Raw genomic sequence first — 230,686 nt, forward strand, 5'->3', positions numbered from 1 at the left:
AGCTGCATCACATCAAGAAGTGCTGCAACGCGTGGCAGCACGTTCTTGGCTGAAGTGGTGGCTGGTGCAATGATCGTGTCGTAGTTTCCTGCGAGTTCAACGATGGCTGCAGCCAGTGGCTCGGCCAGACGGTTTTCCAGCGCATCGCTTTCAGCCAACAGAACCTTGCGAACGCCAGAAAGCTTGGCAGCAGCATCGGCGGCTGCTTTCGCGCCCTTGCCAGCAACCAGAATATCGACATCGCCACCAATCTGGGCAGCAGCAGTCAGAGCCTTTGCAGTCTGATCGGAAAGGCTTGCATTGTCATGTTCGGCAATAAGAAGAATAGCCATGTGTTTGTCCCTTCCGATCTCTTACAATACGCCGTCGGCTTTAAGCTTCTCAACCAGCTCGGAAACCGAACCAACCTTCACGCCAGCCTTGCGGCCACCCGGTTCTTCAGTTTTCAGAACCTTGAGACGCGGCGCAATGTCAGCACCGAAATCAGCAGGCGACTTCTCATCAAGCGGCTTCTTCTTGGCCTTCATGATGTTTGGCAGCGATGCATAGCGCGGCTGGTTCAAACGAAGATCAACAGTCACGATGGCTGGAAGCTTCACATCAATGGTCTGAAGACCACCATCGACTTCGCGCGTTACCTTGGCCGAACCGTCAGCAAGCTCCACCTTCGAGGCAAATGTTGCCTGGCTCCAGTTGAGCAGTGCCGAAAGCATCTGGCCGGTCTGGTTGCTGTCGTCGTCAATCGCCTGCTTGCCGAGGAACACGAGGTCTGGCTGTTCAGCATCGACCACGCCCTTCAGAACCTTGGCAACACCAAGCGGCTCGACGGTTTCGTCAGTCTTCACCAGGATTGCACGGTCAGCACCCATGGCAAGTGCGGTGCGCAATGTTTCCTGCGCCTGTGCCGGACCGACCGAAACCACGACGATTTCCGTGACCTTGACTGCTTCCTTCAAACGGATCGCTTCTTCAACCGCGATCTCGTCAAAAGGGTTCATCGACATCTTGACGTTTGCAAGCTCAACGCCCGAACCATCTCCCTTAACACGGATCTTTACGTTGTAATCTACAACCCGTTTTACTGCGACAAGCACTTTCATTGCTTACTCCTTTGAGTTTTTGCTGGCCGGTTCTAACCGAAGCCAGATGCAATCACGTCCAACTGAGAGTTCCCAATCAATGCATACATCTCACTTTGGCCCGGCTGCGGAATGGGGTAATCACATTAACGATCGATGATTTCTGCGGTCTTGCCTGCGAGCGCGAAAGGCCCTTCGCGCCAGGAATAACCAAGTTGCATGGCGGTATCGACCGCAGCCGCATCCGGGGCAATCGCGGTCACATGAGTCTCGCAGTACGTTATGAGATTGCGCAAAACACTACGCGCATAATTCCCAACGGGACCTTGTTCATTAAGCAGTTCCTTCAGTTCAGTAGGTAATTGCACCGCGCGTTTGGTACGATATAGCAAGGTGTCAGTGTCAAACACTTCAAACTGCCCATCGGCCGTCTTGCGGTAGAAGCCGCCGCCCGTCTTACGCCCAAGCAATCCTTTTGCCAGTAACTCGCCAATAAGCGGATTGCCCAGGAGATTATACGCCTGCAATCCATCATCCGCCGGGAGCGCGCGCATCAGCCCGCCCCAAATGGTCGGAACGAGATCTATACCGATCAGATCCAGAAGACCGAAAACCCCTGTCTTGGGAACACCAAGTACTGACTGCACAGCATCAGCAGTTTCGATGTCCAACCCAAATCGGCACGCTTCTGAGACCGAGACCGCGATCCAGAAACACCCGATACGATTAGCGACGAATCCCGGCGTGTCGTTGCAATCGATGAGTGTCTTACCAAGCAATATTCTGGCCGCATTATTCAATCGTTCGCGCAGTTTTGGATCAGCCTGATCGTCGGCAACAACCTCTAGAAGCGGCATTAGTCGCGGCGGGTTGAAAAAATGCGTTATGGCAAAACGGCGCACAAGGCCGCTTTCCATACCAGCAATCAGCTCATACCGCGGAATGGTTGATGTATTCGAAGACAGTATTGCCGACGGCTTCAGGTAAGGAGCCAATTTCTGGAACAGCGCGCGTTTAATATCGAGTTTTTCCACGACCGCCTCGATGACCCAGTCCACGTCCTGCAACCGTTCAAGATGATCGTCAATATTGCCCGGGCGCACTCGTGCCGCAGCGTCGGGCGCTGTGAAACCACCCAGACGAAGCTGGCGTGAAATTCCAACTTCCGCCGGTTCGACACGGTTCTCACCGCTGGATATATCCAGAAGTTCAACGCAGATTCCAGCATCAGCAAACTGGGCGGCAATACCTCCACCCATTGCGCCGGCTCCGATAATCCCGACTTTCTTTATTCCGGTTGCCTCGGCACTCGCGTCTTTCGCTATCAGATTGTGCATGGTGTCATCTCAGTCCAATCGAACATCGATGAGCACCGGCCCATCCTTGACCAAGGCTTCAGCGAGAGCCAGATTGAGTTCCCCATTGCTGCGCACTTGAACCGCTTCGACACCAAACCCCTGCGCAATCGAAACCCAGTCAATTTCCGGCCGAACCAAACTCATCATGTCGAGCGCCGTCGGGCCGGGTTCGGCACCAACCTTGGCATATTCTCCGAGTAGAATGGCATAGGAGCGATTGTCGAGCAGCAATGTAGTGATCGGCAAGTTTTCGCGAGCCTGCGTCCAAAGTGCCTGGACGGTATAGGCCGCGGAACCGTCGGCCTGTAGAGCGACCACCCGTCGTCCCTTGTCGCCAACCGCTTCCGCTCCAATGGCAGCACCAGTTGCCAGTGGAATACCTCCTCCGATTGCGCCTCCTGTCACAGTCAGCCAGTCACAGGGTGCGGCCAATGGCATGACCGCAGCAAAACCGCCTCCCGACGTAAGCGCCTCATTGACGATGAGACTGTTCTCCGGAATCTGGCGAGCCACAATTTGTGCCAGAGAATCCGGCGTTATCGGGCCATCCGCCGGCATCTCGATCTCGCCATTGTGAATGGCAATGTCGCTTTCAAGAGCACCGAGGGCTGAGGCCAAAGCAGTCAACGCGCCCTTCGCGTCCTGGTGAGCGGTCGTCAAAGTCACCACCTCAGCATCGGCTCGATGGAGCAGGCTCGGCAGACCCGGATAGCGGAAGAAGCCGACTGGCGGCGGACAATTGACCAGCACGACCAGATCATAAGGATCAAGACACTGTAGCGCTTCCGTTACCACATAAGGCACGACCGGCAACACCAGCCGCCCTTTACCCTTTGGCATATTGGAAATGGTTGAACTTCCCATAAGCTCAGCACCGCTTTGCTCAGCAATGCCCTTGAGCAAAGGATGCAACTCTTTGACCACAGCCGGATTACCGAGGATGATGACAGCCTTGCGTCCAGATTTCAATGCTTCGGCAACTTGCGCTACGACCGCAGGATCAACTGGAAGTGGCCCTTGCACACTCTCAATCTCCGCCGTTTCGCCACCTTCGCTCCATGACACGTCTGCGGGTAAGACCAGCGAAGCAATTTGACCATAACCAAAAGCTGCCTCTTTCAGACCCGTCATGGCATCGGCCCCGATTGATGCCGGCTTTGTACCGAAGCGGTGCCACTCAGAACTGCCACCTACCAGCGCTTCCACATCCGCAGTCAACGGACTGTCATGGGCAACATGATCCGTTGCATGATCGCCAACAATATTGAGCATACCGCTGCCAGCACGACGGGCATTGTGAATATTGGCAATGCCGTTGGCATAACCGGGACCGCAATGCAGCAATGTTACCGCAGGTCGCTGCGCAACCCGGAAATAGCCATCAGCCATACCGGTCACCACATTCTCCTGCAAACCCAACACGCAACGAATGCCAGGGATCCGATCAAGCGCGGCAACAAAATGCATTTCACTCGTGCCTGGATTGGCAAAGCAGGTGTCTACCTTCGCGGCAACAAGACTATGGACGAGCGCTTCCGCGCCAGTGATATGCGTTTTGTTCATAATGTTTTCCTCTCGGTCTTGAGTGAATATGGGCGCCAGCCGAGACAGCGGCCAGTATTCTAGCGATGCTCAATGATGAGGGCGTCTACAGCGACGACACTGTCGGTTCCCAGCATTAATGGATTGACGTCGAGTTCGAGTAAATTGTTCTGGTGATCACCCGCATAAGCGGCAATCGCCATTATGGCATCGATCACTGGTTCCAGATTTACCTTTGGCTGGCCGCGGAAACCGTCGAGGAGCGCAAAACTTTTCAACCCACGCAATGCAGATCCAACGTCTGCACGACTGACTGGCAACAGCAGTGGCGTGGCGTCTTTCAACAGCTCCACCAGAATACCGCCTGCACCGATAACAAGAACCAATCCGAAAAGCGGGTCTCTTTTGACGCCGACGATCAGTTCAGCGAGCGGGGCGGCCTGCATCGGCTCCATCAGAAATGTAGTAAGCTCGATTGAAGCATCGTGTCTTTTAACCGATGCAACCATACGCTCCGCTGCGGCAATTGCGTCGGTTCGGCCACGAATGTTGAGTACAACGCCGCCAACTTCTGTCTTATGGGCAAGCTGGTCGTGGAGCACCTTAAGCACCATTGGGCCCGCGCAGGTTTCCGGCAAGTCGCGAATTTTCTCGAGGGTTATTATCTCACCTTTCGGTACATTCAACCCATATGAGCTTAATCTACGCTTTGATTCCGCTTCGTTCACTGTCGTGCCGTTTAAGGGCAAAGCGCTGAGCGCGAACGGCACTTTAGGTGTCGAAGCATTATCGCCTTGCCAATTGTCGCGCCCAACCATTTTGCAGTAGTTCGCCCATTTTGCAACGACCTGCGCGGCATCGTGCAGACCATTCAAAGGCACGATCCCTTGCGCGATTAACGCTTCGGCATCTTCAGGTGGCATGCTTTCCGTATTGACCGATGCGTGGAATACAGGCTTGCCAGCAGTCTTGCCGGCAGCAGCCAGGGCCCTGTCCATAGCCTGATGCGCCGATTTATCCTTGTAGGGCGATCCGACCGGCGGATAATCGATCACGAGCATGGCGGCATCGTATCCACCGTTGAGCATCGTGGTGAACATGGGTGTCAGCAGTTCTTCACTGCCCCAATAGCCTGCGGTGAAATCCAGCGGGTTGGACACATGGCCGAAGTCAGGCAGTGTTGGCTTGATGACCTCTTTTTGCTGCTGGCTCGGCTGGGGCAGCTGCAAGCCGGCAAAGGAACAATAATCGGCGGCCAAACCATTATCGCCGCCCGAACTTGAGAACACCGTGATGCGCTCGCCCTCAAGCGGCGCGGCAATCGAAGCAAGCTTCATCATTTCAAGGAATTGTGGGACCGTAGCGGTCTCGATCACACCGAGCCGCGCGAACAATGCTTCATAGTATTCATTCTGCCCGGCCAACGCACTCGTATGGCTGGCAGCCATCACCGCGCCCAGTTCTGAGCGCCCGGACCTGCAGACAATGACCGGGATGCGCTTGGCTCTCGCACGCAAGGCCGCTTGCGAAAACGCAGCAACATCGCGTATGCCCTCCATAAAAAGGCCCAGACATGTGACATTCGGGTCATCGATGAGATAATCAATATAGTCCTCAAAGCCAAGAACCGCTTGGTTGCCTGCGCTGATGAGATAGGAATAAGGGACCGAACGCCCATTGGAGACCAGGTGTCCGGTTACGTTGCCGCTTTGGGAAATCACCGCGGCACCACGACTGCTTTTTAGCTTCGGATACAGCGCTGGCCAGATAGTGCCATGATTGACGTAGTTGACGAGACCGTAACAGTTCGGACCGACTACAGCCATTTCGCCAGCAGCTTCGACAAAAGCTAAGTTACGCTCAAAACCAGCCGCTCCAATTTCGGAGAAGCCAGAAGCATAACAAACAACGCCACCGGCTTTCATAGCCGATAGTTCGTGCAACGCAGTGATGGTGGCATCGGCATTGACAGCCAGGAATACCGCATCGGGCGAAACCGGAAGATCAGCGATTGACGGAAGGCATTTGTATCCGGCAATTTCGTTGCGTCGGGGATTCACCACATAGACTTCACCGGCATAATCCTGCTGGCGCAGAGTTTTCAATGTTGCCTCGACCTGGCCACCTCCAATGAAGGCCATCGTGCGAGGCGCCAGAAGACGGGCAAAATTCTCTCGCAGCGTAGGGCTGATGCGGCCCTCCTCCACGCTCGTAGACACGTGTAGCATATTTTTCTGCCTCTTAAACCTAAGGCACTGCCAGCCCAGTGGGCTCAATCCTCTGTGGCAGCGCTCATTCCAGAATGACTGGTAAGAGGTGCAGACGTTGGGAAATTCTCTACATCAAAATCTGGCAGCAGTGGATGATCTTCTGGATTTTCGCCAAACAGATCACACAGCCATTTGCGGATGATGATACAGCAATCCTCGGCCGAATAGGCTTCTTCCATGACCCAGCCGTGCCATAGCCCGTCCGCCAATTGCGTGAGAGCGATGGCCGCCAGGCGAACATCAATTTCCATATTCTTCTCTCCCGCGACCTTAGCAAGCCGACGTCCGAGAAACGCACGGTACTTGCCCCATAGTTCGCGGTGTAGTGCCATGATCTCTGGAACGATCCAGGCAGCACTGTTGTAGTGAATATGAACCTGTTGATATCCGCGTCCATGGAAAAATGGCCCACAGGCAACGAAGTATAGCGTATCGAAATTCCCGGTCTTCACCGATGATACAAGGTGCCGGTAATAATCGTCCCCGTTTTGAAGGTAATAGCGATGTGCTGCAGTGAGCAAATCTTCCTTGCTCTCAAAATAGTGGTTGATCAATCCACGCGAAAAACCAGATTCCTCACTGATCGTATTGATCGTCGAATTCAAATAACCGTGTTTGACTATTGAATTCAGCGTCGCAAGGATCAGATCCTGCCGTCTGATTTCGTTGGTTTGCCTCTTTTTGACAGCTTTCCGCATTCTTTACCTTCTCGAAGGCCGATGACTAACGGCGACACTATTATTGATACGGTCTCAACAGATCCTTTGCGATAATATCCTGATGGACCTCAGAGGTACCTTCCCAGATACGTTCGATACGCGCATCTCGCCAGAACCGCTGAATGGGGAATTCTTCCATGACGCCCATGCCACCAAAGATTTGCACGGCATCATCTGCGACCCGGAACACCATTTCCGAGCACCAGTAATTCACCATAGACGCTTCAGTGCGGTTCATCGTCTGATTCTCAATTTTCCACGCAGCTTCTTTCACCATAAGATCACCGAGCTTTATATCAACCGCCATATTGGCAACCTTGAAACCCACCCCCTGGAATTCACCAATTGTTTTGCCAAATGCCTTGCGGGTTCCGGCCCATTCCTTGGTCATTTCGAAGATGCGTTCAGAACGACCGACACAATGGGCGGCCAAAGCAACCCGGCCATCATAGAGCCACTCATTGGCAGTATCGAAGCCCTTGCCCTCTTCACCGAGAATATCATCGCTATGAACGCGAACATCTTCGAGATAGACCATGGTTGGATTATAGCCACGGGTGACGATCGACTTCATCGGCTCGACACGCAGTCCCGGCAAGGTTTTGTCGAGGAGAAACGCCGTAAAACGCTTGCGTGGCCCGCGCGGCGTTTCATCGACGCCGGATACGGCAATGAGAACGATGAAATCTGCGATATCGGCGTGAGAGATAAACTGTTTAACACCGTTGATGACCCAGTGATCCCCATCGCGCACGGCCTTGGTCGTGATGCCGCGAGCGTCCGAGCCAGCGCCGGGTTCCGTGAGCGCGAAGGCATCCTTACGTTCGCCACGGATGGCTGGCTTGAGATATTTTTCAATCTGGTCGCCCTTGCATTTGAAGAGGATGCCCGTAACACCACGGTTCATGCACATGGTGAGCGCGGCACTCGATTTACCAAGCACACGCTCAGCCTGCATCTTGGTCTGCTTGTCTAAACCCGGGCCGCCCCATTCCTCCGGCAGGTTCATACCGGCAAAGCCCGCCTGGATCGATTTTTGCTGAATTTCCTGTTTGATTTCCTCAGGAACGTAGCGTAGTTCCTCGACGAGATTCTCGTGTGGATAAAGTTCCCGCTTGCAGAACTCTTCCAATGAATCGACCAGCGCCTGTTGTTCGAAACTTAATGCAAAATCCATGTGTTCCCCCTTTACGCGCCGATGAAATTCGGTGCACGGCGTTCATTGGCAGCAGCCAGGCCTTCTTTATGATCTTGCGTCTGTCCGCAGATCTTGCCCGCCGCTACTTCTTCGAGCTGTTGATCGGAAAGGCTGCGCGTATGAGCGCTGTTCAGCAATTTCTTGGTCTGCGCGATGGCGACAGTGGGCCCGCTTGCCAGTTGCTGGGCGAAGGCCAGCGTGTCTTTCCACAGATTGTCCGAACTGCTGACATGGCTCACGAGGCGATTTTGAAGAGCGACCTGCGCAGTCCATAATTCGCCCGTGTAGGCAAAACGCTTAGCCGCCTCAAGACCGATCACGCGCGGCATCAACCAGGTTCCGCCACAGTCGGGGTTGTAGCCGACATTGGTGTAGGAACAGATGAACTTGGCTTTTTCGGATGCGTAGCGGAAGTCGCATGCCAAAGCCATATCAAGACCGGCACCAACGGCTGCACCGTCGATCATTGCGATAACGGGTTTGGGCATTTCATGGACCTGTTGGACCAGTCGCAGCGACTCCTCCACCCAGTTCATGTCCGGCCAATCCGTTCTGCCCGCCGCCCATTCCTTCACGTCTGCGCCGGCTGAAAAAGCGCCACCGCGTCCAGCCAGAATGAGGGTACGGAGAGTTTGATCAGCCGCCGCTTCCTTTAGTGCCTTGCGCAGCTCGATGGTGATCCCCATACCGAGTGCATTTCGTGCCTCCGGCCGGTTGAGCGCAATAACGCCCACCGCGTCATGACGTTCAATTTCCAGAAATTTGTACATAGCTCTCCCTTTCTGCCCAACCACAAGGATTGGGCAGTCTCAATTGTCATTCAGTTATTGGTTCAGCGTCCGCGCCAGCGCGGTGGTCGTTTTTCGAGGAAGGCTTTTTGGCCTTCGATCATATCCTCCGAGGACAGCATGGCAGCAAAGGTGGACAATTCCGGATTACTGCTAGCTCGCAATTGCATGGCGTCGCGGTCTGACATGCCATCCACGGCACGCAACGCTTCTTTCAACGCCTGTTGTGCCAGCGGTGCAGACGCCGCAATTTTCTGGGCTATTTCTAATGCCATCGGCATAAGATTTTCTCGTGACGAGGTGCGGTAAACCAAACCCCAACGCTGCGCTTCTTGTGCGCTCATGCGTTCGCCGGTCCAAATCATTGCGGTTGCCACATAATACGGAATACGGCGCGGCAGGCGTTGCAGTCCCCCGCCATCAGGCAACAGTCCTCGCTCAAGCTCGGGCAACTGGATAAATGCATCATCCGCCATCAGAAGAATATCGCAAGCCAACGATATTTCGAGACCTCCGCCAATGGCCGGGGCGTTGATAGCAGCGATCAACGGTTTTCTGAGCGACCACAGCGTTGTGATGCCGCCAAAGCCGCCCTGCTTTGCGCCTTCCGTGCTCGCATCACTGTTCTGGTCCGTTCCTTCCTTGAAGTCGTAGCCTGCTGAAAATGCGCGCTCTGAACCACTCGACAAAATGCCGACGCGCAGATCGGGATCATCTTGCAAAAAGAGCGCGGCCTTCTCCAGATTGCGGCTTAGACTGCGGCAGATCGCGTTGACCTTTGGCTTGACCATACGGATCTCAAGTACGGATCCGTATCTCTCAAGGTGGACAAAACCATCCATTTCAATGTTGAGTTCTGCAATCATATCAACCACCGTTCCTCGCTGCCCGTTGGCTATAAATGTGGAGCAGAAGCGGCGGGAGCGATGTGACAATCAGCATAAGTGTTGAAACTGCCGCCAACGTAGGATCGAGATCATCGCGCAGCGTGGAGAACGTAACGCGCGGCAATGTCGACATTGGTCCTGATGCCACCATCAGCGAAATAATCAATTCGTCGAAAGAGATCAGGAATGACAGCAGCATCGAGGTTGCGACTGAAAGCTTGAGCTGAGGCAAAGTCACAGTGAGAAAGGCTTTAAGCCGATTAGCACCAAGACTGCGTGCCACCATTTCCTGCGATGAGTCATAGCTGCTGAAACCCGCCAGCATGGTCAGGATTACAAACGGCATCGCAACCACGGAATGGCCGAGGATCATGCCCCAAATGGTGTTCAGCAGCATGCCTATTTTTGCATAGACAAAGAAAATCCCAACGGCGATTAGAATTGAAGGCACTGCAAGCGGCGCAACCAGCACTGTCTTCAGTAAGCCCTGAACGGCGATGCGTCCCTGATTAAGGGCATAGGATGCCGCAACGCCGGTAACAGTGGCAACGATCATGGTTCCAAATGCGACCCGCAGCGATACCCAGAGCGAGTTGATCCACTTTTCCTGACTGAAAAATGAAGCATACCAACGTGTAGACCAACCTGCTGGTGGGAAAACCAGTGATGTCGTTGAACTAAACGAGACCGGAATGACGATAAGGGTCGGAACGATCAGGAAAAACAGCACTAGTCCGACGAGAATGTAGAGCCAAAGACGTGCACGGTGAGAAACGTGAGCTTCCATCATACCACCTATCGATCCGACGACAGCCGGCGTACCAGCACCAAACTGATCCACAAGCAAAGAGCCGTCATTGCCAGAAGCAACACCGCAAGAGCGGCCGCAGGACCCCATGTCGGATAAAGCGAAATCATCTCCTCAATTCGCTGCGCAATCATCTTCACCTTGCCTCCGCCCAGCAGTGCGGGCGTGATGTAAAAGCCTAAGCACATGACGAATACCATTATGGCGCCAGCGACCAATCCGGGCATGGAAAGAGGAAGGAATATACGCAGGAACGCGTGCGACGGTGACGACCCTACATTGGCGGCAGCGCGCATGAGATTGGCGTCGATGGCCTTCATCGATGCATAAAGCGGCAACACCAGAAACGGGATCATGATATGGACCATACCGATGACCACACCGGTGGTGTTGTTTACCAATGCCAGCGGCTGATTGATCAATCCGAGGCCTTGCAATGACTTGTTGACCACGCCGTTGCGCTGCAAAATGATCAACCATGAAAATGTGCGTACCAGACCCGAAGTCCAGAATGGCACCAACACTGCCAACATCAGTAGTCCTGCCCATTTGGGAGACAAGATCGACATCAGATAGGCAACCGGATAGCCGAGCAACAGACAGATGACGGTGACGATGAGTGCAATCTTGAAAGTATTGAGAAACATCTCGATGTAGACAGGTTCCGAAAAGAACAGTCGGAAATTGCCAAGACCATATTCTCCATTGACGTCAACAAAAGACATCGACAGCAACCACAACAGCGGGGCCACCATCAAGATGCCAACAATACCGAGCGCTGGAATGGTGAGGCGCACCATCGACCAACTTTCGTATTTTTGTTCGCGGTGCAACGCGCGGCGATTTGCATCGAGTTCGGCTTTCGTCACCGGCTCGGGGTCTGCAACGGGAAAGGAGACAACAACTTTTGTCATCGTCAAGCCTCCGCCCGCACAAGCCGCGCGTCCGCCCGCTCCAAACGCAGCGCCACGCATTCCCCAACCTTTGGTACTGCCCGCAGATTTTCCGAGCGGTTGGCAATCCGCGTGAATACCTTATGGCCACCATCCAGCATGACCTCGAAAAGCAAGCATTCACCTTGGTAGATGGCCGTGACGACCTGACCCGAAAACAGGTTTGCTCCCGATGCCCGCGCGGCCGCTTCATCTGTCACGAAACGCAAGCGCTCGGGGCGCATGCTCAGCAACATGTCGTCGTGCAGTTCGCCAACATCATCAGGCAAGTTCACGCTCTGATCGCCATAACTGACACCTGCCTTTGTATGGCGGAGTGGCAGAAAACTGGTTTCACCAATGAATTCAGCCACGAAGCGGCTTTGCGGGCGTTCATAAAGATCGGTCGGCGACGCGATCTGAGCCAGTTTGCCCTTCGAAAACACGGCAATCCGGTCCGACATTGTAAGCGCTTCACGCTGATCATGCGTGACGGAAATGGTCGTCATGTCCAAACGGTCATGCAGTTTGCGGATTTCGATTTGCATCGTTTCCCGCAGTTGCTTATCAAGCGCCGACAAGGGTTCATCCATAAGCAGAATGCGCGGTTCGAACACAATAGCGCGCGCAAGCGCTATACGCTGGCGCTGACCGCCAGACAATTCAGTGATCTTACGCTCGCCATAGCCACCAAGTTGCACCAGATCGAGTACTTTCTTGACCCGTTCCTCGATTTCAGCACGTCCAATTTTTCGCAAACGCAGCGGATAGGCGATATTCTCGAATACCGACATATGCGGGAATAAGGCATAGTTTTGAAAAACCATGCCAATATTGCGCTTATGGGGTGGAAGATGCACGATTTCCTGTGTGCCAATCTTGATCGAACCATCCGTCGGCCTGGAAAAGCCCGCAATCATCATCAGAAGGCTTGTTTTTCCTGACCCGGAAGGCCCGAGCAATGTGAGAAATTCACCGGCTTTAATCGCCAGCGATACGTCGTCAACCGCCCGGACCGTGCCGTAATGTTTGGACAGTGCTTGGATCGTAACCGGCAAAGCCGTCGTCGAGGAGTGTTTCATCTCTGCTTTCCATCAGCGCACAACAGGACACCGCAGCATTGTCCGCTACAGATTGTAATCTTGGGCTTCATGAAGAAAATTCCCGGGTTGGCGGCCGAAGCCTCCAACCCTCCTGAACTGACTATTGCATCATTGTCTTGTCCCACATGGTCTGAGCCTTTTCGTGATTTTCGGCCCAGTACGGCATGTTGGTGATGAGCTGCTTCTTGAGATTCTCAGTGCTCGTGACAATGCTCGCCGCTTTATCGGCTGGTACAAGCCCTTGTTTGAAGGCATCCTGGTTCATCGGCCCATAGGCGATATAATTTGGCAGGTTTGCCTGATATTTTGGATCGAGCAGATGGTTGATCAGGCGCATTGCACCTTCCGGATTTGGGGAGTTTTTGGGAATGACAAGACATTCCACATCCATCACCGCGTCATCAAGCTTATAGGTATATGGGGCGCCTTCCTTGATGGCAGCATCTATACGTGCGGCCCAGATCGATAACATATCGACCTCTTCGGACGTTGCGAGTTGGGTCGCCTGTGCGCCGGTGGCCCACTGAACACTGATATTCGGTTTCAGCGCAGACCATTTGGCCATCGCCCTCTCCATATCAATGGGATAGATCTTGTCCTTGGCCACGCCATCGGCCATCAGGGCAATTTCCATATTTGTTGCTGGCGAATTGCCTGAGATAGCGCGACTGCCGGGGAACTTATCCGTGTCAAAGAAGTCGGTCCAGTTTTGCGGTCCTTTGTCACCATAAACGTTTTTATTATAGGCAAGGACTGAAGTGTAAGCCGTGAACCCTACCCAATATTTTGAGCGCAGGTGTTCCGGAATTCCGGCGGCATTGGGAAGTTTTGAATAGTCGAGTGGAACCAGAAGCTCTTCTTTACCGGCCAGATCACACAGACCGCCATAGAGTTCGGCCACATCAATATCGACCGCATTTGCGCGTACCTTCGTGCGTATATCGCGAATGCCGCCAGCCAGAACATAATCGACAACAGTCATCCCATGATCTTTGGGCAAGTGATCAAGAATGGCTTTTCGTACGCCTTCCTGATAGGCGCCGCCATAGGACGCATAACTGACCTTTTCTTCAGCCACAGCCGAACTGGCCGCCATGGCAAGCACTGCACCCAGTATGAATGTCTTTTTCATTGTTCCTCCTCCCTATGCGGCTCAATAGCCGTGTCTTTTTGCATGCAACAACCGGCAAAGGTACTTCCTCCAAAGCACCTTATTCGGCATTCCGCTGACAAAAGTCAGTTGGAAAATGCGTGTAGCCCCCTTGTCATGGCGAGGCGGCAATCGGTGACAATGCGCTCGATAAGCTCCTGACAGCTGGGAATATCCTTGATCAACCCAAGCGTCTGACTTGCCCAGACCAAGCCACTGTCCAGTTCCCCGGTTGTCAGCGCGTTTCGACCTCGGTCTCCGGAAACCAGCGGTCGAACGTCTGTAAACTCCGCACCGCCCGGCCGACCTTCGATTGCGACCACCTCATCTGAAACCGCATTCTTCAAAACACGCCCGGTGTTTCTGAAAGTTCGAAAGATCAAATTGGTATCGCGTTCACCGGCATTGACCAGCGCCTGTTTGATATTCTCATGAATGGGGGCCTCTTTGGTGGCACAAAAGCGCGTACCCATGTTCACGCCCTCGGCGCCGAGCATGAAAGCTGCCGCCATACCTTCTCCGGTGCCGATGCCCCCCGAAGCGATCAATGGAATTTTTACCTGCGCCGCTGCAGCAGCAAAAAGGACCAGACCACCAACATCATCCTCACCCGGGTGCCCCGCCGCTTCAAATCCATCGATGGAAATGGCGTCGACACCAGCCCGTTCCGCTGACAGCGCATGACGTACAGCCGTGCACTTGTGAACGACAACCGCACCAGCAGCCTTAATTTTCTCGATGAACTCTTTCGGACTGCGTCCCGCGGTTTCGATTACCTTGACACCCGACTGCAGCGCCGCATCAAGATATTCTTCATAAGGTGGGGGCGCCGTCGTGGGGAGAATCGTGAGATTGACCCCAAATGGTTTATCTGTCATTTGCCGGCAGCGAGCGATCTCTTCGCCTAGCGCTTTGGGACTAGGTTGCGTCAGTGCTGTCAAGATTCCAAGGCCACCCGCATTCGATACAGCTGATGCAAGTTCGGCGCGACCTACCCATTGCATTCCACCTTGAATGATCGGGTAGTTAGTCTTCAATAGCTCGGTTACTCGGGTCTTCACGCCCCACTCCCTGCTGCAATCAAACCTGATGATTAGATACTGAAATTCGCGGCAGATGAAGTCAAACAAAAAATTTGCTGAACGTCCAACTTTTTATTAACATGCAGAAATAACACAATGATTTTCGTCTAAGCCCCATTAAGAGGGTCAATTGGAGGGGGGACATCATGAAACCGCGAAAGATCACGACATATCAATGGCGTAGTGTAAGTCACAACTCGATACCATCGAATTTCCCACTCCTGGAGCAGCGCGCAAGAACCCCGAATCTTATCGCGCTGACTTCAGATCTGACAGTTCGGGCAGGGTCTTCAGAGCGGCAACCTGTCGCGGCCAAGGCGTGTCGGCATGCTTGATGTACCGAACGCAATAGCGCTTCCCAACTGTGAGGAAAGTCCTTGTGAGTATTTTCAGATCGCAGGCGACTTGGAGGGGGCCGCATGATCCCACTGCGCTTCCTCGGCGCCGCTCTTGTTTGCGTAAGCAGCCTGGCGTTCACCCTGAACGATACGACTACCAAGTTTCTCATCGCCGACTACGATGTGTCATCGATTATTCTGATCCGCAGCCTGATGGCCCTGCCAATTCTTTATCTGTTTCATGTGCGGACATCCGGGCGAAGAAAGATATGGTCGGCCAGAATTGGGCTTCATGCGTTGCGGGGAGCTTTTGGCTTAATCGCCGCCTATTTATACATCGCTTCGCTCAAAACGCTGACAGTCGCCGAAGCTACAGTCATTCTCTTTATGACGCCCGTCATTATTACCGCGATGACCCGTTTTTTGCTCAAAGAAAATGTCAGCATTCGCTCATGGCTGTCGGTCTGTTTCTGTTTTCTCGGCGTCATTGTGGCAATCAATCCACGGGCATCCAGCTTCAATTACGCCATCGCATTGGTCGGAACATCGAGCGTGTTTTACGCTATCAATGCCATCAGTTCGCGTTTGATCCCATCCGAAGATAATCTGTGGACCATTTCATTTTTTGGTGCATTCTTTTCAGCGTTGTTTATCGCCCCATTCGCGATTGAGCATTGGCGCGTAGTACAAGTCCCGCACCTTGCCCAGTTTGGTGCTGCGGCGGCATTCTCCAGCCTAGGCATAGGCTTAAGCGCCATAGCCTACCGCATGACGTCACCTGCCCTTCTCGCCCCCTTCGGTTATTCGGGCCTGATCTGGTCGATCACAGCCACTTGGCTGTTTTGGGGAGTTCATCCGAGTCTCAACGCCATTCTCGGCACGCTCATTATTCTGGGCAGCGTCACGCTGACCATCAAACCAGGCCGCATCGATCCGCAACCGCATCTGCAGAATTGTATCAAAGGACCAACAAATGACGAACCCGATCCTTGTCGACCTGAATAACAAAACCGGTATCTGTACCATTACATTCAACCGTCCTGAAAAATATAACGCTATCGACGAAACCATGGCAGCAGCCTTTCATCAGGCCATGCAAGCAATAGTGTTGGATAAGAGCATTCGTTGTGTCGTGCTCAAAGGAGCAGGTAGAGCCTTTATGGCTGGTGGAGACCTCGCCGCTTTTGCAGCTGACGCTGATCGGGCCGATTTAGTCTTACAGCGTATTTTGCGACACATGCACCCGGCGTTGTTAATCCTGCAAAAATTGCCAGTGCCTGTCATTGCTGCAGTCCACGGCCCCGCAGCTGGGGCAGGATTGAGCATGGTCCTGGCGGCGGACTATGCCATCTGCAGTCAATCAGCGGAGTTCACTCTCGCTTATGATCGACTGGCGACCGTGCCCGATTGCGGCGGTACCTGGCATCTTCGGCGGAAGCTGGGGCCGCGCGCTGCTTTGGCCCTGATGCTCAAGGGTGGCAAACTCAATGCCAGTCAGGCCAGTGAAATTGGGATCGTCAACGACGTGATTGAGGATAGCTGTTACGAAGAACAGCTTTCTGTCCTGATACAAAAATTTGCCTCTGGCCCAACACGAGCCTTTGGGCTCTTCAAGCAACTGCTCGCCGCCGATCTTTCGTTGGCAGCGCAACTTGAGGCAGAAAAGGCAGCCTTTATGGAAGCCACTTATACGCAGGATTTCAGGAACGCCATCCGCAACTTCCCCAATAAGCAACCGGTGCAGTTTCTCGGATACTAAAACGACAGCTTTTCTGACGTTGACCCGTAGATCTACGCCAAACCTGCCCCGGCGAAACAAGCACTTACCAACCTACAATTGCCGTCCCCTTTTCAGACAGCAAATAGACCCGCAACAATCGACAGAGAGGAAATATCGTGCTCCAATCCGACCAGAACAACAATTTTGACGTAAAGACTGACTTTTATATCGACGGCGCTTGGGTCAAACCTTTTGGTTGCAATACCATTGCTGTCGTCAATCCTGCCAACGAACAACCTTATGCGACCATTTCATCGGGCGCAGCTCAGGATGTTAATCGAGCAGTTGCTGCCGCACGTGCGGCATTCTCTTCCTGGAGCGAAACGTCAGTTGTGGAGCGCATCCGCTTCCTACGCAAAATCGCAGAGATATACGAAGCACGTCTAGACGATATGGCCAAAACAATTTCGCTGGAAATGGGCGCTCCGATCACCATGGCCCGCGATCAACAGGCCGCTGCAGGTTTGTATCATATCAACGCTTTCATCGAAGCGCTGGAAAACTTCGATTTTGAAGAAAAACGAAAAGATAATTCCGGCGAGGTCATCGTGCACGAACCAATCGGCGTTTGCGGTCTAATTACCCCGTGGAATTGGCCGATGAACCAGATCGCTTTAAAAGTTATTCCAGCGATCGCAGTTGGATGTACGGTAGTTTTGAAGCCCTCTGAAATAGCTCCCATGTCAGCGATGCTCTTTGCCGATATTCTCCATGAAGCAAAGCTTCCAAAAGGCGTTTTCAACCTTGTCAACGGCGAAGGTTTGATCGTGGGTGAAGCTATGTCGCGCCACGCAGACATTGACATGATGTCTTTCACTGGCTCAACCCGCGCGGGCGCAGCAGTCGCACGCGGCGCCGCAGATACGGTCAAGCGTGTGTCACTAGAGCTTGGAGGAAAATCACCCAATTTGATTTTCGCCGACAGTGAAATAGAAAACGCGGTGGAACGAGCCATTGCCGAATGCTTCAACAATACCGGTCAGTCCTGCAATGCCCCCACCCGATTGTTAGTCGAGCATTCCGTTTACGATCAAGTTGTGCAACTCGCTGCTCGTATCGCCGATCAGATGCCGGTCGGTGATCCGGCCGTTGAAGGAAATCATATCGGGCCGCTATCATCGAAAGCGCATTTTGACAAAGTTCAAGGTCTGATCCAAGCAGGCATTGATGAGGGCCCACGTCTGGTTGCAGGTGGCCTCGGTCATCCGAAAGGATTTAACGCTGGCAACTTCGTCCGCCCGACCGTATTTGTGGATGTACGGAACGATATGACAATTGCGCGCGAGGAGATATTTGGTCCAGTGTTGGTCATCATTCCGTTTGCCGACGAAGAGGACGCCATCACTATCTCGAATGACACCCCTTACGGTTTATCCGCTTATGTTCAAACCGGATCGGCTGAACGCGCCAAACGTGTCGCGCGAAAGCTTCGCGCCGGCATGGTGCATATCAACGGCTCTTCGCTCGGTTCCGGCAGTCCGTTTGGCGGTTACAAACAATCCGGCAACGGCCGTGAAGGCGGGAAATGGGGTCTGGAAGATTTTACGGAGGTTAAGGTAATATCCGGCTGAGCGGATACTACAAGGCGACGGCGCGGCGAGTTCAATGTACCTCTGTTGGGAATTATTCCTAACTCGATTGCCTATTCAAGAAACTCTCTGATTGACGATTGTTTCTTTCTCGCCGTGCTTTGCAGTCAGCACCACTCCTTGTCCCATTGACTCATGCCACAAATAGAACATATCATGAACATCTCGCACAGTAGCAACTTCGGAGAGTGTCATGAATGCGGTCGCTGAAAATTACGATGATGAAATCGAGTTGGTGCTCGCATATCACAAGGGAAACACCCGAGCTGCCATTGAGGCGCTTTTGAAAGACCGTGACTTTCTTATTAAGGAAATCGAGTACGCCAGCCTTGCTATGTCACTCGGATTTTCACGCGGTTGGAAACCCACGGTATTTTCAAAATGACCCGTTCACGTGGCGCGCTCAGTATAACCAGCATCAATGCCACCTACCCTCATCAGGTCGCTTTGCACTTAACTGAGTGGCATCGGGCAAATCTTATCCTTGTGCTAAATGATCGAGAACGACTGGGCGGATATCGTCTTTGGACCCGAAAGCATCATGAATCTCACGAGTTTAACGTTGCACATTTCCCGACCAAAGAAGGCCAGGAAGAATTTATCAGTTTGTATGGAGGCGTCCCCTACGATCCATCCGATAAGAAGTCGAAGCCGTGGGAGACGTACTTTGAAAGATGCGCAAGCCCAACACTCTAGCCGCAGTTCCGCGTGATGCTCGTGTTAAGGATCTTCCCTCTTGGTACGAGCTGTATGGTTTCTGTTGCAGATGCGGACATCATGGGCAAATCGAGATGCGGCAGATTTCGCGTAAGTTTGGCACTCAGACAGTCATCGTCAGTCTAGAGCCAAGGCTTCGCTGTACAAAATGCAAATCACTCAATGAAAGCCAGTTTGGCGTGGCTAAAATGCCGAGGTAAAAATGTCCGGATATAAAGCCGATAGCGGCATTGCAGGTTCAGCTGCAAGGTTTGAGCACTGGTGTGAAGATGATCGCTGCAAGGCATGGGGAAGCTACGGCTACAAGACAAAGTACGGTCAGCTCTGGTTCTGTTATGAACACCGACAGCTTGGCGAAGATGCGTTAGCTGGACGTCGGTAAATTCTCCTCTATCCTATCCCAAGCAGGAGGAGCGTATGTGCAATCTTTATAACATTACGACCACCCATGAGGCGATGCGCCTTCTGTTTCCGAAGTTCGGAGATGTGACGAACCGCGTTGATCCGCAATTAGACGTCTATCCAGACTATCCAGCCCCGGTCTTGCGAAATTTAGCAGATGGTGAGCACGAGCTGGCACATCTTCGTTGGGGAATGCCAACGCCGCCTATGTACGTTAAGGGCGAAGCTGACAGCGGCGTAACGAACATTCGCAACCTCACCTCCTCTCATTGGCGGCGCTGGCAAGGCGTTGAAAGCCGCTGCGTCGTACCAGCCACCTCATTTTCAGAATACGGGCAAGAACCTGATCCAAAGACAAAACGTAAGCCGCTGCACTGGTTCGCTCTCAGCGAGAATAAGCCGCTCTTTGCATTTGCTGGCATTTGGACGACTTGGAAAGGGGTGCGAAAGAAGAAGGAAGGCCCGGTTGAGGTCGATATCTTTGCTTTCCTCACCACAGAGCCAAACGCCGTGGTAAAGCCCGTCCATCCCAAAGCAATGCCTGTAATCCTCCGCACGACCGAAGAAATCGATACATGGTTGCGAGCACCATGGGATGAAGCCAAAGAAATGCAGAAGCCATTGCCAGACGCTGACTTGATCGACCTGACACCGAGCAATGACAATAAGGAAGAGCAAGCTAGCCTGTTTTAAATGGGCGATTATCAAGGTGCCGAAGCACTTTCCGAGCTTGCCAACGACACTAACAATTGCGAGACGGAAACGGAACTACAAGCGTTGGCCGTCTCTCTAGCAGAAGCCAAAGAAACAGAGCCATCAAATCAGCACTTCGTTGCGACGGTACCCCATCCATCATATCGCAATGAGAAGTATTGTTCTTTTTTCAGCGCTTTGGCGTCAAATTATCAATCGTCGTCGGGTATGTATCTGCCTTACCGCCAACGTTACTTCCCATGAGGCATTGCTCTCCGCCGCAGACCATCGAAATCTTCGCTCCCACGCAAACGCAATACTCAGAGGTCTCCTAATGTTGATCAGAGCCTGAAGGCCGGTTGTGCGAAGAAGCGCACCTGCTCACAGACTAAGACAACGTCCCCTATGTTTTTGCTTTCCCGGTTGACGGCAGCCGGCTCGCAAAATAAAGATATATGATATACTTTGCTATGGGAGGCATGAATGTTCGATTATATCGTGGTGGGCGGGGGCTCGGCGGGAAGCGCGTTAGCGGGGCGGCTCGTGCTGGGTGATGCCGGGAAGGTTTTGGTGATCGAAGCCGGGCCGCGCGACAGTAATCCGCTTATTCACATCCCTGCCGGTTTCGTTAAGCTGCTCGACAGCGATCTTCTCTATCACTACAAAACCGAGCAGCAGGAAGCGTTGAACGGCCGCGCGCCGGTCATGCCGCAGGGAGCGGTGCTCGGCGGCGGCGGCTCCGTCAATGCTGCCATCTACATTCGGGGCCAGCGCCGCGATTACGACGACTGGACAACTCTTGGCGCTGATGGCTGGTCCTATGGCGAGGTGTTGCCCTATTTCCGCCGGGCGGAAGATAATGACCGTCTCTCCGACAGCTATCACGGCACCGGCGGCCCGCTCGGCGTTTCGGATCTGCGCCAGATATCCGACCTCACCCGTGCTTTCGTGCGCAGCGCCCAGGAAGCCGGCATCCCCTTCACCCCGGATTTCAACGGCATGCGCCAGCGCGGGGTTGGTTTCAACCAAACAACGACTCGCAACGGGCGCCGCTGCAGCGCAGCCGTCGGCTATCTACGACCCGCTATGAAAACCGGCAATCTCGAAATCCGCACCGGTTGCTTGGTCACCCGTATTCTTTTCGAAGGTGATCGCGCGACCGGCGTCGAATATGTACGCAATGGCAAGGTCGAAACGGCGCTCGCCGACAAGGAAGTCATCCTGTCCGGTGGTGCCATTCAGACGCCGAAACTCCTTATGCTGTCGGGCATTGGTCCGGAGGCGGAGCTGCGCCGGCATGGCATTACATTGCGCCACCGCTTGGAGGGCGTCGGCCAGAACCTGCAGGACCATCTTGAGTTTCCCGCCATCCGCTTCTGTACCGGCAAGCATGGCTACTACGGAGAAGACAGCTTCTTGCGTTCCATCCGCAATGGCCTGCAATATTTCCTCTTCAAGTCCGGCCCGGTCATGTCAAACGTCACCGAAGCCTGCGCCTTCGTCAATGTCGATGACATGGAGGCGGAGCCTAACGTGCAGATGCATTTCGTGCCGATCGTCTTCATGGACAGCGATCAAGAGAGGGTCAAACGCGCCGGCGCGACGATAAACCCTTGTGTGCTACGCCCCGAAAGCCGCGGCGAAATCCGCCTCAAATCAACCAATCCTTCCGAGCATCCGATTGTCGATCCACGCTATCTCTCGGCGCCGGAAGATATGCGCCTATCCGTAAAAGCGCTAAAACTCGCTCGCGATATCCTGGATCAACCTTCCCTTTCAAGCTATGTCGAAAGAACCGAAGCTTATCCCGGAGAGGCGATTGCCGACGATCAGGCGCTCGGGGCCTATATCCGTTCGAAGGGCAAGACAGTATATCATCCCGTCGGCACCTGCCGCATGGGCAGAGACAACATGGCGGTGGTTGATCCCGAACTGAGGGTGCATGGGTTTCGCAACCTGCGTGTTGTGGACAACTCCATCATGCCGACACTCATTTCGGGCAATACCAACGCGACTGCGATAATGATTGGCGAGAAGGCGTCGGATATGGTGCGCGGACTGACACCTCTTGCGCCATCCAACGCGTGATGCACATTGTCGTGATGACAGTTGTATGTGACAACCGATGAAACGCTATGGATCGTCTGATGAGCCAATTACCGAAGATCAATAAGGGAAATCTATCCGAACAAGTATACGCGAGCATTCGCGCATCCCTGATGGATGGCCGCTATGAGCCTGGTGAACGGTTGACCATTGCAAACCTCGCGGAGCAGCTGGGCGTGTCGATCACGCCGGTCCGCGAGGCGATCTTCCGGCTTGTTACAGAACGCGCGTTGGAGATGCGGGCCGCGACCTCAATCCAAGTCCGCAGCCTGACGCCGTCAGAGCTACGCGAGATTCAATTGATCCGACATCATCTCGAGGGCGAAGCGGCGGCACAGGCTGCGGTAAAGATATCCGATAACGGGCTCGCGGCGCTCGAAGCGATGCAGGCCGATTTCACGCGGGCAGCAGCCAGCGATCCGCTGGAAGCCTCGCGCGTGAACCGCGAATTCCACTTCAAACTCGCCGAAACCGCGCAGATGCCTATGCTTTACGCGACAATCGAAGGCATGTGGGCGCAGATGGGTCCGCTCATCCATCTCTATCATCTCAATACGCCCAAACGCGTGCTGTCGAGCGGCGATCATGGCCATTACGACCTGCTTCGCGCGCTCGCCGCCCGGGATCCGGAAGCCTCACGGCGGGCCATCCAGGCCGATATCGGCGTCGGCGTCGTCATGGTTGAATGGCTGGAAGCGAAAGAGGCGGCCGAAGCCGCCTCCTAAGATTTCAAAGCTCGATCCAGGTCGTCTTTAGTTCGGTATATTTATCAAGTGCGTGGAGGGATTTGTCGCGTCCATTGCCCGATTGCTTAAAGCCGCCGAACGGCACTGTGGCATCGCCGTGATCGTAGCAATTCACCCAGACGGTGCCAGCGCGGAGCTTACGCGCAATCTTGTGGGCGCGTGACAGGTCGCGGGTCCAGACGGCCGCAGCCAAACCATAGGCAGTATCGTTGGCGACACGCACGGCCTCTTCATCATCCTCCACAGTAATTGTCGAAAGAACAGGACCAAAGATTTCCTCGCGTGCAATGGTCATATCGTTGCGGACATCGGCGAAGATGGTGGGGTTGACGTAAAATCCATTTGGCGTGTCGTTCGGCCTGTCTCCACCCAATACCAGCCGCGCGCCTTCCGCCTTGCCCTTCGCGATATAGCTTTCGACGCGGTCGCGATGGCTACTCTCAACCAGTGCGCCGAGTTTGGTCGCCGGATCCAGCGGATCGCCCGGCCGGATTGAGCGGGCGGTATCGACGACGATGTCGAGGAATTGGTCCTGAATTCGCTTCGACAGGATCAACCGAGAGGGGGCGACGCAGACTTCGCCCTGATTGAAGCAGATCGCCGTCGCCGCACGCTCCGCCGCAACCCGCAATTCCGGCACGTCGTCGAGAATGATGTTCGGCGACTTGCCGCCACATTCGAGGAAGACACGCTTCATGTTTGACTGGCCGGCATATTGCAGGAACATCTTTCCGACCTCACCCGACCCGGTAAAAGCCAGGCAATCGACATCCATATGCATACCTAGCGCCTTGCCTGCGGTTGGTCCAAAACCGGGTACGACGTTGAAGACACCATCGGGAATGCCGGCTTCTGTTGCCAATTCGGCAAGGCGAATCGCCGTCAAAGGCGACTGTTCGGCGGGTTTCAACACGACCGAATTGCCCATGGCTAGCGCAGGCGCGAATTTCCACGTCGCCATCAACATCGGGAAATTCCACGGCACCACCGCGCCGACGACGCCAATCGCTTCACGGGTGATCATCGCCAATTGGCCAGGACCCGTCGGCGCGATCTCGTCATAAAGCTTGTCCGGACATTCCGCATACCATTGCAAGGTATCAAGGACGACGTTGACGTCGATATTGCGGCTTTCAGAAACTGGCTTTCCCATATCGAGGGTTTCTAGAACGGCGAGCTCATCCATGTGCTTTTCGAACAGCAAAGCGAAGCGCTGTAGCACTTTTTTACGCTCCTTCGGCGAGCGGTCGCGCCAGACGCCAGCCTCGAAAGCCCGACGTCCCGCCTGCACGGCGCGATCTATATCCTCGCGGTCGCAGGCGGCAACGCGGGCAATCACCTTTCCGTCTCGCGGAGAGATGTCGTCGAACGTCTCCCCCGAGGCCGCATCGCTGAAACGGCCGTCGATAAAGGCCTGCCCCCGAATGGTGATGCGGTCGCGAATGGCGGTCACATCCGCCTTTGTCAGTGCAAGATTCACGTTCTCCTCCAATTTTTACCCGTGACATATATCATATATCATGTTACATCGCGATCTCGCAAGGAAATGTTGCCTGCCGTTTGGCAAATCAGAGGAGGAGCGCGTGAAGCAGCCGATGAGAAACGATTTTCACCCCACGGAAGCCGAGATTGCTCGCCTGAGAGATCGTGCGCAGTACATTCGGTTGGAGACAATCCGGCTAATCGAGATCGCCAAGGTGGGGCACTACACCTCGGTTTTTTCAGCCGCCGAGATATTCGCCGCTCTCTATTATGACGTGATGCGGTTGTCGCCCGATCCGAAATGGCCAGATCGCGACCGGTTTCTGATGGGTAAGGGCCACGCAGCGGTCGGCCTGTTCCCCATTCTCGCGGAGCTTGGCTACATCCCAAGCGAGGTGCTTGACGGCTATACTCGCCTCGGCAACCCACTCGGCGACCATCCCGACATGCGTAAGGTACCCGGCGTCGATTTCTCTTCCGGCTCCATCGGCCACGCCTTGTCAAACGGCCTGGGCATGGCGCTCAACGGCCGCCGTCAGGGTCGCGACTTTACCACGTTCGTCATGCTCGGCGACGGCGAGATGCAGGAAGGCCAGGTCTGGGAGGCCGCGATCGGTGCCGCCCATCACAAGCTCTCCCGTCTCGTCGCAATCATCGACCGTAATGGCTATCAGCTCGATGGCGCAGTGGATGACGTCATGGGCATCGAACCGCTGGATGAGAAATGGCGCGCCTTTGGCTGGGAAGTGCATGTCGCCGACGGCCATGACATCGCTGGGCTGACCTCGCTGCTGCGCCGCGTCAAGTCCGATGCTTCTCGCGACAAGCCCTGCTGCATCATCGCCCGCACCCTCAAGGGCAAAGGGGTTTCCTACATGGAAACCGAGCCGGGCTGGCATCTCGGCTACCTCGATCCGTCCGACGCCGACGCCGCCCGTCAAGAAATTCTTTCCAAGGTGATCTGAGATGAACATTGCCAATCTGCGGCCAAATTCACCCAATTCCTGGCATTATCGCGAACTGAACATGAAGAATCCCGGCCTGGACCACCTGTCCAACGGGCTGATCTCGCTCGTAGAAGAGGGCCATGACGTTGTCGCCGGCTCAGCTGACCTGCAATATTCCAACGGCCTCAACCGCTTTGCCGCGCGTTTCCCAGATCGCTATTTCAGCTTCGGTATTTCTGAACAGAACATGGTGTCGGCTGCGGCAGGCATCGCTACCACAGGTACCATGCCCTATGTCGCGACCTTCGCCTCTTTCCTCGGTCTGTTGACCTGCGAACAGATCCGCATGGATGTCGCTTATTGCGCTCTGCCCGTGCGTCTGATCGGCCATCACACTGGTATTTCAATGGGGTTCTACGGCACCTCCCATCATGCGACCGAAGACATCGGCACGATGCGCTCGATCGCCGATCTGACTGTTGTTTCGACCGCTGACGGCCCGCAGCTCGAAGCGGCAATCCGTGCCTCGATCGATCATGACCGACCGATCTATTTCCGCACAGGGCGTGGGCGCGAGCCCGATCTGTACGACGCCAAAACCGAATTCGTGTTCGGCAAGGCGATTGAGCATGCGCAGGGCGAAGAACTGACGATCATCGCCTGCGGCCTGCCAGTCCATCCCTCGGTGCAGGTCGCACAAAAACTGAGGGCCGAAGGCCGCAGCGTCGGCGTCATTGACATGGCGACGATCAAACCGCTCGACCACGACGCCATCCTCGCCGCTGCCGCACGCTCGAAGGTCATCCTGACCATCGAGGAGCACAACATTCTCGGCGGTCTGGGCGCAGCCGTTGCCGAAGTCCTTGCAGAAGCAGGAAGCCCAGCGCGGCTCGTGCGCCACGGCATCCGCGACGAATACGCGCTGATTGCCCCGCCGTCTCATCTTTACGCCCATTACCGGCTCGACCAAGCCGGCATCGAATCGGTTGTCCGCGACATCATCTGCTGATTGCCGTGGTCGCGCGCCGGGAGGGCGCGCGATCCTTTACATCGAACTTCAAAAGAGGGAGAGAGACCATGAGGTTCCTGAAATCCGCATCCCGCATGCTATGCATGGCGGCCCTTGGGCTGGCCGCGACGACGGCCATTGCCGCCGACAAGCATGAAATCTACACTTTACTGCCGAACTCGGCGCTGTCGGGTGTCATCGATCCCGCCATGGCGGATCGCTCTGCGATCGAGAAGGCCCTGCCAAGCACCACGCGAGACCCCTCCAAGAAACTCGTCATCGGCTGGACAGAAATCACGCTTGGCAACCCGTGGTTCGTCAGCGTCGTCGATTCAGCAAAAGCCAAGGCGAACGAATTTGGCTACGTACTCGATGTTCAGGTCGCCGATGGCGATCCGGCCAAGACCTCGGCCCAGATCGATGCCTTCATCGCCAAGAAGGTCGATGTCATCGTCATGGATCCGACCGATCTCGCCGCTGCGGCAGCCGATGCCCAGCGTGCCGTCGATGCTGGCATCCCGGTGATTGCGCTCGGCACCGTGCCGGATGATAGCCCGATTGTTACTACAGTGCTCTTCAACCCGTATGGTAATGGTTTCGAGGCTGGCCGTTTCGTCGCGCAGCATTATGGAGCGGATACCCCGATCACCGCGGCGGCGATCCTCGGCACCGTCGGCAATTCCACATCGGAAAGCCGCGTCAACGGCATGATCACCGGCATCATCTATGAGCGGTCACAACAGCTTGGCCTGAAACTTACCAAGGAAGACGCGATGCTCGCGGGCTTCAAGAAGTTTCAGGAACTCAAGACCGGCGGCTCCTTCGATTATCCGGAGGTGAAGTTCAACGTCACTGCAATGGGTGTCGGTCTCTGGACCGAGGAAGGCGGTCTTAATGCGGCCGAAGACATACTGACAGCGCATTCGTCCAAGCTCGACTTGATCCTCGCAGAAAATGATTTCATGGGCATGGGTGCGTTGCGGGCGCTGGAAAACCAGGGCCTCAAGGGCAAGATCGCCGTCGCTAATGCGGCGGACGGTTTCCGCACAGCACTCGATCTAGTGAAATCGGGCGACATGCTGGTCACCGGCCTATGCTCAGGTTCGCATACCGGTGAAGGCGTCGTGACGCTTATAAACCAGATCTTCGACAAAGGTTTCGACGCTAACAACCTACCGCTTGGCTCGTACTATCCCTCGCAGATAGTGACGCAGAAGAATGCCGACGAATTCATTGATCCCGACACCGCCAATCCCTTCTTCCGCTACACCGTTCCGCCCTTCAAGACGATCACCGAACTGAAAGGCTGAGCCCATGTGACCCGGCGGGCCCTTCTTCAGGCCCGCCTCTATCGCAAAGGAGGATGAGATGGACCGATTGAACATGCGGGAAATTTCCAAGGAATTCGGCGGCATCGCCGCTTTGAACAGCGCGCAATTTTCCGCTCGTGCCGGGGAAATCCATGCACTGATGGGCGAGAACGGCGCGGGAAAATCGACCCTGATGAAGATCCTCGCAGGCGCTTATACTCATGACGACGGCGAAATTTGCATCGACGGCGCTCCTGTAAGCATTGCCAGTCCTCAGGACGCGATCCGCAAGGGCATTTCCATTATTTATCAGGAATTTTCGCTCGCGCTCCATCTGAGCGTGGCTGAAAACATTTTCATCGAAAGGCTGGGACATGGCCTGTTCGTCGATCGCAACGCCATGCGTCGCCGCGCAGGTGAACTCCTTGCTGGCATGGGCTTTGACGACATCAATTCCGATGAGATCGTTGGCAATCTCACCGTCGCCCACCAGCAGGTGGTCGAGATCTGCAAAGCGCTTTCGCGAGAATGCTCGATCCTCGTACTCGACGAACCCACCGCCGTTCTCACCAACCATGAAACGGAAAAACTCTTCAAGCTGGTGCGGCGTCTGCGCGAAAGCGGCGTCTGTGTCATCTATATCTCTCATCGTCTCGACGAGATTTTCAGCCTTTGCGACCGCGTTACGGTGCTGAAAGATGGCGCGAGCGTTGGCACCTGGGAGATCACCGCCCTCGACCACAAAAGCCTCGTCAATCTAATGATTGGCCGCGAACTCAAGGATTTTTTTCCCGCAAGGCAGGCGACGCTGGGCGCCGTCACCCTCGACGTCGAGGCGCTGGAAACAGGTCCGCTGGTTTCCAACATCAGCTTCCAGGTCCGGCGCGGCGAAGTATTGGGCATTGGCGGCCTCGTCGGCGCAGGTCGCAGCGAAGTCTTGCGGGCAATTTTCGGGGCAGACCCGCTCGCTTCCGGCACGATCCGCCTAAACGGCAAGCCGCTTCGCATCCGTAAACCCGGTGAAGCCGTGCAAGCAGGAATTGGGCTGCTTCCGGAAGACCGCAAACATCAGGGTTGCCTTCTCGACTTGCCGATCCTCACCAATGCGATGATGACACCGGTCAACCCCCATCTCGGGCCTTTCGGCTTGCTGCGTGACAGACACGAACGCACGGCGACGGAAAGCTTACGCAAACAGCTTAACCTCAAGGCTGCTAGCATCGACGCTGAGGCAGGCACCCTGTCCGGCGGCAATCAACAGAAGGTTGCGCTGATGAAATGGCTCGTTTCCGGCTGCGAGGTGCTGCTACTCGACGAGCCGACCCGTGGCGTCGATGTCGGAGCGAAGGTCGAGATTTACCGTGTCATCAACGAACTGGCGGCCAACGGCGCCGCCATCATCATGGTCTCCTCGGAAATGCTTGAGTTGATCGGCATGTGCGACCGCGTGCTGGTCATGCGCGCCGGAAGGATTGCTGGCGAATTATCCGGCGCCAACATCACCGAGGAAGCCATCATCGAACTTGCTATGGGGCGCGAGAATGTCCACTAACCCAAAGGCCGCGAGCCTCGTTTCCATTCTGATAAATTACAACATCTACATCATGCTGGTGGCGCTTATCGTCGTTTCCAGTGTGCTTTCGGAACACTTCCTGACTTTGCAAAATATCTTCAACTTGTTGCGGCAACTTGCTCCACTTTCCCTTGTCGCGATCGGAATGCTGCTGGTGATCCTGACCGGTGGCATCGATCTCTCGGTCGGTTCGGTCGCTGCAATCGGCGGCATGGGGGTCGCCATGTTCATGCCGGCGTTGCCCTTCGATGGCGGCATTGCACTTGTTCTCTGTGTGATCGGCGCTACCCTGTTCGGCGGTTTGCTCGGCGCGATCAACGGTGTACTCGTGGCCGGTTTTGGCATGGCCTCATTTGTGGCGACACTTGCGATGATGACCATGGCCCGCGGCCTCGCCTATATGCTGTCAAACGGCCAGCCGGTCCGATTCCCACGGGAGCTGCCGACCGCACAAATTCTAACTGAATTCGGCAGCAAGGGCATGCCGGGCATCGGCCTACCCTGGCCGGTTCTGGCCGTGCTGTTGGTCATCGCGCTCTTCATCTTCCTCTTGCGGCGCACCAATTGGGGGCGTCTCACGATCGCGACGGGCAGCAATGAGAACGCAGTGCGTCTCGCCGGCCTTCCTGTCTGGCGTTACAAGTTCCTTGCCTTCACGCTGTGTGGTGCACTTTCCGCACTTGCCGGCATCTTCGTGACGGCGCGCACGGCGGTGGGAACGCCGGTCACCGGTATCGGCCTGGAACTTGACGCCATCGCCGCCTGCGTCATCGGTGGGGCGCTTCTTTCGGGCGGCAAGGGAACGATCGTTAATACAATGATTGGGGTCCTTATCCTCGGACTGATCGGCAATATCATGAACCTGATGAGCGTTCCCGCCTATCCACAACAGATCATCAAGGGCGTAATCATTATCCTGGCGGTGCTGATGCAGGGTATTAGTGCAAATGCGAGACGACGCGTCTGACGTTTTGCGAAACAGGACGTGGCCGCATCGCGTTGCGATGCGGCCTTTTTTGTCATTTGAGGAAATCGACAAGCAGACGCACCTGCTGTTCGATCATATGGATGCCCCGATGAACATGGCAACCCTGCGCCGTGGCCGCAACCAACAACGGCGTCATGTCCGGCTGCATCACCACTTCCGCAACGATTGCCCCCTCTTCGAGCCGCTCGAGCAAGACAGGCAAAGCATCGCCGTCATGCATCCCAAGAGCTGTTCCATTGATGACAAGCGCGTAACCGGCGGGGTCCGCTGCCCCGGCCGCAATGCTTGCATGTGGAAATGCTGCGACGAGCTGTTGCGCCAAATAAGCTGCCTTTTCCATGGAGCGATTGGCAATAGTCAGATCGGTCACGCCGGCCCGCAACAATGCATGTGCCACCCCGCTTGCCGCGCCGCCTGCGCCGACCAGAAGCGTACGAAGGCCTGAAGGCTCATGTCCTTGCGACCGCAGGCCGGCGACGAAACCCTCGCCATCGAACATTCCGCCAGTCAGGCTGCCATCGGCCTCACGGCGAATGATGTTGCAGGCCCCGACAAGGCTTGCTGCTCCAACTGTTCGGTCGCAGAGCACCGCGACCGCAGTTTTGTGAGGAATGGTGATGACCATGCCGGCGAGATTGTCGATCGCTTTCATGCTCGCGACCGTTTGCGTCAGCATGTCCGGACGTACATCGAGCGGAACCATGACCATGTCGATCCCTTGACGGGCACATTCGACATTAAAGAGGGCGGGCGTTCGCACATGGCGCGCGGGATGGGCCAGCAGGGGAACAAAGCGGGTTTTTCCGGAAATCATACGGTTCTTCCTCAAAAACGATCACAAGGCACTTGCGTCTCAGTAATTATCATATATCATATATCTAAACTTTTTGAGAGCAAAAATGTCCGATCCCCTTACTATTTTCGATGCGCAGCTCAAAGTCTTCGGTGCGCCGTCACGTTATATTCAGGGCCGTGGAATACTTGGCCGCATCGGTGGTTTTGCCGCGCAGATCGGCGAAAGCGTCGTACTTGTGGCGGACATCCATATACTCCCCCTTGTCGAGCCGATCCTCCGTCGAACCTTCGATAACCTCGGCATGGACCTTACAGTTCTGCCCTTCCAGGGTCAGCTTGGGCTGGAAACTGCCGATCGCCTCTCCGATGCCCTTGGGCAATCGACTCCCGAGATCGTCATTGCCGCCGGAGGCGGCCGCTCCATCGACGCAGGCAAAGCACTGGCCGACAAGCGCGGGCTCAAATTGATCACCGTCCCGACGGTTGCCTCAAACGATGCGCCGACCAGCAAGAATTACGTGCTCTATGACGAGAACGACATTTTGCTCGAAGTCAGGCATCTTTCGCGGAACCCTGATTTCGTCGTTGTCGACACCGAGATTCTTGCTGGAGCGCCGCAAGCCATGTTTGCTGCCGGACTGGGTGATGCACTGTCGAAAAAAGCAGAAGCTCTCGCCTGCGCCGAAGGGCGCGGCGTCAACATGTTTGGCGCGCGTCCGACACACCTGTCCGGCGCAATCGCATCGTTATGTTACGACACGCTCGTTGAACAAGCGATTACGGCGTTTGACGCCGCCGGTACCGGCAAGCCGAACATGGCGTTCGATGCGGCGGCCGAGGCCATGGTCCTGATGGCGGGCCTGGGTTTCGAAAGCGGTGGCCTTTCGGTGCCGCATGCTCTGACCCGTGGACTGACGCATGTTCCGGGTGTTGCAGGCAAGCCGCATGGATTTCAGGTCGCCTATGGGCTCGTCGTTCACCATTGGCTTCTCGGCGAAGCGCTGCCGACTGCCCTCACCGCAATCTATCGGCATACAGGCCTGCCTCTGTGCCTTGCCGCATTGGCGGGACGCCCCATCGAGGATGGACATTTAAGAGCCGTCGCGAATGCTTCGATTGCAGTGCCGCATATGCTGAATTTTCCGCGGCCACTAACGGTCGAAGACCTCGTCGAGGCAATGCGCGCAATCGAGATAAAAGCCGCGTAACGCACCGAAGCAGAAAATACAGGAGGAAAAAATGCCTATTGAAGACCCCGCGAAGGCGCTTGCCGTGGTGACAGGCGGCGGCACCGGAATCGGCCGGGCGGTCGCGGAATTGCTGGCCGATACGGGCTACCAGGTTATCGCGCTCGGTCTCGACCAGGATGCGGATCTACGCGCCGACATCATCTTTCATCAGGTCGATCTAACCGATACCGCTGCCAGCATCGCCACTCTGCCGGAGGGACGCCCAGTTGCCTGCCTCGTCAATTGCGCCGGCATGTTGCGCCATCAGCAGGAATGGGAAACGGATGCGTTCGAGCAGGTGATGCGCGTCAACGTTACCGCCAGCTTCGCATTCGCGACCGGTTTGTTGGAACGGCTCGAGGCCGCGGTCGGCGCTGTCGTAAACGTTGCCTCGATGTGGGCAATCTTCGGCTCACCCGGTGCGCCAGCCTATACTGCGAGTAAGGGCGCTGTCGCCGCGATGACCCGATCGCAAGCCGTTGCCTGGGCCCCACGCGGGGTTCGAGTCAATTCAGTTGCACCAGGCTGGGTAGAAACGCGCATTTCCGAAAAGGCGCGAACCGACGCGGAGCGGGCCGAACGCATCGGCTCGCGCATCCCCATGGGGCGCTGGGCGCAACCCGCAGAAATCGCAACCGTCGTGCGTTTCCTGCTGTCATCCGACGCTGGATATATCACCGGCGCGATGATTCCCATCGACGGCGGTTATTCCATTTGCTGAGGAGCATGCCATGAAAGCTTGGGTTCACGACACGACCGGCAATCCCGATATCCTGCAACTGCGCGATATGCCGAAGCCACGCCCCGGGCGCGGCGAGGTGCTGATCCGCAATCAGGCAATTGGCCTCAATCCGGTTGATTGGAAGTTCATTCAATGGGGACATGATGCCTGGTCCTGGCCACATATTCCCGGCGTCGACGGGGCCGGTGAGGTGGAGGAGACCGGTGAGGGCGTCAGCCATATCGGTGTCGGAGCGCGCGTCGCCTATCATAACGACTTGCTGCGCCCAGGCTCCTTCGCCGAGTATACGGTCATTCCAGCGCGTGCGGCCATTCCGTTGCCCGATAGTCTGCCCTTTGCCGCAGCAGCTGCAATTCCATGCCCCGGGCTTACTGCGCAGCAAGCAATTGACAAAGTTCCTCTCCAGCCCGGCGCTCATGTGCTCGTCACAGGCGCGTCTGGCGCAGTTGGCGGCGCGCTATTGCAATTGGCTCGTGGCAGGGGGTGGATCGTCCACGCCATCGCCTCCGCATCGCAGGCCGACCGTCTGCTTTCGCTCGGCGCAGCCACAGTTACCGATTACCGCAACGACGGCTGGAAGCAAGAATGGAAGCGGCGTACAAAGCACCAGATGCTGCATGCCGTCTTCGACATGGTCAGCGGCGCCCATGCCGCCAGCCTTGCACCACTGCTGACAGCCAACGGGCATCTCGTCTGCATCCAGGACCGCCAGGAAACTGCGCCCCTGCCCGCCTTTACCACCACAATCTCCCTGCATGAAGTCGGTCTCAACGCCATGCACGCTCATGCCTGCGACAATCAATGGGGGCAACTCGTGGCCGCTGGATCCGTAATTGCTCGACAGATTGGCGAGGGACGGTTTGACCCTCAACTTATCGAAGCCGTGAAATTTGATGACCTGCCCGCAGCACTGTCGCGTCTCAAGGAAGGCCCAAACCCTGGAAACCGTGTTGCGGTCCTATGAGAAGAAATCATTGATTTCCAGTCATGCTAACGATCGTCGCCGGTAACACGCAAGCCGCTGCTTTCATGATCGTTGAAAAAGCCGCTGATCTTATCCTGAACAAACAGTGAGGTTCTCTGTTCGAAAACCGTCAGTTCCTGGCCAGTTGTGATCTTTGTAGCTCCAGAACCCTTCTGAAGCAAAAAGCCCGTCTGTAAAGTGCGAATCTCCCCAAATATGCTGCCAAAGAAAATTACGTATCCTCAACTTCCAGCGTCGGTCATCGAGTGAGCCTAGTTTAACTTCAAAGCGGATTGTTGCTAGGTTTCTGGTCAAGAATGACGATCACGATTTCGATGCTCAGATTAGGCTTCCTGCCAATTTTGGCCACCATAAAATAAGTCAAGCACAGTAACTTCTTGGGCAGTGACGCGGAAGGCGACTTTCTTTTGTTCGTGGCCAAATCCGCGATTCTATATCGGTTCATGACTTCCAGAAAGGTTGTCTAAGCGCCGGCAGCAATTGCTGCTAATGCCTGATTAGCGAAGCCCCCTGCCATCCGCTATTGCCGTCTCTATTCTGGACGTAACGCAAAAGATCGGGCTGAACATGGCGCAATACTTCGATTTCCTTTGCGGGTACCGTAAGACTGATACCGGCATTGCGACCGCGCGTGGCAAACAGAAATCCGTATTGCACAAAGCAGCCTCCCAATGTGAGCAGCATGATCCTTCGACGTAATTGCCTTCTGTTCTGCATTAGCAGTCAGAACTATTTTGTCTGGCGTTCGGGCACAGGCAGCCAGTATAAGTATGGCTATTTCCGCCTACGCGTTACCTGAACAATGTTGTCGAGGCTGACCACGGCATGGCAAAGCAGCTGATCAGACCGATCAGAGGGTTCAAGACGTTGAAGAGGGCATATCCGACGATTGAGGGCTTCGAGGTCATACGGGCGTTGCGCAAGGGCCAGAATTCTAGTTTCAACCTGACACGAGATATCCGTGGGAAAGCGCGTATCGTTGAACGCGCCTTTGATATCGGGCCGAGCGCGTTGACAGAAGCCGTGGAAGTGCTCGCCCAGGACCTACACGGTCAGACCGCTTAACAGCAGAGAATGAGGAGTTTCATTGCCAACCGGATTTTTTCAACAGAGTCCCTTGCAGAGACCTCGGTCACAAACACAGTGAAGTGGCCGGATGAACAGAACACCGTCGGTGCTCGCGTTCAGCGTGGAGCGACCCACAGGGCGTGATTGGAGGCGGATCGCACAGGGGGGCGCCAATTCTCGACACGATCGATGTCGATGAAAGGTCGCACCTGCGTGCGGGTCGTGCAAGTTGACGCGGTAGATCGAATTACTATGTAAATACCACGACAACCAATGGAGGCCATTATGTCTCGTTCCGTTCATTCAACTAAGTTAGTCCTTAGTTTCCAGACGAATCCGGATTCCGTCCAGGCCGCATTTCTGCGCCGCGCCATGTCGACGCTCGAGCGGATCGCCGCGACAACCCCATCGAAGGCACTGACCGCAGCCCTTGGCGCGCCCACGGGCGCCGGAACCCTCGCGCAGATCCTGAGTCATCCCGAATTTATCGGGGAGGCGGTGGCCGATCTCGACCCGATGGCACCGGCACTCGCACGCAACGTCGAGCATCGCTCATGGCTGCTCCAGCGTGCGGGAGGTGTCCTTTCCGCTGAGGACGCCGGCAAGGTTGCCGGCATCACCCGCCAGGCGATCGACAAGCGACGTCGCAGCAAAGTGATCCTCGCCGTACGGGACGGAAGCGACTGGAAGTACCCGGTCTGCCAATTCCGGGACGGTGAGGTTTTGCCGGGAATTGCTGAGGTGGTTCGCGGTCTCGAAGACCAGGGCTCGTGGGCAACGCTCGACTTCCTCTTGGCCCCGGATAGTGTGCTCGGCGGCCGGTCGCCAGTGGACGCCTTGCGGCAGGGAGATCGCGGCGCGGTCGAGCGGCTTGTCCGCGCCAATGCCGGCGAGGGCTTTGCCTGATGGCACCGTCGGCAAGAGGACCGTCCGGAGCAGCGCTACCGCCCCCTGATTGGCTGAAGACTGTAGAACTGCCGATCACGACCATTCAGGCCGGGCAGATTCTGCACCGCATTCATCGGACACAGCTTGACCCGATCCTCTACGGTCCAGGCTCCGGTAACGATCCGGTCTATCCTTTTGACAGCACCAGTGGCCGTTTCGGTGTGCTCTATATAGGGCATGCTTTCGCTGGCGCGTTTGCCGAGACCATTTTGAGCAATCCGCAGAGGCTGATGGTTGCCGAACGGGAGATCGCCAGTAGATCGGTGACGGAGCTCGCGAGCCGGACGGATCTCCGTATGGTTACGATGCACGGCGCCGGTCCTCACGTACTAGGCACCGACAACGCGATTTCGACTGGTCCTTACGAGCCGTGCGGTGTATGGGCTGACGCATTGTGGGAGCATCCGGACAAGCCGGATGGAATTGCGTATCTCTCTCGACATGACCCCGGTGAGGTCTGTTTTGCGGTGTTCGACCGCAACATCGCATTCGAGGTGCATACGACACGTTCCTTGACGATCATGCAGCACGACATCGCGGCTGTGCTCGACCGCTACGCCAAATCTCTATCCACAGACCAATAGGCGTCCGGCTGGACGCCCCACATCCGGTGGCCAGACGGCTCCGCCACCGCCCCATTACCACCGGAGAGGCCAATGCACGAAGCTTACCTATGAGGCAAGCTCTCCCATGCAGTTTTCTCCGACCGACCAGATGGCATCGCGTTCCGCGATCGTCGCCGCAAGCTCGGCTTCGAACTGCCGGCGCTCGCCGCGATCCCGCGTGTTCCTGGCCCCGGCCCGCTATTCCTCGATGTGCTGTTCGAGCGCCATTGCATTCTCGTACGAACTTAGATCCTCAATCATAATGAAGGTAATGATATCAGGCTCTTAAAGGTGAAATCCCGTGTTCGCTTTGCACTCCGGTCCGCTTACATTTTAAGTTCATACCCTCAGATTTTTTGTCTCGGACCAGCTTAGTAAAGATAAAATTAATATACTGATTTGGAGTCAAGATTCTTGGTTGCGCTCGTGGCAATGGAACAGCGATTTCTACTCTCTTCCGGTGAAGTCATCGGCGCTGTGCGCCACATTGATCCAGAACAGCGCGACCTTTTACGCATAGAATTGTTGAGTGACGAAGCGATCAAGACAAGCGCCATCGAGGGCGAGACTTTGGACCGGCTCAGTGTGCAGTCCTCACTGCGGCGACAGCTTGGCCTAGCAACTGATCGGCGCTCGGTGCAACCGCGCGAACACGGGATCGCTGAGATGACGATCGATGTCTATGGCAGTTACGCGCCGCCACTTGACGACCCAACCCTGCTTCGCCGGCATCAGATGCTGATGCAAGGCAACCGACATCTTGAAACTATTGGCGCCTACCGGACGCACAATGACGCCATGCAGATTGTCTCCGAACATCCGGACCGTCGCACTATTCATTTCGAAGCGCCGCCTTCAACACAGCTACCGGGCGAAATGAACAGTTTGATTGCATGGTTCAATGAGACGGCACCCAACGGCACGTCTCCCCTTCCCGCGCTGACCCGGGCAGCGCTTAGCCATGTCTGGTTTGAAAGTATTCACCCCTTTGACGACGGGAATGGGCGCCTTGGCCGCGCACTGGCCGAAAAAGCGCTCGCGCAGTCACTGGGTCAGCCGAGTCTGATCCTGCTCAGTTTTGCCATCGAACAGAACCGCAAAGCCTATTACACACAACTGGAACAGCATCAGCGTACGCTTGATGTGGCAGGATGGCTGGTCTGGTTTGGGCAAACAGTGCTGGCAGCCCAGCAGCTCACCCTGCAACGGGTGAGCTTCTATATCGCCAAAGCGCATTTTTATGACCGGCTCCGTCGTGTCCTCAACCCACGCCAGGAAAAGGTTGTCGCACGGTTGTTTGAAGCCGGGTCCGAAGGCTTTGTTGGAGGCTAAAGTGCATACAATTATCTCGCCATTACAAAGACCTCGCGCGCCACGGCTACCCGTGATCTGCAGGATTTGGTGGACAAAGGCGCTCTAACGCGCAGCGGCCATTTGCTATTTGCGCGCTATGCGCTGAACTGGAAGCCATTTAGTGATTGAAGTATAATATTGGGGGTGTTCGCGGGAGAGCGCGAAAAACTTCTCTAGTGGCTGGAGTTGTTGCATTCTGACACCCAGCGAATTGCTCTGGGTTGTAAGTTTCTGAGGTGATCAAGTTCTATCACACGACGCGCCGGAACTCCTTGGAAGGAGACGTCGCCTTAATCTGGGGCCGAACTCACTTCTCTCCACAGGCCGTCTCTCATTCACTGGGCGACATGGTAATGTCATGCCATGTTGCGATAGCGTGGGCGCAGAGCTTTCGATGATCAGGGGCGGAGAGATGTTTATGGTGAAGAAGAAAGAGTCTGGCGATCTGGCCGTGAACTGAGACGAACGCTGGCATTGCCGGGCCGTTTTGCACCGTATCATACACCGCTCCCGTCGTCGCCCCGGAATATGTGCGTTTTCCTCGATTGTTGATGCTTTTGTGAGATCGATGCTCGATGCCCAGCATCGGTTCTGTCTTCCCTTGAGCGTAGGATCGAAGCTTATCGGTGACCATGACCCGTCGGAAGATGCGCTGGCCTTTTCCCCATAATCAAATGAGGCTCCAGGCTCCACCTGTCGCAGACTGCGCAAGCCTTTCGGGCCGAGCGCCAGGTCCGGCGCCTGAGCGCAATGCGACTTAGGGAATGCAGCACATCGCCGGCAATGGTGAACGGATATCGCACCACCATCGTTTACAGATTGCCAATCAAGAACAACCCGACGCTATTGCGTCGGGTTGAGCAGCTTAAGATTATAGTGCTTTGGAGGTCGCAGGCGATGAAACAGGCTGCACTTTTGAAGTGATTGCCATCACAATAATCGCTGACATCAACATGACGGCACCAACGATGAACATAGGCATTTCATAATTTCCAGTCATGTCCTTGACCCATCCGGTGATATAGGGCGCAGAAAAACCTGCGACATTGCCGATAGAATTTATGAGAGCAATGCCCGCCGCGGCGCCCGCACCTGATAGAAAGCGGGTTGGAAGAGACCAGAAAGTTGGAAGCGCGGCGAAAATCGAGATTGCTGTAACGGTTACAACGGCAATAGTTGCTTCAGGCGATGACATTAGCAGTGCAACAGGAATGCTCAATGCACCCACGAGCGCTGGAATACCGATATGCCAAGTTCGAACACCGCGACGCGTTGCATCCATGCTCCAGAGATAAAGGCCAATTGACGCGCCAAGATAAGGTATCGCGATGATCAGGCCTTTCTGCATCACGTCGAATTTCGTGGCAAACTTGGCTTCAAATCCAGCAATAATCGTTGGCAGGAAGAAGCCGAGAGAATACAGACCGTAAACAAGTCCGAAATAGACGGCCGATAGCAGCCAAACTCTGCCATTGCGAAGCGCATCAAAAACTGCGCTTGCACTGTGGCTATGCGATTTGGCTTTTTCTTCACGCGAAACAGCATTCAAAAGCCATTTCTTTTCGTCACTGGTCAGCCACTTCGCGTCATTTGGGCCGTCCGGCAGATAAAACCAGGTCACGACACCAACAATGATAGCAGGAATAGAAACACCCATAAACATAACGCGCCAGCCCTCTAGACCGAACAGGCCATGCGCATCAATGAGCCAGGACGCAAAAGGCGCACCGACGACAGTGGAGAAAGGCTGCGCAACATAAAACAGTGCGAGGATTTTTGCACGATGTGTTGCTGGCACCCAAGTGCTCAGGTAGAGAATTGCACCTGGGAAAAAGCCTGCTTCCGCTACACCAAGCAAAAAGCGCAACCAATACAGCCCTTCAACAGAGCTGACCCAGGTAAACAAAAGCGAAACAATTCCCCAAGTAACCATGATGCGAGCGAGCCAACGACGCGCACCAACACGCTGTAATGCAAGATTGCTTGGAATTTCAAGGATGATGTAACCGACGAAGAAAATACCGGCTGCAAAACCAAACTGAGCCGCAGTAAGCCCCAGGTCATCGGTCATGCCATTTGGGCCAGCAAAGGAAATTGCTGTACGATCAAGGAAGTTAATCAGCGACATCAGCGCTAAAAACGGCACAAGCCGCCAGCAAATTTTTCGAATGGCGCTTTTTTCTATATCTGCCGTAACAGCAGGTCTGGATATTTTATCCTGCACTCTAGTTCCTCCCAAAAGTGATTAGATGTCATTTCACATTTCGATCCGGAACACGCGCATCCACGCTATTTTTGACAAAGCGCAGCCGCTTCAGACAAAGGCGTTCTATCGCCTGTCCGAATCCTGATTTCCAGATTTTCGCCGTATCAGTCGGATCTGCTAGGCACATAGATCAGACCCGACCATTTATTATTGTTCAGCGGTGTGAGCCGCTTGAATTACTGATCAATTCACAGTTTCTGTTGCATTAGAAGCCTGCTCGAAAAGCTTCGGTGTCTCTGACAGAAAATCGTTACCGAACCCAGCATCGAGCAACGTCTGAAGGGCAGTTGTCACACCGTTTGCAGTGCTGCGTTGTGCTGAAACATCCTCTGCCATTTGCATGTAGTAACTGAGATCCTTGTGCGCATTTGAAACAAAGAACTTCATTTTCGAATTATCGCCATTGAGTACAAATGGGCTGACGCGATCAAAGGCTGCTCCGTAACCGCCACCTTTTGCCAAAACTTCCGTAAAGATTTCAGGCGAAATACCGCCTAGCTTCGCACAAGCTGCGGCTTCCCCCAGCAATGTCACCATACCGAGCGACACATAGTTGTGAAGGAGCTTCAGCTTGTGTCCTGATCCAACATTGCCTGCATGGAAAATGTTCTCGGCAAAAGTTTCCAGCAATGGACGGACCAAGGCAAACAGTTCGTCATCGGCTCCAACCAGAAGATTCAGCCTCCCCTGTGCTGCTTCCAGTGGTGTCCTTGTCATAGGTGAGTCGATGAATCGACCCCCTGCTGCTTCGGCCAGTTTGGCAATGCGCGTAGTTGATGACGGAATGGCTGTGGAACAATCGATGATGATCGTACCTGGCTTAATTGCCTTCAGAATTCCGGTATCACCGAGAAGAACGTCTTCTACTTGGGGAGTACCACTCACACACAGAATGAGGATGTCACTCTGCTCCGCCAAGTCCTGCTTACTTGCAAATTTCTGTGCGCCGCCTGAGAGCAGATCATCAACTGGCTGGTTTCCCGGATGATCAAGGAAGCCCAATGGCCACCCTTTTGTGACCACGTTCAGAGCAATACCATGCCCCATAAGGCCAACGCCGATAATACCGACTTTTTTGTTGGTCATTTCTGTTCTCCTTAGGCCAATGCGCGGCAGATTGCGTCTGCCATTTCGGTACATTTTGCAGTTCCACCGAGATCGGTTGGGACAGTCTGTCCGGCAGCAAGGACACGGCCGACAGCACTTTCGATACGGTTCGCCGCTTCTACAAGTCGAGAGTCGCTCTTCTTGTCGCCAAGCCAGCGCAGCATCATCACTGCCGAGAGAACTGTTGCGACAGGACTTGCAATATTTTGACCAGCAATATCGGGCGCAGATCCGTGTGCCCCCTGAAAAAGGGCATATGTGTCGCCGATCTCGCCCGAAGGTGAAATACCCATTCCACCGACTGTCGCAGCCCCCAGATCAGAAATGATGTCACCGAACATATTTTCAGCAACAATCACGTCGTAAAAATCTGGCTTTTTGACCATATGGACCGTAATCGCATCGGCATAAGCGTAGTCGATTTCAACATCCTGATAGGCAGCGTGGACGTCGTCGCAAACCTTCCGGAAAAATGCATAGCTTCTGAGAATATTGGCTTTATCACAGATGGTAACGCGCGATTTTCCATCACGCGGAGCACCATTGCGTTTCTGCGCTAGCTCGAAAGCAAACTTCGCCACGCGCTCTGTCCCCTTTCGGGTAATTACCAGACTGTCAGATGCAAACTCATCACGCAAAACGACCCCTGCGCCACGGCTGGCATAAAGTCCTTCGGTGTTTTCACGAATGATCACATAGTCAATTCCACCACCATCAAAGGCACGAAGTGGTGACAAGACGCCGGGTAGAAGCTTGACCGGCCTAACATTTGCATAGAGGTCGAGCTTAAATCGTAGTCGTAGATGCAGATCATTTCCGACCTCGGTGCCATCTGGATAGACGACACCCGGCAATCCGGCTGCACCATGCAAGATAGCATCTGCCGAACGGCAACCCTGATAGGTATCATCCGGCAGAACTTCGCCGGTTTTCAGATAATGGTTTGAACCACCATCGAACATCTGAAAATCAAGTGTGTTTTCACCAATGGCGGCCTTGAGTACTTTGATAGTCGCGTCTGTAATTTCCGGGCCGATACCGTCGCCGGCGATTGTCGCAATTTTATAGTTCGTCATGATTTAAATCCTGTTTCGACAATCTTACCAATTGGTCGCGATATACTTTGCTTCCATGAATTCCAACATTCCGTGATGTGCACCTTCGCGCCCGAGACCGCTCTGCTTCACGCCACCAAAAGGAGCTGCCGGATCGGAGACGAGACCGCGATTGAGAGCAAGCATTCCAGCCTCGATCTTTTCCGAGACCCGCAGACCACGCGCAAGATCACGCGTATAGACATAGGCAACCAGACCGTACTCGGTATTGTTGGCGCGCCGGATTGCTTCTTCTTCAGTGTCGAAAATATAGATTGGCGCAACAGGTCCAAAGATTTCTTCGGAAGCCAAGTCCGCAGTATCAGGGACATCTGCAAGAACGGTCGGCAGGTAAAAGTGCCCAGCTTGCTCCAGAACCTTCCCACCACACGTAATGCGAGCACCTTTGGCAACAGCATCATCCACCAGTTCAGCAACCTTCTGAACGGCTGCAGCATTGACCAATGGACCGCAATCCGTCGTCTCCTCGACACCGGCACCAACCTTTAATGCGGCCATGCGTTCGGTTAACCGGGCAGTAAAAGTCTCAGCAATCCCACGCTGGACATAGATACGATTTGCTGCGGTGCACGCTTCACCGCCATTGCGCATTTTAGCGATCATTGCGCCATCGATTGCCGCATCAAGATCAGCATCTTCAAAGACGACAAACGGAGCATTTCCGCCCAATTCCATTGAGGAATGGATGACCTGGTCAGCGGCTTTACGCAATAGAACACGTCCGACTTCGGTTGATCCCGTAAACGACAGTTTCCTAACGCGTGGGTCATCAAGCATCGCATTAACAACCTTGCTTGTTGTCGAAGATGTTATGACGTTTACAACACCAGCTGGAACTCCTGCTTCAGCAAGGATGGCCGCGACTGCATAGGCAGTCAGTGGTGTTTCGGTCGCGGGTTTGAGGACGCATGTGCAACCCGCAGCGAGGGCTGGAGCAATTTTGCGCGTCGCCATAGCAGCAGGAAAGTTCCAAGGCGTGATGAGCAATGAAACGCCAATGGGCTGATAATTCACGAGAATGCGGTTATCGCCCGAAGGAGCAGTACCGAGATCCCCATGGCCACGTACGGCTTCCTCTGCAAACCACCGGAAAAATTCGGCAGCATATGCGACTTCGCCACGCGCATCTTTTAGTGCCTTACCGTTTTCAAGCGAAATAAGCCGTGCAAGCTTTTCACTGTCGCGCATCATCAATTGAAAACAATTGCGCAAAATTTCCGAACGCTGTCGCGCTGGCGTTGCGGCCCATCCGCCCGCAGCAGCAGCTGCGGCATCTACCGCACTTAAAGCGTCTTCAGGGGAAGCATCCGCAACGGAACCGAGAACAGAGTTGTCGGACGGATTAAAAACATTGATCCGATTATCGCGGCTGCCAGCTTTCCATTCGCCACCAATAAACAGATCAGTAGGCCACTTTTGTTGGATGTTCATATAAAAATTCCCAAGGATAGAGTTGCTCTAGCTCGCCATAGCGTCAACGAGAATGGATCTAATCGCATTCGAATTAAGAGGACGGGGGTTGTTCTCAATCAAGCGAGCAGCGTTCATCGACAGTTCAGCAATCTGGTCGAGTTTGGAATCTGTGACGCCGATTTCGTTGATAGTCGCAGGCATGCCTACGCGTGCAAAAAGTGCGAATAGCGCATCGATGCAAAGTCCTGCTGCATGTTCATCAGTTTGACTTTCCGTTGCCGCACCGATGGCTCGCGCTATTTTCGCATAATCCGCCGCAGCCACTGTTGTATTGAAACGCATTGTATAGGGAAGGAGAATGCCAACGCCAAGACCATGTGCAGTATGCGTTTCAGCTCCAATCGGATATTGGATTGCATGGGCTGCGGCCGTTCCGGCGCTGCCAAATGCCAGTCCCGCAAAAGTCGAGCCCAGCATCACCGCAGAACGTGCTTCAATGTCATCGCCGTTATCAACGGCAGTTTGCAGATGCGCAAAAATGAGCTTGATCGCTTCAAGGGCGTAAAAATCGGATAGTGAATTTTTCCCAACAAAAACGCGACTGGATGCCAAGTCACTGGTTGGTTCACGCCGAACTGCTGCGAAGGCTTCGATAGCATGCGCCAAAGCGTCCGCACCCGAAATAGCGGTCAAGCCTTTCGGGCATGTCAGAGTCAGTTCAGGATCACAAATTGACGTATGTGGAATAAGATATGGGCTGGAAATGCCAACTTTCATCACTCGGTGCGGATCTGCAAGCACGGCAACAGGTGTGCCTTCTGATCCTGTACCCGCGGTCGTTGGAACTGCAATCACAGGACAAACAGGACCTGGCACTTTGAATTCACCATAATAATCCGATAGTGACCCCGGATGCGTGAGGATCAGGCTGACTAACTTTGCGAGATCAAGGCAGCTTCCGCCACCCAAGCCAATCACCATGTCTGGATTGAAATCCCGATAGCGTTGCGCACAATTTGTGATGCCATCCAAAGGCAGTTCTGGTTCAGTCTCCGCAAAGACCTTAACTTCGATACCGTGGGCTTCCAGATCCGCAACTACTTCCTGCAGAAGTGGAAGTGTACCAATCCGGGCATCCGTACACAGGAGCGCGCGCTGACCAATATCCGCGGCCAACCGTCCCAGTGCACGGCGCTGACCTGCACCAAAAACTAAACGCTGCGGCGCGCGTGTGACGCCATACTCAAACTGCATGAAATTTGTCTCCTTAGTTGGCTGGCATCAGATCAGTCTGAGCAAGGTGCTGGATGCGCTCCCACACTTCTGGTGCGATCGTCAGCCCTTGCTTCTCAGCGCGAATCCGGGATTTTGCGGAGCGGTCGCCAGGGACACGAACCGGGTTTTGCGGGTCAGATGGGGGAGTATCGCGCACTTCATTCAGATAGTCTGAAATGACACTTGTCATGCCCGACGCGGGCTCCATGACGATAAACAGATCGCCTTTATTGCAAGGGTGGGTAGAATCGAGGGTCCCACGGACCGCAGTTCCAAGCGCGGAACCCGTCAGAGCCGCTACCAGCACCTCAAACGCCAATCCCAGACCATATCCTTTGGCACCACCAAAAGGGGCTATGGAACCCGTCTTTGCCTTTTCAGCATCGGTAGTAGGCGACCCTTCCGCATCCAACGCCCAGCCAGCTGGGATCGGTGCAGCACGATTGGCGTGATCATGGATCTTGCCCATTGACACCAGACTGGTAGCCATATCGAAAACAAATGGTTCAGGCTCGGCGGGCACCCCGATTGTCAATGGATTGGTACCAATCATGGCACGCCGTCCTCCCCATGGATGCACCAACGCTTCGCTGATTGTCATTCCGAGCAAGATCTTACCCTGACGGGCTAATTTTTCGGCGTACCATGCAAGCATTCCCAAGTGATCACAGTTGCTGATAGCAACCACACACGAACCTGCTGACTTGAGACGCTGGCTCGCTGCGTCGAGTGCAGACATAGCTACAACAGGACCTAGACCGTGCTGGCCGTCCACTTCAAGAAACGCTTCACCGCGCCAGTTATGAATACCTTTAGCGAGAGGATCGGTCACACCATTCAACACGCGCTCAACAACGCGCGGTAGCCGCAGAAGGCCGTGGGACGGCACTCCTCTCATTTCGGCATCCAGAAGCAAAGACGTCTGAATTTCTGAATGATTGCGCGGTATCCCAGCTTTTTGAAGAGCCGCAAGTGCAGTTTGCTCAACCTTGGCAACAGTTTGCATGTGTTGTCCTAGAACTCTGTTATCCGATAACGGAGAGAATTTCGTAGATAGAGGGAGATTTTGGAGATTGCCTGCTCAATTCGAGTAGCAACCACTCGACAGACAAAAGCCACCGACCCAGAACTGAGAAGCATTCGCCTTGCAGCTAACTACCTTAGTCACTGGTCCCATCAGTTGTAAAAATAGGTATTTTTACATTGCTTAACGACGCCTAGGAAATATCAGACGCAAAGGCACCTGAGCGCATTTTCCCACGGATAACCTGACATGAGTCCTCCTTTCTTTTATCACTCACACCCCTCCTCGGGTGCTCAACACTTGCTGAGGCGATAAATCATATCGGATACGATAGAGGTATTGAAGCGCAGGTCAAGCCAGTTTTTATCGCGATCTTGCAAATTTCCCAATCACCACGTTTCCATAAATTTACCTTGCCGAACTATAGATATCATCCTAAGTCATTGTTATACCGTTATTTTATATAAAGGCGGGGAATACTCATTCTACGTGCAAAAAACGGAAAATGAAGTTTCCACATTTTGCAAAATCCCTCTATCGTTTGCTTTTCCCGGTTTTGATTAATCCAAGAAACACTGTTTACACCAATAATCCGATACGATACGGTAACTCAAAATCTGACCTCACGATCGCGCCGAGGTATGAAAGCCATGTCAGGGAGGACACATAATGGCGAAGGAAGAGGCACTCAGCACGATTGACCCTGCCACTATGTCAGGGGATCGAGACGCTATAAGACATCCGATCGGCGACACCGTTTACAATGCGTTGTTTGCCGACCTGATTGCTTTGCGTATACCACCGGGAGAGCGACTTTCTGTCGATGCTTTAGCGCGGCAGTTTGGGGTTTCACAAACCCCGATCCGGGCCGCGTTGATTAGACTTGAGTCAGATGGCTTGGTTGCACAAAAATTCAATTCTGGTTTTAGTGCTGCCGCGCTACCGGAGGGTAAGCATTTTCGCGATGTCTATCAGACACGCGATCTCCTTGAACCCGAAATGGCCGCTTTAGCCGCGATAAGAGCAACACCGGACGACATTACTTTAGTTGAAAAACTCTGCGACGAAATGGCGGAGCTTGCTGATACGAATAATCATGAAAACTTCGGGCGGTTTGCCGAGCGTGACAATGCGTTTCACGCGTGTATCCTTAAAATCGCGGGGAACCAGGTTGTCGCCGAAGCAATGGCGCGTCTTTATATTCACGCCAATCTATTTCGGATTCGGTATCACACAAAAATTACCACCGATGCTGTAACCGAACATAAAGCCATCCTTGAGGCGCTTCGCATGAAAGATGCTTTTGCGGCACGCAACGCGATGAGAGCTCATATCTACAATTCGCGTCTGAGGGTGGAACCATTCTTTACTGAAGAATAGCGCATTCATGTCCGACGTTATCTGGCGTCGGAATTTTATCTGGAGGAAAATATGGCACTGGATCAACTGATGTGGATCGATTCCACCAAGGTCTTTATCAACGGAGAGTGGGTGAGCCCGGCCGGAGGAGAGACCATTGCGGTTGAAAACCCATCGACGGGCGAAATCATTGGGAAAATTGCCCGCGGCACTCCTGCGGAAGTGGATGCGGCCGTTTCTGCTGCAAATGCGGCATTAAACGGTGAATGGGGTAGAATGACTGCGACGCAGCGCGGACGCATTCTCATGAAAATGTCAGAATTAGTTCTCAAGCGAGCCGAAGAACTCGCCATGATTGAGACACTGGATGTTGGCAAGCCGCTCAATCAATCTCGAAACGACTCCATTGCACTCGCACGCTATCTCGAATTCTATGCAGGCGCGGCGGACAAGCTGATGGGAACGACCATCCCTTACCAGGATGGGTTCACCGTCTATACCTTGCGGGAGCCACATGGGGTTTGTGGGATCATCATTCCGTGGAACTACCCAATGCAGATTTTGGGGCGTGGCGTCGGAGCAGCCCTTGCCGCTGGCAACACTTGCGTTCTTAAACCGGCAGAAGACGCCTCTTTGTCATCATTGGCATTTGCCGCAATCGCGCACGAAGCTGGTTTGCCAGCGGGCGTTCTCAATGTTGTAACGGGCTATGGCGCAGATGTAGGGGCAACTCTTTCGAGCCATTCGGGAATCCAGCACATCTCCTTTACTGGCTCCGTCGGAACCGGCGTTGCCATTCAGACTGCGGCGTCGAAGAACGTCGTCCCAGTGACATTGGAACTTGGCGGAAAATCGCCACACATCGTTTTTGATGATGTCGACCTCGAAAAGGCCATGCCAGTCCTCGTGGGCGCATGCATGCAAAATGCCGGTCAGACCTGTTCAGCAGCGTCTCGTGTTCTGGTACAGCGTGGCATTTACGAAGATGTGAAGCGACGCATGATCGAGATTTACGAAGGTCTCGTGGTGGGGCCGGCCGTTGAATCGCACAATCTAGGGCCTGTCGTTTCCAAAAAGCAGAAACAAATCGTATCTGATTTTATCGAACGCGGAAAAGCCGAGCTCAACGTCGCAGCGCAGGGCAAACTACATGCCGACGCACCGGCCGAAGGAAACTACATTCTGCCAACTTTGTTTTCGGAAGTAGAGCCGGATCATGCCCTCGCACAGCAGGAAATTTTTGGTCCGGTGCAGGTCCTCATTCCCTTCGATAGTGAGGAGGACGCTTTAAGGATCGCCAATGGCACCGAATACGGTCTTGTCGCGGGCGTTTGGACTCGTGATGGCGGCCGCCAGTTGCGCATGGCGCGCAAGCTTCATTCTGGTCAGGTCTTCATTAACAATTATGGAGCCGGAGGCGGTATTGAGCTGCCTTTTGGCGGTGTCGGTAAATCCGGGCATGGGCGCGAAAAAGGCTTTGAAGCCCTTTATGGCTTTACGCACGTCAAAACCGTTACCATTTCGCACGGTTAACCTTCTGGCTGAAGCCGAAACCCTCGTGAACAATGCACTGTAACATGTGTGAACGATAGAGCTCCGGACAACCAAGGGCAGGATATTCTCCTGCCCTTGTTGCATCTGATTGAACCGCCTAAGCTTTAGTACAAACTACATGTAGTTGCGGTTTCGGAGTGCTAGTCAAGAATCCAAGCTATAAGTGAAGTCCGTCAGACGAGCTTTCAAAACAGGTTGAACCAACTACACATTAAGCGTCGCCATTCAGCAAGGGATCACCTAAAGTATGATCTACTTGAGATGGCGTCTCCGAAAATACTGAGGCTACTTTGTAGTCATTGGCAGTTCCGACAGATCCCCCTTACCTCGATCGCGGTTTTTCGAGTCCTAAAGTCGGCTTTGAGAGAATGACTTAAAAGCTCTCTTTCAACTTGATCGTCGTGAAACACCTCCACGTGACCGCACGCATCGCAGATCTGGAATGTTAAAAATTCCTGCGATCGGGCCCGGACAGGCATCACTGCGTATCACGAATGCGCTAAGGCTCTCGACACGATGGACGCGCCCCATATCCATCAAGCGGACCAGCGCACGATAAACCTGCAAAGGTGCGTTCAAGCCCACTTGCCGGAGATTGTGGAGAATACGATATGCACTCAAGGGCTGCTCCGTCTCCTCAAGGACAGAGAGTACGAAACGTTGGTTTCGAGTGAGCTTCCTCTCCTTACAATCAACTGCTTTTACCGAAAAGACGATCCTTCAATCTGACAGAAATCACATCGGCTCAGACGAGATGCTGATTTTCATGGATGGGTTATGTTATCTTATAACGATGCAATTGACTAATGTAATAACATTACATATCACTGCGATGTCAATTGCCTGAAGAACAAGAGATTCTTATCCATGCCCAATGCCTGCCTGAAATTTGACGATCTGACGCTGGGATATAATCGCCATCCTGCTGTACATCATCTGAGTGGTGTCGTTCGCAAGGGTAGCCTTTTGGCGGTTGTTGGCGGCAATGGTTCGGGCAAGTCAACCCTGATGAAGGGTATTGTTGGGATGCTGCGGCCCATGGATGGCGCCTGCTCGTTAGCGGCTGGCACTCGACTTGCCTATCTGCCGCAGCAGTCGGAACTGGACCGCTCGTTCCCCGCACGTGTAGTTGATCTTGTGTCGCTTGGGCTGTGGCCTCGTCGTGGTCTTTTGGGTCGTCACCGCGCTGAAGACCGTCAGGCCGTCACCAATGCACTCAAGGCCGTCGGGTTGGAGGGCTTTGAAAAGCGCTCGATTGACACACTGTCCGGCGGGCAGATGCAGCGGGCGCTGTTTGCACGTGTGTTGGTACAGGATGCCGATCTCATCCTTCTCGATGAGCCGTTCAATGCCGTTGATGCGCGCACTATAATTGATCTGATAACCCTGATCAAAAGTTGGCATAATGAAAACCGTACGGTGATGGTCGTTGTGCACGATCTTGATCTGGTGCGCGAGCATTTTCCGGAAGCGCTGCTGTTGGCACGGCAGCCGATCGCGTGGGGCGAGGTGCAAAAAACCTTGTCTGCAGAAAATCTTTTACGGGCCAGGCACTACCATGAAGCCTGGAACGAGAATGCTCCGTGGTGTGAACCCGCAGAGGTTGGTCACGATCACCATCACGGCCATAAGCATGCACAAATTGAGAAGCCAGCTATTACTAGTCAGCGCGTAGCGGCTGCGGCCAAGGCATGACCATGCTCTATGACGCTCTGTTCCTTCCCTTCATCGAATTCGCCTTCATGCAAAGGGCGCTTGGTGGCGCTCTGCTGCTGTCGCTGAGCGCTTGTCCGGTGGGCGTATTTTTAATGTTAAGGCGTATGAGCTTAACTGGCGACGCAATGGCTCACGCAATTCTTCCTGGTGCTGCTGCCGGCTTTCTCCTGTACGGGTTGCAGATCGTGCCAATGACGATCGGCGGTTTGATCGCAGGCATTTTTGTGGCGCTCGGGGCTGGTGCGGTTGCACGTCTGACGGTGCAGAAAGAGGACGCCTCTATGGCCGCCTTCTATTTGATCTCGCTGTCATTGGGAGTGCTGATGGTATCATTACGTGGATCGAGCATCGATCTCATGCATGTCTTGTTTGGAACTGTGCTTGCTTTGAACAATGATGCACTCAATCTCATTGCACTGGTTGCTATTACCACTCTGGTTTCTCTTGGGCTGTTCTGGCGCGCGCTAGTGGCCGAGTGTATGGATCCATTATTTTTGCGTTCAGTTTCCCGGCTCGGTTCGTTAGTGCATTTCATTTTTCTCGGCCTTGTCGTCATCAACCTCGTAGCCGGTTTCCAAGCACTCGGAACATTGCTGTCGGTCGGATTGATGGTTCTACCTGCGGCATCCGCCCGGTTCTGGACACAGCATGTTGCTGCGATGTGTTTGCTCTCGGTCGTTATAGGAGTGCTCTCGTCAGTTTCGGGATTGTTGTTGTCTTATCACGCATCCCTGCCCTCGGGTCCGGCCATTATCCTTTCTGCTGGAGCAATCTACTTCATATCCGTCATTGCAAGCCCGCGTGGCCTGCTTTTGTCGCGATTACCGCGCTCTGCTCACAGAGCCGCTTGATCTCAAACTGCAATTGGAAAAATCATGAATAAACGGACGCTCCTTCTCACTGGTCTCATCGCCGCATCGCTCGGCATATTCGGCGCTCCGGTCTTTGCCCAAGATAAAAAGTTGTCAGTCGTTGCTAGCTTCTCCATCATTGGAGATCTGGCACAACAGGTCGGCGGTGAACATATTGAGCTCAAAACACTTGTCGGGCCTGATGGTGATGCGCATGTCTATGAACCACGCCCAGCCGATGCCATGGCTTTGGCGCGCGCCGACGTCATCCTTGTCAATGGTCTTCTGCTCGAGGGCTTTATGGAGCGCCTGATTGAGGCCAGCCAGGCAGAGGTGCCAGTCACCACCGTCACCGATGGTGCCAACATTTTAAACGACCCCAAGGGTGGGCACTATCACTTTGTCGATGGCAAAGCGATTTTCCATGCCACACCCAATGATCCGCATGCATGGCAATCGGTCGCCAATGTCAAAATCTACGTCCAGAATATTGAAAAGGCATTTTGTGCAGCCGATGCTGAAGATTGTGCGACGTACAAATCCAATGCCGCCGCCTATATCGAAAAGCTCGCAGCGCTCGATACAGACATAAAGGCGCAGATCAGCGCGATCCCGCAGGATCACCGCGTCGCTGTCGTCGCGCACAATGCCTTCCGTTATTTCGAGCGGGATTACGGCATTGCTTTCCTTTCTCCGCAAGGCGTTTCCACCGAATCTGAGGCATCTGCCGCCGATGTGGCTTCGCTGATCCGGGAGATCCGGGAAAAGCGTGCTTCCGCCGTCTTTGCCGAGAACATAGCTGACAGCCGTCTTGTCGAGCAGATCGCATCGGAATCCGGGCTGACGCTCGGAGGCACACTGTATTCGGACGCGCTGTCGCCATCTGATGGCCCAGCGCCAACCTATATCGATATGATGCGCTACAACGTCAAAACCCTCATGTCGGCTATCAACAAAAGCTGAGCTCAAACAGTCATGCCACTAATATGTGTCCGACGAATGTTATGTAATATCATTAAGGAGAGTTGATTATGAAACACTGGATAATGGGCGCGTCCGCCCTGGCGATTGCCGTTAGCCTCGGCGGCCCAGCTGCCTTTGCCCATGATGATGAAGATGTAACGCTGTACCGTGTATTCGTTGGCGATCACGCTGATGGGAAGGTGACAGCCTTTGATCTCAGTAAACCAGAGAACCGCTGGGATTTCAAAACGACTGGTCAAAATAAACTCTATAGCATGAATGATGGCGCCAATATCGTTGCTGTTGAGTCAGATAATGACACGGTTCACTTTATTAACAGCGGTATTTCTCTGCACTCGCATGGTGATCATTCGGATATTGATATCAGCGAGCCAAAAGCTATCGATACACCTCTTAAGGGACCGCGGCCTTTTCATGTGATCGATCATGATGGGAAAATTGTCGTCAATTTCGATAAAGGTGGTTACGCAGAAATTCTGAATGGTTATGAGCTTTCTCAGGGCGAACTGAAAGGCAGTCAGCTGAAGCAGGGTAAGCCTCATCATGGCTTTGCTGCACCGGTTGGAAAATACTGGGTCACCACCGTAGCATCCGAAGAGCCTGTCGAAGGCGACAAGGCTCCAGCGCGTGTTGGCCTTCAGGCTGTACAAGCTGACGGCACCCCGGCTGGTGAGGTTGCGACATGCACGGGTATTCACGGAGAGGCTTTCTCCGGCATTTATCTCGCAGCTGGCTGTAAAGAAGGTATTTTGACAGTGACTGCCGGTCCGGATGGCCCACAGACAAAAATGCTGGCTTACCCAGCGGATTTGCCGGGCGGCCAAACAACTGGCACGCTGCTTGGTGCCAGAAGTATGCAGGTATTCCTCGGAAACTACGGGCCTAAAGGTCTGGTTGTCGTGGATCCGGCTGATGAGCCGAATTTCCGCTACATCGAACTCCCATTCCGCCGCATTGATTTCGCACTTGACCCGGCAAATGCCAGGTTTGGATATGTGCTGACAGAAGATGGCACTCTTCATCAAATTGATATTCTGGAAGGAAAACTGAGCAAAAGTGCTAAGGTAACAGAACCTTACTCAATGGATGGACACTGGAATGATCCACGCCCGCGCATTGCTATGGCTGGTGATGAAGTGGTTATGAGTGACCCAAATGCCGGAGTCGTCCGCCGCATTGCAAAAACTGACCTGAAGGAGCTTGGCACCATTAAGGTCGATGGCAAACCCTACAATATCGCGGTTGCTGGCGGCAGCGGTAAGGTTCATGAGCATGGCGATGCTCATAGCCATGGAGATCCTCAGATTTACAAAGGTATCTTTGAGGATAGCCAGATCAAGGATCGCCCGCTTTCAGATTACGAAGGCGACTGGCAGTCAGTCTATCCTTATCTTCAGGACGGTAGTCTTGACCCTGTTTGGAAACATAAAGCAAAAGGCAACGAAAAAACTGCGGAGCAGATTCGGGCAGAATATGACGCTGGCTATAAAACGAATGTAGAGCGCATCACTATTGAAGGCGACAAGGTGACCTTCTACGAGGATGGCAAGCCAGCTGCAGGTCGCTATGTTTACGATGGTTATGAAGTCCTGACGTACAAGAAGGGAAATCGTGGCGTTCGCTTCATCTTTAAGAAGACAGAAGGCGATGCAAAAGCGCCGCAGTTTATCCAGTTCAGTGATCATGGCATTTATCCAGCGAAGGCACACCACTATCATCTCTTCTGGGGCAATGACCGCAGTGCCCTGCTCGATGAAGTTGTCAACTGGCCGACATATTATCCATCTGCTTTGAATTCAAAGCAGATCGTTGAAGAGCTGATTGCTCACTAGTCTTCAGCGAGTGCTTTGCGGCGTTCTGTCTTTGAATGGAGCGCCGCGAATTTCAACAGAACTTACACGACGTGTCTAAATCTACCTTAGACGGCACATCCGCGTCGCCATATCAATAAACTGCTACATAGTTCCTGACATTTGAACGATTTCATGGGAAAACATGCAGCAGATAATATAGTATTATGCTGCATCTTGATAAACCAAAAAAAGCGACAGCCTTCTTCGCTCGAAAGACAAGTCGATGAAGTTTGCTTTTATCGATACGGAGAAGGACCATATCTCGCTTTTGTGCACCTTAGCAGGTGTCAGCATCAGTGGCTATTATGCATGGGATCGCGTCTTCTGGCGCATATTCGCAATCAGTTTGCAATGTCACGTGAAGCCTATGGTAGCCCTCGAATGCACGTCGAACTGAATGAAGAAGACATTCGGGCAAGTCGTCACCGCGCGGCGAGACTGATGCGTGAAAACGGTCTTAAGGCCCGGCAGAAACTCGCTTCAAATGCACAGCCGACAGCAATCGCCGATCACGCACGCTGCGCCTGTTGATGCGAGCATGTCCCTCGAAATTCCAGCCAGCGTTTGCAAAAGCTTAGGCCTGGATAGCGCACGGCATTGGATACGTTTTGATGAACTTAACCGTTTCACATGGCCGGACTATGACTTACGCCCAGAACCTGATGGTACCTTCCACTACAGAGTGTTGCCGCGTGGGCTTTTTGAAGATTTGAGAAATGGGATTATCGAGGCGCAAAAAAACTCGACGTGCTCAACTCATACCGCGAGAATCTGACGCCTAATGGACAGATCACTAGAAAGTGCATTCATGATCGGTAGTTTGTCCCTTAGTCTGCTGGGGCCTCGGATAAAGACTGCTTGAAATCCGCAACGCGTACTGACGCAGTGATCGCAGGCTTCAATACTTGCGATGAAGGATTTGTTTTCCGCTGCTGTCTGCTATGAATGTAGGCGCAGAATCTGAACAACAATTGATGCCTGATAATGACCGACCCCATCCACATTCTCAAAACCGTTTATGGATACGATACCTTCCGTGGGCGGCAAGCGGAGATTGTATCGCATGCAATAGCCGGCAATAATGCATTCGTCCTGATGCCGACGGGCGGCGGTAAATCGCTGTGCTATCAGATTCCCGCCCTTGCGCGGCCAGGCATGGGGATAGTGGTTTCGCCGCTTCTGGCGCTAATGGCCGATCAGGTCTCAGCGCTCCGGCAAGCGGGTGTGAAGGCTGCGGCACTCAATTCCGACCTTGCTGGCGATGACAGGCTGGCCTTATGGCGTGATATCCATGATGGGGCGCTTGATCTGCTCTATGTGGCGCCTGAAACCCTGCTCAGACCGGGTACATTGCAACGCCTGAGCGAGGTGCCTCTTTCGCTGATCGCAATCGACGAAGCACATTGTCTTTCGCAATGGGGACATGATTTCCGGCCGTCCTATCGGCAGCTTGATGTGTTGATGGCGCAGTTTCCCGACACGCCACGCATGGCATTGACCGCGACCGCCGACGAGCCAACACGTGCGGAAATCCTGTCGCATCTGCAGATTGAAAAGCGCGATGCCTTCATCACCGGTTTCGACCGTCCCAATATTCGCTACGCGATCATGGAGAAGGACAATCCCCGCGCGCAGTTGAAGCGATTTCTACAGGATCACCGGGGCGAAAGCGGTATCGTTTACTGTCTTTCGAAACGGAAGACAGAAGAAACAGCCGAATGGTTGCGCAGCTTGGGCTACGATGTCCTCTGCTATCACGGCGGCATGGAGAAGTCTGCGCGCGAGGCGAACCAATCACGGTTCCAGCATGACGAAGCGGTCATCATGGTGGCGACGATTGCCTTTGGGATGGGCATCGACAAGCCGGATGTACGTTTCGTCGCCCATTTCGATCTACCAGGAAGCATCGAAGCCTATTATCAGGAGACAGGGCGTGCGGGGCGCGACGGACTTCCAGCCGAGGCAATGATGCTCTACGGTTATGACGATATCGTCCTGCGCAGCCGGTTCATTGAGGAATCCGACGCGCCCGATCAGCGCAAGCGGATGGAACGGCAGAAACTCGACACACTTCTTGGGCTCGCGGAAAGCGCGAGCTGTCGCAGACAGGTGCTGCTGTCTTATTTCGGTGATCGATGCGAACCATGCGGCAATTGCGATACCTGCGCTGAACCGCCATCCCTCTTCGATGGGACAATAGCCGCGCAGAAAATATTGTCCTGCATTCACAGAACCGGGGAACGGTTCGGGCAAGCCTATATTGTCGATGTCCTTCTTGGCGTGGAGGATGAGCGTATCAGCCGCTTTGGCCACGACCAGATTTCCACTTTCGGAATCGGCCGCGAGCATGACAATCACACCTGGCGCGCGATCGTACGGCAGTTGGTCGCGCAGCGGCTGATTGATGTCGACTTTGCCGGACACGGCGGTTTGTCGATCTCGGAGACAGGCAGGCAGTTTTTGCGCGCAAAGCAGTCGCTCATGTTGCGTGTTCCGCCGAAATTGAAGCCATCGCGTGGTACTGTTTCGCGTAGGAAATCTGTAACATCCGCCCTTTCCGAGCGTGATGAGGCGCTGTTTGACGCGTTGCGCGAGAAGCGGCTCGAGATCGCGCGTTCACAAAATGTGCCGCCTTACGTCATTTTTCACGATCGAACACTGATCGAACTGGCCACAGCCCGACCAGTTTCACGCACCCAGATGGCTGATGTGCCCGGTGTCGGCGATACGAAGCTCGAACGGTATGGCTCGGCCTTTTTGGCCGTCGTCAAAGCACACGAATAGTAAAATTGGTGCTGTCACGTTGTTTGCCATGCGGGCGCGTGGAAGCGGCAAGGTGGGTTTCAGGCGAGTTGCAGCGCGGCCATCCTCCATTGGGTAGTTGCGGCTTGACGGAAGGATCGGATCTGGGCAGCGGGGCGATTTGATTTGGCGGGAACGAAATGGTTTCGGACGGCTGAGAAGATCGAGACAAATTGTTGCAGCGATCTGATCGACCTAAATCCTTGCCGGGTTCGTTCACGCTTTCGAAAGGGCAGATGCGAATTTTCGGCCCTGTTGTTCAGGCCTTTATGAGAGCGATGCTCAACGGCGGGCATGACCTGACGCCTGGCGGCGCCATAGGATCGCAACTTGTCGGTGATGATGCGCTTGGGCGCCAAGCCTTGTTTCTTCAGCAAACGGACCAGCAATCGTTTGGCTGCCTTGGCGTTGCGGCTAACCTGAACGATTTCATCCAGGACATATCCGTCTTTATCCACGGCGCGCCACAGCCAGCACTTTCTCCCGCCGATGCGAACGACGGCCTCGTCGAGATGCCACACGTCGCTGGAAGAAGGCGGTTTGCGGTGTAACCGCGCTGTGATCATGGAACCGTGCGACCTACACCATCGGCGGATTGTTTCATACGAAACTGCCACACCGCGCTCCAGCATCATTTCCTCTACTTCGCGCAGGCTCACATTGAACCGGAAATATAGCCAGATTGCGCGGGCGACGATTTCAATATGGAAGCGATGATTCTTGTAGGTCGGCGACGAGCTGTTCATCCTACCCGACTATCGCAAATCGATTGACGAAAAATCAATGTGACAACACCGTTTGCCGAACTCGCAGCATAATTGCGCCCACAGATAAGGCCGTCTTTAATCAGCTAAAAAATTTGCGACGTAGCCGGTGCCGACGGTAGCCATGAGTCTCATTCCTTTGCTGGTCGGGCCGCGCCCATCGCGACCTCGATGACGGTCGTGAGACCGGGGGCGATCGACTGGCACCCCCGGGGTCCCCGTTGCGCTCGCGCAATGGGGTGGCTCGTTGGGCTGGAACGCAGTGGAAGGCGGCCGGGAGCGGCTTTCTTGATCCGCGAGGAATGACGGCAAAACCGGGGTCCCCGCGCGACCTGTCGCGTGGGGTGGTTTCGGCAGGGGAAGAAAGTCGCGAAGGCCGTTGCCGGGACAAGATCGAAGGGGCAGCGAAGCGCCCCTGGACTTCGGTCAAACCAGTCACATCGAGGACGAAGATGGACGTGGCTTTGTCGGAAACGGGAATGAAGACCGGCTTGCCCTCGTCGACGTCATGTCGCAGTGATGAGTAACCAGCCAGATCGATCAGCCGGCCTCCTCATCAAGAGGCCAGCCCTTTCGCGGGTGCGAAACACTGCGGATGGCGTGGCAACCAGACAGATACCCAGCTAACGATCGAATGCAGACGCTGTAACTGAGGGATCAAATGGTGAGGGCCGCCCGATGCCGTTTGCTAGCGTTGATATCGGCTTTGACGCGAAACGACGTTACCGGGATGGCGCAGCGGACTGCGGCCGGCAGTTGCGGATCTGGTTCCGCCCTGATCGGAACGGCCGAACTCAACCCGGAGGGCGCTGCGAGCGGGGATTGGCGTTCTTCGCGCGCCTGCCCCTCGTCGTGTCCGTTCTGTCATGACAGAGCATCAGCCACTCGGCCCAGGGAAAGGGACAATTATCTGACCCGGCTCACCTCGGTCGCTGATTTCCGGCGCGCGATGAATTCGCGCAGGAGAGGAAGGAAGAAAGCCTTGCTGAAGCGCCCGATCGGAGGTTCGGGTTCAAGATAAAACGACTGTCCGACGATATCCGTATTGTATTCATCGAGGATGATCCAGAGACGCAAATCGACGGCGAGTCCGGCCCGCCGCTTTTCGATTGTCGGTATATCAGCGACAAAGCGGCCTTTTTCGGGCTGCTTGGTCGTAATGGGGAAGAACAGCACCATGTCGCCACTGGGCCGGGCAAGCCTTACGCCGACAGCGACCGGTCGCTCCTTTCGACCTTCGGTCTCGCCCTCGGCGGCCTGTCGCGCCCACAGATAGGGATACCGGATGACCGTGGCTGTCTGGATGTCGTCATAACTGCTCACCGGCCGGCCTCATCGTTTTCCGCATAGCGATCGACCGAGGCCTCGAATTCTGCGAACAGTTCATCCGTCATCGTCTGGAGCGTGCCGACTGACCGGCCGTCGGACTGGCGCATGAGCCGCTCATAGTCTTCGATGTTGAGAAGCACCAGACGCGGCTTGTTGCGTTGGGTGATCGTGACCGGATGGCGGAGCGCCTCGGCGATGATATCGCCCGACTTCCGGGACAGATCGCTGGTTGAATAAGAACCACGGATTCGGGGCATGGTGGTTTCCTTTACGTCGGTTCAGATTCGAATATAGCGTTTTCCCGCGCCTAAATCCAGCATTTACAGAAATGCTGTAAATGCTGTGATTGACGCAGCGGCCCCGCCTTTCGGCGGCGCCCTCTCTTGGGGGGCGATCAGTCGCGGTTCGCGGGACCAGATCAGCTGCATGCCGTCTTCGCCTTCCACTTCGACCAGGGTGACGTAGATCGGAGCGGGGAAGCTCGGGTCTTCCAGCTTGACCGAGAGGTAGCCGCGGCCTTCGTTGGAGACCTTCTGCCAGGCGGCGCCGAGCTCGACCGAGCCGGAGTAGATGCGGAAGTGCGGGCCCTTGTCGGAGGGGTTTTCGACGCGCTCGAAGCGGGCCTTGACGTTGAGGTTGAGGTTGAGGTTGAGGTTGAGGGTCTTGATCGAACCGTTGAAACCGTTGCCCGTGGAGGTGAAGGTGCCGATGGTAGCCATGTGTCTCATTCCTTTGGTCGGGCCGCGCCCATCGCGACCTCGATGACGGTCGTGAGACCGGGGGCGATCGACTGGTACCCCCGGGGTCCCCGTTGCGCTCGCGCAATGGGGTGGCTCGTTGGGCTGGAACGCAGTGGAAGGCGGCCGGGAGCGGCTTTCTTGATCCGCGAGGAATGACGGCAAAACCGGGGTCCCCGCGCGACCTGTCGCGTGGGGTGGTTTCGGCAGGGGAAGAAAGTCGCGAAGGCCGTTGCCGGGACAAGATCGAAGGGGCAGCGAAGCGGGCTCTGTCGCAAATTTTTTAGCTGATTAACGACGGCCTTATCTGTGGGCGCAATTATGCTGCGAGTTCGGCAAAAACTTCGAATGGCGAGCGGTTGTTGTTGGCGAATTGCTTCTTGCGGATCATATGAGCCACTTCGATGAAAGCAATCGTTGCTGATGCGCTGTCAAACGCCTTGAAGCCCAATGTGTGTTTGGTGATCCGCTTGATGAAACGATGATCCTGTTCAACAATGTTGTTCAGATATTTGACTTGCAGAATTTCGATCATCTTGCCCGTGACCGTGATTTTCAGGATTGTGTTTACAGCTTGTGCTCCGGCCAGATTGGCTCCACTTTTATCAATGACTATTTTGTGCGGAGCGCCGTTGTTTGCAATGGCCTTTTTAAAGAAACGTCTCGCAGCGCCGAGATTTCGGCGTTCGGAAAGCATGAAATCAAGAGTTTGTCCGTCACGATCAACGGCCCGGTATAGATAGGTCCATTGGCCTTTGACTTTTATATAGATCTCGTCAACGCGCCAGGATCCAAGCGTTCGACGTTTACGCTTCTGTGCTTGATCTGCGATCTGTGGCGAGTAACGAACAACCCAGCGGTTCAAGGTTACATGGTCAACGTCTACACCACGTTCAGCCATAATCTCCTGCAGATCACGATAGGAAACTGAATAACGGACATAGAAGAAAACAGCGTAAAGAATGACACTTTTGGGAAAGTGAGCACCATTGAAATTCACCGTCATCCGCTTCCACCTCATTGAGTTACATGCACCGATCGTGACATAACTCAGCAGAACTGAAATTTTTGCGACAAAGCCGCTTTTCCTTGTGCTGGTAAGGCCATCAAATTTTTGCTGGCCGCAATTGGGTCGGGTCCGGTTGGAGGCGAAATGACACTCTTGCAGATTAATGCTGTGTCTACAAAAGTATAGCCGCCTGTACCAATTTAACTTTAGTCTTTTTTTGACAAAAAAGAGCCTTTGTAAAGCAAGGCTTTCCAGCGCTAAAATCCACAAGGGCTCAATTGGGACGGTCAAAAATCTCTTTCGGTGTCATTTCGCCTCCAACCGGACCCGACCCCAATATATGTCATAGCGTACACACAGCCGATAATTGGAATAACCGAGAACACAGCAAACAATGTTGGGATAGGCACTCGTTCTGCGAGATTCCCGCCGATCAGCGCAAAAACCGGCATGAGCAAATAGGCGACAAGCCGAAACGCCCCGGTGACGCGGCCAAGCATGTTGTCTGGACTGAGATTTTGCCGCTGCACAGCAGCGATAATACCCCAGATGGAACCTCCAGCGCCGCAGAGGAATATCGAAATGCCAATCAGGATGAGATTGTCTGTCGACGCTGGCGTGATTAAGGCCAGGAACGTGCCTACGAAATCAGAAAGCAGCAAAGTTCGTTCATCAAACAACTTGGCAAGAAAGCCGGTCAGAGAAGCGCCCAGCAGGCCTCCAGCAGCAAACACCATCATGAAGGTGCCAAATACAGCACCGGCGTCATTTGGGACCAGATTGTGTGCCAGATGAACAGGCATGACGGCCATCCAGACGCCCCAACCACCGGCCAGCATAGACGCCATAATGGCCATCGTCCGCAATTCCCGATGATGCATAAGAAAGACCAGCCCTTTCTTAATATCCGCAAGAGCTGTTCGGGCTGATTTTTCCTTATGAAAGCTGGAATCAATGTCGATTGGTGTGTAATCGCCTTTGATTGAATAAATAAGCAGCGTGGCGGTGAGACAGGAAAAGGCAGAAACGTAATAGCCGCAGATGAACCCCACGCTTGTCAAGGTCGCAGCCAGAAAAGGCCCCCCGAATTCACCAGCACTGTTTCGAACCAAAGATAGGCGCGAATTAGCAAACGAGCGGCGATCTTTCGGTACAAGCTTTGTAATAATGCCGGATTGAGCGGTATAGCTAAAGGCTTCAGCCGCTGCAAAAACAGCGGTAGCAACAAATATGGCAAATATTGCGTTGGTTCCGGGCAGCATCGTTGCAATCAGGATGAACAGCAATGCAATGGTGCGGGAAGTGCTGGAAATCACAACGATCTTCCGGCGATCATAGACATCAGAGCACGCCCCTGCAATCATGCCGAACACCGGCCATGACGTGGCGAGGATCGCTGTCGCAATTCCTACCTCAAAGGCAGTACCTCCCAGGTCAATAACAGAGATCGGCAAAATCACTTTGAAGATACCATCCGTCAGATTTGACAAGCCGGTTGCCAGCAGCAGCTGGGGAAATTGGGTCTTAGAGAGGTTGGTGTTGCTCATGCAATCACGCAAAAGCCAATGGCTTTTCCGGCAACAGGAAATGTCGCACACCGTCGAGCCGTCCAGGCTGTTGCTCTCGCCGTTCAAAGCTGTCGCAGAGCACCTTTTTATCCGGTTCAGGATGCAGAAAAAACATTATATTGGTGTACCATAGCCAACCGTTTTTGGTCAGCTCGTAAGCCTCTCCCTTATCCTCCACCAATTTTGTGTCTATTAGTTTTTCCAGTGACGCTAATGTTTCGCAATGGACCAGATCCCAACTGATTTTAGACTTATCCAGAAATCCAAAATAGGCGAGATGCATGATAAGCGGTTTGGTGGCTGCTTCAACCGGTGAGAATGAACGATACCGACAAGGTACATCCCCTTCTTTCAACAGAGTGTCGATATAAACATTGCGGTTGCCATGGTTCTCGTAACCGACATCGTGTGTCGATGTCATGGCGCTGACCCCAAAACCAAGCGTATCCGAATCCGCGTAGCCATAGACTGATTTATGGTACTGGAACTGATATTCTCGCGTAACAATGACATTGCTGTTCGCTATCATGTCGTTACGAATATATCCGTGTCCGTTATGTGGCGTATACTCTTTTGACCGCATGATCTCGTCAATAAAGGATCTCATTGCGGTTTTGGTCATAGCTGACAACGGTTCCAGCCCAGCATCCCCATAGGCGTTATGCAGCTTCAGTTGCGTGGATAGATTGTTGACCGGGTAAATATCGATGTTACTGGCACCCGTAGCGCAGGCCGAAAGGACATCTGCGGCAAGCTCATCGAAAGACTGACCATTCATCCCGTAGAGCAGATCAAAACTGACGTGACTGAAATATCGCTGCATGGCGAGAAGCTGGGTCACGCATTGGTCAATGGAGGCTGTTAGGTTAAAATGGTTGCGGTAGCGTTGATTGAAAGTCTGTAACCCGAAGCGAGCATGTGTCACGCCAATGCGCTTCAAAGCCTCAAGCTTTTCATCCGTGACGCTCTTCACTTCCATTTCAAAGGAAAACTCCTTCAGCTGTGAAAGATCGAAGTGATCGGCAATGGCTTTTCCGATCCGCTGGATTTGTTCAGCATTGAGGATAGATGGGGTGCCGCCGCCAAAGAAGATTGCATTGACAGGCACTTCCGAATAAGCCGGGTTCAGGCCTTTAATGGAAACTTCCTTAACGAGTGCCTGTGTATATTTTTCAACGATTGCCCGGTCCTGGAACTTTCCTCTGACAAATGGACAGAAGGAGCAGATTGTGTCGCAGAAGGGCACATGAAAATATAAGGACCGCGTTCTGATCTGTCCCGGCTTGATGTTGCGCGCGATAGTGTTAGACGACGTGAAATCCGAAAGGTTTTCATCGTAGCAGAGCGGATAAAACCAATTGTAGATCGGCACTTGTTGATCGAAAGGAAAATAGCTGTTGTTTGTTATCTTCATGACTGGTTCCCTTTCTGAATACTAGCTACATGCGGTGACAAACTGAGCAGCGACCATTTCTGGCCGCTGCCTATTCTGATAAAGTTCAGTAATTTACCAATCTACACGCATGGTTAATCCTCCCAGTTAGGTCTACTTACGCATATTCGGGCGCTCGTAAGGTGGCATACCCGTCTATGTTGGAGATTGGCTGCTCGGGACGACCGCGCAGAACGCTTGTTATCGAGGCGCGTTTTGGCTCAAGCGCTACTTCAAGCGTTTGTATAATCCTGAGTGGAGAACAGTGCGTACCGCATGTAAATGCGTCAATGAAAACGCTCTCATGCTCTGGATATGTATGCACGGACGAATGACTCTCCGACAAAAGTCCGAGTATTGTGAAGCCAGATGGCTCAAAATCCTTGATTAAAAGCGCACAGAGAGTAGCGTTTGATTCAAGTATAGCTTTTTGATAAATATGAATAAAATTTTGTGATGAAACCAGAAATTCTTTACTGACGCCGTAAAAATCTGCGATTATGTGCTGCCCTGTGAAATGATGATCAATCATGACACCTCTCTCACACCTCTATGAATTATACATTCAAGATAGCAAGCGCAGAAGTGTGTAGATATCCTAATTTAGTGCCCCCAAGTAGGCCCAGTCGGCCGGAAGCTGCGGTTTAGGCCAACTCAAAGAGCAAAAAGGGTCGGTTCCGGCAGAGGGCGAAATGACACTCGAGCGGGGGAAGGCCGCTATGTGCCGCCCAATGCACCAATTGACATTCAATAGCGTCGAGACCCAATTTGCCGTATGACTAAAAAAAGCTTGTGCCATCGTCGCTCGGACGACAGACCGGTGGGCCAGGTCGGCAAGACGGCGCTGCATCCCAATCCCATCAATCAGATCGTCAAAGACCGGGCTGCTGCAGCGGGGCTTAATCCAGCCCAATACAGCGCCCACGGTTTTACGCGCCGGTTATCTTACGGAAGCAGCTAAGCGCGGTGTTTCCCCTGCCCGAAGCCATGCAGCAATCCGTCCAACGCTCGGTAAACCAGGCGGCACGCTACTATAACGACGCTGAACGCTTAAACGGTAAAGCGGCACGGCTGGTGTCATAACGCCGGACGGCGTTATAGGGTGACACGCTAATGCTGCGAAGCCGTTTTTCTTTCCCCACGTTGCGTACTAAAGAGAACCTTCTCCAATAGGCAATCTAATCGCCCTTCCGTAAACCCGTCATCCGCTTCCACCTCATTGAGTTACATGCACCGATCGTGACATAACTCAGCAGAACTGAAATTTTTGCGACAAAGCCATCAGATGTGCCGCGAGGTTTGCTGGTCACCTTGCGTTTTCATAAGCGCCCTTAATGTGCACCCACGAAGCTGGAGATGGCGGCTAAAGATCGGGGAGCCCTCGACATACGTTGGGATAAATATCCGCGATTTGAGCGAGGCAAGCCCGCATCGAATATGGTCAAGCGGTATCCAACCCGCGTATCAGAGCTTGATCACCGACGTCCAGGAGTTCCGCCTCCACCAATACGCGTTTACTGTGTTTGACCGATCGTTCAGGAGGGTGGTTAACTGTGCCTAAATCATTGACAGCGGACATCAGAGCGTTCTCGGAACCGCACCTTCCAGCCTTTGACCTGATCGTCGCATTGGGCGTTTGGTACGCGATGTTCCGTGGGTGAACCACTTAATTCTGTGAGCTCCTTTATGGGATTTATGAAACGTCTATAGCTTGTTATTGTCGCCATTGAGTTGTTTGTCGGACAATCGAAGCTTCATCGAGATAGATCACGACGAAGGCCCGGAAATGGCGTTATCGAATATTGGATACGATGACGCAATCCGTCCGGCATCCGTTGTGTTTATCGCAGACGGTTAACTGTTGTCACGGAGGCTTGTCGTAATCATCAATCTCGAAGGCAAGAATATCGCAATCGTCGGTGGGGCCGGACTCGTCGGTTCCCACACGCTGGAAGCAATTCTGAAAGAAGATGTCGCGAAGTACGAATCATCGATAATTTTAAACGTGGCAAGATGAAAAACATCGTGCACGCATTAGAGGACAGTCGCGTCCATCTGCTAGATACGCCAACCGACATACTGCGCACCGACATTCTGACGGATACGTTAAAGAACGTCGATGCTATTGTTCATCTGGCATCAATGTGGCTGACGTTTTCTCAACTATTTCCACGCTCGGCAGTTGAGGAGAACGTGATTGGTGGTTTCAATGTAATTGAGGCGGCCTGCCGCCTTGGCATCAAGAAAGTTGTCTTCGCTTCATCGGCTTCGGTTTACGGAGATGCGGTGCAAAAACCGATGAAAGAGGAGCATCCGCTTAACAACACGACTGTATATGGCGCTACCAAGATTTGCTTGGAGCACCTTGCAATGGCTATGCACCATTTATACGAGACGCAAATCGTCGGTTTGCGATACTTCAATATCTATGGACCGCGACAAGATTCTCGGGGCGCGTACAATTCTGTGATCGTAAAATTTTTAGATAGCGCAGAAAATGACAGACCGCTGACAGTGTTCGGCGATGGTCAGCAATCTTACGACTTTATTTCGGTGAAAGATACCGCCCGTGCGAACGTTTGTGCGCTCAAGTCTGAGACGCCCTTCGGAATCTTCAACGTATGCACCGGACGTGCAACTTCTATACTGGATTTGGCTAAATGCATAATGAGCGCGACGCAGTCGAAGTCGTCGATCCATCGTCTTCCGGGGGCACCTAGCTTCGTAACCGACCGCGTCGGTTGCCCCGAAGCTGCCCGGCATAGCATCGACTTTTCTGCCACTGTTCCACTCGAAGCGGGAACCGCAGAGTTCGCAAAGTGGCGCCGGGATCACAATGGTATCCCAGAAAATGTGTCCGTGCTCCATGGTGAAAAAGCTGGACGGATTCAAAGAGCGTAACGCATCGCGCTCGACTTCGAAGTCGCATCCCTCCTCGCAATGGCTGGTAATTGGGATGAAAAATCTGGGGTTTGATTGCAGCGTTGCGTGAGATGCGCGGACGCCTCGCCCAACCGACGGGAGACATTAATGTCTGGTGAGAAGAGGCAATTTGCTGGCGCGTTCTTGCTCAACGATCAAGGGGAGGTCCTTCTGCAACTTCGCGACCAGGATCCGAGCATCGATAATCCTGGAAAGGTCAGTGTTTTCGGCGGTAGCGTTGAGGTCGGCGAAACGTATCGCGAAGGACTTCTTCGTGAGTTGAAGGAGGAACTCGATCTCACGATCGACGTACACCAGCTTCGGTTCTTGGGAACCATCAGCAAGACCGAGAATGACGTGACTACGGACTGTGAATTCTATTTCGCCGAAGTCGGACGTTTCAGCTCTTACACGGTGCAGGAAGGGCTCGGCTTGGTGCTTCCATTGTCCAATTCTCATCTGGATCCGAGACTCACTCCGACGTGCCTCGCGATGGTGAGAGAATTACAATTTAAACAAGATTATGCGCTCGCCACAGGTAAAAGCGACACCCAGCGCCTTAATGCGCTCGACTCCGTCTATGGCGACGACAGCCGTACATTTGTTCGCAACGTGATACACGACCTCAGCCCGCAGACCATAGTGGAATTCGGCTGTGGCCATGGCCATATGGCGCTCTACTTTGCGAGCCTTTTCCCCCAAGCCCATATTTTCGCGGTAGATGCATCAATCGAGCAGTTGAATGCAGCGCGTGAGAATCAGGCGAGGTCGAATGTAGAGAATGTTAGTTTCCTGCATACAAGCGAAACTGAAAGACTGCCACTAGAAGTTGATATAATCTTCAGCCGGTTTGTTATCATTCACCAGCAGGACGAGAATGCTTATCTTGATACGTTGAAGTCGTTCTGTTCCGACAAAACGATCGTCGTTCTGATCGAACCTGTACTGAGCGGCATGATCGCGGTGCCGCATGTCGATGCAGTTTACCTTGCCAACCAGCTGACGATTGAACTCGGGCAATCCAAGGGCATCGACTACGGTCTTGGCCAACGGGCTATCGAGGCGATCACAGCGCGATTCAAAATAGACGAAATGAAGGTCTTTCAGCCGGTTCTGAGATCACCTACCCATAAGTCGATTATCGCGAGATCTTTTGATCACATATCGGAAGAACTCGTGCGACGGTCCTTATGTACAGCGGAAACGGCGGCGCAAGTATCTCAGCAACTGCACAATTTCGTTGAAAACCCTGACATGGCCTGCGCGGGAATGCAAATAGTCCATTTAGCAGGAAGGCTGAAGGGACGCTGACGCACCGACCAACGTTCGCCGAATGTATGCCGACCGGCGGGACAAGCTGGGGTAGTATAAAAAACCGGTCACAAGGCGTTGTCCATAAAAGGTGCCGCCGATGAGGCAAAAAATATCTAATGATTTCCTATGAAAACTTTTTACACGTATCCTCAACCAACCACAAAACGCAAGGGTCGTGCATGTCTGTTAGGCCGATACTCGAGGTGGCTTTGGCTATGACGCCGGTTTATGCTCCGACCGCTAATGTTGGAGTGGCAGTTATCATGTTGTGCAAAGGCGAAGCTGGAGCCCGCGGTGCGTTTGACGCTGCAGACGTCCTCAAACAAGCATGCAACGTGTGACAAGGGGGTACCTATGTCCAGCGCGTTCCACGAGATCCAGTAAGTAGGACATAACATCGCCACCTGCTAACAGATCGCGCTTGTCGTCCAGTTCGCAAGGACGGATTTTATCTTCCGGCGCAACTTCAATGTTCAGTTGCGCCGTTTTCCTTGACTTGCGACGGTGGCGATTTTCGATCGTTTTTTTCCTCAGGCTTCAGGCCCAGTAGTATCATCGCCGTGTCAAACAACGGATACGATACATGCTCGGCTTCAAGTCCGAAGCCGCCGCCAGCATCACTCTGGCTGGTATGTATCGTGCTCGTTCACATGATGCGTAAGCTGCAAGGCAATTTCAGGTCAACCGCACCGCTTCCACGCAAAAAACAATTCACAGCGTTTGCGGCATAGTTGCGCCCAGCGGTCAGCCTTATTTTGTCCCGCCGAAATTTTGCGACAGATCCATTCTGAAAAGATGAATATCTTGTCGGCTGTACTTGTCATCACATCATTTGCTTTGAAAGCGCGGGGGGGGGTAGGTAATGTGAGACCGCGAAGTTCTTTAAGCTGCAATCTTAGCGTTTCCCGTCCAACGCAATATTCGCGAGGTGCCAAAATTAATCCGCTAATTATTCTTTACGGCGATGGGGATCATCGTTGGGCAAAATATCGCGAATATAGTCTCGGGTTTTCCATTCCGGCGCAGGAGGTGTCGGATGTTCCTTGCGTGGCACGTGAGGAGACTTTCCATTATCGACCATCTGCGGGAGATAGCGTGGACAGTTGGGATAAATTTCACATTCGACCCGTACGACTACTTTAGCTCCAAAATGCCGGTCGAGCACCGCTGGGTCAGTGGTCGCGATGGCTTTGCCATTGATCCTTATACGGCGGCTTTTACCGTCGAAGACGACAAAGAGCATACCAATATTTGGGTTCTTCACAATGTTGCCCAGTGTTCTATACATCGAGTTTCCATCATATTCAGGATATTCAAGCGCATTTGGCCCGACAACTTGAACAAAGCCAGGATCGCCTGACTTGATGTTGCAGTCCACATATCCCTCGTAAGCGGATGCGATAAAGAAGAATCTAGCCTGACTTATGATATCTATCTCGTCATCCCAAAACTGATAGTGTTTTCGACGACGCTCAATAGCTTCGGCGGTTCTGCGGCCATCAAATTTGTCTTGCCACTCTCTCATACCTTTATGAAAGAAGGCTCTGTTTTCGAATTCCAACCTATACCCCTTCCTTGCGAACATTTGCACAATAACTGAAGTATTCGATATCCCGAACTATATTCAGTATATAGAATATTAATCGAGGACTTTGCAAGGTTCTTCCGACGCTCAACAACCCGGATTTGCATCTGAATATGGAAAAACTTGACACACCGATATCCGCCGCACCATTTACCGAGTAATTCAATATACTGAAACGGCCCCTCTATGGAGAATAGCATGACGAAGAAAAGCGGCGCCCCTGCACTCGTGCGTGGTCTACGAGTTCTCGAGTTGATAGCTGGTTCCATGGAGCGACAAAATTTGACGACGATCGCTACAAACCTAGGTATCGCGATGAGTTCTGCACATTCGATCTGCACCACGCTGATGAACGAAGGCTATCTTTCGCGACGTAGCGATGCGACCTTCGACTTGACACTGCGTATCCTTGACTTGGCCAGTTCCAAGATTAACCGCTATGAAATAGTTGAACATTTTCATTCGGCCTGCGACGAGATCCAAATTATCCGAGAGAACGGCGCAACGCTTTCGGTACTTGAGGGACCTGACGTGTACTTTATCGCGACGCGTAACAGCCCACAGCCATTGGGTGTAACGTTCAAAGCTGGCACTAGGCTACCGGCCTGTTGCATGGCAAGCGGGCGCGCCTTGCTGGCGTCTTTAAGCGATGATGAGGTTAAAGCGCTCTATCCAGACGATGAGTTGCCACAGCTGACGAAGGATAATCCCAAGTACCGGGGCGAACTTCTGGCGATTTTACGACAGACACGCGAACAAGGCTATTCTGAAGAGATCAAAGGGACACGTCCGCATATGTGCTCGTATGGAGCCGTCGTGTCAGGGGGAGCGAACAAGGCAATCGCCGGCGTCGCAATTACGATGTATGAGGGTGATCTCACGCCCAAAGTGGAGCTTCAGGCTATTGAGGCTATTCAACTCCTAGCCAGGAAGCTTTCGCGATTCGGCGACCTTATTCACTAGGCTATTTGCGTCCAAAAAGCTCATTTTCGACCACGTTTGTACAAATCCAACTCAAACGGGCTTGACCGTGAATGGACAACCCGCTAACGCTTATTTATTCCATATGCTGAATTACCTTCAGCTGGTCGAAGTATATGATGGAGGAGGATACTATGACCTCATTTAGGGCGGCAGCGGTTCAAGCCACACCTGTGGTGGGTGATACGAAGGCAACAGTGGACAAAGTCGTCGATCTTATAGGAAGACTAGCCAACCAGGACGTCAACGTAGCCGTTTTCCCTGAAGCCTTTGTAGGCGGATACCCGAAAGGTGCAAATTTCGGCGTCACAATCGGTTCCAGAACTGCTGAAGGACGAAGCGAGTTCGCCTTCTATCACTCTCAGGCAATTAATGTTCCTGGCCCTGAAACGGCACTCATTGCGGAAGCGGTTCAAGCAGCAGAGATATTTCTTACTATTGGCGTCATCGAACGGGATGGCGGGACTTTATATTGTACTGCACTTTACTTCACGCCTGATGGGCTTGCCGGGAAACATCGCAAGCTGATGCCCACAGCTTCTGAAAAACTTATTTGGGGCTTCGGTGATGGCTCTACGCTTAAAACCGTGGAGACCCCATGGGGGGCGATGGGGGCCGTAATTTGCTGGGAAAACTATATGCCGTTGATGAGAATGGCGATGTTTGGTCAGAACATTAAAATTTACTGCGCTCCTACGGCAGACGATCGAGATACCTGGGTAGCGACGATGCGCCATATCGCATTGGAAGGCCGTTGCTTCGTGATCTCATCGTGCCAATACCTGACGACAGAGGATTCCCCAAGCGCGATTGTTAACCACCTCCCACACAGCGGTTCGAACGTTCTCATGCGCGGAGGGGCACTTATCGTCAGCCCGTTAGGCCACATCGTTGCAGGTCCTGATTATTCAGGAGAAACAATCCTAATCGCGGATCTAGATACTGACGACATTACCCGAGCGCAGCTGGATTTCGATGTAGTTGGTCATTATGCGCGCCCAGACATATTCCGTTTGGACGTAAACGATGCGCCGCAACAGGTCGTCACGTTCAATAAATAGTGGTTCGAGTCCGGGCATCCGTTCTGCGTATCTATTGGCAACCCGGACCTTCAAAATCCCGTTCCGCAACTCTCGCAGTCGCGAACTGCGAGTCTATTCACTGATCATTGTAAGGGAGTGTTGTATGGTCTTTCACGTCAAGTACGATAGAACGATAGCACCACGCAAACCCGACTGCCACAATCCTGCGGCGCCGCGTTATGCATTGCGCTGGGAACAACCTGTATCCGCGATTATCTCCGACTATTTTGCCATGCAACAAAATGGACTGCCGTTAGGGCGCGAGACGGATTTTTTCAATTTTGCACGCGAAAGCTTTGCGGACGAAGATGGCCCGGATACGTACGAAATAATGCGGGCGACCGATGAACTCGGTGATACGAATGCGGTCATCGTCGGATATTGGGTGGATGCTGTGCGCCACGCTAGGTTCTGTCTTCGATCCGAACTTACCGCCTGGTTTAAAAGCGACGCTCGTCTGGCTGAAACAAGCGGCGTGTGGCGTGAAACGATTTCGGTACCTTATGACCGGCACGAAACGATCTACTCAGAGAATTGGTATCGCATTGGAATTGGCCGCACGGAGGGAAGTACAATTGTCCCGATAACCACAAATGGCTATTTTGGAGCAGCTCGAGATCGTATACCGTTGTCAGCAATTGATCCATTGAACACACCTTGTAGCGCCCCTCTCCAACAGCCGAAAGAAACTGAGTCAAAGGGGAAGCGAATCCAGATCCGCGCTCCGCTTAATATGGTGACTCTTCGGTCAGGCCAGTACTGGGCCCATGCGCACAAGGAACAGCTTGAAGACTACACCCAGAATATGCGACCGCGACTAATGACAGGCATGAGCTACCTGCTGGATAATAAGCAAAAAACGGGAACGCTCGCGCTTCGCATTCTCACTAATTTAAACGAGGATGGAAGCGAGAAACGTGAGACCTCTGTCCTCGCACACTTCATATCAATGGAGCATCTCGAAAGTTGGGCCGCATCGCATAAGACGCATCTTGATATTTACAAGCATGCCATTGCGATGAACCGTAAATTCAAGCAAGATCGCGAATTCGTGTCATGGCACGAGTTGTTCGTAAATCAATCTGCAAGCTTCGAGTACGTAAACTGTAATCCCACTACAGGTTTGCTCCCCTTTGCGAGCCTGGAAGGTTTCGACGGAACGATTGCGACCCCACTCACCAAAGCTGTAGGATAACGGAAATGCTTTCTGAATCTAGTAAATATTTGACAGTTCTTCCTAGATTGGCCGGGGGTTGCTTGAACACGGCGTTACAGATGTATCAGCGGTTGTTTGCGCTATAAGCTTGACAGACCAATAAAAAATTTTACTATTCACCATCCTGAAACCTCTTCTATATATGGAATATCCTTGATGCCGGTAATCCGTCCTGATTTGAAAGAGCTGAAGGCGACCGCTGAAAGTCTGTCTCTTGACTTATCTTCCGCCGATCTCGATTTCTTTATGGAGGAGATGCAATCGACACTCGACCTTTATGACCTTGTCGAGGCAGAGCCTGATTACCTGCCGGATGTTAAGTATCCTCGCACCTCAGGCATACGGCCAGCCCTCGCAGACAACCCCTTGAATGCTTGGTACGTAAAAACTGATATCAAGGGTGCGGCTCAAGGCAAGCTGTCTGGTAAATCTGTTGTTATCAAAGACAATATTGCTGTTGCAGGTGTCCCGATGATGAATGGAGCGTCAACGTTAGAGGGGTATGTGCCGGATATAGACGCAACAGTCGTAACACGTTTGTTGGATGCAGGGGCTACCATAGTAGGAAAAGCGCACTGTGAGTATCTTTGTCTTTCAGGAGGTTCTCATACTGGCGCACTGGGTCCGGTCAGAAATCCTCATCGTTCAGACTATTCGGCTGCTGGATCATCATCGGGATGCGCGGTTCTTATCGCGACTGGCGAAGCCGATATGGCAGTCGGCGGGGATCAAGGCGGTTCTATTCGTACGCCCGCTTCTTACTGCGGTATCGTAGGCATGAAACCAACATGGGGCCTCGTCCCATACACGGGTGCTATGCCCATAGAGCTTACCATCGACCATCTGGGGCCGATGACGCGCACTGTTGCTGATAATGCGTTGATGCTTGAGGTACTCGCGGGATACGATGGATTTGATCCGCGACAATCAGCTTCTATCCAACCCCAACAATACACCGATGCACTCGGAAAATCTGTGGCCGGCTTAAAAATTGCCATCTTAAAGGAAGGCTTTGCACACGCCGAATCCGAAAACGATGTTGACGAAACCGTGCGTGCCGCCGCAGCGAAGTTCAGGCAACTTGGTGCGAATGTCGAGGAAATTTCTATACCCATGCATCGATTGGGTTCGGCCCTTTGGGTTGTCGTCGCTTTCGAAGGCGCAACGGAACAGCTGATGAAAGGCAACGGTCACGGGTTCAACTGGAAAGGCCTCTATGCCACCAGCATGATCGACGCCCATGCTAAGTGGCGTGAGCGAGCAAATGAGCTTCCGGACTCCGTCAAGAAGACAATGCTGGTCGGAGAAAGTATGATACGAGCAGGCAGCGGTCGATACTATGCGAAGGCGCAAAACCTAACCCGCAAACTCCGAGCTGAATATGACGCTGCACTGGCTCGACACGACCTTTTGTTAATGCCAACTACCCCCATGAAGGCGACACGTTTGCCGGACAACACCGCTTCACGTACGCTCGCCTTGCGTCGTGCCACAGAAAATATGGCCAATACTTTTCCATTTGATCTAACGAGTCATCCGGCGATCAGTATACCTTGCGGATCAATCGACGGTCTACCTATCGGAATGATGCTCGTCGGAAAGCACTATGACGAAATGACGATTTACCGCGCTGCTCACGCATTTGAACAACTCGAGAGCTAACGGAAATCTTAGCGAACATACCAAAATAAAAAAGGGGAACATGCAATGACTTCAAGACGCGAGTTTCTAAAAAAGGCAGCTTTGTCTTCGGCTGTCCTAGCCGTTGGCCCGGCACTTCTGAATTCAAAAGCATTTGCTGCCGACGACATCCTGGTAGGAGGCATCCACGATCTTTCAGGGGGGCTCGACCTTTACGGAAAACCGATGGCTGATGCGCTTATTCTTGCAGCCGAGGAAATCAATGAGTCTGGCGGACTCCTAGGCAGACAGATACGTCTAATCACCCAAGACCCACAGTCCAACATGCAGCAGTATACTCAAATTGCACAGAAGATGGCCCTTGCGGATAGAGTTGCTGTTGTACACGGTGGTATGACGTCCGCCTCGCGCGAGGTCATCAGACCGGTAATGCGACGAGCTAAAACGCTTTATTTTTATAACACACAATATGAAGGCGGCGTTTGCGACCGTAACACGTTCTGCACCGGTGCAACGCCTGCCCAAAATTTAGCGTCAGCTGTGCCTGAATCGATCAGCCGGTTCGGTAAATCCATTTATATCGTCGCAGCCGACTACAATTACGGACAAATCATCTCCGACTGGGTCAAAAAACTAGCCGCGGAAAACGGCGGTCAGGTGGTCGCAGTTGAGTTCTTTCCCCTCGATGTTTCCGATTTCGGCCCAACGATCCAGAAAATTCAATCGGTCGGCCCCGATATGGTGTTCTCAGCGCTCGTCGGAGGTCCACACGTTTCGTTCTACCGCCAGTGGGCCGCAGCTGGCCTCAATTCGAAAATGCCGATAGTTTCAAGTACTTTCAGTCATGGGCAGGAACAAAAAGTTCTCTCCCCTGCAGAAGGCGACGGAATTGTGACGTTTGCAAGCTATTTTGAAACGATCGATTCCCCCGTCAACAAAGCGTTTCTTGAACGCTGGCATAAAAAGTTCGGCGACAACTATCCGGTCGTTACCGAATTTGCATCGAACACCTATCAAGGTATGCATTTGTGGGCCAAGGCGGTAACTGCCGCAAACAGCATTGATCGCCAGAAGGTCATCGAGGCCTTGGAAGCTGGTATATCAATTGACGGTCCAAGTGGCTTGGTAACTATTGATCCGCAGACGCACCATGTCAAAGTTGATGCACGTATGGCGGAAACAAAGAACCAAACCTTTGAAATCCTGAAGCAATGGGATCAACAAGCCTCCGTCGATACGCAAGCGGTCTGCAATCTCGAGCGTGATCCGGATTCAAACGAACAGTTCGTCATTACACCATAAAAGCACTCGAAGTGCCGTATTTTGCCACTGTACGCGGGACCGCGTGTAGTGACGCCATCAGCGAAGAACCTTGCCAGTTTGGTGCATAACAGAACGAGCAAGGTTGCCTTCATGGGAGGAAACCGTGACTTTCGTATTAATTGCTGGGCTGGAGATTCTGTCCAGTGTGGCCAGTCTTATCCTCATTGCAATTGGCCTTGCTATCGTGTTTGGGATGATGCGAGTGATCAATCTCGCTCATGGTGAATTTCTAATGCTTGGCGCGTATACGGCTATAACGGCCGTCAGTCTCGGTGTGAATTTCTACATCGCAGTCTTAGTTGTAGCACCAATTGTTGTAGGTATTCTCGGCCTAATTGTTGAACGCCTCGTCATCCGTCATCTTTATGGACGCATCATCGATACAATGCTTGCGACTTGGGGGCTATCCTTATTGTTTGTGGGCTTGATAACGACTGTCTTCGGTAATACCACCACCGGCATTTCGTCTCCAATTTCAGCTGTGACGATCGGCTCCGCCAATGTCAGCGGGTACAAGTTCTTTATCATTGGGGTAGCCGTCCTCGTTGTGGGGGCGCTTGTGCTTCTTTTAAAGAAAACTGAGTTCGGTTTGATTGCGCGAGCTACGATGCAAAACCCGGACATGGCGTCGGCAGTCGGCATCGATCCTAAGCGCACCTATGCCCTAACATTCGGGCTCGGCGCGGCTCTGGCAGGCTTGGCTGGCGGAATAATGGCGCCCATAACGGGCGTGATGCCCAGCATCGGGGCAAGTTTTGTTGCGAAAGCATTCATTACTGTCATTGGCGGCGGAGCATCCGTAGTAGCTGGGACGCTCAGCGCATCCACCTTATTTGGCACGGTCAATCAGGTTACTAGTTTCCTGACAACACCCGTTCTCGGCGAAGTCGCCATGCTGCTTGCCGCCGTTGTACTTGTCCGCCTTATGCCACAGGGTATAACCGGTCGAATTTTCCGGAGTAGCATATGATGAGCATCGAATGGAAAAAATACGGGCCTGCGTTTGCAGCTATCGTCTTGGCGATGTCCGCTATCATTTGCGTACCAAAACTTTTCAACGAATATGAAGTCATGCAAATGACCGTCTACGTCATTCTGGCAATTCTTGCCCTCTCCCTTGCCTTTATTTGGGGCTTTGGTGGGATTCTATCCTTTGGTCACGCGATGTTTTTCGGACTGGGCTCATACGCTTATGCAATCGCTGCAATTAATTTCGGTGAGACAACATCGGCATTTATCGTTGCGATAATAGTTCCTTGTCTTTTTGCAGCACTACTAGGCTACTTTATGTTCTACGGCCGTATCAGTGATGTTTACCTTGGTGCCATCACGTTGACGGTTTCGTTGATTTTTTTCAAGGTCGCAAATTCGACTTCCGGTTCGGCCTACAAGATCGGTGTGGCTCCCCTTGGAGGTTTTAACGGAATTCCGTCGGTACCTAGATTGACCGTACCAGGTTTTCCTACCTGGGAGCTTAACACTATCGAACTCTTCGCTGTCTGCGTTGGTTTTCTAGCCCTTACGTACATCGGACTACGGTATTTGATCGCAAGTGACTTCGGCCGGATTGTCATATCGGTTAAAGAAAACGAGAAACGTTCCGAATTGCTTGGATACGACGTCCGCCTCTACAAACTGGTTACGTTCATAATCGGGGCCGCAATCGCAGGCGCTGCGGGTAGTCTATATGCGAACTGGGGCAGTTATACCGACCCTACAGTCTTTGCTTTATCGCAATCGGTACAAATCATCATCTGGGTGGTCGTCGGAGGTGTCGGCACACTGATTGGCCCCATCCTCGGCTGCTTCTTCATTCAGTGGTTGACCACATGGCTGACGACGGTTGACAGTGTCAATAAGGACGTCATCCTTGGCGGCATATTAACACTCATGGTCCTTTTGTTACGGCAAGGTTTCGTGCCCTCAGTTCGACAGTTCTTTTGTCAGATCAGGTCTAAAACGCCTCCCCCTCGTCATGAAGAGAAAACCGCATGAGCGCTATGTCAAACCTTGTAGAAACCAAAAACCTTGGCATTCATTTCGGCGGGCTCAAAGCGATCCAAAATGTGGACTTTTCTCTCGCTGACGGTGAGCTGCGATGCCTCATTGGTCCAAACGGCGCGGGGAAAACAACTTTTTTCCGCCTGCTCACTGGTGTCCATAGACCCTCAACTGGTAGTGTCACTATCAATGGGACACCAACCAGAGGCCTTCAAACGCATCAAATTGCTAGACTTGGCGTCGGGATAAAGACTCAAATACCAAGTCTTTTCGACAATCTAAGCGTTCGAGAAAACCTCTGGCTTGCTGCACGCAAAACCAATCCTCATGTCGTCGCTGACGCTATCGCCGACGAAGTGCTCCATACCATCAGACTCAATCACGTTGCTTCGGCTGACGTTGTAAAACTCTCCCACGGCCAACGGCAGTGGGTCGAACTTGGAGTCGTCATTGCCACCCGCCCAAAACTAATTTTGCTTGACGAACCCGCGGCTGGCATGACTGGGAAAGAGCGTGAGCGAACTGCGGAGTTAATTTTGGACATTAACCGGGAATGCTCGATCATCGTGGTTGAGCATGACATGGAATTCATCAAAATGATCGCAAAGAAAGTGACCGTCTTCAACCGAGGTGAGGTTCTCATGGAAGATACGATCGAACGTGTTTTAGCGGACCAACGTGTCAAAGACGTGTATCTTGGGAAGCAGACCGGAGGCGTGACGCTATGATCCTTTCCGTTTCCAATCTTGCATCCGGCTATGGCAACATTCCGATTCTCCATGGCATAAGCTTCGGTGTCGCACAGGGCGAAGCGATCGGAATATGGGGGCACAACGGGATGGGAAAAACGACATTGCTTACGACATTGTTGGGCTTTCGCGCAGCGACACAAGGTCAGATTAACTTTGCAGGACGTGATATTACGCACTACTCGCCGCATCAGCGCGCGCGAACGGGCTTAGGCCTCGTACCGCAAGGGCGCCAGATATTCCCAGCGCTGACCGTTGCTGAAAACCTGCGTGCAGGAAGTGCTGTTTCAGGAGGACACAAAAAAGGGGTGACGGAGGATGTTCTAGAACTATTTCCACGTTTAAAACCCCTTTTGTCTCGAGCCGGTGGTCTACTTTCTGGTGGCGAGCAGCAGCTTCTCGCGCTTGCCCGGTGCTTGTGTGGTGAGCCCAAAGTGATTATGCTTGACGAGCCCACCGAAGGTATCCAACCGTCGATCAACGAAGAAATCGTCGAGACTTTAATCGCATTGCGTAAGAGCAGAGGCTTGACTTTGATCGTTGTTGAGCAACGCCGGGATTTTATTGCTGCGTTGGCAGACCGTGTCCTAATCTTGCAGAAGGGTTTGATATCAGAGGAAATGTCTCCACAAAGTCTTTTGGAAGTTGAAGAGATAAACTGAACCCATCCCGAGTGCATTTATAAGCAGGTACAAACCGATGCAGTGGCATTAAATATTCACATAGCTATTGAAAAGAATGTTGAAAGAGCGCTAGACACAACTACGTCACGTTGTTCCTAGCCTAGCTATATGGAAACACCATTTGGCTATTCACTCTCAGATTTCAAATCTCCATGTGTTTATGTCCATTATGGACATACGGCAACCAAGGTGTGGGGGATGACTGTCGCTCCGGCTACCTCGAGCCGTATTTTCTGATTTTATCGAACTCAGAAATATCGGCAATGGTCCCTCGACAAAATAGAAGTGCGGGCCGCGCGAAGACGCCTTTGAATTAACAACGCTGTTGACTGGTCTTCCCCCAATTAATTGCTGGCGTGGGGCCGCACCGTCTAACCGACTCGCACTGCAAAGCTCCCGACTAAACGCCCGAGCCAGTCCCCCCGCGCGGGGCAGAATCGATTGTCTAGTTTTCACATATTTTCGGTAAATTTGCCGCCCGGCATCGGAAGAAAAGCGCGTAAGCTAGCCAAAAAACGCAGGGCAGTGCGCTCAATGATAATGGGTGACCATGCTACCGCAGGGACGCCCGACCTTCACTGTCACATCCTCTGACTTTCATCATGCGCCAGATCCGGTTAGTTCAATGTGAACGTTCATGAACTTAAAGGTGGTGTTGGAATGGGTCATGACCGCCACTACGACCTTTCAAAGCGCCTATGGTAGATAGCCATTGCGCGAGTGTCCACTGACTGCTCAAAAGCGGCAAAAAACTGGCGAAACACGAGAATGCTCTGCCAGCGCATGGGGACGTCCGATATCAGTACAACCGGCAACAGTGCGAATTAAGAAAGCGTTTGATGCCACCCCCTGCATTGTTAAGGCCACTAAATCCCACGAATTTCGCTCGGAAATTGTGGCCTTATTCATAGAGTGTCAAGAACGATCTAATTGATTTTCAATGGCGAGTCGCTTTCGTTATTGATTTCTGTGAACCTACGCAGACTTTCGACAAGACTTGTGTACACATCATTGTCTCCATCCTTATGCAACTCACGGAGTTTACGACGGCGTACGACACGCGGATCTGCAAGCCGCCGGTGATGCTCACGCATGGCAGCGTGGACGGCAAGACGAAACAGATTAGGGCTAAGCGGCTGCATGGCAAACCGATAGATTTTGCCACTGTTAATCAACTTGATGATTGTGTCACTATGGGGCGTTTTAGTCATGACGACGACAGTAATCGCAGGGTCGAACTGCGCGATTTCGCTAAGCAAATCCGTTACATCCACGCCATCAACTTCCGCATTCGTGACAATAACGCCGATCTCCTCCTGAGAAAGGACGCTTATTGCATCTTTCAGAGACGCCACGGCGTGAACACGATAATCGTAGGTAAACATCTCAACAACATCTTGGCGGTCAGCCTCACAACCTTCAATCGCAAGAAGTTGGGACGCCACGCTAAACGGCGGTTCGCCGTCGTTTTGCCATACTGAACCAATACTCTCTTCGAGCTTACGGGACTCCTGTGCGTATTCGACAGCTTCAGCGATGACGCTTCTCAACTCCGACTGGTTCCACGGCTTGTTTATGAAGCGATACACTTCGCCTTCGTTTACGGCTCCGACAATCGCCACTAGATCGCTATATCCTGTCAGGAGGAGACGTACGGTGTTGGGCCAACGCTCTCGCACTTGCGAAAGAAGTTGAATGCCTGTCATGTCGGGCATTCGTTGATCGCTGATAATCACGTCGACAGTCTTCGTTTCCAAGATTGCCAGCGCGTCGTTGGCGCCAAGTGCCGTATAGACCTCGTAGTCGTTGCGGAACATGATCTTAAGCAACTTTACAATGCGCTCTTCGTCATCAACAAACAATATAACTGGTTTACTAGTCATCTCGAACCTCGTTTAACCTTTGAGCGCAGACTGTCTCAACGTATTCTCTATAAGTCAGGCAGGAACTGCCTGGTGAGTGAATGAAATTTCAGGAATGGTGGTTGGTTGTTGCTTTTCATCTTGCCGCGGCAACGTTATGGTAACTACAGTTCCTTTTCCCGCCTTCGAATTCAACGCGATGGTGCCTCCATGGTTCTCGATAATACGATAGCATATGGAGAGTCCCATCCCGGTTCCCTGTCCAACTGGCTTCGTCGTAAAGAAGGGATCGAACAATTTAGGTAAAATGTGTTCCGGAATGCCTGGACCGTTGTCGCAAACTTCGATCTGCACCGTATCCGAACTTGTAATTCGAGTGCGCAGAGTAAGCACACCACGACGCTCGCACGTTGCCATTGCATCCGCCGCATTTACGATTAGGTTCAAAAGAACCTGTCTAATCTGTGTGGGAGATGCCATGACGGGAGGCACGTTATCGAAGTCTTTTTGGACGTCAGCGACATATTTCAACTGCGGTCGGGCCAAGAGAAGCGCGCTCTCAATACCTTCTTCAACGATAAAGGGTTCGATCGTTCCCTTGTCGAGGCGACTGAAATTTTTCATCGTCCTGACGAGGGTCGCAATTTCATTCAGCCCGTGCAAGCCGTCATCGAGCAGCATCATCAACTCTTCACGACGCTCTTCTTCTTCTTCTGTTGCCTTTTGCGATTTCTTCGATTCTTCAGTCAACATGCGTTCTTTAAGAAGTTCGAAAACGGCCTTCACATATGCTAGAGGCGTATTTATTTCATGTGTAATGCCCGCAACCATTTGCCCTAGGGCGGAAAGCTTGGCCGACTGAACAAGCTGTTCCTCGACGTTCTCATTAACTTGCTGAAGCAACCTGTTGTCGTTATCGAGTTTTACAAAGCGACGAACAACTACATAGGCAAAAATAGAGAATATGATCAGCGTTATCGCGCTTAACACCACGATAAGACCCCAAACAGTCTGGCGGGTCGCTTTCTCAGTAGCAGCTATACTATGCAACATGCCCGCGATTTGATCGGCGTTTGCGGCCGTCGGCACTTGGGTAATCTGAAGCATAAGTTCAGTTCCGCGCAGCCTTTCGCGCACAGCGACTTCCAATTGAGAAATGAAGCGATTCATGGTCTGTGCAAGAGCCGGAGACGCAGTTTTCGCTGCATTACGAGCGCTGCTGAGTTGTTCATCGACAGCCTGACGCAGAAGCGCCGTAGGTGCTATCGTAAAGCTCATCATACTCGTCGTACTCTCTGCAATGTAGTCAGATGCCCTTTTATTTTCCTTCAGTAAGGTCGAAGAATCCGGATCTGTATAGAAATCTGTAACAGCATCAGGAATGACCGTGACACTGTTCCTAAGCATAGCGTAGCTTGCTTTGACTTGTTCAAAAAGCCAAGCCTTGTGATCCACCGAATCTCTATAGGTTTGGATTGCATCGAGCATCGGAGCGAGCCTTGGATCCACGGATGCCTGGGCTTTCAGCCCATCCAGGCTGGCTCTAAGTCTTTGCCCACTAGAAGTAACAGTATCGTAGTTCGGCGCGAAGCCAAGCTGAAGCGCCATGATACCGGCGTTCCAGTCAGCGTCAAATCCGCGCGCACTTTCAAACTGTTGGCGAAAATTCGATAAGGATGTATCTGGCCTTTGATTGTGCCAAACCAGTGCGCCAAGGCAACTTGCGGCTGCGACAATTAAACAAAGACAGGCGACCCAGCCAAATTTTGAAGAGAGAAAACCATCTTTAGATTTCCGTCTCGAGGTTATTTCCATGGTGTTAAATACCTCGTCAATAATTGATATTCTGCTTATCGTCCACTGACGGAAACCCCATTATATTCACCGCTTAATGACTTCAAAAACTCGTAAAGTTTAGTCACGTCATCATCGCTCAAATCACGGCCAAGTTGCCTCGAACCCATGATCTTAATGGCTTCCGGGAGTGTTTCTGCAGATCCGTTATGAAAATATGGACCCGTCTCTGCGACGTTCCGCAAAGGGGGTACGCGAAATACTGGCCGCGTATCATCGATGCCGGTATTTTTGGCTGCGCCTGGCGTATGAGGATCAGGCAAATCGTCAGGCTTACTAAAAATACCAAAGACCTGAAACATGTTGCCACCGACATTTACACCTTGGTGACATGAACTGCAGCCATAATTCTTGAAAAGTATGTATCCCGCCTTCGCCTGCTCATTAATGGCATTGTCATCTCCGCGTAAGAACTTATCGAACGGGGCATTGGGTGTAACAAGCGATCTTTCGTATTCTGCAAGTGCATCGGTAATCGTAGCTTGAGTGATTCCGTCAGCGTACACGGCGGAGAACGCGCTCGATAAGCTTTCGTCGTTGGTTAAGATCGCGATGACACCATCCCAATAAGCCCCCATTGTGCTTTTTTTACGCACGACCATATCAACCTGCTCTTCAAGCGTTTTGCTTTGGCCGGCCCAACCATGCATCGGGTTTAGCCCAACGTTGTAGAGCGTAGGTACATTCGTCTCGCCAGGTGCACCGGGTAAGCCTCTCGATATTGCTTTGCCGTCCGTCAACTTATGTTCTGCAATATGACAACTTGCGCAGGAGACACCGTTTTCATAAGACAGGCGTGTATCTGAAAAAAGACGTTTACCCAGGGCGACCTTTCCACTGTCAAATGTCATATCCGTAGGAATTGGACTTATTGGTTCAATTGATAAATCGGGTTCGGCTGTTGCAAGATTCGGATAAGTCCAGATCAGGCATGAAAGTGTCAAAATACGAGTGAAACGGGCAACCAGAACTGAGCAATATGCCGTGCAATTCTGCACCTGCAATGAATGGGGTTCCGCATCTATCGCTTCTGAGACAAAAGCGGGGGAGTGCGAACTGGGTGAAATCATCAAAACGTTCTCCCGGTATCTCGAAGATCGAGACGTGTTCCATAAATACGCGTGAATTGCCTAGCTGCGCGTTTCTACGACTATAATAATCACAAAAATTGCGGAACTCACCATGCATGGGGCGCATAGTGGCATGCGTTAATTGACGATTTTAAAACCCCGTGATGCGTCTAATCTGCAAAATAAGTGCCTGCATCGCCAAAGATGCGAATTGCAGAAATCATTAACTATTTAAGTTCCGTCTATGCGGTGGCCATAGAAAGATAATACTTTATGTTCTCTACTGTATCTGAACGAAAAATGTTGAGTGTACGGGGAGCCCTCCTCATTGGATGGCTTATACTAATTGCCTCTCTCCTGTGGGACCCATTCTCGGCAGTCCTAACGGACCCCGACAACCTTCAAAGTCCATTCAGAATAAAAGATGAGACGGTTGTTTTCCAGGATAGGCATCTAGATAATACACCATACTCCATGGGTGCCCGAATTTTTTGGACCATGCTTGTACCCATCGTGCCGCTTTTCCTAATGGTATTCGGGCACGAAGCCTGGAGGCGAGTTTGTCCATTGTCGCTAGCCTCGCAACTTCCTGGATACGCAGGCATTCGACGATTCCGCAGCGAATTAGGCCGCCGTACCGGGCTGATCCGAAAAACCCAGCCGCTGATAGACCGCAACGGATGGCTGGCACGAAACAGCTGGTATGTTCAATTCGGCTTTCTCTTTACAGGCATCTGCGCTCGTCTGTTGATCATCAACTCCGACAGATATGCCTTGGCAGCGGCATTGCTCTTCGTGATCGGTGCCGCAATGTTGACTGGCTTCCTTTGGGGTGGCAAAACGTGGTGCAATTTCTTCTGTCCAGCGAACGTAGTTCAAAAAATCTATACAGAGCCAGGCGGTATTCTAGAAAGCAGACCTCACCTGAGCAAGCCTTCTATTCCACAATCCATGTGTCGCAAGTCTACTCAGAACAACGAAATAAGTGCTTGCGTCGCCTGTACGGCCAATTGTGGAGATATTGATCTTCAAAGATCGTATTGGAACGGGGTAATGGATACGCCGAGAAGAAATGTATACTATATGTTCTTCGGCTTAATTATTGGATTTTACGGTTATTACTATCTGTATTCAGGTAGCTGGGATTATTATTTTTCAGGAATTTGGACTCATGAGGCGGATCTCTTGGAGACACTATTGTCTCCGGGTTTATACATATTCGGAGAGAAGATCTTTATTCCCAAGGTTCTTGCTGTGCCACTTGTCCTGAGCGCAGCGTGTGCTGCCTCGTTGACGATAGGACGTACTTTCGAATTCCTTTATCGCCGCGCCAGACGTAGAAGCGCTTTGCCGAGTGAAGTCTTGGTGCACCACTGTCTAACAGTATCAGCTTGGCTTTCCATCAATGCGTTTTATATCTTCGGTGGGCGTCCAAATATCCTTCTGCTACCTCATACCAGCATCACATTCGTGGACATTGTCATTTGGAGTCTAACGACTACCTGGCTGTGGCTCACGCTGCACAAGTCTCCAAGTCGGTATCAAAAAGAGGGCTTGGTGGTGAGCCTATTGAGAGAGCTGAAGAAGCACGCCACCGATTTAGGCGAAATTTTCGATATGAAGAAGCTCAGCCGCATTAATCGGACTGAAGTCAATCTTCTCGCAAAAATTTTACCCAGTTTTACGAGACAACAAAAGATCGCGGCCTATCAAAAGGTTTTGAACGAAGAAGTCACGAAAGGCACTACGTCAAACAACACCGTGGTTCAGCTGTTGGAGGACCTGCGCAATGAAATGGGCATCTCCGAAGAAGAGCACAATGATTTGCTTGAACAAATGGGTTTCTTGCAAAGCCGGGAGACCGGCTCCGCAAGTCTTTCCGCAGAAGAAAAGGCAATGGGTATTGCGCAGTACAAGAGCTTTTTGGAGACCATCATTTCCGCAAAGCTCGCCGCGGGAGCCAATGTGGCTGAGGTTCTGCAAGACGAGAGTATACTATCTTCGATCGAAATTCTTCGTCGTAGCTTACAGATCAGCGATACCGACCACGCTGCCGCACTAGCTGAAATCTCCGGCTACGACCCAAACGATTATACCGTCGAACAGGGCCTCGATGAACTTGTGCGGTTTACAGCGTTGCAATACTGCCTTGAAGGCGGTGAAATTACAGACCGCATAGGCAACAGTTTGTTGAGCATATTCCTGCGTACTCTTGACGAGCTGAAGGACGAGTCGTGCTTGTCCGTTCTAAACCAGCTAATCTCAATCCAAGCGCGATCTGATGCTGCAGAAAAAGCCGCCGACCTGGCTTCTCTAACGAGTACCAATATCTCGAAATACCTGAATATGAGTCCGACCACGGACGTAGAAGTGACTTGGAAGGACGTACTCTCGCCGGAAATTCTAGGCTTACTTGATGGGCGTTATGAATTTGACAGCAGCGGATCGAAAACGCTTCCGACGCAGAGATACAATCGCCGGCGCGCTATACTGGAAAGTTTGAACCTTGACTCTGTCGTTGCGACAATCCTCGGTCTGGAAGATGACATAGGAAAAGCAATTGGATTGACCCTGTTCCAATATATTGACGTCGATATATCGAAATCTGCTGCACGCGATATCCTATCGAGTAGCAGTTCATCACTCCACCCCATGTTGCGCTTGACTGCTGAGAATGTTGCAATTGGCCAGGTGATCGACGCTGACATATTGTACTCAGCGTCAGTTACTATCGCCGCGAAAGACGGTGCCGCTCCCGCTTTCAAGTCTGAGACTGTAAAAAACTATTTCACTATAGGTAGCGCACCAGGCAATGATATTGTTCTGACCAATACCGGCGTGGCCCAGTATCATGTCGCCTTGCGTGCGGAGGAACTGGGCTTTGTTCTCGTTAGATTAGACGAAAAGCCTCTTTTTCTTGGTTCAAAAAGGATTCAAGATGAGGCGATACCTATTCAGAAGAAGAGTGTCGTTTGTTTTGGCTCGACTTCCAAAATGTCATCTAGGATCCAAGTTGACTGGGAGTGTAATCCGAAAGCAGTCGAAGTTATAAATAATAATCCTGTTGTCCGTTTGGGTCTGATTGCTTTGAAAGAAGAATTTTCACACTATCCGATCGCTGTGTTAGCAGACTTGGCTTTGCGAACATTTGCTATGCGCCGTATAAAGAACGAGCGACTAGTCAAAGATGGTTCGACCTTAGACACTCTGCTCATTTACGACGGCACCATTCGAGTATCGGACTCGACTGACACTGCGTCCCAACAAAGTGGGAGGATTTTCGGTGGTGGTGATTGCTTCGCATTTTCGGAGTGCGCTCCGCTGTCCGTGGAAGTGGACAGTCGATCTGCAATTGTTCTGGCAGTAGCAGCGGATCAACTTAGCGAAACAAAACCTCAAAAAGAAGAAATATCGATTTCAAAAGAGCACTGTATTGAATAAGCGATAGCTGTAGTAATATATCAATATTTGAAGAATCCAGGAAATAATATGAACACAATTACTTCCATAGATAATGATCCACTTTTTCTGATCGCGCAGATTATATTTTCGATGTTTGTACATATCGCCGACGCGGATAAATCCATTACCCCCCAAGAAGTAAGGCGGTTTCAAAATCTGCTGAAAGATACAAACTGGATCGAGAATGAAGATTTGCGAGCAGGCGCAAACGAACTTCGGGAAAATTATCGTAATTATTGGGAAAGTTACGAAGACGGAAAGATGCTGACCAGCCCGGATATTATCGCACAGCTCGTTTATAAAGTTGTCCCGCAATTGGGAGAAGACCGCAGCAAAAACCTAAGATCAGATTTAAGCAAATTGCTCGAACACTTCGAGAGTACTATCTATGGTGTAAGGTTCATGCGCAATGAACCTGCGGCCAAGTCACTCGCCCGACAAGATATTGCCAGCATCCTAGACGCCGTGCGGACGGCACCCGCAATGGATCTTATAGAAATGGCGGGTTCGGGGACAGTACAGACGCCACTTGAAATACCGACCCCCGTTTCGTTGGCGGCTGAGCCGCGGGGGGACATCAGGTCTTGGACGCCAGGCAAGACGAAAGTTCGATGCGTCGATGTTATTGCTGAAACACACGACACGAAGACATACAATTTCGTTGCCGAACAACAGGTCTTGTTTGACTACAAGCCTGGCCAGTTCGTTACAATCGAGGTGCCCTTACCTGGTCAGACGTTGAGACGCAGCTACACTATTTCATCATCACCATCGCGACCAAACGTACTCTCGATTACGGTGAAGAAAGTACCGATGGGGTGGATGTCGAACTGGCTCTATGAAAATATGACTGAAGGGTTCGAGTGCATTGTTAACGGCCCGACGGGTAAATTCACTTGCGCCAATCATCCTTCTGAAAAGATACTATTTCTCGCAGCTGGTAGTGGTATAACACCTTGTATGTCGATGTTGAGATGGCTAGCCGACACATCGAAAAAAACCGACGTCGTTTTCATTAATAACGTACGCACCCCTAACGACATCATCTTCCATCAGGAACTCTTATACCTTAGCACGCGGTTTGGGTCACGAATGAGGTTGGCAATCGTGCCCTCCAGCTTGCATCCGGGGCAGCCTTGGCATGGTCCGATAGGTACGTTCAACGAAGAACTCATGCGAAGTTATGCGCCCGACTTCATTGAGCGTGAGATATTCGTCTGTGGCCCGCCAGGATATATGCAGGCTGCCAAGAACCTTTTCGCATCGCTCAAGTTCCCAATGGAGCACTTTCACCATGAGAGCTTTGGTGGAGCAGGCCCTGCTCTGCCCGCGGCCGTCAATCCTGTGAGCGCTGCTGGTTCCGCGAAGCCTTCAGTCTGTGATGCGTTACCGAGTATTCCGAAGGTTCAAACCCCAGCGTCAGGTCTTGGGTTGAAAGCATCGACGTCAAGTTCGGCCGGCGGCAGTGCGGTCGCCACCCCGCCTGCCTCTGCGCAAAAGCAAGGAGTCCTATCGAGGGGTGGACAATCACGCGTCAAAATCAAGGGCGGCGAGAGTTTCATAGTCGAGCATGACCAATCTATTCTTGAGGCAGCTGAGTCTTGCGGTGTCCAACTCGAGCACTCGTGTCGTTCAGGCGTCTGTGGCGCTTGCAAAATGAGGAAAATATCAGGGAAGGTTGAGATGGCAGAAGGTCATGTTCTGTCGCCGGAAGATGTGTCTGAAGGACTTATATTGACTTGCATTGGTAGAGCAACAGGCGAAGTTGTAATTGCGCCTGAATAATCAACAATTAACGATTTTTTCGTTTGGTTACAATTGTTTATTCAAGCGAATGGGAAATATACTCGCCTCGTTAAGGAAAATATTAATAATAAAAATCCAGTCAAAGAAGAGGAGAGCTAGTGTATGAGCTTTGATTGCAGCACTGAGGAGAACAATTCATCTGTTAAGAACAATGATTTGCTGCGAAACGATAATAATCGCAGTGGCGCATCGGAACTTTCCGGTATTGATCTGAATCTTTTGGTAGCACTCGAGGCGCTTCTTGTATGTCGAAACGTGACGCATGCCGCTCATCGTCTGGGCCAAACCCAACCAGCTGTCAGTCGCGCTTTGGCACGGCTAAGAGACGTTTTAGGTGACGATATTCTCGTTCGCAGCTCGACGGGTATGAAATTAACAGCGCGCGGGGAATATCTCCAGCAAACCGTTCCCGCAGCAATGAGGCACATTCGCGATGTCATCACTTCTCGTACGGGTGAGGCCGAGATGCGGGTGAGCGTCAGCAGTGAACTTATGCCGATCGTGCTGCCTTACTTGTTCAATTCCACCGCAAAAGATAATGAGACGGTAACCCTTGGCAGTCATAAATCGGAAAACGAAGCTTATGCACAGCTACGGATGCGTACCGCTGATTTGACCTTGGGAATATTCCATGACGACATGGTCGAGGGAATAGAGTCTGAGTTCTTCTTCAAAGAAAGCTTCGTTACATTAGTCTCTTCGGAGATCACGCAGCGTCCAGCAACGAATGAAGAATTTTTGGGGGCTCGGCATGTTGTTGTCGTGGAGAACGGCAATCACATGTTTCCCCAGGTTCATGAATCACTACAACGGAATGGTGTGCGCAAATCTAACATCCTGGAAATGCCGGACATCCTAGCTGCTGCGCTTCTCGTTTCTGAACGAGAGCTGAAACTGACCGTGCCGCGTTCAATCGCGGGATGGTTGAGCCGGACACAGAATTTTGTAGCATTTGTTCCCCCTGTAGAAATAACGCCACATAAAATCTCCATTGCCTGGGCAACCGGTTCGAATGCGAGTCTTCGGCTCCGAATGATCTCGAATATCCAGCAAATAGTGCTTCAAGCGTTGAGGGCGGATCAGCTGCTAGTTAAAATGTTATAGAGATGGTTGAAAATTACGAATTGCGTATTTAAAAATTTGATCATGCGCTTTAACTTGCTAAGTTAATCCCTGGAACTGGCCTCACAACAGTGTAGTCAGTAATCCAATATCACATGGATCGTTTTGCGTAGCGGCCGGAGCCAATAATATATGGTCGTGAAATTTATATCCGGTGCGGATGAAGGTTTAGAAGGTTGGAATTTGAGTGGAGTCGACCTAAATCTGCTCGTCGTTTTGGAATCACTGTTACGCTGTCGGAATATTACACATGCAGGCAATGAGCTAAATATTAGTCAGCCAGCCGCCAGTAGAGCGTTAACTCGCCTCCGTGAGTTGTTCGCGGACGAGTTGCTCGTCCGCTCCAACCGTTCGTTTGAGCTAACGCCCCTCGCAGAGAATCTGTCTTCTAAGGTCGAGTTGGCAATTGGAAGCGTTGAAAGGGTTTTTAGCAGACGCGTTCTTGAGCCTGAGCGCTTCACCGTTGCATTGCCCGACCATATTGCGTTCTTTCTAGCTCCCAAACTTACGAATTATTTTCGACAAATTTCGCCGAGTACGCTCTTTTTGCCAACAATGAAGCTCACCAATGTTCTAAATCAGATGGAAGAAGGTGGAGTAGACTTAGCGGTTGGCACCGCAGATGACACGCCGCCCGGCTTTTTCTGCCGCGCATTGCCGCCAATTCCTTCATTGTGCCTCGCCAAAAAAGGGCATGTCGCGACGAAAGGTGATATCCCCTACCAAGAATTGGGGCGCTTTCTGTCGCTGCGAATTGGTTCGACATACAACAGCGGCTTCGGCGAGGTTTACGATGGTCTCGAAGCTCTACGTCCTAAAGGACGCGAAACTTTCACCGTCCAAGACATACACACTGCAGCACGTCTGATTCTCGACACCGACGCTATTCTCGTCCTCCCTGTGCCGTCCGCGATGTTTCTCGCCTCGCGTTTTGGGCTCGAAACGTTCGTACCCAAGAGGGGACCGGATTTACCATCTTATCAGACGTCTCTCATCTGGCACAGTAGATGGCATAGAAGCAGTGTTCACGCGGGTGTACGCAGCACAATGGCGTCACAAATTCTACAATATAAACAGTAGTAATCCAAGAATTCTCCCGTTATATTTGACAACCGCACTGTTGCTCTATCGACAAGACCTCGATGCAAGTATTCAAGTTTCATATGAAACCTCAATCAGCGGGCTGTAACCAAAACAACGGTAGAAAAATCATAAACTTCTATTATTCTCACAAAGAATTTTTTGGAGTTTTTCAATGGCATGTTTCGATATGTTATCAAGTAACGAGCCCGTATTAGAAGTCTTCTCATCGTCAATGAACGTTCTATCTGGTGAATGGACGTATGTTATTCTGTCGAACCTTTTGGTTGGCCCGATGAAAATGGATCAACTTCATACCGACATACCTAACGCGGATCGATCAGTTCTATATCGCCAGCTCGAAGAGGTGGAACGGGCTGGTCTTGTAGAGCGGCTAGCTGAATGTGACGGGCACTACGGACCAGAGTACGGGATAACACCGCTTGGACGGACGCTCGAGCCTATACTTTTAGCACTTCAAAGCTGGTGCGAGCGATATGAGGCGTGCCGTCAACACGGCGAGCGTGTTTACCCGGTCAAAATTTACGAGTGACGAACTCAAAGGTGCTTATAGTGGAGTAACTGCGTGCCAAATCGTCCGCTACCGGCATATCCTACGTGACACCTATGATGAACTATCGAGTGTCGCCCCGCTTTGAAAATTCGAAGCGAGACTGCCAAAACCAAACGATCACGGTAACTATGATATCGGCGACGATCTAAAAACATGCCCATCCTGTAGTAGGCAGACGCACTCCATTGAGGAGATCATCAGCGATCAAAGTCATATCAACGGAAAGGCAGAGGGACTTGGGAATGGGGCTCGATACGCCTGCCGGAACTGTGCTCTCGTCGCGAACTGTGGCTGCGGCGTTTCCTGAGAATTCTCTACCGGCAGCAAATGCCGTCTTCACACCTGCCGCCGCTGTCGTTCAAAAATACGTTGATTTCGTTCCAATCTACTATCAGAATCCGCATTTCAAACACGCTGATAATATCACTTATCTTTGGCCTCGAAATGGCGGAACAGATGTTGCAAAAACAGACATGCAAACCGGGCCCAGATAGAACCACCGGCCTTTCGGAGATGAATGCGGATGGTCATGTGCCACGGACGGTTGGCGCGCATTAACCACGCCCGTTGGCCTGGTTGATTGTCTCGCCCATACACCGCTTTTCTCAGGCAAGGAGGACGGCGAACGGGCGACACAAGCGCTGGAATTCGTACCGCATCTCTAGGGAGTCGAAGGCAGGCTTGACACAAAGCATTAAGGAGGGCGGCCCAAGAGTTGCTCCTGCGCGAGCCGCTCGATTTCGTTTATCCAGATATAGAAACGAAGCAAGTTCTATTGAACTGGCTTCGTTATAATTGCCGACCGGCCCGCGTGCACTAACTCCTAAAATTTCTATGAAACAGAGAGTGGCATCTTCCAGTTAGTCATCCGGAGAAAAAGAAATAGTTCTCTGAAATTCTCCCATATTCATTTATTTGTGGCGACTTTGTTTGTTCCAAGCTGTCAATCAATCTTTAGAACCGGAAACCTAAGCCAATATTGACCACACTCTGACTAAGATCCGTTTCGATACCTGCCAGTTCTACAGGATCGAAATTGTTGTAGCGATATTCGGTACGAATAAACATATGTTGCGAGACCGCCCAGTCGACACCCGCGCCGACTGTCCATCCGCTTGCTTTCCTATCCTGATTAAAGTCGCGTTCATAGATGTCGGTCTGCGTCCAACCGGCGGCAACGAATACCAGAGCGTTGCCTTGCTCTTTACCGACACGTACGCGAATGGACTTAGACCATTCGGTCCCAACTTCGGAAGCTGTCGCGGTCATTCCGTTGAACTCGCGTGCCATATCGGCTTCGATGCCCGCAACGACACCATTATTTAACTGCCAATTGTACCCGGCAAAAACACCAATGCGACCACCTGGAAAGTTATCTGTGTAATTGTAACAGCAAAACTCGAACTCTCCTTTTGCGATGCCATACCCTGCGAGAACTCCAATGTATGGCCCCTTCCAATATAGCGGCGCGTCCGAAAAAACTGAAGGTGGCAGAACAGGCTCGAGGGGTTGTGGAATATCCGCCGCACTGGAAATCGATGTGCTCGCCAAAAGGAACAGTGGAACAAAATAAATATACTTCAAAATAATTCTCCTACCGAAAAGATTTAATTAATTAGCAAAATATTAGCGTGCTACCCCTGCACTACGATCTCGATGTTCATATGTAGGTTCGAATGTTTCTCTATCGGGCGACGCTTCAGGACTTGCATAGGCTCTTTCGGCGTTCGAGCGCACATCTTTGCGTTCAATTGTTCCTTCCTCGTTTTCGTTTGAGTGTGTCTGTTGCACCTCTTCCGGTATTCTTTTGCGCCCGTGCATCATGTCCATTACCTGCTTGGCTTGTGCGGGCAGTTTTTCGTCGGAGATAGCATTAAATGCCTTGAGATGCCCATTTAAGGGGCCATTTTCTCGACCATCCTTATCTAGATTTCCCTTCTTCTCCTGTCGCCCAACCAGGAGGTCAGCTTTCGTGACGCTACCATCCTTGAGCAAGCTTCTGAGCTCTTTCAATCTTTCAGTGTCGGTAGTAGATACACCTCGCCAGGTTTGCTGGTCTTTATCGAAATACCAAATTGCAGCTTTGCTATCGTCAACTGAATTGGTTTTTTCAGCTCTGACTTTCACTGCACTGCTACCTAGAGGCACCTCCTTCCCGTTTTCGAGCGTTTTGGTACGAACGTCGACGTTTGGCCTACCGTTCATTTGCGCAAAAGTATTAGGATCTATCTCGTGTTTCTCCATAGTTTTTTTGAAGTGCTTGGGGTCGTCAGCTTCAACATACTGCGCATGCTGCATCTGACCATCCCGTCCCTTAACCATCACCTCAATTCCATCAAACTGCTTCCGTCCATGAAGAAAATCTTGCAGCACGGCACCCTGAGGAGCACTATTAATTGCTTTAGCATCAAACATCTCATTTGAAATCTTAAGTGCCACCTCCGGCCCAGGATGTTTGTTAGTATATTCATTGATAAACGCTTGCGGTGAGATATGCTTCATATCCATTTCTGTTTTGGACATGAAGGAATTTCCTTGATATGACTTGTAATAGACCTCTTCAATCTGGGTATTTGGCTTCTCAAAGTGCTTAAGGACTTTCTTGTGGGAGTCGATATCATCGTTTGCTTTAAAGCTATAGGCTTGCGTTGAACCATCTTTGCGCTGCGCCCAGACTTCAGCACCCCATTCCCCGGATGCTATTTTATGCTCATTTTTATAGCTGTATTCGCGCCGGAGATTCCTTCCTTTGTCCTCATAAAACATTTGATGATCGCTAAGCTTGTACTTCGGGTACCACTTCCCATCCTTACCTCTGAAACCCTTTTCCTCGGGATTTAGCTTTTTTTCGAGCTTCATTTCTTTTTCCTGAGGCAAACCTATTTCGCGCCGCAAATCTGCATCCGACTTGAATTTCTTCTTTTGATGGCGGTCCTTTTCGTCCTTCGAGGCGTTCCACTTAGGTTCGGGAACTATATTACCGTTCCTATCCTTGACTACCGCATACCGTTGCGTATCGAATGCTGGCACATAACGTCCTCCTGGCCGGTCATCCACCTTTACGATGATTGCGTGTTTCTTTATTTCGTCTAACGTTACTTTTAAATTCGCCGCCTTCTCATAGTCATTCAACCTCAGATACTGTTTGGGATTGTTTTGCGGGTAGCCAAACAGCATTCGCTTCGTATCTTTGAGTTTGAGATCCCCAGAAACTTGAGCGCGTCTTTCTAGTCTCATCACCTTCTGAAGGGCGCGTGCCATCGCTTCGTCTTCTGACAAATCTCCGGCATCCAACATTTCTTTATTTTCTTCTTCAGACATTTGACTATCCTTCGCCTTTCAATTTTGCATTCACCAGCGCCTCGTACGCCAAACGGGCTCGCAACACTTGAATACGATAACTTTCCTCTTTACTTATATTCTTGGTATACGAGTTATCATTTCTGGAGGTAATATCTTCTTTTCTCCTTGACGATAAAGAATACTTATCGTCTCGGTCAATTATATCCAATTTTGCCATAGATTTTCTCTTTAGCTTTGATTCAATTTCACGATATATATCATCGTCATATTGTTTTTATTAACAACTATTATTTTCCAAGGATGAGTTTCATTTGTAATATATTAAAATTTCTAAGCGTTTTTGTCTTCATCCGTAGACGGAAGGTAAACCTCGAGTACGCCTCGCTTACCGTCTCGCCTACCAACCTGAATGACCAAGTCAATCGTACGCTTTGCGTAGGCAATCACCTCACCATGAGACATTTTTATTCCCGAACGCATGACCATCAAGGCAAGGCGATCGAATGCCAAAGCGGGGCTGTCAGCATGAATAGTTGTAACCGCACCAGGATGGCCGGTATTGATGGCCTCTAAAAAATCGTAGGCTTCAACACCGCGTATCTCACCAAGAATGATACGATCCGGGCGCATACGTAGACAGCTCTCCAGAAGCTTTGATGGCGAACGCGCGGACTTCTCCTTGCGCTCTGTAACCAGCCCGACCTGATTTCGGTGTGGCGGGAAGAGCTCTTGTGCATCTTCGATTGTTATGAGCCGCTCATGTGGCAGCATCATTTCAATAAGTGATCTTGCCACAGTAGTTTTGCCAGAGGAGGTTCCTCCCGAGATCAGAATATTAAAATGCTGCTCAATGGCATTACGAAAAAGCCCCTGAAGATCACCTAACCGAGCCATCTCGGCTATTGCTTCTTGCCGCTGGCGTCTTTCGTCATCGACACGAATTTGTTTCCCATCAACGAACCCGATCTCGGTGCTAGCTAGCGCTTTGGTCATATATTTACGGATCGAAAGCGAGACTCCATGCTCCACAGCTGGCTCAACGACGATTTGTACGCGTTGGGGGTTCCCCCACACCATGACTCGCCCCGAAACAATGGGGCTGAGCGCACCAAGGGTATTTCGCGTTTCCCCGGCCAATTGTGCACCGAGACGTTTGATGGCTTGGGGAGGCAAAGTGACGTCTATCTCGGTCATCCGATCACCACCTGAAACCTCGATGAAGATGGAGCCGTTTGGATTGATGACAAGTTCGTTTACTGCGTCATTGACAAGATATTCTCGAAGTGGGCTCAAATACTGCTCAACATAAGAAATCTCACGTAGGGACTGGGCATCACTCATCGGAACACCAAATCGCGATTGACGAAGATTCGAACCTCTTCCCCTTGAGGCACTCGAATGATTGGAGGAAGGTTCATGTATTGTTCAAGGGCTCCCTTTGCTTGGTCTCCCAGCGATTTGCTAATCGTACTGCCGATATCGTCCCCACCTCCACGACTGTTACCAGAACCGACATTTATTATCGTTGAATTCTCACTTGGCTCTTTCCGCCGCTCCACCTGTGTTGAAATAGCAGCTGGAATAGCAGATATGCTGCTGATCAGGACCGCCGCGCTGAATTTTCTAGCATAGCGGTTATCAACATTTCCAAGTGTTCCCGATCGTCCAAGCTTGTCAGTCCCTATGGATCCGAGATCAATCGACTTTCCGTCAGGCGTGATCGCCCGGTTCCAAGCAATTTGGACGCGCCTTTGCTCCAGATTTACCTCATTGTTAAATTGGCCCACCACGATCGTCCCTTGCGGCATCAATATTCGAGACCCATCGAAAGAAAATACCGGTTCAGTAATCTGTGCACGCAAGCTTCCAGGCAACTGCGTGTCGATAGCTGTTTCCAGGACGGCAGAGATTATCGTTCCTTGAACAACTGTACGGGACGTATCTGGAAGGTGTCGCGAAGCAGCTGTCGTATAAGACGTTGTAGCTGCAGTCTGGAGAAACTGCGAGTCTCTGCTCATCTCGTCGCGGTTACTCTCTCCCCCACCACTGCTGGCAAATGCAGCACCAGGCGCTCCGCCCTGATCAACGACCACGGCATTTGATTCTCGCTTGGTCTTTTCAAGTGCTTCTCGTTCTCTCTGCTCTAAAGCCGCTGCTTTTGCAGCTTCTTCCGCTCGTTTTCGGGCTTCAGCAGACTTGGAAGCCTCCTCCCGTAATTGCCTGTTTTCTTCTTGGAGTTGGGCTCGTTGCTCGTCGAACTTGCGGGTGAGTTCATCATTATACTTGCTCATCATTCGCTGGATGTCAGAATTCGACAGGGATGGTTGTCTATTTCGCTGAATGGCCTCCATCTCGGCTTGCAGTGCCTTGAAGCGTTCGTTCAACTCAGCGTTGGGATCGACTTGTTTAACTTCTGGCATTGCTTTGGCGGGAACGGAAAAGTCGAGGCTGACTTGGTCATCACGACGTTGACCCACCTTCAGATCCACATTTGAAGTTCGTTGCGTTTCAATCCCTTTTCCAAACATTGAGTTGAAGAGCTTCTGTGGTCCAATAAAAATTGCAATCAAAACAACGCTTGTTCCGAGCAGGACCGCAGCAGTAACGATACGGGAGTTTTTAGCTCCACCGGACCTGCCAGAATGTTGCCGGGCGCGACGTGAGTTCACGAGTTCTTCGCGAATCTCAGAATCCGGGTCCGAATTAGCTTCGGCATCCACGTTCTGGAGCCGCTCTTTATTCAGGTCCGAGATGATCTGCTTCTTTTCCATGAAATTATCTCCCCGCCAAGACGAGATTGCCGGAACTGGTCACTGCGCGGTCGCGTCCGATACAGACGAATTGATCACCAATACGCAGAACCCAGAATTCGCTTTTCCCATCGACAACAATGGCGTCACCTCGGGTACGTGAGTTAATAAGTTCTTCGGTTTTCTTCGGACCAACCTTGAAAACTGCCGGACGTGGTGCGCCTTTCTGAAGAACGAATGTTGTCTGAAGACCATTGTCATGCACTTCCACGGGTTTGAAAGGAGCGTCTCCGGACACCAGATAGCGCCTATTGGTTATCTTTAGCTCGTGCTCTACAGACTTAGGCTTTGCATCGCCTGGATAAGTGAAGACGGAGCGAAAAACGCCGGAAACACTATTTTTCTCTTCTGGCCTTGAATGGAGCTCGAAGGAATAAACGTGACGATCAGTGTAAATCGTCATGTTTGTGTCGGCGTTCTGCCCGATAGGCTTCACGCTCACCACACTCCCTGATTTCAATTTCACGATCTCCCACGACGCGCTATCACCAATAATGATTGACTGAACTTCCTCCATTGAAGAAAACTGCAAAGCGGTGACCGATTTCAATGGCACATCCAACCGGTAAACAGCATCTTCGTTATAAGCATAATATTTGATACGCCCGTCCGGTTTCATATGGATTGCCGGCTTGGCAAGCGCCGGGCTGGCAGTCAGAAAAAGTAAAAAAAAGACAGAAAGAAATTTAAAATTCATTTTATCCAATCCAATCCAATAGAATATTCAGAGGTTCCCCGTTTCAGCGTCCATTCTGTAAGACACCACTGAGAAACCGAGTGGGTTCTTCCAAACTGCCTCCAGCTTTTCATTTTCTTTAGGGGCGAAGGTGAAACCGACCGTTGCCACAAAATGGCGTTCTACGGTGTCACGTCCTTTCTCTTCTCTGATTTTCGTGATGCGTACTCTAGCGAGATCCGGGGCATGTCGATTTGCGGAAGGGCTTATGGAGATGGATTTCACCACCACGCGAACTCGAACATCATCCCCATAGACTGTCGGGGGATACTGGGGCGATGCGGAAGTCCAAAGCTGTGCCAAAGTTTCCGCAGCGTTCCCTTTTGAACGTGCCATGACGTCAAGAATTCGAACCCGGTTGTCAGCAGGATCAAAGACTTCCCGATCAACAACGTATGACACTAGTTCAGCTTGCTGCACCGCGTCCTGCTGTTCCAGCGATGCAGGGCGAACTTGCACAATCTTTTCCGCTTCGCCGGTCGTTTTATCGACCATGATTACGTAAGGCTTCGTCTCACTGAACGGCAGCATGACCAGAACGCAACATATAGAAAGCAAGGCGAGAAGCATTGATCCGATTGAAATTTTGGCCCAATTGTTGCGTTGTGCGCGAAGCGAAAAAAACAATTCGTCTTCGAAAGCATGTTGAACATCGTGATCGCCGGAGGAAAGGTTCGATGTCTCCATGATTCTTTTGAATTTTAAATTAAACATGTCCGGTAGCCTAATTTTCGATACGAAGTTCATTTTTCATCGTCTCCGTTTTTGGTCTCGCTTTTTTCATGACGACGACTTTCTTCGGAACGCTGCTTTGTCGAAGACGGCGGTTGGTAGCTGTCCGTTCTTTGAGCTGAACTTTGATTTCGGTTACTTGAAACGGGGCTTGCACCCGTTGACGTTGCTCGGTCACGGGGCGATCCTGATTCTCGCTTACGCTCTCCTGCACTGGATCGGGAAGACTGACCTTGTCCGTCAGGGCCGTCTGCAGCAGATGTGGAGTGATTTCCCTTGCTTGCGCTGGTATTTGGACTCTTACTTGAACGTCGTTCTGAACGAGCCTGATTGCTAGATGACTGACCCTTATCCGAATTCGATGAAGAGGCTGACGACTGCGATGAACTCGAGGAGGAGTCGGACGTGGATGACGACGATGTTCCCCGCTTTCTATCAGGGCTATTCTCCCACGCATCGGTGCTCTGCGACCCGGTTGACCGCTTTTCGCCCCCGCTAGACGTACCGTTTGAGCCAGCTTCACCTCCGCCGCGCTCTGCACGCGTCCTCCGCGGCGACTGGTTACCGTCTCCAAGCCGGCCCGCAAGCCGACGGTCCCGTCGATCTTGACGTGCGACGGCACTCTGGCGCATGCCATTCAACATGGCCCATGCCGTACGCGACTTTGATGCGCCGCCCTTGCGAGCAGTGCGCCCCACATCAACGGCGTCACGGACGCGTTGAGCCGCACCGTACAGTTTCTTCGTTCCGGACTTTGCCAACCCATAGCTGCCGGCAGCCATACTCATGCCCAGGCCTCCCGCCATCATGGCTCCCGCTTTTAAGGTGCTGGCACCGGCGGCCGCGACACTGGTCGAAGCTAATGTTCCTGCCATCATGGGCAACTTGAACAACAAGTACAGCGCAGACAGCATGATCAGAATGAACCCAAAATACTTTATCTGATGCGTGTTCTCCGCATCAACATTGATAAGGACCTGGCTGGCAAGGTAGAGGATGATCGACATCAAAGCAGATGTAAGAAGTGGCAAAACAAGGAAGCTGACAGCTAACTGCATCCAGCTTTGGAAATACGAACGTGTCTGCTCTAACATGAGCATGACGATAGCGAGCGGAGCCAAACTGACCGCGACAGCAAATCCGACCTTCGCGACGATAACTGTGATCGCGCAGGCCGCTATGAATCCACCGCCGATTATCAGGATCAATATACCGAGAAAAATGTTCCGAATGGATTTCCCAATATTGAATAGAGAAAGATCGCGTAGGAACTCGTAGGCGATGTTGACGATTGCATTGCCGAATTCGTCCATTCCGGTATAGGTATCTTTTATGACGGATGGATCAATTAGATATCCGCCGTCCACTGTGATTGGCATCGTTTCGCGTATTGCCGATATTAGTATCGCCGAATAACCGTCAGGAATACCTACAAAGACATCATAAACCCCTTTGAAGTTAGCCCATATCGTCAAGAACGCGACAATCATCAGGTAACGTAGAACCCAAAATAAATAAGTCGATAAACTTATAGTTTGAAACTGCAGTATATGGTTCAAGCCGATATATAAAAGACCAACTATTCCCACGGATCGAAGCAAATCCAAGAGAGGTGATGTGGCAGCTGTAAAGACAGTTTGAATATAAACTATCATAGAATCGTTGATAGTAGTGGCCAGTTCCGAAATGAGACCCATGACAACTACCTATTAAAGTTCTTGAGGCCTTCGAGGATCCCCTCTTGGCCCGCCTCGCCCCCCAACGTCATCAAATATGCGCCCGCTACGGATGCAATTGCTGCGTCAGTTCTCAAGCTCTCGTTGATCTGCTGTGCCACCTCGATCATAACGCGAGTGTTAAGATCAACGCTCGTTTTCAGATCATTGCTGTCTTGCAAGGCTAGAATGTAATTCTCAAGACGCGCCATGCTAGAGTTGGCTCGCTTGTAACTTTCCTCGGCTGTTGCGGATGCTATGGCGCCTTGAGCTGTGGTCTGAGCGGCAAACGCGAGACTCCGTGACTTGTCGTCTTTCAATGCAAATGCTTTGTCGAGATCGAAATCTGGGCGAAAATTATCAAGTGCTTGCTTAACGCCGTCGGGCGCGACGAGGTTTCCGTCGAGTGCGCCTTGCGCCATCTCTCGTAGCCCTGGACCGCCACCGCGTGCTCGTAGTTCGTCCTCGCTATCATGTAGTGGCACATCCTTCCTTCCCAACTGAGCATTTTGGATCTTTTCCAATGCTGTCGTTTGATTGACAACTTTTTGATACAAATCGGAGAGACTCCCACCAACGGTTCGGGTCAGGTCGACCAGCTTCAGCAATTGCTCGATACTGACTTCGTCATGCGTGCTCTGCGCATCAGAAGGACCACTCGGAACGGTGCCTATTGTGGGCTCAGGGATTTGCTGCGACAGGCCCTGACTGAATGCGAAAGACATTGGCAGCGACAGCGTGGTTGCCATAAACAATATCTTCAAGGTTTTATTCATGTGATTACTCCAATTGTTGGGTTATCCAAGCCAGTGGGCACTTCCCAGAGGCACGCGCAGTTGTTCTTGCGCTCTTTGGGGACTGACTGACACGCACTGATCACGGTCATCGCAATGAGAAAAATCAAAACACCAGGCTTCATTCCAATAACTCCATTTGAAAATTCGGTCGGTCTCGCCACCCCGCGGGAGCTCTATCTCCGCGTCCGCCTCCAAGTATTTCCAAGCATTTACCGATACCCGACAAATCGAAGTCTAAGACCACGCTGTCTCGCCCTGACTTAAATAGCACCAGGTGATTGTCGATGTTACTTGTCTGGAGAAAAGCCACTTCAGTGGGCGTCAGATTGAGTGGTTCCAGTTCTTTATCTGTATTGTAGGAACTCGGGTAGACCATTCGTGTCACGGCGCTTTCGAGGATTGCATCCCCAGCCCGGCTGTTCTTGATATGTGAAACGCGTTGCGTGAGGAGCACGACGGCCACGTTTTTCTTTCGCATCGTCAACATCCAGTCTTTGAGACGTGCCTCAAAATAGGGATCGTCGAGCAGCTTCCATGCTTCATCCATGATTAGAAGCGTAGGCGTTTCATCCTCAACGAGCCGTTCGATCCGCCGAAACACGTAACTTAGCCAAGCTGTACGCAAAATGTCGTTGTCGAAGATTTCGGTGAGATCGAATGCCGTTATGTCGCTGCCAAAGCTAAGAGGGTCGACATCCTTTCCACCAAACAACCACCCAAACTGACCCATATCGTCCCAGCGACCGAGGCGGTTATAGAGATCACCCTCATCGTCAGTCGCTCTGAGCTGGCTACGGAACTGCTCAAAGTTTTGCAATCGATGATCTGCGCCAGTGTTTGCATTCACGGCATCAGTTAACGCCTGTATCTGGATTGCATTGAGCCGTCCCCCATCATGTTCTGCTAGTGCTGTCAGCCAGTCGGCGAGCCATGCTGCACCGCGCGAATCTGCCTCCGCCCGCATTGGATTGAAGCCTGTATCAACACCCATTCGCACAGAGGAGTAATTTCCTCCCATCGCCCGGACAGCCATTTCAAAACCATTGTCTTTATCGAAGATAATGACGCGAGCATTCAGTCGATGTGACTGACTAATCAAAAAGGCTGTCGAAAGAGTTTTGCCCGAACCCGTCTGCCCAAGTATCAGCGAATGACCTACTGTGCGCTGATCGCGCTTACCAGCCAGATGAAAGCTGAAACGAAACGTCTCGCCACGCGCTGTCGGCACAATCGTAATTGCATCGCCCCATGGACAGCGCTCTGAAAGATTGCCCTTGGGATGGCCATGCAATGCGCAAAGCTGCGCAAAGTTTTCCGAGGAAATCATCGCTGGCCGCGTTCTATACGCGAAATTTCCTGGATGTTGCGCGAAGTAAACAGCGCGTGCGGAAAAGCCTTCGCGGACGATAGTTGCGCCGGCATCCTGCATGGCGCGGGTGATATAGGTCATGGACTGATCAAGCTCTTCCAGACTCTCACAAAACAGCGAAATGCTGCAATGGTGTTCGCCAAATACCACTCGCCCAGACGCTACATCATCTTCGGCATCTTCCAGCTGCGCCATTAGGGATACTGCAGCATCTTCCGCAGCGAGCATTTGTTTGCGGACTCGCGATATTTTTGCTTGAGCGCTGATGGGATCAATTGGAGTAAAGCTTTGACTAACAACAGTGTCGAAAGGCAGATTCAGACGATCAAAGATGCCCGGATAGGTTTCGTTGGGGTAATCTTTTACCGATATTATCGTGCAGTATCGCTTCGATGCCGCATTGAAGGACTCTATCTGGAACACTTTACCCTTGAATGTAACTTCGCAAGATGCGAGCCGATCTGCGACAGGCAGAAATTTCGGACCAGGCACCAAACGGCCCACGGACCCGTCGACTATAGTGCGTAGGAGGCCCAACCATCGCCCGCTACTTACCGACATTCTGGTTGGCTTTGCCTCGCTAATTCCAACCATGAAGGTGTTGATCATCTGATCCAGTCTTGCGGCGCGGATTGCGACCTCTTCGCGACTATAGGTGTCTTTCCCGTTGAACAGCGACATGACTTTTGTGATCTTTCGTGGCGGACGGATGACCATCGAAATCATTGTCACGCGGTCACGCAGACCATCGCTTTGTAGAAATTCACGCCATCGCCTGTCGACTTCCACATTGAAGGGATGGCCTTGAACTTCGCTCATCTCAGGTTGCGTTTCCATTGATATGCGATGCACGTAGTATCCGACGTCACCGCCCTGTTGGGCGATGAATCGGGAAAATGCTTGACTAAGATCATTTGTGTGCCGATGGTCCACTGTATCAGCATTGATGCCGTCCACGATAAATGACGCCATCAGCTCGCCGTTACGCAGCATGATCGTGTTATCATTGATCAAGCTGAGATATGGTAAGCTGCTAACTAAGGCCTCGGATCGTTTGACCCGGCGGTCCATGACGCGTTTGGTCGAGAAAGTTGCAGGCGCTTCAAGCACGATACACGACTCCTTCGCCATTAAAGACGCCAGGATGCATCCGCGTTTGTTGAACAGTAGCGATAAATACCCCGATGATTTTTGGATCGTATGCCGCAAGCCCCCGCAAAGCCACGTAGCCAAAGCCTCCCATCGAAAGAAAGTAGACAAAAGATTGTGTGATGATGAAGCCGAGCATCGTCATACCAACGAGAACAACAAGGTACATGACCGGCAGACCTGCAAAGGTTACTTCTCGAGTCAGACCTATGAAGAGTGGTGTATGATTCATAGTGTTTTATCCTCTCGCAAACGGGAAAACTAAATGCGGGAGAAGAAAGCCCGGCCGGAAACTCTGGCGACCGGAACCAATCTTCAGTTCGCGGTTAGGCCCGACACGAAGCTCGCACCGCCGAATACGATGGCGATTCCGATGATGACAGAGATTGCGAAAGTCCAATCCATTCTGCCCGTCATGAACACGAACCCGATTGCGATGACTGCCAACGCCGCACAAGCAATACCTAAAGGACCTGTAAGTGCTCTAACGATACCGTCAATAAAGGTGGTAATCCCGCCGAATTCCTGAGCTAGGCTTGGAGAAACAGTCACCAGTGACAAACCAACAACCATGAAAATAAAGCTGAATAATTTTCTATTATTCTCTTTACTAAAAAAACTCATTTTATTCATCCTTGCTTCAATTTTTATGATTCAGTTTCGCTTTTATTATCATTTATGTTGCTCGATAGATTTTCGGCCGAAACATCTTTCCCGGTGGCCTTGTATGTTGCGGGATGGAAATTCATGGCAGCAACGAATTCCGGAATCGCGGTCGACCTTTGTGCCTGGTGCATAGTATCGCCGAAGTAACGCCGTTTTTCGGGATAGGGTGGAACGCCCATGTTATACATTGCAGCACCTGGCCCTGCGTTGTAGGCGACCAACGCCAAGACTACCAATCCTGAACATGCAATACCCAAAGGGTCTGTAATAACTTTAGCGGTTACATCGATAAAAGTGGCAATCCAATCGTATTCTCCAGCCAAACTCAGAGAAACTGTCACCAGTGAAAAAACAACAACTATGAAAATAAAGCAGAACATTTTTATACTATTTTCTTTGTTGAAAGCTCTCATTTTAATTCATCCTTGCATAAGATTTTACACTTCTGTTTTGCATTTATGCTTACGGAGGCGGATCGATGTATTTTTTGCCGAAACATCCTGCAAACTGGTCTGGTATGGTGCGGGTTGGAAATTCATGGCAGCAAGGAGTTCCGGAATCTCGGTTGACCGTTGCGCGTGGTGAATAATATCAGCGATATACTGCTGTGTTTCGCGATAAGGTGGAACGCCGTTATGCTGCATCACGGCACCTGGCCCCGCGTTGTAGGCGGCCAACGCCAACTCGGGGGAACCAAACCTATCGAACATCTCAGTGAAGTAGCTTACCGCGCCCTCTAGATTGTCTCGGGCGACGAATACGTCGCATACCCCCAGATCCTTAGCTGTTCCAGGCATCAACTGCCCTAACCCCTTGGCCCCAGCGCGGGAAATTGCCCGCGGATCGAAATTGCTTTCGCGTTGTATCATAGCCGTAAAAAGCGCGACGAATGTTTGTCTGTCCATCTGGCGGCGGACGACATCGGATTGACCCGAATACTTCGCAGCCGCGACTTCCACGGCTAGTTGGTGGTATTTAATCTGTTCCATCGACAATGAGCGCGTCATTGGTCGCGGTTTTGCTTGTGCACTTGATGTAATATCGTCCTTAAGTGTTGTTCTGGAGTTGTATTCTCTGCCTTCGGTGGCCATCACGACACTCGTTAACGATATCTGGCGCCTAGACGATTCCACTGCCAAGCTGTCTTTTCCTGACGGCGCATCCGCAGATGCGCCGTCAGTCATAGCAACTATCTCTCCATCTATTTTCTGTTCAAATACTGCTGCGTTCGCAACAAAAGTGCATGCCGAGAACACAGTTGAAAATAGAAAATTCATGAAAAATACGTTTCGTTTTAATCTTTGATAAGAATTGTCACCATCCTTTCCAAACATAATCGCTTTCCCTAAAGTAATAAATAATTTTAGTTTCTAATTTCTAAGTCAAATGCTTGCCTCACTAAGATGATCTATAAGCCAAATAAGTCAACATTTACAGTGATTGCAAATGTAATAATTATAACCTTTTGGAAATCTAACGTGCATTATACCAGTACTGACGCGTCAAGTATGAGGTTAGAGAAAACGTACAAAAACCTTAAATTCCCGGCTTTTCTCTCGTTTGATGGCGAATATTTTCCAACCAGGTTTTGCAGCCAAAAAATTTCTTAAAGCCACAACATTCCTAGGATAGGTTCGCAGATGGACCGGAGTTGTGGCCAGTTTGCGCTCTAGCGCGGTTCTCCGAAAAAGAGCCCCCTAGCGATTAAGCTACATAGGATGTCGACGTGGCGTGTCTCCCTGGACAGGGTCAACTTATTGTAATCTTTATTATAATTATGCTGTATAACTTTCTGCCATCATACCATGCTTGATATGTATGTTGTCGGGAAGCCATTGAGCACGTATCCAATTGGTAATTCGTTGAAGATCAGCCCTTGGAGGTTCACTGTGAGCATGCAGAACATACTTCTCGTCGACGACGACCCATCGATTAGAAATATGCTGGTGGAGTATCTTTCTCAACACGCGTTCGACATCAAAGCATTTGAAAATGGCGTCGAGCTCATGCGTCATATGATGAGGAACGATCCAGACTTGGTAATTGTCGACCTTAATCTTGGTCGAGAGGATGGACTTGAACTAGTTAGAAAGCTGCACGCCAAACGAGAGGTCCCGACGATCATTATCAGCGGCGACCGCATGAACGAGATAGACAAGGTTGTCGGGCTTGAACTCGGTGCTATGGATTACATCACGAAGCCATTCGGCATGAGAGAATTTCTCGCGCGCGTCCGCGTCGCTCTGAGAGAACGCCCTGAACGCAAAACGAATGCAGTCGGGAAAATTTTCTCTTTCGATGAGTGGCGCGTCAACACAAAGCATAGGAAAGTTCGCGGCGGCGATGCTAACGAATTAAAACTCACGTCCGCAGAGTTCAATTTGCTGTTGGCCTTTCTCAAATCCCCGCAGCAAATCCTATCTCGTGAACAATTGCTTGTTGCTTCGCGAATATATGATCAAGAGATATACGACAGAAGCATCGACGTTTTGATCCTGAGACTGCGTCGCAAGCTCGAGTCAGACGCGTCCTCACCCAAATACATCAAGACAGAACGGGGCGCGGGTTACTACTTCGATGCCCCCGTGATGGTCGAGGACATCAAGGAACGTAGCCGCCATTGAGAAAAACACGCGCGCCGCGGGACTTGTTCCAGATCATTCGAGCCGATAGATCGATTAACGCAAAAAGAGTTCCGCGATAGTGTATCCGACCAAACGGTTTAAGAGGATGCAGATCCGTGACGGACTTGAACGCTAGACCCTCCTCAGTTTACAACGAATTTGCGTCTTCGCTATGGATAGAAGAGCTGAGCTCTAATTTCTTTACAAACTCTATCCTCTTTGCACGCGTCGATACGAACCGTAATTACTACGATCCCATCGTGTGTAGCGGAATCGTTTTACAACAAGAGACCGATATAGTGCGCCTAATTGGAATTTTGGACAAACTTAACGCTGATCAGGGCACATTTAACTCGATATTTCCCACAACCCAACTCCACCGCGAGGTTTTTGCGGACGGCTTCTCCGGATCGTCATCAGTAGGGTTCGTATATCGAGATCGGTTCTTTCAGTACTGGGTTTTGCTCCTAAGTTTTCCTCCAGGAATTTCTCTGCCGAGTGAAGCAGAGGTCAAGATCGCGGCAATGTCTATATGTAACGACTACACGCTTTTTCGAACAGAAACGGAGCGAGTACTTCGCCAAGCTCTGATCGATCGCGTCCATAAGCTTGAGGCAACCGCAGCTTTCTCCTCAAGTTTCGCGCACAGTCTCAACAACAATCTGTCGATTGTCCTTGGCTACTCAGAGATGCTCCTCCTCGATGCACCATCGCAGATCCGGGTCCACTCGTACTCCGAGGCGATATTGGAAGCGGGAACCGCTGCGACTGAATTGGTCGAACAACTGCTAACATATCGAAATATTGCTTCGATTGTAGCACAGCCAATCGTGGTCTCGGAATTCCTCAACAATCTGCGCACCTCATTTGAAGCGGCAATTAATCCTCTAACCACACTGATCTTGGCGCTTCCCGAACATAACCTCAGTTTCAAAAGTTGCGCAAAAGAACTGCCCCCTTTGTTTGTCGAACTTTGCAGACGGGTCGGTTGCACCCTTCAGGAAGGGGAACAGGTCGTTGTGGGGGCCAGTCAAGTTGATTTGCTAGCAGAACAGGTGCTCGCCAGATCCTATCTAGATATCGGTTGTTACGTGCGATTCAGTTTTTTCAAACACACCGACCATCGCATTAAGCATAGGCGCGGAAATGTCAGGCGAGAACCGGATAAATCTCTCACGACAACCTTGAGAACTATTGAGCTCCTTGGTGGTAGAACCGATTTGCAATTTGACGAAGACGGAGGCCACCGCTTCGATATTTATTTCCGCGATCAATCAACCGCAGCCCTTTAGCTTCACCAGTCTCACCGCCCTCGGCCATTAGGTTTTCTGTTCTCCAAGCCACGTGTATCGGTATTATGCTTCTCCTGAGAGTTAGAGACGGCTTTTCGATTTGAAGAAATCTGTTTGAATTCTTTTGGCACTGCGTTTGGATGCGATCTTGTCTTTTCCGCTACTGGTGGCGTAGTTGACATCAGCTTTTCCATACTCGCACCCGGGGTACGGGCGGCCTTCGCCGTGCCCAGATCAATTTTCTTCGCCTTGCCTACAAAAACTGGTTGCACCGCAAAAGCAGTGGATTCGAAATTGCTTTGCCTCACACGCCCCTGCTCTCCATTCTCCACAGTCTTTGTCGCTCTGGCAGGAGCCTGTATGCGGGTCGTTCCCCTACCGTCACTGAAATACCCGCCGCTTCGCCGCTGCTTCTTCGAGATCTCGCCTTGAGTTGAATCATCATGGCCACGGGGTCGTTCTGTGTTTTTAAACTTCGCCTTGATGTCCGAGATATCGTCCTTTCCATTTAGTCCGTTTAGGGCGGACCATGCGGAAAGTCTCTCACGGGCTTTACCAATTGCGTCCAAAGTGCGCATCGACTTGAAATCTTCTTTGCTCATCAAGCCGAGCTTGTCCGCACGTTCGCGCAGTGTAACTTTCTCCCCTATTGTCGGAGGCAAATTTGGTAAAGGCTTGTTCAAGGACGGCTGTTTCTGCAACTTCTGGCGCAACTCGCTCAGATCTATGCGGCCGACAAAGTTTTTACTTACATCGGCCATCGGCTTCATGGCGGCCTTAAACGGAAGTTTTCTACCTCCAGCCATCAAAGATTCTCTTAACATAATTACTCCTCCACAATAATGAAATTATCGATAGGTGCCGCTTTTCTGAATAGAGATAATCTTCTCTAGCAACTCTTTTTGTGACGATAGCGCCCGAACTTGTTCATCTAGCAGAAACTCATCTTCATCCGGACTATCATTTTCCTCATCGGTTTCTGGATAGTCATCTTCAACCGAATCTTGATCATAGAATTCACTCGCGTACGTTTCAGAGATAACCTCATCATCCTCCGAATCACGAATGAACAGCGGTTCGTCGACTTCTCCCTCGATTGTGACACCGCTCTTTGTTGTCTCCTCTTCAGCGTCTCGTTCCTCGACATAGTCAATACTTACAACTGGTTCACTGTCTGGAATAACCAATACTTCTGGTTCAGGAAGTTCGCCCGTTTGGCCGTCAAATATTCTTTTCAGAATTTTGTCTTCGTAGTATTTTACTTTTTTAAGATGTAGAGGCGGCTGCCCCTTAATAAGGACAATCTGCATACTCTCGTCGATCAAGCGCACTTGTTCAGGCCGTAAAAGCTGGGTTCCCTGCTCTGATATTTGAACATTTCCGTCGAATATTTGGCCTTGAGTGTAGGAAACGGACTTGGCCTTGTAGCTGTAATCGCCAATTGACTTCGATATATACGTTGGCGTTTCATCGTCGGCTGTCGCCATGAATACTTGAACACCGGTATTACTGAGAAAGTTTTCTTTACCAGATACCTCATACGCACCCGTTAGCGCCGAGAGACTCTGGATAATGAACATAAAGCGCCCCTTATAACCAGCAATCGTCGTTATCGCTGTCTCGATGGCTTCCAATTTGCCAAGGTGTTTGAATTCGTCCAACAAAAAGAGGACTTCGAACTCTTCGTCCTTAGTCGGCATGGAGCGCTGCAATATCGAAACTATCTGCTGGAAGAACAGCCGGACAAGAGGCGCTATCACTTCAAGGTCATTCGGACTTACGCACAGGAATATGGCAGTCGGATCCCGGCGAAGATCGTAAACAGAGAAATCAGATGTCGTTGTCGCAGCCTTGATGAGAGGATCGGCCCACAAGTTCAAGCCACCATCACCCAATACAGACGTATAGGATGTGAGAATTTTGGAATCGTTACCTGCCATATTATCAAAAATTCGTTGCGCTTCCTTGTTTTTGCTCTCTTCTGCAAGCTTTGCGAACAATTTGTATTTTTCGCCGGGTTGATTGAACAAATCGTAGACAGCCCCAATAGTAGGCGTGCCTCGTTCGATACACGCGAGAATGCCCGCCACGAAGAGATCGCGGGCGCCGTCAATAAATCCTTCGGCACCTTTCCCTTTCGCCTCAATCAAATTCACCGCCAAACGTCGCGTTTCACTGAACTGCCGCTCAGAAGGCATTCCAACGATATCCAAAACAGGATTGTAGCTGTTCGAACGTCCCAGAGGATCGAAAGGCGCAAATTTGAAGACCTTATCCCCTCTTGCTTTTCTCGCTCGCGAGGTCAGTTCGAAAAGCTCACCTTTAACATCGAGCGCAAGCACAGAGCCGTTGAATGTCAGCAGTGTCGGGATAACTATTCCCACCCCCTTACCAGCCCGCGTAGGCGCGACGACCAAGCTATGTGGTTGCTCGCCATTCGTCAGATAGTAACCCGGAAATTTTGGCGACGTTGTCTTTCCGAAAATAGGCCCCGTTACTTTGTGATAACGCCTCAAATATCCCGCAACTGCTAACTCATGCGTACGCGCCCAACGAGCAGTGCCCATATGGTCGACCTGGCCAAACAAAAATATTAGCAAAGCGATAGGAGTGACAACCGCCGTTGCCGCAATAATTATCAATCCACGAGAAAACGCGGGATTTGGGCTTTCAGTATAGAATGGTGTTTCGTACCAGAACGCAAGGAGATCGAACGAATCTAAAACTTCACGATTGAAGCCATGCTGAAAATTTGCATAGATCGTCGCGAAAAAACTTCCCAAAATTAGCGAGAAAACGAACCCGAGCAAAAATGTTCTGCGAAGCTCCCCATAATTCTGCATCTAAAAGCCTCTCATTCTCGACCGGAAACCTCTCGCTCTTTGTTCATTAAACTGCTTCGACGAGAGCTGTCGCTTTGCGAGCCGCTTCGTCCCAACTGGTTGAATTTGGCCAAGGCATTCTCAAGTGCTCCGCCTGATCCCGATGACTTTGAAACCACGTTGACAGGTGATGAAGGTTCAGATCTGATAGTAAGCGGACTGACTTCTCCCGAAGCAAGAGGACTCGATTTGCTGTCAGAAGCAGAATCCGATGAATTAGACCTCAAGCTCTTATCGTCCGGCTTCAATGGCGATACCACGTCCCTAATTGGAGATTTTTCCACCTCAGACTTCGGCGGGTCCTTTGCCGTGACAGCTTCGTCCGTGGAGGAAACTTTGGGAACCGAAGGCGACACACCGCTCGTGATAATTTTGAGAGGCAAAGGTGCGCCTTTGCGCCTCTCAAGTGCGCTTCCAAAACCCGGAGTCGGACGAGGAAATGACAGTTTCGGCTCCTCGGACACTTTTGGTGTTGCGTCTTTTGAGACCTCTTTTTTCCCAACTACGCTATCAGAACCTCGTACGGGTACTTTCGGACTGCTCAACGCAGCTGCATACTCTTCGAGGCCGTGACTACTTCTGTTTTTGGTAAAGGACGGGATAGCGTTGGAATCGCCCAGCAAGCCAGCCTTACCAAACTTCTTTGCAAGCTTCTCAGATGAACTCTCAAGCGACGATTTGTCGGTTGATAGTGAACCGCGCCGATCTTCCTTGTTAGTCTGTGGGGCATTACGTTTGGCAAAATTTTTGGTAACAATTAGATTGCCGTTCGCATCTGTTCGAAGCTCCCTGCGGTCACACGCGAAATCGTAACTCTTCCCTTTTATCGTAAGACGTCCAGAACATTCATTACCAGACACGTTTACTGTCAGACTACTCCGTGTTCCAAACCGCTGGTCGCGCGTGTAATGGTCCAAGCTCGGGTTTTTTGGATCGTGAAATTTAACATTATTTGAGTATTTATCGTCGGAGTAATGTGTGACGAAAAGCTCATTGGTCGCACTGCGAATGTACTCTTTGTTGTAGTCCTGTTTATTTATCCTGACGACTTTGGTTCCGTCGTCCAAGACAGTAAAACTTCTTGAGCCATCGGGCCCAACTTCAGAAGCGTGCCGTAAAGTTTTTCGATTGCCGCTATCAAGGTCATACAATTTTTCAGTAAGACGTTTTTCGATCCTATCATAAGTAGTATTGGATTCACGCTTCGCTTCGTAATCAACCATGACAGAATAGTTGTGAAAAGCGCCTTTCTTATGCGCCTCTCCGCTATCGTCGGGTCGCAATTGCAAAAAATTGAATTTTTTAGCGAAATAACTTTTCGTTACATCTTCGTCTTCTGAGCTCATTATCTTAAGCCTCTCTACAAATTATTCATCAGCGCCCGTAATTAAACGGTCGCCCGCTCTTTAATTCGCTTCTGGGGTCCGGATTTTTAGATGATATGCCGTCATTTGAAGTTTGTGGTGACGACTTTATTTGCACTTGCTCTCGCGCGACCTCATCGGCATTGAAGTTGTTGAACCCCATGCGCCGGAAAACTTGAGCCTGCGCGTCATTTGCCGTCCTCTCACCGCGTTCATATTTGGCAAAAATCGCGAAATTCCCGGTAAATTTTCCAGATCCGTTTCTGTTTTGAACAATAATGGAATCTTTACCAAAACGGTGGCGGCACTCATCTTCGGACATTTTCATTATGTTCTCCGACGAATGAAATAAGTCGTCTTCAAATGGATCTTTTGCCAAAACGAGAGGCGCTTTGTATCGTGGGCAGTCCGCAATATCCTCAGGTAGGGCAAGAGATGAAATTTTGTTCGTGTAGTATCCGCTATCGTGCCGTGAGGTTAGTTCCAAGGTCGAGGGGCAGTAATACGATTTGTCGTAGTTGGACAGAATAAGGACAGAACGTTGCCGCTCCGCTTCCATCGTAGAGGGTTCGCTCCCGTTGGCCGCAGCAACTCGCGCTAAACGAGCTGCACTTCCGTAATTTCCGTCGGGCAACTTGTACAACGCTTCAGGGAAGCCCGACTGACGCACCTCATAAATATTGCCACAACATTTAGCAAATTCCCTATCCGCCTGCTGTGGCGGAAAATCGGCTGCATTGATGTAATGCTCTCCTTGCAGGAGGAAGATTCCTGTTTTACCGAATTTTTTTTGCGCCTGAGCGAGCGTACGCAAATCTTTATCTTTAAAGTAGGCTTCCGCTTTGACAGCTTTGTAAGTGTCGGCATCTTCCCTGAAGATAATTTTTCGATTCTTCAGCTCTTTCACCAGTGCTTTATCACTTGTGCAAATTTCATATCTTTTCGTGGCAACATTCTTTTTAAGACAACCGATAAATGGCAACTCATCCTTCGTAAAACTTATGCCTTCGTCCCGCTGGTATTTATGGCGCGTCACCAGCTTAACAGTTCCTGTTTCTTCAATATCATTATAGTTTACCGGGATAAGAACGTCAGATGCCATTGCCAATGTATTGACGGCAGTAACACCACGCGCTTTCGAGGTTTTGAGCTTTTTCGCTGGCGGATCTTGCCGGCTCTTGCCGGTTTCCGCTTTCGCGTTTCGTTCCGGCGAAAAAAAATCATAAAGCGTTCTCTTCTTTGAAGAGATATTCATAGTCGCTGAACTGGTGGCGCCCCCGGAGATTTCAGTTCCCTGGTTACGTTCGTCTCTTTCTCCCAATTTGCTAAATGGCGTAGTTGGCATGACCTTTTCCTTTACGAATTGACTGCTTGCGTCGCATACTCAAGACGTCCGGCCTCGCGGATTTTCGCGGTTCTCTGTCGAGCGCTGTTTCGCTGTCGGGTCTCGTTCCCTGTCAAGCGCGGCACGCTGCTGCCGTTCCTTTGTTTGTCGCAATTTTCCATACCGTTCCTCAATGCGGGCAATTCGTTCCGCCTCGTTCTTGGCGTGCTCCGCCCTTCGCCGCTCAATCAGCTCTAATTTAAGCCTGCGTCTGCGTTCGCGGCGTGCCGGCGTATCACGCAAGCGAGCCATGAGGGCAGACTTACGTCGAATCCTCTCGCCTTTTGTTTGGCGCGGTTGTTGAATTGGCGAAACTTCCTTGTCCGCTAATGGCGGATCTTGTTGCGGTTCAGAACGCTCCGAAATCTCATGCACGCTCCGGCCTGGTACACGACGCCTGCTCGGCCCCGCCAGCAATTCCTGATCAATTTGCTCGTCGCGCCGATCCCGACGCCGCGCCTCCGAAAAGTTAGCTAGCTCTCGTGAGTGTTCGTCGTCCAGCTGTCCGCTGCCACGCTCGTGGGTGTCCATGTGTTGCACCAACTCAGTAGAGCCCGGACTTTCCGACGAAGGTTCGACGTCCATGACGTGATCGGTCTCGATCTGATCTGTTTCTTCATCGGAAGCAATGTCCATGGCTTCAGCATCAGAACCTTCGTATGTGAGAGGCGCCTGAGAGTATTCGTCAAGATCCGAACCATATATATCTGTCGCCGGAGATCTGGGACTATCACCAGCAGTGCTTCCTCCATAAAGGCTAGCGCCGTCGGACGAAGAAACGGCAAGCGAGGAAGCGAGATCTGGGTCATCGACATAATAATTCGCATTACTGCCTTCGTCTTCTCCATGCTCTCGAACAATAACTCCCTGGCGGAGTAGAACGCGGTATCGAGCAGCCGAAAGCGTGCTCGGTGGCAGGTCACGCGATTCACGGGAGCTAGCATCCAGCAAAACACCATGTCGCATGGCAATCTCAGCTAATTTCTCACGCATGCTGTCATAATTTATATCAGGGTTACGGTGGGAGATCCGTAGTTTCTCTCCGCTGAGCGGCTTTCTATGGACGACAACATGCGTGTGAGGGTGCGGCCGATCATCGTGAAAAAAAGCAACGTAGTCGTAGACACCTCCGCACTCGCCACTAGCGAAAAGCTCAGAAGCCCATTCTCTTCCGATCTGCTTCGCGATGTCGCGGTCGGTGTTAACTGGAAGGCTTACGACGATGTGCGTGGTGAGATCCGTTTTCGATTCACGTCTGCTTGTTGTTTTAGGATAAGCACCATTCTGGCGAATCCAGCTATTCGCACAGTTCTCAAGTTCGTCGAGCGTAATTGTAGTCCCATAACGCGTAGATCGTTCGCCGGGTATCGTGCCATCGCGGGTGAGATATTTAAACTGACCATTCAGTCGTTCTTCCGAACGAGCACCGCCATTATGCACGATATGAACAATCGCTTGATTTGCTCCTGCCATCACACGTAACCTGCAAAATCCCTAGATGAAAACGTCTCATGGCGCATTGACAGCATCGCGTAATCGCTCCCGCCCATCGACACGACGTCTCGATACATTCAATATTTCAGCGAGTTGAGTATCTAGCTTCGCAAACTGTCTTCCAAATTCTGCGCGCGCCTTTGCGAACGCCTCCATATCAACGTCGCCGCTCTCACGGTAGTTCGTCGCGAGCTTTGAGATATTGTCCGAAAGCTTTCCGATTTCGGATACCGCATTTTCCAGAGTGTGACGAATGCCGCGATCTACCTCCAGAAAGCCAGCGATCCGCCGCGCGGCAACGCGCAGAGCGAAGTTGTTCGTGAGTCCTAGGCCCCTGACTTCTTCCGAAAATGCCTCGAATTCGGCTTCACGAAGTCTTACGCTGACGATCTTATATCCGTCTGGATCGATTTTCGTCTCTGGTTTAGGAACAAGCACCTCCGGAATGTTTGAAAACAGATATTTTTCACGATGCGGCATCTCAAACCCTTATTTTAATAATCTCGGCCAAAATTAATTGAGCAACAGATGTACTGTTTACAAATTTAATTCAGGATCGGTTTGAAACGCTCCTCAGTCAATCTTCTTTCAATGACATGATCATTTATACAGTTACAATTGTAATTCTTTTTCTATTTATGTAATTCCTATCGACTTGCTGTCATACACCAAGCCATTATTATTCTATTTTTATTACCTTATTATGAGAGATTATTATGAAGCTTATTACTTTTTGCTCCTTCAAGGGCGGCGCAGGGAAAACTACTGCCTTGATGGGAATTTGTTCGGCTCTTCATTTGCAAGGCAAAAAGGTAGCCTTGTTCGAGGCGGATGAAAACAGGCCGCTCACGCGCTGGAAAACAAATGCCGAGCGTTACAAGACCTGGCAGCCAAGCTGCGAGGTCTTCATTGCCGATGAGTTGCAGTTACTTGAACGAGCTTATGAAAAAGCCCAGCAAAACGGTTTTGATTACGCGCTAGTCGACACGCAAGGCGGCTCTAGCGAACTGAACAACACGATCATAGCAAGCTCGAACTTTCTGCTTGTGCCTACTATGTTGACACCTTTGGACGTAGACGAAGCGCTTGCCACTTATCGCTATATAATTGAGCTCTTGATGAGCGAGAGCTTGGTTGTGCCAACTGCACTCTTGAGACAGCGTGTCCCAGTGGGAAAATTAACGGCATCCCAACGAACAGTTTGGGAGGCTATCGATAATCTTCCACTCGTTGACTACCCGATGTACGAACGCGACGCATTTGCTGCCATGAAGGAACGAGGAATGCTCCACATGACAATAAGTAACACGCAGAACAATTCAGCCATGCGGCTCGTACTGCGCAACCTTGAGACTGCAATGGAAGAACTCCTCGTTTTGGGACAATATGTTGAAGGGGCCGTAGCGGACCGATAAGTATGGGCATTCGCACACCTTCAAAATCCGTCAATGAAATTCGAAACCTCGCAGATCTTCGATCGAGGAACGACAATGAAAGTGCTCAAACGAACGAACGTCAAAATGAATCGAAGGCTTCTTACCCCCTCGTTGCCAAGGGTCGGGACCTCTCTAGCGCATCCCAGTTAGGTGTCAAAAGCCCCCCACCGCCCCTAACCAATGGACAGCCATCGGAGATCGAAAGGTCTCCCGCCCGTACGGAACAATCGAAAGTCCAAACGCCTTCCGCATCACTTGATACCCAACAACAAGAGCCAAGTGCTTCAAAGCCAAAACGATCTGTCTGGCGGAACACCGCAAATTCGACTAACATTAGCAAGAAAAATGATCGGTCTAGCGCCTTCCAAGACGTGTATATCGACAAAATACAAGTCTACGTATCCGCAGAACTTCCAGCCCCGGGCGTTTCAGACACATACGATCTGGTTTCGCAACATTACTCGCCCCAAAAGGCGCTGCAAATGATTTTGCGCAAGGCGTTGCAGGATTACGACTTCGTTATAGAGAACGGAAAATTCTCAGAATTAGCGGAGATTTACCCAGTTGATGAGGTGGCGCACGGCTTTTTCGTGCAAACCTCGCGAATGATGTCCAAGGAACTTTATCAAATAGCACGTACTCATTTCGATCCACTTGGCCTGGAAAGCACTCGTTCTTTCGGGAGGAAACTAGCATCCGCAGCGCTTGCAACCTTTTTCTCGCACGAATTGAAGCAAACGATAACACTGAAATAGTTTGCGCGTCCATAATCGGCGGTCGAGAATGGTCATGCTGTCGGGATCGGAAAAAGGAACCCGCAGGCAGTAATTTGGACGGGCTATTCCAATATTCGAAGCCATTCCGAGACAGACTTCCGACGCATCTTCACCTTTGGTTAGTCGCCCCTAGGACAAGAGTTGAAGCACCCGTGAGTATTCCTGGCGTTCTGACCCATTCAAACCGTGCCCCAGTGCCATACGCTGCATGCGAGGTGGATGGTGTTTCATATAGCGTTTCAGAAATTAAGAATGGCCATAAGTTTTCCACCATTTCCTAACGGCGTCATGGCTTGCTCCAGTTATATTGTGATAGATTTCCACACCTCCATTATCAATGTAAACGTTCAGCGCTGTCCAACGCGACGGGGCATAGCGCGTTGCTTCCACCAATCTCTGCTTTTGCGGCAGAGTCTGCTGGATTTCCTCAATCCATACCTTCAGATCGGCCAGAATGGGTCTAGCGTGTTGCTGGCGCGGAGCACGTCGCTCGTCGGGCAGCAATCCCCGGATACTATCCTCATTATCATAGAGCGCAGCGGTATGTTCCAAATCCTCATCGGCGATTGGTGATGGCTTCAGCTAGATCACATCATGGAAATTACGACGCACATGCGCCATGCATGCAGCTTCAATAATCTGGTTGCCGAAAGGCTTTTTTGTAGCAAGCGACTACTCCAGGATTGGTATCCTGATAGTCACTCCCATCGAACAAGTAGACCAAAACCCTGCCTCTCTTATCTTTCCGCGCCCAGGGTCAAAAAAATCGACCAGCGGATCATCCGTGTGTATTGGATCGACCGCAGCAAGATGCGCTCTGATCACTAAAATGAGTGGCGTAAGCAAATCCGATACCCGGCCGACCCGATCCGCCATGACGGAGCGCGAGATGTCCACCCCAGCCGGGCATACATTTCAGGCAGACGATATAACGGGAAGTGAGTCGCGCGAGGGGATTTCACCCTCACGCGCTCCCAGAACCGTACGTGAACCTCTCGGCACATACGGCTCCCAGCGTTCAACCATTTGCGTAAAGAAGAGACCAATGGGCGAACAACTCCGGCGTGGATTTCACAAGTCTGGCGAACCAGAGCCGCGCTTGCCGGGGCCGCTGCTTGAAGCGTTTATGCTTCCGCATCACCCATCGGAGCAAATGAGCGTCGATCAAACGAAGTGTCGGATAAAGCGTCGATTTGTAGAAACACCTGAAGTAGCCGATCCAACCTTTAATCTGTCGATTAAACATATGGGCCAGATCGATCAGCCCCTTGTCGCTGCGCCGCTGCAATCCCCAATTGCGCACCCGGCGTCGAAACGCCTTGAGCGCTTTTGGGCTGGCCGCCGGAAGGTAGGATACGCCGAACAACCCTCCACGCCAGACCGCCAACCGGGGCTGGAACCTGTAGCCGAGAAAGTCGAAAGCAACCGTCGGGAACGACCCTTTCCGGTTAGTATCCTTGCAGTAGACAGTCTTTGTCTTCTGCGGATGAAGCGTCAGTCCACAGCCAGCGAGCCGATCTTCGACTTGCTGCCACAGCCTGCGTGCTTCATCTTCCGTCCGACAATGGCAGATGATGTCATCCGCATAGCGCTCGAACGGCACTTGCGGATTCTCCCGATCCATCCATTTGTCGAAAGCGTAGTGCAGAAACAAGTTAGCCAGCAGTGGCGAGATCACCCCACCCTGCGGCGTTCCGCGCTCCTGCGAGACAAGACTGCCATCCGCCATCATCACTGGTGCCTTTAGCCACCGTTCAATATAGAGCAGAACCCAGCGACAATCCGTATGATGGCGGACCGTCCTGAGTAGAAGCCCATGATCGATAGTGTCAAAGAACCCTTTGATGTCCATGTCCAGCACCCAATCGTGACGCCAGCATCGCTGACGCGCCGTTCGGATGGCGTCAATGGCAGAGCGTTCAGGCCGATACCCATAGGAATCCTTGTGGAATACTGGTTCCACAAGCGGTTCCAGATAAAGCCGGACGACCTCCTGCGCGATGCGGTCCGTGACCGTCGGAATACCCAGCGGCCGTTGGCCCCCATCTGCCTTGGGGATCATCACCCGGCGTACCGGCGATGGCATGTAGCTGCCTGAGGACATTCTGTTCCAAAGCTTGTAAAGGTTCGGACCAAGCCGTACCCTGAAGCTTTCGAGCTTCTGCCTGTCTACACCAGCTGCTCCCTGATTAGCGTTCACATGCTGGAACGCCTCCCAGACCTTTCTCTTCTCAATCGTAAACGGCCTTGCCTCTGTCATCCGGCTCATCCTGTTACCAGTTGGCCAGTGGCAGCGGCTGAACACTACAGCACCTTCGGTCCAGCACCATTACAGCGCCTTCAACCCTACTACGAGCTGTTCTGCCCCTGTGCCCCGCATCAGTACTCTGGCCCTTTCGGGGGCTACCCGATCGGAATTCTCCCTTAGCATCGGGGCGACAGGTTCTCCTGTTCCGCAAAAGAGCTTGACCCAGATTCACGCCGCCTTCGAGCCGGATGCCGTGTGGGCCGGACTTCAGGACACCGCCCATACTCATCCCGGGATGACCATCACCCCCGGTTCTGACATCAACCATACGCTTTCGGCAGTTCATCGTAAGCGCTCAATTCGCGGCACCTTTTTTGGGTTAATAGATTGGTGCAAAGGGTTTCCACCGATAGAAAGGGTGGACACCTATGGGAGCGGATGGAGACAGGTCGCATGTGCTGTTTGTGGACCGACAAGGGAACCATCACTATGATCGGGCCTGGAAGCAGCAGGTGGTTGCAGCTGCCCTTGAACCTGGCACGTCACTGTCGCGTGTTGCCCTCGATCATGGAATAAATTCGAACCTTGTGCGCAAGTGGGTGCGAAAGTACAAAGAAGCACAGATTGAGGCGATGTCCCCACCTTTGAAGTCGGCTTTTATTCCGGTTCGGATCGAGGCTGCTGTAAACGATATTGTATCCAGGCATGACGACGCCCACGCCCTGAACTTGAAGGTTCGCGATTCTGGCGAGATGCGGCAGGCTCCTGCGAATGCTGCTTCGTTCTCCTCTGCGGCAAAGCTGCATGTGTCGCTGCCCAACGGTGTGAAGCTGTCACTTGAATGCGACGATGCTCGTGCATTGACGGCGCTCATCGGAGCGGTCAGCAATGTTTAGACTTGTCCCTGACATTCAGGTCTATCTGCACCGTGATCCTATCGACTTCCAGGGTGGGATCAATAGCCTTGCGGTACTTGTTCAGGAGGAGATGGAACTCGACCCGTTTGCACCTTCGATCTTCGCATTTTGCAACCGCCGTCGTGACCGGATGAAAATCTTATTCTTTGATCGATCAGGCTTTGTGCTTTTGTTAAAGCGGTTGACTGACGACAAATTCCGTTGGCCGCAGCGTCAGGACACAATCATGCAGCTTACAACGGAGCAATTGCACTGGTTGCTTGATGGCATTGATATCGATGCGATGGTTCGTCATCCGGTTCGGCAATATAGAATTGCCGGATAAGGGGTTTAAGCCCGGCGCATAAATATAAAAACCCATGAATTAATTTATTGACGTCGCTGACTGTGTTCGATTCAAGCATTGGGATGAATCGAGCAGGCCAATCCACCGTCGCAGATCTGATGGCGCAGATAGCAGCGTTGCAGGCGGAAAACCAGAAACTGAATGAACGGGTCTTCACACTTGAGGAAGAACTGGCGCTCGCACGGTTACATCGTTTTGCACCGCACAGCGAATAGCGTGTTGATCGTGTCTTCAACGAAGCTGAGCAGACTACCCTTGAGGCAGATGCAGACGAAGAGCTAGCTGATACCATTGAATTACCCGACACGGGATTGCCGGAGACCGAAGCGCCGCAAGGCAAGAAGCGCGGTCGCAAACCACTGCCTTCCACTCTGCCGCGCGAGCGTGTGGAATATGACCTTCCCGACGATCAGAAGATTTGTCCGTGCTGCAGTCATCCGATGCATCGCATGGGTGAACTGGTCACCGAGCAGCTTCACATCGAGGTGAAGGCCAAGGTTCTGCAGAATGCCCGGGCGAAATATGCGTGCCGCAACTGTGATCGCACCGGCATCAAAACGCCGATCGTCATCGCCCCGATGCCTGCACAGCCCTTGCCGGGCAGCATTGCCACGGCCTCTACGCTGGCTTTTGCGCTCGTTCACAAATATGTCGATGGCACACCGCTTTATCGTCTGGCGAAAGCCTTCGAGCGTGCTGGCGTCGCTGTCAGCCGTGGGGCTCTCGGTCATTGGGTGATCGGCTCTAGCGAAAAACATCTTTCCCGCCTCTATGCTGCTCTGAAACTGCGGCTGCGATCACAGCCTCTCATTCATGGCGATGAGACGACGGTTCAGGTTCTGAAGGAAAAGGACAAGGCTGCTACCAGCACGTCCTACATGTGGGCTTATCGCAGCGGCGAAGACAGTGTCGAACCGATCGTGCTGCTCGATTATCAGCCCGGTCGCGGCCAACAATATCCGCAGGCCTTTCTTGGAGACTATCGCGGCATATTGATGAGCGATGGTTACACGGCATGGCGCACCCTGAAAGGTGCAACACATATTGGTTGCATGGCGCATTCGCGGCGGCGCTTTGTCGAAGCCCTGCGCGCCAGAAAGAAAGGCGGCGGACCGCCAGAGCAGGCGCTGAAGTTCTTCGAGCAGCTTTACCGGATTGAAAAACAGGCTCGCGATGAAAGCCCGGATGACGGTGAAACGCAGGCAGACTGCATTCGTCGCTTTCGCCAACAGCACAGCATTCCGGTCCTCAATGCGCTGAAGGAATGGCTCGACAAGATTGCTCCGAAGGTCCTGCCGGAGAGCAAGCTGGAGGATGCAGTCTCCTATACGCGGAACCAATGGCAATATCTGACGCGTTACACCGAAGACGGCAACATGCCGATCGACAACAATTTGCTGGAACGCGATATCAGAATTTTTGCCACCGGCAGGAAATCTTGGCTCTTCAGCGATACCATAGACGGAGCGCGGGCCAGCGCCATCGTATACAGCCTCATGCTGACCTGTCGTGCATGCGGCGTTGAACCATTTGCATGGCTTAAGCACGTCCTCACCGAACTGCCGCAGCGATCCCAAGACGCTAATATCGACGATCTGCTGCCATTCAACTTCCTAGAGCGCACCGGCACACAAGAAGCATCTCTGATGCGCGAATATCCCACATCTAATCGTATTCAATCGACCCTTGAGCCCGAAAGCTAAGCAATAGTGTCTTGGCAGACGCCAAACTTACAGCGTACCGTCAATCAGCAATATTGCTGTCCTCAAGTTTGGCTCACGTTAGACGGGTTACATTCTTATGCTGAAATATCGTCGGGCATTAGTCTCAGATATCGAAATGATTATCGATCTTCATGTGGTGATGAGCAAAAGCACTTACGCCGGTGTCTTGCCACAAAATTATCTGGATAATGAACTTCCGCTTGAAAAAAGACAGCTGTGGGAGAAGAGGTTCGTTGGGCCGAATACCGACCAACTTATTTTTGTAGCCATGCAGGGCCAGGAAATCGCTGGGTTTTGCTGCTTCGTCTTCAATGAAGAGAAGGAGCACGGTACGTATCTGCATAATCTATACGTCTCGGAGGAATATCAGAAGCGTGGGGTGGCGAAGTCGCTTCTTAAGCAAGCGATCGCAGCTTTTGATAGCGAGCGGCAAAAATTGCCAGTTCATTTGCTTGTATTTGCTAAAAACACAAATGCCGTTGCCATATACGAAAAGCTCAATGGCACAGTCATCGAGAAGCGTGATGTATCGCGATGGGGTAACCCTACTGTCGAGCTGCTGCGATACCAATGGCCTTCTGCTGACGCGCTACTTCAAAAACTTGACGATCGTCAGAGCCAAAACACCTGATCTTCACCAAAACGGGTGCGGCGAAACTAGCGCTTACAGTTCATCGACGGTTCGCTTTCGCTCGTCTCTCTGGATCTTACCTGACGGGATCATGTCCCGCCGTTTCCACAACGCTCACCACCATCGCTCTTTACGACAGCAGCTTGTGGTGGTTTGGGATCGGCTCCTGATCGCCGAACCCGAGGGGCCTGCCCTCATCTCTCTTGCAGTTACGTACCTCCTTTCCATGTTGGTACTCAGGACACACTATGATCGTCGAACTTAGCGACCAGGATATGTGTGAGCAATCCAGGCCCTGGGTTGCCGCGGTCGATGGCCAAGGACGGAATCTCGCCAGACACTGTCGTATCGCAGTCCTTGTTGAACATACCCTTTTCAACATGCCGGCACGTGCTCCATCAACTGTACAACCTTATCAGCTGCCTTCAGGAATGAAGTTCCGCCACAGGCCGGAAAAGTGCAAGGTGATGAATAAATCCGTTATTCCGTTGGAAGGACATCTGGCGATGGTTTGCGCTTTGGCTTTTCGGATGTTTCGTCCAGCTCCGGCAAAGGAGACTTCCAGAAAGCACCTCAGCTTCCGCAGGTGAAGCCTTGGTCTCCTCCCGCATCAGTTCGGATTGCTTGATTTTGTGATCAATCTTTTATGAAGAAGCGCCATGCTAGCGTTGGCGGAGCAGCTCAAGCTGCACACACAAAACGGCGATAATGGTATCGCGCTTTGTGACTTCGGCTTGTTGTGCGCTCAGTTTCTCTGCCTGTTCAGTGACAAGCATATGCCACGCCAATAGCTCATCCTGAGTGTCCTACGGTGTTGTTTCCATACCTAAAAAAATCACAGCCGATTTGCGCAGCGAGATCTAGAAAATTTGCAGTTTTGCGGAGGGTCCGTGGACATTTACTTTAACGCGATGATGGTTGCGACGAGGTGCCAGTTTGCAGCGTAACTACAGGCAGTTCTCTCATACCGCGTTGCGATTGCTCGAAATTCCTTGATCTTCGCAAAGAAATTTTCGATCAGGTGTCGCCACTTGTATGCATGGCGATCAAAGTCGCGCTGCGTCTTTCTGTTTGCTTCTGGTGGAATAACCGCCGCTGTACCACGCTGATCGAGTTCTGAAAGCAACCAGTCCGCATCGAATGCCTTATCCGCGAGCAGCGCTCCGAACGACACATTCAGGCCACGACCGCTGCGCAGCACAATCCCGATAAATACTGGTCTTGCCACAGCTGAAAGCGGCTGCCTCGTAGCTTTTAGCATCGAGGAGTTGCACAGGGAGAAACGCTGCTGATGTATCGAGCGGGTGAATCATTTGCGCCCTAAACGGCGGACAACACTCGAAATACGCACGTTTGGCGCTCATGACGTCAATGCACCTCCCCCGAAGTCCTGCACGGGGATTTATTCTCTTCGGAACCTCAGATGCAGGAACCAAGGAACCAAGGAACCAAGGAACCAAGGAATTAAGGAATTAAGGAATTAAGGAATTAAGGAATTAACATACATACTTTTATACAAACACTACACGAACATATATCCTGCAAAAATATAACAAATAAAATTCTGTCTCAATTCCACTAAACCAAAAAAAGCTAACTCGAAAAACGAATGTCCAGTGCTATCCACGTCCTCATGCCACCGCAAACTCCCCCCCGCGGTCTCAACACCCTTCCTTACGCCCTCTCCTCCTCATCATCACGAGAAGACCCGCCCTCTTTCGCTTGGATCTGGCTCGCACGCTTCTTGCCTTTGTTCATGTCTGCCGGTTTAGCAGCGCTTGTCATCTCTTCATTCTCGGCAAAAGACGGAACATCGGTTCCCACGTCCTTGTAATCGATCGGTCGGAGGGGAGCATCAGTTCCGGTACTCGTGTAGTTGGCACGCGGATTGGCAGCTCCATTGATTACAATGTGCGGACCTGAAACATGAAATGTCTGAGAAATGTGGCCTGGCGGAGAAAAAACTTCGCTCTCCTGCGTGTAAGTCGAGGGGGGCTGCGGCGGCGGTGACAGCGGGCAAGTGTCTCCCTGATGCATCGTATGGCAACGGACGCAAGGCGGGGGATAAAACTGGACACGATGCTGAGCTTCTAACTGAGGCTGGGGTTGGCCGTAGCCGTATGGTCCAGAGATGGGCTGGCTGTAATAGTTGGGATGACCAGGCTGGCGTTGAGGGGGGTAACGGAAATTCGGTGTGTACTGCGAAGGTTCCTCTTCGTCATACGTGGAGGCCTCGTCGCTGAAATCATCATCGATAAAAGCTGAAGACGTTCGACCTCTGCTAGCGCGAATAGTGAGGCCTCCACGGCGGCGGTTGGGTTCGTTGTAAGCCATTGCGGAGAGGAAATGGAAATGTCTGCAGTTCTTCTAACTACGACACAACAGCGACCACCGGAGTATTTAAGCTTGGTTCGGAGAAAAGCGGACGAGAAAGTGCGTGTGAGCGAGTGCCAATCACGTTGAGACACGTAAGAGAAATAGCTCTAGCGTCGAGCGCGGGTCACGAGGCACTGTGAGTCATAGGACACGTCAGCGTGAGCGGCCGACCCCTGATCAGCTGAAGGCAACGCGTCAACACGAGGTGTAATAGTTGCATGCCAAGTCGCCGAACGGGCAAAGGACACGTCAGCATGGGCGGCCGATCCCGGTTCAGTTGGTAAGCCACACGCATATACGAGGTGCAATGGCTGCATGGTAAGTCGCCGAACTGAACGCCGAGACTGTCTGAGCTTTTACAATTTGGTGCGACAACAGCAAGTCACGCAGTCATGAATTTAGTCTGGCGTAGCAAACAGTGATCAATTCCAAAACTAAGTACATAATATCAATCTAATGAAATGAGCAATCAAAGCCCATACGTCTTAAGCGTCCTGCTGATCCTCCGCCGCTTCCACAACACGCTCAGACGGCAGCAAGCAGTCGGCAATACGTGCAGCCATTTCAAAACAGGTGTCAAAATCCACAAAGAACCACAGGAGGTTAATCAAGACAGGGATACCAGGATGAGTGGTGCCATGTTTCTCCGTCCACCATGCAGTAATGACATTCGCAAGCAGAGGGTAGATCGAAAATGCGACCACGCGGGGCGTGAGATTGGTGACGATCTGGTGAAGAGAAATCAAAGACTTCAGGGCGTCTCCCATGCTCCGACGGTAATATTCCTTCCACTCTATGCCTGGTCTCGCAATCGTCTTCTTGTAGCTGATATTGAGCAATGCCGTTTTAACGAGCAGCTTCATAACCCAGTAACTGAAGAAACAAAGGATGAAGGTGACAATGACGTCGACCTGCTCTGGGTCCTTGATCTCAGCCAAGATAGCGTGAGCTCCGCCGACATTCCCAGCACCGATGATAATGTTGCAGGCAATATCGATGCATTTCTTCCAGCCCTCCAGCTTAGGTTGCTCGATGGAACCACCATGCTTTTGGGCGATCATGTTGAGAAGAGGCTCAAGAAAATTCTGTGCCACTCCATAGCTCAAAGCCGGCACAACATAAGCAACTCCAGTGGGAGCATTCACGGAAATCAGCGCCTTCTGTTGCTGATCCCATGCTAGAGCGACAGTTGCGCCTGAGTGAATGGCAAATAGAACAGCGTCTTTTAGGATTAGGCGGACAGCTTCACTTTGCGAAGCGATTGAGACGCTAACGAGAAGTGACCTGAGAGGTGTCTGTTGGTTCGACGCAGGCGCCTGGACTTGCAACGTGCTTGAAGACATGGTGTTGAATTGACACGAAAAAAATTGTCAGATTGAGGTTTGAAGAAGTTTGATGGGTACCGAATATCACGTAACGAGCACTGGTGATATATACCAACGCATCGTCAGTTGAGGCTTTGCTCATTCCTTCTCGTAACCTTGCTGCCTAATCGCACGCCAAGTCGCTAAGCGGTTTCGAAAATAGTAATAACTTGCTCAAAATCCCTCACATACAGGGATCGGTTGCGACGCGTGACCAATTTTTGTTGCCATTATTGGGCAGCTGAACATGCGACAATGACGCGTACACCGTGATGTGTCTCATCCTTCGGACTTGGCGAAGCGGAGAAACAAGGAAATCGCATAAATGTTACGTCATGATCGGCGAAGCACCGAAATCAATTTGTCAGCTCGGCTTAAATTCAACCCGACTTGGCAAAAATATTGTCTGTCTGAAATCTATAAAGATGCGGTCGTTCTCCCACTCAAAAAGAATAGTCAACAACAAACAACATTCTCAACTCTGCAACCAATCTCACAATCCAACCTCTTTACAATTTTATTCCATACCAACCAAGATGCCTGCCACTACCAAGTACGCCTACGTCGGTTTTGGCCCTCGTGCCCAAATCGAAGTGGCTGTTAACGCCTTGCTTCTCATCCTCAACAAGGACAAGCTCGGCTCCTTCGTCAAGAAGCATGGCAAAGTCTTTCAGGAGATCGCCATCTTTGAGAAGCAGGATCGTGCCACCGGTGGCGGGAATGCTTTCCAGGACGAAACCCATGGCATGATCAACGGGGGACTGGGCCTTCCGCTGAACATCCCCGGCGTCGAAAATCTCTCTTCGGAGCTTCGTGACCTCGCCACGGATATCCTTGATTTGCCCAAGCGCGTTGCGGAGGCCTCCGAAGAAAATCGTGCCACAATTGAGGCCGAATACGCTCGCATCAGTGTCGCTGCTCCCATCATGGTCGAGAACGCCTTCGGTTCTGATGGCCACCTCAACACCAACGTCGAGTGCGCCACTCGTGGGTTCGTCGGACGTGTCGCTCGTGAGTGCTTTGATCGGGTCATGGTGTACATCAAGGCGCAGCTTGGCGACTACATGCGCGTCACCCTTCACGAAGGCACCGAGGTGGTCAAAGTCGACATCTCCGAACCCACCCGGCCCGTGCTTCGCTTGAGCAAGGATGGTAGCGAAACCGTTGAGACCTTCGACTTCGTCACGCTCGCCTCCGGCACCACCCTGCGCGAGCCGATCAAGCATGAACGCGCCTATAGCGACCTCCCGAACTGTGACCTCATCAAGGGCTTCCTTGAGCGTCTCGGGCTCCTTGAAGACAACTGCATTAAGCCCGGCGCCCGTTTTGGCTTGATGGGCCTCAGTCTTTCCATGCTCGACTATTTGATGATCCTCCTCCGCTTCACTTCCATCGTTGTCACCGACAAGAGCAAGCCTCGTGGCTACTACATTGATGAAGCTGTAGCGAAGAAGTACAAAGGCCTCATGCGCTTGTTCAACCGAGAGCCTGGCGCTTTTTCTGGCCTACGCACAAAGTACGATCAAGTCTGGGAGGGAGTTGCGCCTCTTTTGACGCCGGAGGAGACCCATGCCGCGTGGATGCACAACGGAGACAAGACACTGTTGGGGCTGCTTGATCTGGGCCTCGCCGATGTAGCTGCGTCCTGCAACAAGATGCCTGCCGATATTACTGCGCCCCACTCGACCGAGGAGCGTGCCGCCGATTACAACGAACAGATCGACGCATACCTTCAGGCCATTGCCGCCGGCACTGCCAACCCTACTGCCAGCGGTTTTTATCGCTCGATGGTCCAGTCGGTTTTGAATGGACAGGGACTTTCTAGCGCTCCCGCCACCGATGAGAGTGAGCTGGAGAAGAAGTATCCGCTTTCCCGCGAAGGTACGGCCGGATGGCCTATCCAACGTGGCTTCCTGTTTTCCGATACCCGAGAGGACAGCGCGGTTTACGGCGGAAACAGTGATTTGATGCGGAGATGGGGGGTTTCGCAGAATATTCTTGCATCGGGACCGTGGGTCTGTCTTGGCATTACTGCCGACTTGTTTGAGCTTGGCGTGATCGAATACCAAAAGGCGTCCTACACGGACGTTCAGTCAACCGCTGAAGGCCTCAAGCTGGGATCTACCAACCTCGACGCCGTCTTCGCTCCGAAGATGATTGATGGTCGTTACGATCCTCTGGCCCGAGACCTGCACAAGCATGTCGTATGCTCTTACGACCAACCCCTCTTCGCAAAGAACCGCTTCTACAAGGCGAAAAATGGCGCTATCAGCCACGTTAGCAACATTGGATTGGCCGGGCATGGCGGCGCTGTTTTGGATGTGAAGGGCGGGCGAGCTACACTCAACGTTTACTGGGCAGACACCAACGCTCGGCTTTCTGCTCTGCAACGCGCACCCTCAGGAGCTTGCGTCAACATTTCCTGTGCCCTTCTGCGAGCAAAGGGAGATGACGCTCCGATCAATACTGTCATGTCAATCTATGATGGGATGCGCCCTTCTGCGGAAGCATTCAAGTCAGAGGTGCAGAACCTGAAGAAGGCTTTCGACAGTTTTCAGGAGAAGAGGGCGCTTGTGAAATGCGTTGAGGCTATCAGCAGCAATGCATCGGAGTTCAAGGCCTACCATGAACGGCTCAGCACTGAAGACGGACGCAAGGTCGTCAAAGAGCAACTCGACGACCTCTACGTCGTCCGCGCTGATCTCCGTGCCAAGATGGCACCCTACAAGGCTAAAAAGGTTCTATTCGAACCCATAAGCCTTGAGATGCACAACATGCGGTTTGTCGACTTTCTCCAGATCGAAGCTGAAGCGATCTTGGATACTGTTCTAAACTAGAGCTTGACGGGGAATTTATGCAGAGAGACACAGGGTACGATAACTTGAGTAAAAACAAAAAATATTTCATAGATTAAATAAAATTCCAACTATTTACGCTCCTTAAAATTTTTGTCGTCTTTCGCTCGCTTGTTGATACGTGCATTGAATTAAACTTTTCCATAGCATGGAGCAATACGTATATACTTCGCTTTTAATTAGAAGCTTAGAGTTAGAGTTAGAGTTAGAGTTAGAGTTAGAGTTAGAGTTAGAGTTAGGGTTAGGGTTAGAGTTAGAGTTAGGGTTAGGGTTAGGGTTAGGGTTAGAGTTAGAGTTAGGGTTAGGGTTAGGGTTAGGGTTAGGGTTAAGGTTAGGGTTAGGGTTAAGGTTAAGGTTAGGGCCCAGATTATATCTGGGTGTAGTACTCCACAGCGGTGGAGTGCCCCGAAGCGAAGCGGAGGGCCGCTAATGGAGCCGCTGTGGAGTACTACACACAGATATATCCTGCCATAAAAGCCGTTTTGAAAACCATTGGGAAAACTGGCACCCAGTGCGTGATGCAAGCGGAGCAGATTGGTTGGCGGCCCTCTGTTTTAAAATAAAAATCAGTCAGAATCGTCAATTTTGCCGCAACATTCGAACAACCGATCGTTTATTACGGGTGAGGCAAAGCGGAAGCGCGACTTTTTCGGTGGACATGGCAAGCTGAATAGCCACGACGAAAGTGCGTGACTTTGAATCGCTCAGCCGTTGAAATTAACCCATCGAAAATGCAAGGGCGTCGCTTCCTGAACTGCACCCCATTTCGACCGGACAGTCGGCATAAGCAGAAAGGCTCAAGCACAGGCTTGAGGACAGGCTTATGTCTAACGAGTATCGAAACGTTGAACTGCTGATGGGAGATGTGCGCCGCAGGCGGTGGACAACCGAGCAGAAGCTGACAATTATTGAGCAGAGTTTTGGACCAGTCGAGACGGTATCGTCCACCGCTCGCCGCCGTGGCGTTGCGCCCAATTTGCTTTATCGATGGCGTAGGCTTTTGAGCGAGGGAGGAGCTGCAGACGTCGGTTCTAACGAGCCGGTGGTCGTCAATTCGAAAGTGAAGAAACTGGAAGATCGCATCTGCGAGCTGGAGCGCATGTTCGGCCGTAAGACAATGGAGGTCGAAATCCTGCGCGAAGCCCTTTCCAAAGCGGACTCAAAAAACGGATGTCGCGGCCGATCTTATTGCCCAAGGACGGTTCCCAATGAAGACCGTCGCAGACACTCCGGGTATCTCCCGCTCGAACCTTGTCGAGCGGTTAAAAGGCAGATCAAAGCGACGCGGAGCCTACCACAAGGCCGAGGATGCGGAGCTTCTGCCCGCCATTCGCAAGCTGGTGGATCAAAGGCCAACCTATGGCTAGCGGCGGATCGCTGCGCTCTTCAATCGCGAAAGGCGAGCCGCCGATAAGCCTGTCGTCAACGCCAAACGGGTCCATCGCATCATGGGCAACCACGCCATGCTGCTGGAGAAACATACGGCCGTTCGCAAAGGCCGCGTCCACGATGGCAAGGTAATGGCCATGCGCTCCCATCTGCGCTGGTGCTCCCACGGTCTGGAGTTCACCTGCTGGAATCGCGAGGTCATTCGTCTCGCCTTCAGTATCGACGCCTTCGACCGCGAGATCATCGCTTGGATTGCGATTGCCAATGCAGGCATTTCCGGCTCAGACGTGCGCGACATCATTGAAAGCAAAAAAGAATCCCTGCAGAATAGCCGTTTTTGCAAGGTGAATTTTAAGTTCATGGATCAATACACGTTGAAGCTGGAAGAAGTTTCCGGGTGCTCTTACTACCATGGCGCCAGCTGCGATTTTAATGGCACCGTCGTGGATGAAGCGAGCGGAATTTAGCCGAGGCCTACAAATCGACCACAAACCAGAACTTTAGAGGTTAAAAAGGAAAATGGCGGGTGTCGCATGGACAGTCGCCATTTTTGCTTAGGTACCAGTCTTACAAAAAATCCGATTACGGGCCGACCGCCCTGGCCGACATGGTGATCGCGAAGTACTGATCGCGCTTGCTTTTCTCAACGATTGACAATTGGGCTATACCGTAATCGGCGAGCGGCCCCTGCTCAAAGTTCGGATAATACCCTTTCCAGAAATAGCGCTGCTGCATATCATCGGCACGCATCTTTTGCCCAGACAAGCCCGCGACAAAGCGGGTGTCGTCTTCGCGGTCGCGTGCCTTGAGCGCGAGGCGAGCATCGGTCAATTGCCAGTGACACACGCCACGCCCATAATAATCCTCGTCCAGAATCATATCGGTATACACTATGCCGACATATTCGGTCGCCGAAACAGCCGAAAGGCGGAATGGTTCGTGGCTCGAGATAACGGGTACGTTGCCTGTCAGCCAGCGACTCTTACCACAGCGGGCCGCATTGCTGACATCGAACTGCACGGTACCTTCTACCGTTGCAAACCGCGCGCCGCCTTGGTCCGCAGGCGAGATATCGGAAACATTTTCAAGTTTCATGCGGATTTCATAAGCGCGTTTATGGTTCGGATTGAGTTTGCGCAAAGGAGGCTTGGAACCGCTGACTTTGGTATCAGGGATTTTCTGCCCTGCTGCGTAGCCTAGATCACCAGAGCCGATAGCGAAAACGATCAGCGCTAGAAACAATCTGGGTAATTTGAAAACAACAAGTGAGCGAAAGGTATGATTCAATTTCGATCTTGCCTGTATGTGAAAATTCATCATCTGGCCCTTGATTAACACATCATCTATTAGACCGAAATTATCTTTCAGCCTTGCGCGTCCGAAGATACCGTCCATCTCGGCCGTGCCGTCACCGAACGACGAATGCCGGTCTTGATGTCCCGCCAGACCTTCTAGCTCACATCTCTCCTTTGAGCTGGGCGCACATTCTGCTGACCGGTGAATATCTCTGGCCCACGGAGTTAAATCCTTAGGGTGTCATTTCGCCCCCTACCGGAACCGACCCCATGGAGGAAATTGGATGTCGAATTGCTATTCACAAATCACTTTGGCGGAACGTCGCCGGCTATTTGAGCTGAGACAGCTCAAAGTTCCTCTCGGCGATATTGCGCGACTGATGGGTCGTCATCGCTCAACAATCTAGCGGGAGATCAAGCGTAACAGCTTCCGGGACACCGAGATTCCAGACTATAATGGCTATCATAGTGTTGTTGCAGACAACATCAGCAAAGACCGCAGAACACGGTTGCGCAAGTTTGTCATTGAACAATTGGAAGCACATTGGTCGCCGGAACAGATTTGCGGCCGACTGGTTAGCCATGGTCTGAGCGCGATACGTCTGTGTGCAGAAACAATCTATCGCTTCATCTATTCAAAAGAAGAATATGCCCTGAAGCTGTATGAGCACCTGGCCGAGATGCGAACAAAGCGCTGCCCACGCGGCACCAGACGATCGCGCAGTTCCCGCATTCCAGAAGCGTTTCGTATTCATCAACGTCCTGATTTTATTGGCAATCGTCTGCAATTCGGCAACTGGGAAGGTGACTTGGTCATTTTCGATCGTGACCTTGGAGAAGCCAATGTCATGACGTTTGTTGAACGCAAGAGTCGTTATTGCGTCATCATTAAAAATAGCAGTCGGCACTCTAAACGGTGCTGTCACGTTGTTTGCATGCGGGCGCGTGGAAGCGGATGACGGTGAATTTCAAAGGTGCTCACTTTCCCAAAAATGTCATTCTTTACGCTGTTTTCTTCTATGTCCGTTATTAAGTTTCCTATCGTGATCTGCAGGAGATTATGGCTGAACGTGGTGTAAACGTTGACCATGTAACCTTGAACCGCTGGGTTGTTCGTTACTCGCCACAGATCGCAGATCAAGCACAGAAGCGTAAACGTCGAACGCTTGGATCCTGGCGCGTTGACGAGACCTATATAAAAGTCAAAGGCAAATGGACCTATCTATACCGGGCCGTTGATCGTGACGGACAAACTCTTGATTTCATGCTTTCCGAACGCCGAAATCTCGGCGCTGCGAGACGTTTCTTTAAAAAGGCCATTGCAAGCAACGGCGCTCCGCACAAAATAGTCATTGATAAAAGTGGAGCCAATCTGGCCGGAGCACAAGCTGTAAACACAATCCTGAAAATCACGGGCACGGGCAAGATGATCGAAATTCTGCAAGTCAAATATCTGAACAACATTGTTGAACAGGATCATCGTTTCATCAAGCGGATCACCAAACACACATTGGGCTTCAAGGCGTTTGACAGCGCATCAGCAACGATTGCTGGCATCGAAGTGGCTCATATGATCCGCAAGAAGCAATTCGCTAACAACAACCGCTCGCCATTCGAAGTGTTTGCCGAACTCGCAGCATGATTGCGCCCTCAGATAAGGCCGTCGTTAATCAGCTAAAAAATTTGTGACAGAGCCGTTACCCGCTCCGCCAGAAACGCCGCAAACGGCTTCACATTCATGTTGCCGCTCGCCTCCTCCAGCCCCGCCAGATACGCCTTCCGGTCTTCCACCCTGACAACGGTCCACGGATAGCCGCCTGACGCCAGCATGGCGTTCATCAGAAACCGAGCCATGCGCCCGTTGCCGTCCGGATAAGGGTGCACATAGCCGACAAGCCAGTGCCCCAGCACAGCGCGCACCGACGCTTCCTTCTCCGCCTCCAGCAAATCGAACAGCTCGTTCATACCATCGGGCACCGCCTCTGTTCGCGGCGGCACATGCTGAGATCCGCGCAGGTACACGGGGTGGTTCCGGTAACCCGCAAGGGCGCTGGGCCTGAGTATGCCAGCCGTCACGGACGGCGCGAACAGCTCGCGGTACCACTCCCGGTGCGTATCACGCGTCAACGCGCCTGCAGGCGCGCCATCGATGATGGCCGCTACAGACTCTTTGACTTTTTGAAAAGCGAGATAGTAGCCGCGCGCGGCGAGAGTATCGCGATTTTTCCGGTCGTCCTCATCGATCTCCGGGTTCCAGCTGCCCTCACGGACCCGGTCGATAAGCTCGGGCGTCACGCTGTAGCCTTCGATCGACAGCGAGTGATAGGCATCGCTCTCGTAGATATCCTCGACGAACTTGATGTAGGCGCTTTTGTCGGACGGCAGGCCGGACGCCTTCGGAAATATCTCTATGATCGCCTTGCGCTGGGATTCCCAGATGGCTCGCAGGCGCGCGACTAGGGGCGGTACACCCGCCGCTATGGTCGTGACGCCGGTCTGACTTTCGAACGGATCGGACTCGCGAATGTCGTACCCGGTGGCTTTGAAGGCAGCCACGATTTCATCGGCGAAGGCGTCGCGCCCCACACGGCGAAACGCGCCCGCAAGTCGCCCCGCCACGGCGGAGTGGCCGCCATCGAGCAGCAAGGCCAGGACGGTTGACACGTCACGCACGGACGCCATGGCGACCTGCATTTCGATCGGTGCGCGCTGGAAGAATCCTTCCGGTACACGGATAAGCGCGGCCTCGACGGTAAACACGCGCTGGCCGTTCTTTTCGGTCAGCTGTTCCGGCGTCGCCTTGACCGCAAGGTCATAGAGGGAGGTACCGAACGGCAGGTCGATTTTGTTGTTCTTACCCTTCGGCGTGTTCACTACCACCTGTGGCGGAATGGTCGGCGCTTCGGCATGCAGCAGGAGGGACTGCTCGGGCGACAGGAACCATTCTTTGCCGAACCGGTCATTGCAGTAGAGGGAGCAAAATTCCCAGAACCTTGCATACCAGGGGGTGGTGTCTTGTTGCTGGGCTTGTGGCCCGGTTGACATGACCCATCCTTTGATCACATCGCGCAAAAAGCCGTTGGCCAAAAGCCGCTCCCGGTGGATGCGGGTCAGTTCGTCTGACTTGAATATGCACCGCCCCCCCTCCTGCAGTTCTTTGAGGATGGCTAGGGACTCTGCGAGTTTTTCATGGGGCTTGGCCATGCCCGTGCCTTTGCAAGTTTTTTGTGGTGTGCGATCACAAGTATATAATGCTGAGTCATTACAAGTCAATGATGCTGTGTGATCACAAGTATTTTTTGTCGTGGCATCACAAGCTTATTATGTTAGGAATGTCATAATTACAATTACCTCAATGGCTTATAACGACAGAAGCCTAGCGCAAGGCACCCTCAAAATGACCAATTTCAAAGTTCCCATAAACCCCTAAAATGCGCACGGCTAGAGGATGAGGCAGAGCGACGGAGCAGGTGACAGGCCCTTGGAAATCAATAAGAAACCAGCCTAAACCTACCCGCCCCTACCTTGTCAGCGCTACTTATGGCGGCATACGGACCTGCAATGTCGCCTTTTACAACGGGAAGCGGGCAGACGGATCGCCTTGGTGGGCAATGAGCGACATCGAGATTCCCCAATTGGCGATCGACCATTATGCGGAACTGCGCCCGCCGGAGTGAGAATACGTTCCCTCTTCGCGGCAGATCGAATCTCTGTCATGTTCTTTAAATGTTCTCTGACAACAAAAACGCGCTCTGACGCGCAGCGGCCAGTTGCGATTTACGCGCTACAGTAAACGGGACAAATTTGGTGTCCAAGATCCTGTTTCTGATTCAAAGTCAAAGACATCCAGCTTTGCTTCGTAGGCTTAACTTCTTTGGGTTACATCCAAAGCCATATGTTCGTCTCACTTTCTACCTTCTCTCACGAGCAACCAGAGGAAGTATATACCTCCGATGCTAACAGTCATGATGCCGACGGGAAGCTGTGTTTCGAATGCGTGCTGGGCAGCATAATCAGCGGCGGCAAGAAGACCACTGCCTGTCAGCGCTGAGGGAATAAGCGCCACACCTGCCGAACGCGTGATCCGACGTGCAATCTGTGGGGCAGCAAGCGCAATAAACGAAATCGGTCCAGCGGCAGCCGTGACAATAGCCGTAAGTGCAACGCCTAGAATCATCAACTCCGCCCTCGTGCGATTGGCACCTACCCCAGATGCGCGCGCTACATCATCTCCCATTTCGAGTTGTCGCATTGGTCGTGCAAGAAACATCGTCAAGGGCATGATAATGAGAAGAGAAATTGCAACGGGCACCAGCTGATCAAAGCCCAAGCCATTGAGCGAACCAGCACCCCAGATAGCAGCTGACATCGCCACATTGAGATCAGCCACCTTTATCATCCAGCCATTAAAGGCGGATAACATAGCTGAGACGCCAATACCAACAATGATCAGCCTAAAGCCATGCATACCACTGCGCCAAGCCAGCATATAGACAGCAAGTGCTGTAATCACGCCGCCTGTAAGTGCTCCCGTAGCAACTTCATAATAGCCGCCAGACAAAAGCAGGATAACGATCAATGCACCTGTATAAGACCCCGCTGCAAATCCAATGATATCCGGGCTACCAAGCGGATTACGAGTCAGCGATTGGAAGATCGCGCCGCTCATGCCCAGTGCTGCACCCAATACAATGGCCAGCAGAACACGCGGCAATCGCCACTCGACAACAATCATCCGCACCATATCTTCACCCTCACCACGTATGGCACACATCGCATCAAGGATCGGAATTTGGTAACTGCCACTGGTGAGCGATGCGATTGCGACAAGCAAAATCAAAGCAATGAGAGCAAATCCAACCAGTAGTCCACGTCGATGCAGGCGAAGAGAAAAGCGGCCTCCAAAGAAGCGAATGACCGCGATATGGCTAGTCACAACAAGTATTGAAGAAGGTTCTGTCATAGTCCGCTCACCTTCCTGCGTCGTGCCAGCGCAATGAGTACTGGCGCGCCAATAAAGGCCGTCACAATGCCCGCTTCCAGCTCTCCTGGATAAAGCACTAGACGTCCGACAATATCGGCGCTGAGTAGAAGGACCGGTGAAAAAATCAGCGTGAAGGCAACAATCCGCCGCTGATCGGGACCAGTAAACCAGCGCACCATATGCGGCACCATCAGACCAACGAAACCAATCGGACCACAAGCAGCGGTTCCAGCACCCGCAAGCAGTGTTACAGCAATCACGACAAGAATACGCGCACGCAAAATGCTGGCTCCCAATGAGCGCGCAAGATCATCACCCAGCGCCACTGCATTGAGTGGGCGCGCTGCCAGAAATCCAATAACAAGACCAGCGAGAACAAACGGAGCAACGCGCGTCACAACATGCATGTCGCGGCCAGCAAGCGAACCAATCGACCACATCCGCAGCGCATCAAAAGTCTGAGGATTAAGCAATGTCATAGCAGAGCCGATACCACCCAACACAGCAGAAAGTGCCACGCCAGCCAGAACAAGCCTGATGGGTGTTGCACCTTCTCTTCCGCTGGCACCCAGCGCATAGACAATCAGCGTGATGACAATGGCACCGGCGAAAGCCGCCCAGATATAAGTATCAATCGACTGCCAGCCCAACAGGCCAACGGCCAGCGTGACGAAGAGAGCAGAACCAGCATTGACGCCCAAGATGCCGGGGTCGGCCAAAGGATTGCGTGTGGCAGCCTGTATCAGTGCACCAGAAACACCAAAAGCAGCACCGCATAGAAGTCCAAGCAGAGTACGTGGCAGGCGATAATCAAGCAGGATAATTTGCTCGGCTGATGATCTGTTCTGACCTGACAAGGCCTGAAGTAGCACATCAGACGAAAGCATCCGCGTTCCCACAAGAAGGCTGGCAAGGCAAACCAAAGTCAGCAGGCCCAAACCGCATAGCAAAAACAAAGCCAACACCTGCCTTGTCAGAGCAGGAGATTTCCCAGGCAGTTCCGAGAACCGGGCTTTACTGACCTGTTGCCTCTCTTGCCCCTTGTTAAGCCGAACAACCAGGTGCGAGAGAGAACTGGCCCTATCCCGCTCTGTCATGGCTGCATTCTCTTTTTCATGCACATTAGACTCGCGCTTGTCCTTCGACCCAGTAGCCGACCGCTGTGATATGATCCTTGTGGATATTGCATGTTGTACGAAAATGTTTGCGGCATTCGGCTACTGCTTTAGCCTCCCCGGCAATCCAGACATAAGCGGATTTTTCGGGACATGACATTTTCTGTGCAATACTCGGGAGCTGTGTCGCTCTTTCTGCTTTGCCAAACGTTTCGTGCCAGCGGACTGTTAAATTATCCTTGCGGCCAAAATCAAGACGATCCTCAATTAACGGAATCTCAGCATGGACGATGAGACGACGATCACGGCATTCATCAACAATACGTGCAATTGCCGGCAATGCGCTATAATCCCCTAAAAGAATGATGTCACCTTTGGGCGGCGGTGCAAAACGCGACCTTGGAAGATAGATCTCTATCAAATCACCTTCAATTGCATGTTGCGCCCATTTCGTACCAATGCCGACGTCATGCATGACGAAATCAACGGTTAATTCGCAAGTATCCCCGTTCCAGTGACGGACGGTATAATAACGTCCACTTGAAACTCCATCTCCATTGACGAATGTCAGCCAGATAAATTCGTCCGGCACGCCCGTGCTTTGGAAAGTTCGGAGCTCTTTACCGCCCAAAACAATGCGGGTCATCGATGGGCTTAGAAATGTCCGAGACAGAACGGTCGCCAATAACGGTTCCATGCTCATTGAATGCTTTCTATTTGACGCAGAACCGCATCTTCAAGACGGGCGACAAATTGCGGAAACCCATAGGGGATAGAGAGAACACTCGGATTACACGCCACCCACATAGCCAACGGATCATCGAGTGCAATATAGCCTCCGCGTGCAACAGGCGCGTATCGCTTAAAGAGTTGATTGGCTTCAAGCTCTTCACGGGCACCGGGCGGGAACCAAAGGATCAGAAGATCGGTTTCCATCGTATCGAGCAATTCAAGACTGATGCTAGTGCCGATTTTCTCCTGCATTGTCGCGGCAATGGATGTAACGGCGGTCGCAGGACGCAAACCTAAGTCCAGCAATGATGCAACGCGGCCATCCGTAGGGAGATAAAAGCCGAGAGCATTACTTCCGCTAAAATAGTCACCGAATATGAATGTGCGATCAATTATTGCCGGATGTGCCTTTGCTAAATGGCGCAATCGTTCTTCTGTATTTTTGATCAAAGCAGCCGCTTGATCATCCTGCCCCGTTGCAGAGCCTACAAGCGTGGTGATTTCTTTCCAATCGGCCTGTAACGGGCCTGATCTATAAGCGATAGTGGGTGCAATACTTTGCAGACGCCGCCAGTCCTGTTCATCAATATTGGTGCGTATGGCTAAAATAAGATCAGGCTTGAGCCTGGCAATAGCTTCAAAATCAACGAGCCCCTGATTTAATAAAACCGGACGAACATCACCTATTTTTTCCGCCACCCATGGCAATAAACCATCGTTAAACTGACTATAACGCGGCATCGCTATGGGCATAATGCCAAGCGCCAGTAAAGCGTCTTCACCACCCCATCCCAATGTGACGATGCGAACGGGTTTGGAGGCAATATCTGTCTTCCCAAAAGAGTGGGACACTGATCTTGGAAAACTATCCTCGGCCGACACAGCCAAAGCCGGCCGCCCAAATATGGCGGCCGTCCCCAGTGCTGTGAAAAGAAAAACGCGTCGGTTCAAATCAGACGAATTCTTTTTAATCATCAACCTACCTCAGAACTTTGACTTGAGGCTGAGCGTAAAGGTGCGCGGGTCACCATAAACGCTGCCCCATGCAGGCGCTCCAATCGTCTGATAGTATTTTTTGTCAAACAGGTTGTCGACAGTGAGTGCGGCTTGAAGATGCTCGTTGAACTGATAGCCAATACGGGCACTGAAAATCGCATAAGGATCCTGCACAACTTCAACAGTTCCAACCGTACGGCTCGTTTGTGACTGGAAGCGAACACCGCCTCCCAAACTCAGGCCCTCCAGTTGATCAGTGAAACTGTAATCGCCCCAGACCTTGACCAGATGGTCAGGAGAATATGTCGGGCGGAACATATTGTCCTCGGAACCCTCCAGCAATTTCTTGTGTGTGTAAGTATAAGAGGCCGCAAGCTGGAAATTGGGGAGCACCTCACCGCTTGCTTCAATCTCGATACCCTCACTGAGAACCTTGCCGCCGGCAATATAGCATTCACCATCCGGCGAAGTCCCGCACGGATAATTGTTGTCATCAAATATTGCGCGATTTCTCGTTTCGCCCCGGAAGAGCGATACGGAAGTATTAACCCGTCCGTCGAGAACGCTTCCTTTAACTCCAACCTCATAATTATACCCAAGAATTGGGTCAAGGACCTGACCTGAAGCATCAATATAATTCTGCGGCTGGAAAATATCGGTATAGCTCGCATATACCGACCAGGTGTTATTCAAATCATAAACAACACCGGCATATGGCGTGAAAATACCATTTTCTTTATAGGGAGCAGTCGATTGCAGGCCTGTATCGCGATCTTCAGAAGTGCTCTTGTACCAGCTCACACGGCCGCCAAGGATAACCGTGAGAGGATCAGTCACACTCAGACGTGTCATGCCATAAAGAGCCTGCTGCTCGATTTTCGTCCGTGTATTACCGCCGCGAAAGCGATTGGCGATAATGTAATCATTATCCACTTCAGGAATTGCTATCGGATTGAAAACGTCCTGTGCAATCCCCAGTGCTGCAATCGAGAAGTCATTATTGCTGACCAGACGGTTGGCACTTACGCCAAAAAGGACTTCATGTGTGCGACCGAACAGATCAACCTTTCCGTCCAGATAGCTGTCAAACGCGACATTGGATGTTTCCATGTCAAAAATGCTGGCATACATTTTTGACCCCGTCAGGGTAGTCGGGTTAATAGCCCCTTCCGAAAACTCGTACTTAACATCGTGCTGCTCACGCCAATAATCAACAGATGTTTTCCATTGCCAGTTATCATTGATCTGATGGTCGATATCGCCAAACACTGAGACCTGATCCGTGTCCCATGTGTTCCATCTCTGGCCAAGGCATGTATCGCGTGAAAGCCCGATATCAGAACCATCACTATAGTGAGGCAGCCCGTGGAAGCATGGCGTCGATGTGCGGCGCTTATAGCTGCCGCCGATAGCAACCGTCGTATCTTCGCTAATATCCCCCTCAAGTATGCCGTAGAGGAAAATATTCTGGCTCTTGGCAAGATCGGTGAAATATTCCCTGTTATTAAAGGAACCCGCAAACCTGCCACGCAACGAACCCGTTTCATTGAGCGGGCCTGTTGCGTCCAGTTCGGTGCGATAGTTTTGATAAGAACCTATGTCCTGAGTTATCGAAAACTGCTTCTTATCAAGCGGGCGTTTTCTGACCATGTTCACAGTCGCACCCGGATACCCGGCACCTTGGAGCAGGCCCGGCGCACCACGTAGAACCTCAACGCGATCAAAAGCCGCCATATCCTCGCTAAAGCTATTTGCCTGCGCGTAGAAAGTACTGCGCGCAACGCCATCATACTGCATTGTATCGACAATTGATCCACGTGAGTAAACGAATTTCGATCCCATAGGACTATCGACGAGCGTGATCCCCGGTGCATCTTTAAGTGCATCTTCGATGCTCGCGACATTACGGTCATCCATTTGTTTACGCGTCACAACAGATACCGCTTGTGGAATGCGGCGAATGTCTTGGGTACCTTTACCTACGGTCGCCTGGTTTGTGGTGTATGAACCACTACCTTCTGTAGTTGCTCCTTGACCCTGGACGGTAATCGTTCCCAATAGAACCGAACCATCAGCCGCTACATTACCGGTGTCTGATGCAGGAACAGAGATCGCAACCGTTCGTGAGTTTGGAAAGGAATAGATAAGGCCAGAGCCATCTAGAATTTTTGAAAGCGCTTGTTCACGAGTTGCTGCCCCAGAAAAACCCCGAGATGCTTTGCCTGAGACACTTGACGCAAGATATGTAACCTGAACACCAGCCTGCCGCCCGAAAGTTGTTAATGCACGACTAAGAGAGCCTGCCGGAACAGCAAAGGAGGTCTGCGCCTGCGTTTGCGCAACAGCCTGGCTATGGGCGGTCATGATGCCACCGCTGAATGCTGTTGAGACCAGCAGCGTTGCCATCAACGCCTTACTAAAACTCCCGAAACGCTTATTGCTGATGCCGCGCGCCATGGCTTGTAACCCTCTTAAATGCTTCAAATCATACAGAGGACAGACCATGTCTGAGCTTCAGCGAATTGCTGCCCCTATTACTGTTACAATCGGGGCAAAGAAATTTTCACCTTTTAACTCAAGTTTTTGAAATTTAATTCAAAGCGAGGAAACAACTGTCAAAAATGACGAAATCTGGCGCACATGCGCGCCTGCTGGATGGACGACTGCTTGAAGAGCAAGAAGCGGATCGTTGAGATCAAAAATACCGCTGACCCGCAGATTACCGATTGATGGATCAGCAATCACAATACGCCCGGGCATCCAGCGCCCAATACGCGCAACAAGCGCTGAAATTGTCTCTTTTTCTGCAATGACAATATTATTGCGCCACGACGCAATTTGATCTTTTTCGCGTTCGCCACGTGCGATACTGCCTGATGCAGGATCAAAAGTAACCCACTGTCCCTGCCCAAGCTCTACACCCGTTTCAAGCGCCCGATCTGATGACCGCACATCCACAAGTCCATGGTCAACCGAAACAGATAGAACGCCAGCATCGCTTGATACATCAAATGCTGTTCCGAGTGCCGTTGCATTCAAGCTCCCAGCAACCACTGAAAACGGATGGTTCGGGTCACTCTTCACATTGAAATATGACATGCCAGCAAGCAGATGGATTATCCTGCGTTCGTCGCTAAAAGACAACGCGATAGCACTGTCGGGGCCCATAGTTGCAACGCTCCCATCAGGCAGATCGATCCGACGTATTTCACCCTTGGCTGTGACATAATCAGAGCGAACTCGAAGAAGCAGGCTGGGGCCGAAGGTATAGAAGGCTGCGCCAGCACCCAACACCGCTAGTCCGCCGACCATAAAATTGCGACGGCTTAATCCGAGGCTCTCCCGACGCTCGATCCGGCGCTTCTCTATAAGAATGCTGCCGGATACACCGTGGACCTTCGCGACACGCGTCCAAGCTTCTTCGTATTCTATCCCGCGAGCGCGCCATGCGCGGATCATCTCGACCGCCACTGGATTTCCAGAATCGTTTTGTAAACGAATAATCAGATCAATTGCTTCATCAAGCAATTGTTTCTGATCCGGCGTTGTTTCGTTCATCTGTACCCTTTCGGCGGAAGTTCCGAAATTTGTCTGCTTCTATCTATTTATACAAACGAACAATACGATTTTTCACTCAGCGCGAGAATTAAATCAAAATAGGTCCACGCGCCCAACCAGATGGCGATATGCGTCTCTGATCAATGTCCACGCACGGGTGGTTGAAATGCCAAGTTCTTCGCCAACTTCCGCAACCGTTCTCTCGCCCAACCGATGCATCTCGAAGGCGAGGCGTGTCCGCTCTGGTAATTCTGAAAGAGCCAGATGTGTTTGCATCAGACACTGTTTCGAATAAATAATACGCTCCGCGGAAGGTGCCGGATCTGCGAGCCTGACTACTTCTTCATCATCAAGGCTGGTTGTCTCTATCAAAGCCTCACGTTTTTGATAGTTGATACCTAGATTACGAGCTGCCTGATAAAGGTAAGCTTTGGGATTATGGTTTTTCATCCCGTCGCGAGGAGGTGTTGCGATCACGCGTAGGAATGTATCCTGCGTGAGATCAACGGCCGTTTCCTGATTAATGCCACGGCGATGTAAAAATCGCACCATTCCTTTGGCGTGTCGGCGAAACAGATCCTGAACGTCCCAGCTCAATTTAAGCCTGCCCTTTGCTTGCATGCGCTCAAGAAATCTGGTGTAAAGCCAGCAAACGAACGGCAAAATACAAAAGCCCCGACAGCGGACTTCATTATGTCTCCAAAACATCGTTCGGTTAACTTAAGCGACATCAATCATCCTCATGCAGCAATTGCTACAATCTGGCTTTTTATTCGCAATTGAAATTTCAGCGCAAGTGCAATCATTTAGATCCGTTCTAATCTGCAATCGGTTGTTTGACAAAACTGGTGTGGAATATTCATATTATTCCATAGGATATATGGAAATGAGCGCCTCACTCTTGAGATGAAAGTTATAAGTTGTCGCTATAGATTCATAAACAATGTTGCATGGCGGCAACGAGTTTCTCGACCATCCCATGTAAAAGTTAGAATTCACGAACTCGGCAAAATGTAGAGAGGACGTGATCGGATCATTGGTGATACTGCTCATTTGTAATTTGCAGAGATCCGATCTTGTAATCCGGAACAAACGCAGAGCTTGGTGGAAAGCAGATTGTAAATTGGATCGTGGATAGAAGTCGACTTCATATATGCAGCAGTAACTTGAATTGCTTCATAATCGGTTCTCGTGGTTGGATCGTTTGATACGAATTGCCTACCCCCTTAGTTATGCAGGGTTTTATCGACTGGAAGCACCGACACTCAACGGCCATTGTCTGTGTAACTGGCGCAGATTTGGTGTCACGAACTGTTCCGTTACATGCGCTTTCCGGAAGATTTTGACGTAGAGTCAAGAACATTAGAAGCGGCATCAAGCCAGACGTCCACCTGCGCCTCTTATCCAGAGTCGCCGACACGATTGTCATGTTTCCGATCGCGCTAGAACTCGCTCTCATCGGAGCATTCATCGAACCGCCACCATATCGGAATTTCCGACGCGACTAGTTTGCCGCAATGAACCCGAGCAGCGGCTTTGCGCGCTTGGAACCGATACGTCTCACAACGCTTGCGATAAGGAGATTTTGCTTTAAGGATGAACCAAACAACTGTCAGATAATCTTTAAAACGTATTAGCGATTGAAGCGGCAACTAGGACAACAACATGAACTGCGCGCAATTTTTTTAGGACTTGGGACAGCAATTTTGTTGTCTATAAGCAGCCAGTCAGCGCGCGCCCAAACATGTGAGCTCGCCGATATCCTCTTTAACAGAGTTCAGCTGGAAATTGTGGAGCATGATGACTATGAAACGGCAACTGTTCGCACTATTGAGGGAAATAGTGCGAACGATAAACTCGGAAAAATTGTTGGGGAGATTTACGCGGATCGTGGCGCTTACGTCTTGCAGAATACAAAGGGCGAAACAGTGGGACTTATCGATCCCGATTTTGTTGTCGACCCCTTTCAGGATTGCGATCGGAGTGAGACCTTAGAAATCGTTCCCGTCCGAGACGGCAGCTACATCGTTTTAAGTGGGAAAACTCCGGTGGGCACAATTGCCGGTAGATTTCCGGATGCCGATTTTAGCACGGAAGAACACGAAAAACACTCTCCACATGTCAGTACAGATGGGTTTTCGAATGAAACCACTGTTTTCACAGACGGACAGATGAAAAGCAAATGACAAATTTGGCGTATCCAAAGAGCAGAATATATTTTTGTTGAGCTATGCTGACGTTTTACAGGTCCCTTATAAATACAACAATAACAAGTATTATTTTGGAACTATAGTTGTTGATATAATGGAGAATGGAAGAATTGTTAACAGATCGTCAGGCTCGCTGCATTGCATATTTAAGAATAACGGTGAAATACTGGATGTAGCTATCGCAAGATGATCCAGTTCTGTATTAAAAATCATCAGCCTTAAAGCTTGAATTTTATCGGAATGAAGCGACTTGATTAGTCACTTCATTGTCCGACTCTGACCAGATTTAAGGTTACTGAGTTGTAAGCCAAACCTTTGACATAGATTGAAGCAAGCCTGACGCAAGTTTCACCCTTTATCAAACCATTGAGATAGCTAGGGGGCTTGCTATGGGACTTTATGGAATGATGCGTACGGGCGTTTCAGGAATGAACGCTCAAGCAAATAAGCTAAGTGCAGTTGCGGATAACATCGCTAACGCCAGCACCAACGGCTATAAACGCTCAACTGCCGAGTTTTCTTCACTGGTATTGCCGTCAACTGCTGGCAACTACAATTCCGGAAGTGTTACGACAGAAGTCCGGCACGCCATTAGTGCGCAAGGCGGATTAAGTTTCACAAGCTCGACAACCGATCTCGCGATTGACGGTGCCGGTTTCTTCGTTGTTCAGGACAAAAATGGCACGCCTTTTCTGACGCGTGCCGGATCGTTCGTACCAAATTCCGATGGCGATCTGATCAACCTCTCTGGCTTTACGCTTATGGGATATCCATATCCGTTCAGTGGCACAGCCAATGGTTTCGATGGAATGGTTTCTATCAATCTCGATCAAAGCAGTTTTTCGGCCAAACCCACCACCAACGGTACGTTTTCAGTCAATTTACCGTCCGAGAGTGAAAATATCGGCCAGGCCATCGTCAATTTAAGGCCGTCTGAGAACAATCAGTACAGCGCCTGGAACTACAAGAATGCTGTCACAAGACTTGATCCGTCCAAAGGGCTCTCCACGACTGAAACCTATTTTGCGAAGACGGCTGACAACCGTTGGGAAATAACCGTTGTCGATACATATGGTGTGACACCTACTGGTTTCCCATATGATCTTGCAAGCGGCAACGTAGAGCTTCACGCTATAGAGCTAGAATTTGATCCTGCGACAGGGGCTTTACTGAGAAGTTCCCCGGTTACTGAAACAGTTCCAGGAGATGATTTTAAATTTGATCTTTCCCGGCTTACCCAGGCCATCACAGGCGGAAGCTCTCCGCAGCTGAAGGTCAATATGAATTTTCCTTCAACCGCGAATGAAATTGACACCACTAACGGGGAGAAATCTCCATCAGAGAACACGACCGATTCTGCTTTTACCGGCTGGGTGACACTGCGTGGTTATTCAGGCTTTCCGCAAAGCGTATCGCTCAATCTATATTATGCAAAAATTGGTCCTGACACTTGGGACGTGGCAGTGTTTGACTCAACCACCGCAACCAATAATGGCTCATCGCAGCAATTTCCGTATGGAAATGCAGGCAGCCCGCCTCTCGGCCGAACGACGCTTCAGTTCGACCTGTCAAATGGCCGGTTGATTAGCGGCGGCGATCTCACTGTTACCTTATCGAATGGCGAAGCATTGCCAATTGACCTCAGCGACAGCATGTCTGTCGCGGATTCAACGATGATGCAAAACGAAGGCGTGTTCAGTTCGCTTAATCTTTCCACCACAGCGCCAATCATAAAACCAGCTGTTCTGGGACAGACGCCAGCCCAGAACACCGCGGGTAGCACCTTTTCGCAGAAGACGTCGCTGATCGCCTACGATAATCTTGGTGCAGCAGTTACGCTCGACGTATATTTCACAAAAGGTGCCGATCTTAATTGGGAAGTTGCAGTATTCAATCGTGCCGATGCCGTTGCCTCTGGCGGCTTCCCTTATGGAGTAGCCGGAAGTCCGCCACTTGCCACATCGCTTATGCGCTTTGATCCGCAAAATGGAAAATTGCTTGAAGGCGGGGTCGTTCTGCTCACCATTCCAAACGGCGAAACAATGTCGCTCGACTTGAGTGCATCAACGCAGTTGGCGGCAAATTACCAGATCTCAGTTGCTGAACTGAACGGCAACGCGCCAAGTTCAACAACAGACACGTTCATTTCCGATGATGGTATCGTCTATAGTCGCTACGCTGATGGCAAAATGCAGGCCCTTTATCAGCTTGCAATTGCCAGCGTGGCAAGCCCCGATAAAATGAGTGTACAAAGCGGCAATCTTTTCACACCCTCTGCTGACTCAGGCAATGTCACAATCGGTTCAGCGGGCAGCGGTGGGCTTGGCAAAATCAAGACCGGAACGCTCGAAAGCTCGAACGTTGATATTGCACAGGAATTGACCGATATGATTGAAGCCCAGCGCAGCTACACGGCAAATTCCAAAGTCTTTCAAACCGGATCGGAACTTATGGACGTGCTGGTCAATCTGAAAAGATAGCCGCCCTTATCCGTACCGGACCTGAGGTGACTTGCTACTGTATTCGCCAAGGATTGTAATTTATGCCAATAAAGCATCGTTCATCTGCCCAACGCTTTACTGCAATCACAATCCTTCAAGCCTACCAGTTCAAATCTGCCCCTACATCGAAACCCAATTGGCTTATGAACAAGTTGAGGGCTCAATATGAATTCAAAACGTCTGTTAAAGACACTTGACGGTTATGCCGACTTGATGAAAGCCCATTATACTTTCTCCGGAAGCCACAAGCTTCCAGGCTCAAAGGGAATGATCCGTGAGAATGCGGTCGTAGACTTTCTAAAAGAGTTCGTGTCACGGAACTGCGAAGTAGCTTCAAATGTTTTTGCCGTAACGCTTGGCGGCAAGGAATATGACCGAGAACTTGATATCGTATTGTTCAACTATTCATACGGAGGGTTTTGGAAACTCGATACGTTCGGGGTGAACTCGATTTGCAGTTTTGAAGGTCTTCGTCTTGTCATCGAAGTCAAATCAACCATCGACGCCACGACCCTCGCTGATGCACAGAAAAAGGCGAAAGCGCTACAAGATTTTGCTTCTCAGGCAGAACTCAAAGCTCCTCCATTCGTTCTCTTCGGCTACAAAGTGGCAGAAGAGTCCAGAGACTGGTATGGTATTGATTCAATTAAAGAGAAAGCCGCTTATGATCAGTTGCATCTCGACGGCGTGGTATGTCCAGACGAGTTCTGCTACTTCTCGTCGGCTCATGATTCATTTGCGATGGGCTTTCAACAAGGCATCTCTGCTCGACTTGCCGATTATGACGGAACAGTTCAAACCAGAATAATTGCGAAACGATTTGCCGATAGTCGAACAGCTCACGAATATACCCTCTTAGGAGACACCCCTGGTACAAGGCTCCTAGCTCTTGCCGCCTTTGCATCACATTGCAGCGAGGATGGTACAGGGATCGACGGGTTGCTGGCAGCTGCACTCGACCCAAGCCATAATCCTATCATGGGAATCGACTAATTCTGCTTACCGAGGGCCCCATTTCAAAGTGACTATTTCATTTGCTAAAAGATGAGTTTGACACCAGCATTTCTTCAGCACCTACAGCAAATTCATCTTTAGATTGTCAATCAAGAATGCTTGCTGCGTTGTTCAGCGATAGTGGGACTATTCTCCTATCCGAAAGCGTTGAAAGGCTGGTGATGGTAGCCAATCTTAGATCCAAAGTAGTTTCGATCGCAGCTTCAGACCTTATTGCTGACGTCGGCCGACAATATTCAAATCTCCAAAGCAGCCATTTGTGTAACAATCTAGGCGACGTGACAACACATCAGAAAGCGCTGGCGGCGATTGGCCTAATGCTCGCTCCTAAAGAAAATGCCTCACCGCAATCTTATCCCGCATTTGTTTTTAATCAACAGATCCAGCAGACGTTCAGACGGGAAGTTAGTAATATCTGATGGACGATTTAATCGGCATCTATTCGCCATGCATTCACTGCATTGGAGATTTCGTTAGATTTCCTAATGCGCCACACCTGTAGGTTGTGGGCAACCGCGAGCTGGCAAGCAATGTTTTCTTGAAACTTGGCCTGATATCTCAGGCTACGGATTGCAAATCGGTATTGTTCCCATGGCCAATCTACATTGCCTGAAGGAAGCTCTGGACGAGTCCGTCCGAAGTTCCGTAACGGTCTGATCGCCAAACGCCATGCTCGCACCCAACTGGGTGGGTCCAACCAGATAAGACTATCCGCATATGGTATTGCGTAGGGTAATAAGCTTGGTCCACCCTCTAATATCCATGCATCGCTACGCAAAGCCTGAAGCAATTTGGACTCTATTTGGGATTTTGGACGTTGTTCCCAGTTTTTGGTGAGTTTAATGTTGTCAAAGGAAATTATTGGCACGTTGGGTCGAATTGCCGCCAATCTTGCCGCGAGGTAGCTCTTCCCTGCGCCATTCGGGCCAGTTACGATCAATCTCTGCAATTCACGATGCCCACCATGAAAAGAACAAATAATGGCGTCTGCTGACTAGTATGTACAGGATACATGATTTTGCAAACGCTGTAATTGCCTCTAACTGAATTTATCTGTAACGCCAGACAACGAGCGAAAGTCGGCAGCTCTCGGACATTGAGGGCTTGAGGTCGGACCCATGTGAAGCCGAGTGCGACCGCATGACTAGCCACGGAGGCGCGGATTGTGGCTGCGTCGTTGCGGCCCGGGGCAACATCTCGGCGACTGCACGCTCTGAAGGTTTGGATCCTTCGCAGCCTTAGGGATGGCGTCGTAAACGCTTGCGTCTGGTGTAGTTTCGCCAGTAACGTCGGGAACGGCTAGTTCGGCCAGCTTTGCGCGTCATGAAAAGAACTTTAGCGCTTCGATGGCAGCAGACAACACTCGGTCAAGGGGAAAGCATATAAATATTTCCCGTTGAAGCGGCCAAGATTTAGCGCTATCGAAATCTCCGGGTTGGGTTTTCAAATGGCGATATTGCGAAATATTCGAAATGGCTATCGGGCCACGAGTGCCGTCTGCTTAGTAGCGTCAGCACTGACTTTCTATTCGTCTTCTCAGTTCGAGGCTGTAAAGCTTGCTTTCAACTTTTGGGATCCGCTTTCTATAACGGAATACCGTCTAAACCGACTGACTACCGACGATTATGTTGCTGAGATTAATGCTTCGCTCGCAGAGGACGACATCGCGGAGGCCAGCAATCTCGTCGCCCTCGCTCGGGCACGCGGTCACATCATACCCGACGAACTCGCCGAAAAGACAAAAGAAAGTCCATTCCAGTTCGGACTTCGAACTCTACAGGAGTTTGTTAAGGGCGCGACGACCGGGGAGGCTACATCGGCAACAGCCATTGGCGGAGCGATGGCAGCCGATTATATTGGTGTCGGCGATGTTCGTGATGCGGTCGTGCAAGGTGGCTATCTCGTTCAAGGTCAAGACTACGACAAGATCACCCTCGGCCTCTCACTTGTCGGACTGGCGACAATTGTTCCAGGAACTGGCGCTGTCGATCTCGGCGCATCCGTTGTCAAAACTGCCAATAAAGCTGGAAAGCTCTCCACCCCCCTTCGAAACCGAGTGGGGAAACTGGCATCGGAAATGGTCAATGTGAGCGCGCTTCGGAAGGGGCTTTCTGAAGTCACGTTACCGTCTTTCCGAACACCCGCCATCAAAGAATTGCGTTCAACGATTTCGGACTTGAAATGGTCAGCCGTTATGAAGGGCGACTTCTCGAGTTTGCGCACTCTTATCACCAGCATGATGCCAATTGACGTCTCAGCAGCCAAGTTGAGCTTCAAGGGTGCAATTAAGCCGGGTGTTGCTTCGGAAATTGGGTCATTGGTTGGCGATGCGTCATCGATAACAAAAGTGGGCGGGATAAAATCCACCTTTCGCATTCTGGAGCACGCAGACGACGCTAAGGAGCTTTCGCAATTTTCGAAGCTTACTGCCAAGTTCGGCGAGCAGACTTCCGCCATCGTGAAAATGCTCGGCAAAACAGCCATTAAGCTCGGCAAACTGGCTTATTGGATAACAGCCCTCATGATTGGCGTTCTAGGCTGGCTTCTTTGGGCCGGTTGGCTTGCGTTCTCGATAGTGCGCGGGATTAGCAGATTGTTGGCCAGAAAAGGCGGGAAGCATGAATTTCAGCAGAAATAAATCGACCTTGGCTTTAATAGCAGCTGGTGTCGGAGGAGCGGCAGTAGCCGGCTTCGGGCTATCCATGGGCCGCGATATTTACAAAGGCGCCAAAAAGAATAGCGGCAACCTGCTTCTATTACTCTCTGTGATTTTTTGCCCATTTATCGGAGGTCGCGAACTTGTTAGAGGACATGACCGTGGCGTTCTGGGAACGTTTTTTATAACCTATATCGGCAGCATCTTACTTATCGCCATTGGCTTTATTTCCGCTTCGATTCTCGCATTCGAAGGCCTAGCCGTTACATCTAAAGAAGCCGAAGCAGGCGGAGTGATGATACTTTCAATCATTATCGGCGCAGCTGTCACGGCATTTCTCGCAGGGATAGGTCTCCTGGTCGGGTTCTATCAGCGTTCTAAACGTCTCCATGCATTCGCGGTCAAACGGCACAACGAACGATTTCTGACTGAGCTTGGCTTCAAGGAAACAGATGGCAAGGATATCACCCATTACGCGCCTGACGGCCAAGGATTACGTTTTCTGGAAGCTCATCCTGGGAAGCTTGTCTTCATGGCTGTTGGCAAGCGTGGAAAACGAGCTTTCATCGACCTCGATGAAGATGGCAAGATGAAGTCCTACACTGGCATCGTATAATCGACCGAATTTGAATTGAGGAGGAATTTTCATGGCAATAGATCAATCGGCAATTGAAAAAATGACGCCTGAACAGAGAGCGCAGCTCTGGGTGAACGCCCAGAAGCGACCTGAGAACGGCGGAACTGAGGTAATCGAACTTCTGAAGTCATCAGGTTTGCCCATTCGCACCGGGGGGCTTTCTTTCAGCGACCCCGTTTGGCAACGCATGGAAGAGATAATCTGGTCCCCCGAAGCAAGGCCGCTGATGATCGAAGCCACCGCTAAAGGTTACCCGGCGCTTGCTGGCGTGGAACCGCTTCTAACGCGTGAACTCGGAGACCGATACTCCCCGCTTGATCTCGGAACCGCGAGCGCCGGAGCCATCGTGGCTGAAGTCATGAAGATACTTGGTTACCGAGAGCTTCGTAAGGGGTCAATGCCTGAAGGCTCGGTCGCCAAGACCGGTGCGGTTTGGGGATGACCCCTCGGCCCAATTTTCAAATCATTTGTATTTGCTGATGGCAGAACATCGGAATGGTTCGATTACATTTCGTTAGATTGAGTGGACAGACCTACTGAGACGCTTTCATTACTGAAAGCGTACTTTGAGTGGCCACAAACAACATAAAATACGATCGTGAAAACCCATCCTCATCAACTCGTTAGTGGCACTACTCTGAAAAATTCAAGAAATACTGAGGCATCATGCAGGATCGATACGCAGGCGATATTGGTGACTACGTCAAACTCGCTCTTCTCAGACAACTCGCGAGAGATCGAAATCTCGGCATCGCTTGGTATCTCTATCCAGATGAAGGCCATAACGCCGACGGACGTCACATAGGATACCTTACCCTTCCAGACCGCTGGCGCTATCTTGATCCGGAGCTGTTTGATGCCCTAAATAGTGTGGTCGACGGTGTTCGTTCAATTCGGTCGTTGGAAGCCACGGGTCTAATTGGCAATCAGTTTCACCGTTCGCCGCTGACTTCATGTGATCTTCCGTGGCAACAGCGGTCAGCGTGGCGGCACGATTGGTTCAACGGAGTCGTTGCTAGTATGGCCTCCGCGGATCTTGTATTCGCTGATCCCGACAACGGCTTGGTCGACAACAACGATAAGCGGCGTTCGAAGGCAAAATTCTGTAAATCGATTTCGCTACACGAAGCAATAGCTCTCGCTGACAAAAGGCCGGCCGTTATCTATCACCATAACACGCGGCGACCTGGTGGACATGATCTGGAAGTCGACTTTTGGCTTTCGCAGTTTGACACGAAAGCTATAGCAATTCGGGCGAACGCATACAGCTGTCGAACGTTCTTTATATTGAACCCGGACGACGAATTAGTCGGACGTGCTCATGATTTTTGCCATACGTGGCGTGATCATGGAGTGCGTTTCCATTCAAACGAATAGCGATATTAGTCCTTGAAGCCGATTGCGGGGAACCATGAATAGCCAATTGATTTGGGCAGTGGCAGGAGCGTTGATCTTTGGTTCCACGACTTTAGCTCTTGCTAAAGAATGGTGGCACGACACCTTCATTCAAGACGGTAGCGGTACGTGCGAGGACAACGATAGCCTTCGCACATATTCCGCAAGCGAAATTTACGGCTGGGAAACGAGCTGCAAAATAACCAAGACGCAGCGGATCAATGGGATCGAGAATGCCGTCATCCTAGACCTTGTATGCGGTGGCACTGACATGACCCCTGAGACATATAAATCTCGCGAATTGCTCGTAAAAGATCAGGATGGGATCAGAGTTTATCCTGAGGGCATCAAATTTCAGACCTGTAGCTCAGTGAAAGTCAAAAATGCGATTCAGCAAGAGACGGCACAAGCGATTTGTCCGATAAGTCTTAGTATTCTGAGGTCAGATCCTCGCGATGATGGCACATATCAACTTCTTGAATTCAAGAATGGATTTCTGGATGCACAAGCAACGCTCACCGGATACAAAAACGACGAGCCGATCTGGACGACGAAATCGCACGCGACTTGTTCCAATGGCGCAGTGATATGCCGAATGACGTTTAAGACCCGGGCGGGTGAGGATTATCAAGAAGCCTATCAGCCTTTGACGGTCGCAGACCAACCTTGGGTCGTTTTTGCAGAACTTCGCCAGACGCTATTCCTAAAGGAAAGGAACCCTGCATACGAACGCAAAGCTTACGGCGGTATCGAGGTCAATTTCCTGAATGGTTATGAGCCGGCCATCGATGAAATGATCTTGCCGGAAAACGTCTATAAGTTTTCGAGATGCAGCGCTGCTGAGGGTGCCACCGACAATCAATAAAGCGGTCTTCAGATTGGCCGATCTTCGGTCTAGCCACTAAGTCAGCTGTTTGCAACAATGTGACGGCCAACCCCGATACAACGGGTGTTCGCTTTCCACATGTTGCTTGATTGGCTCCTTGGCACTTGACTCGGACGTCGCAGGATCACGCTATTGGTCATGTACATCGGGTTTGGGAAACGACAAGCGTCCGGTTCAAAAAGGTTGAAATCGGCTCAACGAGAGCGACCGTGCATTCGTGCTACTCAACGCAAATGTTCTCAAGATGAAGTTGGCAGAGGTCACGTCCTCTGCATCCTAGTCCCCTCGTAGAAGCCATCAGCGGGGTTAAGCCATCCCTTTCTTTCGTGAGCCCAAATGAAAATGGTTTCTTGTGAGCCTCTTCCAAGATCGCAATGAATGGGGCGAATTAGCCAATCGCCTCAGCCCAAAAGGAATGACGGCCACCTGCCCTCTCGCAATTTCATCCCGCGCCGACGTGAGGATGGCATCATCTGATTTCAAACCTTTTGCCTGAAACAGCCAATCAATGGCCGCTTTCAACTTTGTGGTGGACGAGTGTCCGGTTCTCCCGCTGCGACAGCAGTGATGACTTGCTTCGCACACGGACTCCGTTCGTCAGAAATTTGTGGGATGGTATCGAGAAGCTCGACCCCGCACCGAAAGAGAAGCGGCCTTTCTTCTGAGCAAACTCCAAGCCGCTAATAATTCAGACGGCGTTGGATCTCATTTACATTTTGGCAAATTTTCCAGCATTCGCCCGACCAATTTCGAGCCTTCGAACAGATCAGGCGTATAGCGCCTCTATCACATTGGTGCTCTTTTGGTGATGCGTGCCTCACCCGCATTGTTGCCGTTCTGCCACATCAGAACTTTTTGATGAAAAGGTGTAAATATCTCGGCGTTTGAAATGTATCTACATGGGCGAGCGATCCTGCCCGCGATTTCGATCAGGAGAATCCATATTTGGATCGTATCAAACGCCCTTTCATAAGCCTGCCCTATCGCAAGCGCCGCGATGCCTTTATTCGCTGGCGTTGGCGGATATTGCTCGATACTCCCATCTATGGGGGTCAATTCACCAGCCAATTACGTTTGGATGAACAGGATTACAGCTCGGATTGGTTCGATTTTCTGTTTGTTGGCTCGGACGGCCAAACGGTTTGGAATGCTTTCATTATCACCGCCCAAGCCGCGTTTCTCGATGCTGACCACTCGGAACGTTTCGATACTTCCGAAATCTACGAGTGTTTCAAGATTGACCAGAGCTTTCCCAAAGAGGTCGGCTTGGACATCGTTATCGACGAACCCTTTATCGACCGCAGAGTGATTGAAAACGCCATCCGTCACTTCCGGACGTTGGGCGAGGTCGAATGGATTAATCCCGTCCCAGTGCCGCAAGAACATCTGCTGCCCGAAAGGAGGATTCAGCATGGATGAAATGAATGTCGGCAAAGTGGGTATCTTCTGGTTTGTGCAGTGGCAGGGCCGGATCAGGCTTCTGTCTGCTTCCTGTGCCGTGGCAGACGGCGAGCCTTATGGCGATATGATCACCTACGCTACCGGACATTATTCAACCTGGAACCGTTGGAGGCGATCCAAGGCTACGCCGATGGAACGGGGCATTTCAATCGCATTTGAATACGAGGAATGGCCACGCGGTCGGATTTCTTATTGTCGAACTACGGGCAGATTTCTGCTTCTGTGCGATCGAAAAATCATGCGTGAAGATCTGTTGTCCTTGATAAGAGGCGCGTTCGAGCTGCCTGAAGAGCAAGTTACAGTTGATGGCGACCCGCATTATCGAAGTGTTGAAAACTTGGCTTGAATCGAAACAGATGATCGATATAGCAGGGCTATTGGGGGAAATATGAAAGTTTGCATTCATCGCGGTAGCAATCAGATTGGCGGCTCTTGCGTCGAGCTCGAGCACGACGGAGCAAGAATCCTCGTTGATTTAGGGCAGCCGCTTGATGTCGATTACGAGGACGCCGAACTACCTGCAATATCCAATATTCATACCGTCAAGGGCGTCGTCCTGAGCCATGGGCATCGGGATCACTGGGGCTTGTTGCCAAAAATAGATAAGCAAATTCCAGTCTATCTCGGACAAAAAACCCTATCCATTTTGAAAGCTGCCGAACCATTCGTGCCAGGAGGTTATGCGCCTCCTCATGCCATCACCTATTCACACAAGAAAACCTTTGAGATTGGGCCTTTCCACATCACACCGTATCTTATGGACCATTCAGGCTTTGATGCGTATAGCCTGGATATCGAAGCTGGTGGAAAACGCGTTCTGTATTCAGGCGATGTGCGTGGACATGGTCGCAAAGCCAAAATGTTTGAAAGCTTTGTCAATTATCCGCCCGAAGCCATCGACGTGATGCTCATGGAAGGCTCCAGCCTCGGACGATTGACCGCATCAGACAGATTTGAAACAGAAGCCGAGATAGAGGAGCGCCTGCGAGAAGCGATTACGAGAACGCCCGGTATGCTTCTGGTGGCCTGTTCTTTCCAGAATATCGACCGCGTGGTTAGCGTCTATCGAGCGGCCAGGCGAAATGGTCGCCAGCTTCTGGTCGATGCTTATGGAGCGGAGGTGCTCAAAGCGACAAAAACCGCGTCGATCCCCAAGCCTGCCGACGGCTGGGACGATGTGAAGGTTTTCATCCCACAGTTTCAGCGACGCCATCTTGTCAGAAGCGGGATCGCTCACCTTGTCGACGGCTATAAGGGCCGACGAGTTTTCCCCGAGGAATTGAAAGCCGTTGCCTCCAACTCGGTAATGATCGTTCGGCCATGGATGATTACGGAATTGTCCCAACTCGGCGCACTAGAAGGGTCGAGAGCTATCTGGTCACAATGGGACGGATACCTACAGGAGGAATCCGGAATTAAGTTTATCGCCACTTGCGAAGCCTTAAATGTCCCCATGGAGACCATCCACACGTCGGGGCATGCTGACATTCAGGATTTACAAAGATACGCAAATGCTGTGGCCCCGAAGAGACTAGTTCCCATTCACACATTCTTCCCCGAACGGTTTTCAGAACTTTTCAACAATGTCGAACCTGCAAGCGACGGCGACTGGATTGAAGTCTGAACTGAGAAAAAAGATTCTCAGATTGATCTAACAACCCGAATTCACGAGAAAATAGATGTCTAAATTTAAGCGACGCATCGACCCATCACTTCTGACACAAGCCACAGTTGACGAACATCACTGGCTTCGCGAACTACTGTTAAGATGGCGTCCGTCAGGAGTACCATCGGAGAGATCAGAGGACGGAAAATTCCTGTCTCTTCGTCTTGCCGTTCGAAATGGCTATTTGTCATTTTATTGCGCTGGCAATCAGATAGCAAAAGTAGGGTGCGCGAACGGTTTCCCTTACGAGGAAACACACCATAAATATTCCAATTTACCCAAAAGAGGTAGCAGCGAATACATTCGACTACCTCAACCACTCGCCAGTTCGGCACGAGAAATGCTGACTAATCGAATTCAGAAATCTTTTTTCCGGCAAAATGGCGAAAAGGATTTTGTCGATGAGGTCGTTGGGTCCAATCCGGCCTTCTTCGATCTTGAACTCGCCCTTTCTTTTCTGAGCCCTGGAAAAACTAGTCCTTCAGCGTATCGCCTGGACGGCGCCTCGCTTGAACCTCATCTTAACGGGTGGCAGATCGCATTGTGGGAAGCCAAGCTCGCGAAGAATAATGGTGCCCGCGCGATAGAAGTGCCGGTCACGATGAAGCAACACGCGATATACAGCGCGTGGTTTTCAGTGACTGGAAATGCAGAAGCATTTATTGAAGGTTGTCGAGCAAGTTGCAGATATCTGGTCCAGCTACATGAACTTGCTAAGTACGCTGGGAACAGCGATATCGCACCGCTTCACGAAAGCATTGTTGAAATAGGGTCAAACCCTCTTACCCCGCTCACTCTCGACCCTGATGTTCGTTATATCGTGGACGTGCGGGGATGCAAGGGCGTTTCATTCATCTCAAATGGTCACGACAAAAAACTCAGGGAACATGGAATCTATGTTCAAGTTTTTGGGAAAGACGACAACATGGTGCTCGGCACCAGAGGAGCTCAACGATGATTTTCAAGCTGCCCAAAATATTTGGCTCGATTGTATTTACGCTTTTAATTGCGGCAACATCTCCAGCCAAAGCGGATAAAATTTCAAACGAAGACCAAGACCGCTTAAACGCAATTGGTTATGCTGACGCTCTCGTAGAGGCCTGTCCCAAACGCTTCAAGTTTACCTCAGGTGCCGAAGCTCGCATAAAAAAATACAGGATAAAGCATAGCCAGCGAATTGGCGCGATTGCTGCTACGGAACTGAAAGGTATGAATGCCGACCCAGATGTCGACTGTGTTGGCAAAGGCGACGTGGTTCTGCTCGATATCAGACAATCAATTATTGACGGTAGACCCCTTCTCAAGGATCTCGGCGACATTTACGCCAAAAAAACGCCGTCCACAAAGATGAGCAAAAGCGGCCGAGAGTACCAATTCATTGCAGAACTCTGCACCATGTCTCCGCTCACCTGTAAGAAAAGCGCAAAACACCCGGACGAATTCGTTTCGCCTAAGCAGATGATACAGAGGCTTAAGGAACCAGGGATGTGGGACGCTAGGCATGAACTGGTGGACGGCTGGGCATGCAAGAATGCTTCCGAGACATGTGAAGGTGGTGACTAATGGAGATTAACAATCTTCGTCTCTCTCGCCAAATAGTACCACCAAGATGGGGTGATTTAACTCTGTTGCAAAAGATCCAGCTGGCAAGGAAGGCCCCTCGGTCGCTCCTGTCAAGTGGTCTGACCTTGTAGGTTCTGGGCGAGCTGCTTCCCTTATGTCAGTCGACGGGCTGACAGGACATATGAGCTACCACACCGCTGGAAATCAAGCCTTACGAGCCAACCTGAGAACTTTCACAATGTGATCCGGAGTGCAGGCTGAACCGACGCAAACTACCATGTAGGCGACAACATATCGATCGATGCGCTACAAGTCTTTTAAACCGTGCAAATCTGGCCGTTTCCGCAGTTAATGGTGAAAAACACCAGACGCAAGCGCCTTACGACGCCATCCATAAAGCTGCGAGGGATTCAGACCTTCAGATCGTGCAACCGCCGAGATGTTAGGCCTGGGCTGCAACGACGCGGCCACAATCCGCACCTCGTCGTCATCCGACCAGTCACGCGGCCGCCGTCAAAACCTTGAATGTCAGGGTATGACTCACAGTGTCGCTAATAGAATCCTCCGCATGATGCAAAGTCGCCCATCCCACCGACGAAAGATACGTGAGGTAGCCTACCCGCTTACAATTTAGAGAATAGAAACCTAATAGGTGACAGAAGATACTATCGTATATTTCAGTTTACGAGACTGAAAACATTGCATAAAAGCTGACCTCAGACATACCGGGGGTTCATTTTGAAAAATCAAATTATCCATTCAATTTCAACGGTTCCAAACCAGAATAATAATTACTGCCGTTTTAACGTAATCGAGACCCGACTATCTGACAATTTTTTCCTCGGTGAATTCGCTGGAGTTAGCATTAGCTTTAAACTGAGACACGTAAGCTCAAAAAATACCTTAGCAGCACACTACAGCTTTAATGATCGCGCCGAGCCAGTTACGGTTGAACAGTACGAACAGTCCCGAATTCTCATCGAAGCCGAATTAATTGATGCTGATAATTCCAACATCAAGCGTGACATGATCAAAATACTAGGCACAAATAACGTCATCCATGGCTTCCGTATCATAATAAGCGCTATACCGAATGCGAATTCAAACCATGGTCAAACGAAAGCATATTTGTCTGAATACGCCAGACCTCACTTGAATGCTGACAACCTGACTTTCCCATACCTGACACTGGGTGTTCAATTGCCTCTTTCGGAGATTAGCAGACACATTCGAGAGATCGAAGCTGGCAACACAGCGATTTATGAAATTGATATTATAGAAGGTATTTATGCTGATGTTGAGAACGGTGTGCGGGAATACAGGGTCTATCCAGACAATCGTGCTGTCTACGATGAGATTAAGGGTTTAAAGACGCTTGGTTCCGTTGCCTCAATTCGTTTTGAGTATATCAAGAAGCTGAAATCTTCACTCTTACAGACCATCCTTCAGAAACTCGGTTTCTAAAACCAGTTAAGACGTCAGGGTCTAAAAACAAAAAGCCGGCGCTCAATGCCTATCGTGAACAAAATCATTCAGACTTTTGCTGCGCTGCCTTATTACGCACGCCGCAGTTTTATCTTTGATCGTAGCTCTGAGGGGTATCGGGCTTTGGAAGATGGAATGGGTGCTGAGAGCTGGTTTTGCGATCCCAACTCACCCTGGCAGAAAGGCGCTATTTAGAACATCAACAAGCGCATCAGACGGTATTCACCCACCAATACTGATCTTGCGCAGGTCAGCCAGGGGCAGTTGACTGCCCTCGCCCATAAACTCAATGCGCCCCCGCGTAAGTGTCTTGGATTTAAGACGCCTGCCAAGGTATTTTCAACACTTTTGCAGGAAGCGGCTTAATCAGATAACCTTACCAACGGCATGATGCAATTGAGGTAACTTCTACACGATGTAACTGAGGCTTGCTCTCGATCCGGCAATAGGAACGAGATCACCACTCTCAACTGCTGCCGCACCTTTGTGGTGCACAATCCCCTCGGACCGAACGCGCACCAGATTATGCGGCACGTCTGCTACGAGGCTAAAATCCGCCCGTAGTGCTCGTGCAGCGCGTTCCCGGAAATGGTGCCACTTCCGTGAGGCGTTTCCTGAAATCTAATGCACTGAATATTAACGTATTTTACAGGCAGGCAGTGACAACATGTCTCATTTCCATGTGCTGGTTTCTATACAAGCAATGAATGCATGGCAACAATGCGTAGTGCCAACATACCGCGCATTGTTAATGCCGAACGTACGAACGCCGGCACACAAGACCGCACATACCACCGCTCAAAAACCGTTAACAGGGGTGTAGGTTGAGAGACGCACTACAGAACATTGCGTCTCTTAGGTGCCCCTCATAAAATAGGCGAACACCTTTTGTGGCATTTCCTATGTTGGATCGCTGCTGTACGATACCTCAATGCTCGATTATTCATTTGGAGGAGCCAAGATCTCTTTCAGATTAGACGACAGACGACCTAAGCGATCTCTAGAATTGACGCGGTAGCCGGGGAGTCGTAGGTCTAAATCTGAAACCAAATCGCACAGCCAATCTTTTTCTGTGGAAAGCGTTCGTGAAAGACCGCCACTGTCATAGCGAGATTTTAGCGCCAACATCACATCGTTTTGAGAATTAGGTGGCAACTTCTCTAACATATCCAAAAACTTACTGTGATCAATGTAATTTAATATCGGCACTTCAGCATATTCACTTCTTTCGAAGTTGTTGTGGCAGAGCATTCTAAAAAATTCACTGGTATCAGAGGCGGCAATATCTAAGAGTTTTTGAGCGTCATCAGGATAGTTCTCTTCTATTTTCTGCTGGATAGCTGCTTTGAGATATTCGAAAATATCCAAAAACTCTGATGTCTCATGTTGAGACACGGCAAGTTGTCTCCAACCATTATACTCATCCACGCTTCGTGGAACACGCGTACCTAGGAGGTTTTTCTTGCTTAGATCATCTATGTAACTCTTGCATTCGTCAACAACTTGCTGCGCGCTTTGGGTGATAGCTCCCATCAGAGCAAACCTCAGCCGTAGGCCAAAAACATGAACTATATCGCCTAAATGCGTGAATTCCTGATTTTTGAATTGGTCCTCTACCTCCAGAACAGCGGCATCAAACTCGTCGTCGGAGCGATTATAACCATGCCAAGCTCTTATCCACGCTGGTTCCGATCTCGGCGGCGCGAACGGTGCTGTAGAGTTAAATAATTCTATAATAAGACCGGCGTTAACGATACCGTTGAAGATTACGTCAACCAGTATATCTGGCGTAATTATAGCCGTGAAATTTATCGATGGATACTTCGTTGCCATACGGCTTGTTACGGTTTCTTTTTTCTTCTCATAATTGAATAGATATCTAAATCTATCTGTATTCAAAGTCTTCATTTCATCAAGGGTCATCCTTCCTGATTTTGCTTCGAGAGAGAGAGCAATGAAGCCCACCATCAACTCGCGCAACTCTTCCGCGTGCAGCCAGTGTTTTTCTTCAAATGTATTTGCAAGTCGCTCGAATGACCATAGAGATTGCTTAAGTATTCTTAGGTTATTGGTTTCAGACATATCGAATGTTTTTTTAATATCGGCGGAGAATAATTTCGCAAAATCGGCAGCCTTCTTGTTCGTTAACGTGGAAACAAAACTGGGGAATGCACTGTCAAAATCCGGCCTCAATAATAGAGTTTGGCCGACAAGCTTTTCTTTGATGTCCTTATACTTTTTATCTAAGTCAAATATTCTGCTTTCATTTGCAATTATTATTGCTTTGAAGCCGCTATGCTCCACAAAATGGTTTATATATCCTAGTATTTCGGAAGTTGGAATTGTACATCTTTCAAGATCATCAAATACTAATAAAGTTCCACTTGGTGTGGAGAAGTAGTCCTTTAGTGCTATGTCGGGGATCTGAGAAGTTATAGTGGCGTCGTCCTTGCCGTCACCGTCTATGTCGATCTTCACCGCCGTACGCAGAAATCCCTTCAAAACACTTCCCGCAAAGCGAAATTCTTTTGATGAAAGTACTGGGTGCACTTGCCTGTAAAAATTTTCTTCGATTTGCGCATAGTTGGAAATTCCGTAAAGGCTTATGTACAGGTACTTGTTGTTTACGTTGAGGTTTTTTAAGAAAATATCTTTAACGACATGGGTTTTTCCTGAACCCCACTGCCCATTGATTAGTACGGCATAGTCTAGTTCTCTACTTGGATCGGCGTAGTATTCCAAGAATGATATGGCGGTTGTTATGCTTCCATTCATCAAATCACCTTGTGTGTCTTTCATCGGTTAGCTCTCCTGTACACCTTCGGTTGTTCTGAGCCAAGAAAATGAAAATTTTTACAAGGGGGTATTTAACGCCCTTCTATCCAGCACTTCCGCCAATGGGTTGGTACTGGTTTGTTCGCTTCCAATTCACTCCCGGCAATTCGTACAATGTTTCTTCACCCGCCTCTGACCTTGCGGAGAGGACTAAGGGTAGGTATGGGCGCATGTCCGCAGGGGTATACCTTTGTGGTCATTGCTTCTTGCGGCAGTTTCACGTCCGCAATGCCCGAACTTGACCTTCGGGCTGCCATGACAGGGAACAAAATCCTTTCGGACGTATGTAGTGCATTAAATCGGAACATACATTTGCCATCACATACTGAGTGTCAGCAAGGTTGAGATAAACGGCAGCTTTTGGTCAATACTGTAGGAGACACTAACGGCGGAAATGATGGCGAAAAGCAGCCGTTGCAGGCTGGACCGCCGGCAATCCGCCACCCACTCCATAGCCGACAGAAACGAATTTCCAGAGGGCGGCGGTTTTACTAATAATCGCGCGCTTCATTCCAGTGATCGAGATGGCATCAACGCTGTACATCGTTGTGAAGTCATCGCCCTCCTCCGCCTTGTCTTGCTGACAGCGCGCGACTGCCTGCCAGGGTGGAAAAGCCCGGTCAACGGCTGTGTGCACCCGACCTCCGGGGAACCGAGCATACTTAGAGGCGGTTCTTTTGTTTTTCATTCCAAGTCAAGAAGGCACCCGTCGGCAATTCCAGATTGCCAGTCAGGATTTTGTTCTGCAGAACTTGAATAGCGGCAATGGGGCCGGAGGCAGTCTGTTGGCTTTGGACCAATCAATGGCAATAGCGGACATCAATCTGCGTTCGGCATTCGGCATTGCGGTAGTCGCTTCCTCGAGTGGACGGTTTCGCTCCATTATGCACGAACGGCATCGCCCGGTGCGGCGCCGTTTCGTCTGATCGCTGAAGAGCAGCAGTTTAAGAAGTGGTAGTGGATCATGCCATTCTCGGCCATACTCGCCACGCAGGTAGTTTCCGCATACTTGCCAATGGGCGACGGATACGTTTTGCAAAGGATGAGAATGCGGGCATCAACGACAGGCGAGGCTTGCTTCGAGGCAGCCTGCCATTGAGTCACGGCTAAGCCGAACTACCCCAGCGTGCTGCCCCCAAGTTAATCCAGCGTTGCCGTTTAAGACAGAAAACAACCGGTTCCGGCTTTTGTTTCAACCGACGCTTTGACGGCTCCGATGGTTGTTACTCAGGCTTCTCGCGGCGCGCACGCTTAGGCTTTGCGGGAACTTCATCCGCCTCGCCTTCCGTAGCCGTACGAACTGCAGCCGCCACTATCGGTTTCACCGAAGTTTTGACTGAAGCACCGGCCGATGAAGCAGTGGCGGCCTTGGGGATACCCATCAATTCTGCAGTTCGTTCCATTCGGATTCGTGCCAGTCCTTCCTGGCTATGCGCTCTCTGCAGCATTTCTTTATGGACCTGCGAGTACCAAGCAGTCTCGGAAGACAGCGCAGGATATTGCGTCAAAACTTTATGTCGTTCCTTAAGTGCGTTACCAATCCAGTACCAACCCGTTTTCGGCGATTCCAGCCACGCATCCACGAATTCCGCCGGATCAACATAAGCAAAGATCGGAATGTCTTCGTATTCCGAAGTCGCGTTACGGCTGTGGCAAACCATGTCGAAGAATTTTTGTCCGTCCGTTTTGACAGCTTCCAGCAACGCGGGGACTTTGCCAGGCAAAGTGTCACTCAGAACGTCCGTACGGGCCTTGATGAGGTATTCGAGAACATCCTGGAATTCAGTTCGGTAGGAATCGACGACCCAATACATAACGCCGCCGGATGCGTCATTGAACTCGTCGGTCCACCTCCAGCCCGCTTTTCGCGCTGGCAGTCGCTTTGCGGCTACGAGATCATCAATATAGCGCTTGGCATCGTCAGCGACCTGCTTTGATGTGACCTTCAGCACACCACGGGACGCCATCATCATCTTCAGGGCAACAATATGCAGGAACTCGCCGGAATCCGTCACCTGACGCTTGTCGAACTGCTCGTTCATTCGTGCCAGCGCCGGAGCGGTGTACTCATCATCGAGCTTGTCAAAGCTGCCGACGATCTGCCAAGGCCGCGCCGCCTCCTTCTCGAGAAAATAGGCACTGTTGTTCAATGACGTGCGGATGTGCTTCTCCGTGAAGCGGCCATCAAAGAGCATTTCGGCCAACACGTCATCGCTCACCAATGTGCTTCCAATGTCGATTGACGTGTACCTTTGGGCAGCGTCATATAGCCGGGATTTCGGTAGCTCTTCCTTTTCCGCGCGTCCCATATCCATTCTGTGCGAAAAGATCTTTTCCTTTCTCATGAAGAGGTCTTCGAGCTCCAGCTTGTTCGTTCTTGCTTCCACTCCGAGAGCGGAAAAGAGGCGGACCAATTCCACCATCGCCATGTCGTTCTCAAAATGGCGATCCTCTAGGGCATCGGCGAGACGACCGACATCCTCAACGACGTGTCTAAGGATTCGCAGGGACGAAGTTCCGGACTCCCTGAACGTGGAAAGCACCTCCCGACGATGGGCGCCAAGCTTGTCTGGCTTCTGCGGATCCTTGAAAAAAGCGACGAACTCCGCAAAGGCCGCCTCGACATTCGGTTCGACGTGAAGGGTTTGGCCGAAGACCTTTTCCTTGGTGTCCGCGAAGGTCTCAACTACCTTGGTGTCATGCGCGATGACAATCACCCGGCATCCGTGGTGTTCTACATATCGATTGATCATTCCGAGCAGCACAGCGTTTTCGACGGTGCACCGCTCGAGGTCGTCCAAGATGAGTGGGCGGGAGTTGTCGACCTCATTCTTGATGAAAGGCCCAGTCAGAAGACTCGCCAGACCTCCGGTTCCAAGAGATCCAAGTACCGGAATGTCGACAGACGTGCTATCCATCTTCTCGGCGAAGCGCCTTACTGCTGAGGCCTTGGGGAACATCTTGGTAAAAATCTGTGCTTCAATCTCGCTGGGCGTGTTGAGGCCGAAGAGACTGATGTAGTGGGCATGTGTATCTGGAAGCGCGCGCCGGACCTGGTGGGTTTTGCCCGTTCCCCACTCGCCGGTTACCAGTACGGCATAGCCCGGCTTCAGCCGCCCGACATAATAGGCGAGATACTTCTCGAGGTGGCTTTGCGGCTCGATCGCTAGCTTGATCATAGACTCAGGTTCCTCGGGTTTTACAGCGGTGACCTCCGCAGGATTATGCCATCTAAATGGGATTTTCATCGCGTCGCTCGTTTCCCGATTTTCAACCAGTAGGCGTTCGATAGCAAAGACTTCGATCGTTCTGCAACGTTGTTCCAGTCATCATTTGAATCAAGCGATTTGCCACAGGTGAAAACGCCCGCGAACCTAGTCGCCAGTGATCCCTGTCTGACCCGATGAAGTTAACCTCAGGAATCGGAGCACACACGGCACCTCCATGATCTGGTGAGATGTCCGGTTCTAAGAATGGACTTTCATGCAAGGCTTGTCCAGCATGAAGGCGCACAGCGGAAATCATTTCCGCTGAGTTACTGCCGGGGGCATGTCGCTACATTTCAAAGTTGTGCAGAGGCCCTCACGAACTCTTTCCACCGTACTGTTTGCTTGAGATAAACAAGACGAGAGAGGTATCGCCATGATCGACTTTAATAAATTGTCTCGTCCTAAGACCAACTCGGCTCCGACTGATCCGCTTGAAATTTTCGCCAGAACGCCGAACCTCAGCAACGCGCCAAATGATTTATGGAAGGGACAGGCGGAAGCGCTGCAGCGTTGGCATTTGGCGCGCGACAAACACGACAGCGCTGTCTTGCTCAACACGGGCGCGGGAAAATCCATCGTCGGCGTATTGATCGCGCAGAGTCTGGTTAACGAGCAAATCGGCCCCATCGTTTTCGCATGCAGCACCATCGATCTCGTGGAGCAGACTGCGCGGGAATGCGATCGCCTGGGGATTCCTTACACGACCCGGGCACACGGGAATTTCTCCGATGATCGTTTCGAAACGGGCAAGGCGTTTTGCATCACTACCTATCAGGCCCTTTTCACCGCGAATTCCACTTTCAGCAAGGAAAAGTCGCCCGCAGGCGTCATTTTCGACGACGCCCATGTCGCCGAGCGCATGATCAGGGACGCGTTCACCTTGTCGATTTCTAAGGAGACTTATCCGACCCTCTTCTCGGACATCATCGCAATGGTTCGGCCTGAATTCGAAAAGCTGAACAAGGGGCCGCAACTCGGCGCTGTCCTCGAACAGCACGGCGCGCAGGTAACGATGTGTCCACCCGCGACCGCGTACAGATGCCGCGACCAAATCCTTGAGGCCATAAAAAGGGTCAATGATTGGCGAAAAAGCGATCTGTTCTTCCCGACCATAAGGCTCTGGGAGAACATCGGGAACTGCGCTATCTTGATTTCGTCAAATGGAATTGAAATCACCCCGCCGTTTATTCCCACGGGCGTCTACGACTTCTTAGGCAGAGGCGTGCGACGTGTCTACCTGTCAGCGACCTTGGAATTTGAGACCGATTTCGTGCGCGGCTTCGGTCGAAGGATTACAAATCAGATCGCACCCGACAACGATGCGGGCAACGGCGAGCGACTGATCCTCCTTAGCAGTCTGTTCAAGAGCAATCCCGACAAGAAGGAGGTCGCAGCAGAGGTTCTCAAGAAGAACAAGCTTTTGGTGTCTGTGCCGTCCTATCCAAAAGCGCAGGCGTGGAAGCACATCGGAACTCCGCCCTCCAAGGCAAACTTCTCGGCTGAACTCCAATCCTTTAGGAAAGCTTCGTCCGGCGCGTTTATCTTGGTGTCGCGGATTGACGGCATCGATCTCCCGCAGGACACCTGCCGGGTGATGCTTATAGACGGCGCTCCATCGGGCACCAGTCTGATGGACCAGTACCTGTTCCAGCACCTATCGCTCAGTAACCTCTTCTCTACCAAGATGGCCGGGCGGATCACGCAGTTACTTGGCCGTATCAACCGGGGCAGAAGCGACTATGGCGCGTTCCTTATACAGGGTGGCGACCTTAATATCTGGCTCAAAACCGAACGCAACGTCGCCCTGCTCCCACCCTTGATCAGAAAACAGGTGATACTTGGCCAGACCGTTCAGGAGGGCATGGACAAGGGCGATCCCGAGGCGATTGCCTCCCTGATATCGCAAGTTATCTCTCGTGATGCTGGATGGCTGCAGTTCTATCGAGAGACTGTGGATGGGCTTGAGGTCTCAGAAGACGCTCTTGCGAAGGTGAAAGAGCGGGAGGCGCAATTGGCGGCGTCCGCCGTGGCCGAATGCGAGTTCATGACCAAGACGTGGCAAGGCGACGTCGAAGGGGCTCGGAAGGTCTTGCTCGATGTGCTCGACGCCACCGCCATGGCCGATGCCAAGTTGGCGGGTTGGTATTCGGTTTGGCTCGGCGCGACTTATGAGAACGCGGGTGACAATGAGACCGCGAGTGCGCACTACAAGAAGGCTCGATCGCGACTGTCCGCGTGGCTGAACGTTCCGTTCCGTACCGATGCCGACGACAAAGCTGAGGCCGAAGGTGCGAAAACAGCCCTTCAGAGGGTGTTGCTCGCCACGAACCACCATGGACCCCAGGCACTCGGCGACTTGGTCTGGAAGCTCAAGCAACAAGCCAAGATACTGCTCGACAAGGGCTCGACGTCCAACGCCAAGGAGGAGGCAGTCAGACTGTACGGTGAACTCGTCGGATTTGACGCCTCCAGACCGGACAACGAATGGGGCAAAGGCCCCGATGTTATCTGGATGGATCCCGATTCCTCTAGCTGCGTGGCATTCGAGCTCAAAACGGAAAAAAACAACCCCGCCGAGTACAATAAACAAGAGGTCGGTCAGTCGTTGAACCACATCCAGTGGCTTAAGGAGAATGAAAGCGAGAAGGCCTGGGAGGGGATTTTGATCGTGGGGCCGCCAGGTGTCTGCAAATCCGAAGCGAGTCCCTCGGACGACATCTTCCTCGTTGAGACGACGGCGCTGGCGGCTCGGATGACGGAATTCGCCGCAAAAATCGACGACACAAAGGGGCGGATATTGATCGAACGATGGACAATCCTGAACGAGATTGGCGAACTTTCCGAATGGCAACCTTCGGGCTGGTTCAGATCGTTGGCCAAGACCCCACTCAAGAGTCTCAAGAAGTGAAGCATCAGTTTCCCATGTTTGGTGCTTGGGTTTCAGAGCGGTAATGACTGTTATTGACGCCCAAGCGACGTGCTTCCTCAACAAAGGCGTTGGCTGCTTGCAGGCAAGTGCAATGAATGCCGCAATGTCGGTTTTGCGCGCAAAGCAGCCGCTGCAAGCTGGACCGCCCGCAATCCGCTGCCGACACCATAACCGACAAAAACGAATTTCCAGAGGGAGGCGGCTTTACTAATGATAGCGAGCTTCATTCCGGTGATCGAGATGGCATCAGGGCTGCGCATCATCGGGAGTCATCGGGTAACCCGCCTTGTCTTGCTGACAGCGCGCGACTGGCTGCCAGGGTGGCAAAGCCCGGTCAACGGCTGTTTGCACCCGACTTCCGAAAAACCGGGGCATAATTAGAGGCGGTTCTTTTGCTTCTGATTCGAAGTCAAGAACACATGAATCGCATCAAGACAAACACCCAGCGGCGCTCTCTTATCCAGGTTGCCAGTCTGAAATTAAGTAATGCAGATTTTGTAACCTATTTCTGATTTTGACGTAGAGTCACGAACATGAAGATTGGCATCAAGCCAGGCGCGCGCCGATACCCTTTTAAACCGGATTACCAGTCAAGACTCTAGGCAACTCTCACATTGCAACGTCGAATTGGATTGTAAAAACACTAGAAGAATACGAACTGGCGACCCGCTGTTCCAGCTTCAATTTTTGCAAGAGGAGAGCACCGCTTGCTGTCGTGATAGCCGCTCGATTCTATTGCGCCGTGGCAGCGAAGCCTCGGGCAATAGTTGATTGCGAAGCAAGCAAAAAAAGCGGCTAGCCTTCATGCTCCGAGATGATGGCTCGGCGATGCTTCCATTGTGGACGCACATGTTGAAGCATAGCGTCGGTCGCAAAAGCTTCGTGAATGCGTGCGAGCTGGTTATCGGATAGGCCCAACGTCCGGGCAACTATAGCATCGAGAGCATCGAGCGCGCGCATGAGTTCGACCTTTGCCGTTCCTTTTTGCAGCCGACGTACGATTGTCGCCGCCGCCGCGGGATCTTCGGGTATAGCGAGCGATCCCATCCATTGGCGGTCGGGCCGATTTCCACGTGCAAGCAAAGAGCGAGCTTCAGAAGCTATCCACTCCAAGAGATCGCTATTCTTAATGCTTATGATACACGGTTGGCCGGTTTCGGTAGGAGCGGCTTCCTCCGCACCTTCATCGTCGGTTGTGAGGAAGCGGATATCATCGCCCGCAATATCGACTTTTGCCCCCGTCCAGTCAGCATCCGCGCGAGGCCAAGAGATGTCTTTCGGTGCGGTCACGACCCCCGAAGATACCAAGTCCAGGCGATTACGGAATTGGCGACTTCCAATACCTGCGCGAAGTTGTTCAACCTCCGTGTCGCCACGTGCGAGTTCGTCATCTGCACCGAGGATACGCAGCCCGATCTCATCGAGCTCATCTAACAGAGCCCCCGACCGCTCCGCGGGGATTGGCATTCGCGTCGTCTCTCGAGGATAGAAGGTGGCGAAATAACCCTGAACAACCGAGGTGCGGGCGGTCTTCGCCATAAACCAAGCGATTACGCGTGAAAGCGACCAGATGTTGAGCGGAAAGCGTTCCGAGAGCCGGATGCAATAGACCGTATTGGTGAGATAGGCATCCTTCGGGTGCGGCGCGAATACTGGCTGTGTAGCAATGTTGCGCACAACGAATGTGTTTGCTTCGTCGCCGACACCTTTCCAGGAATAAAACCGAGCCGTATCAACTTCTGCGGGATCGCCGTTCCAGTGGCCAAAGGGAGCCTCGGACAGGCTGCCGTCGGGCGGGAGGCTCTTAGCCTTGTGAACGGGCAATCCGCCATGATTATCAATCGATTTCCGACCGAGCTTCACGCCGTACCCCATAACAGGCTGACGCTGCCAAAGCAGCCGACTCTCGCCAGAGGGAATGTTAGCTTCGTAGCGAGTCTTCTGACGGTAAGTTTTCTTCGTCCAGCCGCGAAGTATAATATCTTCGAGTCGTCTTGATCGGGCGAGGCGGTCAAGTATCTCGACGTCGGCTGACCGAATCTTCGTTAGCCAAGCGGTGTCCGAAGAACCCGCACCGTTCTCTTCGTCCTCTTCATCGATCTCAGCATCTATCGCGCTATTGCTGCTGCCAAAGTCGTCCTGGAGCGGCTCCGCAGTGCTCGGTTCAAGCTGCACTTCTGCCTCCGCCATAGTATCCGATTGGGTCGAACATATGTCGGCCCTGGTTAGTTCCGAAGCAACAAGTGATGAACCCGGCAAATAGCGTCCCAGCAAGACAGCGGACCGCGGCACAATATCCGTGATCGCACGGCTCATGTCGATTTGCCCGAGTTCTTCGTCGAGGCAGTCCTGCACTACACGTGTGATCTTGATCTTGTCCTGAGCTGTGGCCGGCGTCTTTTCCATAACCAAACCAATGGTCACGACATTTGCACCGTGGAAAGCGACGTTACCAATCTCCTCTAGGTCAATAATTTCTATAATGCGATAACGCGCGAGGATCGCTCGAAGCGGTTCGGCATAGCTTGCCTCTGAAATAGCTAGTGGAAGAAAAAAGCCCAGCCGTCCTCCCGGTGCCAGCCACCACTCCATCGCCCGGTAAACGAATAGGACCGAAAGATCGGTATTTTTCTTGAGCACTGGAGCAAACTCGGCCCGCTCTTCTGCACCGATCGGAGCTCGCTCGAACCTTACATAGGGAGGGTTTCCGGCAACGATGGGGTATCCGCCCCTTCGTCCAGACAAATCGCGAAACTTGCGGTCTGCAGTGCGCAAGCGCCTAGTGCCTGCACGAGCGTTGGCCCTGATTTCATCGTTAGCCCGGCCCGCCCGCCCACCAAAAAGATCCTCGTGCATCGAAACGCCCCAGGTGGAGAGACTACTGTGTCCCCCTTCAACCGACAAGCTGACGATTGCCTTTCGCATAAGGTCGCCACCGTTGCTCGTCGTTCCCGCCAACGCGTGCCACAGGAGCTGGATCTGGGCCAGCGTAGCCGAAAATGCGTTTAGGTCTAGACCGTGTAAGCGTTCGAGCGCCTCTATTGCGTCGTCTGGCGTGAAGTCGAGCCCGGCGTCTTCCTTTCTTTGGCGCGCCACTTCGAAAGCTTCGACCAGGAACGTACCGGATCCACATGCCGGGTCTAGAACATCCTGAGTCCCATTGTAGCCACAAGACGACAACATGTAAGCCGCGAGCTCTGGCCTCGTGTAAACCTCGCCCAGAGCCTGTCGCTGGCTTCGGTCCAGATTGCGATCGTAGATGCCGGAAAGAATGTCACCGCGAACCGTAGTGAAGTCCCATCCTGCGAGGATCCACATGGCATGAAGCAATGCGTCCGACAGGCCCGCATCTTCCCCATCGAGCAGCCAGTCCAATGGCTTCTTCTCGAAAAGGTGTCGATAGATTCGCCTTGCCTTGTCGTAGGCGGTCCTAATCAGAAGTTGAAAAGGCTCAGAGCTATGCTTGGCGAAGCTGGCGAAGGCAGCGAGGCCGCCATTCGATAGCACGCGCGGCAGCAGGCCGTTGTCTTCGGAGAAGCGCACCATAAGCAACCGCGAGAACAGAAGCGCCGACGTCTCCTGAACGAAGCTAGTTCGGGCGCTCACGGCGATTTCCTTAGCCTTTTTGTTACTGTCGTTGACCCTCAAGAAAGAGGCATAGGCAACATCGAGGCCAGATCGCATCGCGTACGACGGAAGGTCGACTTTCTCAGCCCGCAACGCGTAGAGGCGCGGCTCAATGTCAGAGAGCATGCGCGTGTAGCGCTCATTGAATAGGCCGACGGCGTCAAAATCGGTCTGGTCAGGCTCGTTCGCAAAACCGACTGGATCCACTTCGCCGCCAAAGTCGAAACTGGCCGTCCCGTAGCCGTAATCGTTTGACAGAGTAGCAACGTCTTCGAGCGCTTGCCTGAGATCGGGCACCAACCGAGCGTCGACGAGTTCATCTACGGCGCGTGAAAGAATTCGCGCGACGGTCACCATGGCGTCAATGAAGCGCCGGCGATCCTTCAGATCGGCAATTTTTCGTCCAAGTGGAACCTCGACTCCAGAGAATTCCTCTAATTGGCGCCGAAGTGAGCGTCTGTCCTCAGTGATCGGAGCAAAAAATGCAGTCAATATCTGTTCGTCGGCGAGCGCGTTCCACTCGACCTCCCAAGCCTGAGGGAGAGACGGCCCGCCAAGGTCGTAACGCTGTATCACCTCACCGTCTGCAAGATAGAAGTGACGAAGCTTGGAATAATTGTAGGTCGCAAGTTCGCTCCGCGCTATCGAACGACCTCCGGTTCTCACCTTTGAGCCGGATTTAAGTTCGAGAATGGCGAAAAGGTGTTCGCCCTCGTTGCGCAGGGCAACGGGAACTCCGTCGAGCCAAATCTGGATGTCCGGACGCTCCCGCCCGAAGGGAACGGGGGCATCGACGACAATACTATTGGCAGGGATTCCCAGACCGAGCCTGGGATCGATTAGCAATTCGCGCGCCGGGGCATAACTCTGCGCTTCCGCAATCTTTCCGGCAGCTACTCTCTGGTTGTCAGTGATTTGTCGGATCAGTTCTGTACGTCTTGCCGTCGGATCGAATTTCGCCATTATTACCCCGAATCCAGCGCTGAAACTCTCTATTTCTTATAGTTTTCTGAGAGCCTTATGCAAACGATCTTTAGAGTCATTCAATAGGTTCGTGAACAGACGAAGGCAACCGATCAAATAAGACAAGAATAGAAGTTGCTATATACGTTAAGCTCGGTCCACGAGATAAAGACTTTCACGTAGTGAAAAGCGAAAAAGGCATCTCTACTATTTGAAAATGAGTGCTGTAAATTAACTGTAATTAAGGATATTTTGATGTCAAATCGCCCGGATTATCGGAGGGTTGCAAATGGCTGAGACACAGATCGAATGGACCGACGCGACATGGAATCCCATCGCGGGTTGCAGCATAATGTCCGCTGGATGCACCAACTGCTATGCGATGGCTATGGCCAAGCGACTGGAAGCTATGCACGTTGACAAATACGTTGGCCTAACCCGTAGGAGCGGTACAAGGACAATATGGACCGGAGTTGTGCGGGAAGATGAATCGGCTCTCCTCATTCCACATGCTTGGAAAAAGCCTCGCAAGATTTTCGTCAATTCAATGAGCGACCTTTTCCATGATTCGGTCTCCGATGAATTCATTCTAAAAGTTTGGCAGGTGATGCGCGAGACGCCACATCACAACTACCAGATTCTCACCAAACGGCCAGGACGTATGGCGAATGTTGTCCGCCAAGTGATTGGTGAAATTCTGCCGAACGTGTGGCTTGGAACCAGTGTAGAGGACAAAGCCGTGACGGCACGCATTGACCACCTCCGTCAAGTGCCGGCAGCCATTCGCTTCATCTCTTTTGAACCGCTGATCGGTCCTGTCGGAGCCATTGATCTCACGAGTATTCACTGGGCTATAGTTGGCGGCGAAAGCGGCAAATCTGCTCGACCACTGCAGGAGGAGTGGATCGATGAGATATACGACACTTGCCTAGAACACGATACGGCGTTCTTTTTCAAACAATGGGGAACGTGGGGCAAAGATAACAAACGGCGGTCGAAGAAAGCAAATGGTCGAGAATATAAGGGTCGCACATGGGACCAAATGCCAATCCAGGCAGTACCATGAGCTGACCACAAAACGTTTTTACAGCGGGGGATGAGTGGCCAGGAAGCGTTATGATTGGGAAGGTGGCGCGCAGCTTGACGAGCACTCGAAGCGCAAACACAAAATTTTGCACGAATATGTTCTGCAATATATAGTCGTAAGATGTAAGCACCCGCAGCAGCCACGCTTTCGCTTCGCCATAGTCGATGGCTTCGCTGGAGCGGGACGATATGCTGGGGGCGCCGTGGGATCGCCGCTTATATTCGTTGACCGAATGCGGGTGGCTGCCGAGCAGATAAATCTGGCACGGGCGATCGAAGGGCTTTCCAAAATTGACCTTGAATGCCACTTGATTCTGAACGACGCCGACCCGGCCGCGGTTTCTCTACTTAGGCAGAATATTGCTCCATTGCTTGCAGAAGTGCGGGAAACCAGCAAGAATCTTCGGATTGAGACCAGCATCCTCAATGAGCCATTCGAAGACGCTTATCCAAAGATCAAAACAATACTGACATCGGCGAAAATTACGAATGCGTTGTTCAACCTGGATCAATGCGGACACAGCTATGTCGACCGCGCTACCTTGGTAGATATTATCCGGACCTACCAATCTGAAATTTTTTACACCTTTAGTATCCAGTCGTTCCTGGCCTTTTTGAGCCGAACAAAACCCGATCTCTTGCTGTCACAACTGGCTTTCCTTGGCTTGCCAAGCCGAGATATTGAACAGTTAAATTTTCCTATGAGCAACGAACGGTGGCTGGGCACGGCTGAGCGCCTCGTGTTCGATGCGTTTCAGGTCTGCGCGCCATTTGTGAGCCCCTTCTCCATCCACAATCCAGATGGATGGCGTTACTGGTTCATCCACTTCGCCAAGTCGTACCGCGCCCGTCAAGTCTATAACAACGTCTTGCATGACAACAGCAGCTCGCAAGCCCATTTCGGCCGGGCTGGTCTGAATATGCTGAGTTACAACGCTCGCCATACAGACGGCCACCTTTACCTATTCGATCAAGCAGGGCGCACAGCAGCGGTCGAACAACTACGGGATGATGTCCCTCGACTTCTAATCGAGCGGGGCCATGCGATTAATGTCCTTGATTTCTACGAAAGCATCTACAATTTGACGCCTGCGCATTCGGCTGACATACTTTCATCGCTGGTTGGCCATCCCGAACTCAAGGTCACGACCAAATCGGGAGGCGAGCGCCGCAAGGCCAGTACCATAAAGGTAGCGGATACTATCAGGCTCAACCCACAACGAACATTCCATCAACTTCTACGACCGATTGAAAATCGCTGAGCAGAATTCCGCTTGTTGCTAAGTAGACCACTACCGAACCTTAGGTAGCTTATCACCCATTCTCAGGATGTATTCCGCGCCCTCAAGGCCCTTGCGATGCGGGCCGGCCCAAAGCAAATAGTAAAGCGGTGCGCCACGCGTGTTGCGGATCAGTCTGGGCGTAGACACAAAGCCGAATGCGTCCTTCAGGTTCCGCCTATATAATTCTAGCAAGCGGTCAGAATAATCGTCTCGTTTGCGAAGTTCTGTTGTTGCGAACAGGCCATGAGCATCGGACGAGTAGACCTCATCGAACCATTCGCGGCTACCGAAGTAGCGGTCCAACGTGTCTGCCCAAGCGACGGGAACATTGCCATCATTGGGGAGCATTCGATTGAGCGCCATGTTAAGCGCGAAATTCACGACAACCTCGAACAGTCCGGTATTCGCCAGGGTCCGTACACTCGACCACTCGAGTCTCGCTCCAAAAGGGTCGAGAAACGCGACGCCCCGATGACTACTCTTCGAAATTGCCTGGCTGGCGACCCAAGCAATTCCTTTTGCTGCTGGCACTTTTAGTTTCGTTATCTTCTGGCGCTCGCCGAATTCGGCTTCGACATCACTCAGTTCCTGTGCGCGGTTCGCATCGGGCTCTATAAAAACATAACGTGAAAAGGGGTTGGCTATGCTAAGCGCAACCCTGGGTGATCCATCAAGGAATTGAGCGTGCTCAGAATCTTGTTCGGCAGGTGCTTCCAATATATTGGGCATCGCGAGCGACGCATTTTTGGTACGAATTCTTGCGCGCCCGCCTCCCGCAAATGCGTCGACATAGATGGTGCGCCACGGCTGGTTCTTCAGGACCTTCGTATAGAAATCGAGATAGCGGGCCAGGATATCCAGCTTTTCTTTTGCCCACGGGCCAACCTCAGCGACCATCAAAACTCTCACAGTGATTCATCCACGCCTACAACGTAAGGGTGTTTTGAACGCCATTCAATTGCATGAAAACATCAAAGAGAATTACGCAGTGCTTCGAGGCTGTTTGTGATGCTATGTACACGGCCAGCATTACCCAGGAATTGAGGCTCGTCTACATTATAGGTCGGCCGAATGTGAGGCGATCGAACAGTTGACAGGCAAGGTTGATCGTATCGACATCGTTGACATTTTCTGAAACCAAGCGATCGCGGAGCAGAACATCAAGTCACTTAACGCCATCGGCTCAGCGACAAAACCGTTAAATACCCGCCACACCTCGCCGCCGATGGAAACGAGCAGGACGGCGGAATTGCCTCCCAACCGATAAACCTGATCAATCTCAGCTCTGGAACCGCACTCGATCTAAAGTCATTGCTCGGAACCGCAAAGGAACGCGCACTCTTTGCTGAGGAAGAAGGCCGTGGTGCCGATCATCTGGCCATAGCCAGGCGCCGCGACGATGATCCGCAGACCACTGCCGTATCTTGAAAGCGCGGAACGTTCCCGTTTCCGCTCCAGCATCGTGATACGGTCGTAGATTCGGCCGCTCAACGCGTAAAGTTCGTCCTCACTTAGTGAGTCAATATCGATCTCAGACATGACAGGCCTTCCGACGCCTTCATTCGATCCTGTTATGAAATTGCAAAAGAGAATGCGCATTCAGCCATTATGTGGGAGACTGTGTTTAGAGATATGGCGCTGTCTCTAAATCTGCCCCGCTTACCCATATGCGACTCCCGCACAATTGACATTTATCGAAATCATATCATTGAAATCATTGATTTCTAGACCATTAATTAAATCCAAATAAGCTATAGGTATCGTTACCGTGACATTAACCATGTTGGCTTCTAACCATCGATAAGTATAGGTTATCGGAGGTGATGTGTACGAGGAACTCGTAGGTGCTGTAAAACAATGGTATCAATGGCGTACAACCAATTTCGGAGGCCCTGATGCCCCAGACAAGCTACAAGATCAGCGAAGCCCGCAAGAATTTCGCCGAAGTCCTTGATCGCGCCAACCAGGGCGAAGAGATCATCATCATGCGTGGCAACGAAGTTTACGCCCGCATCGGTCCAGCAGCGGACGGTGGCAAGCGCCCTTTTGGCCTGTTGCGCCATCGTGGCCTGCCCGACAACCTGTTCGATACAGTTGATGCAGAGCAGGCGGCGATCGATGCCGGAGACTGGAATGATGATACCGGCGTCTGGCAAGGCAAATCCAACAATAGCGAAAACACGCAATGAAAATCCTGCTCGACAGCCACGCCGTCTACTCGTGGACAATCGGTAATGATCGCCTGTCCACGAAGGCACGATCGCTGATCGAGGACAAGGCAAATGCCATCCTCGTCAGTGCGGTCACGTTCTATGAGCTGGACAACAAGATGCGCCTGAACAAACTTGATCTCAAGCCCCAGGAACTGCGGGCAGCCGTCACGGGAAGCGGCCTGCAAACACTAGCCATCACCGATCTGCATGCCGAACTTGCAGCAAATTTTGATTGGGAACATCGCGATCCGTGGGACCGGATTCTTGCCGCTCAGGCGCGGCTTGAGCACTGCACTTTCATCTCGGCGGATCTGGCGTTCGACGCGATTCTGCGTGAGCGCGTCGGGTAAGGGTAGTGGCGGTGAAGGTATTCGTGGACATTGCCGAGGCAGCGGAGCGATTTGACGAACTAATTGACTTCGTTTTGCGCGATGACGAGGTTGTCATCTGTCGAGCTGGCGATCCTATCGCCGCGATCGTGCCAATTTCGCAGAACGGCCAGGGCACATGGTATGAAGTCTGGGCGCTGGCGCTTAAGGGAAAGCCTGCAAACACGCACCAGACTTCGAACCACGATGAACTATATGACGATAACGGACTGCCGAAATGAGCAGCTCGTCGTCAGGTTCGATTGAAAAACGCACCGAGACTTTAGATACGATTGCCGCTGTCTTGCCGATGAACCGCCGCGACAGGCTCGCCAGGCTATTGACCGATCAGGATATCGAAACCCTGCGCCATCTGGTCAATGAAGGCATGGGCGAAAACACGCTGCGCGCGCTGACTTCGGATCTGGCCTATCTCGAAGCCTGGTCGATGGCTGCAACCGGCAGCCCCCTGCCCTTCCCGGCACCTGAAGCCCTGGTGCTGAAGTTTGTCGCCCATCATCTGTGGCGGCCAGAGCAACGCGCGGTCGATCCCGGTCACGGCATGCCGGCCGACGTGGAAGAGGAATTGCGCCAACAAGGCTTTCTGCGCGTGTCGGGGCCACATGCACCGGCAACGGTCCGTCGTCGTCTCGCCAACTGGTCGACGCTGACCCGCTGGCGCGGTCTGGGAGGATCGTTTTCATCGCCGTCCGTCAAATCGGCAATCCGCCTCGCGGTGCGCGCCATCAACCGGCCGCGCAGCCGCAAGAGCGCCAATGCCATTACCGGCGATATTCTGAGCAAGTTGCTCGCGACCTGTTCCGGCAAGGATCTGACCGCTTTGCGCGACCGAGCTATCCTGATGGTGGCCTTTGCCTCAGGCGGGCGCAGGCGCAGCGAAGTCGCCGGCTTGCGCGTAGAACAGCTTGTCAAACAGGTGCCTGTCGCTGACGAAGATGGTTCCTCCCTCCCCTCTCTTGGCATCCATCTCGGTCGCACCAAAACCAGTGGTGCCGATCACGATGAAACCGTCTATCTGACCGGCCGGCCCGTCGAAGCCCTTAACCGCTGGCTGGAAGCGTCAAAGATCGAAAATGGCAGTGTTTTTCGCAAAATCGATCGTTGGGGCAATGTATCCGCACGTGCACTCGAACCGAGCGCCATCAACGCGATCGTCAAAAAGCGAGCTGAGATGGCCGGCCTCGACGCGAGAGAATTCTCGGCACACGGCTTACGTTCAGGCTACCTCACCGAAGCCGCCAATCGCGGCATTTCCCTGCCCGAAGCCATGGAACAATCGCGGCATCGCTCCGTGCAGCAAGCGTCCGACTATTACAACAACGCCAAACGGCGCAGCGGACGCGCGTCAAGGTTGCTTTGAAAGTCCAGCCCAGATGTCTGACATCGGGGTTGAGAGGCGACCATCCGCCCCTGGCCCGACCACGTGATAGCTTTCAATGAACAATTTGGAGCCATCGTCATTGGTTTTTGAACGAATAGTTCGGGCCTTGCTCAGCCAGGTGAGACCGATCCAGGCAGACGCTCAGTCCTTGGATTTCCCGTCTGAGTGCATGGATGCCGCGTTCTCAGATGGTGCCCCTGAAAAACCGGTGCCTCGACCATGAGCACAAACCTCATTCAAGAATCCGTTTAATGGGGTCCTTCTTAGATATCGGCTACATCTCGCAGCCGTACGCCGGAGTAGTTGGCCGCACTCAATGCATCAAACATGGCGCGGTCGCAGATGGGAGGTGCTCCCATGCGATCCTGGCGGAAGATATGGGCATCTCCCACAACATCCGGTTTGAACACCAAGCTGGCTCCGCCGACGAGGCTATAAAGTTTCTCGTCCTCGCCGGTCTGATAATTGTGGTCGAGCTTGATCCTTACGCGAGAGGAGGCTTCATCCAGGGCATCGAGTCTGCGCAGCACATTGCCTAGGTAGTACTGAGGACCGAGGGTCCCGTCAGCAAGGCTGAAGTCGCATGCCATAAATGCAAACGCCTCGGCGTCCATCTCCTCAAACAGTTGCTTCAAAGGCTCCGACACAATCCATATGCCAGCGAATTCTTCCAGATCACGTGGCATTCCGCCCTTCTCCGGTACATGAACCAGGTGGGGACGCTCCGGATACTGATCTGGCATTCCGTTAGGACGCGAGACGACATTCATCCCCGGCTGGACCAGCTTCTCTTCGTTGGCGATTTCTATGCCGGGGACCCTGCCGTTGCCCAAGAAGCCGGCATCGACTAGGAAAAATTCGCCCTTATGAGATGCGGCTGCGGCTGAAATTTCAATGGCGGTCGGTTCGTTCACGGTGGCTTCCATCATGGATTCGGGGGGCAGAACGGGAAAGCGGTTGAGCCGATGCTAGCCGGGCTTTAGTGCAGCCACAAGTTCTGTCGAAACGGTGCTCACGATACTTGATCCACGTGAGTCTCGGGGGAGTTCGGAACAATGGTCGACAAGATGCTGGCTACACTTTCCAATAGAGACATTGACCCATGCCATCGTTCTCAATGACTGCGGCCACTCACTTTCCGATGAAGCCGATATTGTGGAGCATATCACCAGGATGGTTGCAGGATATCTTGGTACAGCACAACTGCCTATCCGCACTATTCTGCAAGAAGCAGCATAATCTCAAAGTTTGGAGGCCGGCGCTTTGGCAATCTCACACAAGCCGCCCGCAACGGCATTCCCTGTCCGAGTTTATGCAGCAGTCGCAGCATAAATCCGTCAATCACGCAGCGCACTACTACAATTATGCTGAATGCAAATCAGGAAAAGCGGCAAGGCTGATCGTATGAGTTGATCGGTAGTCGACGCAGTTCAGCAATCCCGTTTTCCTTTCGCTGGAATTTGGGGATGTGCCTCAGTTTCTGCTGGCCGTCCACGTTTGCCAATTGTCGAGCTTAGACTTAAACAGCTTAAACAATAGCTGGAGCGCAACTTGAAAATTATTGCCGTTGATTTTGAAACCGCAAATGAACAGCGGGGAAGCGCCTGCTCAGTGGGCTTGGCATGGATTGAAAACGGCCGCGTTATGCGTGTCGTCGAACGATTGATCCGCCCCAAAGAGATGCGCTTTTCTTCTTTTAACATCGCCATTCATGGCATTAGACCGGAACATGTCGAAGATGCGGCTGAATTTCCTGAAGTTATGAATGAGTTTGCCGATGATTTCTGCGGCGCAACAATGATTGCGCATAACGCTTCATTTGATTTCAGTGTCTGGCGTGCGTGTCTTGATCAATACCGACAGAGCTATCCCGCGCTTCAATATCTTTGCTCGGTCAAAATGGCGCAAAAGGTCTGGCCCGATTTGTCGTCACATAAATTAAATGTACTGGCCAGTTATTTGGGATTGAGCTTCAAACATCATAATGCTGCCGAAGATGCCACCATTTGTGCAGAGGCTTCAATTGCCATGGCCAAGGCGCTGCGTGTTACAACTTTGCTCGACGTTCCTGCTCACATCGGTATGAAACCTGGCCGACTATTTGCCGGAGGCTATGAGGCATGCACATGCCGAAAACGGTAAAATCGCTTACGAAACTACTGACTAGTTACGTCACAAATACCCATTTTCGGTCGTTTCGAGCGCTCCTGTAATGAAAACAAGAAGACTAATCAGGCAGATAATTTCAGGTGATGTGGTATGATAAAGCCGCATGAATTTCTGGACACCAGCCGATGTCCCTAGACTGGTGAGATGCAATGGTAATCGGGCTATCTGCTGTGCCTATTCTCTCCGCTAGAAACAATGGGTACGACTGGAGCGTCGCCGACGCGAAACGACAATTCTCCGAGCACGACTGCGGTGGCACCCAAGCCTATGGCGAAAAGGCGTGGCGACGAGGCTCAATCCTGAAGCTATTAGGGATGCACCTAGCCCTGCAACCTGACCCAGCGTGCGCCTCGCCATGGCGTTGAGATTACCGATCAGGATATCGAAACCCTGCGCCATCTGGTCAATGAAGGCATGGGCGAAAACACCCTGCGCGCGCTGACTTCGGATCTGGCCTATCTCGAAGCCTGGTCAATGGCCGCAACCGGCAGCCCCCTCCCCTTTCCGGCACCTGAAGCCCTGCCCCTGAAATTTGTCGCTCATCATCTGCGGCGGCCAGAGCAACGCGCGGTCGATCCCGGTCACGGCATGCCGGCCGACGTGGAAGAGGAATTGCGCCAACAAGGCTTTCTGCGAGTGTCGCGGCCACATGCACCGGCAACGGTCCGTCGAGGTCTTGCCAACTGGTCGACGCTGACCCGCTGGCGCGGTCTGGAAGGATCGTTTTCATCGCCGTCCGTCAAATCGGTCATCCTGCTTGCAGTGCGTGCCATCAACCGGCCCAGAGCCCGCAAAAGCGCCAATGCCATCACCGCTGATATTCTGGGCAAATTGCTAGCGACCTGTTCTGGTGAGGATCTGACAGCGCTGCGCGATCGGGCCATCCTGATGGTGGCCTTTGCTTCCGGTGGCCGCCGCCGCAGCGAAGTAGCCAGCTTGCGGACGGAACAGCTTGTCAAACAGGTCCCTGTCACCGATGCGGACGGCTCCCCCCTCCCTTCGCTCGGCATCCATCTCGGACGCACCAAAACCAGTGGAGCCGATCACGATGAAATCGTCTATCTGACCGGCCCACCCATCGAAGCCCTCACTCGCTGGCTAGAAGTGGCAAAAATCGACAAGGGCAGCGTGTTTCGAAAAGTCGATCGCTGCGGTAATGTTTCGGCGCGTGCGCTTGAACCCAGCGCCGTCAACCGGATCGTCAAACAGCGGGCGCAAATGGCCGGGCTTGATGGCAAGGAATTCTCGGCCCACGGCCTCCGTTCCGGTTATCTCACCGAAGCGGCCAATCGTGGCATTCCACTCCCTGAAGCCGTGGAACAATCGCGCCATCGCTCTGTGCAACAGGCGTCCGAGTATTACAACAATGCCAAACGGCGTAGTGGACGGGCGTCGCGGCTCTTGTAATGAGAAACTAATCATCATTCACGCCTCAACAGCTTCTCATCTACTTAATAGAAGACACTCCTCTGTGAGATTATATTGCAAATGCCATGTAGTCTGTTGGCAATATAGCTGTTCCTGATTTATAAAACTGCAACGTAGTGACTGACTGCGCATCAGGGGGCAGTAATGGGGCAGAATTTTTCGAAAACCGGTTCTTCGCACGCGGAGTTTTCTCGACAGAAAAGGCATTTATTATGGCTTTCTTCCGTCGCCCTCACAGCTTCAATCAGTTTGCCGCTTGCAAGCCAGGCGGAAACTTGGGTCACAGGTCCTGGACTCTGGTCAGAGTCGACTCGATGGCAGGAAACCACTGTGCCCAACGCGCCGGGGGCAGTCGCAACCTTCAACGCAATGGAAGGTGTCAGTTTCAATGTTAATCTTGGCGGACAGCAAGCCACCGTTGGGGAGCTCAATATTCTGGGAGACGTGTATGGCGGATATTTTTTCAATAATGGTACACTGACATTTTCGGACGCCGACGGGCGTGCGTTCGTGAATGTCGTCGCCCACAATCAAACGCATGTACCGGATTTCGGTTACGGCAACTCCGTCAGCGTCGAACTGGCATCAGATACCGTTTTTAATACGATAGGCACGTCTGCAACGCTGCATTTCGGCTCCGGAGCTGCAATTTCAGGACCCGGGGCCTTGATAAAGCAGGGTTTGGGAACACTGACATTGTCGGGGAGCAATATTTACACCGGCGGAACGACGATTTCAGCTGGTACTTTGATTGCCGATCATCAAGATGGCGGTAATGTCATTGACGCGATGGGTACTGGACTGATCACGCTCAACGGTGGCCGTCTGCATTCTTCCGCCAGCAGCTCTACGCTCAACGATTACCTAATTGTTGCTCGCACAACGAGCACAATCAGCGCGGCAACTGACACTGCGCTCTGGTTGAACGGTGGCGGTGGCCAGTATTTTTCCCTTCAAGGCGACGTGGTAATTGGAGCCTCCGACGGTGCTGGAACCGTCGTCATGGACGTCATCGGCACGCCTACAAGCTCCGATGCGACCATAACGGTTTCATATGGACGCCTTGTAAACGGCAACAGTTCGCTGGGAAATATTACGGCCGTCGCCGGTGCAACACGCGTGGCGTCAGGCGCAACGCTGGATATGTCCACTTATGGTGGCACAATTCGCAACTTGCAGGATGCGACGCCAGGCATTGGCGGCACGGTGTCGTGGGCGAGCAGTTCTCTGTACGTGTATGGTGGTAGTTTCTCAGGCCAGTTCGACATTTCGCAGGGCGGCAATCTCGTCAAAAGAAGTACAGACACTCTTCTTCTCAACGGCGACAACTATAATTTCAGTGGCACGACGACAGTTGCGGAAGGCAAACTGATTGTCGGCGACGCGAACAACAGCGGCGCTGCACTTGGCGGGTCCATCAATGTTCTATCCGGAGCTACTCTTGGCGGTTACGGCTCCGTCGGGGAAACGACAGTTCAGTCAGGTGGTATCTTGTCGCCGGGCAATTCCATCGGCATCCTGACTGTCGATGGCAATCTGACGCTCGCACCCGGCTCAACGCTTGAAGTCGAAATTTCTGCAAGTGGTCCCTCAAATCGCCGTTCTGATATCGTGGGTGTCACAGGCATGACCACGATTTCTGGCGGCATGCTTTCCGTTTCTGCCATAGATCCCAAAACGAGTTATCAAAGCGGGCAAAGCTATACCATTCTGCACGCTGACGGCGGTCTCAGCGGGACTTTTGATAATGTTGTCTCAAAATCAGCCTTTCTCAATCTGTCCGTAAATTATATGGCGAACGATATTCTTCTGAATATCGCGATCAAAGAAGATCCAGTGGTACCGGTCGATCCTGAAACGCCAACGCCCGGTACACCTGTTGACCCGGAAACCCCTGAACCTGAAAAGCCCTCCCCTGCCCTCTTCACGACTGTGGCCCAGACCCGCAATCAATATGCGACGGCCGGAGGACTGGATAGTCTGCAGCAGACGGGTTCGTCGCTTGCGCTCTATAACAGCGTGCTGATGCTGTCGGCCGATGAGGCGCGTGCAGCCTTCGACAGCCTTTCCGGCGAGGCTTACGCTTCCGCGAAAGGCGTACTGATCAACGACAGCCAGTTTATTCGCAATGCAGCCCTTGGTCGTCTGCAGCAGGCGTTTGGCGGCGCTCCGGCAACGCCGATTAATGCGCTGTCCTATGCCGGCTCGCAAAGGCATGTATCGGCTTCCGCCTCGGCCATCGATGCCGCAGCTCCGGCCAGCATTGCTCCTGCTCAAAATCTCTATACCGCCTGGGGCTATGCATATGGCGCATGGACGAGACAGGATAGCAATAGCAAGGCAGGATCGGTAGAATCCTCTGTTGGCGGGTTTGTCACCGGTATCGACGGTACTGTCCTCGACACATGGCGTCTCGGACTTCTGGCCGGCTACAGCCATTCCAGCTTCGATGCGGATGATCGCGCCTCGTCGGGCAGCAGCGATAATCATACACTCGGCGCCTATGCAGGAAAGGAATGGACGCTCAATAATGGACATGCCTTGGCATTCCGGTCCGGTCTTGCCTATACATGGCATAATATCGACATGAACCGTTCTGTCGCCTTCACCGCCTTGGCCGATAATCTGAGCGGCGATTATGATGCGGGAACTTTCCAGGTCTTTGGCGAACTTGGCTATAAGCTCCACTATGGCAAAGCCCTGTTCGAGCCTTATGCGGGTCTTGCCTATGTTCGCCTAAAGACCGACGGACTTGATGAAAAGGGCCAGACAGCCGCCGCCCTTTCGGTTCAGTCCGACACGACGGACACGAGCTTCTCGACGCTCGGGCTTCGCGCATCGACAGAGTTTGCTCTGGGCAGCATCACGGCAACAGCGCGGACGGATCTTGGCTGGCGACATGCCTATGGTGATATCACACCGGTTTCCACCGCAAGCTTTATCGGTTCGGATGCCTTCACGGTCTTCGGGCTTCCAATCGCTGAAGATGCAGCTCTCATCGGCGCAGGACTTGATTTCAAGCTGACAGAAGATGCCACACTCGGCATCTCCTATGACGGTCAGTTTGCGTCCGGCTCCAAACAAAACGGGTTCAACGCCAAGCTCAGTGTCAGCTTCTGATGCCCGAAACGGTCGGTCCGGTTTCGGTTGTCGCCCATGAGATTGCTGACACTGCGAACCTGCCATCTATGACCGCTTCCGACTCCATTGTGGTCGTTCGAGGAATTCGGACCGTTTTCCAGAAGCTGCGGTTCAAGGGAGCTAGAAGCTGACTGAGTGTTTTGAGATGAAAGACGGGGCTAGCAGTCGCCGGCCCGAACAATAAGGGCCTTCGCTAGACCTGATCCGTCTGTTCTTGCTCAAGTGAAATCGACGTCGTAAATGCCCCTGGAGGGAGGAATCATGCATATTGCAGTGACGGGGACGCATGGTAGTGGCAAGACGACATTTATCGACGACTTCACAGCCGTTCATCGCGCTTATGAAAGCGTGCCCGAGCCCTATTGGCTTCTTGAGCAGCAAGGCGTCCCATTTGCCAATGGAGCTACGACAGCTGATCTTGAAAAGCAGCTTGCCGAAAGCTGTAAGCTGATCTTGGGTCATGCTGGTGGCCGGGACGTGATCTTCGACCGCTGTCCACTCGACTTTCTCGCCTATCTGGAGGTGGTCAGCGCTGGTGAGGGCTTTGAGTGGCTTCCGAGTGGCCGTGAACTGGCCAATGTCAGCAAAGCGCTCGCCATGCTCGATGCTGTAGTTTTTGTCCCGCTCTCATCTCCCGATGAGATCCCGGTCGAAATCGAACTTCCTCGATTGCGGAGTCGTGTGGACAGGCGCCTCAAGACCATGCTGCGCGAAGATGATCTGGGGCTATTGCACAACGGGCCACGTATTCTCGAGGTGGTGGGATCCCGGGCCCAACGTGTGGTGATGGCTGGATCGCTTTTTAGACCGACATAGACACTCACACGTCCGGTTCGGAAGTTTTCTCGCCAAAAGCCGCCATTCCGCTTCCCACCCCTACGCGGACGTTGAAAGCATAATCTGTGGAACGACTGCTCTTGGGTAGCGCGGTATGCTAGGTGAATGTCTGCAATTGGGCGAAAGTAGCCGATGGGCCTCCGCCTTAGAGTTCTACAAAATTTACGCTCCGTTCTTGACTATTCGTCAGAACTCACAGACGGCTGCCATCTGGAACCGCTTACGCGTTGTTGGCAATCGAGGTCCGGAAAGCACACGATTTTATCGGTTATCGAATGTGGTTGATTTGAAGCCGCAAATCGGTAAATGTCCGGGCAAAGAGCAGCTGTTTAAACGGACGAAAAAGACGCGCGAAAACCTATTCAGAGCGATGCGTTTGCCGGTGACGGGCACTGCGAGCGAGCGCGACAAAACGTTGCCGGATCTCAGCAAACAGCGCCGGTGGTACCGGACCGTAATAGCCTGTTTCACCATCGACCGGACGCAGATCCGGTCCCGGCCATGCAAAGCGATTGCTTTCACTCAGCACGATCCAAGAGCGCTCCTCGTCCAGACCAAGACGGCGCTTGGTAGCGGCGGGAATTTCGATCGCTTCGTCAGCCCGTTGCGGTGGCGTATGGGTAACCGGCAAAACTCTGACGACTGGAGATCCGTCTTCCAGCGTTGTCGTGATAGCCATAACCAGTACAGGGCGATCCTTGTCGCCCTCCTCCCGTCCCTGTTCGAACTGCCAGTGTCACAAATAGGAGTATCTGAAGATCCAACCGACCTTGGGCCACTTGGAATCATGCTATTTTTCGTTAAGTTCGCGATCGAGATGCTCAAGCCCCGCTTCCATCGAGGCAGCTTCAACAGCCGAGAGATCATCGTCGGTCAGCGTAGCGGTTAATTCCACGCGGCGCTCGCGCCGCATTAGACGCAGATAGTCCTCGTAGGCGAGCAGAACGGTACGTGGACGACCGTTCTTGGTAATGATAATCGGATCGCGCACAGCGGCGTCCTGGTAGGCGCCAAAATTCTTGGAAACAGTTGCTGCTGTTACTGTGGATGTCATGATTGACCTCCGTTTTCCGTAATATACGGAATTTCCGCAAGTTTTGAATCAGGAAGCTTGACGCAATGACAAAACTGCACCCCATGTCTTTGAATGTTCAGAGCCGTGCAGAACAGCTGGACACGATCCCAGCCCTCCTGCCTATAAACCGGCGCAACAGGCTCGCCAGGCTATTGACCGATCAGGATATCGAAACCCTGCGCCATCTGGTCAATGAAGGCATGGGCGAAAACACGCTGCGCGCACTGACTTCGGATCTGGCCTATCTCGAAGCCTGGTCGATGGCTGCAACCGGCAGCCCCCTCCCCTTCCCGGCACCTGAAGCCCTGCTCCTGAAATTTGTCGCCCATCATCTGTGGCGGCCAGAGCAACGCGAGATCGAACCCGGTCACGGCATGCCGGCCGACGTGGAAGATGAACTACGCCAACAAGGCTTTCTGCGTGTATCCGGGCCGCATGCACCGGCAACGGTCCGTCGTCGTCTCGCCAACTGGTCGACGCTGACCCGCTGGCGCGGTCTGGGAGGATCGTTTTCATCGCAGTCCGTCAAATCGGCAATCCGCCTCGCGGTGCGCGCCATCAACCGGCCGCGCAAACCGCAAGAGCGCCAATGCCATTACCGGCGATATTCTGAGCAAGTTGCTCGCGACCTGTTCCGGCGAGGATCTGACCGTTTTCGCGACCGAGCTATCCTGATGGTGGCCTTTGCCTCGGGCGGGCGCAGGCGCAGGGAAGTCGCCAGCTTGCGTGTAGAACAGCTTGTCAAACAGGTGCCTGTCACTGACGAAGATGGCTCCTCCCCCCTCTCTTGGCATCCATCTCGGTCGCACCGAAACCAGTGGTGCCGATCACGATGAAACAGTCATCTGACCGGCCGACCCGTCGAAGCCCTTAACCGCTGGCTGGAAGCGGCAAAGATCGAAAATGGCAGTGTGTTTCGCAAAATCGATCGTTGGGGCAATGTTTCTCTACGAGCGCTCGAACCCAGCGCCATCAACAGGATCGTCAAGCAGCGTGCGCAAATGGCAGGGCTTAAGCCGGAGGAGTTTTCCGCTCATGGTTTGCGCTCCGGTTATCTCACGGAAGCGGCCAATCGCGGCATTCCCCTTCCGGAAGCCATGGAACAATCGCGCCATCGCTCCGTGCAGCAGGCATCCGATTACTATAACGATGCCAAGCGGCGCAGCGGACGGGCATCGCGACTGCTTTGAGGCCCTTAGCGAACGGTTGGGAGTTTGATTTCGTTCAATCTGGAAAGCCCCGAATTGACCATCAGATATTCATCTAGCTGCGGATCTTCCATATATCGAATTTGTTCGTCCAAAATGTCGTAGTCCTCTCCAATTTCTTCTCGCAAAAGCGCTGGTAATCTGTCCACATTCGCGTTGAAACGATCACAGAGGGTCTGAGACCACAGGCTTGGATCAAGCGGATACATTGGGTTGAGATAACCGGAGTGTTCGAAATCCAGTTGATCACGCAAAGTTTGAGCCGTTTCAGAAAGTTCTACGCGGGCAGGTTTTCGCACTCGACTGTCAAGATCAAAGGATGCCCCATCGACAGGCCCCACGTCGAGCCTATCACGTGTTGCAGCATCACCTGTCCATAGACAGCCTCTTGCACCATAATCAAAGAAGAACCTGAGTACCCTTTTCGCCATGACATGGTCATAGCAGCTTCGGGAACGTCGGGAAATGGAAGCTTCCCTGACTGTCGGTGAGGAAACCCCAAGTAATCAGTCCGGTTTCAGTTACCGCCCAAAAGATCGCCAGCGTGGCGCATGATTGGCATCGAGGGTTGTTTCCGACCCCATTTCAGCCGTTAGTGAGGCCGGACCTCCTCCTTGGAAGCGGACGTTGAATCCATAATCGTTTCAATCCAAGCACCGTGTGGGTCGGTCCACGCCGTAGGTTGATTATTCACCGAAAGCAGGAAGGCACCTTTCGATGGAGCATCTGCGGAGGCGAAGCCAAAATGCGATATGACGCTCGGTGCCTCGTTGCAGATCCAGATGTCTGACAGCACAGAGACTAGGTTGGCAAACCTCATGCGGTCTTCGTTGCTTGGGACGTAGGCGAGAACGGCGGTATGGAAGACGACCAGCGTGGCGTCTTGCGGCGCTTGACTGCACAGAGCTTCGAACTCCGGTCCCAGGAGATCACCCTGTACGATCGTCGGCCTCTCCTCTGCCACGATACCTAGTGCCAAACGAAGCCGGTTGCGGCGCTCTTCCTGTTCGGGCCAGATAAGCGTCTCGAGCCATGCGGCCTCCTCTGGGTCACCAGCGTCCAGGGGATTTAAATCGAGACCAGCCCGCCAAACGATCTGCGGAAGCGTGTCAGGTATCTGGATATTTGCGGCAGCCGTGCATGGGAACACGGGATGAGGTTTAGCCTCCGTCAAGGGCCTGAGGCTCCGTGAGGGGTACTCGTATCCGTATCGATCCGGAAAGAGGCAAAGCCCAGCGGACGCTCCGACCTCCAAAAGCGCTAGAGGCTGAGGCAGACTGGCCAACACTGGCAGGAGCACAGCGCACCGTCCCGGTTCGTTTGTTTGCGTCGAGCGCTCCAGCATGATGGAGCGAACCGCATCGAAGCGATCCACTAAAACTTGCCTGAACTCGCTGTAGTTCGCCGGGACACCAAAAAGGTGGCGGTAGGCGGCGAGAAGTAGGTTGGGCTGCTGCTTTGGTTGAGGCAGGGTTGCAATCAAGCTGAGAACTTCTGCGTCGTTCGATACGCTCATTGTGAGGTGCTCATATAACGGAGACCGTCCGCTCGCCTCACGGACTGCAAATCGATGGTAGCGGGCAGACAACTCACCCCGATCCATGTCGATAGTCATGCTAAACTCCTCCGTGCCGCTGGCTGCCAACGAAGAGCAGCTGTATAGCAGCCAATTTTGCAAAACGGACAGTCAACCTTCCACACCTACGCGGACGTTGAAAGCATAATCTCTGGAACAACTGCTCTTGGGTAGCGCGGATATGCTAAGTGAATGTCTGCAATTGGGCGGAAGCAGCCGATGGGGTTCCGCCTTAGAGTTCCACAAAATTTACGCTCCGTTCTTGACTACGCGTTAGATCTCTCAGTGGGCCGCCGTCTGGAACAGCATGCGTGTTGTTGGCGATCGTGGTTTGGAAGGTACAGTATTATTGGTTATCGAATGTTAGATGGCCAAGGCGTTGATCAACCCGGAAAATACCGCTACAACAGCCCTGAAAGAGCCTATAAATGGCGACACACCGCCACCCGATCAACACCCGGAGATCTGGCGATGACTGTAACCGTGACAGTCGCTGAAGCCAAAACCCATCTTTCAGACTTGCTGGCGCGGATCGAAGCCGGCGAAGAGGTGATCATTTCGCGTGGCAACACACCCATCGCGCGCTTGGTGGCGCTTGATGAACGGCGTCAGCGGCTGGCCGCGATTGAAGCTGTACGTGCGTTTCGGGCCCAGGCGCAACCTGTCACGCAGGAAGAAATTCGCTCGTGGATTGAAGAAGGGCGCCGTTACTGATGGCCTTTATTGTCGACGCATCAGTAGCCGGTGCGTGGCTGCTGCCTGATGAAGATCATCCGTTCGCCGCACAGATGATGAACCAACTGGCCGATGAAGACGCGGTTGCCCCGGAACTTCTACAGCATGAAATCCGCACTATTCTACTGATCGCCGAAAAGCGCGGTCGGATTGCTGAGGACATGGTGTACACAGCACTAACGCGTTTTCGTGCCTTGCCATTGCGTCTGATAACGCGCAGCGAGGATTCTGAGGTCATTCGGGTCGCTCGACGCCATCAGCTCAGCGCTTACGATGCTGCTTATCTGGCGCTCGCACTGACCGAAACCCTGCCGCTGGCCACGCTGGATCGCAAACTGGCCGCCGCTGCCCACGCGGAAAAGGCAATTGTTCTGGGTCCGTTCGCCCATGGTCACTGACAGCGTTCAATCCAGAACACTATTGCGCGCCGAAACACTCGACACGATTGCCGCTGTCTTGCCGCTGAACCGCCGCGACATGCTCGCCAGGCTATTGACCGATCAGGATATCGAAACCCTGCCCCACCTGGTCAATGAAGGCATGGGCGAAAACACCCTGCGCGCGCTGACTTCGGATCTGGCCTATCTCGAAGCCTGGTCGATGGCTGCAACCGGCAGCCCCCTCCCCTTTCCGGCACCTGAAGCCCTGCTCCTGAAATTTGTCGCCCATCATCTGTGGCGGCCAGAGCAACGCGAGATCGATCCCGATCACGGTATGCCGTCCAATGTAGAAGATGAACTACGCCAACAAAGCTTTCTGCGCGTGTCGGGACCGCATGCACCGGCAACGGTCCGTCGTCGTCTTGCCAACTGGTCGACGCTGACCCGCTGGCGCGGTCTGGAAGGATCGTTTTCATCGCCGTCCGTCAAATCGGCAATCCGCCTCGCGGTGCGCGCCATCAACCGGCCGCGCAACCGCAAGAGCGCCAATGCAATTACCGGCGAGGATCTGACCGCTTTGCGCGACCGAGCTATCCTGATTGTGGCCTTTGCCTCGGGCGGGCGCAGGCGCAGCGAAGTCGCCGGCTTGCGCATAGAACAGCTTGTCAAACAGGTGCTGCGGACAAAAGCAAATCTGAAAGCTCCTGCAGATAACAAGCCTCCCGTTTAAAGTACTATTTTTGCTCAGAAATAAGCAAAAATACCAAGTTTCAGTGATTGTTAGTTTTGAAGCCTATGGTCCATTCATTCTTCAGGTAATTTCATCACTTGAAGGGCGGGGGCAAAATTGGGACGCCGTATCTGTATTTCCGTGGTTACCCGCGACAGACCGAAGATGCTCGCGAATTTGTTTGCGTCTTTTAGTGAGTTAATCCATCCGTCCTCCGATATTGTTTCCTTCCTGATCGTTGAGAATAACGACCAACGTTCATTAGACGACGTTATTGATACATTCCGCAGAGACGTTTCAGGCACCGAAGTTGCATACTTCCACGAAGGAACACCCGGCATTTCCGCAGTGAGGAATGCCGCGCTGAACTACGCTGCCGATAAAGGGTATGACTTTCTGGTCTTTGTCGATGATGATGAATGGGTTGCAGAAGATTGGCTGGTCAAATTACTGGCGGAGCGGGACCGATTGGATCTGGATATCATTGGTTCACCTGTCCGACCTGTCCCATTTGAACCCAACCTCACGCTTATGCAAAAAGTGGTGTGGTCGGGATTAAAACAGAGCAGTTTGAAGTCGGAGCAGAAATGCAAGTCGAGGTCCAATTCGGGACAAGGGCATACGATCAAGATTGCGACAGGAAGCTGGATGGGGCGCCTGAGTTTCTTCAGAGAAACAGGCCTTAGTTTCGATCAAAGATATAATCTGTCGGGCGGAGAAGATTGGCACTTATGGGCAAAGGCCAAGAGCCTTGGTGCTAAAACCGGCTGGGCCAGCGATGCGATCGTTTACGAAGCAGTTCCGACAACCCGACTTACACTGTCTTATCATTTCCGCCGCAACCGTGACCATAACATTACTGAGTTCTCGGCACGTTACAGAGAGAACCCACAGAAGGCCCTGAGAGGTTTTCCGTTGAAATTGGCCAGTCGTGGGCTCAAATTTTTCGGAGCAGTGTGCGCCATCCCCTTCTCGGGTGGACGGGGCCTTGTTTCATCTGCAACGGCTTTGGGTGGTTTAATTGGTCTGCTACAGGGATCTGTCGGAACAACCGCTAACCATTACGCCAAAACAACCGGATATTGAAATAGTGCTATGAGTTCATGCTGATCAGCAGCGATGCTGCAGATACTCTGCATTCTTGTTTGATTGGAAGCGATGCAGATGATCCGAAGTTGCCTTCCAGCTTTTTCATTAGTTTTTCTTGTCCGATTTTACTTTACTATCACTTGAACCATCTTCCATCAGTTCGCCACGACAATCGCTATCAACCCCGATTTGTTGCATCAACGAAGCAACAGCCGCTTCCAACTGCGGGTCGGCATCCATACTGAAGCTGTTCGGATCAAATGGCACAACAATATCCGGTGTAATAATCTCGTTCTCGTATTTGCGACCATCGACATGGCGATAAGGCAGGACCGGAAAACTATATTGCAAACCCGGAAGAACATTGCTGTCCACTTTAGTGACAGATGTGCCCGTATTAAGAACGACATCACCCACAAGCTGACCGATTTTCTGATCCTGATAAGCTTGTGGGAAAATGGATCCGTCAGAATAGCTAAAACTATCGATCAAGACAGCGCTTGGCCACAACCATACATTATCCGGTCCAAACTCATGCGCACGTCCATCCACACCATAACTGAAAGCAAGTTTTCCGCTTAACAAGGTGAGCAGTTGTCGCGACAGATTACCACCAGTATTGGAACGCACATCAATCAATGCTGCTTTGGCCAGTCCGCGCTGTGATGACAACGTACCAATGAGCGACAGATAATTATCATTATTCATCGCATCGAGATATTGATAAGCAACACACTGACGCGACAACTGCCCCACCATCGCCCGACGCTTATCACTCAGATGCCTGCTGGATAAAATCAACTCATCACGCCAGCTAATCGGCGTTACCTCAATAAGACGTTCCTTGCCAGTTTTATCGTCAGCAACTCCGACGACGACCTGCCGGCCAGAATTAACATCAAGCAAACGCGCCACACCTCCTGCCTCGGGTATGGGCTGTCCATTAATGGAGGTAATAATGTTGCCTGGACCAATGCTGAAACTCTGCCGATCCATCGGACCACCAGGCAGAATTGCAGCAATCTTTTGTCCGACTCCGGTATAAGTGTCATCCCAGTAAACACCGAGCGCATCATTTTGAGTGCCCACACCAACAAGTGCTGGGTTTATCCCTGTTATTGCTGTAAACAAATGGGATGCTGATAGTTCACCGAACATTGAGGCCAGCAACCTCTCAAGATCGCGACGACCGGCAATAGAAGGTAGATAGGCGCGGTATTGAGCTCCGATTTTTTCCCAGTCCCGGTTTTCATGGGCAGCATCATAATATCGGTCGTTGACATCTACCCAAGCCTGTTCAAAAGCTGCAATCAAGGCTGCATCCTCATCACGGGTAAACAGGATATTAAGTGGTATTTCTAACCTCTCAGCAGGGTTGCTAGCAGAAACACGAACAATCTGGTTCGGCATTTTAATATCAACGGTCTGCAACGCCTCATTATAACGGATAAATTGCACATGTTCGGGGTCTGCGAGCGGAATGATTGCGACCTCCTTCAACTCGCCATTTTCAAGACTGAGCAAATTCACAGACAAATGCTGATCAGCCTTCATAATCGCGAGCAGATTTTTCCCATCCGGTGCGGTTGTCAATATTTCTGGATTCAGTAGATTGGCCGTCAGACGCCCCTCGAGGAGACTGCTCCGCTGACGATCGGGCATATAGCGAGCAATTTTCTGCTCATCGCTGTTGGTATTGGAGGAACTGTTCAGGGAGGCCAAATAATCCTGTCGCGCCTGAGAAGACAAAAAAATTCTGTACAAGGCGAAATTGGAGCTCGCATTAAAATTGTCGGCACTGCGGGCCGTATAGAGTGTCGTGTAACCAATCAGTTGTGTACCGTCAGCGCTCCAGAAACCGCCATAAAAATTGGGAACCATTGCGAGTAGTGGCTGAAGAGGTGCACTGCCATCAGCTGATACAATTGCCACTCTGTTTAGTACAGACCCGTCAACGGAGCGCCAGGGCACAAGCAAATCTTTCGATGTCGGCGACCAGCTGAATTCACCGCCTTTGTCAAAATAATCGGAATTATAATCAGTTTCTCGATATAAAGTCGTAATCTGGCCATTGGCTAAGTCCAGGACCTTAACTTCTCGGCGGTCTGCCCAAAATGCTAGTTTGCTGCCATCGGGAGAGAATTTCGGATCAAGCAGATTGTTTTTATCTGAAACTATGAGAGGTATTTCCTGATGGGACAATCCCATCTTGCCACTTTGCTGATCTTCAGTCAGATCAATCCCATAAATGCCCCATTTATGATTGCGCAGCGCCGCATAGACCAGCCATTTACCGTCGGGTGAAAATGCGATGTCCCGTTCTTCACCTGCAGTATTGGTTATTTGGCGGTAATTTCCTTCAATATCGACCAGAAAGACGTCTGTATTGGCAATCAAAGCGAAGTATCTGCCATCCGACGATGATCGAAAATCCTGACTGGATACAGCTTTGTAATTGGGAAGATGGTTCATACCCTGCTCAAGTGTGGTGATATCCACGACTTGCGGCTTGTCACGGCCTGCGTCCAGTATATAGACCTGCCCATTAAAGGCGAAGGCAATGGTACCATCGTCAGCAACCGACAGATTGCGCACCGGTGCTCCTTCAAGATGGGTCAGCTGTATTTCCTGACCAGACTTCAGATCAAGCTTCCAGACATTCAACCAACCGGACGCTTCGGAAAGATAATAAAGCCATTCACCGTCTATACTCCAATGCGGATCACGGCGGTCAATGCCGTCAGCCTCAAAGAGGCGATTGTATTTACCTGTCGCCGGATCATAAGACCACAATTGTCGGGCATTCGCCGCAACACGATGTTGGCGCTCTTCCGGATCAGCCGAAGGGTCATAGCTGTAGACAAGTTTTGTCTGATCCTTATTCCAGCTTGCCTCATGTGCAGCGTTTGGAAGCAACAAGCGTTCACGGCCACTTTTTGTATCGACAGCGTATATCTGAGGTTGCCAGCTCAACGCAGCCTGTACGCTGCGTCTTGGATCTCCCAACCTGACCGCAGTAAACAACACCGTCTTGCCATCAGGCGAAAAACTCGTCGGTATTTCCTTTACAGACGAATATGTCATTCGCCGCAGTTTTCCCGAGAAATCGGCAAGATAGACATCGTCATCGCCATTTACATCAGACGCAAAGGCAAGACGTTTTGAATCCGGAGCCCATACCACGCTGTGACTATATGCGCCGGCAGGAGATACAGGGATCGATAAGCCGCCATCATGATCTGTAAGAAAAACTTGCCCACGATGCGTAAAGGCGATCAGCGTACCATCTGGCGATAGCGCAGGATTTTGTATCCAGCGCGCCGGTTCTCCGTCAAAATCAGCCAAAGCCGGACTAATAGCAATGCTAAAAATGGTGAGAAATGCCGAGACGAAAGCCAGCCCGCGAATACCCATCGTTACCCCGTTAGAATTTCGTGCATAAACTGACGTTTACACCGCTTTGCAAAACACCAAAACAGAGCTGCCCCTGATAAGAGATGTGAAAAAGGGCGGCATTTCTAAGTCTAAGATCGAAGCCACCGCCCGGTAGCCTTCTTTAGCATGGCAAGCCATTGAACATATCAATACGCCATTGGAGTAATATTCGGCGTCTGCAAGATTTGAAGGGACCCGCGGCAAGTTCTGCGCAAAAAGTAAAATTTGGCGTCATTAGGGCCGTTTATATTAGCAAGAATTGCAGACCGGATTTGATTTAATCCATATCAACGCACCCCAAAAAGACCGGCAAGTCTAACTTGCACTGCACCCGCGACACCGGCAAGTATTTAATATTATTGAAGCAGAATACAAAATCACTGAAATTGGTGATAATCGCGTCTGGAAAAGATCGAAGACCTGAAGAGCCGATCTCGTGCTTCACCCAGGATAATCGACGGCACGACCATAATCCTGGGTGTGTCCACCGAGCGGCGCGCTGAAACAATTAACACAATTTCCGTAGCACTGCCGATGAACAAATGCGATATGCTGGCAAGGATATTGACAGACCAAGATGTCGAGACACTCCGTCATCTGGTCAATCAAGACATGGGTTAAGGCACGCTGCGCGCACTGACCTCGGATTTGGCCAATCTCGAAGCCTGGGCGTTATCCGCGACCAGCAGTCCCCGCCCTTTCCTCCGCTCGAAGTACTCTTACTGAAATTCTTGGCGCATCATCTCTAGCTGTCAGAACAGCGCGCTCAATTTGCAGGGTCGGTACCGAGGCAGTTTCCTTCGCATGGCTACCGCGAGCACTTGGGTTTCACGCAAGGTTGTCACTGATGAAAGCGTAGCCTGTATGGCTTGATAGTAGCCATAAAGCACGACCCAAAAAGCGCTCTCGAACCTACTTCACTTGACCTAATCTTTCGTGATATTTTTTTCCAGCTGCTTGTCTGTCACTGAAAAAGACTAATTAATCCGTCAGAAAGCGCTCCTCGCCATATGATGTAGTCATGGCCACCTGAATATTCTTGATAGCTCGTCGGAACTCCCTTTGCCTGCAAAACATCGCGCAGATGCCTGTTTGTGTCCAGTATCGACATCGTACCTCCGCTATGGCCTGTTTCAAACAGACCAGCAGAGATATATACCCGTAGGGGCAGCCTCTTGGCATTTGCACTTTGGTAAGCGACATACTCATTCCGGTCACGCGGCGTGCCTTCAGGACTCCACCAGAACGAACCAGACATGCTAAGAACATTGCCAAAAATATTAGGATGGGCAAGCGCAACTGTCATGGACGCCAATCCACCATAACTTGAACCTGCCAGAACAGTTCGCTCTGCGCGATGTTTTATTTGTGTCCTTCTGAGCACCTCCGTCAAAAGGTCTTCGGCCATGAAATCCGCGAAATCGCTATTTCCCGGCAGCTCCTTTGCACGCGTATTGCTATAGGGATTAGCTACAAAAACTGCAACCACTTGCGGGATAAGTTTCTCAGCAATCATATTGTCGAGAATAAGCGGCGTCGGCACTTTAGTTTGATACTCAGCGCCGTCGAAAACGAATAGCAAAATTGTGTCATCGCGACTGGCATCAAAATTAGCCGGACGATAGATTGTAACTCTGCGGCGATTTCCAAGCCGCGCGCTTTCAAAGTCAAAGTTTTCCAAGGTGCCCTTAGGATTACTCTGCCGCTTGATGAAATGTTGTTGCGGGCTGCTTTCCGTTTCAAATACAGAATCCTGATTAAATGCATCGGGTGCATCGGCGGGAGTTGGATGAAGGTTAAACGGATCTGCCTTGGCTGTCGCAAGGATTGCAACACGTTTCTCACGCGTTGTTCCAGGTATTACCGGCACATCAACCGCGATTTGATAAGACAGTCGCGTATCAGCCGGAACCATGAAGCTTTTGAACCACACATCAGAAACACCCAGTCGCTCCATTTCTTCATGTTCGCCGGTTGGTGCGCCAAAGATCCGCGCATTGTTGTGCGCGCCTCGAACCAGAAATGTCATAATTTTCTGACCATCATCTCCATCTTCAAACAGCGGTGTACCGCTGTTCTTGATGTCCCGCCAGAACGTCTCAGTTGAGCTGCCTTCTGACAAGTCACCAGCAAGTTTTTTCAATGCCGGGCTGATCAGAACTTGGGTCTCATTGCGTACTTGCTGTCCAATTTCATGAGCAGGAAACTTCTTCTCCATAGACAGGCCGAAATCACCCGCCGTCAAAACAGACAATTTGAAACGAACTCCCTCCTCCGCAACAAACCGAAAAACCCGTTCGCCGGTCGCTTGCGACGCGAGGCGCCTTACATGATGCCCCTTTTGATCCAGCAGGCTGAGATCATAAATCCCCTTCTCGGAATTCATGCTTACGACAACATAATCTCCAACCTTCGCGTCGATTGGCAGCTCTTTCACTATCCCAGCCTCGAGGTGTGTCTCCGCTAACAATACATTCTGTGAAGCTTTCGCGGTTGTTATGACCGAAGTGATGACCATAATCATCGCCAAGATAGAGATAAAAGGCTGTTGCGATATCAAGACTACCAAGCCTTCTTTAGAGTTGCTGTGAGACTGCGACCTTCACCGTAGAAACACGCATAGGCATTCGCACAGGAAGCCACATAGTTTTTGTCGCCAAGGTTCTTCGCGTTTATTTGCAAGGAGAGGCCATCAAGCTCAGTTTTCAGAGCTCCAAAATCGTAGCTAACCATGGCATCGACCAGCGCCACAGATGGCACTTCAAAACTATTGGCATTGTTACCCCAACTCTTGCCGATATAACGGACACCAGCACCAAGCTTCAGACCTTCAAGTTGCGTACCGACAAAGTCATAGGTCCCCCACAAAGCGGCCTGATGCTCCGGGATACGTGCAGGGGTCATATTCACTTCACTCGCCGTAACTGACTCTTCGATTTTTGACCGCGTGTACGCATAGCTTGCAATCAGTGACAGGTTAGCCATGACATTGCCGCGCGCCGAGAGCTCGATACCGTGATTGTGTATCTTGCCAATTTGCGAATAGACAGTTTGACCAAGCGTACTATCCCAAGCACCACTCACAACATCATTTTGCTTGAGATCATAATACGCCGCGGTCAGCAAAATGCTGCTACCTTCGGGTGCATATTTGACGCCCACTTCCAGCTGACTAGCCGTCGTCGGATCAAAAGCTGGCTGCCCTGCCAATGGAGAGTAAAGAGCCGGATCAAAGGACGTTGAATAGCTAATGTAAGGCGCAAACCCATTATCGAATGCATAAAGAGCGCCAAGACGCCAGGTAAGTGCCTTATCATCATACGACTGGTCATTGCCATTCAGCCGGTCGTCAATTTCAGTGCTCGCCCAATCGTAACGCAACCCAGCCAGAATATTAAGTCCGCCGATTTGCAACTGATCCTGAAGGTAAATGCCTGTCTGGCGCGCCGTGAGATGTTCTAGACTATTTGTAACAAGCTCAACAGAATCGTAATCGAACCCACCATATTGGGGATCAGTGAGCGAGATCGATGGTACAGATGCTCTGCCCCAACGATAGTCACGGACACGATATCTAACATCTACACCGGCGAGCATAGTATGTTCGAATTCCCCAGTATCAAATTCTGCCTGAAACTGGCTATCAGATGTAAACTGTTTCCATTTGTCCGTTCCACCCGAGGCTGCTCGAGTAATCGTTGTCGCGTATCCAGTCACGGGATCAGCAGTAGCTGAGCCCCAGATAAGCGAACGATGAGACATGTTCATCTCATAATATCTGGCCTTTTGGCGGAAGGTGAACGTGTCATTCAATGTCTGTTCCAGCTCTGCCCCAATCCATGCCTGCTCGCGGCTGAAGTGTTCGTAATTTGGATCAGACACGAAGAAATCACGTGGCACATAGCCATAGCCTTCGATCGGCGTCAAAGTGCCAGCAGCGTCTAGGAAGTTGCGGAATCCTGCGTGCGGCTCGTTCTGATAGCCGCCCAAAACCGTAAGTTTTGTATCTGCATCCGGCGACCACGTAAGCGAAGGGGCAATCGCATATCCACGTTTCTTGGCATAGTCTTCTTGCAGGTCCGTCCTTAGCCCTGTAGCTACGATACGATAAGATAAAGTATCACTTCCGGGGACTTTATCGCTAATATCAATCGAGGCGCTGACATGTTTATTCGTTCCAGCAGAAACTTCGATCTCGCGCAATGGTCCGTCTGTTGGCTTCTTCGAAACCATATTGAGAATTCCGCCGGGATTGGCCTGGCCATAGAGAACGGAAGACGGGCCGGAAATCAATTCAACGCGTTCGAGCAAATACGGGTTGATCTGCGCATAAGAAAGCTCACCCGAAAGGAACATGCCATCGAGGTAGCGCGGAATATAATAGAACCCACGCGCAAAGACTTCGTCTCTTAAATTAGAAGCACCGCGGTATTCGGTGAATACACCCGGTGTATAACGCAAGGCCTCGGCAACCGATTGCACGCTTTGGTCCTGCATCTGATCCTTTGTCACCACCGCAATAGACTGCGGTGTGCGCTGGATGGGAGTGTCTGTTTTTGTCGCCGTCAGACTTTGGCGCGCCACATATCCCTGGACCGGGCCGTCCCCCCTTTCCCCGCCTCGACCATTCACTTCAATGACGTTTAACTTGATCGCCTCAGCATTTTCCTCTGCGTAAGCTTTTCCAAGCTCTCCTGGCTGCAAAGTCGCGAAAATTGCGGTACTTGCGGCTGTCAGCAAGATAAGCCGAACTTGACGAAGAGGAAGAATGTAAGGGCGCAAAACGAGCAACATCGACAACTCCTGCTGCGATGCCAATTGTACGCAGCTTAAACTTGATTGACGTACTCATCTATATGACTAGAATTAAGCGTGTCGATGAAAATCACTTCGTCAAAAACGGCAAAAACCTACGCTAAAAAGGCGGCGTTGAGAGCGCATCGCCAAAAGTGTGAACCGGTTTTGAGACCAAGATGCGCGTTAAAACAGCGATTTAGTGCGCCGAGACCAGAACGCTATGAACACAAGACCGAATATACCACAGCAAATTTTCGTTGGAGCAACACAGGGGACGCCTAGTTGCACGCCAGATTCCAATATTTACGAGGTTTGGCCGAAGCTCCTGGTAATGGTCCTCCTAAACGGCTCACAACATTTCGAGATGGATGGCGTACGGTTTGATATATCAGCGGGAGATGGTGAAACTGCGACGCCTATCGTCTTTATGCTCAATGTAGCTGACTTCTGCTCGTTGCGGTTTTTCAATGAAAGCTCTGTTCCATTAAACAAGGTCCAGATATCAGTTCCGCGGCCCTGGATCGAAACACTCCTCAACACAAACCCAGAAGAGATGCCAAAGCTAAAGCATTTCTTGGATGGACATCTCAATACGTTTGAATTCACACCGGGTGAAAAAATCACTCAGGCAGTTGCACAAATGCTCAATCCTCCGCCGTCAGTCGAGAGAGAGTTACAGAGCCTGCACCGCCGGTCACTGGGAATGGATATACTTTATACGGCCTGTGCAAACTTAATTGCTGAGACGGGCCGCGGTTTTGAAGAAAAGCCCTCACAGAATATCGGAAAAAGGCGCCAAGCAGAGAATATTCGCCATCATATCCTCGGTAGTATCAGTCAAGAATTGACCATCGCCGGCATTGCTCGTGCATTGCATTCAAATGCCTCTACTATTCAACGCACGTTTAAAGACCACTATGGCATGACGGTGTTTCACTTCATCCGCAATGAAAGATTAGAACGCGCGCGCTCCGCGCTTGAAACGCAAGGCATGTCCGTTTCTCAAGCCGCCTATATGTGCGGATATGAAAATCCCGCTAGTTTTGCGACCGCGTTCAGGAAATTATACGGGATCACACCGAAACAGTTGAAGTCCGGCTTTGTCGGATGAAACAAAGTGCATTGTAGATTCAATTCTTTGATGCTGGATCATGTCGACATGTGCATCGGTCGTTGAAAAAGATGGGCAATGTTTCCGTCTGATGACCGAATCTCGGCAGACGGCATGCGCTCTGAATCTCACCGAAGATATTCCACCTTTTCTTGCGATTTATCCCGGCTGGGTGAACTAACCGTCTTCCCTTCATGCGCCGCGTTCATCTCTTTCACATCGGTGTCTATTCGCCTAAGTTCGACGCAGCTGAGGTCAATGCTACGCCACTCTAAAGAACGACGGAACGGCAAGGACTCACTAAAACTTCACGCTGAAATTTGCGTTTACGCCATTTTGTGTAAGCCGTGAGCCAAACTGACCGTGATAGGCAACCCCAAGCGTAGCATTCTGTGAGACCGCAAAATCAAGGCCCGCTTCAAGCAATGCCGTATCCTTGCCGATCGAGTTACCAACGGCAGTGAACATATCTGATCCTGCTGCAAAGCTTGCCGGCGATGACGGGATCACATCGCCGAAGCCATGCCTCCAGCCAAGATCAGAACGCGCTGTTGTTACGATATTGCCAAGTTCAAAGCTGGTGGCCGCACGAAAGCCAAGGGTCGACAGGGTGGTGTCCATGCCATCGGACTGCACGGAAAGTGCGGCACCGTTGCTGCCTTTTTCCGTAAATCCGTCTGTCTTAAGATGCACATAGGCCAGATTGGCATATGGCTCGATAGTCGCGCGCGAAGTCACATTGAGCTTATATCCTAGTTCACCAAAGATCTGGAATGTGCCCGCATTGTAGTCAGCAGACAGGCTATCCGAAAAGCCGTTGAAGGCGACAGAGCGGCCCATTTCCAGATTATGCCATGAATAGGCAAGACCGGCGCGCAGACCGACCGAACCTGCTGCTGCCGCCCATTCTGTGCCGCCATAGGCACCCAGCGTATAATTATCGCTTGAACCCGATGAATTACGTGATGCGGTTTTGAACGTCGAGCGGCTGTAGCCAGCCAACGCGCCCAAACGCCAGTTGTCATAAACTGCGGCATCAATACCGGTGCTGAAACCTCCAAGCGTGGATTTGGTATGACCTGTATTGCCATTGGCGGACTGGCTCGACCAGCGGCCGTAAGCGGCACTCCATGCGGCATAGCGGGACATATCATTGCTGAGCGTTGGCTGTGGTGCTGCGGCATTGATCGCATTGCCAGCTGCATGGGTTTGCGGAGCAGACGCATAAGCCACAACTGATACCGGCGCTGCAGGTGTTCCACCAAATGCTTGTTGCAAGCGATTATTGATGGTCGAGCGTGTTGCACCACTTGCATTGACAAGCACACCGCTGGCGGATGCATAGGCTTCGGACGATAGAACCGGCAGTGCAGAGCGAATGGTCGATCCATCTGCAGCAGAAAAATCCAGGGCAGTAATAAGCGACAGCAATTCGGGCGCTGCATCGTTACCCATCTTATCAATGGCAGAGCCAACATTGCGGCCATTGCTGCTATCAGCATATCGCGAATAAGCATTGACTGAACGGCTCAGGGACACCGTGTAGATATTGTCGCCATCATGCGTTGCCGTTGCATTCAGTGTTGGCGAAGCAAGTGAAGTCGAGACCGTGTTGAAATCTCCCTCAAAGGCTTGTGCCTTCAGCCAGTCGTTCGATGTGATCGTGAAACCATTGGCATACCAGCCGCGTTCGGGTGCAAATGAAATTGTACCGTCAAGTCCAGCCGTTCCATTGACGATCAAGCTGCTCATGGCTTGCTGATTGTTAAAAGAAAGCGCCAGAGTACCTGTCTGCGACTGGAGATAATCACCGTAAATCTCAACGGCCTGGCCTGTTACTGAAGGATTGAGTATGCCATCATTGCGGAATAGCTGCTCAGAATAGATCTGATAAGAGCCGCTGCCCGAAAGCGAGCCAGCCTGCGCGATTGTCGCGTTGTAAAGCAGATGATCACCGGTCAATGTGGTGTTACCACCATTGATTTGCAGCGACAGATTTTTGCCTGTGATATTGCCATCATAAGCAAGGGCAAAATCGGAATCCGCAGACGCGGTCGAGTTGCCGCGTTCATCGGCTCGATTGCCAAATGTCAGATTGGTCAGACGCAGATCGCCGTCTTCATCCAATTCCAGATAGTTAGAGATTATATCGCCGGAAATCTCAGCGCCCCGCATGACATTGATCTGAGCAACATGCGCATTGTCCGACATGTAGATCGCAGCTTTACTGCCCGCCACGCGACCCGTCAGATCAAATGAGGACACAAGTGAGCCATTGACCTCATTCCATGTGGCTTCCAAAACTTCCTGAGTGTAGCGACTGAGAGATTGTTCTCCACGCAGAATGTAGGAGCCTCGATATTCACCGAGTTGACCGTCGTCCCCCATAGCATTATGGCCAAAGTCAAAGCTGACTGCGATACCATCCTGCCCGAGCGCTTGGATATCACCACGATGCGTTAGCCCATGGTTCTTGCCATAGGTAAACATCACGCCACGGCCATTCACACCGTCGGCATAAACGCGTGTTCCACGCAAAATGGTCAGATTATTGCTCTGGCCATCAACACGAATACCAGCACCGCCTGCGCCAGCAGACAACAGATCAGCACGCTGGGTTATAGTGTTGTCGCTGCCATAGACATGCAATCCAAGACCGAGGGTCGCTGTATTATATGTATTCTGAACATAAGCTGTGCCTTCAGCATTACGACCAAAGAACGGATTGTCATTTATAAAGCTCTGATTGTCTCCGTATACGGAATAACCAAAAAAATTCCGACGGTCGATCTTGTAACCAAGGTCCTGCAATATCGCCAGTTCTGCTTCCATGAAATTTGTATAGTTGCGATAAGCCTGATGGCTCATCAAACTGTTTTTAAGCTCGATATGTGCGAGAAAAGGTGCATCTGGTACGCTGGGGTCCCGTTCAGAGACCATGCTTAGAGGGACACCTGCCATTCCTCCCGCAAGAACTTCATCGACATGCGCACCACCAAAATACGGCTTGTTTTCACGAACGTCGAATATGTCTTCAGGAGTGAGAGGCTCATCATCATCACTCGTATCTATGTTGTCACAGAATGCGCACCAGACGATCTGATCGGGTCTGAGTTGCTGCCCATTGTCATCAAAAAGATGGCTTGTCCAAGCATTTGGGTTTTCACCTGTGGCAACAAGAGCCAAGCCATTTTCCTGCATATCCCCCTCAAAATTGCTTAAAACGCCCAAAGCATGCGCAATTTCATGGACCATTGTGGTGGTAAGCGAAATCTCAGAGCTCGAAGGGAGTTGTGAAGGGATGTATCCCTCCCCTGACCAGGGAAGCGTTCCGATCTGGATAAACCCATGCGCACCATTGATCGGCTCTCCCGGGTTCTGGTTCATGAGTGCTGCTCCAACTTTTGTTGGCGCACCCACTTCGTCAAAGGCTATCGGACTGTAAGCATAGGCATTGTAGTCTTCCATTGTGCCTATATTGAAAATTGCGGGTGACGTTCCCGGAATAACCTGAATAATTTCCGCCCAATGCTTGATCGCAAGATTGAGCTGATCAACATCAAACTGCTTGAAATTCCACGTCGATGACTGATCACTGGCGCTGTAAGGCCCGTCATCAACACCATAATATTTAGCGGTTATGAATGACTGCCCTTTCGCGTCCTGGAAATCATAGACTTCCTGCGCCCAGGCAGACGACGATAAACATGTTCCCGATGTCAGTATAATCGCCGTTGCAATTGTACACTTCATTACGCATTAGCCCCTTTAGGAAGCGGTCTGCCAGACTTTGACATTCACCGGGTGTGAGATTTAAGCAAAGGGCGAAAAGATCGCTTCTTTCAAGTCGCAGGATTCAAAGGGCTTAGAGTGGGCAACCCTAGCCGAATAAGCTTTGTGCCAAGTCGGCACTGAACACAGATATTAATCACTATTCTAAATATCCCATAAGAATTCGTCTCCAAGCGACGCGTCATTAGAAAGGCAACCCATTCAAAAGCAATCCCTGAAATTGGGTAGCAACCAAGAATGGACCAGCGGTAAATTCATGAGTGGCGCCACATTGTTTGAAGCATAGGCGTATCTGATTTCGCTGGTTGAATTTCTGGCAAGCATGAGCGAAGCATCTCCCCTTTGATCGATAGAGTCTTGATTACGTACTCGTATCCGGTCAGCGCAGAGATTTTGGGTTTCTGAAAGTATCGATAAAAATATTTGCATCAGCAAAGCGAGCGACACCAATGCCGTGTTCGCCATTTGCATTCTAACGCCGTGTTGAGGTCTTAAATCCGGCCGCTCAACCCGTAAATTTTATCCCCGCTTAGTCCATCAATATCGATCTCAAACATAACAGGCCTCCGAAGACTTCTATCCATTCTGTTATGAAACCGTAGAAGAAAATGCGAACCAAGCCGTAACGTTTAAAACTGTGCTCAGCGAATTGGCTCCGCCTCTAATTCAGCCGCGATTGCCCCTGAAACAGGGATTACGCCGTGCTCAATTTCGATTGACTTTATTAGAGAATTTTACGTTAAATAAAGCAAAACCTCAATTAGGTTTCGCTACCCTGACAAACATCTTGGGAGCCAAAATATATCGAGATGGAGGGGATTTTCTCTTCCCAAGTGGAACGGACCATCAGCCTTTCGCCCACGAGGAATCATGTAGATTTGCACTCTTATTTTGCCGCAGATCCGCCAAATGGTCAAGGTGGCACCGAGTTATTGGTCCACTTCGGTGCTCTCATTCATCCTTCAAGACGACAACCAATCCAAGACGCCTCGCAGCTAGTGATCGGAAGGATTGCCAGATCTGTTCAGCAGGTGACTACGGCAGTTGTCCAGGCTCAAGCCTTGCGGATCTTCCGCGGAGCATCGATACACACGTCTGAAAAACACGCCCCCTCCCCTATCGTGCGGTCTGGTCGAACAACGGTCATGTGCCGTTCTGACACGGCTGATCTAATATTTCGTAGGATAGGCTGTTCCGAGCCGTTCCGGTTATCGACGTCTGAATTGCATAAGTAAGTCAATCGAGCGTCCACAGCTCCGTAAACGCTGGACCCACTCCCTTTGGAGCGGATTACCCCTAGGTGAAGATTTGCCGCAGAGCATCAACATTGCTCGCCCCTCGCCTCGCTCTCAATAGCTACGCAGGATGAACCTCGCATTTACAGTTCAGTTTCTACAGCTAATGAGATATCTTCCCTTTGTGAAAGACGGCATGACGCCAAGCGTTGTATAATCCTTTGTCAATGACCTCCCCCATCAAGACTGACTCCCAGCGCTTTTCTCGCGAAGATCAAACACACCAGCCGCATTGTCAGTGGCTAAGCCCATTTATTTCCATGTGATAACATGATCGATCAGCGACCAGGAAGAAATCGACGCTTTTGGCTCCACCTCAGGGATCGCCCCGCCTCAGCGCGGAAGAGAGCAAGCTTTTCCTTCAATACTGGCATAAATACCGGCAACTGTAGCGCCAGCTTGTGACCTTCGTCATATGTTCACACCATCTCCCAATTGACCAGGAAGCAACCTCAATCATCTGCGTTATCGGATTGCAGCTCCTGAACTTCCCCGTGCTCAAAAGACTTACGAGAGAATAGATCTGGTCATCCCTAAAGATTGCAGGCTCCCCGCCGGGCTGTTTTGGTTGCTATGGAGATTGGAAAAGCCAGTCAATTATTCTCACAGACCGAGTTGTCCGCGGACAACTCTCATACGGCAACCAGCTCCTACTCTCGCTACGCACCGGCAACAGCGCGCTGGCAGTGAAATATCCCCAATCCTGCTCAGCCCACCAGATCAAACAACTGCCGACGCCTTTGCAAGGCTTCTTTCCGGTCCACCAATAGGCTTCATCGACCGATCCCGCCGCCTTCAGCAAAACCCGGCCAGCCGAGGCTCGCCTTGTCGGATGCGGCTCTCAATAAGGCTGTGAATCATCACCGACCTCAAGCTGCGCTACTCGTGGCAAGAAGTCGAAACCACTTAGAATATTGCTGGGAGAAAATGAGACGAGCGAACGGAGCGGCCCATCACTTGCTGCAAGCTCGGGACTGCGATCAACCTGATGACCCCCGCTTTTCGTGTACTGGCCTCGCCAAAGTTGTCCGCGGACAACTTATCAACACCTCCGCAGCACTGACCGACAAGAGTTGGCTGCCCACTCACCTCAACGAGCGAGAGTGACGCGGCCGGTCTCGCCGGACATAACCTTATGGCGCACCAAGAAACACGGCCACCCGTCCAGCTTAGCTATTTTCGCGCTCAAGTTAATCCTTTACCAAAGATAAGAGAGAACATCCTCACGGTGGCGCTCATACGAAACACATTCGCCTTCAGCGGTTCGGACAGGATCGATCTCGTGGGCCGAGAACGAATGCGCCTCAGCTTCAGCAAGTTTAGACCATCTTTACAGAGTTGTCCGCGGACAACTGAGAATTACCAGATTGCAACCCTCTGCTTCTTCCGATCCAATGGCTATCCGAACCGCGATTTGAGACATTCACCCGACCTAAGGTAGATACGGGGCTCGGCGCAGTTGTCCGCGGACAACTTATTCGGATCGCATCCGAAACGTTCTGCTTAACGTTCTATTCGCACTTTAGCACGGTTCAATATGCTATCTCGGTTGAAGCGGAAACGAAACAAACTGCTCCAGAACTAAAGACCAAGCAGCAATACTCATGATTTAGATGAAAAAGCGTCCTATAGTTAATTGTTTGTAAAATGTTTACGAATCGGGCTTACTAACAACTACGCAGTTATGGACAATCCTATATCTTTTGCGAAGTTGAAGGCAGAAAATGTTAACAAACTATCACCGGCTCAATGAACAAGAACATCTACCGACCATGTTATCGGCAGATTCTCTTGAGCTGTCACGTCAGCTTCAGCTCCATCAGCAAAAGATTTTCTCGCCCACCGCGCGCAAATCGATCCGTCAGTTCACCCCCGCCGAAGCCGCAAGCTTTATAGGAATAGGGGAGGGGTATCTCCGGCAGGTGGCAGCGGAAGGTTTCGGACCCGAACCGTTGGCAAATGGTCGCCGGATGTATACGCCCGAAGATATGGATCGAATTAGGAAGAGCCTGGACGCAAAAAACGGCTCGCCGAAATATGCACCGAACCGACGCCCAGGTGAAAAACTGCAAGTCATTGCAGTGATGAACTTCAAAGGTGGATCGGCCAAAACGACAACTTCCGCTCATGTCGCGCAATTTTTGGCTTTGCGCGGCTACCGCGTGTTGGCCATTGACCTCGACCCGCAAGCATCACTATCCGCTTTGTTCGGCCACCAGCCGGAACTCGATGTCGGGGAAGGGGAGACGTTATACGGAGCCATTCGTTACGAGGACCCGCGTCCGATCACCGATATAGTGCGGGCGACCTACACGCCTAACCTCCATGTGATCCCGGGAAACCTTGAACTGATGGAGTTCGAACACGAAACTCCGAAAGCGATTACCACGGGACGCGCAGAGACGATGTTTTTTGCCCGCATCGGGGAAGTTATTGCCGATGTTGAAAGCCTTTACGACGTCGTTGTGATTGATTGCCCACCACAACTGGGCTTTTTGACCATGTCGGCGCTCTGCGCTGCCACCGGCATGCTGATCACCGTACATCCGCAAATGCTGGACGTCATGTCGATGAGTCAGTTTCTCGCGATGACCAGCGAACTCATGTCTGTCGTTGAACGGGCGGGTGGCCGAACAAGCTACGACTGGATGCGCTATCTGGTAACACGTTATGAACCCAATGACGGCCCCCAAAGTCAAATGACCGGTTTTATGCGGGCAATTTTCGGCAATCGCATGTTGCACAACGCTATGCTGAAATCGACTGCGATCTCAGATGCCGGTGTAACCAAGCAAACCTTATACGAAGTGGAGCGTTCACAGTTTATTCGCGGTACCTACGACAGAGCGATGGATTCGCTCAACGCAGTGAATGGTGAAATAGAAGACCTGATTAAATCAACGTGGGGGAGGTAGTAGGCGATGGCGCGAAAGAACCTTATCGAAGTTTCCCGAATTGTTGACGAAACCGTCAACATTGGTCCAAGCAGCGACATTACCCAATCACGTCCGTTAGCAGGTTTTGTTCCGGCGGCCCGGGCAGGGGGCGTTGGCGGTATCTCGAAGTCTCTGGGAAATATCACGCAGAAGGTCGAGCGCGTCGACATTCTTGAAAAGCAGCTCGCCGAGGGACAAGTGATCGTCGAACTCGATCCGGAGCTGATCGACAGTTCATTTGTATCGGATCGCTTAAGCATTGATCCCGACCATCTGGCCGAACTCGTTTCGCAAATCCGTGATAATGGCCAGCTTGTTCCGATACTCGTTCGCCCACATCCCGAAAAGCCAGAACGGTTTCAGGTTGCTTTTGGGCATCGAAGGTTGGCTGCAGCGCGTGAACTTGGGATTAAAGTTCGCGCTGTCGTTCGTGCACTGACCGATGAACAACTTGTCGTCAATCAAGGCCAGGAAAATAATGCTCGCGCCAATCTATCATTCATCGAACGCGCCATGTTCGCGGCACGGTTGGAAGATCAAGGCTTTGATCGCGACATTGCAATGTCGGCCCTTGGGGTCGATAAAGCCGCAATCTCCAAAATGCTTTCAATCGTACGCATGATCGGCCATCCACTGATTGAAGCGATCGGAGCTGCTCAAGAAGTGGGACGTAGACGCTGGCAAGAACTCGGAGAACAGCTCAAAGACGGTCAGGCCGCTAAATTCCTGGCAGAGTTGTCCGCGGACAACTTTATCGGATCAAGCAGCGAGCAGCGTTTCCAATATGTCACGGAATCTCTGAAACGCAGCGCCTTGCAGGACAAGGAGCTAGCCTCCGCCAAAAGCCAGCCAGCAGAAAAATCATGGAACTCAATGGATAACCGCGTCCATTTCACGATGAGCCGGAAGCCGAAAAAAGTAGCAATCGAACTGGCCAGCACAAACGCAGCCGGATTTGGTGAATGGATATCAAACCATCTGGATCGTCTTTATGACGAATACCGGACATCTGACGAAATAAAAACTGGAGATTAACCGCAAAAAGAAAAAGGCCCCCGATAACGTCGCCGTCATGGAAGCCTCTCTCAAACCTTAGCAAGTACGAGAATCGCATTTCCACGAAACAGTGTCAAGCATTTTGGCGTCATTTTTGGCGGGCAACTTTCTTTTGCCTTTTTGAAAGGTAGAGGACATGCACGTTATGGAATCGTTAACGTCCGCCACCCGCGGACGAACGCCTTATCTTGCCCAAAATTCTAAGTCTTGCTCCCAAGGCCAACAGTCCAGCACTGTCAACCGATGGATTATTTACAAGCAGCTCTGCGTCGCAAAATCCGAATTCGGCTTAAACGATAGATGTCTGGCTGTCCTGAGCTCGTTGCTGTCGTTTTTACCCGGCGACGACCTCAACGAAAAGAACGGGCTTGTGGTGTTCCCATCCAATCGTCAGCTTAGTCTGCGTGCTCATGGAATGGCCGAATCCACCCTTCGTCGCCATCTCTCGGCCCTCATCAATAGCGGTATTATTGAACGCAAAGACAGCCCAACCCGCAAGCGCTACGCACACAAGGACAACGAAGGCGACATTGAGCTTGCCTTTGGCTTTTCTTTGTCTCCACTCTTGGCACGTGCTGCCGATATCGCGAAGACTGCTGCAAGAATTGCGGCAGCTGCTAAGGCACTCAAGCGCTTGCGCGACGAAGTCTCGGTCCTAAGGCGAGAAATTGCTGCACAGTTTCCAATCGATAATGCCTTGGACCAACCAGCGTCGCTCAGTGCAATTTTCCTGCGCTTTCGAAGCATTGTCGACGCAATTCCACGTCGCGCATCGCACGACCGCCTCGGCACAATCAAAGCAGAACTTGAAGCAATTCTACGCGAATTGTCTAACCACATGAAAGATATAGATAAAACAAGACAATTGAGCGTCGACGCAGCCCAAATTGAGCGGCAGCATAATGAATCCCTACCAGAATCCCTTTTAGAATCTAAAAATATAAATTTGAACGATTTGAAAGAAGACCCCAGTCCTCTTGCGAAACCAAGCAGTGAGGTCCACGTTCAGACGAGATTAAGCGTTCCACTGGACTTGGTCCTCCGGTGCTGTCCCGATATCAGAGCTTATGCCACCAAAGGAATTAGCTCTTGGCGTGATTTGTTCGATGCAGCCAGAGTTGTTGCTTCGTTTTTCGGCATCAGCGATCACGCCTACCGCGACGCAATACAGGTGTTAGGAAGGGACGGGGTATCAGCTTCGATCGCTTGGATATTGCAACGCGCAGCCGAAATCCGTTCGCCAGGCGGTTATCTTCGTACGCTAACGCAAAAGGCAGGAGGCGGGGCTTTTTCACTTTCCGCACTGTTTATGCCAGGAGTTAGTCAATACGAGTAACGCATATGCCAAACAGCCACCCCTTCAAATAGATGAACTTCAGATCCGTTTTTTATGATGAAGGTTTCTGGATCGCAGATCAGATCCCAAATCAGGCTGGTTCGTAATGCGCTATCACGCTGCGCGAAGGTGTATGTGCAAAAAACCAAGTAAATTGTACGGAGGGCAGGGGACGGTATGAGGGATTTTAAGAGCCGGAGATTTCTGCGGCGCTCTAACGAGGTAAGACTGGACAAGATTGGCCGTTTGGCTGTTCTGTTGTCGCTAAACCCTCGACGCGCGGCACAATACCTTAGTCGAGACAATGCTCCGCGTTTACCGTTGATGGTGAAGGATTGTCATAAAGCGCAGCACATGCCACGTGCCAAAGGCCGCCACTCAATCATCGCTCGCCTAGGTATGTCTGTCTTAGATTGCAACTAAACCTCTGAAAGCAGCACCAATGACGGTACTGAATGAACAGGCTTGCTATATTTTAGGACCAGCACGCCTTGATAAGGCCGTGAACCCTCTGAGAAGCAGAACTCCAAGCAGAGTATCGCTGGGAAGTTCGCGATTAATCTGCCGACCGCAGATTGATCCCTTATACCGCAAATAAAGGTTAGCGAAAAATAAGGTGAAGGTCTCTACTTAAAATACTAAATATTTCTTTTTGAGTTAACCGCCTTTAACAAGCAATTTATAGCTATTATTCTATTTATTATCACGTGCCATAATGTCTTTTTGTAATAAATTAAACTATCAGGATCATATTTATGTATAATGGTATCAATAAATTAAATTGGGACTACGAAGTTTCGGGTGCAGACCCGTTTGAAGATGCAAAATATATTATTGAAATCGGTATGTCCGTCGCAGATGAATTTGTACCGGTTCTGGGTACCGTCATCGGGGGACTGTTGGAATTGTTCTTCCCATCCCACCAACGAAAACGCGAAGATGTATGGCGCCGGGCGATCGAGGAAATAGAGAAACACGTCGATCAAAAGATCGATGAACTCACCTTCAACACCATGCAGGCCGAAGTAACGGCCCTTGGCCAGTCATTCAGAGACTTCACTGAAGCCATCAAGAACGCTTCGCCAGAGACAATTCGCGTGAAGTTTCAGATTCTCGACGACCACCATGCGCATCTTCTGTCGATCCTGCAGAACGACAACTTCAAAGTCCTGCTTCTACCGTTTTTCGGGATGGTTTCTAATATGCACGGGGCCCTGATGAGAACGTGCATTCTCAACAGTGCGGCTTGGGAATGGCCCGCAAAAGACATGGTTAGCTTTAGGCAGCAGTTCGAAAAGCGATTTATTGAATACGACCACTACATGAGCGCTTCGGTGGATGAATATCTAAGAAGCTCCGAATTAAAAGCACCTCCAGCCGGAAAACATGGCATTCTTCACTACAACTATATGGCGGAAGCTAGAGCCTATACTACTGAAAAGGTCGATGATTTCAGAATAATACTGAGTTATATGAGCCCCTTCACACATCCAGAAGCCAAAACCATAATCCCTCCGGAAATGTTTCAGGATATCTACAGTATCGCTTACGGCACCGCCGATGATGGCGGTTATGTGGGGATCACTTACTCAAGACCTTTAGCGAATATGACCGAAATCGAGATCGGATTTCACCTTTGGGATCTACGGTTAAATATCCCGACAAATTTCAATATTCATTACCCGCACGCAATGGGGCCGCTTCAGTGGGAGAACGGTGCGCCGACCGAGCAACGTGCAGACACCACTGGGTTGCCACCGATGAAAGACAATATTGTGGACCCAAAAATAATCGCTGTGCCAAAAGCGAAGGAGGGAAATATTTTCAGTGTCGATAAGGTTATTGTGCGTCCGGGAAATATTATTGAAGGACTTTCTTTTATCTGTGGAGACGAACCCGAGGTAGTTATTTGGGATAGAGCAGGATATACCGCACGAACGGAAGTGAGTTTTGACCATCGCAGGCTATCGTCGATCGCATTCGTTAGTCGATCTGCATTCTATCATAGCGAGGTCGCTTGTCTGATTTTCGGATTTAGTAAAGATAAATCCAGAGGAAGCAAAAACATCCGGGAATTGCTTTACCTCATCTTGCCCGAAGAGAATCCGAGCATCGTCGAAATTGCACCTGAGCTTCAACGCAAACGCCGCAACTATCACGGCTGACATCTATCCTAACAAGACAAGAGACCGAGAGCCTGATCCATAAAGAAAGCAATGACCAGGCTCTTGCAATCCGATTTCAGTTCTCACATCACTGTTTTGGCGGAAATTGCACGCAACTGCAGGGCCATGCTGTCAATTGAAGACCGTAAGTAGAGCCGACCTTTGAGCGTTGATTATGTTCCAATCGTGCAAAGCCTGAATGCGAACGTGTCATCATTGACGGAACTTTTGAAACAGATCACACCATGTACTTGTCCCAAAACCCTGTTTGCGGTGCGATCTGTTCAACGATATCCACCCATAAACCAGATGGATCTTCAAAACCAAAGCGGCGTTGCCCGAATGGTTCCTCGGTGATTGGGTAACTGATAGGGAGCCCCCTTTCTGTCAACTCGTCATAAGCCGCTTTTGCGTCCGCAACCTCGAGTTCCAAACACATGCCAGTTCCCGCAAAGCTATCTGAGCCCGGAGGCGACGAAGGATGATCGGGCGTCATGAATGCGATTGAGGCCGTAGCGTCCTCCGCAGCAAGCAGGCAGAACCAATGGCTGTCGAAAGTCACACTAAATCCGAGATGTTTTACCCAAAAGTCGCGAGCCGCGTCCTTTTTCGGAGTAACAATGATGGGGTATCGATCCAGAAATCGCATAACAGCTCCTTGCTATAATTAAACAAACAGACTATCGGTATGTTTTACGCACACTAGAAATAATCTGTCCAACTGTCAATACAGCTGAAGGTTAGGGTTATGACAAGGAACGAGCTTCGTACAATCCAAACCAAAGGGCGGTTGGTTGCAGCGGCTCGGACATTATTCGCACGCAACGGCTATGCTCAGACCAGCACCGATGCAATCATTGCCGAAGCCGGTGTAACACGTGGCGCGCTTTACCATCACTATCGCGACAAGGCCGACTTGTTCGAAGCTGTTTGCCGGGTGCTCGCTGCCGAGGCAGCAGAGGGCATCCAGGAGGCAACCAAGGATTCAGGCAACGCATTCGAGTCTTTGGAGCAAGGGGCAATTGCGTGGATCGACTTCATGGCCCAGCCACAAAATCGCAGTATCCTCGTTGTTGATGCGCCCGGAGTGCTAGGGCGCGAGCGGTGGGAATCGCTTGATCGCGAACTTTCCTTTGATCTGCTGAGAATTGGCGTTGAGGAGGCGATTAATGAAGGCGCGATCTGCTTCTCGAGCAGTTCCATGGGACTGTCCGTCTTGCTCAATGGTGCAATGAACGAGATTGCATTACGTGCACAACAAGATGATGTCGCTGAATTAAAAGCCGCGCTTCTTGCGTTACTTCGCGCTCTTAAACCATCGCTACCGTGAAGACAGGCAAGCTGTCGAGCAAAGTTCGACTTCCGCAAATCGCCCAAATGAAGTCTCTATCGGGAACACTTAACCACCTTGTTTCGCCGGTGGTCCGCTTCGGCCAATAAACAAGGGCACTTTAGGCCCACTAAGTTGTGGGATGTTAATTCGGCAGCATGAAACAGATAGAATGCTATGTTTTCAATGCTTGCAAGCATATGTTTCCCAGACTTGGCAGGTTGCACGTTGCACCTTGTAATCAGTGTACCCGGCTATTTTTCCGAGCACAGCGTAGTGCCATGGCTTCAAACTCCAGCGTATGGAGCCGTGGATCCTCTATCAGGCTCGTAAGAAGTATGTCGAACAACACCAAGTATTCGTTTGACCCATAAATAATTTGGAAGCATCTTCGCGCATTTCGGGCAGCCACTACCTGTGTGGCCGCCCGACACGCAAGGTATAAAGAAGTTGAAAAAGTGCTTGTTAATACGAATATCAAACTAATAGAATTAGGATTATAGAAGAAAGTAAATTTCGGTCATGAAAGACTGGATAAATTGGCGGCGATGAAGCCGGTTATTGACCGGTGGCATCTTTTCAGACGCCGACTTCATCGCCGGCCCCCGCACCTTCTTAATAACCTGGGGAAGGAGCTGTGCTCAAGACGGAAATGTCCCAAATTAATTCTCGTTTTGTCTCACGGCAAATCGGAGACCTTAATCCGAGACGTCTGAAGCTGATGAAAACCAACTGATACAAACAATATGTATTGTGAAGAATAGTTGCTTCTGTTACCGGAGAAGAGAAACTCGCATGTTAATTCTATGCGATGGACTGCTCGAAGGATGGCATATTCCAAATAAAATCAAAGGGAAGCTTGATGATGCCGGGTTCAATCAAAGGTGGCGTTGAGAATATTTCTGTTACGCACCCGGTCAAGTGGATTGCCACCCAGCTCGGACAGATTGTCATTGCAGTCGGACTGTTATCACTCGTTTTCAACTACGCCTACCGATTTACGATCGATAGGAATGTCTCATCACCGCTGTTTTATTTATCGACAATTGTGCTGGGGCTCATCGTTTTTTTGCTCGTGCGTAGAGATTATTTCTTCGTTCTGCAGTATCAGTTTTACGATACTGGATTTCGTGTGCGTACACTTTTGGGCGGAAGGAAGGATTTTCCTTTAACGCGCTATAAGTGGGTTCCCGCCCTTCATAAGGTCGTCAATTTCCCCGAAAAGTCCGCAGGCCTTTCATTTTATGTCCAGGACCGAAAAACGGGAAAAAATGTCCGGAACTATTCCTGGTCTGGATTCTCAAAAGAAGATTTCCAGCGGATATCTGCACGCTACGGGTATAATGGGGAAGTCGACTTTAAGCAAAATTCTTTCGGCCGCCATTGAAGTTAATCCCCAAGGTGTGGGTATAAAGCTATTCTCTTTCCCACGACTGAAAGCGTTTGAACCTCGATAGCGGGCGGCACCGGAACCTATTGCCCTTTTATCACTGTTTTGAAGTGGCATTTTCAGTGGGCAATGGTGGCACATTTGTCTTTTCAGATGTGCTTTCTTGGGTGGTCGCTTGCCATGCAGAAGCGCAGTTTGCTGGTCGAAGCACGGCTGAGAAATTTCCTTATGAAGTACCTTCTCAGAGTTGGCCTTTGTCAGCGCCTTCGAACAAGCAATTGGTCACATAGGAAAAGTTCTCACTGTCTGGTTGCTATGGGTGGGTTGCAGCAATCGTAGTATCATCGCTCCTGAGATACATTTGCCAAGCTATTGTAGATCTGCGGTGTGTGGATAAATTCACAGTCGAGCTAGAGGGTTCGGAAATCTGATAGCCAGCCGAGCGAGTCTTCCGTTGGGCCAGTGGCACGATATTCCGCACCCACTGGCCGGGACCAGCCACGTGCTTTCAAATGCGACAATACAAAACGATAATCGACTTCGCCCAAATCAGGACGGGCTCTCATCGGCACGGATGCGATCTGGACATGGCCAATAATCGGTAACAAGGCATCGAAGCTTCGACAGATATCACCAGCTGTGATTTGATGGTGATAAACGTCAAACATTAGGCGTAGCTCTGGTTGGCCGAGTTCACGTATGATCGACTCCGCCTGGGCCGCTGTATTTAAGAAATAGCCCGGTGCATCGTGAGGATTGAGCGGCTCGATCAAGATCGTAATGCTATGTTTTTTTGCTTTGGAACAGGCGTAGCTGAGATTTTCGAGGTAGGTCGTGTGAGCAATGCGACCACTTGCTATTCCAGCCATGGCATGAACCGCTTGGGTGCCTGTCGCGACCGCGTAGTCAATCGCCTCATCAATCGCTAAACGTGCTTCTTGCTCACGACCAGGCACGGCAAGTAACCCGTTCTCGCCTTCACCGCCACGCCGGGTATTGAGGCCGAGCATCTCAAGGCCTGTTTCGACAAGAGCTGCGGCCACTTCGGTGGAAGGCGTGTCGTAGGGCCAATGGCATTCCACGGCATCAAATCCAGCTTTTTTTGCTCGGCGGATCGCCTCGGTAAGTGGCAGATCGCTCCACAAGAAGCCTAGATTGGCGGAAAATTGCATTTGTACTCCAAGTGTTCGGTGATGGATACGTTAGCCGGGAAATGCGAAGACAGTCAGCGGAACCGGAGATTGTCAGGGGTGAGATCAGACACTTTACGCGCGCCCATCAAACGCATGTCGCGAAGAAGCTCCGCCTGCAACTGGCCGAGTGCACGTTCGATACCTGGTTGGCCTGCAGCTGCCAGAGCGTAAAGATAGAACCGTCCAAGTCCCACGGCCTTTGCTCCAAGCGACAGCGCCTTTAGAACATGGGTGCCACGCTGGATGCCGCCATCTATCATAACGTCTAGACGATCACCGACTGCCTGAACGATTTCGCTAAGCTGGTCAAAGCCCGTGCGTGATCCGTCAAGCTGACGTCCACCGTGGTTGGAAAGCACAATGCCATTACAGCCGATTGAGGCAGCGTTTCGGGCGTCCGTTGCGCTCATGACGCCCTTGAGGCAGAATTTTCCACCCCATTCCTCGACCATGCCGGCCACATCGTCCCAGTTCATGGAGGGCTCCAACATTTCGGTGAAGTAGCGTCCGATTGTCAGCGTGTCGCCCTTCATGTCAATATGGGCATCAAGTTGCGGCAAGCTGAATTTTTCATGGGCGACATAGTTCAATCCCCACATCGGTTTGACTGCGAATTGAAGCATGCCAGCAAGTGTTAGGCGGAAGGGAATGGAAAAGCCTGTACGCAAATCGCGCTCGCGGTTGCCGCCAGTGATGCTGTCGACCGTTAGCATCATCACTTCGATACCGCTTTCTTTGGCCTTCTGCATCATGGCTCTGTTAAGGCCGCGGTCCTTATGGAAGTAGAACTGATAAACCTGTGGGTTGCGGTGTTTGCGCGCCAGTTCCTCCATCGAAACTGTTCCGAGCGAGGAGCAACCAAACATCGTGCCAAATTTTTCCGCTGCCGCAGCGGTCGCCCGCTCTCCTTGATGGTGAAACAGGCGTTGCAACGCCGTTGGCGATAAATAGACGGGCAGATCCAATTTGATGCCCATGACTTCCACCGAGAGGTCAATATCATCGACGCCGCGCAGGATATTGGGAACCAAGTCGCAATTCTCGAATGCACCGGTGTTACGACGCAACGTGACTTCGTCGTCTGCGCCGCCGTCAATATAATTGAAGATCGGACTGGGCAGACGCTTCTTCGCAAGCGTTCGGAAATCATGGAAATTGTGACAATCATTGAGGCGCATGGCGCTTCTCCTTTCCCCCATCAAGTCTCCGGAGCTTAGCGAATACTGCATAGATACGCAGATGGGAAGATATTCCGAGCGCTTATTCAGCGCCCGGTAATGAGCCAAGATGAAAGATCATTCGCCCTTGATATAAACGACATGCGTCTCGGTGAATTCATAAAGACCGTGTTTTCCGTCGGCGCCGCCAATGCCGGACTTTCGGCGCCCTGCGTGGAAACCCTGCATGGCTTCAAAGTTTTCACGATTGATGTAGGTTTCACCAAACTTCAGCTCACGTGCAGCTTTAAGGGCCGAGTTGAGATCACGAGTGTAAATCGACGAGGTGAGGCCATAATCCGAATCGTTGGCCAATGCGATAGCTTCATCAAGGCTCTCTACGCTCTGGATCGGCAGAACAGGTCCGAAGATCTCGCGGCGCATGATATCCATATCGGCGGAAGCGCCGATTATCAAAGTCGGCTCGTAATGGAAGCCTTTCACTTGATCGGCAATTTTGCCTCCAGTGACAACTATGGCACCCTGCTTTTTGGCCAATTCTACAGCATCTGCGACCTTGTCCAAGCCTGATTGATTTATCAACGGCCCCATGTGCAAATCATTTTCCACGGAAGGGTCACCATAGCGAGTTCCCTCAAACAGAACCTTCAGTCTCGCAACGAGTGCGTCATGGATCTCTCGCTCGACATATACACGCTCAGCGCAGTTGCAGACCTGGCCTGTATTGATAACGCGTGAATCAAAGATAGCCTTCGCAGCAAGGCCGAGATCAGCATCTTTGAGAACGATCGCCGGTGCTTTGCCACCCAACTCCAAATTGACACGGGTCAGATTTTTGCCCGCCAATTGCATAATATGCGAACCTGTCCCTACCGAGCCGGTGAACGTGATGAGGTCAACGCCTGGATGTGAGGCGAGCGCTTCGCCGCTTGTGCGGCCTACGCCGCCAATAAGGTTGAAAACGCCTTTTGGGAGATCTGTTTGGGCGACCAGCTCTGCGAAGATAAATGCGTTGATGGGAGTTTCTTCACTTGGCTTAATGACGATCGTGTTGCCTGTGACAAGTGCGGGGGCGAGTTTGCGCGCAATCAGAAAGAAAGGGAAATTCCAAGGCAGGATACCAGCAACTACGCCCACCGGCTTACGCAGCAAAAGCATGGTTTCGTTCGGTCGGTCTGAGGTTAAAACTTCACCTTCAATGCGCCGCGCCCATTCGGCCATGTAATCGAGATAATCAGCAGTGAAATCTACCTCGACTTGAGCGAGGCCCTGTACTTTCCCTTGTTCCTTTACAAGGACGTCCGCGAGTGCGACGCGGTTCTCGCGAACTTTTGCAGAAATCTGGCGCAAATATCCGGCGCGTTCGATAGCTGCTAGCCGTTCCCAGTCTCGCTGAGCCTTCCGTGCGGCTGTCACCGCAAGGTCGACATCTGCCTTACTGGAATCGGGAACGCGGGCAATGATCGCACCGGTTGAAGGATTGGTGACGTCGATCAGGCCGGTCGTGGCATCAACGAACACGCCATCGATATAGTTCCGATACGTGCGATCAAGGCCGATGAACGGGTTAACGGTCATGGTCTACTCCTCAGATGGTCATAGTTTGTTTGCAAATAAGATGACGGACGGCGGATCACTCCGCTGCGCACCCCAAGTGGCAGCGATTGCCGCTAGGCTGCCTGTTGCTGAGTTTTCGAAAGCGGTGCTTCTTCAGCGCTGCCAGTGTCGATCCAGCGCTCCTCTGCGGCAGGCGAAATGCCTCGGGATTGCTGCCAACGAGCCACAAACACAACAAGAAATGGAACGAGAAGTGCTGTGGTGATGGTTGCGGCGGCAACTTGTGATGTGGAGATCGCCTCAATCGCTTTGTAACTTGGGTCAAGCAGCGCGACTGCTGCAGGCGTGGCAACGGCATTACCGGCGACCGTCGATTCAGCGGCACCCGATATCAGGTTGCGGGTCGCTTTAGGACGGCGCGTCACGATGTGCATGACATGAAGGAACAGCATGGCGAACAAGCCCGAAGCAATGACTGTACCGATACCAAGAATAATTCCCTGCATGCCTGCCTGCAGCAGCATTGAGAAATCAATGCCGCGTCCGACAACAAAACCAAGGAATGGGATCAGCAACATTTCGCCTGGAGCAAGGAATTCGCGTGCTTTTGGCGAATTATTGCCAACGATAAAACCGATGATAAGTGGCAAGAGGCAACCTACAAGCATCGTAAGAGGGAAGGCGGCGAGCCCTGCGGTCCCGAGGATCAACAGCGTGATAAAGGGCCCATCATTAAGCGAAATCACCGACACCGCGCCGCGGTCGGACGCATTGCCGAATTGCTTGGTGAGCGCCACGTATAGCGCGGAATTGGAGTTCGTCATGCCGGCAATAATGGCAAGCGGCGTCAATCCCCAAAGCGTGCCATCTGGCATGTAGAATGCAACAAGCAGGCCGATACTTCCGCCGATGAAGGCCTTGCCTAAAAGGATTGCCACCCCCTTTTGCACGGTCGCAGACGTTTGCCTAAAATCAATTTGTGCCCCCATGCAGAAGAAAAACAAGCCGAGTAAAGTGCCTGTCCCGTCCCGGAAGAGTGCAGTGGTAAAGCTGCCAACGTCTAAAAGTTCGGGCCAAAACGTATTGATTGTTGCACCCATGAACAGCGGCACAATCATCATTGAACCAGGAATTTTACCAAGTGTGCGGAAGATCGAAGCAATAATGCCGCGGTCCTCTTTTTTTATCGAATTCATTCAATCCTCCCAAAGTGAATTCATCGTCAAATGGCTCAACCTGCCCCGAATACCCATTCGCGCCACGCGTTCATACGAACGCATAGCGCCATTGGGCAAATACTGCTGAGGTTTCTTGAACCCCGCAGCAGATGTCGGTCAGGCCAGTTCCAATCCCTGCTGTAGTTCTGTGTTCCAGACCAAGCGGGCTTTGCTTGCAATCTCCTCAGTCGACATCACAGGAAAACGAATATCCTCAAGCTCCCCCTCGTAAGCTCTGTATTCGTTGGCATGCGTCAGGAGCGCGGTCTGCTCGGTCGGAAAGAAGCTAGTCTCGTCGGAATAGTTATAAACCATTGTAAAGTGGCCGTCTGAGACGGTACCATCAGGTAGTTTTATCCCTGCCGGGCATGCATTCCAGGTGTGAGGGACGCCGGAGGGAATATCGACGAGGGTTCCGGGAGCAACGACGAAATACTCACCGCAAAGTTCGGTTACCGCGACGCCGTTGAGCACCAGAATGCGCTCAGGCAACATTTCCAGCATGCCCGTTTCCACGTTGCGGATCATGTGCACATGACGCGGCAAACGGCAGTCAGTATGAAATTCTATAAAACCGAACTGACCCGCAAATGAGAGCTTCGCGTCTTCATTATACCCTGTGTAAAGCTCGTGCATGGTGACCGGGAAACCCGCCAGCGGAACCTTAACATTCGCGCCAGTGCCGTGGGTTACACGCGTACCGTTTTCAAGTTTCACACCGAGGCTTTGCCCATGAGCTGTAGCGGTATCTTTATTGGCCATATCGCCCTCTTTCTATTAGATTTTTACGGCTGATTGCTGGATCAACTGGGCGTCAGCTGGCGGTTAAAAATTCCCGCTCCATTTCTTTACGCAAGCCGATAGTGACGTCGTTCGCGTTGTATTCAACATCTGACCAACTGATGGTGCGTCCATCCTCAATGTCATGTTTGAGCTTCATGCCGTGGGCTAGGCCGATTGGAACTGCATCGAGTTTTGAGGAGGTGGCGGCCGGGATCACTTTGCCATACACGGTATAGCCGCCTTCGCCATCGAGCATCTCGCCAGCGCAGAGTTTTCGCTTGGCAACTGCCACAACGTCAGCGCTCCAGCCTTTGGTGCGACCTGTTGGCTCTTGTCGCGTTGCAATCGATGCGATTGAAATGCCCAGCTCAAGTCCGATAAGGTGATAGGGCTTGTAGGTCGCGGCGAAACGGCCAGTGGAATCTGTCAGAAGTCCGTATTGATTGAAACAGTCACGGACATATTGGGTTTCTCCTTCGATAACGACATAGACGCCCCAGCGCAGGTCTCGAAACACCGGTCGACCATCACGTTCAATGGATGAAACCACTTCGACCGTACCGCGACGCTTGAGTATGCCGCCATATTCTTCGGGACGAAGGACGCTTTGCAAATCATCCGCGCCGCAAGCTGGGAACAGAAGGCCATCATCGGGCGGTAAGAGATCGCAGCCGTTGGCAACAGCTGCCATTTCCAATGCCGATTTGGTGCCGTCGAGAAAGGAGTTGAACATTTTTGGATTGAAGTCACCGCCCGCCACCTGTTCTGGTGTGAAGCCGTAATGACCCCAAACGCTATCGGGTGTCGATTTGTGATAAACCGGGAGATATTTTGTACCTTTGCCGGCGCAAACGACGTCGAAGCCAGTGCAACGGGCCCAGTCGCACAATTCTGCTATCAATGAGGGCTGGTCGCCTGCCGCCATGGAGTAGATGATGCCAGCTTCCGCGGCTTTCTTCGCCAATAAGGGGCCCGCCAGAACGTCGGCTTCCACATTGACCATGACGATGTGTTTTTTGTGCTCGCATGCCAAAAGAACATGGCGAACGCCAGCGGCCGGATGCCCGGTTGCATCAATGACCACATCAATGAATGGGCTTGCCAGCAAATCAGCGGCGTTTTCCGTTACGAAGGTCGAACGGTTTTTATGCGCGTCTTCGAATGAGACAGCCGAAAATTGCGCGTCGTTCCAACCAACACGGCGCAGGGACTGACGGGCATTTGCCGGATTGAGGTCGGAAACGCCGACCAGGTGCACGCCCGGTGTTCGGTTTACCTGTGAAAGATACATCGAACCGAATTTCCCCGCACCGATAATGCCGACGCGGACTGGCTTTCCTGCAGCTTGCATGGCGCGGAGTTTTTCGAACATAGACATTGACTGCTCCCGGTATTTTCTCTTGGCCTGACGGCGCTCTTTTGAGCGCTCACTAAGTGATCTGAAGCGTTACAAACTGCTTGCTTTGCTGTAAATTCGCATACATACAAACGGCATGTGCGCAAATTCCCATACCCCTGATATCAATTGGGACGACCTCAAAGCGTTCCTGGCCGTTGCTCGTTTAGGGCGTTTAACAGTTGCTGCGCGTCACATTGGCCTTGATCACTCGACACTTAGTCGTCGAATTATCGCGCTTGAGACCAGTCTGCGCGTGCCATTGTTTGAACGATCACCGGGCGGATACAAGATCACCGAAGCAGGGGAGAAGTTGGCGGCTGAGGTGCAGCAGATGGAGAGTGCTGTCATTCGGATTCAGACCGAGATGTCGTCCAAAGTGAACAGCCTGTCAGGGCCGGTGCGGCTGACGATACCAGAAGGTTTTTCGTCGAACTTTCTGGTGCGACGTTTACATCTGTTACCACAAGAATTGTCCGACATTCGTATCGAGCTTATCGCTGATCCATCCATCGTTAGTCTCACCAAACGAGAGGCTGACATTGCGATTATGATGGAGCGCCCAACGCTTGGACCATTAGTGTCGCGCAAACTCTGCGATTACGAATACGGACTTTATTGCAGCCATGATTATCTGCGGACACATGAGGCAATTGGTTCTATTGCTGACATCGACCGTCATTTTATCATCGGCTATATTCCGGATTTGATGCCTACACCCGCGCATGACTATTTGCGAAATTTTCTCCCGCATCGGGACGCCGACCTTCAAGTATCAAATATTCTTACGCAAGTGGATGCAACCTCTCATGGTGTGGGCATAGCGCTGCTGCCATGTTTTATTGCAGCACACAGTCCGCAACTTGTGCGACTGCTGCCCGATAAGATCAGCTTCTTGCGCTCCTATTTTATCGTTACTCACGAGAACCCGCGATACCGGTTGCGTACCGAAAGAGTAAAGGATTTCATTATTGAGCAGGTGAACGCCAATCGTCACGCCTTTCAGCCGTCGATCGGAATGCCGCTCATTTAAGACC

General features: G+C 51.7%; 177 protein-coding genes and 20 pseudogenes. 101 read left to right on the forward strand and 96 right to left on the reverse strand.

Annotated elements, in window-relative coordinates; translation table 11 throughout:
• The 14 genes from QSJ70_RS15645 to QSJ70_RS15710 form a co-directional block, all read right to left on the reverse strand.
• A partial coding sequence (locus tag QSJ70_RS15645; RefSeq protein ID WP_502871685.1) for an adenine nucleotide alpha hydrolase family protein occupies positions 1 to 332 on the reverse strand: 332 nt, incomplete at its 3' end.
• Between the two features lie 21 nt (positions 333 to 353).
• Positions 354 to 1,100, reverse strand: coding sequence for an electron transfer flavoprotein subunit beta/FixA family protein (locus QSJ70_RS15650; RefSeq protein ID WP_285537707.1), 747 nt, complete (start codon positions 1,098 to 1,100; stop codon positions 354 to 356).
• Positions 1,101 to 1,225: 125 nt separating this feature from the next.
• Entirely contained in the window at positions 1,226 to 2,416 is a 1,191-nt protein-coding gene (locus tag QSJ70_RS15655) for a 3-hydroxyacyl-CoA dehydrogenase family protein (RefSeq protein WP_285537708.1), read from the reverse strand.
• Positions 2,417 to 2,425: 9 nt separating this feature from the next.
• Complete coding sequence (locus tag QSJ70_RS15660) at positions 2,426 to 4,000, reverse strand: acetolactate synthase large subunit (RefSeq protein ID WP_285537709.1); 1,575 nt, start codon at positions 3,998 to 4,000, stop codon at positions 2,426 to 2,428.
• Between the two features lie 59 nt (positions 4,001 to 4,059).
• The gene (locus QSJ70_RS15665; RefSeq protein ID WP_285537710.1) at positions 4,060 to 6,207 is read right to left on the reverse strand and encodes an acetate--CoA ligase family protein; all 2,148 of its coding nucleotides are present in this window, start codon (positions 6,205 to 6,207) and stop codon (positions 4,060 to 4,062) included.
• Between the two features lie 44 nt (positions 6,208 to 6,251).
• A complete protein-coding gene (locus QSJ70_RS15670; protein WP_285537711.1) occupies positions 6,252 to 6,947 on the reverse strand; it encodes a TetR/AcrR family transcriptional regulator in 696 nt (231 codons plus the stop codon).
• A 40-nt stretch (positions 6,948 to 6,987) separates the two neighbouring features.
• Positions 6,988 to 8,145, reverse strand: coding sequence for an acyl-CoA dehydrogenase family protein (locus QSJ70_RS15675; RefSeq protein ID WP_215779558.1), 1,158 nt, complete (start codon positions 8,143 to 8,145; stop codon positions 6,988 to 6,990).
• An 11-nt stretch (positions 8,146 to 8,156) separates the two neighbouring features.
• The gene (locus QSJ70_RS15680) at positions 8,157 to 8,936 is read right to left on the reverse strand and encodes an enoyl-CoA hydratase/isomerase family protein (RefSeq protein WP_285537712.1); all 780 of its coding nucleotides are present in this window, start codon (positions 8,934 to 8,936) and stop codon (positions 8,157 to 8,159) included.
• Between the two features lie 62 nt (positions 8,937 to 8,998).
• Positions 8,999 to 9,820, reverse strand: a complete 822-nt coding sequence (locus tag QSJ70_RS15685) for an enoyl-CoA hydratase-related protein (protein WP_215779562.1) — start codon at positions 9,818 to 9,820, stop codon at positions 8,999 to 9,001.
• Between the two features lies 1 nt (position 9,821).
• The gene (locus QSJ70_RS15690) at positions 9,822 to 10,682 is read right to left on the reverse strand and encodes an ABC transporter permease (RefSeq protein WP_285537713.1); all 861 of its coding nucleotides are present in this window, start codon (positions 10,680 to 10,682) and stop codon (positions 9,822 to 9,824) included.
• Positions 10,637 to 11,449, reverse strand: coding sequence for an ABC transporter permease (locus QSJ70_RS15695; RefSeq protein ID WP_502871691.1), 813 nt, complete (start codon positions 11,447 to 11,449; stop codon positions 10,637 to 10,639). The genes QSJ70_RS15690 and QSJ70_RS15695 overlap by 46 nt, the downstream gene beginning before the upstream one ends.
• 116 nt (positions 11,450 to 11,565) lie before the next feature.
• The gene (locus QSJ70_RS15700) at positions 11,566 to 12,663 is read right to left on the reverse strand and encodes an ABC transporter ATP-binding protein (protein WP_215779564.1); all 1,098 of its coding nucleotides are present in this window, start codon (positions 12,661 to 12,663) and stop codon (positions 11,566 to 11,568) included.
• A gap of 121 nt (positions 12,664 to 12,784) precedes the next feature.
• Positions 12,785 to 13,816 (reverse strand): ABC transporter substrate-binding protein, encoded by a 1,032-nt coding sequence (locus tag QSJ70_RS15705; RefSeq protein WP_285537715.1) that lies wholly within the window; start codon positions 13,814 to 13,816, stop codon positions 12,785 to 12,787.
• A 104-nt stretch (positions 13,817 to 13,920) separates the two neighbouring features.
• A complete protein-coding gene (locus QSJ70_RS15710; RefSeq protein ID WP_285537716.1) occupies positions 13,921 to 14,895 on the reverse strand; it encodes an NAD(P)H-dependent flavin oxidoreductase in 975 nt (324 codons plus the stop codon).
• Positions 14,896 to 15,335: 440 nt separating this feature from the next.
• On the opposite strand from QSJ70_RS15710, the gene QSJ70_RS15715 reads away from it, so the two are divergent.
• From QSJ70_RS15715 to QSJ70_RS15755, 9 genes are all read left to right on the forward strand, one after another.
• Complete coding sequence (locus tag QSJ70_RS15715) at positions 15,336 to 16,259, forward strand: DMT family transporter (RefSeq protein WP_285537717.1); 924 nt, start codon at positions 15,336 to 15,338, stop codon at positions 16,257 to 16,259.
• Positions 16,228 to 17,013 carry an enoyl-CoA hydratase/isomerase family protein gene (locus QSJ70_RS15720; protein WP_285537718.1) on the forward strand — a complete coding sequence of 262 codons (786 nt, stop codon included), beginning with the start codon at positions 16,228 to 16,230 and terminating at the stop codon, positions 17,011 to 17,013. Before QSJ70_RS15715 ends, QSJ70_RS15720 begins: the two co-directional genes overlap by 32 nt.
• A gap of 137 nt (positions 17,014 to 17,150) precedes the next feature.
• Positions 17,151 to 18,605: an aldehyde dehydrogenase family protein gene (locus tag QSJ70_RS15725; RefSeq protein ID WP_285537719.1), complete on the forward strand. Its 1,455-nt coding sequence runs from the start codon at positions 17,151 to 17,153 to the stop codon at positions 18,603 to 18,605.
• A gap of 211 nt (positions 18,606 to 18,816) precedes the next feature.
• A complete protein-coding gene (locus QSJ70_RS15730) occupies positions 18,817 to 19,008 on the forward strand; it encodes a hypothetical protein (protein ID WP_215779573.1) in 192 nt (63 codons plus the stop codon).
• Between the two features lie 534 nt (positions 19,009 to 19,542).
• Positions 19,543 to 19,722, forward strand: coding sequence for a hypothetical protein (locus QSJ70_RS15735; protein WP_285537720.1), 180 nt, complete (start codon positions 19,543 to 19,545; stop codon positions 19,720 to 19,722).
• 35 nt (positions 19,723 to 19,757) lie between these two features.
• Positions 19,758 to 20,435: an SOS response-associated peptidase gene (locus tag QSJ70_RS15740; RefSeq protein ID WP_285537721.1), complete on the forward strand. Its 678-nt coding sequence runs from the start codon at positions 19,758 to 19,760 to the stop codon at positions 20,433 to 20,435.
• A complete protein-coding gene (locus QSJ70_RS15745) occupies positions 20,436 to 20,699 on the forward strand; it encodes a hypothetical protein (protein WP_215779578.1) in 264 nt (87 codons plus the stop codon).
• Positions 20,700 to 20,918: 219 nt separating this feature from the next.
• Positions 20,919 to 22,523, forward strand: a complete 1,605-nt coding sequence (locus QSJ70_RS15750; RefSeq protein ID WP_285537722.1) for a GMC family oxidoreductase — start codon at positions 20,919 to 20,921, stop codon at positions 22,521 to 22,523.
• A gap of 59 nt (positions 22,524 to 22,582) precedes the next feature.
• Positions 22,583 to 23,266 carry a GntR family transcriptional regulator gene (locus tag QSJ70_RS15755; RefSeq protein ID WP_285537723.1) on the forward strand — a complete coding sequence of 228 codons (684 nt, stop codon included), beginning with the start codon at positions 22,583 to 22,585 and terminating at the stop codon, positions 23,264 to 23,266.
• 4 nt (positions 23,267 to 23,270) lie between these two features.
• Here the strand turns inward: QSJ70_RS15755 and QSJ70_RS15760 are convergent, their stop codons facing one another.
• The gene (locus QSJ70_RS15760; RefSeq protein WP_285537724.1) at positions 23,271 to 24,767 is read right to left on the reverse strand and encodes an aldehyde dehydrogenase; all 1,497 of its coding nucleotides are present in this window, start codon (positions 24,765 to 24,767) and stop codon (positions 23,271 to 23,273) included.
• Positions 24,768 to 24,882: 115 nt separating this feature from the next.
• On the opposite strand from QSJ70_RS15760, the gene QSJ70_RS15765 reads away from it, so the two are divergent.
• From QSJ70_RS15765 to QSJ70_RS15785, 5 genes are all read left to right on the forward strand, one after another.
• Positions 24,883 to 25,734, forward strand: coding sequence for a transketolase (locus QSJ70_RS15765; RefSeq protein WP_215780605.1), 852 nt, complete (start codon positions 24,883 to 24,885; stop codon positions 25,732 to 25,734).
• Between the two features lies 1 nt (position 25,735).
• The gene (locus tag QSJ70_RS15770; protein WP_285537725.1) at positions 25,736 to 26,725 is read left to right on the forward strand and encodes a transketolase family protein; all 990 of its coding nucleotides are present in this window, start codon (positions 25,736 to 25,738) and stop codon (positions 26,723 to 26,725) included.
• A 68-nt stretch (positions 26,726 to 26,793) separates the two neighbouring features.
• The gene (locus QSJ70_RS15775) at positions 26,794 to 28,035 is read left to right on the forward strand and encodes a sugar ABC transporter substrate-binding protein (RefSeq protein ID WP_285537726.1); all 1,242 of its coding nucleotides are present in this window, start codon (positions 26,794 to 26,796) and stop codon (positions 28,033 to 28,035) included.
• A 58-nt stretch (positions 28,036 to 28,093) separates the two neighbouring features.
• Positions 28,094 to 29,587 (forward strand): sugar ABC transporter ATP-binding protein, encoded by a 1,494-nt coding sequence (locus QSJ70_RS15780; protein ID WP_285537727.1) that lies wholly within the window; start codon positions 28,094 to 28,096, stop codon positions 29,585 to 29,587.
• On the forward strand, positions 29,577 to 30,575 hold the full coding sequence (locus QSJ70_RS15785; protein ID WP_215779591.1) for an ABC transporter permease: 999 nt from the start codon (positions 29,577 to 29,579) through the stop codon (positions 30,573 to 30,575). The genes QSJ70_RS15780 and QSJ70_RS15785 overlap by 11 nt, the downstream gene beginning before the upstream one ends.
• A gap of 52 nt (positions 30,576 to 30,627) precedes the next feature.
• Here QSJ70_RS15785 and QSJ70_RS15790 read toward each other — a convergent pair whose 3' ends face one another.
• Positions 30,628 to 31,410 (reverse strand): shikimate dehydrogenase family protein, encoded by a 783-nt coding sequence (locus QSJ70_RS15790; RefSeq protein ID WP_215779593.1) that lies wholly within the window; start codon positions 31,408 to 31,410, stop codon positions 30,628 to 30,630.
• Between the two features lie 85 nt (positions 31,411 to 31,495).
• Between QSJ70_RS15790 and QSJ70_RS15795 the strand changes: the two genes are divergently transcribed.
• From QSJ70_RS15795 to QSJ70_RS15805, 3 genes are read left to right on the forward strand one after another with little or no spacing between them, the layout of a single operon-like run.
• Positions 31,496 to 32,599, forward strand: a complete 1,104-nt coding sequence (locus tag QSJ70_RS15795; protein WP_285537728.1) for an iron-containing alcohol dehydrogenase — start codon at positions 31,496 to 31,498, stop codon at positions 32,597 to 32,599.
• A 31-nt stretch (positions 32,600 to 32,630) separates the two neighbouring features.
• Positions 32,631 to 33,341 carry an SDR family NAD(P)-dependent oxidoreductase gene (locus QSJ70_RS15800; RefSeq protein ID WP_285537729.1) on the forward strand — a complete coding sequence of 237 codons (711 nt, stop codon included), beginning with the start codon at positions 32,631 to 32,633 and terminating at the stop codon, positions 33,339 to 33,341.
• A gap of 10 nt (positions 33,342 to 33,351) precedes the next feature.
• Positions 33,352 to 34,326, forward strand: a complete 975-nt coding sequence (locus tag QSJ70_RS15805; RefSeq protein WP_285537730.1) for a zinc-binding dehydrogenase — start codon at positions 33,352 to 33,354, stop codon at positions 34,324 to 34,326.
• A gap of 507 nt (positions 34,327 to 34,833) precedes the next feature.
• Here the strand turns inward: QSJ70_RS15805 and QSJ70_RS15810 are convergent.
• Complete coding sequence (locus tag QSJ70_RS15810; protein WP_285537732.1) at positions 34,834 to 35,004, reverse strand: hypothetical protein; 171 nt, start codon at positions 35,002 to 35,004, stop codon at positions 34,834 to 34,836.
• A gap of 135 nt (positions 35,005 to 35,139) precedes the next feature.
• Here QSJ70_RS15810 and QSJ70_RS15815 point away from each other — a divergent pair.
• From QSJ70_RS15815 to QSJ70_RS15830, 4 genes and pseudogenes are all read left to right on the forward strand, one after another.
• Positions 35,140 to 35,412, forward strand: a pseudogene (locus QSJ70_RS15815) (DDE-type integrase/transposase/recombinase); the annotation flags it as partial.
• 288 nt (positions 35,413 to 35,700) lie between these two features.
• The gene (locus QSJ70_RS15820; protein ID WP_285537734.1) at positions 35,701 to 36,321 is read left to right on the forward strand and encodes a DNA-binding protein; all 621 of its coding nucleotides are present in this window, start codon (positions 35,701 to 35,703) and stop codon (positions 36,319 to 36,321) included.
• The gene (locus QSJ70_RS15825) at positions 36,318 to 36,947 is read left to right on the forward strand and encodes an RES family NAD+ phosphorylase (RefSeq protein ID WP_285538032.1); all 630 of its coding nucleotides are present in this window, start codon (positions 36,318 to 36,320) and stop codon (positions 36,945 to 36,947) included. Before QSJ70_RS15820 ends, QSJ70_RS15825 begins: the two co-directional genes overlap by 4 nt.
• A gap of 420 nt (positions 36,948 to 37,367) precedes the next feature.
• Positions 37,368 to 38,450 (forward strand): annotated as a pseudogene (locus tag QSJ70_RS15830) (Fic family protein).
• Between the two features lie 202 nt (positions 38,451 to 38,652).
• On the opposite strand, the pseudogene QSJ70_RS15835 reads toward QSJ70_RS15830, so the two are convergent.
• The 7 genes and pseudogenes from QSJ70_RS15835 to QSJ70_RS15865 all read right to left on the reverse strand — a co-directional run.
• Positions 38,653 to 38,967: pseudogene (locus QSJ70_RS15835) on the reverse strand (transposase family protein); the annotation flags it as partial.
• A gap of 225 nt (positions 38,968 to 39,192) precedes the next feature.
• A complete protein-coding gene (locus QSJ70_RS15840; protein WP_285537736.1) occupies positions 39,193 to 40,545 on the reverse strand; it encodes an MFS transporter in 1,353 nt (450 codons plus the stop codon).
• A gap of 225 nt (positions 40,546 to 40,770) precedes the next feature.
• Positions 40,771 to 41,673: an NAD(P)-dependent oxidoreductase gene (locus QSJ70_RS15845; protein ID WP_285537738.1), complete on the reverse strand. Its 903-nt coding sequence runs from the start codon at positions 41,671 to 41,673 to the stop codon at positions 40,771 to 40,773.
• Positions 41,674 to 41,684: 11 nt separating this feature from the next.
• On the reverse strand, positions 41,685 to 42,770 hold the full coding sequence (locus QSJ70_RS15850; RefSeq protein ID WP_285537739.1) for an isocitrate/isopropylmalate dehydrogenase family protein: 1,086 nt from the start codon (positions 42,768 to 42,770) through the stop codon (positions 41,685 to 41,687).
• Between the two features lie 24 nt (positions 42,771 to 42,794).
• Complete coding sequence (locus QSJ70_RS15855; protein ID WP_285537741.1) at positions 42,795 to 44,240, reverse strand: NAD-dependent succinate-semialdehyde dehydrogenase; 1,446 nt, start codon at positions 44,238 to 44,240, stop codon at positions 42,795 to 42,797.
• 27 nt (positions 44,241 to 44,267) lie between these two features.
• Positions 44,268 to 45,476 (reverse strand): iron-containing alcohol dehydrogenase, encoded by a 1,209-nt coding sequence (locus tag QSJ70_RS15860; protein WP_285537743.1) that lies wholly within the window; start codon positions 45,474 to 45,476, stop codon positions 44,268 to 44,270.
• A gap of 13 nt (positions 45,477 to 45,489) precedes the next feature.
• On the reverse strand, positions 45,490 to 46,503 hold the full coding sequence (locus QSJ70_RS15865; protein ID WP_285537744.1) for an Ldh family oxidoreductase: 1,014 nt from the start codon (positions 46,501 to 46,503) through the stop codon (positions 45,490 to 45,492).
• A gap of 687 nt (positions 46,504 to 47,190) precedes the next feature.
• Between QSJ70_RS15865 and QSJ70_RS15870 the strand changes: the two genes are divergently transcribed.
• From QSJ70_RS15870 to recQ, 8 genes and pseudogenes are all read left to right on the forward strand, one after another.
• Entirely contained in the window at positions 47,191 to 47,901 is a 711-nt protein-coding gene (locus tag QSJ70_RS15870) for a GntR family transcriptional regulator (protein ID WP_285537746.1), read from the forward strand.
• A gap of 51 nt (positions 47,902 to 47,952) precedes the next feature.
• Complete coding sequence (locus QSJ70_RS15875; protein WP_285537748.1) at positions 47,953 to 49,413, forward strand: aldehyde dehydrogenase family protein; 1,461 nt, start codon at positions 47,953 to 47,955, stop codon at positions 49,411 to 49,413.
• An 888-nt stretch (positions 49,414 to 50,301) separates the two neighbouring features.
• Positions 50,302 to 51,129, forward strand: a complete 828-nt coding sequence (gene aztA, locus QSJ70_RS15885) for a zinc ABC transporter ATP-binding protein AztA (RefSeq protein ID WP_285537749.1) — start codon at positions 50,302 to 50,304, stop codon at positions 51,127 to 51,129.
• Positions 51,126 to 52,001 carry a zinc ABC transporter permease AztB gene (gene aztB, locus QSJ70_RS15890; RefSeq protein WP_285537751.1) on the forward strand — a complete coding sequence of 292 codons (876 nt, stop codon included), beginning with the start codon at positions 51,126 to 51,128 and terminating at the stop codon, positions 51,999 to 52,001. The genes aztA and aztB overlap by 4 nt, the downstream gene beginning before the upstream one ends.
• A gap of 24 nt (positions 52,002 to 52,025) precedes the next feature.
• Positions 52,026 to 52,964: a zinc ABC transporter substrate-binding protein AztC gene (gene aztC, locus QSJ70_RS15895; protein WP_285537753.1), complete on the forward strand. Its 939-nt coding sequence runs from the start codon at positions 52,026 to 52,028 to the stop codon at positions 52,962 to 52,964.
• 1,163 nt (positions 52,965 to 54,127) lie between these two features.
• The gene (locus tag QSJ70_RS27690; RefSeq protein ID WP_502871692.1) at positions 54,128 to 54,817 is read left to right on the forward strand and encodes a ZinT family metal-binding protein; all 690 of its coding nucleotides are present in this window, start codon (positions 54,128 to 54,130) and stop codon (positions 54,815 to 54,817) included.
• A 205-nt stretch (positions 54,818 to 55,022) separates the two neighbouring features.
• Positions 55,023 to 55,341: pseudogene (locus QSJ70_RS15905) on the forward strand (IS3 family transposase); the annotation flags it as partial.
• Positions 55,342 to 55,822: 481 nt separating this feature from the next.
• A complete protein-coding gene (gene recQ / locus QSJ70_RS15910) occupies positions 55,823 to 57,622 on the forward strand; it encodes a DNA helicase RecQ (protein WP_502871686.1) in 1,800 nt (599 codons plus the stop codon).
• Positions 57,623 to 57,681: 59 nt separating this feature from the next.
• Here recQ and QSJ70_RS15915 read toward each other — a convergent pair whose 3' ends face one another.
• Positions 57,682 to 58,386 (reverse strand): IS6 family transposase, encoded by a 705-nt coding sequence (locus tag QSJ70_RS15915; RefSeq protein ID WP_502871687.1) that lies wholly within the window; start codon positions 58,384 to 58,386, stop codon positions 57,682 to 57,684.
• Between the two features lie 239 nt (positions 58,387 to 58,625).
• Here QSJ70_RS15915 and QSJ70_RS15920 point away from each other — a divergent pair, with 239 nt between their 5' ends.
• Entirely contained in the window at positions 58,626 to 58,931 is a 306-nt protein-coding gene (locus tag QSJ70_RS15920) for a hypothetical protein (RefSeq protein ID WP_285537757.1), read from the forward strand.
• A 379-nt stretch (positions 58,932 to 59,310) separates the two neighbouring features.
• On the opposite strand, the gene QSJ70_RS15925 is transcribed toward QSJ70_RS15920, so the two are convergent.
• The 7 genes and pseudogenes from QSJ70_RS15925 to speD all read right to left on the reverse strand — a co-directional run bounded on the left by QSJ70_RS15925 (position 59,311) and on the right by speD (position 65,011).
• On the reverse strand, positions 59,311 to 59,727 hold the full coding sequence (locus tag QSJ70_RS15925; protein ID WP_285537759.1) for a hypothetical protein: 417 nt from the start codon (positions 59,725 to 59,727) through the stop codon (positions 59,311 to 59,313).
• Positions 59,724 to 59,990, reverse strand: coding sequence for a type II toxin-antitoxin system prevent-host-death family antitoxin (locus QSJ70_RS15930; protein ID WP_285537761.1), 267 nt, complete (start codon positions 59,988 to 59,990; stop codon positions 59,724 to 59,726). Before QSJ70_RS15930 ends, QSJ70_RS15925 begins: the two co-directional genes overlap by 4 nt.
• Positions 59,991 to 60,131: 141 nt before the next feature.
• A pseudogene (locus QSJ70_RS15935) lies at positions 60,132 to 60,452 on the reverse strand (DUF736 domain-containing protein); the annotation flags it as partial.
• 337 nt (positions 60,453 to 60,789) lie between these two features.
• Positions 60,790 to 61,476 (reverse strand): IS6 family transposase, encoded by a 687-nt coding sequence (locus QSJ70_RS15940; RefSeq protein ID WP_285537763.1) that lies wholly within the window; start codon positions 61,474 to 61,476, stop codon positions 60,790 to 60,792.
• Positions 61,477 to 61,766: 290 nt separating this feature from the next.
• Positions 61,767 to 63,026, reverse strand: coding sequence for an MFS transporter (locus QSJ70_RS15945; RefSeq protein ID WP_285537765.1), 1,260 nt, complete (start codon positions 63,024 to 63,026; stop codon positions 61,767 to 61,769).
• 4 nt (positions 63,027 to 63,030) lie between these two features.
• Positions 63,031 to 64,461, reverse strand: a complete 1,431-nt coding sequence (locus QSJ70_RS15950) for a radical SAM protein (RefSeq protein ID WP_285537767.1) — start codon at positions 64,459 to 64,461, stop codon at positions 63,031 to 63,033.
• Between the two features lie 136 nt (positions 64,462 to 64,597).
• Positions 64,598 to 65,011, reverse strand: coding sequence for an adenosylmethionine decarboxylase (gene speD / locus QSJ70_RS15955; RefSeq protein WP_285537768.1), 414 nt, complete (start codon positions 65,009 to 65,011; stop codon positions 64,598 to 64,600).
• 348 nt (positions 65,012 to 65,359) lie between these two features.
• Between speD and QSJ70_RS15960 the strand changes: the two are divergent.
• The 4 genes and pseudogenes from QSJ70_RS15960 to QSJ70_RS15975 all read left to right on the forward strand — a co-directional run.
• Positions 65,360 to 65,562, forward strand: a pseudogene (locus QSJ70_RS15960) (integrase); the annotation flags it as partial.
• Between the two features lie 747 nt (positions 65,563 to 66,309).
• Positions 66,310 to 67,380 carry an NAD-dependent epimerase/dehydratase family protein gene (locus QSJ70_RS15965; protein ID WP_285538036.1) on the forward strand — a complete coding sequence of 357 codons (1,071 nt, stop codon included), beginning with the start codon at positions 66,310 to 66,312 and terminating at the stop codon, positions 67,378 to 67,380.
• A 129-nt stretch (positions 67,381 to 67,509) separates the two neighbouring features.
• Positions 67,510 to 68,712, forward strand: a complete 1,203-nt coding sequence (locus QSJ70_RS15970; protein WP_285537770.1) for a CmcI family methyltransferase — start codon at positions 67,510 to 67,512, stop codon at positions 68,710 to 68,712.
• 556 nt (positions 68,713 to 69,268) lie between these two features.
• Positions 69,269 to 69,446: pseudogene (locus QSJ70_RS15975) on the forward strand (IS6 family transposase); the annotation flags it as partial.
• Between the two features lie 218 nt (positions 69,447 to 69,664).
• On the opposite strand, the gene QSJ70_RS15980 reads toward QSJ70_RS15975, so the two are convergent.
• Positions 69,665 to 70,276, reverse strand: coding sequence for a pyridoxamine 5'-phosphate oxidase family protein (locus QSJ70_RS15980; protein WP_215779620.1), 612 nt, complete (start codon positions 70,274 to 70,276; stop codon positions 69,665 to 69,667).
• Between the two features lie 222 nt (positions 70,277 to 70,498).
• On the opposite strand from QSJ70_RS15980, the gene QSJ70_RS15985 reads away from it, so the two are divergent.
• From QSJ70_RS15985 to QSJ70_RS16025, 9 genes are all read left to right on the forward strand, one after another.
• A complete protein-coding gene (locus QSJ70_RS15985) occupies positions 70,499 to 71,263 on the forward strand; it encodes an IclR family transcriptional regulator (RefSeq protein ID WP_252349170.1) in 765 nt (254 codons plus the stop codon).
• A 152-nt stretch (positions 71,264 to 71,415) separates the two neighbouring features.
• Positions 71,416 to 72,342 (forward strand): carbon-nitrogen hydrolase family protein, encoded by a 927-nt coding sequence (locus tag QSJ70_RS15990; RefSeq protein WP_276572347.1) that lies wholly within the window; start codon positions 71,416 to 71,418, stop codon positions 72,340 to 72,342.
• A gap of 124 nt (positions 72,343 to 72,466) precedes the next feature.
• Entirely contained in the window at positions 72,467 to 73,558 is a 1,092-nt protein-coding gene (locus QSJ70_RS15995; protein WP_285537774.1) for a phenylacetaldoxime dehydratase family protein, read from the forward strand.
• Positions 73,559 to 73,735: 177 nt separating this feature from the next.
• Entirely contained in the window at positions 73,736 to 75,241 is a 1,506-nt protein-coding gene (locus tag QSJ70_RS16000) for an amidase (protein ID WP_215779625.1), read from the forward strand.
• Between the two features lie 45 nt (positions 75,242 to 75,286).
• Positions 75,287 to 76,522 carry an urea ABC transporter substrate-binding protein gene (locus QSJ70_RS16005; protein ID WP_095448418.1) on the forward strand — a complete coding sequence of 412 codons (1,236 nt, stop codon included), beginning with the start codon at positions 75,287 to 75,289 and terminating at the stop codon, positions 76,520 to 76,522.
• Positions 76,523 to 76,646: 124 nt separating this feature from the next.
• Positions 76,647 to 77,513, forward strand: a complete 867-nt coding sequence (locus QSJ70_RS16010; RefSeq protein ID WP_095448419.1) for an ABC transporter permease subunit — start codon at positions 76,647 to 76,649, stop codon at positions 77,511 to 77,513.
• Positions 77,510 to 78,538, forward strand: a complete 1,029-nt coding sequence (locus QSJ70_RS16015; RefSeq protein ID WP_285537784.1) for an ABC transporter permease subunit — start codon at positions 77,510 to 77,512, stop codon at positions 78,536 to 78,538. Before QSJ70_RS16010 ends, QSJ70_RS16015 begins: the two co-directional genes overlap by 4 nt.
• On the forward strand, positions 78,535 to 79,272 hold the full coding sequence (locus tag QSJ70_RS16020) for an ATP-binding cassette domain-containing protein (RefSeq protein WP_215779628.1): 738 nt from the start codon (positions 78,535 to 78,537) through the stop codon (positions 79,270 to 79,272). Before QSJ70_RS16015 ends, QSJ70_RS16020 begins: the two co-directional genes overlap by 4 nt.
• Positions 79,269 to 79,955, forward strand: coding sequence for an ABC transporter ATP-binding protein (locus QSJ70_RS16025; RefSeq protein WP_285537787.1), 687 nt, complete (start codon positions 79,269 to 79,271; stop codon positions 79,953 to 79,955). Before QSJ70_RS16020 ends, QSJ70_RS16025 begins: the two co-directional genes overlap by 4 nt.
• Before the next feature lie 947 nt (positions 79,956 to 80,902).
• On the opposite strand, the gene QSJ70_RS16030 is transcribed toward QSJ70_RS16025, so the two are convergent.
• The 3 genes from QSJ70_RS16030 to QSJ70_RS16040 are packed head-to-tail and all read right to left on the reverse strand — an operon-like array spanning position 80,903 to position 84,762.
• Positions 80,903 to 81,859, reverse strand: a complete 957-nt coding sequence (locus tag QSJ70_RS16030; RefSeq protein WP_215779631.1) for a response regulator — start codon at positions 81,857 to 81,859, stop codon at positions 80,903 to 80,905.
• A gap of 54 nt (positions 81,860 to 81,913) precedes the next feature.
• Entirely contained in the window at positions 81,914 to 83,653 is a 1,740-nt protein-coding gene (locus QSJ70_RS16035; RefSeq protein WP_215779633.1) for a DAHL domain-containing sensor histidine kinase, read from the reverse strand.
• A 35-nt stretch (positions 83,654 to 83,688) separates the two neighbouring features.
• Complete coding sequence (locus tag QSJ70_RS16040) at positions 83,689 to 84,762, reverse strand: cytochrome-c peroxidase (protein ID WP_285537791.1); 1,074 nt, start codon at positions 84,760 to 84,762, stop codon at positions 83,689 to 83,691.
• Positions 84,763 to 85,260: 498 nt separating this feature from the next.
• Between QSJ70_RS16040 and QSJ70_RS16045 the strand changes: the two genes are divergently transcribed.
• From QSJ70_RS16045 to QSJ70_RS27695, 5 genes are all read left to right on the forward strand, one after another.
• Complete coding sequence (locus QSJ70_RS16045) at positions 85,261 to 88,203, forward strand: FHA domain-containing protein (RefSeq protein ID WP_285537793.1); 2,943 nt, start codon at positions 85,261 to 85,263, stop codon at positions 88,201 to 88,203.
• 48 nt (positions 88,204 to 88,251) lie between these two features.
• The gene (locus QSJ70_RS16050) at positions 88,252 to 90,009 is read left to right on the forward strand and encodes an FAD-binding oxidoreductase (RefSeq protein ID WP_285537794.1); all 1,758 of its coding nucleotides are present in this window, start codon (positions 88,252 to 88,254) and stop codon (positions 90,007 to 90,009) included.
• A gap of 123 nt (positions 90,010 to 90,132) precedes the next feature.
• Positions 90,133 to 91,134: a LysR family transcriptional regulator gene (locus tag QSJ70_RS16055; protein WP_285537796.1), complete on the forward strand. Its 1,002-nt coding sequence runs from the start codon at positions 90,133 to 90,135 to the stop codon at positions 91,132 to 91,134.
• A gap of 150 nt (positions 91,135 to 91,284) precedes the next feature.
• Entirely contained in the window at positions 91,285 to 92,232 is a 948-nt protein-coding gene (locus QSJ70_RS16060) for a LysR family transcriptional regulator (RefSeq protein ID WP_285537798.1), read from the forward strand.
• Positions 92,233 to 92,467: 235 nt separating this feature from the next.
• The gene (locus QSJ70_RS27695) at positions 92,468 to 92,785 is read left to right on the forward strand and encodes a winged helix-turn-helix transcriptional regulator (protein WP_352231010.1); all 318 of its coding nucleotides are present in this window, start codon (positions 92,468 to 92,470) and stop codon (positions 92,783 to 92,785) included.
• Between the two features lie 975 nt (positions 92,786 to 93,760).
• Here QSJ70_RS27695 and QSJ70_RS16065 read toward each other — a convergent pair.
• From QSJ70_RS16065 to QSJ70_RS16125, 13 genes are all read right to left on the reverse strand, one after another.
• Positions 93,761 to 94,390, reverse strand: a complete 630-nt coding sequence (locus QSJ70_RS16065; RefSeq protein WP_285537800.1) for an outer membrane protein — start codon at positions 94,388 to 94,390, stop codon at positions 93,761 to 93,763.
• 42 nt (positions 94,391 to 94,432) lie between these two features.
• Positions 94,433 to 96,127: a hypothetical protein gene (locus QSJ70_RS16070; protein WP_285537802.1), complete on the reverse strand. Its 1,695-nt coding sequence runs from the start codon at positions 96,125 to 96,127 to the stop codon at positions 94,433 to 94,435.
• A 312-nt stretch (positions 96,128 to 96,439) separates the two neighbouring features.
• Positions 96,440 to 97,450: a P-type DNA transfer ATPase VirB11 gene (gene virB11 / locus QSJ70_RS16075; RefSeq protein ID WP_285537804.1), complete on the reverse strand. Its 1,011-nt coding sequence runs from the start codon at positions 97,448 to 97,450 to the stop codon at positions 96,440 to 96,442.
• A complete protein-coding gene (locus QSJ70_RS16080; protein WP_215779653.1) occupies positions 97,447 to 98,880 on the reverse strand; it encodes a TraB/TrbI/VirB10 family type IV secretion system protein in 1,434 nt (477 codons plus the stop codon). Before QSJ70_RS16080 ends, virB11 begins: the two co-directional genes overlap by 4 nt.
• A 4-nt stretch (positions 98,881 to 98,884) precedes the next feature.
• Positions 98,885 to 99,616, reverse strand: coding sequence for a TrbG/VirB9 family P-type conjugative transfer protein (locus tag QSJ70_RS16085; RefSeq protein WP_215779655.1), 732 nt, complete (start codon positions 99,614 to 99,616; stop codon positions 98,885 to 98,887).
• Between the two features lie 27 nt (positions 99,617 to 99,643).
• Positions 99,644 to 100,402, reverse strand: a complete 759-nt coding sequence (locus QSJ70_RS16090; protein ID WP_252349172.1) for a VirB8 family type IV secretion system protein — start codon at positions 100,400 to 100,402, stop codon at positions 99,644 to 99,646.
• A complete protein-coding gene (locus QSJ70_RS16095) occupies positions 100,399 to 102,084 on the reverse strand; it encodes a type IV secretion system protein (RefSeq protein WP_285537808.1) in 1,686 nt (561 codons plus the stop codon). Before QSJ70_RS16095 ends, QSJ70_RS16090 begins: the two co-directional genes overlap by 4 nt.
• Positions 102,085 to 102,089: 5 nt before the next feature.
• The gene (locus QSJ70_RS16100; RefSeq protein ID WP_285537810.1) at positions 102,090 to 102,878 is read right to left on the reverse strand and encodes a type IV secretion system protein; all 789 of its coding nucleotides are present in this window, start codon (positions 102,876 to 102,878) and stop codon (positions 102,090 to 102,092) included.
• Positions 102,879 to 103,017: 139 nt separating this feature from the next.
• Positions 103,018 to 105,399: a VirB4 family type IV secretion/conjugal transfer ATPase gene (locus tag QSJ70_RS16105; protein WP_285537812.1), complete on the reverse strand. Its 2,382-nt coding sequence runs from the start codon at positions 105,397 to 105,399 to the stop codon at positions 103,018 to 103,020.
• Positions 105,371 to 105,649, reverse strand: a complete 279-nt coding sequence (locus QSJ70_RS16110; protein WP_215779666.1) for a VirB3 family type IV secretion system protein — start codon at positions 105,647 to 105,649, stop codon at positions 105,371 to 105,373. The genes QSJ70_RS16105 and QSJ70_RS16110 overlap by 29 nt, the downstream gene beginning before the upstream one ends.
• 83 nt (positions 105,650 to 105,732) lie before the next feature.
• Positions 105,733 to 106,041 (reverse strand): TrbC/VirB2 family protein, encoded by a 309-nt coding sequence (locus QSJ70_RS16115; RefSeq protein ID WP_215779667.1) that lies wholly within the window; start codon positions 106,039 to 106,041, stop codon positions 105,733 to 105,735.
• Between the two features lie 23 nt (positions 106,042 to 106,064).
• Positions 106,065 to 106,496 (reverse strand): lysozyme family protein, encoded by a 432-nt coding sequence (locus QSJ70_RS16120; RefSeq protein ID WP_285537816.1) that lies wholly within the window; start codon positions 106,494 to 106,496, stop codon positions 106,065 to 106,067.
• A 24-nt stretch (positions 106,497 to 106,520) separates the two neighbouring features.
• Complete coding sequence (locus tag QSJ70_RS16125) at positions 106,521 to 107,417, reverse strand: lytic transglycosylase domain-containing protein (protein WP_285537818.1); 897 nt, start codon at positions 107,415 to 107,417, stop codon at positions 106,521 to 106,523.
• 561 nt (positions 107,418 to 107,978) lie between these two features.
• Here QSJ70_RS16125 and QSJ70_RS16130 point away from each other — a divergent pair.
• On the forward strand, positions 107,979 to 108,707 hold the full coding sequence (locus QSJ70_RS16130; protein WP_215779670.1) for a response regulator: 729 nt from the start codon (positions 107,979 to 107,981) through the stop codon (positions 108,705 to 108,707).
• Positions 108,708 to 108,823: 116 nt separating this feature from the next.
• Positions 108,824 to 109,999, forward strand: coding sequence for a hypothetical protein (locus QSJ70_RS16135; RefSeq protein WP_285537819.1), 1,176 nt, complete (start codon positions 108,824 to 108,826; stop codon positions 109,997 to 109,999).
• Positions 110,000 to 110,010: 11 nt separating this feature from the next.
• Here QSJ70_RS16135 and QSJ70_RS16140 read toward each other — a convergent pair whose 3' ends face one another.
• The 6 genes from QSJ70_RS16140 to QSJ70_RS16165 are packed head-to-tail and all read right to left on the reverse strand — an operon-like array spanning position 110,011 to position 117,603.
• A complete protein-coding gene (locus tag QSJ70_RS16140; RefSeq protein ID WP_285537820.1) occupies positions 110,011 to 110,823 on the reverse strand; it encodes a hypothetical protein in 813 nt (270 codons plus the stop codon).
• A 24-nt stretch (positions 110,824 to 110,847) separates the two neighbouring features.
• A complete protein-coding gene (gene virD4, locus QSJ70_RS16145) occupies positions 110,848 to 112,842 on the reverse strand; it encodes a type IV secretion system ATPase VirD4 (protein WP_285537822.1) in 1,995 nt (664 codons plus the stop codon).
• Between the two features lie 11 nt (positions 112,843 to 112,853).
• Entirely contained in the window at positions 112,854 to 114,227 is a 1,374-nt protein-coding gene (locus QSJ70_RS16150) for a hypothetical protein (protein ID WP_285537824.1), read from the reverse strand.
• 28 nt (positions 114,228 to 114,255) lie between these two features.
• Entirely contained in the window at positions 114,256 to 115,590 is a 1,335-nt protein-coding gene (locus tag QSJ70_RS16155; RefSeq protein ID WP_285537826.1) for a hypothetical protein, read from the reverse strand.
• 39 nt (positions 115,591 to 115,629) lie between these two features.
• A complete protein-coding gene (locus QSJ70_RS16160) occupies positions 115,630 to 117,102 on the reverse strand; it encodes a relaxase/mobilization nuclease domain-containing protein (protein ID WP_215779680.1) in 1,473 nt (490 codons plus the stop codon).
• Positions 117,103 to 117,138: 36 nt separating this feature from the next.
• Entirely contained in the window at positions 117,139 to 117,603 is a 465-nt protein-coding gene (locus QSJ70_RS16165) for a DNA mobilization endonuclease VirD1/MobC family subunit (protein ID WP_285537828.1), read from the reverse strand.
• Positions 117,604 to 117,839: 236 nt separating this feature from the next.
• Here QSJ70_RS16165 and QSJ70_RS16170 point away from each other — a divergent pair, with 236 nt between their 5' ends.
• Both QSJ70_RS16170 and QSJ70_RS16175 read left to right on the forward strand, forming a co-directional pair.
• A complete protein-coding gene (locus QSJ70_RS16170; protein ID WP_285537830.1) occupies positions 117,840 to 118,538 on the forward strand; it encodes a conjugal transfer ATPase VirC1 in 699 nt (232 codons plus the stop codon).
• Between the two features lie 2 nt (positions 118,539 to 118,540).
• The gene (locus tag QSJ70_RS16175; protein ID WP_285537832.1) at positions 118,541 to 119,314 is read left to right on the forward strand and encodes a VirC2 family conjugal transfer protein; all 774 of its coding nucleotides are present in this window, start codon (positions 118,541 to 118,543) and stop codon (positions 119,312 to 119,314) included.
• Positions 119,315 to 119,598: 284 nt separating this feature from the next.
• Here QSJ70_RS16175 and QSJ70_RS16180 read toward each other — a convergent pair.
• Positions 119,599 to 120,276, reverse strand: a pseudogene (locus QSJ70_RS16180) (IS66 family transposase); the annotation flags it as partial.
• 77 nt (positions 120,277 to 120,353) lie between these two features.
• Positions 120,354 to 121,595, reverse strand: coding sequence for a group II intron reverse transcriptase/maturase (ltrA, locus tag QSJ70_RS16185; RefSeq protein ID WP_285537834.1), 1,242 nt, complete (start codon positions 121,593 to 121,595; stop codon positions 120,354 to 120,356).
• A 416-nt stretch (positions 121,596 to 122,011) separates the two neighbouring features.
• Here ltrA and tnpA point away from each other — a divergent pair, with 416 nt between their 5' ends.
• The 4 genes and pseudogenes from tnpA to QSJ70_RS16205 all read left to right on the forward strand — a co-directional run bounded on the left by tnpA (position 122,012) and on the right by QSJ70_RS16205 (position 125,201).
• Positions 122,012 to 122,479 (forward strand): IS66-like element accessory protein TnpA, encoded by a 468-nt coding sequence (tnpA, locus tag QSJ70_RS16190; protein ID WP_285537836.1) that lies wholly within the window; start codon positions 122,012 to 122,014, stop codon positions 122,477 to 122,479.
• Complete coding sequence (tnpB, locus tag QSJ70_RS16195) at positions 122,472 to 122,825, forward strand: IS66 family insertion sequence element accessory protein TnpB (RefSeq protein ID WP_285537838.1); 354 nt, start codon at positions 122,472 to 122,474, stop codon at positions 122,823 to 122,825. The genes tnpA and tnpB overlap by 8 nt, the downstream gene beginning before the upstream one ends.
• A gap of 83 nt (positions 122,826 to 122,908) precedes the next feature.
• A pseudogene (tnpC, locus tag QSJ70_RS16200) lies at positions 122,909 to 124,549 on the forward strand (IS66 family transposase).
• 136 nt (positions 124,550 to 124,685) lie between these two features.
• On the forward strand, positions 124,686 to 125,201 hold the full coding sequence (locus QSJ70_RS16205) for a GNAT family N-acetyltransferase (protein WP_285537840.1): 516 nt from the start codon (positions 124,686 to 124,688) through the stop codon (positions 125,199 to 125,201).
• A gap of 248 nt (positions 125,202 to 125,449) precedes the next feature.
• Here QSJ70_RS16205 and QSJ70_RS16210 read toward each other — a convergent pair.
• The 4 genes and pseudogenes from QSJ70_RS16210 to QSJ70_RS16225 all read right to left on the reverse strand — a co-directional run.
• Positions 125,450 to 125,977, reverse strand: a pseudogene (locus QSJ70_RS16210) (IS66 family transposase); the annotation flags it as partial.
• 122 nt (positions 125,978 to 126,099) lie between these two features.
• Positions 126,100 to 126,462, reverse strand: a complete 363-nt coding sequence (locus QSJ70_RS16215) for a transposase (RefSeq protein WP_285537842.1) — start codon at positions 126,460 to 126,462, stop codon at positions 126,100 to 126,102.
• 413 nt (positions 126,463 to 126,875) lie between these two features.
• Entirely contained in the window at positions 126,876 to 127,238 is a 363-nt protein-coding gene (locus QSJ70_RS16220) for a hypothetical protein (protein WP_285537844.1), read from the reverse strand.
• Between the two features lie 824 nt (positions 127,239 to 128,062).
• A complete protein-coding gene (locus tag QSJ70_RS16225) occupies positions 128,063 to 128,671 on the reverse strand; it encodes a hypothetical protein (RefSeq protein ID WP_285537845.1) in 609 nt (202 codons plus the stop codon).
• A 605-nt stretch (positions 128,672 to 129,276) separates the two neighbouring features.
• Between QSJ70_RS16225 and QSJ70_RS16230 the strand changes: the two genes are divergently transcribed.
• Together QSJ70_RS16230 and QSJ70_RS16235 are read left to right on the forward strand one after the other, a co-directional pair.
• Positions 129,277 to 131,778: a hypothetical protein gene (locus tag QSJ70_RS16230; protein ID WP_285537846.1), complete on the forward strand. Its 2,502-nt coding sequence runs from the start codon at positions 129,277 to 129,279 to the stop codon at positions 131,776 to 131,778.
• Between the two features lie 841 nt (positions 131,779 to 132,619).
• Positions 132,620 to 133,487: pseudogene (locus tag QSJ70_RS16235) on the forward strand (transposase); the annotation flags it as partial.
• A gap of 280 nt (positions 133,488 to 133,767) precedes the next feature.
• Here the strand turns inward: QSJ70_RS16235 and QSJ70_RS16240 are convergent.
• Positions 133,768 to 134,472: a hypothetical protein gene (locus QSJ70_RS16240; protein ID WP_285537847.1), complete on the reverse strand. Its 705-nt coding sequence runs from the start codon at positions 134,470 to 134,472 to the stop codon at positions 133,768 to 133,770.
• A 96-nt stretch (positions 134,473 to 134,568) separates the two neighbouring features.
• On the opposite strand from QSJ70_RS16240, the pseudogene QSJ70_RS27755 reads away from it, so the two are divergent.
• The 3 pseudogenes from QSJ70_RS27755 to QSJ70_RS16250 form a co-directional block, all read left to right on the forward strand.
• Positions 134,569 to 134,717 (forward strand): annotated as a pseudogene (locus QSJ70_RS27755) (Tn3 family transposase); the annotation flags it as partial.
• Positions 134,718 to 134,764: 47 nt separating this feature from the next.
• Positions 134,765 to 135,394, forward strand: a pseudogene (locus tag QSJ70_RS16245) (IS30 family transposase); the annotation flags it as partial.
• 41 nt (positions 135,395 to 135,435) lie between these two features.
• Positions 135,436 to 136,122 (forward strand): annotated as a pseudogene (locus QSJ70_RS16250) (IS6 family transposase).
• 32 nt (positions 136,123 to 136,154) lie between these two features.
• On the opposite strand, the gene QSJ70_RS16255 reads toward QSJ70_RS16250, so the two are convergent.
• The 8 genes from QSJ70_RS16255 to QSJ70_RS16290 form a co-directional block, all read right to left on the reverse strand.
• Positions 136,155 to 137,684 (reverse strand): Fic family protein, encoded by a 1,530-nt coding sequence (locus tag QSJ70_RS16255; RefSeq protein ID WP_285537848.1) that lies wholly within the window; start codon positions 137,682 to 137,684, stop codon positions 136,155 to 136,157.
• A 700-nt stretch (positions 137,685 to 138,384) separates the two neighbouring features.
• A complete protein-coding gene (locus tag QSJ70_RS16260) occupies positions 138,385 to 139,443 on the reverse strand; it encodes a FecCD family ABC transporter permease (RefSeq protein WP_285537849.1) in 1,059 nt (352 codons plus the stop codon).
• On the reverse strand, positions 139,440 to 140,561 hold the full coding sequence (locus QSJ70_RS16265) for a FecCD family ABC transporter permease (RefSeq protein WP_502871688.1): 1,122 nt from the start codon (positions 140,559 to 140,561) through the stop codon (positions 139,440 to 139,442). The genes QSJ70_RS16260 and QSJ70_RS16265 overlap by 4 nt, the downstream gene beginning before the upstream one ends.
• Positions 140,562 to 140,586: 25 nt before the next feature.
• Positions 140,587 to 141,282, reverse strand: a complete 696-nt coding sequence (locus QSJ70_RS16270; RefSeq protein ID WP_285537850.1) for a siderophore-interacting protein — start codon at positions 141,280 to 141,282, stop codon at positions 140,587 to 140,589.
• Positions 141,279 to 142,286: an iron-siderophore ABC transporter substrate-binding protein gene (locus QSJ70_RS16275; protein WP_285537852.1), complete on the reverse strand. Its 1,008-nt coding sequence runs from the start codon at positions 142,284 to 142,286 to the stop codon at positions 141,279 to 141,281. The genes QSJ70_RS16270 and QSJ70_RS16275 overlap by 4 nt, the downstream gene beginning before the upstream one ends.
• 9 nt (positions 142,287 to 142,295) lie before the next feature.
• The gene (locus QSJ70_RS16280; protein WP_285537854.1) at positions 142,296 to 144,764 is read right to left on the reverse strand and encodes a TonB-dependent siderophore receptor; all 2,469 of its coding nucleotides are present in this window, start codon (positions 144,762 to 144,764) and stop codon (positions 142,296 to 142,298) included.
• A 138-nt stretch (positions 144,765 to 144,902) separates the two neighbouring features.
• Positions 144,903 to 145,865, reverse strand: coding sequence for a FecR family protein (locus QSJ70_RS16285; protein ID WP_285537856.1), 963 nt, complete (start codon positions 145,863 to 145,865; stop codon positions 144,903 to 144,905).
• A 93-nt stretch (positions 145,866 to 145,958) separates the two neighbouring features.
• Entirely contained in the window at positions 145,959 to 146,462 is a 504-nt protein-coding gene (locus tag QSJ70_RS16290; RefSeq protein WP_285537858.1) for a sigma-70 family RNA polymerase sigma factor, read from the reverse strand.
• A gap of 1,043 nt (positions 146,463 to 147,505) precedes the next feature.
• Between QSJ70_RS16290 and QSJ70_RS16295 the strand changes: the two genes are divergently transcribed.
• The 7 genes from QSJ70_RS16295 to QSJ70_RS16325 all read left to right on the forward strand — a co-directional run bounded on the left by QSJ70_RS16295 (position 147,506) and on the right by QSJ70_RS16325 (position 155,325).
• A complete protein-coding gene (locus QSJ70_RS16295; RefSeq protein ID WP_285537860.1) occupies positions 147,506 to 148,051 on the forward strand; it encodes a hypothetical protein in 546 nt (181 codons plus the stop codon).
• 413 nt (positions 148,052 to 148,464) lie between these two features.
• Positions 148,465 to 150,555, forward strand: a complete 2,091-nt coding sequence (locus QSJ70_RS16300) for a flagellar hook-basal body complex protein (protein ID WP_285537862.1) — start codon at positions 148,465 to 148,467, stop codon at positions 150,553 to 150,555.
• 186 nt (positions 150,556 to 150,741) lie between these two features.
• The gene (locus QSJ70_RS16305) at positions 150,742 to 151,569 is read left to right on the forward strand and encodes a DUF6602 domain-containing protein (protein ID WP_285537864.1); all 828 of its coding nucleotides are present in this window, start codon (positions 150,742 to 150,744) and stop codon (positions 151,567 to 151,569) included.
• A 41-nt stretch (positions 151,570 to 151,610) separates the two neighbouring features.
• Complete coding sequence (locus QSJ70_RS16310; protein WP_285537865.1) at positions 151,611 to 152,009, forward strand: hypothetical protein; 399 nt, start codon at positions 151,611 to 151,613, stop codon at positions 152,007 to 152,009.
• Positions 152,010 to 153,037: 1,028 nt separating this feature from the next.
• Positions 153,038 to 154,228, forward strand: coding sequence for a hypothetical protein (locus QSJ70_RS16315; RefSeq protein ID WP_285537867.1), 1,191 nt, complete (start codon positions 153,038 to 153,040; stop codon positions 154,226 to 154,228).
• Complete coding sequence (locus tag QSJ70_RS16320) at positions 154,209 to 154,862, forward strand: hypothetical protein (protein ID WP_285537869.1); 654 nt, start codon at positions 154,209 to 154,211, stop codon at positions 154,860 to 154,862. The genes QSJ70_RS16315 and QSJ70_RS16320 overlap by 20 nt, the downstream gene beginning before the upstream one ends.
• Positions 154,863 to 154,893: 31 nt before the next feature.
• The gene (locus QSJ70_RS16325; RefSeq protein WP_285537871.1) at positions 154,894 to 155,325 is read left to right on the forward strand and encodes a hypothetical protein; all 432 of its coding nucleotides are present in this window, start codon (positions 154,894 to 154,896) and stop codon (positions 155,323 to 155,325) included.
• Between the two features lie 173 nt (positions 155,326 to 155,498).
• Here the strand turns inward: QSJ70_RS16325 and QSJ70_RS16330 are convergent, their stop codons facing one another.
• On the reverse strand, positions 155,499 to 155,684 hold the full coding sequence (locus QSJ70_RS16330; RefSeq protein WP_285537872.1) for a hypothetical protein: 186 nt from the start codon (positions 155,682 to 155,684) through the stop codon (positions 155,499 to 155,501).
• Between the two features lie 610 nt (positions 155,685 to 156,294).
• Between QSJ70_RS16330 and QSJ70_RS16335 the strand changes: the two genes are divergently transcribed.
• The 6 genes from QSJ70_RS16335 to QSJ70_RS16360 all read left to right on the forward strand — a co-directional run bounded on the left by QSJ70_RS16335 (position 156,295) and on the right by QSJ70_RS16360 (position 161,854).
• The gene (locus tag QSJ70_RS16335; RefSeq protein WP_285537874.1) at positions 156,295 to 157,143 is read left to right on the forward strand and encodes a hypothetical protein; all 849 of its coding nucleotides are present in this window, start codon (positions 156,295 to 156,297) and stop codon (positions 157,141 to 157,143) included.
• Between the two features lie 966 nt (positions 157,144 to 158,109).
• Positions 158,110 to 158,583: a hypothetical protein gene (locus QSJ70_RS16340; protein ID WP_285537875.1), complete on the forward strand. Its 474-nt coding sequence runs from the start codon at positions 158,110 to 158,112 to the stop codon at positions 158,581 to 158,583.
• Positions 158,576 to 158,971, forward strand: coding sequence for a hypothetical protein (locus tag QSJ70_RS16345; RefSeq protein ID WP_285537876.1), 396 nt, complete (start codon positions 158,576 to 158,578; stop codon positions 158,969 to 158,971). Before QSJ70_RS16340 ends, QSJ70_RS16345 begins: the two co-directional genes overlap by 8 nt.
• Positions 158,972 to 159,013: 42 nt before the next feature.
• On the forward strand, positions 159,014 to 160,249 hold the full coding sequence (locus tag QSJ70_RS16350; protein ID WP_285537878.1) for an MBL fold metallo-hydrolase: 1,236 nt from the start codon (positions 159,014 to 159,016) through the stop codon (positions 160,247 to 160,249).
• A gap of 55 nt (positions 160,250 to 160,304) precedes the next feature.
• Positions 160,305 to 161,249, forward strand: coding sequence for a hypothetical protein (locus QSJ70_RS16355; protein ID WP_285537879.1), 945 nt, complete (start codon positions 160,305 to 160,307; stop codon positions 161,247 to 161,249).
• On the forward strand, positions 161,246 to 161,854 hold the full coding sequence (locus QSJ70_RS16360; RefSeq protein WP_285537880.1) for a hypothetical protein: 609 nt from the start codon (positions 161,246 to 161,248) through the stop codon (positions 161,852 to 161,854). The genes QSJ70_RS16355 and QSJ70_RS16360 overlap by 4 nt, the downstream gene beginning before the upstream one ends.
• A gap of 348 nt (positions 161,855 to 162,202) precedes the next feature.
• On the opposite strand, the pseudogene QSJ70_RS27700 reads toward QSJ70_RS16360, so the two are convergent.
• Positions 162,203 to 162,355: pseudogene (locus QSJ70_RS27700) on the reverse strand (transposase); the annotation flags it as partial.
• A 237-nt stretch (positions 162,356 to 162,592) separates the two neighbouring features.
• On the opposite strand from QSJ70_RS27700, the gene QSJ70_RS16365 reads away from it, so the two are divergent.
• Positions 162,593 to 163,318, forward strand: coding sequence for a hypothetical protein (locus tag QSJ70_RS16365; protein WP_285537882.1), 726 nt, complete (start codon positions 162,593 to 162,595; stop codon positions 163,316 to 163,318).
• 21 nt (positions 163,319 to 163,339) lie between these two features.
• Positions 163,340 to 163,705: pseudogene (locus tag QSJ70_RS16370) on the forward strand (transposase); the annotation flags it as partial.
• 573 nt (positions 163,706 to 164,278) lie between these two features.
• Here QSJ70_RS16370 and QSJ70_RS16380 read toward each other — a convergent pair.
• The 4 genes from QSJ70_RS16380 to QSJ70_RS16390 form a co-directional block, all read right to left on the reverse strand.
• Complete coding sequence (locus QSJ70_RS16380) at positions 164,279 to 166,138, reverse strand: P-loop NTPase fold protein (RefSeq protein WP_285537883.1); 1,860 nt, start codon at positions 166,136 to 166,138, stop codon at positions 164,279 to 164,281.
• 418 nt (positions 166,139 to 166,556) lie between these two features.
• Positions 166,557 to 166,811, reverse strand: coding sequence for a hypothetical protein (locus tag QSJ70_RS16385; RefSeq protein WP_285537885.1), 255 nt, complete (start codon positions 166,809 to 166,811; stop codon positions 166,557 to 166,559).
• Between the two features lie 245 nt (positions 166,812 to 167,056).
• Positions 167,057 to 167,278, reverse strand: a complete 222-nt coding sequence (locus tag QSJ70_RS27760) for a DUF8758 domain-containing protein (protein WP_502871689.1) — start codon at positions 167,276 to 167,278, stop codon at positions 167,057 to 167,059.
• A gap of 119 nt (positions 167,279 to 167,397) precedes the next feature.
• Positions 167,398 to 169,422, reverse strand: coding sequence for a P-loop NTPase fold protein (locus tag QSJ70_RS16390; protein WP_285537887.1), 2,025 nt, complete (start codon positions 169,420 to 169,422; stop codon positions 167,398 to 167,400).
• Between the two features lie 394 nt (positions 169,423 to 169,816).
• On the opposite strand from QSJ70_RS16390, the gene QSJ70_RS16395 reads away from it, so the two are divergent.
• On the forward strand, positions 169,817 to 172,351 hold the full coding sequence (locus QSJ70_RS16395; protein WP_285537889.1) for a DEAD/DEAH box helicase family protein: 2,535 nt from the start codon (positions 169,817 to 169,819) through the stop codon (positions 172,349 to 172,351).
• A 77-nt stretch (positions 172,352 to 172,428) separates the two neighbouring features.
• On the opposite strand, the gene QSJ70_RS16400 is transcribed toward QSJ70_RS16395, so the two are convergent.
• Entirely contained in the window at positions 172,429 to 172,635 is a 207-nt protein-coding gene (locus QSJ70_RS16400) for a hypothetical protein (protein ID WP_285537891.1), read from the reverse strand.
• Positions 172,636 to 173,167: 532 nt separating this feature from the next.
• Positions 173,168 to 176,962, reverse strand: a complete 3,795-nt coding sequence (locus QSJ70_RS16405) for an Eco57I restriction-modification methylase domain-containing protein (protein WP_285537893.1) — start codon at positions 176,960 to 176,962, stop codon at positions 173,168 to 173,170.
• Positions 176,963 to 177,251: 289 nt separating this feature from the next.
• Here QSJ70_RS16405 and QSJ70_RS16410 point away from each other — a divergent pair, with 289 nt between their 5' ends.
• Both QSJ70_RS16410 and QSJ70_RS16415 read left to right on the forward strand, forming a co-directional pair.
• Positions 177,252 to 178,028, forward strand: coding sequence for a phage Gp37/Gp68 family protein (locus tag QSJ70_RS16410; RefSeq protein WP_285537897.1), 777 nt, complete (start codon positions 177,252 to 177,254; stop codon positions 178,026 to 178,028).
• 34 nt (positions 178,029 to 178,062) lie between these two features.
• Positions 178,063 to 179,310 carry a three-Cys-motif partner protein TcmP gene (locus tag QSJ70_RS16415; RefSeq protein WP_285537899.1) on the forward strand — a complete coding sequence of 416 codons (1,248 nt, stop codon included), beginning with the start codon at positions 178,063 to 178,065 and terminating at the stop codon, positions 179,308 to 179,310.
• A gap of 30 nt (positions 179,311 to 179,340) precedes the next feature.
• Here the strand turns inward: QSJ70_RS16415 and tcmP are convergent, their stop codons facing one another.
• Together tcmP and QSJ70_RS16425 are read right to left on the reverse strand one after the other, a co-directional pair.
• Positions 179,341 to 180,228 (reverse strand): three-Cys-motif partner protein TcmP, encoded by an 888-nt coding sequence (gene tcmP / locus QSJ70_RS16420; RefSeq protein WP_285537901.1) that lies wholly within the window; start codon positions 180,226 to 180,228, stop codon positions 179,341 to 179,343.
• Between the two features lie 411 nt (positions 180,229 to 180,639).
• Complete coding sequence (locus QSJ70_RS16425) at positions 180,640 to 180,870, reverse strand: hypothetical protein (RefSeq protein ID WP_285537903.1); 231 nt, start codon at positions 180,868 to 180,870, stop codon at positions 180,640 to 180,642.
• 356 nt (positions 180,871 to 181,226) lie between these two features.
• Between QSJ70_RS16425 and QSJ70_RS16430 the strand changes: the two genes are divergently transcribed.
• From QSJ70_RS16430 to QSJ70_RS16445, 4 genes are read left to right on the forward strand one after another with little or no spacing between them, the layout of a single operon-like run.
• Positions 181,227 to 181,520: a type II toxin-antitoxin system Phd/YefM family antitoxin gene (locus QSJ70_RS16430; protein ID WP_105543448.1), complete on the forward strand. Its 294-nt coding sequence runs from the start codon at positions 181,227 to 181,229 to the stop codon at positions 181,518 to 181,520.
• Entirely contained in the window at positions 181,517 to 181,894 is a 378-nt protein-coding gene (locus tag QSJ70_RS16435) for a type II toxin-antitoxin system VapC family toxin (protein WP_285537909.1), read from the forward strand. Before QSJ70_RS16430 ends, QSJ70_RS16435 begins: the two co-directional genes overlap by 4 nt.
• An 11-nt stretch (positions 181,895 to 181,905) precedes the next feature.
• On the forward strand, positions 181,906 to 182,154 hold the full coding sequence (locus QSJ70_RS16440) for a type II toxin-antitoxin system Phd/YefM family antitoxin (protein ID WP_285537913.1): 249 nt from the start codon (positions 181,906 to 181,908) through the stop codon (positions 182,152 to 182,154).
• Positions 182,151 to 183,293 carry a site-specific integrase gene (locus QSJ70_RS16445; RefSeq protein WP_285537915.1) on the forward strand — a complete coding sequence of 381 codons (1,143 nt, stop codon included), beginning with the start codon at positions 182,151 to 182,153 and terminating at the stop codon, positions 183,291 to 183,293. The genes QSJ70_RS16440 and QSJ70_RS16445 overlap by 4 nt, the downstream gene beginning before the upstream one ends.
• A 284-nt stretch (positions 183,294 to 183,577) precedes the next feature.
• Here QSJ70_RS16445 and QSJ70_RS16450 read toward each other — a convergent pair whose 3' ends face one another.
• Positions 183,578 to 184,228, reverse strand: coding sequence for an imm11 family protein (locus QSJ70_RS16450; protein WP_285537917.1), 651 nt, complete (start codon positions 184,226 to 184,228; stop codon positions 183,578 to 183,580).
• Positions 184,229 to 184,865: 637 nt separating this feature from the next.
• Here QSJ70_RS16450 and QSJ70_RS16460 point away from each other — a divergent pair.
• The 4 genes and pseudogenes from QSJ70_RS16460 to QSJ70_RS16475 all read left to right on the forward strand — a co-directional run bounded on the left by QSJ70_RS16460 (position 184,866) and on the right by QSJ70_RS16475 (position 190,868).
• Positions 184,866 to 185,456 carry a 3'-5' exonuclease gene (locus QSJ70_RS16460; RefSeq protein ID WP_285537919.1) on the forward strand — a complete coding sequence of 197 codons (591 nt, stop codon included), beginning with the start codon at positions 184,866 to 184,868 and terminating at the stop codon, positions 185,454 to 185,456.
• Between the two features lie 393 nt (positions 185,457 to 185,849).
• Positions 185,850 to 186,890 (forward strand): annotated as a pseudogene (locus QSJ70_RS16465) (site-specific integrase); the annotation flags it as partial.
• A 351-nt stretch (positions 186,891 to 187,241) separates the two neighbouring features.
• Entirely contained in the window at positions 187,242 to 190,031 is a 2,790-nt protein-coding gene (locus QSJ70_RS16470) for an autotransporter outer membrane beta-barrel domain-containing protein (protein ID WP_285537921.1), read from the forward strand.
• 282 nt (positions 190,032 to 190,313) lie between these two features.
• The gene (locus tag QSJ70_RS16475) at positions 190,314 to 190,868 is read left to right on the forward strand and encodes an AAA family ATPase (protein WP_285537922.1); all 555 of its coding nucleotides are present in this window, start codon (positions 190,314 to 190,316) and stop codon (positions 190,866 to 190,868) included.
• Positions 190,869 to 191,247: 379 nt separating this feature from the next.
• Here the strand turns inward: QSJ70_RS16475 and QSJ70_RS16480 are convergent, their stop codons facing one another.
• Positions 191,248 to 191,574, reverse strand: coding sequence for a plasmid maintenance toxin (PemK-like) (locus QSJ70_RS16480; protein WP_285538042.1), 327 nt, complete (start codon positions 191,572 to 191,574; stop codon positions 191,248 to 191,250).
• Between the two features lie 105 nt (positions 191,575 to 191,679).
• Complete coding sequence (locus QSJ70_RS16485) at positions 191,680 to 191,943, reverse strand: type II toxin-antitoxin system Phd/YefM family antitoxin (RefSeq protein WP_285537924.1); 264 nt, start codon at positions 191,941 to 191,943, stop codon at positions 191,680 to 191,682.
• Positions 191,944 to 192,026: 83 nt separating this feature from the next.
• Between QSJ70_RS16485 and QSJ70_RS16490 the strand changes: the two are divergent.
• Positions 192,027 to 193,154 (forward strand): annotated as a pseudogene (locus QSJ70_RS16490) (site-specific integrase).
• A 5-nt stretch (positions 193,155 to 193,159) separates the two neighbouring features.
• On the opposite strand, the gene QSJ70_RS16495 reads toward QSJ70_RS16490, so the two are convergent.
• Together QSJ70_RS16495 and QSJ70_RS16500 are read right to left on the reverse strand one after the other, a co-directional pair.
• Positions 193,160 to 193,603 carry a hypothetical protein gene (locus QSJ70_RS16495; protein ID WP_285537926.1) on the reverse strand — a complete coding sequence of 148 codons (444 nt, stop codon included), beginning with the start codon at positions 193,601 to 193,603 and terminating at the stop codon, positions 193,160 to 193,162.
• A 161-nt stretch (positions 193,604 to 193,764) separates the two neighbouring features.
• Entirely contained in the window at positions 193,765 to 194,787 is a 1,023-nt protein-coding gene (locus QSJ70_RS16500; RefSeq protein ID WP_285537927.1) for a DUF2332 domain-containing protein, read from the reverse strand.
• Positions 194,788 to 195,219: 432 nt separating this feature from the next.
• Between QSJ70_RS16500 and QSJ70_RS16505 the strand changes: the two genes are divergently transcribed.
• From QSJ70_RS16505 to QSJ70_RS16520, 4 genes and pseudogenes are all read left to right on the forward strand, one after another.
• The gene (locus tag QSJ70_RS16505) at positions 195,220 to 195,462 is read left to right on the forward strand and encodes a type II toxin-antitoxin system Phd/YefM family antitoxin (protein ID WP_285537929.1); all 243 of its coding nucleotides are present in this window, start codon (positions 195,220 to 195,222) and stop codon (positions 195,460 to 195,462) included.
• Complete coding sequence (locus QSJ70_RS16510; protein WP_285537931.1) at positions 195,462 to 195,881, forward strand: type II toxin-antitoxin system VapC family toxin; 420 nt, start codon at positions 195,462 to 195,464, stop codon at positions 195,879 to 195,881. The genes QSJ70_RS16505 and QSJ70_RS16510 overlap by 1 nt, the downstream gene beginning before the upstream one ends.
• Positions 195,871 to 196,527: pseudogene (locus tag QSJ70_RS16515) on the forward strand (integrase); the annotation flags it as partial. The gene QSJ70_RS16510 and the pseudogene QSJ70_RS16515, both read left to right, overlap by 11 nt.
• Before the next feature lie 183 nt (positions 196,528 to 196,710).
• Positions 196,711 to 197,679, forward strand: coding sequence for a glycosyltransferase family 2 protein (locus QSJ70_RS16520; RefSeq protein WP_285537933.1), 969 nt, complete (start codon positions 196,711 to 196,713; stop codon positions 197,677 to 197,679).
• Between the two features lie 108 nt (positions 197,680 to 197,787).
• On the opposite strand, the gene QSJ70_RS16525 is transcribed toward QSJ70_RS16520, so the two are convergent.
• Positions 197,788 to 201,096 carry a S41 family peptidase gene (locus QSJ70_RS16525; RefSeq protein WP_285537935.1) on the reverse strand — a complete coding sequence of 1,103 codons (3,309 nt, stop codon included), beginning with the start codon at positions 201,094 to 201,096 and terminating at the stop codon, positions 197,788 to 197,790.
• Positions 201,097 to 201,651: 555 nt separating this feature from the next.
• On the opposite strand from QSJ70_RS16525, the pseudogene QSJ70_RS16530 reads away from it, so the two are divergent.
• Positions 201,652 to 201,863 (forward strand): annotated as a pseudogene (locus QSJ70_RS16530) (integrase); the annotation flags it as partial.
• A 218-nt stretch (positions 201,864 to 202,081) separates the two neighbouring features.
• On the opposite strand, the gene QSJ70_RS16535 reads toward QSJ70_RS16530, so the two are convergent.
• Together QSJ70_RS16535 and QSJ70_RS16540 are read right to left on the reverse strand one after the other, a co-directional pair.
• On the reverse strand, positions 202,082 to 203,554 hold the full coding sequence (locus QSJ70_RS16535; RefSeq protein ID WP_285537937.1) for an alpha/beta hydrolase-fold protein: 1,473 nt from the start codon (positions 203,552 to 203,554) through the stop codon (positions 202,082 to 202,084).
• A gap of 125 nt (positions 203,555 to 203,679) precedes the next feature.
• A complete protein-coding gene (locus QSJ70_RS16540) occupies positions 203,680 to 205,911 on the reverse strand; it encodes a TonB-dependent siderophore receptor (protein WP_285537939.1) in 2,232 nt (743 codons plus the stop codon).
• 223 nt (positions 205,912 to 206,134) lie between these two features.
• Here QSJ70_RS16540 and QSJ70_RS16545 point away from each other — a divergent pair, with 223 nt between their 5' ends.
• The gene (locus tag QSJ70_RS16545) at positions 206,135 to 207,025 is read left to right on the forward strand and encodes an AraC family transcriptional regulator (RefSeq protein WP_502871690.1); all 891 of its coding nucleotides are present in this window, start codon (positions 206,135 to 206,137) and stop codon (positions 207,023 to 207,025) included.
• A gap of 300 nt (positions 207,026 to 207,325) precedes the next feature.
• On the opposite strand, the gene QSJ70_RS16550 is transcribed toward QSJ70_RS16545, so the two are convergent.
• Positions 207,326 to 210,778: an autotransporter family protein gene (locus QSJ70_RS16550; RefSeq protein WP_285537943.1), complete on the reverse strand. Its 3,453-nt coding sequence runs from the start codon at positions 210,776 to 210,778 to the stop codon at positions 207,326 to 207,328.
• A 3,058-nt stretch (positions 210,779 to 213,836) separates the two neighbouring features.
• Between QSJ70_RS16550 and repA the strand changes: the two genes are divergently transcribed.
• From repA to QSJ70_RS16570, 4 genes are all read left to right on the forward strand, one after another.
• The gene (gene repA, locus QSJ70_RS16555) at positions 213,837 to 215,027 is read left to right on the forward strand and encodes a plasmid partitioning protein RepA (protein ID WP_215779792.1); all 1,191 of its coding nucleotides are present in this window, start codon (positions 213,837 to 213,839) and stop codon (positions 215,025 to 215,027) included.
• Positions 215,028 to 215,033: 6 nt separating this feature from the next.
• Positions 215,034 to 216,083, forward strand: coding sequence for a plasmid partitioning protein RepB (gene repB / locus QSJ70_RS16560; protein WP_285537946.1), 1,050 nt, complete (start codon positions 215,034 to 215,036; stop codon positions 216,081 to 216,083).
• A gap of 166 nt (positions 216,084 to 216,249) precedes the next feature.
• Positions 216,250 to 217,440, forward strand: coding sequence for a plasmid replication protein RepC (gene repC / locus QSJ70_RS16565; RefSeq protein ID WP_285537948.1), 1,191 nt, complete (start codon positions 216,250 to 216,252; stop codon positions 217,438 to 217,440).
• 755 nt (positions 217,441 to 218,195) lie between these two features.
• The gene (locus QSJ70_RS16570) at positions 218,196 to 219,605 is read left to right on the forward strand and encodes an insecticidal delta-endotoxin domain-containing protein (protein ID WP_285537950.1); all 1,410 of its coding nucleotides are present in this window, start codon (positions 218,196 to 218,198) and stop codon (positions 219,603 to 219,605) included.
• A gap of 238 nt (positions 219,606 to 219,843) precedes the next feature.
• Here QSJ70_RS16570 and QSJ70_RS16575 read toward each other — a convergent pair whose 3' ends face one another.
• On the reverse strand, positions 219,844 to 220,254 hold the full coding sequence (locus tag QSJ70_RS16575) for a VOC family protein (RefSeq protein ID WP_215779784.1): 411 nt from the start codon (positions 220,252 to 220,254) through the stop codon (positions 219,844 to 219,846).
• A gap of 99 nt (positions 220,255 to 220,353) precedes the next feature.
• Here QSJ70_RS16575 and QSJ70_RS16580 point away from each other — a divergent pair, with 99 nt between their 5' ends.
• Positions 220,354 to 220,935 carry a TetR/AcrR family transcriptional regulator gene (locus QSJ70_RS16580; protein ID WP_285537954.1) on the forward strand — a complete coding sequence of 194 codons (582 nt, stop codon included), beginning with the start codon at positions 220,354 to 220,356 and terminating at the stop codon, positions 220,933 to 220,935.
• Positions 220,936 to 221,797: 862 nt separating this feature from the next.
• Complete coding sequence (locus QSJ70_RS16585; RefSeq protein ID WP_285537955.1) at positions 221,798 to 222,322, forward strand: hypothetical protein; 525 nt, start codon at positions 221,798 to 221,800, stop codon at positions 222,320 to 222,322.
• 413 nt (positions 222,323 to 222,735) lie between these two features.
• Here the strand turns inward: QSJ70_RS16585 and QSJ70_RS16590 are convergent, their stop codons facing one another.
• From QSJ70_RS16590 to QSJ70_RS16615, 6 genes are all read right to left on the reverse strand, one after another.
• Complete coding sequence (locus QSJ70_RS16590; protein WP_285537956.1) at positions 222,736 to 223,497, reverse strand: hydroxypyruvate isomerase family protein; 762 nt, start codon at positions 223,495 to 223,497, stop codon at positions 222,736 to 222,738.
• A 53-nt stretch (positions 223,498 to 223,550) separates the two neighbouring features.
• Positions 223,551 to 224,696, reverse strand: a complete 1,146-nt coding sequence (locus QSJ70_RS16595; protein WP_285537958.1) for an alpha-hydroxy acid oxidase — start codon at positions 224,694 to 224,696, stop codon at positions 223,551 to 223,553.
• Between the two features lie 117 nt (positions 224,697 to 224,813).
• Entirely contained in the window at positions 224,814 to 226,274 is a 1,461-nt protein-coding gene (gene aldA / locus QSJ70_RS16600) for an aldehyde dehydrogenase (protein WP_285537960.1), read from the reverse strand.
• A 92-nt stretch (positions 226,275 to 226,366) separates the two neighbouring features.
• A complete protein-coding gene (locus tag QSJ70_RS16605; protein ID WP_285537962.1) occupies positions 226,367 to 227,449 on the reverse strand; it encodes a 2-keto-3-deoxygluconate permease in 1,083 nt (360 codons plus the stop codon).
• A 138-nt stretch (positions 227,450 to 227,587) separates the two neighbouring features.
• Complete coding sequence (locus QSJ70_RS16610; RefSeq protein ID WP_285537963.1) at positions 227,588 to 228,232, reverse strand: hypothetical protein; 645 nt, start codon at positions 228,230 to 228,232, stop codon at positions 227,588 to 227,590.
• A gap of 52 nt (positions 228,233 to 228,284) precedes the next feature.
• Positions 228,285 to 229,631: an NAD(P)H-dependent oxidoreductase gene (locus QSJ70_RS16615; RefSeq protein ID WP_285537964.1), complete on the reverse strand. Its 1,347-nt coding sequence runs from the start codon at positions 229,629 to 229,631 to the stop codon at positions 228,285 to 228,287.
• A 115-nt stretch (positions 229,632 to 229,746) separates the two neighbouring features.
• On the opposite strand from QSJ70_RS16615, the gene QSJ70_RS16620 reads away from it, so the two are divergent.
• Positions 229,747 to 230,682 carry a LysR family transcriptional regulator gene (locus QSJ70_RS16620; RefSeq protein ID WP_285537966.1) on the forward strand — a complete coding sequence of 312 codons (936 nt, stop codon included), beginning with the start codon at positions 229,747 to 229,749 and terminating at the stop codon, positions 230,680 to 230,682.
• Positions 230,683 to 230,686: the final 4 nt, after the last annotated feature.

This window comes from Brucella sp. NBRC 12950 (genome assembly GCF_030268145.1).
Lineage (GTDB): Bacteria > Pseudomonadota > Alphaproteobacteria > Rhizobiales > Rhizobiaceae > Brucella.

Bases quoted from the DNA above. Each gene is read 5' to 3' on its own strand.
- QSJ70_RS16445 (WP_285537915.1), top strand. From the start codon at position 182,151: ATGAGCAGCTCGTCGTCAGGTTCGATTGAAAAACGCACCGAGACTTTA.
- QSJ70_RS16610 (WP_285537963.1), bottom strand. From the start codon at position 228,232: ATGGCCAATAAAGATACCGCTACAGCTCATGGGCAAAGCCTCGGTGTG.
- QSJ70_RS16405 (WP_285537893.1), bottom strand. From the start codon at position 176,962: ATGGCGAAATTCGATCCGACGGCAAGACGTACAGAACTGATCCGACAA.
- QSJ70_RS15845 (WP_285537738.1), bottom strand. From the start codon at position 41,673: ATGACCAACAAAAAAGTCGGTATTATCGGCGTTGGCCTTATGGGGCAT.
- QSJ70_RS16030 (WP_215779631.1), bottom strand. From the start codon at position 81,859: ATGACTAGTAAACCAGTTATATTGTTTGTTGATGACGAAGAGCGCATT.
- QSJ70_RS16525 (WP_285537935.1), bottom strand. From the start codon at position 201,096: ATGGGTATTCGCGGGCTGGCTTTCGTCTCGGCATTTCTCACCATTTTT.
- QSJ70_RS15680 (WP_285537712.1), bottom strand. From the start codon at position 8,936: ATGTACAAATTTCTGGAAATTGAACGTCATGACGCGGTGGGCGTTATT.
- QSJ70_RS16355 (WP_285537879.1), top strand. From the start codon at position 160,305: ATGTCTAAATTTAAGCGACGCATCGACCCATCACTTCTGACACAAGCC.
- QSJ70_RS16155 (WP_285537826.1), bottom strand. From the start codon at position 115,590: ATGCCAACTACGCCATTTAGCAAATTGGGAGAAAGAGACGAACGTAAC.
- QSJ70_RS16305 (WP_285537864.1), top strand. From the start codon at position 150,742: ATGAATTCAAAACGTCTGTTAAAGACACTTGACGGTTATGCCGACTTG.
- QSJ70_RS15670 (WP_285537711.1), bottom strand. From the start codon at position 6,947: ATGCGGAAAGCTGTCAAAAAGAGGCAAACCAACGAAATCAGACGGCAG.
- QSJ70_RS15750 (WP_285537722.1), top strand. From the start codon at position 20,919: ATGTTCGATTATATCGTGGTGGGCGGGGGCTCGGCGGGAAGCGCGTTA.
- QSJ70_RS16350 (WP_285537878.1), top strand. From the start codon at position 159,014: ATGAAAGTTTGCATTCATCGCGGTAGCAATCAGATTGGCGGCTCTTGC.
- QSJ70_RS15915 (WP_502871687.1), bottom strand. From the start codon at position 58,386: ATGAACAGCTCGTCGCCGACCTACAAGAATCATCGCTTCCATATTGAA.
- QSJ70_RS27690 (WP_502871692.1), top strand. From the start codon at position 54,128: ATGAGTGACCCAAATGCCGGAGTCGTCCGCCGCATTGCAAAAACTGAC.
- QSJ70_RS16115 (WP_215779667.1), bottom strand. From the start codon at position 106,041: ATGAGTTTTTTTAGTAAAGAGAATAATAGAAAATTATTCAGCTTTATT.
- virD4 (WP_285537822.1), bottom strand. From the start codon at position 112,842: ATGCAGAATTATGGGGAGCTTCGCAGAACATTTTTGCTCGGGTTCGTT.
- QSJ70_RS16205 (WP_285537840.1), top strand. From the start codon at position 124,686: ATGATTATCGATCTTCATGTGGTGATGAGCAAAAGCACTTACGCCGGT.
- QSJ70_RS15770 (WP_285537725.1), top strand. From the start codon at position 25,736: ATGAACATTGCCAATCTGCGGCCAAATTCACCCAATTCCTGGCATTAT.
- QSJ70_RS15850 (WP_285537739.1), bottom strand. From the start codon at position 42,770: ATGACGAACTATAAAATTGCGACAATCGCCGGCGACGGTATCGGCCCG.
- QSJ70_RS16430 (WP_105543448.1), top strand. From the start codon at position 181,227: ATGCCCCAGACAAGCTACAAGATCAGCGAAGCCCGCAAGAATTTCGCC.
- QSJ70_RS15930 (WP_285537761.1), bottom strand. From the start codon at position 59,990: ATGCCCCGAATCCGTGGTTCTTATTCAACCAGCGATCTGTCCCGGAAG.
- QSJ70_RS16505 (WP_285537929.1), top strand. From the start codon at position 195,220: ATGACTGTAACCGTGACAGTCGCTGAAGCCAAAACCCATCTTTCAGAC.
- speD (WP_285537768.1), bottom strand. From the start codon at position 65,011: ATGATTGATCATCATTTCACAGGGCAGCACATAATCGCAGATTTTTAC.
- QSJ70_RS15790 (WP_215779593.1), bottom strand. From the start codon at position 31,410: ATGATTTCCGGAAAAACCCGCTTTGTTCCCCTGCTGGCCCATCCCGCG.
- QSJ70_RS16585 (WP_285537955.1), top strand. From the start codon at position 221,798: ATGATGCCGGGTTCAATCAAAGGTGGCGTTGAGAATATTTCTGTTACG.
- QSJ70_RS16170 (WP_285537830.1), top strand. From the start codon at position 117,840: ATGAAGCTTATTACTTTTTGCTCCTTCAAGGGCGGCGCAGGGAAAACT.
- QSJ70_RS16380 (WP_285537883.1), bottom strand. From the start codon at position 166,138: ATGAAAGACACACAAGGTGATTTGATGAATGGAAGCATAACAACCGCC.
- QSJ70_RS16080 (WP_215779653.1), bottom strand. From the start codon at position 98,880: ATGGAAAAGAAGCAGATCATCTCGGACCTGAATAAAGAGCGGCTCCAG.
- QSJ70_RS16095 (WP_285537808.1), bottom strand. From the start codon at position 102,084: ATGGGTCTCATTTCGGAACTGGCCACTACTATCAACGATTCTATGATA.
- QSJ70_RS16020 (WP_215779628.1), top strand. From the start codon at position 78,535: ATGAGCGCTATGTCAAACCTTGTAGAAACCAAAAACCTTGGCATTCAT.
- QSJ70_RS16595 (WP_285537958.1), bottom strand. From the start codon at position 224,696: ATGCGCCTCAATGATTGTCACAATTTCCATGATTTCCGAACGCTTGCG.
- QSJ70_RS16325 (WP_285537871.1), top strand. From the start codon at position 154,894: ATGGCAATAGATCAATCGGCAATTGAAAAAATGACGCCTGAACAGAGA.
- QSJ70_RS16005 (WP_095448418.1), top strand. From the start codon at position 75,287: ATGACTTCAAGACGCGAGTTTCTAAAAAAGGCAGCTTTGTCTTCGGCT.
- QSJ70_RS16040 (WP_285537791.1), bottom strand. From the start codon at position 84,762: ATGATTTCACCCAGTTCGCACTCCCCCGCTTTTGTCTCAGAAGCGATA.
- QSJ70_RS16360 (WP_285537880.1), top strand. From the start codon at position 161,246: ATGATTTTCAAGCTGCCCAAAATATTTGGCTCGATTGTATTTACGCTT.
- QSJ70_RS15665 (WP_285537710.1), bottom strand. From the start codon at position 6,207: ATGCTACACGTGTCTACGAGCGTGGAGGAGGGCCGCATCAGCCCTACG.
- tnpA (WP_285537836.1), top strand. From the start codon at position 122,012: ATGGGAGCGGATGGAGACAGGTCGCATGTGCTGTTTGTGGACCGACAA.
- QSJ70_RS16215 (WP_285537842.1), bottom strand. From the start codon at position 126,462: ATGCTAAAAGCTACGAGGCAGCCGCTTTCAGCTGTGGCAAGACCAGTA.
- QSJ70_RS15715 (WP_285537717.1), top strand. From the start codon at position 15,336: ATGATCCCACTGCGCTTCCTCGGCGCCGCTCTTGTTTGCGTAAGCAGC.
- QSJ70_RS15775 (WP_285537726.1), top strand. From the start codon at position 26,794: ATGAGGTTCCTGAAATCCGCATCCCGCATGCTATGCATGGCGGCCCTT.
- QSJ70_RS27695 (WP_352231010.1), top strand. From the start codon at position 92,468: ATGAACGTTCTATCTGGTGAATGGACGTATGTTATTCTGTCGAACCTT.
- QSJ70_RS15865 (WP_285537744.1), bottom strand. From the start codon at position 46,503: ATGCAAACTGTTGCCAAGGTTGAGCAAACTGCACTTGCGGCTCTTCAA.
- QSJ70_RS16175 (WP_285537832.1), top strand. From the start codon at position 118,541: ATGGGCATTCGCACACCTTCAAAATCCGTCAATGAAATTCGAAACCTC.
- QSJ70_RS15660 (WP_285537709.1), bottom strand. From the start codon at position 4,000: ATGAACAAAACGCATATCACTGGCGCGGAAGCGCTCGTCCATAGTCTT.
- QSJ70_RS16345 (WP_285537876.1), top strand. From the start codon at position 158,576: ATGGATGAAATGAATGTCGGCAAAGTGGGTATCTTCTGGTTTGTGCAG.
- QSJ70_RS16500 (WP_285537927.1), bottom strand. From the start codon at position 194,787: ATGACTATCGACATGGATCGGGGTGAGTTGTCTGCCCGCTACCATCGA.
- QSJ70_RS16035 (WP_215779633.1), bottom strand. From the start codon at position 83,653: ATGGAAATAACCTCGAGACGGAAATCTAAAGATGGTTTTCTCTCTTCA.
- QSJ70_RS16055 (WP_285537796.1), top strand. From the start codon at position 90,133: ATGAGCTTTGATTGCAGCACTGAGGAGAACAATTCATCTGTTAAGAAC.
- QSJ70_RS16580 (WP_285537954.1), top strand. From the start codon at position 220,354: ATGACAAGGAACGAGCTTCGTACAATCCAAACCAAAGGGCGGTTGGTT.
- QSJ70_RS15700 (WP_215779564.1), bottom strand. From the start codon at position 12,663: ATGAAACACTCCTCGACGACGGCTTTGCCGGTTACGATCCAAGCACTG.
- QSJ70_RS16620 (WP_285537966.1), top strand. From the start codon at position 229,747: ATGTGCGCAAATTCCCATACCCCTGATATCAATTGGGACGACCTCAAA.
- QSJ70_RS16150 (WP_285537824.1), bottom strand. From the start codon at position 114,227: ATGAGCTCAGAAGACGAAGATGTAACGAAAAGTTATTTCGCTAAAAAA.
- QSJ70_RS16000 (WP_215779625.1), top strand. From the start codon at position 73,736: ATGCCGGTAATCCGTCCTGATTTGAAAGAGCTGAAGGCGACCGCTGAA.
- QSJ70_RS16280 (WP_285537854.1), bottom strand. From the start codon at position 144,764: ATGGCGCGCGGCATCAGCAATAAGCGTTTCGGGAGTTTTAGTAAGGCG.
- aztB (WP_285537751.1), top strand. From the start codon at position 51,126: ATGACCATGCTCTATGACGCTCTGTTCCTTCCCTTCATCGAATTCGCC.
- QSJ70_RS16230 (WP_285537846.1), top strand. From the start codon at position 129,277: ATGATCGGCGAAGCACCGAAATCAATTTGTCAGCTCGGCTTAAATTCA.
- QSJ70_RS16140 (WP_285537820.1), bottom strand. From the start codon at position 110,823: ATGTTAAGAGAATCTTTGATGGCTGGAGGTAGAAAACTTCCGTTTAAG.
- QSJ70_RS16275 (WP_285537852.1), bottom strand. From the start codon at position 142,286: ATGATTAAAAAGAATTCGTCTGATTTGAACCGACGCGTTTTTCTTTTC.
- QSJ70_RS15940 (WP_285537763.1), bottom strand. From the start codon at position 61,476: ATGACGGTGAATTTCAATGGTGCTCACTTTCCCAAAAGTGTCATTCTT.
- tnpB (WP_285537838.1), top strand. From the start codon at position 122,472: ATGTTTAGACTTGTCCCTGACATTCAGGTCTATCTGCACCGTGATCCT.
- QSJ70_RS15970 (WP_285537770.1), top strand. From the start codon at position 67,510: ATGTCTGGTGAGAAGAGGCAATTTGCTGGCGCGTTCTTGCTCAACGAT.
- QSJ70_RS16045 (WP_285537793.1), top strand. From the start codon at position 85,261: ATGCTTGTACCCATCGTGCCGCTTTTCCTAATGGTATTCGGGCACGAA.
- QSJ70_RS16315 (WP_285537867.1), top strand. From the start codon at position 153,038: ATGGCGATATTGCGAAATATTCGAAATGGCTATCGGGCCACGAGTGCC.
- QSJ70_RS15740 (WP_285537721.1), top strand. From the start codon at position 19,758: ATGTGCAATCTTTATAACATTACGACCACCCATGAGGCGATGCGCCTT.
- QSJ70_RS16475 (WP_285537922.1), top strand. From the start codon at position 190,314: ATGCATATTGCAGTGACGGGGACGCATGGTAGTGGCAAGACGACATTT.
- QSJ70_RS15650 (WP_285537707.1), bottom strand. From the start codon at position 1,100: ATGAAAGTGCTTGTCGCAGTAAAACGGGTTGTAGATTACAACGTAAAG.
- QSJ70_RS15730 (WP_215779573.1), top strand. From the start codon at position 18,817: ATGAATGCGGTCGCTGAAAATTACGATGATGAAATCGAGTTGGTGCTC.
- QSJ70_RS16300 (WP_285537862.1), top strand. From the start codon at position 148,465: ATGGGACTTTATGGAATGATGCGTACGGGCGTTTCAGGAATGAACGCT.
- QSJ70_RS15720 (WP_285537718.1), top strand. From the start codon at position 16,228: ATGACGAACCCGATCCTTGTCGACCTGAATAACAAAACCGGTATCTGT.
- QSJ70_RS15785 (WP_215779591.1), top strand. From the start codon at position 29,577: ATGTCCACTAACCCAAAGGCCGCGAGCCTCGTTTCCATTCTGATAAAT.
- QSJ70_RS16605 (WP_285537962.1), bottom strand. From the start codon at position 227,449: ATGAATTCGATAAAAAAAGAGGACCGCGGCATTATTGCTTCGATCTTC.
- repA (WP_215779792.1), top strand. From the start codon at position 213,837: ATGTTAACAAACTATCACCGGCTCAATGAACAAGAACATCTACCGACC.
- QSJ70_RS15950 (WP_285537767.1), bottom strand. From the start codon at position 64,461: ATGAAGATAACAAACAACAGCTATTTTCCTTTCGATCAACAAGTGCCG.
- QSJ70_RS15780 (WP_285537727.1), top strand. From the start codon at position 28,094: ATGGACCGATTGAACATGCGGGAAATTTCCAAGGAATTCGGCGGCATC.
- QSJ70_RS15735 (WP_285537720.1), top strand. From the start codon at position 19,543: ATGTCCGGATATAAAGCCGATAGCGGCATTGCAGGTTCAGCTGCAAGG.
- QSJ70_RS16285 (WP_285537856.1), bottom strand. From the start codon at position 145,865: ATGAACGAAACAACGCCGGATCAGAAACAATTGCTTGATGAAGCAATT.
- QSJ70_RS16085 (WP_215779655.1), bottom strand. From the start codon at position 99,616: ATGAATTTTAAATTTCTTTCTGTCTTTTTTTTACTTTTTCTGACTGCC.
- ltrA (WP_285537834.1), bottom strand. From the start codon at position 121,595: ATGACAGAGGCAAGGCCGTTTACGATTGAGAAGAGAAAGGTCTGGGAG.
- QSJ70_RS15945 (WP_285537765.1), bottom strand. From the start codon at position 63,026: ATGAGCAACACCAACCTCTCTAAGACCCAATTTCCCCAGCTGCTGCTG.
- QSJ70_RS15765 (WP_215780605.1), top strand. From the start codon at position 24,883: ATGAGAAACGATTTTCACCCCACGGAAGCCGAGATTGCTCGCCTGAGA.
- QSJ70_RS16495 (WP_285537926.1), bottom strand. From the start codon at position 193,603: ATGGCGAAAAGGGTACTCAGGTTCTTCTTTGATTATGGTGCAAGAGGC.
- QSJ70_RS15985 (WP_252349170.1), top strand. From the start codon at position 70,499: ATGACGAAGAAAAGCGGCGCCCCTGCACTCGTGCGTGGTCTACGAGTT.
- QSJ70_RS15860 (WP_285537743.1), bottom strand. From the start codon at position 45,476: ATGCAGTTTGAGTATGGCGTCACACGCGCGCCGCAGCGTTTAGTTTTT.
- QSJ70_RS16575 (WP_215779784.1), bottom strand. From the start codon at position 220,254: ATGCGATTTCTGGATCGATACCCCATCATTGTTACTCCGAAAAAGGAC.
- QSJ70_RS16615 (WP_285537964.1), bottom strand. From the start codon at position 229,631: ATGTCTATGTTCGAAAAACTCCGCGCCATGCAAGCTGCAGGAAAGCCA.
- tcmP (WP_285537901.1), bottom strand. From the start codon at position 180,228: ATGGTCGCTGAGGTTGGCCCGTGGGCAAAAGAAAAGCTGGATATCCTG.
- QSJ70_RS16570 (WP_285537950.1), top strand. From the start codon at position 218,196: ATGTATAATGGTATCAATAAATTAAATTGGGACTACGAAGTTTCGGGT.
- QSJ70_RS15870 (WP_285537746.1), top strand. From the start codon at position 47,191: ATGGCGAAGGAAGAGGCACTCAGCACGATTGACCCTGCCACTATGTCA.
- QSJ70_RS16540 (WP_285537939.1), bottom strand. From the start codon at position 205,911: ATGTTGCTCGTTTTGCGCCCTTACATTCTTCCTCTTCGTCAAGTTCGG.
- aldA (WP_285537960.1), bottom strand. From the start codon at position 226,274: ATGACCGTTAACCCGTTCATCGGCCTTGATCGCACGTATCGGAACTAT.
- QSJ70_RS16105 (WP_285537812.1), bottom strand. From the start codon at position 105,399: ATGGCGAAGGAGTCGTGTATCGTGCTTGAAGCGCCTGCAACTTTCTCG.
- QSJ70_RS16125 (WP_285537818.1), bottom strand. From the start codon at position 107,417: ATGTTTGGAAAGGATGGTGACAATTCTTATCAAAGATTAAAACGAAAC.
- QSJ70_RS16050 (WP_285537794.1), top strand. From the start codon at position 88,252: ATGAACACAATTACTTCCATAGATAATGATCCACTTTTTCTGATCGCG.
- QSJ70_RS15855 (WP_285537741.1), bottom strand. From the start codon at position 44,240: ATGAACATCCAACAAAAGTGGCCTACTGATCTGTTTATTGGTGGCGAA.
- QSJ70_RS16425 (WP_285537903.1), bottom strand. From the start codon at position 180,870: ATGTCTGAGATCGATATTGACTCACTAAGTGAGGACGAACTTTACGCG.
- repC (WP_285537948.1), top strand. From the start codon at position 216,250: ATGGAATCGTTAACGTCCGCCACCCGCGGACGAACGCCTTATCTTGCC.
- QSJ70_RS16335 (WP_285537874.1), top strand. From the start codon at position 156,295: ATGAATAGCCAATTGATTTGGGCAGTGGCAGGAGCGTTGATCTTTGGT.
- QSJ70_RS16320 (WP_285537869.1), top strand. From the start codon at position 154,209: ATGAATTTCAGCAGAAATAAATCGACCTTGGCTTTAATAGCAGCTGGT.
- QSJ70_RS16410 (WP_285537897.1), top strand. From the start codon at position 177,252: ATGGCTGAGACACAGATCGAATGGACCGACGCGACATGGAATCCCATC.
- QSJ70_RS15755 (WP_285537723.1), top strand. From the start codon at position 22,583: ATGAGCCAATTACCGAAGATCAATAAGGGAAATCTATCCGAACAAGTA.
- QSJ70_RS15820 (WP_285537734.1), top strand. From the start codon at position 35,701: ATGTCTCGTTCCGTTCATTCAACTAAGTTAGTCCTTAGTTTCCAGACG.
- QSJ70_RS15695 (WP_502871691.1), bottom strand. From the start codon at position 11,449: ATGGTGCGCCTCACCATTCCAGCGCTCGGTATTGTTGGCATCTTGATG.
- QSJ70_RS16120 (WP_285537816.1), bottom strand. From the start codon at position 106,496: ATGAGAGCTTTCAACAAAGAAAATAGTATAAAAATGTTCTGCTTTATT.
- QSJ70_RS16550 (WP_285537943.1), bottom strand. From the start codon at position 210,778: ATGAAGTGTACAATTGCAACGGCGATTATACTGACATCGGGAACATGT.
- QSJ70_RS15675 (WP_215779558.1), bottom strand. From the start codon at position 8,145: ATGGATTTTGCATTAAGTTTCGAACAACAGGCGCTGGTCGATTCATTG.
- QSJ70_RS16165 (WP_285537828.1), bottom strand. From the start codon at position 117,603: ATGCCGCATCGTGAAAAATATCTGTTTTCAAACATTCCGGAGGTGCTT.
- aztA (WP_285537749.1), top strand. From the start codon at position 50,302: ATGCCCAATGCCTGCCTGAAATTTGACGATCTGACGCTGGGATATAAT.
- QSJ70_RS16545 (WP_502871690.1), top strand. From the start codon at position 206,135: ATGAACACAAGACCGAATATACCACAGCAAATTTTCGTTGGAGCAACA.
- repB (WP_285537946.1), top strand. From the start codon at position 215,034: ATGGCGCGAAAGAACCTTATCGAAGTTTCCCGAATTGTTGACGAAACC.
- QSJ70_RS16260 (WP_285537849.1), bottom strand. From the start codon at position 139,443: ATGACAGAACCTTCTTCAATACTTGTTGTGACTAGCCATATCGCGGTC.
- QSJ70_RS16485 (WP_285537924.1), bottom strand. From the start codon at position 191,943: ATGACATCCACAGTAACAGCAGCAACTGTTTCCAAGAATTTTGGCGCC.
- QSJ70_RS15685 (WP_215779562.1), bottom strand. From the start codon at position 9,820: ATGATTGCAGAACTCAACATTGAAATGGATGGTTTTGTCCACCTTGAG.
- QSJ70_RS15995 (WP_285537774.1), top strand. From the start codon at position 72,467: ATGGTCTTTCACGTCAAGTACGATAGAACGATAGCACCACGCAAACCC.
- QSJ70_RS15990 (WP_276572347.1), top strand. From the start codon at position 71,416: ATGACCTCATTTAGGGCGGCAGCGGTTCAAGCCACACCTGTGGTGGGT.
- QSJ70_RS16265 (WP_502871688.1), bottom strand. From the start codon at position 140,561: ATGACAGAGCGGGATAGGGCCAGTTCTCTCTCGCACCTGGTTGTTCGG.
- QSJ70_RS16395 (WP_285537889.1), top strand. From the start codon at position 169,817: ATGATCGACTTTAATAAATTGTCTCGTCCTAAGACCAACTCGGCTCCG.
- QSJ70_RS15745 (WP_215779578.1), top strand. From the start codon at position 20,436: ATGGGCGATTATCAAGGTGCCGAAGCACTTTCCGAGCTTGCCAACGAC.
- QSJ70_RS16130 (WP_215779670.1), top strand. From the start codon at position 107,979: ATGCAGAACATACTTCTCGTCGACGACGACCCATCGATTAGAAATATG.
- virB11 (WP_285537804.1), bottom strand. From the start codon at position 97,450: ATGAGTGATGCCCAGTCCCTACGTGAGATTTCTTATGTTGAGCAGTAT.
- QSJ70_RS16435 (WP_285537909.1), top strand. From the start codon at position 181,517: ATGAAAATCCTGCTCGACAGCCACGCCGTCTACTCGTGGACAATCGGT.
- QSJ70_RS15805 (WP_285537730.1), top strand. From the start codon at position 33,352: ATGAAAGCTTGGGTTCACGACACGACCGGCAATCCCGATATCCTGCAA.
- QSJ70_RS15705 (WP_285537715.1), bottom strand. From the start codon at position 13,816: ATGAAAAAGACATTCATACTGGGTGCAGTGCTTGCCATGGCGGCCAGT.
- QSJ70_RS15800 (WP_285537729.1), top strand. From the start codon at position 32,631: ATGCCTATTGAAGACCCCGCGAAGGCGCTTGCCGTGGTGACAGGCGGC.
- QSJ70_RS16090 (WP_252349172.1), bottom strand. From the start codon at position 100,402: ATGAACTTCGTATCGAAAATTAGGCTACCGGACATGTTTAATTTAAAA.
- QSJ70_RS16160 (WP_215779680.1), bottom strand. From the start codon at position 117,102: ATGGCAGGAGCAAATCAAGCGATTGTTCATATCGTGCATAATGGCGGT.
- QSJ70_RS16015 (WP_285537784.1), top strand. From the start codon at position 77,510: ATGATGAGCATCGAATGGAAAAAATACGGGCCTGCGTTTGCAGCTATC.
- QSJ70_RS16025 (WP_285537787.1), top strand. From the start codon at position 79,269: ATGATCCTTTCCGTTTCCAATCTTGCATCCGGCTATGGCAACATTCCG.
- QSJ70_RS16590 (WP_285537956.1), bottom strand. From the start codon at position 223,497: ATGCAATTTTCCGCCAATCTAGGCTTCTTGTGGAGCGATCTGCCACTT.
- QSJ70_RS16400 (WP_285537891.1), bottom strand. From the start codon at position 172,635: ATGATGCGCAGCCCTGATGCCATCTCGATCACCGGAATGAAGCTCGCT.
- QSJ70_RS16070 (WP_285537802.1), bottom strand. From the start codon at position 96,127: ATGTCTGAAGAAGAAAATAAAGAAATGTTGGATGCCGGAGATTTGTCA.
- QSJ70_RS15795 (WP_285537728.1), top strand. From the start codon at position 31,496: ATGTCCGATCCCCTTACTATTTTCGATGCGCAGCTCAAAGTCTTCGGT.
- QSJ70_RS16100 (WP_285537810.1), bottom strand. From the start codon at position 102,878: ATGAATAAAACCTTGAAGATATTGTTTATGGCAACCACGCTGTCGCTG.
- QSJ70_RS16110 (WP_215779666.1), bottom strand. From the start codon at position 105,649: ATGAATCATACACCACTCTTCATAGGTCTGACTCGAGAAGTAACCTTT.
- QSJ70_RS16390 (WP_285537887.1), bottom strand. From the start codon at position 169,422: ATGAAAATCCCATTTAGATGGCATAATCCTGCGGAGGTCACCGCTGTA.
- QSJ70_RS16220 (WP_285537844.1), bottom strand. From the start codon at position 127,238: ATGCATCAGGGAGACACTTGCCCGCTGTCACCGCCGCCGCAGCCCCCC.
- QSJ70_RS16060 (WP_285537798.1), top strand. From the start codon at position 91,285: ATGGTCGTGAAATTTATATCCGGTGCGGATGAAGGTTTAGAAGGTTGG.
- QSJ70_RS15875 (WP_285537748.1), top strand. From the start codon at position 47,953: ATGGCACTGGATCAACTGATGTGGATCGATTCCACCAAGGTCTTTATC.
- QSJ70_RS16255 (WP_285537848.1), bottom strand. From the start codon at position 137,684: ATGGCCAAGCCCCATGAAAAACTCGCAGAGTCCCTAGCCATCCTCAAA.
- QSJ70_RS16510 (WP_285537931.1), top strand. From the start codon at position 195,462: ATGGCCTTTATTGTCGACGCATCAGTAGCCGGTGCGTGGCTGCTGCCT.
- aztC (WP_285537753.1), top strand. From the start codon at position 52,026: ATGAATAAACGGACGCTCCTTCTCACTGGTCTCATCGCCGCATCGCTC.
- QSJ70_RS16270 (WP_285537850.1), bottom strand. From the start codon at position 141,282: ATGAGCATGGAACCGTTATTGGCGACCGTTCTGTCTCGGACATTTCTA.
- QSJ70_RS15655 (WP_285537708.1), bottom strand. From the start codon at position 2,416: ATGCACAATCTGATAGCGAAAGACGCGAGTGCCGAGGCAACCGGAATA.
- recQ (WP_502871686.1), top strand. From the start codon at position 55,823: ATGACCGACCCCATCCACATTCTCAAAACCGTTTATGGATACGATACC.